This is a genomic window from Mesorhizobium sp. ISC11 (genome assembly GCF_037162595.1).
Lineage (GTDB): Bacteria > Pseudomonadota > Alphaproteobacteria > Rhizobiales > Rhizobiaceae > Mesorhizobium > Mesorhizobium ciceri.
Genome location: NZ_JAVSPW010000001.1, coordinates 4,574,596 through 4,800,484 on the forward strand (window position 1 = coordinate 4,574,596; position 225,889 = coordinate 4,800,484).

The following is a 225,889-nucleotide window of genomic DNA, read 5'->3' on the forward strand; positions in this document are numbered from 1 at the left end:
CAGACCAACTGGCGCCCCCTGGCCGGCAGGCCGGCGCCGGCAAGCTGGGTTTCCTCGCCGCGCATGACGTCGGGCGCGTCAGTCAGCCGCTGGGCCAGACCCGGAACGATGCGGATGTCACGGCTCTGTCCGGGCACGCTGGCGGCGCCCGCAAGGATGGCGGTAAGCGGCGCCGGCACGGTGACATAGGGCGCTTCGAGCCAGCCCTGGCGGGACCCGGCCATGCCGCAGATGATGACGGGCAGCGCCGCTGGTGCTCCCATCGCCGCCAGATGCCCTTCGAGGATGGTCGAAAAGCCCTTTTGCTGCGCGGTGATCAGGCCGTCATCGCCGCGGCGTTCGGCAAGCATCTTGCCTTGCCCGTCGATCAGCCAGACCCGCATGCGGGTCGTGCCCCAGTCGACGGCGGCGACCGCCGGTGCGTTGCCGGCTTGGCTCACAGGAAACCTCCATCGACGATCAGCATCTGCGCCGTCAGCATGCGCGAAGCGTCCGAGGCCAGGAACAGCACCGTGCCGACGATGTCGTCGGGCTGCATCACCTGTTTTATGCACTGCTTGGCGACATGGGCGGCAAGCCCCTGTTCGGTCACCCAGAGCTCCTTCTGCCGCTCGGTGATCACCCAGCCGGGCGCGATGGCGTTGACGCGGATGCCGTCCACACCGAGCTTGCCGGCCAGCCCCTTGGTCAGACCGAGGATACCGGCCTTGGCGGCCGTGTAGGACGGCATGTCGGGGTGGTTGATCAGATAGGACGTCGAGGTGAAGTTGATGATCGAGCCGCCGCCGGCCCGCTTCATGCCCGGCGCCACCGCTTGCGCGGTGAAGAAATGCGGCCTCAGATTAATGGATTGGTTGTTGTCCCAGAACTCGACCGTCACGTCTTCGACGGCGTGGCGTTCGTCCCAGGCCGCATTGTTGACCAGCACGGTGACATCGCCATGCGCCTCGGCAGCCTTCGCGGCGGACGCCCGCAGGGCCTCGACATCGCGCAAATCGGTCTTGAGATAGAGCGGCCGGCGGCCGAATTCTTTCTCGATGCGGTCGGCAAGAGCTGTGCTTGGGCCGTCGGCGATGTCGATGAAGGCGACATTGGCGCCCTGGCGCACAAAACCCTCGGTCAGTGCCGCGCCAATTCCGGAGCCGCCGCCGGTGATCAGCACCGAGGCTCCTTCGAGGTCGGCAAAATGCGCCGATGGCATCATCGTTGTTGTCTCCCAGCGCATGACCCCGAAAATCGGATCGATTTTCGGAAAGGGATCATGCGCAAATGTTAAATGCTACAGCGTCCTTTGCGCGTCTTGAAAGACGCGCGGCGCCGTAGCGTGATCGGCGCGCATCCTAGCCACGCAAGGCGCTCGGGCAAGGGCGAACCGCCGAATTTCAGGGCTTATGTCAGACAAAACGACAATGCGCCGCACCGGATGCGCACGGCAGCACCGTCGGGGTTGGGGATTGCGGAGGACCGCCGGTCAGATCGCCTTGGCGCGCAGGGCGCCGCGGAAGGAATCGCGGAGATAGCCGAGCGTGGCGTCGGCATCGACCGGCTTGCCGAACAGATAGCCCTGTCCGCCGGCGCAGCCAAACTGGACCAGGCGATCGGCCTGCGCTTCCTGCTCGATTCCTTCGGCGACGACGTCCATGCCGAGCCCTTCGCACATTGCGAGGATAGCGCGGATGATGTGTTCCGACGGCCTGTCGTCGAGAATGGAGGAGACGAAGGCGCGATCGATCTTGAGCTTGTCGAAATGGAATTCGCGCAAGCGGCCGAGCGAGGACTGGCCGGTGCCGAAATCGTCGAGCGAGACGCGGATGCCGACGCGGCGCAGATCCTCGACGATCTGAGCGGCCGAGGCCGGGTCGTTCATCAGGCCGGTCTCGGTGATCTCGATCTCCAGCCGGCGCGGATCGAAGCCGGTGCGGTCGAGGATCGCCAGTATGTGCAGGCCGGTGTTCTGGTCGACGAGCTGCGAGGGTGACAGGTTGAACGACAGGAACAGGTCCTTCGGCCAGCTTCTGGCGGCCTCCGTCGCCTTGCGCAGCACCAGCTGCGACAACGGGCCGATGATGCCACGCTCCTCGGCGATGGGAATGAAGACGGTCGGCGGCACGGAACCCAGGTCGCGGTCGGTCCAGCGCGCCAGCGTCTCGAAGCCGATGGTGCGGCGCGTGGCGAGATCGACGATGGGTTGGAAATGCGGCTCCACCTCGCCGGCCGAGACAGCCCGGCGCAGCGCCTGTTCGATGCGGGTGACGCGCTTGGCCGCTTCTTCCATCTCACGGGTGTAGACGACGACGCGGCCACGGCCGGAACGCTTGGCGTGGTAGAGTGCCGTCTCTGCCTTGTTGATGAGGATTTCCGTGGTCTCGTCGCCCGAATAGAACAACGAGCAGCCGACCGAGGCCGAAAGCCTGGCGGTGCGTTCGCCGACATCGTAGGGCGCCGACAGGATCTCGATCAGCATGCGCGACTTTTCGGCCGCAGCGTCCTCGCTGAATACCATCGGATAGAGAAAAGCGAATTCGTCGGCGCCGATGCGGCAGACCGTGGAATAGCCGTCCATAGAGGCGCGCAGCCGCATCGCGACCTGGATCAGGATGTCGTCGCCAGCCTTGTGGCCGAACAGATCGTTGATCGGCTTGAAGCCGTCGAGGTCGAGAATCCCGACGGTAAAGGGCGCGGGATCGTCGGCTCGGTCGGCGATCAGCCGATCGACCTTGTCGAAGAAGCGGCGATGGTTGCCAAGCCCGGTCAACGGATCGGTGAATGCCAGATCCGTGCTCTCCCTGTTTGCCTGACCGGTGCCAAACGAAGTTTGCATCGGTGTCCCTGTTTTGTGACTTCGGAATTTATTTTCAGACTGGCAGCAAACCCTTTAGGAAACGTATCGCGAAATCGATTTTCCATGGGCAACCGCGACCTGTTTCGAAGGATCGATGTGAGGTGTGCATTCGGGCTCAAGGAACAACGAGGACGCGCAGCCTGGCTCCTGTCACGGAATGACCGGCAGGGCCGAGCTTGCGACTTGCTGATGCCAATCTTCAAAAGGTCGCGATTGGCAGACGGGCAGTGAGCCTGTACAGGCAGGACAGTCGTCCATCCGAGCCGCCGGAGACCCGCCATGAAGCTGAAAATCGCCGTCCAGATGGACCACATCTCCACCGTGTCGATCGCCGGCGACACCTCGTTCGCGCTGTCGCTGGAAGCGCAGCGGCGTGGCCATGAGCTGTTCCACTACACGCCGGATCGGCTGTCGTTGCGCGACGGCAAGGTGTTTGCTCGCATTGAGGAGATGCAGGTGCGCGACGAGAAAGGCAGCCACTATTCGCTGGGCGAGAAGGTGCGCACCGATCTGTCGGAGATGGACGTCGTCCTGCTGCGCCAGGATCCGCCCTTCGACATGAACTACATCACCACCACGCACATCCTGGAGCGCATCCACCCGAAGACGCTCGTGGTCAACGACCCGGCCTGGGTGCGCAACAGCCCGGAAAAGATCTTCGTCACCGAATTTGCCGACCTGATGCCGGACACGCTGATCACCAAGGATCCACTCGAAGTTGCCGCCTTCCGCAAGGAGTTCGGCGACATCATCGTCAAGCCGCTCTACGGCAATGGCGGCGCCGGCATCTTCCATCTGCTGGAGGGCGACCGCAACCTGGCCTCGCTGCTGGAAATGTTCGGCCAGATGTTTCGCGAACCCTATATCGTGCAGCGCTATCTCAAGGACGTGCGCAAGGGCGACAAGCGCATCATCCTGATCGACGGCGAGCCGGTCGGCGCCATCAACCGCGTGCCCGCCGAACATGATTCCCGCTCCAACATGCATGTCGGCGGCCGCGCCGAAAAGACCGAGCTGACGGCGCGCGAACGCGAGATCTGCGCACGCATCGGGCCTTCGCTGAAGGAGCGTGGCTTCATCCTGGTCGGCATCGACGTGATCGGCGACTACATGACCGAGATCAATGTCACCTCGCCGACCGGCGTGCGCGAGGTCAAACGCTTCGGCGGCGCCGACATCGCCAGCCTGTTCTGGGACGCGGTCGAGGGCAAGCGCGGGTAAGCCGTTTTCATTTTGTCTTAACCATGTTCCGTTTTTGCAACCGCGCTCAATTCGGCTGCAACCCACGCGCTCACATGTTCCCGTAATGTTCTTGATTTGACCGAGGATTTGTGATTGTCTGCCCGTGGGGCCATTTCTTGGCCATCGCGTGGGTTGTGGCCTGGGGGCAAAGAAATGGTGGCGCGGGTTCGCACGGTCGCCTTTCCAGGGCATCGAGGCCGTGCCGGTCGACGTGCAGGTGATGATCGCGCCCGGCAAGGTCAACATGCACATCGTCGGCCTGGGCGACAAGGCGGTGGCCGAAAGCCGCGAGCGGGTGCAGGCCGCACTGCATGCATCCGGCCTGTCGATGCCGTCGAAGAAAGTCACGGTCAATCTGGCGCCGGCCGACCTGCCGAAGGAAGGCAGTCACTACGACCTGCCGATCGCGCTTGGCCTGATGGCTGCCCTTGGCGCCATTCCGGGCGACATGCTGGCCGGCTATGTCGTGCTTGGAGAATTGTCCCTCGACGGCACGATTGCCGCGGTCGCCGGCGCCTTGCCGGCGGCGATCGCCGCCAATGCCGAGGGCAAGGGCCTGATCTGCCCGTTCGCCTGCGGACCTGAGGCGGCCTGGGCTGGAAAGGATTTCGACATTCTGGCACCGCGCAGCCTGATTGCCATCGCCAATCATTTTCGCGGCACGCAGGTGCTGTCGCGCCCCGAGGCCGGCATCCACGCCGCCGCGCCGGATTTGCCCGACCTCGCCGACATCAAGGGCCAGGAGACCGCCAAGCGGGCGCTGGAAGTGGCGGCCGCCGGCGGGCATAATCTTCTCATGATCGGCCCGCCGGGCTCGGGCAAATCGATGCTGGCGCAGCGGCTGCCGTCGATCCTGCCGCCGCTGGCGCCGAAGGAATTGCTCGAAGTCTCGATGATCGCGTCGGTGGCGGGAGAGCTCGGCGAAGGCAAATTGACCGACCGGCGGCCGTTCCGCGCGCCGCACCACTCTGCCTCGATGGCGGCAATGGTTGGCGGCGGCATCCGCGCGCGGCCGGGCGAGGTGTCGCTGGCCCATCACGGCGTGCTGTTCCTCGACGAGTTTCCCGAGTTCACGCCGCAGACGCTCGATGCGCTGCGCCAGCCGTTGGAGACCGGCGACTGCATGATCGCGCGGGCCAACCATCGCGTCACCTATCCAGCGCGTATCCAGCTGGTGGCGGCGATGAACCCGTGCCGCTGCGGCATGGCCGGCGAGCCTGGTTATCGCTGCCTGCGCGGCGAGCGCTGCCGCACCGACTATCAGGCGCGCATTTCGGGCCCGCTGCTCGACCGCATCGATCTCAGGATCGAAGTGCCGGCGGTCTCGGCCAGCGACCTGATCCGGCCCGACCGGGCGGAGAAAAGTGCCGATGTGGCGATGCGCGTGGCACGCGCCCGCACCATCCAGCGCGAGCGCTTCGAGCGGCTCGGCGCCACCCGCGCCACCACCAACGCGCATTGCGCGCCCTCGGTCATCGAGGAGATCGCCATGCCGGACGCCGCCGGCCTGTCGCTGCTCAAGGACGCCAGCGAAAAGCTCGCCTTTTCGGCGCGAGCCTATCACCGGGTGCTGAAGGTGGCGCGGACACTCGCCGATCTCGACGCCAGCGAAACCGTCGGCCGCATCCATCTGGCCGAAGCGATTTCCTACCGCATGAGCTCGGAGCGGGTGGCGCAGGCGGCGTAGGTCACTCGCCGCCCGACAAGCCGACCTTGCCACGCCACCTTCCGCAATCACGCCATAACCGTCATCCGACGAATCGGCCATCTCCGCACTGCGGCGGACCTGATTGTCCGCTTGGTCGACGTCCTCACCACCCAACGGCCCCCACCGACCGGGCGCCGGCCGTTTCTCCGTCTTCGGGGGCGTGGACGTCATCGCATCGGACCAAAGTCTTGGTCTCCGCATTGGGAATTCCTTATTTAGATAATGTGAATATGATTGCGGTCGGGGAGCCCGCTATGTTCGTTGACTACTACGAAGTTTTGGAAGTCAGCCCGAACGCCAACTCGGAAACGCTGGAGCGCATATTTCGCTATTTTGCGATGCGCTATCATCCCGACAATCGCGAAACCGGCGATGAAGCCCGCTTCAGTGAAATCGTGGAAGCCCACAACACGCTCAAGGATCCGGTCAAACGCGCTCAATACGACATCGCGTATAGGGACCATGCCGGCCTTCGCCGTGAATTGACCGAGGAAGCCAGCAACAGCAAAGGCATCGAGCGGGATGTCGTGATCCAGGCCAGGCTGCTGTCGCTGCTTTACGCGAAGCGCCGGCACGACGTCAGCAATCCCGGGATCGGGGATGTGGAGCTCGAACGCCTGTCAGACTGTCCGCGAGAGCATCTCGAGTTTCACCTCTGGTATCTGAAAGCGAAGGGCTGGATAGCAAGAGTGGAAAACGGGACGATCGCGATTACGGTGGAAGGCGTCGATCGGGTCAACTCCGAACACCGTCGCGATCCCACCATCCGGCTCCTGGACCATACAGCTTCCTGACGCCTCACCTCCGGAGGAAGTCAGGTCGAAGACCTGCCGCCCCATTCACGGCAGGGACTGGCCTCTTCAGCCCTGCTGCGCCTTCAGTTCCAGCCGCCGCGCGTGCAACACCGGCTCGGTGTAGCCGTTGGGCTGGACGCGGCCCTTGAAGACCAGGTCGCAGGCGGCGAGGAAGGCTATCGATTTGTCAAAGTCGGCCGCCATCGGCTCGTAGAGCGGGTCGCCCTCGTTCTGGCGGTCGACGATGTCAGCCATGCGCTTCATCGTCGCCATCACCTGGTCCTCGCTGCACACGCCGTGGTGCAGCCAGTTGGCGATGTGCTGTGAGGAAATACGCAGCGTGGCGCGGTCTTCCATCAGGCCGATATCGTTGATGTCAGGCACTTTCGAGCAACCGACGCCCTGGTCGATCCAGCGCACGACATAGCCAAGAATGCCCTGCGCGTTGTTGTCGAGTTCCTTCTGGATATCATCCGGCGACCAGTTCGGTCGCACGGCAACGGGCACCGACAGGATGTCGTCGAGCTTGGCCTTCGGCCGGTTCTTCAGCGCCGCCTGCACGGCGTGAACATCGACCTTGTGATAGTGCGTGGCATGCAGCGTCGCCGCCGTCGGCGACGGCACCCAGGCAGTGTTGGCGCCGGCCTTGGGGTGGGCGATCTTCTCGACCAGCATCGCAGCCATCAGATCCGGCATCGCCCACATGCCCTTGCCGATCTGGGCGTGGCCGGCCAAGCCGCATTCCAGCCCGATGTCGACATTCCACGCCTCGTAGGCGGAAATCCAGGCGGCCTGCTTCATGTCGCCCTTGCGGATCATCGGGCCGGCTTCCATCGAGGTGTGGATCTCGTCGCCGGTGCGGTCGAGGAAGCCGGTGTTGATGAACACGACGCGCTCTTTTGCGGCGCGGATTGCTTCCTTGAGGTTGACGGTGGTGCGCCGCTCCTCGTCCATGATGCCCATCTTGATGGTATTTTTCGCCATGCCGAGCAGCGCTTCGACGCGGTCGAAGATCTCGACGGCGAAGGCGACTTCGTCGGGCCCATGCATCTTGGGTTTCACGACATACATCGAGCCGGCACGGGAATTGGCGCGGCGGCCGTTCGGCCCGACATCGTGCAGCGCGATCAGCGCCGTCATCGCCGCATCCATGATGCCTTCCGGAACCTCATTGCCGTCGCGGTCGAGGATCGCCGGGCTGGTCATCAGGTGGCCGACATTCCTGACCAGCATCAGCGAGCGGCCGGGCACGGTCAGCGTGCCACCGGCGGGCGCGGTGTAGGCGCGGTCGGGATTGAGCTTGCGGACAAAACTCTTGCCGCCCTTGGTGATCTCTTCCGCCAGGTCACCCTTCATCAGGCCGAGCCAGTTGCGGTAGACGACGACCTTGTCTGGCGCATCCACCGCCGCGACCGAATCCTCGCAGTCCTGGATGGTGGTCAGCGCCGATTCCAGGATGACATCGGCGATGCCCGCCGGATCGGTGCGGCCGATCTGGTTGTTGCGGTCGACCACGATCTCGATGTGCAGGCCGTTGCGCACAAGCAGCACGGCATCGGGATTGGCGGCATCGCCGCGATAGCCGACGAATTGCCTGGGGTCGGCCAGCGTCGTCGAGCCGGCGCCGGCGCTCAGCCGCAAGGCACCCTGCGCCAGCGACAGGCCATTGACGCCGGCCCATTTGCCGGACGTGAGCGGGGCAGCCTCGTCGAGAAAGGTCTTCGTCCAGGCGACGACCTTGGCGCCGCGTGCCGGATTGAAGGCTTTGCCCTTTTCGGCGCCATCCGTTTCGGGGATGGCATCGGTGCCGTAGAGCGCATCGTAGAGCGAACCCCAGCGCGCATTGGCAGCGTTGAGCGCATAGCGCGCATTCATCACCGGCACGACCAGCTGCGGTCCGGCAACATCAGCAATTTCCGGGTCGACATTGTCGGTCGACACGCTGAAGGCCGGGCCTTCGGGAACGAGGTAGCCGATCTCTTTCAGGAAGCCCTTGTAGGCCTCCATATCGACCGGCGCGCCGTGATCGCGATACCAGCCGTCTATCTGTTCCTGGATGGCGTCGCGCTTTGCCAGCAGCGCCCGGTTCTTCGGCGCCAGATCATGGACGACGGCCGAAAAACCGTTCCAGAAGGCGTCCGCTTCGATCCCCGTGCCCGGCAGCGCTTCCCTGGCCACGAACTCATGCAGCTCGCGGGCAATCCGCAATCCGGCGATCTCGATGCGGTCGGTCATCAGGCTACTCCAGATGAAAGGCTTTGCGGGCCTTTGGCATGTCAGGTTTGCCGGGTCAATTCAGCTTAGGGTGAAGGTGGCGTATTTCGCCGCGTCGCTCAAACCGCAATCCTTGGCCTACCCGAGGCCACGGCCACGACATGCGCCTCGATGAACATGCGCTGGGCCTCGACGGTCGAGACCCGGAATTCGGTGGCGACGTCGATCTCGGCGCTGTCGGTGCCGGCATCCCTGGCGCGCTCCGCGACGATGGCGCGGACATCGGCCTCGGCCGCCGCGATCGCCGCTGCCTCGTCGAGGAAATCGCGTACGGTCTCGCCCGAGGCGAGACGAAACAGCCCTTCTATGGGCTGGCTGACCCGCGCCTCGGCCGAAACCCTGACCTGGCCGACGACGGCGCCGAGCGCGTTGGCGACATCGGTATCCCTGGGCACCACGCAGTCATTGCCGATCAGCTCGGCCAAGCCGGCATAGTGCAGCGGCGCCGAGGCGCCGAGGCCGATGACCGGGCGGTCGAGCGCAACGCTCAGGCGGGCGATGCCGGGATGCGCGTCGACCGCGCGCTGCACCAGGGCGTGCGCCACCGTCGCGGCGCCGTCGAGCCCATCCTCGGCAAAGGCGGTCTCGAGGATATATTCGGCCGACCAGCGCGTCAGCGTCACCAGCACCCGTTCCGAGATCGCTTCCGGCGAAGCGGCAATGTTCTGGCCACGGCCGTCACGCTTGCGGGCGAACAGTTCGGCGCCGAGGCGCGCCGCGATAGGGTCCCAGTTCGCCTGCTTGCCCAGCACGTGGGCGGCGTCCGACGGGGTGAAGCCGGCGACATGCACCAGCCCGCGCGACACCAGCCGGTTCAGCGTCGCGTTCTGCGCGTTCGAGGTCAAAAGCCTGTCGACGGCGAGCGGCACGGCACCGACGGCCTCGTAGAGCCTGGCTTCGGCGCCGGTCAGGCCGGCGGCGAGCCGGTCCGGCACGCCGGTGCGCACCGCGAAACGGCCGTCCATGCGGCCGGGATTGGGTGCCCGCAACTGGCGCTCCAGCTCTGAGATCACCGCTACGCCATGCGCCATGCCGGCCAGCGCCAACGGCACCAGGCGGCGCGGTCCGAGCAGGATCCTGGGGTTGAGCGCGCCATCCTCCAGCGCCACTTCGGAATCGCCGCCGAGGCCGAAGGTGCGCATGGCGACGGCCTCGACCATGGTGCGGAAGCCGCCGACGGTGGCGCCTTCCGGATCTAGCCTGGGACGGCCGCCGTCGAGCACGGCGACGTCGGTGGTGGTGCCGCCGATGTCGGACACCACAGCATTGTCGAGCCCGGTCATGTGGCGGGCGCCGACCAGGCTGGCGGCCGGGCCGGACAGGATGGTCTCGATCGGTCGCTGGCGGGCAAAAGCGGCTGAAACCAGCGCGCCATCGCCGCGCACCACCATCAGCGGTGCTGCGATGTTGCGCGCCTCGAGGAAGCCTTCGGTCGCTGCCACCAGCCGGTCGATCATCGAGATCAGCCTGGCGTTGAGCAAAGTGGTCAGCGCCCGGCGCGGGCCGCCGAGCTTGGCCGACAGCTCGTGGCTCGATGTGACCGGCAGGCCGGACTTGTCGCGGATCAACTCGCGGGCGGCGATCTCATGCGCCGGATTGCGGGTGGCGAAGTAGGCGCAGACGGCAAAGCCGGACACCGAGGCGCCGAGTTCCGGCAGCGCCGCTTCCAGTCCGGACAGATCGAGCTTGGCGGCATTGCCATGCACGTCGTGGCCGCCCGGACAAAAAACCACCGGATCGGTGCCGAGCGCGGCCTTCAGCCCGTCGCGGGCGAGGTCGCCCTCGGAAAAGCCGATCATCACCAGCGCGACGCGGCCGCCCTGGCCCTCGACGAGCGCGTTGGTGGCAAGCGTCGTCGACATCGACACCAGCTTGATATCAGCCGGATCGGTTCCGGCTTTCTGCAGCACCGCGTCGACGGCGCCGGAAATGCCGACGGCAAGATCATGCCTGGTGGTCAGCGCCTTGGCCTTGGCCAGCACCTTGCCCTTGTTCGGCCCTTCTTGCGGGCCTTCCGTTTCAGACCACAACACGGCATCGGTATAGGTGCCGCCGGTGTCGATCCCGAGGAACAACGGTTTTGGCTTGGTCTTAGGTGTCATTTTTGGCGGCGGTCCGGCTGGGGAGTCTGTCTGCCCCTGCCTTTAGCCGATGCGGGCCGGTCGATAAAGCTGCGAGCGCTGGGCCAAGGCGGAGATTGGCAGCGTTGGCCGAAGCGCCAACCTACCCGACAAACCCCACTTTCTTGTGCGTGCCATCGCAGAACGGCTTGTTGGCGGAATGGCCGCAGCGGCAGAGGAAGGCGCGTTGTGTACGGTCGACCGTATGGCCGGTTCCGGTGACGATCTCGAGATTGCCCTCAAGCTTGAGCGGGCCATTGGTGGTCGGCGTCACTTTCAGCGGACCATTTCTCGCTTCGAGCGCCGGCGTGTCCTTCAGCTGCGGCTCGCCGGTGGCGGCAAAACCGGATTTGTTGTGGCTGCCGTCGCAGAACGGCTTGTTTTCCGAAGCGCCGCAGCGGCAGAGCGTGGCACGATAAGAAGTCTCGCCGTCGAGAACGATCTCGGCGTGTACCGCCAGCGGGCCGTTTTCCCGCAGCCGCACCGTGTTGACCACCGGTGCTTGCTCCTGCGGCCCGCCATCCTTCCTGACATAGGTGATGGCGCCCGACGGGCAGCTTTCGGCGATGGCCACGATCTTCTCGACGCTGGCCGCCTCGGGATGGATCCATTGGCCCGGCGCGTTGGGCATGAAGACGTGCGGATCGCCGAGCACGCAGTTGCGCGAATGGATGCAGCGCTTGCCGGAAAACCCGACGTCGATCTTGTCGCTTTCGACCATGCCGGCCATAGCTGAGCTCCTTTTGCCTGAAGCACGTCGCGTCTGAACAGTTCGAGGCGGCGCGCGCTGCGTATTTGCACAGGCTATGGCTCCAGCCCGAAGACCGTCAAGCTGGCAAACCGGTCAGGGGACCAGTTCGATCTCCTCGGTCTCCCCGCCGCTGCAGGTGTAGCAGCAATCCTCGCATTTTTCCTTGTTGCCGGGGCCGACGCCCCAATAGGTGCCCTCGTCACCATCGACCCAGGCGCCGTAACAGATCGATTCCCCGGCGTTGCAGGATATCGGCAGCTGCTTGGTCTCGCCGTCGTCGAGGTAGAAGTCCTTGTCATCGCCCGGCCAGACATAGTCGCGGTCCTGGCTGTAGAGTTCGACGCGCATGGCGTTGGGGTGGCCGTTCTTGATGGCAAAGGTGACATCGTCGGCACGCGCCGCCGGCACGAGCAGCATGAGGAGAGACAGCGCGGCCAGCACGCGGCGCGCATAGACATGAAACATGAGTGACCCCCTGAATAAGCGGCCCACCCGGCCGCGTGGCGACCATCGCACGCAGCGCTGAATCGCGGAAGTGGACCGGACGAGCCGATCCCTGACTTAATTTGGGTCCAACGAAAACTTCCGCGCTCTACGGCACCAGATCGATCGTCTCTGTCGAGTGTTCGACGCAGATGAAGCAGCAGGTGTCGCAAGGCTGGTCATTGTCCGGCCCGACGCCGGCCGAGAGGCTGTCATTGCCGTCGGCCCAGGCGCCATAGCAGATATGTTCGCCCTGATTGCAGGAGAACGGCACAGATTTCTGCGACCCTGGGGCGATCAGGAACACCTTGTCGTTGCCCGGCCAGACCGTCTCGCGGTCGCGGCTGAACAGCTCGACCGCGACTGCTTCCTTGCGCAGGTTCTTGACGAAGAAGGCCATGTCGGCGGCCTGCGCCGAGGCGGTGAAGACCAGCGCCGCCAGTGCAACCATACGAAACAGCGTCACGGCCTGGATCTCCCGAATCACCGCGGCAGAATCGCATGCCTGCCCGCTACTAGGAAGGTGCGGAACCCTGCGTCGCGATCTCATGCCCCAGCCGCACCGTTTCACGCACCAGCAGGTCGAGATCCTCGCGCCGTGTGCGATGATTGGTGATCGCCACGCGCAACCAGTGCTCGCCATGCACCGTGGTGTCCGAAAGGGCCGCAATGCCCTGTTCCTGCAGCCGCAGCATGATCTCCGTGTTGAGCGCCTTCAGAGCCTCGCCTGTCAGACCGGGCTGATAGCGGAAGCAGACGATGTTGACGGTCGGCGATGCCGCCAGCTGCAGCCGCGGCGCGGCCTCGATCAAGCCGGCAAGATAGACGGCCTGGGCAATGTTCTGGTCGATCAGGCGGCCGAATTTCTCGACACCGTGCTCCTTCAGCGCCATCCACACCTTCAGCGCGCGAAAACCGCGCGACGTCTGCAGGCCGTAGTCGTGCAGCCATTCGCCGGAAGCGAGGCCGCGCGGCGTCGATTCCAGATATTCCGGCGTCACCGCGAAGGTCCCGCGATGCGCGGCGGCATCCCTGACCAGGGCGCAGCCGACTTCGAACGGCGCGTGCAGCCATTTGTGGGGATCGAGCGCGACCGAATCCGCCCGTTCGATGCCGGCGACGCGATGGGCATTCTCAGGCGCAACGGCGATCAGCGCGCCGATGCAGCCGTCGACATGGAACCAGAGGCCTTCCTCATGTGACAGCTTCGCAAGCGCCTGCAAATCGTCGATCGCCCCGGTGTTGACGGTGCCCGCCGTACCGATGACGCAGGCCGGCTTGAACCCTGCCGCGCGGTCCTCTGTGATCGCGGCACGCAAGGCGGCGATATCGATGCGCAGCCCGGCATCGGTCGGGATGCGGCGCAGTGCCCGGTTGCCGAGGCCAAGTGCCTCCATTGCCTTGCGGTGGCAGGAGTGGATCTGCTCCGAGCCGTAGAAGCGCAGCGGCTTTTCGATGGCGGCGACACCATGCTCGCGCACGTCGAGGCCGGCCTTGACGTTGCGCGCCACGGTCAGCCCGATGATGTTGGCCATCGAGCCGCCGCTGACCAGCGTGCCGCCGGCAGAAGCGGGAAAGCCCAGCATCTCTTTGCACCAGTTCACCACCTGGCTGTCCATCAGCCCGGCGGCGTGGTTGCCGCCGCCGAGGTTCGAGCCCTGGATTGCCGCCAGGAAATCGCCGAGCGCACCGGTGAAATTGCTCGACCCCATATACCAGGACCAGAAGCGCGGATGGATGTTGCCCATTGGATAGGACATCACCGTGCGGGACACCTCAGAATAGACCGCATCCAGCGGCGCCGGCGAGCGCGGCAGCGGCGCCGAGAAGGCCCCTCTCACATCGGCCGGCATCTCCCGCCAGACCGGGCGGTCGCGCACATCGCGGAGGTAATCGACCGCATCGTCGATGACCCGGTGCGACAGGGCCTGCACATCGGCCCAGTCCAGGGGGTCGAGCGTTTCCTCGGCCAACAGGCCTAGGTTATCTTGCACGGCGTCCATACCAGATCTCCCGTCAAGCCGCCGGGAACTGGCAGCCGGGCGTCGAGCGCGACAGGGCGGTCTCGTCGGCATCCATCTCGGCCTCGATGCCGTCGAACAGCGGCGTCGACATGTAGCGTTCGCCGGTGTCGGGCAGCATGCACAGGATCACCGCACCGGCCGGCGCCTTCTCAGCGACCTGCCGCGCCACGGCGAAGGTCGCGCCGCCGGAAATGCCGGTGAAGATGCCCTCTTTGCGCGCCAATTCCCTCGCCCATTTGATGCCCTCGGGCCCGGCGATCGGCATCACCTCGTCATAGAGGCTGGTGTCGATCGCCTCCTGCAGCACGTTGGGGATGAAATCTGGCGTCCAGCCCTGGATCGGGTGCGGCTCGAAGGCTGGATGGCTGGCGGCGGGAGCACCATCGACGCCGCGCTGCTGGACCTTGCCGCTGCCGATGAGCTGCGCGTTGGCCGGCTCGGACAGCACGATGCGGGTTTCCGGCCGCTCGCGGCGCAGCACGCGCGCCACGCCCACCACCGTGCCGCCGGTGCCATAGCCGGTGACGAAGCAATCAAGCCGCGAGCCGGCGAAATCATTGACGATCTCGCGCGCCGTCGTTGCCTCGTGGATGGCGGCGTTGGCGGCCGTCTCGAACTGGCGGGCAAGGAACCAGCCATTGGCCTCGGCCAGTTCCACCGCCTTCTTGTACATGCCGAAACCTTTTTCGGCGCGCGGCGTCAGCACCACCTTGGCGCCCAGCATGCGCATCAGCTTGCGGCGCTCGACCGAAAAACTGTCGGCCATCGTGACGACCAGCGGATAGCCCTTTTGCGCGCAGACCATGGCGAGGCCAATGCCGGTGTTGCCGCTGGTCGCCTCGACCACCGTCTGGCCCGGCTTCAGCGCCCCGCTGCGCTCGCCCTCCTCGATGATGTTGAGCGCCAGCCGGTCCTTCACCGAGGCGCCGGGATTGAAATACTCGGCCTTGACGTAGATCGTCGCGTGGGACGGTCCGAGATTGTTGATGCGAACCACCGGCGTGTCGCCGACGGTGTCGAGAATGCTGTCGAACAGGCGGCCGCGCCCGGCCGTGGTTCTGATCTTCTGCTGCTGCAACATCTTGGTCTCCTTGATTGTCATCGCGTTTTGTCTTCACGGGCCGGTTACAAACCGGCGGGCTGGGCGGCGAGGTTTGGTGACCTTGCCGCGCTAGGACTGACATGCCGCACAGCGGCAATGCCCGTATCCGGCGCTGATATCCGCTGCCGGATGCGCCGTGTCGTGTTTGGTGATACAGGAGAGGCCGACAGGCCAGCGTGGGAGCAGGCGTGGAAACGCACGTGGAATCCACTCGATCGAGGCCGGACGGCGACATGCCGGTCCTTTCCGTGCGCCTGCTCGGACCGCTGATGATCTCCCGCGACGGCGCTCCGGTTGCCCTGCCCGCGTCACGCAAGCTGCGCGCGCTGCTCGCCTATCTGGCGCTGGCGCCGCATCCGGTCAGCCGCAGTCGCCTGTGCGAGTTGTTGTGGGATGTGCCGAACGACCCAAGGGGCGAACTGCGCTGGTGCCTGAGCAAGCTGCGCGGCGCGCTTGACATGCCGGCCCGGCGCCGGGTCTCCACCCAAGGCGATACGGTCGCACTCGATCTCGACGATTGCCTGGTCGATGTGCTGGAGGTCAGCCGCGCCGCCGCGCAAGGGATCGGCACGCTTGACGTCGAGCGCTTGCGCGTGCTGGCCGGACTGTTTGCCGGCGATTTCCTCGACGGGCTGGAGCTCGAGCGCAGCCCGCATTTCAACAGCTGGCTGATCGCGCAGCGCCGCCGCTTCAGCGCTTGCCATGCCGCCGTGCTGGAACGCCTTGTCGCGAGCCTGCCGGCTTATAGTGACGAGGCGATCGCCCATCTCGACACATGGGTGGAACTGGCGCCGTTCGACACGTGCGGACATCTGGCGTTGCTGTCCAATCTGGCCGGGCGCGGCGAGGTCGGCGCGGCCGAAGAGCATCTGGCCGCGGCGGAACGATTGTTTCGGTCGGAGGAGCTCGATTTCGCACCGCTTCGCGCGGCCTGGCGGGCGATCCGTGACCGACAGTCGGGCACCTCGCTTCGAACGGCCTGCCTGTCCACGCTATCGCCACTGGTGGCCACCATGCCCACCGCACCCGGCCCGGTCGAGCCCAGCCACGCTTCGCTGGCGGTGATGCCGTTTGTCGAGGAGAGCGGCGGCACGCGCGGCGGATTGGCCGACGGTTTCACCCACGACATCATCACCCGCCTGGCCAAGCTCAGGGATTTCTTCGTCATCGCGCGCGGATCGGTGTTTGCGCTGGCAGAGCAGAACATCGCGCCCGAGGATGCCGGCCGCCGGCTGAATGTCGACTATGTCGCCACCGGCACGGTGCGCAGCCCGTCCGGCCGCCTCATCGTCAGCGTCGAGCTGATCGAGGTGCGCAGCGCCAGGATCGTCTGGGCCGAGACCTTCGAGCGCAGGCCCGATGACATCTTTTCCGTGCTCGACGACATCGGCAACAGCATCGTCTCCTCGATCTCGGCCGAGATCGAAACGGTCGAGCGCAACCGCGCCATGCTGAAGGCGCCCAGCTCGCTCAACGCCTGGGAGGCGTACCATCGCGGCCTCTGGCACATGTACCGCTTCACCCAGGCCGAAAACGAGCAGGCGCGGCATTTCTTTGCCCAGGCCTTGCAGCTCGACCCGACCTTCGCCCGTGCCTATGCCGGCCTGTCCTTCACCCACTGGCAGAACGCCTTCCAGCGCTGGGGCGATCGCGACCGCGAAAGCGCGCTGGCCTTCGAGAGCGCCGGCCACAGCCTGCTGGTCGACGACCACAATCCGGCCGCGCATTGGGCGATGGGCCGGGCGCTGTGGCTGCGCGGCGAGCAGGACGGCTCGCTGCTCGAACTCGAGCGGGCGGTCGATCTCAGCCCCAACTTCGCGCTCGGCCACTACGCTTTATCCTTCGTGCATTCGCAGTCGGGCGACCCGCGAGCGGCGATAGGCTCTTCCGATCATTCGCGCCATCTCAGCCCGTTCGACCCGCTGCTGTTCGGCATGCTGGGCGCACGCGCCATGGCGCATGTCCGGCTCGGCCAGTTCGAGGAGGCGGCCGAATGGGCGCTGAAGGCGGCGGCGCGGCCCAACGCCCACGCCATCATACTGGCGATCGCCGCGCACTGCCTGGCGCTGGCCGGACGGCTCGACGAGGCGCGCGGCTTCGCCGCCGCCATCCGCAAGACAAGGCCGGACTATTGCGCCGACGATTTCATCGGCACCTTCCGCTTCGAACCGGATGCCGTAGCGCTGTTCCGGCAGGGCGCCAGCCGCATCGGGCTCAACTGAAGCCTGGATCGCCATCTTGGGGATCGCGTGGGAATTTCGCCTCAAATCCGCCGGGTTAACGAAGTCGGAAGGAGTTGTTTAACCGTTAGCTTCTATGTCACGGCCCGGGGGGCCGACAAAGTGAGTATGATGAGCAACAGCCCCGACAAGCGCAATGAATGGCGCGCCATATTTTACGTGCAGGCTCGCGTTGCCATCCTGTTTGTCCCGGTGGTTGCCAGCCTGCTGATCATAGCGGCGCTTGCCGGAAACGAACGCAAGTCGGTTCCCAGCATGATCGACCCGACCGTCACCGGCTCCGTGCGGTAGGCGCTATCGGTCGGCGTTAGCCCTCTCGGGGAGAGCGCCTTCTGAAGAAAAAGAAGGTCGAAAGAAAGGCCCTCCCGATCAACGAGGGAAGGCGCCATGCGCTTTTCCTGGGAAACCACTTCACGCTTTCCCGGACTTGCTCCAGGAGAGCGTGCTTTCCGGCAGCATTCGCTTGAGCACGTCGTCCTTGCGGATGAAATGATGCCATAGCGCCGCGGCCGCGTGCACTCCGGCGAGGATGAGGATCGAATTGGCGCACAGGCTGTGCAGTTCCCTGATGAACCGGGCCGTGTCGCGGTCGGGCGATACCGGGGCCGGGATGGTGAAGAGGCCGAAGAAGCTCAAGGCGTCGCCCCTGTACCAAGTCAGCAGGATGCCGAGAGCCGGAATGGTCACCAGCAGCGCATAGAGCAGCAGATGCGCGATCTTGGCCGCCCATCGTTCAAGCTCCGACATTTCCGTCTGCAGCCCTGGCGTTCCCAGTATCAGGCGCAGGCCGACGCGGATGACGACCAGCGCAACCAACAGCAGCCCGAACGAAATATGGAACCACCAGACGAGCGCGCGGCCGGGATCGCCGCGCGGAAAAAGTTCTTCCACATAGGTCAAGCCATAAAGGCCGATGACCAGCAGAAACACCGCCCAGTGAATGGCTTTTTGTGCGCTTGTATAGGTGGGGTGCATGCGAGCCTTCCAGTTTTGAATATTTCTAAACTAGCCGCGATCATGTCAAAGCTTTGTCGGGCTCGGATGATCGTGAGCTGGCAGGACACTGGAACGGGTAAGCTGTCAGTTTGCGGACAGTCGGGCATCGAGCGCGTAATGCTGGACAAAGAAAAGCCCGGGCGAACCGGGCTCTTCTTCGGCGTCTCCAGGGCGCTCAAACAAAGCGCGGGATCGGACCGTTCTGCGGGGTCACATCGTCGCCGAGGTCGACAAACACCTCGTCGACATAGCACCATGCCCAGCCTTCGGGTGGATCGTAGCCCTCGATGATCGGATGCTTGGTGGCGTGGAAATGCTTGGTGGCGTGGCGGTTGGGCGAGTCGTCGCAGCAGCCGACATGGCCGCAGGTACGGCACAGCCGCAGATGCACCCATTGCGACCCGCTCTTCAGGCATTCCTCGCAGCCGAGCGCGCTCGGCGTGACCTTCCTGATGTCGCGCGTATGTCTGCATTCATCCATCATGGTCTCCCGGCCATTTGAAATGTGTCGGCGTTGCCGCGCGCGAGGTAGGCATGCAGAGCCGCGACCACCTGGGCGCCTTCGCCGACAGCCGCCGCGACCCGTTTGACCGAGCCCGCACGGACATCGCCGATGGCGAATACGCCGCTGCGGCTCGTCTCCATCTGCGCCGATCCTATGTCCGATCCGGTGCGCACGAAACCCCTGGCGTCCAGCGCGACATCGCAGTTGGCCAGCCAATCGGTGTTTGGATCGGCGCCGATGAAGAGGAAGAGATGGCGGATCGGGCGCGTTGTTCCCGCGCCGCTGGCGCGGTTGCGCCAGCGCACCGTGGCAAGATTGCCGTCTTCGCCGTCCAGTGCCTCGATTTCGGTCCCGGTCAGCACCTCGATGTTCGGCTGCGCCCGGATGCGCTCGACCAGATAACGCGACATGCTGGCCTCGAGGCTGCCGCCGCGCGCCAGCAGCGCCACCTTCCGCGCATGACTGGCCAAGTAGACAGCCGCTTGCCCGGCCGAATTGCCGGCGCCGACCAGCGCCACTTCCTGGCCCGCGCAAAGCCGGCCTTCGATGGGCGACGCCCAATAGTGCACGGACGTCCCCTCGAACCGCGCCAGATTGGCGATGTCGAGACGGCGATAACGCGCGCCGCTGGCGATCACCACACTGCGCGTGCGCACGGTCTCGCCGTCACCGACATCGAGCAGATAGCGGGCGCCTGACGTGTCGGTGGCCGCGCTCAAAAGTTTCGCCTCGTCCGGGATGACCATTTCAACGCCGAATTTCTGCGCCTGGTTGTAGGCGCGCGCCATCAGCGCCATGCCGGTGATGCCGGTCGGGAAACCGAGATAGTTCTCGATGCGCGAGGAGGCGCCGGCCTGTCCGCCGAAGGCACGGCAATCGAGCACGATCGTCGACAGCCCTTCGGATGCCGCATAGACCGCCGCCGCCAGCCCTGCCGGGCCGGCGCCGACGATGGCCACGTCATACACCGTATCGGCATCGATCGGGCGCAACAGGCCGACGCAGCGGGCGAGGTCCTTTTCGCCGGGGTTCATCAGCAGCCTGCCGTTTGGACAGAGCACAATCGGCAGGTGGTGCGGATCGACCTCGAAGCGTTCTACCAGGGTTTTGGCGCAGGGATCGCTGTCGGAATCGAGCACGCGGTGCGGCTGGCCGCTGCGCGCCAGAAAACCCTGCAGCCGCAACACGTCGGCATTGTCCTGGGGTCCGATGATGATCGGCCCGCTGGTGGCGCTCTCCAAGAGCCCGACGCGGCGCAGGATCAGCGCCCGCATGATGCGCTCGCCGAGATTGGCCTCCTGCACCATCAGGTCGCGCAGCCGTTGCGAGGCGATGACGAACGCCTCCACCGGCTCGGCGGCCTGCGCATTCACCAGCGAGGGACGGGCCGAAAGCTGCGCCAGCTCACCGACAAAGCTGCCCGGGCCGTGCGTGACGATCGTCTCGCGCCGGCCGAGCCCGCCGTCCTGGGTGATGTCCACGCTACCCGACAGCACGACGATCAGGCCGGGCGCCACATCGCCGGCTTCGATGATGTGCTCGCCGGCTGCATAGGCGCTGGCCTCGCCGAACCGGCGCATGCGGTCGATGTCCACCTCGGCCAGCGTGGGGAACGCCTGGTCGCGGCGGGCACCGAAGATCGGGTTGGTGGATTGAGCCATGGTTTTGAGCGTAGCGAAGCGGCCGCGGAGTTTGAAGCGGTTTGTGAGGGGACTGGCCGGAAGGGGAGGTTGGCTGAAAAGAAAAAGCCCGGACGAACCGGGCTTTTTTCTCTAAGTTTCTGAACCGTCAAGTGGTTCGAAACGGGAATTTGGTGCCCAGAAGAGGACTCGAACCTCCACTCCTTGCGGAACACGGACCTGAACCGTGCGCGTCTACCAATTCCGCCATCTGGGCTGGTGCGGGCTCATGTAAGCGGGCAAGCGATGTGTGTCAACGCGCTTTTTTCGCAGGTACTCCGTTCGCCGGCTCAGTCGTCCAGCACTTCCTTGGAAGCGACGGTGGAATCGGCGTTGAGCTGGTAGATGACCGGCACGCCGGTGCCGAGTTCCAGCTTGACGATCTCCTCACCCGACTTGCCGTCGAGCGCCATGATCAGCGCGCGCAGGGAGTTGCCGTGCGCGGCGACCAGCACGGTGCCGCCGCGCAGTACATGCGGCTGCAGATCGTGCAGGTAATAGGGCCAGACGCGGGCGCCGGTGTCCTTCAGGCTTTCGCCGGCAGGCGGCGGCACGTCGTAGGAGCGGCGCCAGACATGCACCTGCTCCTCGCCCCATTTCTTGCGGGCGTCGTCCTTGTTGAGGCCGGAGAGGTCGCCATAGTCGCGCTCGTTGAGCGCCTGGTCGCGGATGGTCTTCAGGTCGCCCTGGCCAACCGCGTCGAGGATGTGCTGGCATGTCTTTTGCGCCCGGATCAGCGCGGAGGTGAAGGCGATGTCGAATTTCAGGCCGCGCGCCTTGAGCTTTTGCCCGGCGGCCTTGGCCTCGGCGTGGCCCTGTTCGGTCAGGTCGACGTCGCGCCAGCCGGTGAACAGGTTCTTCAAATTCCATTCGCTCTGGCCGTGGCGCACGAGCACGAGGGTTCGCGACATGTTTGCTCCTTCAGGTTTATGGATCAGGCCGGCTCAGCTGAGGCCGAGCACGTCCCGCATCGAATACAGTCCCGGCTTCTTGCCGCGCGCCCAAAGCGCCGCCTTGACGGCGCCCCGAGCGAAGATGGCGCGGTCCTCGGCGTGGTGCGACAGGGTGATGCGCTCGCCGGTGCCGGCCAGCATCACGCTGTGGTCGCCGACGACAGAGCCGCCGCGCAACGTGGCAAAGCCGATCGAGCCCGTCTTGCGCACCCCGGTGTGGCCGTCGCGGACGCGCACGTCGTTGCCTGAGAGCTCGATACCACGCCCGGCGGCGGCGGCTTCACCCAGCAGCAGCGCCGTGCCCGAAGGCGCGTCGACTTTGTGCTTGTGGTGCATTTCGAGGATCTCGATGTCGAAATCGTCGGCGTCGAGCGCGCGCGCCGCCTGCTCGACCAGCACCGCCAGCAGATTGATGCCGAGGCTCATATTGCCCGACTTGACGATCGTCGCATGGCGCGCCGCCGCAGCGATCCTGGCATTGTCATCGGCCGAACAGCCGGTCGTGCCGATGACATGGACGATGCGCGCCTGCGCCGCGTAGCCGGCGAATTCGACCGTCGAAGCAGGCGTGGTGAAATCGAGCACACCGTCGGCCTTGGCGAACACCGGCAGCGGATCGTCGCTGATCGGCACGTTGATGATGCCGATGCCGGCCAGCTCGCCGGCATCCTTGCCCAGATGCGGCGAATCCGCCCGCTCGACCGCGCCGATGACCCGCGCGCCTGATATAGAGTGGATGGCGCGGATCAGCGTCTGGCCCATGCGGCCGGCGGCGCCCACCACCACCAGGCCCATATCATTTGCCGGTCCGTCGGTTGCGGGCGTGGCGCTCATGTCGTGCTCCCGGCGATGCTCTGCGTGTCGATGCCTTGTGACAGGCGTTGCGCCGAAGTCCGGATCGGCGCGCTGTCGTCGACAAGCCCCAGACCCTTGACGCCCTGGATGCGGTGGAAGCGGGCATAGACGCTGTGCGGATCGGCCATCAGCGAGGCGTGCGTGCCTTCCTCGACCAGCCGGCCCTGTTCCATGACGATGATGTGGTCGGCATTGACCACCGTCGACAGCCGGTGCGCGATGACGATGGTGGTGCGGCCTTCCATGACCTTTGTCAGCGCCTGCTGGACGCGAGCCTCGGCCTCGTTGTCGAGCGCCGATGTCGCTTCGTCGAGCAAAAGGATCGGTGCCTGCCGCACGATGGCCCGCGCGATCGAGACGCGCTGGCGCTGGCCGCCGGACAGCGTCACGCCGTTCTCGCCGACCGGCGTGTCGTAGCCCTGCGGCTGCTGGCGGATGAAGTCGTCGGCCGCGGCTTGGCCCGCGGCCTGTTCGATCTCGGCATCGGTGGCGCTCAGCCGGCCGTAGCGGATGTTATCGCGGATGGTGCCTTCGAACAGATAGGGCTGCTGCGAGACATAGGCGATGGAACCGCGCAGCGACTGTTTGGTGACCTTCGAGATGTCCTGGCCGTCGATCTCGATCGACCCCGCCTCGACATCGTAGAAGCGCTGCAGCAGCGCCACCAATGTCGTCTTGCCGGCGCCCGAAGCGCCGACGATTGCCGTCACCTTGCCGGCCGCGGCGACGAAACTCAGATCCTGCAGCACCGGGGCCTCCTCGACATAGCGGAAGGAGACGTTGTTGAAACGCACTTCGCCGGAGGTGAATTTCGCCTCGGCGGCGCCTTGCGCGTCGCTCTGCTGCGGCTCGATGTCGAGAAGCTCGTAGATCATGCGCGCATTCACAAGCGCGCGTTCCATGCCGACCTGCATGCGCGCCAGACGGCGGGCCGGATCATAGGCGAGCGTCAGCGCGGTGATGAAGGAAAACACCGCGCCCGGCGGCTGGCCGAGAACGGTGGCCCGGTAGCCGGAATAGGCGATGACGCTGGCGAAGGCGATGCCGGCCAGCAGTTCGGAAACCGGCGTCAGCCGCTCGGAGACGCGAGCGATCTTGTTCGACCGCTGCTCGGCATCCTCGGCGAGCTGGCTGATCCGGCGCGACAGCTCGTCCTCCATGGTGAAGGCCTTGACGATGGCGATGCCTTGCGTGGCTTCCTGCATGGCGCCGATCAGCCGAGAGTTGATCTGCACCGATTCGCGCGTGATGCGGCGCACCCGGCGCATCAGATAGGTGACGGTCCAGATCAGCGGCGGCCCGATCAGCAGCGAACTCAAGGAGAGTATCGGATCCTGGTAGATCATCACGCCGACCAGGCCGACCAGCGAGACGGCATCACGCGCGGTCGAGGTCACCGTCATCGACAACAGGTCGCGAATGCCGTTGACGTTCTCGTTGACCTGCGCGGCCAGCCGCCCGGACCTTGTGTCGTTGAAGAAGGAGACGCCAAGCTTCATCAGATGGTTGAAGATGCGCTGCTGATAGCGCGCCACCAGATTGTTGCCGATCCTGGCCATCGTCACCGCCTGGCCGTAGCCGGCAAGGCCGCGCAGGATGAAGGCACCGAGCAGTGCGGCGCAGATCCATGGGATCAGGTCGCCGCGTCGTTCGTAGAAGATCTGGTTGACGACCGGGCTCATGATCCAGGCGGCAAGCGCCGTCGTCGCCGACACGGTCAGCAGGCAGAGGATGGTGAAAACATACGCGCCCCGATAGTCGCGGCCATTTTCCTGGAGGATACGGCGGATGACCGCCACGATCTCTCCCGCACGGGGTTTCGACAAATTGGGGGGCTGAAATGTCAAATTGGAGCGCTTCGTAGATTTCCGCTTCCCGCGGCCGGGCAATTTGGCACCCCTCTTAACGCCAAGCAGCCAGCTTGCCTATGCCTCGGGGTGACTAACTTCGTCGCGCCAGCGCCGGCCCTCGGTCTGGACACCGAACAGCGAGGGGTTCCTGGCATAGGCGGCAAGGCCCAGAAGTGCGGCCAGCGGATGGGTAATGACATAGACCGGCATGGTGCGCATCATCGCGCTGTGCGGCGCCTTGTCCTCGAAAGCGGCGCGGAAATTGCCGGCTTTCAGCGCCGGCACGATCTTCTGCGCGATGCCACCGGTGAGAAACACGCCGCCGCGGCTCATGAACACCAGAGCAAGGTCGCCTGCCGTGCGCCCAAGGCAGGTGACGAAGGTCTCCAGCGCTTCCTCGGCAACCGGATCGGTTTTCGCAAGTGCCGCGGCAGTGATCTCGGCCGGCGTGGTGAAGGGCGACGGCTTGCCGTCCGCCTTGGCAACCGCCCGATAGACATTGACCAGACCGCGTCCGCACAGGATCTGCTCGCCCGAAATGCGGCCCTCCAGCTTCTCGATATGCGGAAAAACCTCGAAATCGCGGGCCGAGCGCGGACCGATGTCCATATGGCCCCCCTCGCCGGGCACCGGTATCCAGTGGTGCAGCGCATGGACCAGCCCGGCGACGCCGAGCCCGGTTCCGGGGCCGAGCACGACGCGGCCGGCATTGGGCTCCGGCGTGCCGCCGCCGATCTTTTCCATGTGCTCCTCGCCGAGCGCGACGACGGCCAGCGCCTGCGCCTCGAAATCGTTGAGCACGACGATGTCGCTCAGGCCGAGGCTGGCGAACATTTTTCTCGGCTTGACGATCCAGGGGCAGTTGGTCAGTTCGATCTCGTCGCCGTCGACCGGACCGGCCACCGCCAGCACCGCCGAATTGGGACGCACCGACGAGCGATCGAGCACGGCCGCCTGGATCGCCTCGTCGATGGTGTTGTAGTTCGCCGTCTGGACGATGGTCGGCTCGCCTGCCTCGGAATTGGCGTCGAGCACGATCGAAAAGCGCGCATTGGTGCCGCCGATGTCGCCGATAAGGATCGGAAACCGCAACAAAGTATCGTCGTCGCCTGTGCCTGGCATGCTCTCGTCCGTCTCCGGCGCCACCGACGGCATCTAGCCGTTCTTCCGTTGACTAGCGCATGGGTTTGAAAAGGGAAACGGTTTTCGACCCCGGCGGCGCGCTGAGGCCGGCTGTGCGGCCAAACCGACACGGTTTCGCAAAAATAAGGCCCCGAATCGATTGGGCCGTGACCGTCAGTTTCCTGGCGGCCGCGGTCGCGGCAGCGGCACGCCGATTTCGGGGGTCGCCGTGAAGGCGTTCACCGTACTTGGCAAGCCGGCGGCGGCCGGCGTGGCGGACAATGACGGCGCTTCGGGTTCGGGTGCGGCAGCCGCGACCGGCACGCCGCCGCCATGATAGGTCGCCGCCTCGGCCGAGGCCGGCCCCGGCGCGTCGAGCACGGCGCGGCATTCGCTCGGCAGGTTCGCCATCGTCATCAGGTCGCGTGCCTTGGGGGCATCCGGGTTCTTGTTGGGCCGCCACGGCTCCTGCGTGAACCACCAGGCCAATGGCTTGCCGCAACCGTCATCGTCCGGCGTCGCTTCCTGCGCCTTGCAGCCGGGGGATCCCGGCTGACAGCCGATGCGCATGTGAAAATGATAGTCGTGGCCCCAAAACGGCCGGATCTTGCGCAGCCAGCCGCGGTCGCCCCTGACGGTGTCGCAGAGTTTCTTCTTGATGCCCGGATTGACCAGGATGCGCTCGACCTGGCTGTAGCTCGCCGCCCGCTTCAGAAGCCTTGTGTGCGCCGGCGTCCACAGCGCGTCCTTCACCAGATGGGTCTTCTCATCGACCATCAAGGTGGCGCTCATCGATTCGCGCTGCGCCATCGACAGCGGGCGGCTGGGCATCGGCGTCAGCCAGATGTCGGCGTCGAGCCCGATCTGGTGCGAGGCATGCCCGGTCAGCATCGGGCCGCCGCGCGGCTGCGAAATGTCGCCGATCAGCAGGCCCGGCCAACCGTCGGCTGCCGCATCGCGCGACAATTTCTCGATCACCGCGATCATAGCCGGATGGCCCCAGCGACGGTTGCGGGACGGCCGCATCACCTCCCAGGTCGGACCGTCCATGGGAATGGCGACGCCGCCGGCAAAACAGCCCTTGGAATAGAAGCCGATCGATTGCGCCGCGCTCGCGGCTGGCAGTTTCTTGGCGCCGAACAGGTCTTTTGCCCGTTCCTCGGCCGCGGCCGGCCGTACGGCTAGACCGGCAAGGACGAACAGGCCGAGAGCGGCCGCCAGCCTGAATTTTTTGCCGAGAGATGGCTGTATCGGTGTTTTCATGAAACCGGATCCCCACCAGGCCGAATCATAGCATGCAACGCGGAACGCTTCGATCGACAGAGCGGTTCACCGAAACGGTGAACCGCTCTGTCTCTGTTTTGACGCAATCCCGGACGGAAAACCGTGTCACACTTTTCCTGGAATTGCTTTTAGCGCTTCATCGGGCTGCGCGCCTCGCCGTCGCGCCAGTCGTCGCTCGCCCACATATGGTCGAAGGCGGCGCGGTAGTCCGGAAAGCGCAGGGAATAGCCCGCCGCCTTGATCGCCGCGTTGCCGACGCGCTTGTTCTCGCCATAGAAGGACCGCGCCATGGGCGAAAGTTGGGCGGCGTCGAAAGGAATCTCGGGCGGCGGTTCGATGCCCATCAATGATGCGGCATAGGCGACGACGTCCTGCGGCGGCGCCGGCAGATCGTCGGTGACGTTGAAGATGCCGCCTTCATTGCCTTGGATGAGCTGCCACAGGGAGCCTGCAATGTCGTCGCAATGGATGCGGTTGAACACTTGGTCGGGCTTGACCAGCCGCCTTGCGCTGCCGTTTTCCAGATTGACCAGGGCATTGCGGCCCGGCCCGTAAATGCCGGAGAGTCGCAGGATCGCCACCGGCCGGCGAATCTCGCGGCCCAGCTCCAGCCAGTCCTGCTCTGCCGCCACCCGCATCATCGAACGCTTCGACACCGGCCGGCATTCAGCCGTTTCATCGACCCAGGCGCCGTCATAATTGCCGTAAACCCCGACTGTAGAGAGATAGCCGATCCATTCCAGCAAAGGCATTTGAGCGATTGCCTCTCGCGCCGCACCCAGCACGGGATCGCCGGCCTCCTCCGGGGCGACCGAAATCAGCAGATGCGTTGTTTTCCGCAATGCATCGCCAATCTCATCCGTCAGCGCACCGTCGAACAACAGCGGGGCGATGCCGGCCTGCCGTAGCGTCTCGAATTTTTCCGGCGAGCGTGTCGTGCCGAAGATCGTCGCGGCGCCTTTGTTGGCCCGAGCAAAAGCCCTGCCCGAATAGCCGGCGCCGAAGATGAATATCTGCTTTTCGCTCATGCATTCGCCCTGGTTGGCCGCGCCAGACGCCATTCGTCGCGCACGGCTTCGTCGCTCTCGGTTTTCAGGCCGATGGCTGCCCTTTCTGAATATTCGGCGTTGGGCACCAGCCGCGCCAGCGCCCATATTGCCGCGCCCCGCACCAGCGGGGACGGATCGCCGAGCAGCGCAAGCACCGCGCCGGACAGCGACGCTTCGCCGGAATTGCCGGCGGCGATCAGCACGTTGCGGATGAACCGATCGCGGCCGATGCGTTTTATCGGCGAACCGGAGAAGAAAGCGCGGAAGGCCGCGTCATCGAGACCCAAAAGGTCGGCGAGCGGTGGTTCGCGCAGATCATCGCGCGCGGCGAGTTTTGCTTCCGAAGCCGCCCGGGCGAATTTGTTCCACGGGCAGGCGGCTAAACAGTCATCGCAGCCATAGATGCGGTTGCCGATCTTTTCGCGGAATTCGTGCGGAATCGGCCCCTTGTTCTCGATGGTGAGATAGGAAATGCAGCGCCGCGCATCGAGCCGGTAGGGCGCCGGAAAAGCATCGGTCGGGCATGCGTCGAGGCAGGCGCGGCAGGAGCCGCAATGGTCGATTTCGGCGCGGTCGGGCACCAGTTCAGCGGTGGTGAAGATGGTGCCGAGGAACAGCCAGGAGCCGTGCTCGCGGCTGACCAGATTGGTGTGTTTGCCTTGCCAGCCAAGCCCGGCGGCTTCGGCCAGCGGCTTTTCCATGACAGGTGCGGTGTCGACGAACACCTTCACGTCACCGCCGGCGCGGGCAACGAGCTTGCCGGCGATCTCCTTCAGCCGGCCTTTCATCACATCGTGATAGTCGCGGTTTTGCGCATAGACCGAGATCGCGCCGCGGTCGCGCTTGGCCAGCACTTCGCGAAGATCATGGTCGGGGCCGTAGTTCATCGCCAGCACGACGATCGAGCGTACCTGCGGCCAGAGGGCCGTTGGTTCACTGCGGCGTTGCAGCGTCTCGGCGATCCAGTCCATTGAGCCGTGAAAGCCATCGGCGACGAATTCGGCCAGGCGCGCCGGCGCCAGCGGGATCGCATCGGGGGAGGTGACGGCGACGGCATCGAAGCCGGCGCGCTGCGCCTCAGCGTCGATCAGCGCGCGCAGTTTTGCGGCGTCAGAAGTCGAGGTCCGCATAATGCGACACCGGTGACAGGCCGCGCACCCGGTCGGTCAAAAGCGGCCGGAAGGAAGGCCGCGACTTGACCCGCGTGTACCATTCGCGAGCAGCGCTGTGCTCGCGCCAGTCTATCTCGCCGAGATAATCGAGCACCGACAGCGTCGCCGCGGCCGCGAGATCGGCATAGGTGACCCTCGAGCCGGCCAGCCAATGGCGGGTGCCGGCCAGCCAGTTGGTGTATTTCATGTGCTGGCGGATGTTGGCGCGCGCCGCACGGATCGCGCCCGAGTCGGGCGAGCCGCCGCCCGCCGTTTCCGGCATGACCGGCTTCAGCACGCGCTCACGCACCAGATGACGGGTGACTTCGCTTTCAGCCTTGTTGAGATACCAGTCGATGAGCCGGCGGATTTCGGCGCGCTGCATCGGGTCCTCGGCGAACAGCCGCTTGTCGCGCTTCAGCACGCCGCGCGTTTCATCGAGATATTCCGATATGACCGTCGCGCCGACGATCGGCACGTCGCCTTCGGCCAGCAGGATCGGCAGCGTGCCGGCCGGGTTCAGCGCCAGGAACTCCTTGCGCCGGGTCCACGGCTTTTCCTCGATCAGGGCCAGCTCCTCGCCATACTCGCCGAAAGCGAGGCGGACGAAGCGACAGGTGGCGAACATGGGATGGTGGAAAAGCGTCAGCATGGTTCCGCGATGATAAAGCGCACTGGCGAATCGCAGGGCGCACCGGTAAGTCTTGGCCGCCCGGTTAGCGGGCCGTCAGGGTGTTGCGACCTATAGGGGGACTTCAACGCCATGACAAGCAAGCCCTTCTGTCAGCCGTCACGCCAATGCCGAGGTAGCCATGGAAAGCCAGACCATCGTCGAAGCCCTGCTGCTCGGCCTGCTGGAGGGGCTGACCGAGTTCATCCCGGTGTCCTCGACCGGCCATATCCTGCTCGCTGGCCATTTCCTCGGCTTCCACTCGACCGGCAAGGCCTTCGAGATCCTGATCCAGCTCGGCGCCATCCTGGCGATCCTCAGCGTTTATTTCCGCCGCCTCTGGAAAATGCTGCTCGAACTGCCGCACGACCGACTGACCAGGCATTTCGTCATCGGCATCCTCATCGCCTTCCTGCCGGCGGCATTCATCGGCGCGCTGGCGCATGATTTCATCAAGACGGTGCTGTTCGAATCGCCAAGGCTGATCTGCATCATGCTGATCATCGGCGGCGTCGTGCTGCTGGTGGTCGACCGCATGAACCTCAAGCCTGTTTATCGCGACGTCGAGCGCTTCCCGACCCGGCTTTACCTGCAGATCGGGCTTTTCCAGTGCCTGTCGCTCATTCCCGGCACATCGCGTTCGGGCTCGACCATCGTCGGCGCCCTGCTTTTGGGCGTCGACAAGCGCGCGGCCGCTGAATTTTCCTTCTTCCTTGCAATCCCGACCATGGTCGGCGCCTTCGCCTTCGACCTGTTCAAGAACCGCAACGTGCTGAGCAGCGCCGACCTGCCGATCATCGCCGTCGGCTTCGTCGCCGCCTTTGTCACGGCGCTCATCGTCGTGCGCTTCCTGCTCGATTACGTCTCGCGCAAAGGTTACTCGCTATTCGGCTGGTGGCGGCTGGTGGTGGGCGGTGTCGGGTTGGTGGCGTTGATGATCTGGGGGTGAGGAGTGTTCCGCGTAGCGGCCCTCACGCTTCGTCCCACGGGCTCCGCCCGTGGATGACGAATGAAGGAGGGCTGCCCCCTCTAACTCTTCCCATAAAACGCGTTCTCGACATGCACCGGCCAGCGCCAGGGCAGCACGGCGACCATGTCGAAGCGCATCGACAGCCTGCCGTAGTCCGCTTGGCGCGACAGCCAGATGTCGGCCGCGCCTTCTATTCGACGTTCCGATTCGTGGCCGATCGCCTCCATGGCTTCCATCAGCGACCGGCGCGCCTTGACCTCGACGAACAGCACCAGATCGCCGCGCCGCGCGATCAGGTCGATCTCGCCGAAGCGCGTGCGGTGGCGGCGGGCGAGAATGCGATAGCCTTTCAGCATCAGCGCTACCGACGCCAGCCATTCGCCGCGATGGCCGCGCCGATAGGCTTTCTGGCGGCTGGCGCTCGGGCGTTCAGCCACCGCCGCTTTCTCCCGAAGCATCCTTGAGCTCCAGCAATCGCCGATAGAGCGCCTGTTTCTGGCCGCCGGTCATCTTCGCGGCTTCCGCCGCCGCCTTGGAGGCCGGCATTTCGGCGGCAAGCGACAGAAGCAGACGGTCGATGTCGGCGGGTTCGTCGACCCTGGCCTCGGCCGGAGCGACGCAGACGACGATCTCGCCCTTCGGCGTATCGGCCGCGGCATAGTGGTCGGCCAGCGCCTGCAGCGTGCCGGTTCGCATCTCCTCGAAGGTCTTGGTCAATTCCCTGCCGATCGCGGCCTTGCGCTCGCCGCCCAGCGCTTCGACCATGGCACCGAGGGATTCGGCCAGCCGGCGCGGCGATTCGAAGAAAATCAATGTCGCCGGCACGGCTTTCAGTGCCTCCAGCCGCGTCAGCCGCTGCCCGGTCTTCACCGGTAAAAATCCGGCGAACATGAAGGCATCGGAGGGCAGGCCGGATGCGGTCAACGCCGCGAGCGGCGCCGATGGGCCGGGGATAGGCACGACGCGAATGCCGTGGTCGAGCGCCTCGCCGACCAGCCGGTAGCCGGGATCGGACACCAGCGGCGTGCCGGCATCAGAGATCAGCGCCACGCTCTGTCCGGCCTGCAGCGCCGCGATCAGCTTCGGCCCGGCCTCGCCGGCATTATGCTCATGATAGGCTGTGGTGCGGCGGCGGATGCCATAACGGTCGAGCAGCACGCGCGACACCCGTGTGTCTTCGCAAGCGACGATGTCGGCGGCGGCCAGCGTCTCCAGCGCGCGCAGCGTGATGTCGGCGAGATTGCCGATCGGCGTCGCCACCAGATAGAGCGCCGGCTCCAGCGGCCGGGCCGCGATCTCGGTCTGCCCGACCACATAGCTGCGCTTGCCCGTCTCTGCGGTCACTGACGACTTCTCCATTCAGCCCTGTTTGGCACGGCTGACGCGGGCTTGCAAAAGCTGATGCCGATGTAGGGAATTCGCCTTTCCTTTGCCACAGTGGGGAACCAAACCGGCGTTGGCAGATTAGCCCCCTGATTCCGGAGGAGGACAGGATGGATAGCCTCAAGATACAAGACGCTTTCGAACCCTACTATGCCGGCCGCAACCGCGTTGCCACCCCCAGGGACAAGCGCCCGTCTGCCAAGACCGAGCACAGCCTGACCGAAGAGCGCGTCGCCAGCACCTTGCCGACGAACGTCAGCCTTTCCGACAACAAACCCGACAGCACGACGGAGCACTGACCGGACGATGCCCAATCGCTTCGATATCTTCATCACCCGTCTTGAAACGAAGAACGCACGCCATGGCGCGCAACTACCCTCGATAGGCGACCAGCACAGCACCCGCCGCGATAAGGGTGACGCCAAGCCAGTTCGCTCCGGACAACCGCTCGCCGAGAAAGGCCGCGCCAAACACCGCCACAAGCACGACGCTTAGCTTGTCGATCGGCGCCACCTGCGCCGCATTGCCGATCTTCAGGGCGCGAAAATAGCAGAGCCATGAAGCGCCGGTCGCCAGACCGGACAGGGCGAGGAAAGCCCAGGTCTTTCCCGAGATCGTAGCCGGCGACTGGAACTGGCCGCTGGCGAGCAGGATGGCACCGAGCACGATCAGGATGATGATCGTGCGGATGAAGGTGGCGAAATCGGAATTGATGTTCTCGATGCCGACCTTGGCGAAGATCGCCGTCAGGGCAGCGAATGCAGCCGAGAGCAGCGCCCAGAATTGCCAGGAGGATACGGTCAGGTTCATGCGGGTGGCCTTCGCGGATTGCGTCTTAACCGAGATACCGTGAAACGCGTGCCTTCAGAAGGCCAGTCAACTCCAGATCCATGAATTCATAATTGTCAGGTATGTCGAGGCAGATCACACGCGCCTTCTTCAGGCTGGCCCTGAATTTCTTCTGCAGCTTGGTGCGGTGCGCCTTTTCCATGACGAAGATAATGTCGGCCCAAGCGACCAGCTCATGCGTCAGCGGCGTGTCGGCATCGTGGTTGGTTCCGGCCGAGGCCACCTCGATATCGCGGCGCGTTGAAAACACCTGTTCGGCGGTCGGGCTGCGCAAGCGGTTCTGGCTGCAGACGAAAAGGACGTTCTTCAAGGGTTAGCGCGCCAGATCGGCGACCACCGCGTCGAGCACGATCATGCCGGCGGCCGTGGCGCGCAGGCGCGCATTGCCGATCGGCGCCACCAGCCCTTCGCCCTGCAGCATCGACAACCGCGCGCTCGACAGGCCGCGCCCGGAGAACGCCTCGTAGCGGGCGAGGTCGATGCCTTCGGCCAGCCGCAGGCCCATCAGCAGGAATTCGTCGGCCTCTTCCGAGCGCGTCAGGATCTCGCCGCCGGTGACGCCATGGCCCTTGGCCTCGACCAGATTGGCCCAGGTTTCCGGCATCCGCTCGGCGATTGTCACCGTGCGCCGGCCGTTCTCGACGAAGCGGCCATGCGCGCCCGGCCCGACGCCGACATATTCGCCATAGCGCCAGTAGGTCAGGTTGTGCCGGCTCTCGGCGCCCGGCCTGGCGTGGTTGGAAATCTCGTAGGCCGGCAGGCCGTGTGCCGTGGTGATCTCCTGCGTCAGCGCATAGAGGTCGGCGGCATGGTCGTTGTCGGGAATGATGAATTTCTTCGCCGCATGCAGCGCGTGAAAGGGCGTGCCTTCCTCGATGGTCAGCTGGTAGAGCGACAGATGGTCGGCGGCATGGCCGATCGCCTGTTCCAGCTCCGATGCCCAAGCCTCCGGCGTCTGGCCGGGGCGGGCGTAGATCAGGTCGAAGGACAGCCTTGGGAATATTTCCCGCGCGAGGCCGATGGCGTGCAGGGCCTCTTCGACATTGTGCAGCCGGCCGAGGAAGCGCAAATCCTTGTCGTTCAGCGCCTGCACGCCGAGCGACACGCGATTGACGCCGGCTGCCCGGTAGCCGCGAAAGCGCTCGGCCTCGACCGAGGACGGATTGGCCTCCAGCGTCACCTCGATGCCGGCAGGCACAGTCCAGTTCTTCGCCACGGCGTCCAGAACCCTGGCCACGGTTTCCGGCTTCATCAGCGAGGGCGTGCCGCCGCCTAGAAAAACGCTGGTCACCTCGCGCGGCCCGGTGCGCTCGCGCATCGTCGCCAGTTCGGCCTCGAAGGCGGCGGCAAAGCGCTCCTGGTCGACCGGCTGGTGGCGGACATGGCTGTTGAAGTCGCAATAGGGGCATTTGGCCGCGCAGAACGGCCAGTGGACATAGACGCCGAAGCCGGGCGTCCGGTCGAGCAGCATGCTCATGCCGAGCCCAATCGAGCTTGGGCGAATTTCTGGAAGGCGCGGGCGCGGTGCGACAGCGCCGTGGCCTGGCCGGGCTTCCAGCCATGCTTTTCCTCGGCGCTCATTTCGCCGAAGGTTTTTTCGAAGCCATCGGGCAGGAACACAGGATCGTAGCCGAAGCCGAGCTCGCCGCGCGGTGGCCAGACCAGCGTGCCTTCGGCCTCGCCGCGATAATATTCGGCCTCGCCGTCGGGAAACGCCAGGCAGATGACGGCGACAAAGCGTCCCTTGCGCTGCTCCGGCAAGGCGGCGCCGACCTCCTGCAGCGCCACTTCGGTGCGTTGCATGGCCATGCCGAAGTCACGCGAACCGTCCGGGGTTTCGGCCCAGTTGGCGGTGTAGACGCCGGGCGCGCCGTCAAGCGCGTCGACGCACAGGCCGGAATCGTCCGACAGCGCCGGCAGGCCGGTCGCCTTGGCGGCGGCGAGCGCCTTGATGTAGGCGTTCTCCTCGAAGGTGGTGCCGGTCTCGTCCGGCTCCGGCAGGCCATACTCCCTGGCCGACTTCGCTTCGAAGCCGAACGGTCCCATCAGGTCGGCGAATTCGCGCAGCTTGCCCTCATTATGGCTGGCGACGACGATCTTCTTGCCATCGAGAGAATGCATCAAAGGCCCCAGATTCTTGGCTCGGCAAATTCGATCGAATTGCCCGAGGGGTCGCGTATATAGATCGAACGGCCGCCCTGCGGCCACTCGAATTCGCTCTCGATGGCGATCTTCTTTGCCTCCAGATGGGTTTTCCAGCCGGCGATTTCATCGGCGGTCGCCGTAAAGCAGAGATGACCTTGGCCGACCGCGCCGTGCGGTGGCACCGGCAGCCTCGCGTCAGGCGCCGGCGGGATTTTGGTTGCCTCGGCGTTGAAGACGAGCAGCACGCCGGGGCCGCAGCGGAAGAACAGGTGGCGGCCGTCGACCTTGCCGAGGAGATTGAGGCCGAGGATGTCGGTGTAGAAGGTTTCGGCGGCGGGCAGGTCTGTGACGTAGAGGGCCGATTCCAGGATGGCGGAGGGTGTCACGAGGCGCCCCCCTCTGGCCTGCCGGCCATCTCCCCCTCAGGTGGGGAGATTGGCAGCTTCTGCATTGTCGCGCACCCTACAACGCCGGAGATTGGCGAAGCCCTAGACGACATCCGATCTCCCCGCTTGAGGGGGAGATGGCCGGCAGGCCAGAGGGGGGCGCTCAGGCTCGACATCTAAAAACTAAGCCACCGCCATCTGCTGCAAACTCACCAGGCGCTGGATGCCTTTCTTGGCCAGGCCCATCAAGTCCGCGAACTGCTCCTCGGAGAAAGGCTCGCCCTCGGCGGTGCCCTGGATCTCGACGATGCCACCCTTGCCGGTCATGACGAAATTGGCGTCGGTGCCGGCTGCGGAATCCTCGATATAGTCGAGGTCAATGACCGGCTGGCCGTCATGGATGCCGCAGGAGATCGCCGCGACATGGTCCTTCAGCACCTTGGCGACGCTGGCCATCTGGCGGGCTTCCATCCAGCGCAGGCAGTCATACAGCGCCACCCAGCCGCCGGTGATCGAGGCGGTGCGGGTGCCGCCATCGGCCTGGATGACGTCGCAGTCGACGGTGATCTGCTGTTCGCCCAGCGCCTGCAAATCGACCACGGCGCGCAAGGAGCGGCCGATCAGCCGCTGGATTTCCAGCGTGCGGCCGCCCTGCTTGCCGGCCGAAGCCTCACGGCGCATGCGCTCGCCGGTCGAGCGCGGCAGCATGCCGTATTCCGCCGTCACCCAGCCCTTGCCGGAGTTGCGCATCCAACCCGGCACTTTTTCCTCGAGGCTGGCCGTGCACAGGACATGCGTGTCGCCGAACTTCACCAGGCATGAGCCTTCGGCATGCTTGGAGACGCCACGCTCGAAGGAGATGGCACGCATTTCGTCGAATTGGCGTTTGGAAGGGCGCATTCAGGGCTGCTTTCTTGTCATTTTTCGGAATCTTGGCCGGCTTGTAACCGCATGGGACGCGTGGCGCAAAGGAAAATGGCCTGACGATCGGACACAGACACCGGGTTGCGCGGGTGCAGTGTAAGTCTATATCCTTGGGCCGGAGGTTTTTGGCCGTATGACCAAGGCAGTCGATCCCGCTTCGCAGTCGCCCGCGCTTCAGTCGCCAGTATTCCAGGCGCTCGACATGCGTTCCCGCGACATCTTTCGGCGCATCGTCGATTCCTATCTCAGGGACGGTGAACCGGTGGGATCGCGCAGCCTGTCGCGTATCCTGCCGTCCTCGCTGTCGCCGGCGACTATCCGCAACGTGATGAGCGACCTCGAGCATCTCGGCCTGATCTACGCGCCGCACATTTCGGCCGGCCGGCTGCCGACGCAGGCCGGCCTGCGTTTCTTCGTCGATGCCTTCATGGAGCTTGGCGACCTTTCCGACGAGGAGCGCCGCGCCATCGAGGCACAGGTGCGGGCGTCCGGCTCCGGTGCGACGCTGGAGCACATGCTGACCGAGGCCAGCCAGATGCTGTCGGGCATGTCGCGCGGCGCCGGCCTGGTGCTGGCCGCCAAGAACGAGGTGGCGCTGAAGCACATCGAATTCATCCAGCTTGAGCCGACGAAGGCGCTGGCGGTGCTGGTGTCGCAGAATGGCGACGTCGAAAACCGCGTCGTCGACCTGCCCGCCGGGATCACCGTCTCGCAACTACACGAGGCCTCGAATTTCCTCAACGCCCATATACGCGGCCGCACGCTGGCCGAGGCGCGGATCGAGATCGCTCGCATCAAGGAAGAAACCAGGGCCGCGCTCGACACGCTGTCGCAGGACCTGGTGGAGAAGGGGCTGGCGGTGTGGGCCGGCGCCGACAGTGGCCTGCCGGCACGGCTCATCGTGCGCGGGCGTGCCAATCTGCTTGAAAACGTCACCGCCCAGGCCGACATCGAGCTGCTGCGCCATCTGTTCGAGGACATGGAGACGCAGGACGGGCTTATCCAGCTGCTTGACCTCGCCGAGCAGGGCTCGGGTGTGCGCATCTTCATCGGCTCGGAAAACAAGCTGTTTTCGCTGTCGGGCTCGTCGCTGGTCGTCGCCCCCTATCGCGACAAGGATGCCCGCGTCGTCGGCGCGCTCGGCGTCATCGGCCCGACCCGGCTGAATTACGCGCGCATCGTCCCAATGGTCGACTATACGGCGCAGCTGATTTCACGCATGCTGCGCTGAGCTGATCCAACCGAGGAGACGACGATGGCGCTCGAAGAATTCAAGGCCCGGATCAGCCTGCTGCTGGAGGAGATGGTCAACCAGCCGGAAGACCAGCACGAGATCCAGGAGCAGCTGCGCGAAAAGCTACGGGAAATGCGCGCCATGGGCCTGCCGCTGCCGGCTGACCTCGTCGAGTTGGAAAAACGCCTCGACGACGATTTCTACGCCGCCGGGACCTGAACCGGAAAACCGCAAGCTTCCTTCACCTCATCGTGTGCCGTGGAACGATCGACGAAACCGGTCGTTCCTGTTTTCACGCCCGAACACTGGAGGACCGAATGATGCGTTTTGCCGGCCCCGCACTTTCCGCCGCACTGTTTCTCTCGACCGCTTCATTCGCCCAGCAGGCGGACGAACCGGTGCTGAAAGGCGCGGCTGCCTTCGGCGACTGGCGAGCGGACAAGCCGGGCACCCGCCGCCTGATCAGACCGGATGATCTGCCCAAGCCCAATGCCACCCGGTCGACCTCGAACAGCGCCGGCATCGCGGACATGCCGGCAGACGCGAAGCTGCAACTGCCGCCGGGTTTCTCGGCCGAGCTGGTTGCATCGGGCATCGACAATCCACGCGTCGTACGCGTCGCACCGAATGGCGACCTGTTCGTCGCCGACAGCAAAGCCAACCAGGTCCGCATCTATCGCCTCGCCGAAGGCAGTGCGAAGCCGGCGCAGGACGGCATCTTTGCCGGCAATCTCAACCGGCCCTATGGCATTGCCTTCTATCCGCCGGGCGCTGAACCGCAATGGGTCTATGTCGCCAACAGCGACAGCATCGTGCGCTTTGCCTACCGCAATGGCGACCTGAAGGCCTCCGGCGACCCGGAAACCATCGTCGGCAACATCCCCGCCAGTCATCACTGGACCCGCGATATCGCCTTCTCGCCGGACGGCAAGACGCTTTACCTCTCGGTCGGCTCGGGATCGAATGTCGCCGAGGACATGGGCCGGGAGCCGAAAGGCGGACTCGATGCCTGGGCGAAATCGCAGCCGCTGGGTGCAGCCTGGGGTTCTGAAGACGGCCGCGCCGACGTGCTGGCCTTCGATCCCGATGGCAAGAACGGCCGCATCTTTGCCGCCGGCTTGCGCAACTGCTCGGGTATGACTGTGCAGCCGGCGACCGGCGCGCTGTGGTGCGTCGTCAACGAACGCGATGCGCTTGGCGACAATGTGCCGCCCGAATACGCGACCGTGGTCAAGGAGGGTGCCTTCTATGGCTGGCCCTGGTACTATATCGGCAACAATGAGGATCCGCGCCACAAGGGTGAGCGCCCCGATCTTGCCGGCAAAACGACCGTTCCCGATGTGCTGATGCAGGCGCATTCGGCGCCGCTCACCATCGCCTTCTACGAGGGGAAGAGCTTTCCAGCTGAATACAAGGGCGATGCGTTCGTCGCTCTGCACGGGTCATGGAACCGCGGCAACAGGACCGGCTACAAGGTGGTGCGGTTGCTGTTCAAGGACGGCAAGCCGACCGGCGCGTATGAGGATTTCATCACCGGCTTCGTCGTTTCCAACGGTGAGGTCTGGGGCCGGCCGGTCGGCGTGGCGATTGCGAGCGACGGTGCGTTGATCGTCAGCGAGGACGGCAACGGCACCATCTGGCGTGTCACCCATGGCGACGGTCCGTCCTGATCTGCTCAGGTAACGCAGGCCCCCTCACCCGGATTGCCAACCGAATTGCGAAGAGCAATTCGGGACAATCCGACCTCTCCCCGAGGGGAGAGGAGTCAGCAGACGCTGGCGCCCGTCTCTTCTCCCTCGGGGAGAAGGTGGCCGCGAAGCGGCCGGATGAGGGGGTTTCGTAAGGCGAGCCCTCGATATCTGGTGCAATAGAATCCGGCCCCAGGGAATTCAATCTTGGCCTGTCCCATGCAATAAAACGCTCTGATCCGAGACCAGTGCCATGACCCTTACCGGATTCCTCGCCTATAGTGCGGCCCTCGGCATCGCCGCCGCGATTCCTGGTCCCGGCATCACCGCGCTGGTCGCCCGTGCGCTCGGCTCAGGCTTCCGATCGTCGCTGGCGATGTCGTTTGGCCTGATGGTTGGCGACATCACCTATCTGACCGCCGTGGTGCTTGGCCTCGCCTTCGTCGCACAATCCTTCGGCATGGTTTTCCTGGCCATCAAATGGCTCGGCGTCGCCTATCTCGCCTTTCTCGGCTGGCGCTTCTGGAACAGCGGCATCACGCCCGAGACCGTCGAGGCCGGAAAAGGCAAGGGCGGCTTGCTGTCGAGCTTTGCCGCCGGCCTGACCGTTACCCTCGGCAATCCGAAGACGATGATCTTCTATCTCGCGATCACGCCGACCATCGTCGACCTGAAAACCATCACGCTGGCGGATTACGGCATCCTCGTCGCGCTGACCGTTGTCGTCCTGTTGGTGGTGCTGGTGCCGTATCTGGCGCTGGCGGCCAAGGCGCGCTGGTTTCTGAAATCGCCCCGCGCGCTCAAGGCGCTGAACCGCACGGCGGCCGGCTTCATGGTCGGTGCTGCTGCAGCGATTGCCGCTCGGCAATAGAAAGCTTTCGGCCAAAGCATTTCGCAAACAGGCCTTTGCGAGAAATGCTTTTCCGGGACCGCACGGTTTTAGACACAGGTCCCACTCGGATATTTTCAGCCGACAGTCTATCTTGCGCGACCGAAGGCCCTATCTTGCCGGCTGCAATTCCACTGCCTGAAATCCTTACTCGCCTGAAATTCTGGGAGCGAAACCAATGAACAAGCCCGTCACAGCCCGTGTGCCCGGTCGCGGCCGCGTCTACAATTCCATCACCGATACGATCGGCGACACGCCCCTGGTGCGGCTCGACAAGTTCGCCAGGGAAAAGGGCATCGTCGCCAATCTCATCGCCAAGCTCGAATTCTTCAATCCGATCGCCTCGGTCAAGGACCGCATTGGCGTGGCGATGATCGAGGCGCTTGAGGCATCAGGCAAGATTTCTCCCGGCAAGACAACGCTGATCGAACCGACGTCGGGCAACACCGGCATCGCGCTTGCCTTCGCCGCCGCGGCCAAGGGCTACAAGCTGATCCTGACGATGCCCGAAACAATGTCGGTCGAGCGCCGGAAAATGCTGGCGCTGCTCGGCGCCGAGTTGGTGCTGACCGAGGGTCCGAAAGGTATGAAGGGCGCCATCGCCAAGGCCGACGAACTGGCAGCGACGATCCCCAATGCGATCATCCCGCAGCAGTTCGAGAACCCGGCCAATCCGGAAATCCACCGCACGACGACGGCCGAGGAAATCTGGAACGATACGCATGGCGAGGTCGATATCTTCGTCGCCGGCATCGGCACCGGCGGCACAATCACCGGCGTCGGCCAGGTGCTGAAGAAGCGCAAGCCCTCCGTGCATGTCGTCGCCGTCGAGCCCGACTCCTCGCCGGTTCTGTCGGGCGGCCAGCCCGGCCCGCACAAGATCCAGGGCATCGGCGCCGGTTTTGCGCCCAAAATCCTCGACACGACGATCTATGACGAGATCGTCAAGGTGTCGAACGAGGATTCGGTGGCCAATGCCCGCCTCGTCGCCCGCCTCGAAGGCGTGCCGGTCGGCATCTCTTCGGGCGCCGCCCTGCAGGCGGCCATCGTCGTCGGCTCGCGGCCGGAGAACAAGGGCAAAAATCTTGTGGTGGTCATCCCGTCCTTCGCCGAGCGCTATCTGTCGACAATCCTGTTCGAGGGGCTGGGATCGTAGTCCGACGCTCCTTCGCGTCCAAGCTGGCCCGCTGAAAAAACGCGCGTGGCCGCCATCGGCGGCTTGAGCGCGGCACCGCTTCCGGTTCATATCGCCCCGGCCTGCTTTGCGCGGCCGGGGAGAATTTCATGTACAAGCTTTATACCCGTCCTGGCAGCGGCGGCTTCGTCGTCGAGGCAGCGCTGGCGTTGGCGAATGCACAGTTCGAGCAGATCGACGTGCCGAAGACCGACCGGCCCGACCCCGCCTTCCTCGACATCAGTCCGTTGAACCAGGTGCCGGTGCTGACCTTGCCGGACGGAAGCTCGATGACGGAATCGGCGGCGATCTGCATCCTGCTTGCCGAGCGTCATCCCGATGCCAATTTGGCGCCGGCAGCAGACGCGCCTGCCCGCGCCGATTTCCTGCGCTGGATGGCCTTCATGTCGTCGGTGCTCTATCCGGCGGTGCTGCGTTTCTACTACGCATACCGCTACACTGCCGATCCCGAAGGCACCAAGGCGGTCAAGCAGGCAGCCGTGGCCGAGATGGACCGTGGCTTTGCCGTTCTGGATGCCGCGCTTGAAGGCCGTGACTGGCTGGTCGGCGACCGGATGTCGCTGGCCGACATCTATCTGGTCATGCTGGTGGCCTGGCATCCCGACATCGACAGCGCGCGGACGGCATGGCCGAACATTGAACGCCTGTGGGCGCGGCTGCGCGACCATCCGCTGATGAAGACGCTCAACACCTCGCACGAGATGTGGCCGGGCTGAAGCTCAATTTCTGAGCACTGCCCGCTTTTCCTGCAGGAAGCGGCGCACCGCCGGGTCGCGCTCGAGGCCGATCGCCCGGTCATAGGCTTCGCAGGCTTGCGGTACCTGACCAAGCCTGGCCAGGAGACCGGCGCGTGCGGCCCAATAGGGCTGATAGTCATCAAGCCGTTTGTCGTCGCCCAGCACGTAGAGGGCCGCCAATCCCGCCACTGCGCCCTCGGCCTCGGCGATCGCCACCGCGCGGTTTATCGCCACCACCGGCGATCCTGCGATCGAAAGCAACGCCTCGTAGAGCTCGCGGATCGCCGCCCAGTCGGTGCGGCCGGTCAGCCGTCGTGCCGCATGCGCGGACTGCACGGCCGCCTCAAGCTGGTAGCGGCCGATGATGCCCTTGGCCGCGGCGTTGGAAAGCAGCGCCTCCGCCTCATCGATCAGGGCGCGGTCCCATAGAAGGCAATCCTGTTCCGCCAGCGGCACGAAGTCGCCGGCGGCGCTGCGCCGTGCGGCGCGGCGCGACTCAGCAAACAGCATCAGCGACAGGAGGCCCAGCGCCTCCGGCTCCTCCGGCAACAGCGAAGCCACCAGCCGGCCGAGCCAAATGCCTTCGGTCGCCAGATTGCGCCTTCGCGTCTCGGTGCCCGCCGGGTCGGACCAGCCTTCGGCGAAGGCGGCGTAGATCGCTTCCAGCACCGCATCCAGCCGTTCGCCGAGTTCGCCCTGCTCCGGCACGCGGAACGGAATACCGGTTTCACGGATTCGGGACTTGGCTCGCACCAAGCGCTGGCCCATCGTTGCCGGCGAGACCAGGAAGGCGGAAGCGATCGTCGCGGCGTCGAACCCCAGCACCGTCTGCAGGATGAGCGGCGAACGCACGCTCGATTCGATCGCCGGATGGGCGCAGGCGAACATCAGCCGCAGCCGCTCGTCGGGCAGGTCTTCGTCGGTCATGCGCGCCTCCGCTTCCTCGGCAATCAGCTTGAGATGCTCGCGGCCGGCCTCGCTGGTCAGCCGGCGCCGCACCGCATCGACGCGGCGCCGCCTTGCCACCGCCAGCAGCCAGGCTTCCGGTTTCTTGGGTACGCCGGTTCTTGGCCAGCGTTCGAGGGCGGCGGCAAAGGCATCGGCCAGCGCGTCCTCGGCTGCGGCCACGTCGCGCGTGCGGGCCGCGAGCCAGGCGACAAGCTTGCCGTAGCTTTGCCGGGCGGCGGTTTCCGCTGCCGCCCGCGCGATCTCCAGGCCACTTTCCATCACATGGTCTGTTCCCAGATCGGCCGCAGCTCGACCGTGCCGGCGCTGGCCGCGGGGCAGCGCGCCGCCCAGGCGATAGCGGCATCGGCATCCTCGGCCTCGATCATGTAGAAGCCCGCAAGCTGCTCCTTGGTGTCGGCATAGGGGCCATCGAGCACGTTGGTCTTGCCATTGACCATCCGCACCGAAGTGGCGGCCTGGGTCGGCTTCAGCCGGTCGCCGGCCAGCCAGGCGCCGGATTTCTTCAACGCATCGGTATACGCGCCATAGGCAGCGCTGATCTCGTAGGTCTTATCGGTCGGCGCGGCCGCCATCGCGGCTTCATTGACGTAGATCAAAAGCATGTATCGCATGGTCTTCTCCCGTTGTTTCGAAGGCTGCTTCGTTTGCGAGCCGGACGTATGTCGCGCGGCCCTGGCCGATTTCGACAGGCATTGGAAAAATCTTTCGGCTCCGAAGACATTTCACGCAAGCGGCCATCTGTGCATCCCGCACTCAACCATTCGTCTAACGCATGGGATTGCGGGTTGGCATTTCCATCTCGCTGTCTAAACTCGCTTCTGTTCGCGTCAGGGAGGTGATGCGGCTGCTATTTCAGGGAGGAAATCAGATGTTCCATTTCAGGACGAAACTTGTTGCGGCCGGCGCCGTGGCGCTGTCGCTTGGCCTAGGCGCTGTTTCCGCCAAGGCGCAGGAATTCATCAACGTGCTCACCGGCGGCACATCTGGCGTCTATTATCCGCTCGGCGTGGCACTGTCGGAAATCTACGGCAAGGGCATCGAAGGCGCCCGCACCCAGGTGCAGGCAACAAAGGCTTCGGTCGAAAACCTCAATCTGTTGCAGCAGGGCAAGGGCGAGATCGCGTTTGCGCTGGGCGATTCCGTCAAGCTGGCCGCCGAAGGCAATGCCGAGGCCGGTTTCCCCGGCAAGCTCGATAAGTTGCGCGGCATCGCAGCCATCTATCCCAACTACATCCAGATCGTCGCCAGCCGGGAGTCCGGCATCAAGACGCTGGCCGACCTCAAGGGCAAGAGCCTGTCGGTCGGCGCGCCGGCCTCCGGCACCGAGCTCAACGCCCGCGCCATCTTCGCCGCCGCCGGGTTGAAGTATGAGGATCTCGGCCGGGTCGAGTATCTGCCCTTCGCCGAATCGGTCGAGCTGATCAAGAACCGGCAGCTCGACGCCACGCTGCAATCGGCCGGGCTCGGCGTCGCCTCGATCCGCGACCTCGCCACCTCCGTGCCGATCAATGTCGTGGCGGTGCCGGCCGAGAACGTCGCCAAGATCGGCGCGCCCTATCTGTCGGTGGTCATTCCCAAGGGCACGTATGAAGGCCAAAACGAGGATGTCGCCACCGCCGCCGTCGGCAATTTCCTCATCACCCGCGCCGATGTCTCCGACGAGACCGCCTACCAGATGACCAAGCTGATGTTCGACCATCTCGACCAACTGGCTGCGGCACATGCCGCCGCCAAGGCGATCGACCCGGCCAAGGCGCTCGACGGCATGCCGGTGCCGCTGCACCCCGGTGCCGAGCGGTACTACAAGGAGAAGGGCTTGTTGAAGTAGGGCGGGTCCGTCGGATGACCGAAGCAACGTCTGGAACGTCAACCGACGGCAAATCCGCCACCTTCCATCTGCCTGCCGTCGAAGAACAGGTCGAAGGGCTGCCGCCGGGCTTCGGCGACGGCCTTGCGGGCAAGGCCGCCTTTCTCATCGCCGTCGCCTTTTCCGTGTTCCAGATCTATGTCGCCGCCTATGGCAGCATTCCGAGCCAAGTGGTGCGGGCCATGCATGTCGGCTTCCTGCTGCTGCTCGGCTTTGGCCTGATCGCCAATCTGCGCGCCAAGAGCATGCCGGCGAAAGCCGCGTTCTGGACGCTCGGGGCGCTCGGCTTCGGCACCGGCCTCTACAATTGGGTGTTCTACACCGATCTGATCCGCCGCTCCGGCTTCCTGACCACGCCGGACCTCATCGTCGGCGCGGTGCTGGTGGTGCTGGTCTTCGAGGCAGCGCGGCGGCTGATGGGCCTGCCGCTGGCGGTCATCGCTTTCATCTTTCTCGCCTACTGCTTTTTCGGCAACCATTTGCCGCCGCCGCTCATCCATCGCGGCTATGATTTTGCCCAGCTCGTCGACACCTTCGCCTACGGCACCGAAGGCATCTACGGCACACCGATCTATGTCTCGGCTGCCTACATCTTCATCTTCGTCGTCTTTGCCGCCTTTCTCGAACGCGCCGGCATGATCGCGCTGTTCAACGATTTCGCGCTTGGCCTGGTCGGCTCGTGGCGCGGCGGCCCGGCGCAGGTCTGCGTGCTGTCCTCGGCGCTGATGGGCACCATTTCCGGCTCGGGTGTCGCCAATGTGGTGGCCAGCGGCCAGTTCACCATCCCGCTGATGAAGCGCTTCGGCTTCCGCTCGGCTTTTGCCGGCGCCGTCGAGGCGACCTCCTCGATGGGCGGCCAGATCATGCCGCCGGTGATGGGCGCGGTCGCCTTCATCATGGCCGAGACGCTGAACGTGCCTTATGCCGAAGTGGTCAAGGCGGCGATCATCCCGGCGCTGCTCTATTTCGGCGCCTGCTTCTGGCAGGTGCATCTGGAAGCCGGCAAGGCGGGCCTGCACGGCATGGCCAAGGCCGAGCTGCCCAATCCGTGGGACGCGGTGCGGCAACACTGGCCGCTGGTGCTGCCGCTGGCAGCGCTCATCTACCTGCTGTTTGCCGGCTATACGCCGATCTTCGCCGGCACGATGGGCCTGGCGCTGACCATCGTGCTCATCCTCGGCACGCCGTTGGCGGCAGCGATCGGGCCGCTGGCCTTCCGCATCGTCTTCTGGATCGCGCTCGGGCTTGCCGCCGCTTCGTTCATGAAGTTCGGCGTCAACCTCCTCGGCCTGGTGATCGCCGCACTGGTCGTCGCCTGCTTCACGTTCAAGGGCGGCCGCGAGACGTTGCAAATCTGTGTCGACTCGCTCGCCGAAGGCGCCAAGAACGCGCTGCCGGTCGGCATTGCCTGCGCCATTGTCGGCATCGTCATCGGCACGCTGACGCTGACCGGCATCGCTTCGACCTTCATCGGCTGGATCATCTCGATCGGCGAGGACAATTTGTTCCTGTCGTTGGTGCTGACCATGGTCACCTGCCTGGTGCTGGGCATGGGCATTCCGACCATTCCCAACTACATCATCACCTCGTCGCTGGCCGGGCCGGCGCTGCTCGAGCTTGGCGTGCCGCTGCTGGTCAGCCACATGTTCGTGTTCTATTTCGGCATCATGGCCGATTTGACGCCCCCGGTGGCGCTGGCGGCGTTCGCCGCCGCACCGATGGCCAGGGAAAGCGGCCTGAAAATCGGCATCCAGGCGACCAAGCTGGCCATTGCCGGCTTCGTCGTGCCGTTCATGGCGGTCTACACGCCGGCGCTGATGCTGCAGGACGCAGGTCCGATCGCCGCCCAGTTCGGCTATCCCGTCGAGGTCGGCTACATCGTCGCCAAGGCGTGCATGGGCATCGTGCTGTGGGGTGCTGCCGCCGTCGGTTTTCTGGTCACCCGCATGGCGTGGTGGGAGCGGCTCGTCGCCTTCGCGGCCGGCGTGCTGCTGGTCGCCGCGGTGCCGCTCACCGACGAGGCCGGCTGGGTGCTGGCGCTGGCCTGGATCGGCTGGCACTGTTTTCGCGCGCGGCAGGCTTCAGTCAGAACATGAGCCTGTGCATCCTGGCCGCGGGCAAGACGGTAACGCTCTCCGTCGCCGCCTTCACGCTGTCCTGGACGCATTCGGTGGAACGGACGCGCTGGCAAGAAGACTGGAAGGTCACGTCCTCCGGCCTGCAGGTGGTCGAAGCCCGGATCGAGGGCTCGGGCGCCGGCATGGAGCCGCCGGAAGGCGCGGTGCTGAAGGAGGGTTGGTGGAGCTATGCGCCTGATGTCGGCCCGCAGCGGCGCGTCGTGCTCGCCGCTTCAGGTGCAACCAGCGACGGCTGGACACTGTGCACGGTTCAGGGCTGCCGGGAATTGGGGAGGACGGCAGGCGGACCGATCGTGCTCGAGCCGTGCCGGCCGGATGGCACGAGCCAGCCGCGGTAGCGCATAGCCACACCCTCAGCCAAGGAACCGCTTGCGCAGCTCCGGAGAAGGAATGTCGCAAGCATCCTTCCTGCCGAACAGGGCGTAGCGGTTCCTGGCGATGCGATCATAGAGCCAACCACGCAGCGGGCGCGGCAACAGCAACAGTGCCTTGGCCGCCCGCCAAGGCCAGCCGAGTTCCGCCATGACGGCGACAAAACTGTCCAGCCGCGTGAAGGCGACGCCGTCGATCAGGACGAGATTGGTTTCGTAAGAGTCGGTGCGCAGTCCATGCTTCCGGAACAGCGCTTCACCGAAGGGCGACTGCGCGGTGGCGAAGCGGAAACGGCCTTGGCGGTCGAGCCTGACCACCATGCGCACGAAACCGGAGCAGAGCACGCAGACGCCATCGAAAACGATCAATGGATGGCGTGAGTCGAGAACTGTTTCGAAGGGACGAGTTGACTGGGGTCGAACTGGTTGAGGATGGTCCGTCACGCTGGCCTCGGCTGCTCGTGTCCTATGACACTAAGCCGGCCAGCGATGGTATCAAAGCCGTGGCGATGTCGCACGGCGCCTGTCGGCGAGAGCGGGACGCTCGGCGCGATAGGTGGTGGCGCGGGTAGAGGCGGCCGGCCTGCAGATCCGGCTGTTGTGGCGATTTTCGAAAGCCATGATCAGTGCGCGCCCAGCGAGTTGCCGCGACGGGCGCAGGCCGGGCCGGGGCCGCGCATGTAATAGCGTTCGGGCCGGTAGGTCGGCGCGACGAATTCGCGGATGGCGGCGGCATAGCCGATGAGGTGCGCGAGGAAGTTCATTACCTTGTCCCTGTCCCGATTTTCGGATGTCCCTTCCGAATTGCGGTCATCATAGCGTCGAGGCGTGAATAGTCGGTGAACGTGATGTTAATATCTGGTCGAAAATGCCTTGCTTCGTGGCTGGAATGCGGCTGATTCGGGGTCTTTCCGTGCAGTTGGTTGGCATTCCGGCCAATGTGACTTCTGCATCACATATGTTTCGTTTGAATGTCGCCTGCGCGCGGTTCTGTTTCAACTTTTGCCGAGCCCGCGAAATTTCCGTGCTGGCGGCCAGAACCACTCAGGCGGCCCCTTGGCATCCAGATCGGCGCGGGAGCGCGGAACTGGAGCGCGATCTGTCCGTTCTCACCTTCATCTGGTTCTGAAGGGAAGATATCATGGCGCCGCGTCCGGCCTGGAGAGGCTATCTGAAGCTTTCGCTGGTCACCTGTGCCGTCGAACTGACCAATGTCGTCACCCATACGGAGCGGGTCTCGTTTCGCATTCTCAACCGCAAGACCGGCAACACGGTGAAGCGCCTCTATGTCGATGCCGAAACCGGCAAGCCGTTGGAGGAGGATGACGAGATCAAGGGTTATGAACTCGACGATGGCAATTTCATCCATATCGAGGAAGACGAGATCGAGGCGGTGCAGATCGAATCCTCGCACACGATGGCGCTCGACGGCTTCGTCGACAAAGCTTCGATCCAGCAGATCTATCTCGACACGCCCTACTATGTGGCGCCGGCCGACAAGGTGTCGGAAGAGGCGTTCGCCGTCATCCGCGATGCGATGGCGGGCAAGAAGATGGCCGGGCTGGCGCGTATCGTGCTCTACCGACGCGAACGGCCGGTGGTGATCGAACCGCTCGGCAAGGGCATGGTGCTGACGACGCTGCGCTACGATAACACGGTACGCCAACCGGACACCGTCTTCGGCGACATCGAGCCCGTGAAGACCGATCAGGAGATGACCGATCTGGCCGAGTTGATCATCGACAAGAAGAAGACGAAGTTCGATCCCTCGAAATTCGACGACAAATACGAGGACGCGCTGCTGGAGCTGATCCGCGCCAAGAAGGCCGGCCACAAGGCGCCGAAGGCCAAGGCGGCGCCCAAACCTTCCAATGTCGTCAATCTGTTCGACGCGCTGAAGAAGAGCCTGTCGGACTCCGGGTCATCGAAAACATCTTCGTCGGCGAAGGCCAGGCCAGCGGCCAAACGCGCCAAGTCGAAAGCCAGCGCGCCCAAACGCAAATCGGCGTGAGGAACCCAACGGATGGCCAGCCTCGAACAATATCACTCCAAGCGCGATTTCAAGAAAACCGCCGAACCGGCCGGCAAGGTCGCCCGGACCAAGAAGGGCGAGGCCGGCGGCATCTTCGTCATCCACAAGCATGCCGCGACGCGGCTGCATTACGACTTGCGGCTCGAGCATGACGGCGTGCTGTGGAGTTGGGCGGTGACGCGCGGCCCGAGCCTCGACCCGCATGAGAAGCGACTGGCTGTCCATGTCGAGGATCACCCGATCGACTATGCGCCGTTCGAAGGCACCATTCCCAAGGGCGAATATGGCGGCGGTTCGGTTATCGTTTGGGACGAGGGCACCTGGATTCCCGAGATCGACCCAGCCAAGGCGATGAAAAAGGGCCATATCAGCTTCGAGCTCAGGGGACACAAGCTGCATGGGGCATGGCATCTGGTGCGGCTGAAGCCGCGTGCGGGTGAAAAGCGCGACAACTGGCTGCTGATCAAGTCGGACGATGCCGCAGCGCGTCCCGGCGAGGACATCCTCAAGGAAGCGCCTGAATCGGTGAAATCGGGCCTGACCATCGAGGAGGTCGGCGAGGGCAAGACCGCGAAGGGCGAGAAGCCGAAAGTCTGGCATTCCAACAAGCCGGCCGCCGTCAAGACAAAAGCCGGCAAACGCCTCGACTTTATCGAGCCGCAGCTGGCCACGCTCGAGCGCGATGCGCCGCCGGGCAAGGACTGGCTGCATGAGGTGAAGTTCGACGGCTATCGCATGCAGGCGCAGATCGCCGGCACCGATGTGCGGCTGCTGACCCGCACCGGCCTCGACTGGACGAAGAAATTCGGCGGCGAGATCGTCGCGGAGTTGGCCGGGCTGAAGTGCAGCGACGCCATCCTCGATGGCGAGGTGGTGGTGTTGGCCGACAGTGGTGTTTCGTCCTTCGCGCTGCTGCAGCAAGACCTGTCGGCGAAGCGGACCAATCGTTTCATCTATTACGTGTTCGACCTGATGCGCCTCGATGGAAGGGATTTGCGGCGCGAGCCGCTGGTCGAGCGCAAGCAGGCCTTGCAGGAACTGCTCGGCGAACAGTCCGACAATGCGGCGGTCCGCTTCAGCGACCATTTCGCCGAACCCGGCAAGATCATGCTGGAGCATGCCTGCCGCATGGGCCTGGAAGGCGTCGTCTCCAAGCGTGCCGATGCACCCTATCGCAGCGGCCGCGGCCCGACCTGGGTGAAGTCGAAATGCACGGCGCGGCAGGAATTCGTCATTGGCGGCTACCTGCCGTCGGACAAGACCGGGCGCGGACTGCGCTCGATCCTGGTCGGCTTCCACGAGGGCGGCAAGCTGCATTATGCCGGCCGCGTCGGCACTGGTTTTTCGGGCAAGGGCGCCAATGAGCTGAAGGCAAAACTCGATGCGTTGACGGCAAAATCATCGCCCTTCTCCACCGCCGTGCCGAAGGGCAAGGGCCTGGTCTGGGTCAAGCCTGAACTTGTCGGCGAAGTGGAGTTTCGCAGCTGGACCTCGGACCGTATAATACGCCACGCCTCGTTCCAGGGGTTGCGCGAGGACAAGCCGGCGGAGGAAGTCGTGCAGGAAAAGCCCAAAGCGGCGACAGGCAAGCCATCGACAGGCAAGAGCACGGCCAAGCCGGCATCAGGCGGCAAAGCCGCCGGGTCGATGACGACCACGGTCAAACTCTCGCATCCCGACAAGCTGCTGTGGCCGGACGAAAACATATCCAAGCAGGGCCTGCTCGACCATTACGCACAGGTTTGGCCGCGCATGGAACAGTTCGTGGTCAACCGGCCGCTCAGCCTGGTGCGGGCGCCGGACGGTGTCGGCGGCCAGCGTTTCTTCCAGAAACATGCCTCGGCTGGCATGAGCGATAAGATCGCGCGCATGAAGGACCCGACCGACGGCGAGGAGATCCTGTTCATCCGGGATTTCGATGGTGTTGCCGCACTGGTCCAGTATGGCGTGGTCGAGATCCACATCTGGGGGTGCACGATCGATGAGATCGAAAAGCCCGACCAGATCATCTTCGATCTCGATCCCGATGAAGGTGTCGATGTGAAGGCGGTCCGCGAGGCGGCACTCGATATCCGGGGCAAGCTCGACGAGCTGTCGCTGCCGAATTTCGTCAAGACCTCGGGCGGCAAGGGCTATCACGTGCTGGTGCCGCTGAAACCGGCGGCGGATTGGGATGCGGTGAAGGGCTTCGCCCATGACTTTGCCCGCGCGTTGGAGCAGGGTGCCCCCGATCGCTACACGGCGACGCTGTCGAAAAAAGCGCGCACGGGAAAGATCTTCGTCGACTATCTGCGCAACGGCAGGGGCTCGACGACGGTCGCGCCCTATTCCTCGCGCGCCAAGAAGGGCGCCACCGTGTCGATGCCGGTGACCTGGCCAGAGATCGAGGCCGGCTTGCCGCCGAACGCTTTCCCGATCGGCGACAAGACGACGCTGAAGCAGCTGGCGAAAGCCGATCCGTGGAGGGAATTTTTCAAGCAGGGGAAGGCGTTGAAGCGGGGGTAGTTCGCGCAATTTGCCAGCGCAGCGGTCCTTCACGCCCCCTCTGGCCTGCCGGCGTGACGAAATCAGCGTCGGCTCCTCAGCTCAGAAACACCTTCTCGAAAGCCTGCTTGCCCGGCAGCGAGAAAATCACCGCGCGGCTGTCCTTCTCGCGGCGCGCCCATTTCTCGGCAAGGATCTTGCCGAGGATGGCGGCGCCCAGCGTGCCGGCGAGGTGCGAACGGCGCACGCTCCAGTCTAGGCAGGCGCGGCATACCGGCCGGCGCGGCTTGGTGTAGACGTCGATGCCGATCGCGGCGAAATGCGAAGCCGCCGATGGCCCGAGCCTGATCTCTTGTTCGTCGCGGACCAGTACGTTCTTGGCGACGAGCCGGTCGAGCATCGCCACTGCCTGCTCGCCGGCGAGGTGATCGTAGCAGACGCGCGCCACGCGCATCGCTGCATCGCGCGGACCCGGCCGCACACGCTTTGGACCGACGGCTTCCGCGACGCCTGTGATGGCTTCGATCATGCCCGCCACCTGCGGTCCGGCGAGGCCGTAATAGCGATGCCGGCCCTGGCTCGCCACCGTGAGCAGCCCACCTTCCATCAGTTTGCCCAGGTGCGAGCTGGCGGTCGGCAGCGAGACGCCGGCCTCGAGCGCCAGCTCGCTTGCTGTCAGCGCCGTGCCGCCCATCAGGGCATTTAGCATGTTTGCCCGTGCCGGGTCGCCGACCAGGCTGGCGATGCGGGCGATGTCGGGTCCTTCGCGCATAGTTCGTTCCTCATCGAAGCGTTCTTGTCAGATAATCACTATTCTCCGGTGAGATCAAGGAGACGACGATGGCCGCACGAACCGCTTTCCCCTCAGCCCCGCTCCACAGCCGTCGGTTCTTCCCGTTCGTCAGCTGGTTGCGTTCGCGGCTGCTGGCCCGCTGGTATGACCGCCATCTGCAGCGTCTCGACCTTGCCGAGATCGACGACCATCAGCTGCGCGACCTTGGCCTGACGCGGCAAGACGTGCGCCGGAATGCGCGAAGTCCTTCTGGCAGCCCTAGCAGACCAGTCGGCACGACGTTTCGATGCCGTTCAAACTATTGACGCAGCCCCGAGGAGACCACAATGACCATCACCTGCTTCATCCGCTACGAGATCGACCCGTTCGGCAAGGCGGCCTTCGAGGAGTATGCGCGCAACTGGGGCCAGGCCATTCCGCGCTGCGGCGCCGATCTGATCGGCTATTACGCGCCGCATGAGGGCTCGGCGACGACCGCCTATGCGGCCTATAACATCGAAAGCCTGGCCGCCTACGAAGCCTATCGCGCCCGGCTTGCCGCCGATCCCGCCGGCAAGGCAAACTACGAGTTCGCGAAACGCGAGAGATTCATCCTGAAGGAGGATCGCATGTTCCTGAAACTGGCCTCAGGCCCGCACGCGAAACTGGTGCTGCCGTGATTGCCGTCATCTTCGAGGTCGAGCCGGCGGAGGGTCGGCGCGATGCCTATCTGAGCATCGCCGCGGACCTGCGTCCGCTGCTCGACGGCATTGACGGCTTTCTTTCCATCGAGCGTTTTCAGAGCCTGGCCGATCCGAACCGCATCCTGTCGCTGTCGTTCTGGCGAGATGAGGAAGCCGTGAAGGACTGGCGCAACACCGAGGAACACCGGCAGGCGCAGAAGGCCGGTCGCGGCGGCATCTTTGCCGGCTACCGATTGCGCATCGCCCATGTCGTGAGGGACTATGGGCTGACGGAAAGGGACGAGGCGCCGGCCGACAGTCGGGCGGTGAATGGGTGAGTGAGGCTACTCACGCATTCCCGATCAGCACGCCGGCCGCGAACACCAGGGCGCCGCCCAGCACCACCTGGAAGGCGGCGCGCAGGAAGGGCGTCTGCATGTAGCGGTTCTGGACAAAAGCGATCGCCCACAATTCGAAGAACACCACCACCGCGGCAACCCCGGTCGCCGTCCAGAAATGCGGAATGAGATAGGGGAGTGCATGCCCGAGACCGCCCAGCGTCGTCATGATGCCGACGGTCAGACCGCGCTTGAGCGGCGAGCCGCGGCCCGACAGCTTGCCGTCGTCTGAAGCGACTTCGGTGAAGCCCATCGAAATGCCGGCGCCGATCGAGGCGGCAAGCCCGACCAGCAGCGTCTGCCAGGTGTCATGCGTGGCAAAGGCGGCAGCAAAGATCGGCGCCAGTGTGGACACCGATCCGTCCATCAGCCCGGCCAGCCCTGGTTGCACATAGGTGAGGATGAACTGGCGCTGCTCGGCGGCGGTCTCTTCGTCCTTCACTTCGCCCGGCACATGTTTCTGCTCCAGCCGCTGCGCCAGTGTCTCATGGCCCAGTTCGGCCACCGCCAGATCGTCGAGCAGTTTTCGCGTCGAGGCATCCGCCGTGCGCTTGGCAGCCTCGACATAGAAAAGGTAGGCTTGCCGCTCCATCGCCTCGGCCTGGCTGCGCACGTGCTCGATGCCGAGCGGCCGGACCAGCCAGTCGGGCTTGCGCTCGTAATAGCCCTTCACATGTTCGCGCCGGATCAGCGGAATGCGCTCGCCGAAACGCTTGCGGAAAAGCTCGATCAGCGAATCGCGATGGCCATCCTCTTCCTCGGCCATCTCCTCGAACACTTTTGCCGATTGGGGGAAGTTTTCCGTCAGGCCGTCGGCATAAGCCCGATAGATGCGACCGTCATCCTCCTCGGACGAAATGGCCAGCGCCAGGATCTCCTGTTCGGAAAGCGATTCGAAGGGGCGGCGGCCGAAGCCGAAAACACGGGAAAGCATGAGGAATTCACCCTAGTTTAGAATAATTCTAAACTAGGGCTCAAGGTGCCTCCGGTCAATTGCGCGCTTGGGGTCGCGGTCAAGAATTGTTGAAGCTCGCATGCCGGGCCGACCCCTTCATTATCAGTGAATGTTCACCTATATAATTCAACCCAGCCAGAACAAGGAACCCGCAGATGACGGCAAAACAGCCTCCGCATCCCTATGACCCAAAGCCCGTTCTCGATCTCATCGCCAGCATCGAGGCCGATCTGCAGCGCCTGAAAGGCCTGGTCGAGCAGCAGGTCGAGAAATTCGACCCCGCCAATCCGCACAACAAGGCGCCGGACGGCAAACTGACCGAGGAAGGCGTCGAGTGCTGCTACCGCATGTTCGACGAGGGCAAGTCGCGCTATTCGGTCGCCAAGCAGATGAAGATATCCTTTGCCGCCGCCAGCCACCGCTTCAACAACTGGCGCAAGCTGGGCGGGAGCAAGAGGCAGAGGACGCTGTTGGGGTGAACTCGTGGGACGGCGGCGGGACGGCGCCCCCCTCTGTCCTACCGGACATCTCCCCCACGAGGGGGAGATTGTCAGCTTCATTAGGTGTGCCCCTTCTTCAACGTTGGAAATTGGCGAAAGCGGATACTCAGCCGATCTCCCCACCCGTGGGGAGATGTCCGGCAGGCCAGAGGGGGGCGTGCAGCCGAGGCGTTGGCGACCGCCTCGCTAAACCTTGTAACGGTCACATTTTTCCCATGGTGCGCCGCCTCCCTTTGCGGGCATCATGGAAAGACCCCTGTCCACTGGACCTCACATGACCGCCACCACCCCTCCCGGCATCGCCGACATCCACGCCGCCGCCGCGCGTCTCGCCGGCCTGATCGTCGAAACCCCGTTGATCGAATCGCAGGAGCTGAACAAGCGCTTCGGCGGCCGCATCCTGTTCAAGCCGGAGACGCTGCAGCGTACCGGCTCGTTCAAGTTCCGTGGTGCCTACAACAAGCTGTCGTCGCTGAGCGACGAAGAACGCAGCCAGGGCGTCGTCGCCTTCTCGTCGGGCAATCATGCGCAGGGTGTCGCCGCTTCGGCCGCGATGTTCGGCGTCAAGGCGGTCATCGCCATGCCTTCAGACGCGCCGGCGATGAAGATCGCTAACGTCCGCAAGATGGGGGCGGAGGTGGTGCCGTTCGACCGCTTTCGCGACGACCGCATGAGCGTGGTTCGCCCTTACGTGGAAAGAGGCATGGTGCTGGTGCCACCCTTCGACGACCCGGCCATCATTGCGGGCCAAGGCACGATCGGCCTCGAATTGATGCGCCAGGCAAAAGCGCTTGGCGTCGACCTCGACGCGGTCGTCATTCCCTGCGGCGGCGGCGGCCTGACCAGCGGCATTTCGGTTGCCGTCAAGGACGCCTCGCCCAACACTGCGGTCTGGGCGGTGGAGCCCGAGCATTTCGACGACACCCGCCGGTCGCTGGCCGCCGGCGCCAGGGTGTCGAACGAACCCGGCCATGCCTCGATCTGCGACGCGATCCTGACCGCGGAGCCCGGCCTGATCACCTTCGAGATCAACCGCAGGAACCTGGCAGGCGGCATCGCCGTCTCCGACAAGGCGACGGCACAGGCGATGCGCGACGCCATGGCCTATCTCAAGCTGGTGGTCGAGCCCGGCGGCTGCGTGGCGTTGGCGGCGCTGTCGTCGGGCGAGATCGAACTGTCCGGCAAATGCGTTGCCGTGGTGCTGTCCGGCGGCAATGTCGATTTCGGCACTTATGCCGGGATCATGGCGGCGGCTTGAGACGAGATGTCCAAGGGGTCCGACATGGATCTGAGGCAGGTTTCGCCTTGGATCACTCCTCGCCCGCCTCCAAATCGTCGGCGGGCTGAACATGGTCATCTACCGCCCGCTCACGCGTTCTGAGCTGCCCGACGATACAGCATCCCTTGCCCGCACTCTCATCGGCAAGATCGTGGTGCGCGAACTGCCCGAAGGCATCGCCAGCGGCCGCATCGTCGAGACCGAGGCCTATGTGACCGGTGACGCCGCCGGGCACGGCTATCGGGGGATGACCCCGCGCAACCGTTCGCTGTTTCTCGACGCTGGGCACGCCTATGTCTATCTCGCCTACGGCATCTCCTACATGCTCAACGTCTCGAGCGAGATGGCAGGGGTCGGAACCGGCGTGCTCATCAGGGCGCTCGAACCGCTCGAAGGCATTGCGCTCATGCGGCTCAATCGCGGCATCGAGCGCTTGCGCGACCTTGCGCGAGGACCGGGAAGGCTGGCCCAGGCGTTGCGGATCGATCGTTCGCTCGACGGGCTCGATCTCTGCCGCAAAGGCCCGCTATGGCTGGCAACCGACGAGCATCAAGGCGGCGACATCGCCCAAGGCATCCGGATCGGCATTACAAAGGATGCCGATCGCCCGCTGCGGTTTTACGTCAAGGGGAGCGCCTTCGTCAGCGGCCCGAAATCGCTCAACGGTTAGTGGCAGTTATAAACCATGGAGATTGGCGAAAGCATTTCTCCCTTCGTCATCCACGGGCGGAGCAAGGAGCGAAGGCTGGTAGCAAGACTGGAGGTCGTGCGGCGTCTAATCCAGTGTCCGCCTGAATCGCACCAATGCTACGCCGGCAAACAAAGCCACGAACACCACCAGCCAGCCAATCTCCGTTGCCACGGCCGGCAGTTCGGCCCCCTTCAGCATCACCGCGCGGGTGATGCGCAGGAAATGCGTCAGCGGGAAGATCTCGCCGAAGATTTGTGCCCAGTCCGGCATGCCGCGATACGGGAACATGAAGCCGGACAGCATGATCGACGGCAGGAAGAAGAAGAAGGTGAGTTGGAGCGCCTGCATCTGCGTGCGGGCGATGGTCGAAATCGTGTAGCCGAGCAGCACCAGCGCCAGCACGAAGATCAGCACGGCCGTCAGGAGCAGCGACATCGATCCGGTGAAGGGGATGGCGAACAGAAGTTTCGCCGCCGCCAGCACCACCACCACCTGCACGCCGCCGACCGCCAGATAGGGCAGCACCTTGCCCATCATGATCTCGAGCGGGCTGGACGGCATCGCCAGCAGGTTCTCCATCGTTCCGCGCTCGGTCTCGCGTGTCAGCGCGATCGAGGTCATCATCACCATGGTCATCTGCAGGATGACGCCCAGCAGGCCGGGCACGATGTTGTATTGCGAGATGCCTTCGGGATTGTAGCGCCGGTGTACGACGACATCGAGCTGACCCTTGGCGGCCTCGGCGGCGGCTTCCTGCGTGCCTTGCGCCCTCAGCAGCGCCTGGCTGGCGACTGTGCCGAGCGTCGAGATGGCGCCGCTGGCCACCGCCGGGTCGGTGGCGTCGGCCTCGATGAGTATCTGCGGGCTGTTGCCGCTCTCCACCCTCCTGGCGAAATCGGCCGGGATGGTGACGACGAAGGCAACGTCGCCGCGCGATATCAGGAACTCGGCCTCGGCGGCACTTTGCGCGACATGGTCGAAACGATAGTAACCGGTGGTCTGCAGCGCCGCGACAATGGCGCGCGTATAGGGATCGTTGCTCGTCGCCACGAGTGCTGCCGGCAGGCTTTTCGGGTCGTTGTTGATGGCGTAGCCGAAAAGCACCAATTGTATCAGCGGCACGCCGAGCATCATGGCGAAGGTGATGCGGTCGCGCCGCATCTGGATGAATTCCTTGATCAGCAAGGCGCCAAGCCGGGCGAAGGAAAAGACGCTGTTCATGCCATGTTGTCCTTCGAGCCGGACATGAACTGGATGAAGACGTCCTCGAGGCTGGTTTCGCCGGGCGAAACTTTCACGCCCTTGTGCTCTCTCTCGACATCGGCAAGCGCGGCTTCGAGCTTCTTCCGGTCGGAGCCGACGACATGCAGCGTCGCGCCGAACGGCGCCACCTGATCGACGCCGGGGCGGCCCTGAAGCGCTTCGGCGACCTGATCGAGGCGCGGACCCTGCAGGACGAAGGTGGTCAGCCCGGCATTTTTCACCACTTCGGCGACAGTGCCGGTGGCCAGCATCTTGCCATAGGAGATGTAGCTGATGCGGTGGCAGCGCTCGGCTTCGTCCATATAGTGGGTGGAGACCAGCACGGTCAGCCCGCCGCTGGCGAGGCGATGGATCTCGTCCCAGAACTCGCGCCTCGCCTTCGGGTCGACACCGGCCGTAGGCTCGTCGAGCAGCAGCAATTTCGGCTTGTGCATGATGCAGGCGGCCAGCGCCAGCCGCTGCTTCCAGCCGCCCGACAAGGTGCCGGCCAGCTGGTTGCGGCGCGACGTCAGGCCGAGGTCCTCCAACGTGCTCGCGACATGCTCCTCGACCGGCTTCAGCCGGTAAAGCCGCGCGACGAATTCGAGATTCTCGCCGATCGTCAGATCCTCGTAAAACGAGAATTTCTGCGTCATGTAGCCGACTTCGCGCTTGATGCGCAGGCTGTCGGTGCGGATGTTGAAGCCGAGTACCATGCCTTCGCCCTCGTCCGGGGTCAGCAGGCCGCACATGATGCGGATGGTGGTCGTCTTGCCCGATCCGTTGGGGCCGAGAAAGCCGACGATCTCGCCCTCGGCAACCGACATCGTCACATGGTCGACGACGGTCTTGTCGCCAAAGCGCTTGACCAGGCCGTGGACGTCGATGGCGTTCATCTTGCGCTGTCCGCCAGATCGACATCGACGATCTGGCCGGGCTGCAGCGGGCCGGCATCGCCCTCCGGCCGCGCCTCGACCAGGTAGACCAGCTTCTGCCGGTTCTCGAGCGAATAGATCACCGGCGGGGTGAACTCGGGATCTGGCGAGACGTAGCTGACGCGCGCCTTCACATCCGGGCCGCAGCCGTCGCAATGGACGCCGAGCAAGGTGCCGACCTTGACCGAGGAGAAGGCGCTCTCCGGGATATAGACGCTGAGCTTGACCGCGCCGTCGGGCAGGATCGAAATCACAGGCGCGGTCGGACCTGATGTATCGCCCGGATTGCGGATGACGTCGTTGACGCGGCCGGGCGAAGGGGCGGCCAGGACGCGCTTCGACAGCCGCCACTGCGCCTGCTCCAACGCGGCCTGCGCCTGCTTGACCTGATTGTCGGCGGCCTTGATCGTCTCGGGGCGCGCCGGCAGGCCGCCGACGGCGAGATTGGATTTGGCCTGGCCGACCTGCGCATTGGCCGTTTCGAGCGTGGCCGACGCGGTGTCGAAATCCGCTTGCGTGCCGGCGCCGCGCTTGAACAGATCGGCGGCGCGGTCGTATTTGCGCTTGGCGTCGGCGGCCTGGGCGCTGGCCATATCGACCTCGGCCTTCAGCACGGCGATCTCTTCCGGCCGCTTGCCGATCTGCAGGTCGGCCAATTGCGCCTGCGCCTGGGCAAGGCCGGCCTGCGCCTGCGCGACAGCGATTTTTGCGTCGGCACTTTCCAGCGTCACCACGGTCGTGCCAGGCACCACACGGTCGCCGCGCTTGACCGTGACGGTCTCGACCTGCGCCACCTCGATCGGCGCCAGCAGCACGTAGTCGCCTTCGACATAGCCGACGGCCAGCGGTGCTGCCGGGGCACAGGCCGAGAAGAGCTGCGCGGCGAGCGGCAGCGAACACAGAAAGCTCATGGTCTTTGCCCCTTTGTCTTTGCCCCTTTTCTGGCGGCGAATATGGCCTTGAGATTGCCCGATGTGACCGCCACCACCTTGGCGGCCTCCGCGGCGCCGATATCGGGCCAGCCCATGCGGCGCATCACCGCCTCACGGCCGATGCGGAAATAGATGACCTGGCCGATCAGCGTGAACACGGTGAGCCTTGTGGCCTCGCTTTCGGCGGGCTCGCCAGTTGCCTGTTCCCACAGCTGGCACAGCCGGCGATGGCTTGGCTCGAAGACACCGTCATAGATACGATCGAGGGCTGCCGTTGGATGGGAAAGTTCGCGCAGGATGAACTGCACGATCTCACCGGCCTGCGGACTGGCCACGACAAAGCCGACCATTCGCTCCAGCGCCGCGAAGAGCTGCGCCTGCGCTGCCTCCGGACCGACCGGCGCGGGCGCCTGTGCATTGCCGAGCGCCGGTCCGGCGACCGTCTGGATGGTCTCGACGATAAAGTCGGCGGCGGCCGTGCGAAGACCCTCCTTGCCGCCGAAATGATAAGCGATCGAGCCGATATTGGCTTGCGCCTCGGCGGCGATCTCGCGCGTCGAGGTGCCGTCGAAGCCCTGCCGTCCGAACAGCTTCAGTGCCGCCTGGACAAGCGCCGCGCGCGTCATCTCGGCGGGCTCGCGACGAAGAACTTTGGGCTCAGGTAGTTTGATCATGAGCGCACTTTAATCAATCGATTGATTAAAGTCAACTTCTGTTCGTCATTGTCTTGCCATCGACGGCGGCAAACGCTTTAGTGCGCGGCCATGGGCAAGGAAGTCGAACGAAAATTCCTGGTCACCAGCACCGCATGGCGGGAGTTGGCCGAGGCCAATATCCGCATTCTCCAGTTCTATCTCGCTGCCGGCCCCGGGCGCACAGTGCGCATCCGCATCAGCGACGGCACTTCCGCCAAGCTGACGCTCAAATTCGGCAGCAAAGCGCGCGAGCGCGACGAATTCGAATACCCGATCCCGCTGTCGGAGGCGGTGGAGATGCTGGACTTCGCCATCGGACGTGTCATCGAGAAGACACGTCACCATGTTAGGCACCGTGGCTATCTCTACGAAGTCGATGTCTTTGGCGGACCGCTTGCGGGACTTGTGGTCGCCGAACTTGAGACGCCGGAGGACGTGCCGGACGAAATGCTGCCCGACTGGCTCGGCCGTGAAGTCACCGGCGAGCAGAAATTCTACAACGCGTCGCTCGCCCTTGGTGGGATTCCGGAGATCGCCGCATGAGCTTTCGCATCGATCCGCGCCTGCCGCTGACCGGCGAGGTCAGGAGAATCCTTGCCGAGGAGATCGGCAAGGCGCTGCATCATCTTGACGCCGCACGGAGCCGGCCGGAACAGGCGCTGCACAAATGCCGCAAGCGGCTGAAGAGCGCTCGCGCGTTGATGCGGCTTGTTCGTTCCGGTGACGAAACATTCTGTGAGACAGAAAACCAGTGCTACCGCAACGTGGCGGCCCTGCTTGCCGGCCCGCGCGAGGCGACAGCGCTGATCGAGACCATCGACCGCCTGGCGGCAAGCTTTCCCAAGGAGAGCGCCGACGATGGGCTGGGCGCGGTTCGCGACAGGCTGATCGCGCGCCAGCATGAATTGCACGAAGGTACAGGGCTCGAAGCGGCGATCGGCGCGGCGACCGCCGCCTGCGAGGAGGGCCTGCACCGCATCGGCACTCTGGCCTTGCCCGACCAGCCGGAACAGGCGGCCGACGTGCTTGCCGAAGGCGCCCGCGTCACGCTGCGCCGCGCCAGGAAGGCGCTCGACAAGGCCGGATCGCGGGGAGCGGCCGATGATTTCCACGATCTGCGCAAGGCGGCCAAGACCCACGGCATGCATCTGTCGCTGCTCGGCAGGCTGTGGCCGACACCGATCAAGGCAAGGCGCAAGGCGGTCGACGAACTGGGCGAGCGGCTGGGCGACCTGCACGATGTGCTGGTGATGCGCGCCCTGCTCGAGGCCGACGACCAGCTGCTCGGGCCGCCCGAGGACACGAAACTTCTGGCCAAGCTTTTGAAGCGGTCGGAAAAGCAGCTGAAGAAGAGCTGCATTGCCGAGGCGGCCGAGCTGTTCGGCGACAGTCCCAAACGCTCGACACGCAAACTGGCCCGCAAGGCGCGCGACGATCTGGCTGCGCCGCCGGAAGAGGCCGCGGCATCGTAGGATGACTTGGCGCTCTTCCTCTCGGTCCGGACGGGGGGAAGAAAGGCGTGCGCTAGCCCTCATTACCCGCCCATGCTAATCGCCATGGAGTATGACCGAGCCCGGCGACACGCTTCTGGATCGACTTGGCCGCTGGCTTGCCGGCCGGCTGCAGGAAGAATCGTCCGGCTACGAGCCCTACACCCCATCCGATGCCGAAACGCTGCGTCGCACGCTTGAGCCCGGCGACATCCTGCTGATCGAGGGCAACCAGAAGATCTCGGCGGCGATCAAGTACCTGACCCAGTCGACCTGGTCGCATGCGGCCTTCTATATCGGCGATGCCTTGCCCGCGCCGGCGGACGGCTCGGAGCGGCCGCGCCTGATCGAGGTCACGATCGGCGAAGGCTGCGTCGCCGTTCCATTGTCGCGCTACCGCACCTACAACACCCGCATCTGCCGGGCGAGTGGGCTGGCGCCGGAGGATCGCGACAAGGTCGTCGCCTTCATGATCGGCAAGCTCGGCCTGAAATACGACCTCAAGAACATTTTCGACATGCTGCGTTTTTTCTTCCCGACACCGCCGGTGCCGGTGCGCTGGCGCCGCCGCATGCTGGCCTTCGGTTCCGGCGATCCGACACGGGCGATCTGCTCGACGCTGATTGCCGAGGCCTATGGCCAGATCCGCTATCCGATCCTGCCCGAGATCACCCGTGCGCCCGGCCGCGCCTCGGCGCAGTCGAACTATTCGCGCAAGGAAATCCTGCACATCCGCCACCATTCGCTCTACACGCCGCGCGATTTCGACCTGTCGCCCTATTTCCGCATCGTCAAGCCGACGCTGGAATATGGTTTCGACTACCGGGCGGTGACCTGGGACGACAAGCTTGCCGATCCCGGGGCCAAGGCCGCCGAATAAACGCGATCAAATGAGTCCAGCCGCTGCACAGGACCGCTGGCCGGCAGCCGGGCGTCAGTGCTTGCAAGCCGCGGCCCGCACGTCCGAGGGTGTGGCGTCATAACGGCGACGGAACGCCCGGTTGAAATAGGAAAGGTCGTTGAAGCCGGCCTCGTAGGCGATCGCGGTGATGCTGCGTCCGGCATGGCGCGGATCGCCGAGCATGCGATGGGCGCGCGCCAGCCGTTGGGTCATCATGAAATCAATCAAGGATGTGCCATCGCTCTCGAACAGCTTGCGGACGTAGCGGGCCGACAGTCCGTGGCGGGCGGCGACGTCTTGCGCCGACAGGTCGACATGGCCACCATGCGCGACGATATCGGCCTTGATGGCGCGCAAGCGGGCAACGCTGACGCCGCGGCCGCGTGCGATCTGGGCCGCATCCCTGGTCGCGCCCATGGCGAGTGCGGCAAGGTCGAAAACATGTGCCGCCGCAAGGTGGCAGGCCTCCGCAGTCAACTCGTCTCCGACCTCCTGGATCGAGCTGATATAGTCGAGCAACAGCCGCATCGCCCCGCTTTGGGTCGGCAAGGGCCGCATAAGAACCGCGGCCGGATCGCCGATCAGAGGCGAAAGCTGCTTGCGCGAAAAACTCAGATTGACGAAGCGAAACCCGCCGGCGCCGATCAGGTTGAGGCCAACCTCTTCACCGCTCATCATCAGCGCCTGGCCGTTGCCGACCGCCTCCTCGCGGCCGCGATGCTTCATCACACTGCCCCCGTCGAGGGCCGCCAGAAGAACGAAGTCGTCATTGTCGATCAGCGACGACGTACGATGCACCCGGAATTCCGATGAGCTGCCGGTGGCGATGCCGAGGCCTGGCAACGCGCGCACCCGCATGTCGATCTGCGCCGGCGCCAGCGGATCGAGGTCCACCCTCAGAACCGTGCGGCCGTAAACCTCACGCGTGATCTCGACGCGATCCCGCTCCGGAAACATCTCCGTCGCCAGCCTGAATGAGGCTGACGTCCCCATCGTCGCAGTCATCGACACCCCCCATGCCCAAGAGCGCGGTCATATGCGCCGGAGCCTGCAAAACGTCAATCCCGGGCCGTTTTGGCCGCTTTCAGTGCCGTTCTGTCCAAGCTGCCCCCCTTTTATGCCCCTAGTTTGCGGCGCGATTCCGGAACCGGAACCGCATTGGCGGCAATCCAAAGGGGGGCACGATGTTTCATTTGCAACTGTTCAAGACGCTGTCGGCACTGGCTGCGGCAGGGTTCAATCCGCGCATCTATCTGCTGTCGATCGCCTTGGGCAACGCAGTGACCGATCATCGCGAGGCCAAGCTGCCGCCGCGCGCTGCCCGATGATGAGCAGCACCATGAAAAAGAGCATTTTCCTGGCCCTGACCATTGCCCTTGCGGGCTGCCAAACGGGCCAGGTCGACGACAGGCCGGCATCGATCGCGAGCGCGGCCGGCAGCAAGAAGGCCCGGAACGAACCGACGACGGAAACGGCATGCGCCGATGCGGCCAAGAAGGCGGCGAAGGCGCAGACCAATGCGGCTCTGCTCGGCGGTGTGCTGTCGATGGCGGGGGGTCTTGGCGGTCTGGCTGGCAATGGTGGGGTCATTGCCGGCCAGGCCGCCTCGATCGGCGGCTCGGTTCTGCAGTCCCAGGCAACGAGCAGTGCCCGGGCCGGCATTGCGGAGGATTGTTATGGCTGAGCGGCGTTTCGCAGCCATGCGCCGGCTGGCCGGCGCGCTCGCACTTGCCGGCATGATCTTCGACAGCCCGCCTGCCTTGGCGCTGACAGCGCGGGATGCGTCGGCGGTCGTCGGCCTGATCGAGGCCCTGCAGCCCGAATTCGGTCAGTTCGCCTATGACGAGGAGATCGCCGCCGACTGGTACGAGCGCGATGCCGCGGACAAGGGCTTGATCGGCAGCGCCGGTTTCACCGCCGACAGCTGGAAGGTCGCGCTTGGAGAGACCATGCGCGGGTTCCTGGCGACGATGCCGGTCGCAGAACTCGATGCCATTTTCGCCAAGCTCAGAAATGCCATATCCGGCATGAGGGAGCTGACCGAGGCACAGAAGACGGAGACCATCGCCGCGATCGACGAAGAGGTCGAAGGCTTGATGGCCTTGCGGGCCGAGGGTGACCCCTTCGCCGATGTCGTCAGGCCGCTGACGCCAAAAATCCGCAGCCTCATCCTCGGCCCGGCGATGGGGCAATAGGATGTTGGACAACAAGAAACGGCTGGCGGGAAAAGCAACTCCGGGCGGGAGCCTCGAGGCCGAACATCGCGATATTTTTCCAGCCACGGCACGTGTCAGGCGAGGCAGTCCGATCGCGATGCTGATCTGCCTGCTGGCCTCCGGCTGCAGCCAGACGGCCGCCAGCCCGCCGATCACGCCAGACCAGCATGCGCAATTGGCGGAGTTGGCGGCCGGCCCGGACTCGCCGGCAGGTCTCGGCGAGGCCCTGGCTGCAGTCGAGGCGACCAGGAAAATGCAGGACTGCCGGGCGCGTATGAACGAGACGGTCGGGCAGATGAAGACGATCGGCGCCGTCAATGGCGCGGTCGGCGTCGCCGGTCGCATGGCGGGTCCGGGGGGCAAGACAGCGGCAAAAATGGTGGCGGTCGGCACTGCCAGGGTCGTGCGCGGCAAGCTCAGCCGCCAGATGCAATCGTGCTGAGACGATTGACGCGGTGCCTGGTCAGGCCGGCAGCGGCCGCCGTCCTTTCGCGGCGGCGGGCGTATCAGGCCTCGCCCCGGCATCTCGCGCGTGCGGCCCGATCGGCATGATTGCCGGAAATGGCGTCGCGCCAAAGGCAAACGTCCATTTGTAGCCGATCAGGCCATCCTCCGGCGTCGTGTGCTGGTCGTGATGGGCGAGCAGCTTGGCGCGGTCGGCGAGATCCTCCGCCTCGCGCCGCACCATTTCAGCCGTCTCCGGCCGCATCCGCCTGGAGAAGCTGACGAAGGTCGCTTCCTTGTCGATATGGGTGATGGCCCAGCCGATGAAATTCTTGTTGGTCATCTCGAACAGCGGCCTGAGCGGCCCTTCGAAGTTCCACTGGATCGGCGTCTCGACCAGCAGTCTCGCCGAAAGACCCCGTCCGAGGGCGATCAGGCCGAGTTCCTCGAGATCGCGCAGATAGAGGAACATCGAAGCCTCGCTCAGGCCTTGCGAGCGCATGATGCCTTCGGGCGTGAACTTTTCTGACAGCATGACGAAGATGAACAGCAGCGCCGGCCGGCCGGCGAGCTTGCGCTCGATCTCCGGCGCGATGTGGTTGACCGGCCCAGGCCCCCGGTTCATCGAGCCGAGCACGTTTTCCAGTTCGACACCGGCGGCAGCGCAAATCTCCATCAGCCGGTCGAGCTTGCAATTGCGCTCATGGAAGATACGCTTCACCGTCGGTTCGGAAACGCCCATGCGTTCGGCAAGCGCGCGATAGGTGACGCCCTTCGCCTTCAACGTCCGCTTCAGCGCCTGGAAGATCAGACCGTTCATTGGATGCACCTCTTGTCGCTAGTTTCGTATCGATATTCGATACTAGCGGCGTCAGGCCTTTCCGAAAAGTATCGAAAGCCATAGCTCTGCCTCGTCATCTCAGGAGAGCAGTCATGAACACCCTCATCACCTCAACCTTTATCGCCGTCATCGGCATTGCCGCGGTGCCCGCCGCGGAGGCCGGCGAACTCTGGCGCGCCACCGGGCTCGAACAGCCGGAATCGGCCCTGTTCGACGCCGCTGACAATCGCATCATCGTTTCCAACATATCAGGCAATCCCGGCGAGGCCGACGGCAACGGTTATCTCTCCGTGCTGTCTCTGGACGGCAAGACGGTCACCCAGCACTGGACCGACGGCATGGACGCACCCAAGGGTATGGCGATCTCGGGCGGCAAGCTCTATGTCGCCGACATCACGAAAGTCCGCGTCGTCGACCTCGCCAGCGGCAAGCTGGTCGCCAGCATCTCGGTGCCGAACGCGGTCTTCCTCAACGACATGACATCGGACCAATCCGGCAAGGTCTATGTCACCGACATGCTGGCCGACGCCATCTACCGCATCGATGGCGACCGGCCGGAGCTGTTCGTCAAGGACGGGGCATTGGCTTCGCCCAACGGCATCTTTGCCGATGGCGGCCGATTGATCGTCGCCTCCTGGGGCAAGGGCATCAAGCCCGACTTCAGCACGACGGAGCTTGGCGGCCTGCTGTCGGTCGACATCGCCAGCAAGGTGGTTTCGCCCTTGCCGGCCGCCCAGAAATTCGCCGATCTCGACGGCGTCGTAGCCATCGGCGGCACCATCTACGCCACCGCCTACATGACCGGCACGCTCTACCGCTATCATGCGGGCGCGCCGGAGGTGGTGGCGCAGTTCAAGCCGGGCAGCGCCGACATCGGCACCGATGGCAAGTCGATCCTTTATGTGCCGTTGATGAACGAAGGCGAGGTTGTGGCGCTGAAGCTCGACTGAGAGCCATGGTCGGTGCCTCGGGGCAGAGCTGCGAGACGTTCGCCAACGGCCGATGGACTGTCGTTAGTCGGCGAGGATCGTATTGTGGCCAATTAACGACGTCCCCGGATCGGCCCACCTTGTGCCAAGCGCCAATAGCCGACATTGCCGAGCAGATATTTTGATCTCGCCTTTGGGCCGGGAGCGGAACGTCCGGTTCGGGACGTGCTTGTGGCGAAGCTTCCGTCGCCACCGGTTCACCGCCGCCGGCGACCATACAGCGCGGAAGTCGCGTATCCCGATCGCTAGAGCACCCCGATACTACGGAGCAAGGCTTGTAGTTCGGCCTCGACACCTGCCGCCCGCAGGACGGCATCCCGATTAATCCGGCGCGCCAGGTTGGCGCGCGTCATGGGCTTTTTGTATTCCGGCCATTCCTTTTCGAGCGCCTTAACCGCCCCCGGCGTATCGGGCGGGCGGTTGGCCGCCTTGCCCTCCAGATGGCGCAGCAGCATTGCCTCAAAGCAGGGCCGTTGCCAGAGAATCGTGATTCCGTTGTCGGCCGCGAGCTTGCGCGTTCGCTCGGCGCGCTGCGGATCGCGCTCGGCCTGGTCAAAATCCAAAAGCGCGAAGCGTTCCGCGGGCGCACGGCGTTTTCTCTGGAGCAGCTTCAGGCGCAGCACCGCCATCTCGATACGCGACAGCGGATCGCCGGTCCCCGGCCCCAATTCGTCAACGTGCAGGTGCACCGGCAAATTGGCATCGCGGATCAGATCTTGCAGAAAGCCGGCATAACCGACTTCTGACGCTCCCTCGCAGCCAATATAAACCGGACGGCGAAGCTCGATATATGGCGGGCGACGACGGCTCATCCGAGGTGTGGAACCCCGCCGTATGCACCGCTCAGATATTTGCGGTAATGGTTCTCGTCGCGGCGCACCTTCACGTCCATGAGGCTGTAAAGGTGGCTGCGGCCCTGCCGGTCCTTCTCGCAGATCACGATTTCCTCCTTGTTGAGGTCATCGAGCAGCGAGGCCGAATGGCAGGAGAGCCATAGCTGCGCGTCGAACTTGTTACGTCCCGAGGCCGCATAGAACCAGCGCACCAGCTCGGGCAGCATGTTCGGGTGAATGGCCGCGTCCATTTCGTCGATCGCGGCGATCCCGCCGGTATCGAGTGCGCTCATGATGAAAGGGAACATCTTGATAAAGGCCCGCGTGCCGTGGCTTTCCATCAGCCAAGGCATTTCGACCGCAAGACCCGCGTGCTTAAACAGCAGCAGCGGCCCGTTGTCCGTATGCTGAAAGCGCATCCCTTCCACACCCACATCTATGCGGCTTAGCTCATCCTTCAGCCGCGAGACGACGTTGGGCTGGTTCTTTAGATAGTCGATCACGTCGCGATCGACGAAGGAGTGCACAGGCTCAATTTGGAAGAAGGCCTTGCGCGCCGTATCCACAAGAAGCTGCGCGGTCGGGTGCTGGAATTTCGCGAATGATGACAGCACCGTGTGATTGCCGGCGAGCGTCTTCACGAGGTGCTGGAAGCCCGAGAGGCTGAAGGTTTTAGAGTCCTTCACCTTGCCCTCGGCATCGCGCTCATAGACGCGCTGCCATTTCCCTTGGCCGTTCGGCCTCTGGCGCAGCGACTCGGACGCGATCCGCACCGCGAGCCCTTCTTTGAGTTCGATTTCCAGTTCGTAGCGGTAAGTGCCTTGCTCGACCTTTTCGCCGCTCGTGGCGCGCTGAAAGACTTCCGGCGTCAGGTTTATGATGCCGCCCAGCTCGATCGCGAACCGGATCGGCCGACTGCCGGATTCCACGTCGTTGAACCGCTCGATGCCAGCGAAGCCTGGCACCGTGCGCGCTACGCTGTCGCGGATCATCGTCACGACGAATTCGAGCGCGCGCAGCACCGTCGTTTTACCCGAGGCGTTCGCGCCATAGAGGGCGACGACCTTCGGCGCGCGCACGTCCGCACCCTCGAAGATGGGGGCATAACGGCCTTCAGGATCGGGCACTTTTCCATCCACCGACAGGTCGAGCACCTGCGGATCGCGGATGGAGAAGAAGTTTTCGACCTCTAGCTTGTAGAGCATGGGATACCTCACTTGGCGATATAATAGAATCTATAACGATATTTCGTCAATAATTCGATTACAGGATCGCTTCATGCTCACCGAGGATTGAGCATTGGCGGCGCAACGTGGATGGATGCCAGCTTTCGGAATCGGAGGTTGGTTCTCGAAATGACCAAAAAGAGGCGCAGTGCGGTTGTTCACGTCGCGCCGTGCGTGAGTCAGCTCAACGTCAAGAAGTTGGCATTCAAAAGGTGGACACCTTGTCCTGACAATGGCCACCGGCCGGCAAATCCCGGCCCCTACCCCGCCTCGATCTTCCCTTTCAGCTGCGCCCGCGCATCCTTGATCGAGGCGGCGTAGGTCACCAGCGGGCGCTTGACGCCGTGGGTGATCAGCATGCGTCGTATCTGCGGCGCGGCGCCTGATATGATGAAGCGGACACCGGCGCGTTTCGCCTTGTGGGCGGCGCCTTCGATGACGTTGGCCGCCGTCGAATCGAAGAACGGTACGGCCGAGCAGTCGAGGATGAAGTTCCTGCGCTGGTCGGCTATGCGGTCGAGCACGGTGCCGACGGTCGATGCGGCGCCGAAGAAGAAGGCGCCCGAAATGCGATAGACGACGGTGTCGGCGTCGGTCGCCTCGCTGGCATCGTAGGCCTTGGTGCTGTCGGCGACATCCTCCTGCACCAGCGGCTGATCGGCCTCGACCGCAATCGACTTGGCCATGCGGTCGATGAACAGGATCGACCCCAGCACGAAGCCGACGACGATGCCTTCGGTGAGATCGCGGAAGATGACGAGCAGAAAGGTCGCCATCAGCACCAGCGCATCGCCGCGCGAGGCACGCAGCAAGGTGGCGAAGGCCTGTTTCTCGAACATATTCCAGCACACGACCGCCAGCACGCCGGCCAGGGCGGCGAGCGGGATATAGCTGGCGAGCGGCGCCGCCACCAGCATCAAGGCGAGCAGGATGGCGGCGTGGACGATGCCCGAAACCGGTCCGTGGGCGCCGGCCCGCACATTGGTCGCCGTGCGGGCGATGGTGCCGGTGGCGCAAATGCCGCCGAACAGGGCGGATGCGATGTTGGCGAAGCCTTGCGCCACCAGTTCGCAGTTGGAACGATGCCGGCGGCCCGTCATCCCGTCGGCGACCACCGCCGAAAGCAGCGATTCGATGGCGCCCAGCAAGGCGAAGGCAATGGCATCCGGCAGCACGTCAATCATCCTGTCCAGGCTGATCGGCGGCAAAGCGGGCATTTGCAGGCTGCGCGGTATACCGCCAAAGCGGGTGCCGATCGTCTCCGCCGGCAGTGCGAGAAGCGCCACGACCAGCGATGCCAGCCCGATGGCGATGAGCATTGCGGGCCATGTCGGTCGCCAGCGCTTCAGGCCAGCGATGGTGGCGATGGTCAACACCGCCACGAAGGTCGCCGCCGGGTTGATGGTGCCGGCCGCCTCGCCGACCGCGATCAGCTTCGGGACCAGCGGTCCCGGCTCCTTGCCGGCAAGCTTCAGCCCGAACAGTTCGACGATCTGTCCGGAAAAGATGATGACGGCGATGCCGGCGGTGAACCCGACCGTCACCGGATAGGGAATGAACTTGATGTAGGTGCCGAGACGGAGATAGCCTATGGCGAGCAGGAAGACCCCTGCCATCATCGTTGCCAGCAGCAGCCCGTCGATACCGACCCGGGCAACCGTCGCGGCCACCAGCACGATGAAGGCGCCGGCCGGGCCGCCGATCTGGAAGCGGCTGCCGCCGAGCGCCGAAATGATGAAGCCGCCGACAATCGAGGTGTAGAGGCCGCGCTCGGGCGTGACTCCCGAGGCGATCGCGATGGCCATCGACAAGGGCAGCGCGACAATGGCCACCGTCAGCCCGGCAATGGCGTCCGCCTTGGCGTCGGCGAAGGTGTAGCCCTCGCGCCAGACCGTCACGAGCTTTGGCGTGAACAATTCGGGAAATGTCGGCTTTGCCGACTGGTGGGCCGACCTTTGGGCCGATCTGGGGGCCGGTTCATGCACTGCCCGCTGCGTCTGATCCATGGACTGCCTTTCGCACCCTGAAAGGCGGCGGGATCGTCGGCAGGGCTGTCGGCGGTCGCCGTCGCGACTTTATGCCGGCTCAGCCTTGGGATCCGGCGGCACGGCAGGCTTGAGGCGCACGCCCCGGCCGCCGCGCTCGCTGGCCTGATTCTCGCCGATCAGCTCCACCCCGGCCTCGTCGAGGGCCTGGATGACCTTCATCAGCGTGTCGACCACGCCCCTGACCACGCCATCGCTCGCCTCCATGCGCTGGATAGTCGGAAGCGAAACGCCGGCGCGCTCGGCGAGCGTCTTCTGATCGATGCCGGCCAGCGCCCTTGCGGCGCGCATCTGCGCGGCAGTGATCATCGGCCGGAATCCCCGTCTGAGTCTGCAGGAGTAAGGTATAATATCATCATTCTGATGTTTCAAGCATTAGGATGAATGTTTGAGACGTAAGTAGCGGCGCCTGACTGACCATTTTTTAGATACTTTCCCGGGATTGCGCGCTAAGGTCTTCCATCTGGGCAGGGGGTAACGCGGTTGAATATCTTCAAGACTTTCATGACATCGGCAGCCTTGCTGTCGGCGGTTTTCCTGTTGGCCGGCTGCGGGCACGGGCTGATCAACCGGCTGATCTAGTCTCCAGTCTCGCCGTCCGAGTGCTGCCCACGCCATCGCTGCCACGTCCGGGCAGCGAGCCAGCACAGCATCGCCCAGACGAAGCCGGCGCACCAGCCGGCCAGCACATCCGACGGCCAGTGGACGCCGAGGTAGACGCGGCTGATGCCGACCAGCAGCGTCGTCAGCACCGCCAGCGACAGCACATAGATCTTCGTCGTTCGACCGGGCAGGAAGCGTGCCGCCAGCGCGCCGAGCGTCAGATAGGTCACCGCCGACAGCATGGCGTGGCCGCTGGGAAAAGACAGCGTCGTTTCGTTGACGAGATGCGAGACGAGTTCGGGGCGCGGCCGGTCGATTCCGGCTTTCAGCAGGCTCGACAGCACCTGACCGCCGGCCACCGCCACGAAGATGAAAAGGGCGGTCGCCGGCCTGCGGATAAGCAGGAGATAGACGATTACCGCCGTCACGATCAGCACCAGCACGCTGCCGCTGCCAAGGCTTGTGATGTCGCGCATCGCCCCTTGCAGCCACAGCGGGCCGATCGGGCTGTCAGGCCGCCCCGCCTGGCGGAAGGCGAGCAGGATTTCGGTGTCGAAGGCGTGCGGGGTGGTGGCGCGCGCCATCTCCATCAGCTCCTCGAATCCCCAAAGGCCGGCCGCGATGACCAGGCCGGCCAGCAGCACCGGGAATTCGACCCGGTTGAGCAAAGCGTTCGCGGCATTCTTCATCGGCCATCCGCCCGTTACAGCCGGCCTTGCAGATAGGGTCCGAGCGTGATCAGCGCCACTGCGGCGATCGCCAGCATGATGCCGGTCGCCTGCAGCGCGTTGACGCGCTCGCCGAAGAAGACCAGTGCCACGACGTTCACCGATACCAGCTGGATGACGGCAGACAGGCTGAACGACACCGACATGCCGAATTCGCGGATCAGCCGCAGCATGATCAGATTGCCCAGCGAATAGAGCGCCAGCGTCAGCGCGATCTTGCCGAGGCTCGGCGCCAGGCCCCATTGCTTGGCGGCTGTCGCCGCCAGCAGGAAAATGACCGTTGAAAAGCCGAGCTGCAGCAGTCCCGAAAAACTCAACGTTCCGTCCCCTCTCGAAGCGGCTCCCGCCGCATGTATCGCGGACGTTGTTTCCGAAGCGCGCCGGGACGTCAAGCGCTCGACCAAACGAAGCTCTTGGCAATGGCAAGACGGAGGCTCAATGTACCGACATCGTCCAGCCAGTCGATTGAAGGGCGGTCAGGGGTTCATGATTCGTATTCTGCAGAACTTGACGCGACGCTGGAGCGAACTCTCTCTTGCCTTGCAATTCGTCGTTGCCGGCGGTTTTGGCCTGCTGGCCGTCATGCTGGTGGTGGGCGCCTGGGTGACGGCGCAGATCAGAGAGGGCGTCATCCGCAATTCGGCCGCCACGACGGCGCTCTATGTCGACAGCGTGATTGCGCCGCTGCTTCCCGACTTGCGCAAGGAGCAGGAGCTCAGCGATTCCGTCAAGCAGGCGCTGGACGAGACGCTTGGCCAGGGCGCGCTCGGCAAGCGCCTCGAATCGTTCATGCTCTGGCGCCGCGACGGGACGGTCCTCTATGCCAAGGAGACGGCCCTGATCGGCCGCCGCTTCGCTCCGAGCGACAATCTGCGTTCCGCTTTCCAAGGCAATGTCGTCGCTGAATTCAATACTTTCGATGAGGATGAGAGCGAGGAGAAGGCGACCGGCTTGCCATTGCTGGAGATCTACAATCCCGTGCGCGAGCCCTGGTCGGGCGAGGTGGTGGCGGTTACCGAGTTCTATGAGATCGCCGACGATTTCCAGGCCACCCTGGCTTCCGCTCTGTGGTCGAGCTGGCTGATCGTGGCCGGCGCGACCCTGGCGGCATTCCTGCTCCTGTCGGGCATCGTCCTGCGCGGCAGCCGCACCATCGACGACCAGCGTGGGGCGCTGCGCCGCCAGGTGTCGGAACTGCAGGGCCTGGTGGCGCAAAACAGTGCCTTGCGACTGCGCGTGCAACAGGCCTCGCGCCGCGCCACCGCGCTCAACGAACGATATCTGCGCCGCATCGGCGCCGACCTGCATGACGGCCCGGCCCAACTCGTGGCCCTGGCGGCGCTGCGCATGGACAGCCCGATATTTTCCAGCGATGGCCATTCAGGCGCAAGCCGCTCGACCGAGGTCACGATGATTCGCAAGACGCTGGAGGATGCGATGCGCGAAATACGCGGCATCTGCACCGGCCTTGTCCTGCCGCAGATCGAGACGGCTGCCGCAACCGACATTCTGCGGCTGGCCGTCAAGGAACACGAACAGAGGACGGGAACGTCGGTGACGCTGACGCTGGCCGGACAGTTGCCTGAACCCGGCGCCTCCGAGAAGATCAGCATCTATCGTTTCGTCCAGGAAGGGCTGAACAATGCCTATCACCACGGGCTAGGCAAGGATCAGGCGGTGAGTGCCGGGATGAAAGGTGGCAGGCTTTTTGTCGAAGTGTCGGACCGCGGGCCGGGTTTCGATCCGACGGCACGGGTCGAGGGCCTCGGGCTCGCCGGCCTCAGGGAACGGGTCGAAAGCATTGGCGGACAGTTCGAAACCTTGACCGGGCCGCAAGGTACGCGTTTGGTGATCCGTCTGTCGGTCGAGGAGCAAGCATGACTGGGACCATTCGCATTGCCATTGTCGACGATCATCCCCTCTTTCGCGAAGGTGTGACGCGCAGCCTGTCGGAGATCGGAGGCTTCGAGATGGTTGGCGAGGGCGCCACGGCGCAGGATGCCGAACGCCTCGCCGCGACGATGCGGCCCGACATCTTGCTGCTCGACATCTCGATGCCGGGCGGCGGGCTGAGCGCGGTCGCAAGCATCCTCGCCAACCATCCCGCCCAGAAGATCGTCATGCTGACCGTCTCGGAGGCCAATGCCGATGTGACCAAGGCGCTGAACGCAGGGGTGAATGGCTATGTCCTCAAAGGCGTCGGATCGCGCGGGCTCGCCGACATCCTGCGCAATGTCGCAGCCGGCGAAAGCTATCTCTCGCCGACACTATCGGCCCGGCTGCTTTCGGATCTCCAGTCCCAGCAGCCGACCGACGGCTTGGCGGAACGGCTGCGGCAGCTCACCGATCGGCAAACGGAAATCCTGCGGCTGGTGGCGGAGGGGCTGAGCAACAAGGAAGTCGCCTTGCGGCTTGAGCTGCAGGAGAAAACCGTCAAGCATCACATGACCGGAGTGCTGTCGAAGCTCAATGTGCGAAATCGCACCGAAGCGGCCTTGATGATGCGTGAGTGGCGCGACCGCGACAGGCCTTCCTAAAGCATTTCACCGTTTCACGGAAACGGCGAGCTGCTCTAACTCTGTGACGCAATTCCCAAGGGAAAAGCGCTACGGGAAAACCGCTTCACACTTTTTCTAGAATTGCTCTGGGCAGGTCCGAAGAAATGCGCAGCGGTTTCCCGTCCCGGATTGCGCAAAAGCGCGTCGCGCCTCGGGACCGCAGCCATTGCGGTGCCGAAAACCGGGACGACGCCGGCCGGAAACGAGGTCACCTCCGCCGGGGGGCGGCGGAGGTGACGTGCAAAGCTGACCGTTGCCTGTTGGCCAGCTTCACAAGGCCTTGAGACGATTGGCATCGGCCGGCGTGGCCTGGCGGTCGATGATCGTGCGACCGAGAGCGTCCTTCATGCTGAAACGACCGTTCTCGAGCTTTTCCGTTATGCCGTCGGGATGCCTGACTGTGATCTTGTTGCCGGTCACGTCGACCTTGTCACCGGTCTTTGCATTGACATGGCTCCCGCTCTTACCCTGACTGGATCCTGATTTGCCGTTGTTGCCACTGTTGCCGTTATTGCCGCTGTTGCCGTTATTCCCATTGCCGTTGCCGCTGTTCCCGCTATTGCTTCCGCCGGAATTGCCGCCGTTGCCGCCCCCACTGTTGCCTCCGCCACCACCGCCACCACCACCGCCGCCACTGTTACCGCCACCCTTGGCGTATGCGCTGACGGTGTGGATGCCGGAAACGGAGCCGTCCAGGACAATTTGATAGGGCGCAATCGTCAACACCAGCGCCGCTGCCGATTTGAGCGCCAGCCGGCAACAACGGGTCGTGACCGATCTGTGCATTCTGATCTCCGACGACTGAGCCCGGCGCGCCCCACCCCAACGTTTGCAGTGCAACCAACATTGCCGAAAGACGCGGCGCCCGGAAGCGACCTCCGACCGTTGCGGTTGTCAACCAGGACCATTGCAAGCGCAAGGTTGGACTAAAGTCCCAAGTATATGCTACATTAGCTTCGCATGAACGGCGCCGTGACCGCCATCGCTAAACGGGAGGCTGGCTTTCCCGATGCCTGACGACGGCAGACGCCGAACATCAAGTCACCTCCGCCGGGGGCGGCGGAGGTGACTTGTCGAGCGTGCAGTTGCCCGTTGATCTGTTTTTTGCAAACGACTGATGTCGTCCGCCGTCGCAGGATGCGCGGCCAAGATGCCGCCTAAGGTCTCCTTTCATCTCGAACCGGCGATTCTGGAGCAGTTCCGGTCTGCGGGAATGCTTAGCCAGCGCTGCGCGCAATGCCTGTCGCGTCTGAAAGGTCTCCCGATGTCACGAAAATGTGATCCGGCGATTATAAGGGGGTCAAACAGGTACCCACGCTCCAGCCAATCCAACAGCCAGAGGCAAGCCATGACTGACCTTCGCTCCCCCGACACCCGATTCCGCACCAGCCTGCTCGAGGAAAACGACGGCCCGGCCATCAACGCTTCCGACAACCGCACCATGGGCGAGATCATCGCCGCGCGGTTCTCGCGCCGCGGCTTCCTCAAGGGTTCGCTGGCTGTCTCGGCCATCGCCGCCACCGTCAGCCCGCTGGCGCTGATCAGCGCCGACGAGGCCCGGGCCGCTGAAGGCTCGGCCTTCACGTTCGACGAACTCGAGGCCGGCATCGACGACAAGCACCACGTCGCGCCGGGTTACGATGCCGATGTACTGCTGCGCTGGGGCGATCCGCTGTTTGCCGATTCGCCCGACTTCGACCCGACGAAGCAGTCGGCCGAGGCCCAGGCGAAACAGTTCGGCTACAACAACGATTATGTCGGCTACATCCCCATCGACGGCTCGGCCGAACATGGCCTGCTGGTGGTCAACCACGAATACACCAATCCGCATCTGATGTTCCCGGGCATCGTGAAGATCGTCGAGAAGGACGGCAAGAAGTCGGCCGAAGTCGCACCCCTCTCGAAGGAGCAGGTCGATGTCGAGATGGCAGCTCACGGCGGCACCATCGTCGAGATCCGCAAGGCATCAGGCAAATGGCAGGTGGTGCGCGACGGCAAGCTCAATCGCCGCATCACCTCCAACACCGAAATGGCGCTGTCCGGTCCGGTTGCCGGCCATGACCGCGTCAAGACCAATGCCGATCCGTCCGGCACCAAGGTGTTCGGCACGTTCAACAATTGCGCCGGCGGCGTCACGCCCTGGGGCACCTATGTGATGGCCGAGGAGAACATCCATGGCTATTTCTCCGGCGAGTTGCCGGAAGGCCACAAGGAAGCCGCGAACTACAAGCGTCTCGGCATTCCCGAAGGCGCCTATGAATGGGCGGCGCATTACGAGCGTTTCGACCTCGCCAAGGAGCCCAATGAGGCCAACCGCTTCGGCTGGATCGTCGAGGTCGATGTCAACGACCCGACCTCGACGCCGAGGAAGCGCACCGCCATGGGCCGCTTCAAGCATGAGGGCGCCGAATCGATTGTCGCCAGGGACGGCCGCGTCGTCTTCTATCTCGGTGACGACGAGCGCTTCGACTATGTCTACAAGTTCGTGACCAAGGCCGCGTTCGATCCGAACGATCATGCCGCCAACAGGGACCTGCTCGATGATGGTACGCTGCATGTCGCCAGGTTCGCCGAAGATGGCACGGTCGAATGGCTGCCGATCGTCTTCGGCCAGGGACCGCTGACGGCTGAAAACGGTTTCACTGGCCAGGCCGACGTGCTGATCGAGACGCGCCGCGCCGCCGACCTGCTCGGTGCCACCAAGATGGACCGCCCCGAAGACATCCAGCCCAATGCCGTCAACGGCAAGGTCTATGTCATGCTGACCAACAATTCGAAGCGCAAGGCCGACCAGGTAGACGCCGCCAACCCCCGCGCCGAAAACGCCTTTGGCCACATCATCGAGATCGCCGAGGACGGCGGTGATTTCACCGCCGCCAAGGGCAAGTGGGAAGTGCTGCTGAAATGCGGTGATCCGGCGGTTGCCGATGTCGGCGCCACCTTCTCGACGGCAACGACGGCCAATGGCTGGTTCGGCATGCCCGACAATTGCGCGGTCGATTCGGCCGGGCGTCTCTGGGTCGCGACCGACGGCCAAGGCCCGAAAGCCACCGGCCGCACGGATGGTCTGTGGGCGGTGGACACGGAGGGGGCGGCGCGGGCAACCTCGAAACTGTTCTTCCGCGTGCCGATCGGCGCCGAAATGTGCGGTCCGCTGTTTGCGCCCGACGACCAGACCGCCTTCGTCGCCGTCCAGCATCCGGGCGATGGCGGCGAGGACTGGGAAGCGTTCGGCCGCCCGTCCTACTATGAGGATCTGTCGACGCGCTGGCCCGACTTCAAGCCCGACATGCCGGTGCGGCCGTCGGTGGTCGCCATTACCAGACAGGGCGGCGGCAAGATCGCGGTCTGATCGCCCTCCAGCATGGGGCGCAGCAGCGGAGCAGATTTGCACCGCTGCCGCCCCTTGAAGTCGCGGCATGGGGTGAAGTTGGTCAAGCCTCGGGAAAGATTGGCAATTTAAGCATGGCGCCCTAGGTCTTTATCAGGAGATCGCCATGTCGAAGTCCGTCTATGACCGTGGCTTGCTCAAGCCAGCCGATATCGCCAAGCTGCAGCGCGTGTTCGACGAGGCCTGCCGGCGGCGCGAGGCACATCCCGATTCCGCCGACGCGCGGGAAATCGCGCTTAACCTGCTCGCCCTGCACAATGCCGGCATGGTGGAAGAGGACATGCTGATGGAGGCCGTCGGTTTCCGGCGGCTGGAACCCAAATCAGCGTGATGCGCCGGGTTGGTGCGAGGCCGACCCCGCAATCCGTTTGGCGATCGCCTTGGCCAGGATGCCGGCATTGGCGAAGCAGCCGCGAATGCTCGGCCGCATGCCGGTGAACCACAGACCGGGCAATTTCGGATCGGCTTGCCCGCCGTTGAAGAGCGGAACGCCCTTGGCGTCGAGCACGCCGAGCTTGCCGACCATCGGCTCCAGCCCGGTGCGGTAGCCTGTCGCGGCAATGACGATGTCAGGATAGATCAGGCTGCCATCGGCCAGGATCACGCCGTCACGGGTGAATTCCCTTATGCCGGGTACGACGGTGATCTTGCCGGCCTTTATGGCGCTGACGGCGCCGTCGTCGGCGGCGATCGCGGTGTAATCCGAGGTCAGGCGGCTGGCGCCGCCCGCAGGCGCGGGCGGCAGGCCGAATTTGGTCAGGTCGCCGAAAGCCAGGCGCTGCGTCGCCGACATCACCGCGTCGGCGACCCGCAACGGCAAGCGAGCCATGAACGGCGAAAGCCGGTGCACGGCGATCTTGCCGATGCGCTTGGGCAGCAGGGCGGGACCGCTGCGGGCCGACAGCCAGATGGCGGCCGTGTCTATGCCGGCCAGATGATTGAGCGCATCGAAACCCGAATTGCCAGCGCCGACGACCAGCACTTTCTGGCCCGCATAGGCCTGTGCGTCACCGAAATCCGCCGAATGGATGATGCGCCCGACGAAATCCTTCATGCCTTTCCATTCGGGAATGAACGGCTGCCTGTCGCGGCCGGTGGCGACGACGACATTGCGGGCCAGCCGCAGGCCAGCGCCGGTCCGTACCGCCCAGTGATCGCCCTTGAAGGCAATCTCTTCGACAGCGACGCCAAACTGCACCGGCAGCCGGTTTTCCTCCCTGAAATCATTCATGTGGCGGATGACGACCGTCCGGTGCGGAAAGGCGGGGGTGCCGGGGGGATAGGGGAGACCAGGCAGCGAAGAAAGATCGCGGTGGGTGTTGAGATGCAATTGCTTGTGCCGCCGGTGCCATGGCTCAGCCAACCGGCTTTCCTTTTCCAGGATCGCCGTCGGCACGCCGGCGTTCATCAAGGCGTGCGCGACGGCCAGCCCGGCAGCACCGGCGCCGACGACGATTGCCGGCTCGACCTTGGCCGGCAGATCCACAACCGATCTGATTGTCGTATCAGTCATTCACTCGAATCCCGTTCGACGCTAGGCTGGCAGGACGCTGTAACCGTTTGATCCCGCGCAGGATCCCTGCAGCAAACCGCGGCCGAAATTTCGAGCGATGCGAATTAGCTCCGTACGCCGGGCCGCGGTTGCGCTCTATATGGCATATGCGCGATATCAACGGTAATCAGGTCGCGGCAATGTGATTGATTCGAGGCTCGGGGTGGCTGGCGGGTCTCGGTTATCCCCACGCGCATGCCCGAAATCGACTCCGATTTTCGAGTCATGCGCAGAATCAAAGTGTTACAGCACCTTGGCGCGTCCTGGACGGCCGGCGCTGTAGGCGGCACGCGGAATCTCGACCATGCCCTCCTTGCGGTTCTATTTCGACAAGATCCTTGAGGCCGCCGCGCCCGAGGTCGAGCGGCAGGCGCTGACCCATGTCGAACGCCTGGCACTGGTGCGCCGCTATGGCGACTTCTCGCTCGCCTATTCCACCGCCGTGCAAGGCAAGCTCTCCTATTTCGGCGACGCCGACGGCTACATCGCCTTCGGTACCAAGATGAAGCACCATTTCGCGCTCGGCGACCCGGTGGCGGCTCCGGCGCGTCGGGCCGATTACATCAAGCGCTTCGTCGAGACCGCCGGCAGCCCGTGGTTCGTGCAGGTCGGCGAGGAAACCGCACGCGTGCTGGCCGGCCTTGGCTACAAGGTCAATCGCCTCGGCGTCGACACCCGCCTCACCCTGCCCGAGCATGATTTTTCCGGGAAGCGCAACGAGACCGTGCGCTACTCCGAGCGCTGGCTGCTGAAGAAAGGCTTTTCGTTCGACGAGGACAAGCGCACGATTTTTCTGGATGAAATTGCCCGGCTTTCGGAAAACTGGCGCGGCGACCGCATCGTCAAGCGCTGGGAGATGGGCTTTCTCAACCGCAACTTTGCCGACCATCTCGGCACCGACATGCGCCGTTTCGTCCTGCACGGTCCCGACGGCGGACTGGTCGCTCTGCTCGACTTCGACCCGCTGTGCCGCAACGGAAAGGTCATCGGCTACACGACGGCCTTCAAGCGCAAGCATATCGACGCTTCGCCGCATGCCGAGGTCGGCCTGACCAAATTCGCCGTCGATCGTTTTCGCGAAGAGGGCATCTCGGTGGTCACGCTCGGCCTGTCGCCGATGCTCGATATCGGGCCAAGCGGCTTTGCCGAAAGCGATTTCTGGCGCAATGCCTTCCAGCGCGCCTACGATTCGCCCTGGGTCAATCGCCGCAGGTTCAACCTGCAGGGCCAGGCGGCCTTCAAGCGCCGCTTCCACGGTGTCGAGGAGCCGGTCTACATCGCCTTCCGCAAGGGGACGTATGTCGAGATGCTGGGGTTGCTGCGGCTGGTCAAGGCGATCTAGATCTATCGATATTCAGGTGAGGCCGGCCTGCAAATGGCGGCTTCCTGCGCTTCCGGTGCTCACGTACGAAAAGTACGCTCCGCTCCGGTTCTCGGAATCCGCCATTTTCGACTCGGCCTGACCTGAATCTCAACAGACCTGGCGGCGTTCTGCCGTCAATTCCTCAACCGATACCCTGTCCTGAAGATCCAGGCGACGATCGTTATACAGATCAGCAGGAAGACGACCGTCATGCCGAGGCTGACGCCGACCGAGACGTCGGACTTGCCGTAGAAGCTCCAGCGGAAACCGCTGATCAGATAGACGACCGGGTTGAACAGCGTGATCGTGCGCCAGACCTCGGGCAGCATGTTGATCGAATAGAAGCTGCCACCGAGGAAGGTCAGCGGCGTGATGATCAGCAGCGGAACCAGTTGCAGCTGCTCGAAACTCTTCGCCCAGATGCCGATGATGAAGCCGAACAGGCTGAAGGTCACCGCCGTCAGCACCAGGAAGGCGAGCATCCAGAACGGATGCAGGATGGTGAGCGGCACGAACAGCGAGGCGGTGGCCAGGATGATCAGGCCGAGGATGATCGACTTGGTCGCGGCACCGCCGACATAGGCGATGACGATCTCCAGATAGGAGACCGGCGCCGACAGAAGCTCGTAGATCGAGCCGACGAATTTCGGGAAATAGATGGCAAAGGAGGCGTTGGAGATCGACTGCGTCAACAGCGACAGCATGATCAGACCCGGCACGATGAAGGCGCCATAGCTGATGCCGTCGATCTCGGTGATGCGCGAGCCGATGGCCGAGCCGAAGACGACGAAATACAGCGACGTCGAGATGACCGGCGAGACGATGCTCTGCAGCACGGTGCGGAAAGCACGTGCCATTTCCATCCGGTAGATCGCCCATACTGCGCGAAGGTTCATGGCTCCCTCCTCACCAGATTGACGAAGATCTCCTCGAGCGAAGAGTTTTGCGTGTCGATATCGCGGAACTGGATGCCGCCGGCCTCGAGATCGCGCATCAACGAGGCGACGCCGGGCCGCTCGGCCTGGTTGTCATAGGTGTAGGTCAGCTGCCCGCCATCGGGCGACAATTCCAGCGCATAGCGCGAGAGCGCCTCGGGAATGGCCGTCAGCGGATTGCGCAGTTCCAGTACCAGCCGCTTGCGGCCGAGCTTGCGCATCAGTTCGGCCTTGTTCTCGACCAGGATGATCTCGCCGCGGTTGATGACGCCGACGCGGTCGGCCATCGCTTCGGCTTCCTCGATATAGTGCGTGGTGAGGATGATGGTGACGCCGTCCTCGCGCAGCCGGCGCACCATCGCCCACATGTCCTGGCGCAGCTCGACATCGACGCCGGCGGTCGGCTCGTCGAGGAACAGGATGCGCGGCTCATGCGACAGCGCCTTGGCGATCATCAGCCGGCGCTTCATGCCGCCCGACAGGGTGATCGCCTTGGCGTCCTTCTTTTCCCACAGTGAGAGATCGCGCAGCACCTTCTCGACAAAGCCGTGGTTGGCCGGCTTGCCGAACAGGCCACGGCTGTAATTGACCGTCGCCCAGACGCTCTCGAAGGCATCGATGGTCAGTTCCTGCGGCACAAGCCCGATCAGACCGCGCGCGGCGCGATAATCCTTGTTGATGTCGTGGCCGTCGACGGTGACGGTGCCCGACGAGCGGTTGACGATGCCGCAGACGATCGAGATCAGCGTCGTCTTGCCGGCGCCATTGGGCCCAAGCAGCGCGAAGATTTCGCCGCGCTGAATGTCGAGATTGACTTCCTTGAGCGCGGTAAAACCGGTGGCGTAGGTCTTGGAGACCCCGGAAATGGACAGGATGGAAGGCATGGATGAAAACGGCTGCTTGAAAGAGGTCCCCTGATATAGGCCGAATGTCGGTGCTTGCAACCGCAAGTCAATGCCCTGCTGACAGTTCTCGACAATCGTTGCCGGCCGGCCATTGCAGGTGCGGCGCACAGGCCCGGAGTTGCGCGGCATGCAACCGGGAAAATTGTCCTGTGGCGTTCAGCCTCGCGGCAGGACGCCGCTTTGACCTGAACTCGCTTCGGGCCTATTCTTCGCGAGTATTTGCAGCAGCCGGAGCCCATCATGGACCCGCTCATACTTTCGCGTATCCAGTTCGGCGCGAATATTTCATTCCACATTCTATTTCCGACGATCACCATTGCGCTGGGTTGGGTGCTGCTGTTCTTCAAGCTGCGCTACAACGCGACCAACGATTCCGCCTGGATGCGCGCCTATTTCACCTGGGTGAAGGTGTTCGCGCTGTCCTTTGCCATGGGCGTGGTTTCGGGCGTCACCATGAGCTTCCAGTTCGGCACCAACTGGCCGGGCTACATGGAAAAGGTCGGCAACATCGCCGGGCCGCTGCTGGCCTACGAGATCCTCACCGCCTTCTTCCTCGAAGCGGCCTTCCTCGGCATCATGCTGTTCGGCTTCCGCCGCGTTTCCAACCGCATCCACACGCTGGCGACGGTGCTTGTCGCCGGCGGCACCACCGTCTCGGCGTTCTGGATCATCGCGCTCAATTCCTGGATGCAGACGCCGGCCGGCTTCGAGATGCGCGACGGCGTGGCGCACGCGGTCGACTGGTGGGCAATCATCTTCAACCCGTCGATGCCCTACAGGCTGACCCACATGCTGCTGGCGTCCGGGCTGACGGTGTCGTTCCTGATCGCTGGCCTGTCGGCGCTGCGCTATCTCACCGGCGACCGTTCGGAATCGATGTGGAAGGCGCTGCGCACCGGCGTCTTCACGGCCGCGATCCTGATCCCGATCCAGATCTTCGCCGGCGACCAGCATGGGCTGAACACGCTGGAGCACCAGCCGCAGAAGATCGCCGCCATGGAAGCCAACTGGAACACCGGCCCCAACGTGCCGCTGGTGCTTTTTGCGCTTCCCGACGAGGCCGCGAAGGAAAACAAATTCGAGATCGCCATTCCCGACGGCGCCAGCCTGGTGCTGCGGCACTCGACCAGCGGTGTCGTGCCGGGACTGAACGATTATCCCGGCAACCATCCGCCGGTCTTTCCGGTGTTCTGGGGTTTCCGCGTGATGGTCGGCACAGGCATATTGATGCTGCTCGTCTCGTGGTCGGCCGCCTTCTTCCTCAAGCGCCGGCACAGCCTGCCGAAGCCGCTCGCCATGCTGATGGTACCGATGGCGCTGTCGGGCTGGCTGGCAACGCTGGCCGGCTGGTACACCACCGAAATCGGCCGCCAGCCCTGGCTGGTGACGGGCGTGCTGAAAACGGCAGACGCGGTCGGCCCGGTGGCGGGCAGCCATGTCGCGCTGACGCTGGCGATCTACCTCGTTCTCTATGTGCTTTTGCTGATCGCCTATCTCGGCGTGCTGGTGCACCTGGCGCTGAAGGCGGCGAAGGACGGCGATTCATCGCCGCTGCCGGGCGTCATGAACGCCGCCATGTCACAGCCGGCGGCTGGCGAGTAGGAGAAGAAGATGAGCTTCGACTGGCCAACCGCGCTTCCCCTCATCTTCGCCGGCCTGATGGGCCTCGCCATCCTGATCTACGTCATTCTCGACGGTTTCGATCTCGGCATCGGCATCCTGTTCGCCGCCGCCGAAGACGCCGAACAGGATACGATGATCGCCGCGATCGGCCCGTTCTGGGACGCCAACGAAACCTGGCTCGTGCTGGCCGTCGGCTTGCTGCTGGTCGCCTTCCCGCTGGCGCATGGCGTCATCCTGACGGCGCTCTACATTCCGGTCTTCGTGCTTTTGCTCGGGCTGATCCTGCGCGGCGTTGCCTTCGATTTCCGCGCCAAGGTGCCAGCTGGCCGGAAGCATCGCTGGAACCGTATTTTCTTCCTGGGTTCGCTCATCGCCTCGCTGGCGCAGGGCTACATGCTGGGTGTCTATGTGCTCGGCCTCGATGTCGGCCTCGGCGGCATGGCGTTCGGCGTGCTGGTGGCGTTCTGCCTTGCCGCCGCCTACGCGGCGATGGGCGCCGCCTGGGTGATCTACAAGACTGAAGGCGAATTGCAGAAGAAGGCGGTGCGCTGGCTGCGCACGACGCTGGTGCTGACCGCGCTCGGCATGGCGGCAGTGTCGCTGGCGACGCCCTTCGCCAGCCCGCGCATCTTCGACAAATGGTTCGTCTGGCCGGAGATGCTCTATCTGTCGCCGCTGCCGATCCTGTCGGCGCTGCTGTTTCTGTGGCTGTGGCGGCAGACCTTCCATCTGCCGAAGCCCGACGACCGCCATTCACTGACGCCGTTCCTGACGCTGGCGGCCATCTTCGCGCTTGGCTTTGCCGGCCTCGCCTGGTCGTTCTACCCGTTCGTGGTGCCGGATCGCCTGACCATCTGGCAGGCAGCCTCGGCACCGGAAAGCCTGGCCATCATCCTGGCCGGCACCGTGGTGGTGCTGCCGATCATCATCTTCTATTCCTTCTATGCCTACCGGGTGTTCGGCGGCAAGGCGACCGACCTGACCTACGATTGATCCGCTCCATCTCTTTGACGCAAAGCGCCATGGGCTTTCTCAGGAAGGGCTGCTTTCAGATCAGCCCGGAATCGCGCGCGGCAGCTGTGGCCTCGCCACGCGAGATGGCATCCAGCTTACCCAGAACCGCGGAGACATGGTGATCGACGGTTTTTGGTGAAATGGTCAGATGCTCTGCGATCCGCTTGTTGGAGAAGCCGCGCTCGATCAGTTGCAGCACTTCCATCTGGCGTTGGGTCAGGCCGGCGCTGTTGGCGCGCGTGGTCTGGCGCGGCCCCCGGGCGATGCGAATGACGCCGTTGCGCCGCATGATTTCGCGCACATGGCTCGCAACCGGCTTGGCTCCAAGGGTCTCGAATATCTCGAGTGCCGCACGCTGCGCCGGCTCATCGCCCTGGGCGAGCGCGAGCGCACGTTCATAAGGTGCGTTGAGATCCGCCCAGACCGCGGCCGCCCCTTGCCAGTCGCCAGCCAGGAGCATTCGGTACGGCGCGGCCATGCCGGCCGTATCCCCCGCGTCGCTACCGGCGGAGAGGATCTGGCGCCAGCTGGCCAGTTCGGCAAACATGGCCCGCGTCGGCGACAGGGTCTCGGCAAGGTCGATCAGCCGCAGCGCCTCGGCGATTTCCGCCTCGCCGAGCCATGCCTGCTCGGCGACGATGGCGGCGTACGGCAACAGCCGCTGCAATTCGGCTCCCCTTTCCAGGAACCGATTCATTTCCGCCAGCAGCGGCTCGGCCGAAGGATCTCCGCGCCGAAGACGCAGTTTCACCAGGGCCACCAAAGCGGGATAGCGGACCAGCGCCGTCGCCTGGTCATTGCTTATGACATCCAGAGCCTCGGCGGCAGCTTCGTTCCAGTATCCCTGACGCAACAACAACTGTGCCCGAACCCCACGCATATAGTCACGCCAAGTCGCCAGATCGTTCTCGACGCAATAGTCGATGCCGCGATCGAGGAAGGATTGAGCCTGGCTGTAGCCCAATTGGTTGATCTCGCCACAGGCGCAATTGGTGAAGGCACGCGCGGCGTGCTCCTGAAAATTCTGCTCCAGCGCGATTTCGAGGCTGCGGGCGAGATGCAGCCGGCTGCGGGCCAGATCCAGCCACTGCTCGGCGGCGCCGACATTGTTGAGCGCGTGACAAACGACATCCTGCCGGCCCAGCTGCTCGGCAAGCTCGATCGCCCTGCCGCCCAGCGACAGGGTCTCGTCGAGCCTTTCGGACAGCATCGCCAGCTGCGAAAGGTTCGAATAGGCCATCGCAAGTTCGGCACTGGCGGGAACTGCCTCCAGCAACGCGACCGCCTGGGCGCCGAACAGGTCGGCTGCCGGGCGGTCGCCCAACAGATAGGCGAAGCGCGATAGCCACCTGAGGCTGTCGCCTTCCTTCAGCGTGTTGCCAAGCGCCTTTTGCAACGCGCGGGCTTGTTCCTGCGCCTTGATGGCCTCGTCAATGCGGGCGATCAAGTGACACTCGAAGGCATACTGCTCGTAAAGTCCGGCGCGTTCTTCCACGGGCAAGGTGTCGGCCTGCCGCAAGGCGACCTCATAGTAGCCGGCGGCGTCGCGATGGGCGCCGACACGCGAAGCCTCGCGCGCGGCGATCGGCGCGAATTCGCGCACCGCCTCGAAATTGTGCGCTTCCACGGCGTGATGGACCAGGCGTGCGGTGGCGACGCCGCCATTTTCAAGCAGCGCCGACAGCGCGCGCTGGTTGAACAGTCTCCTGTAACTTGTCGTCAGCATCATCTCGATGGCGCGGCGTGCGATTTCATGGCGGAAGGCATAGCCATCGCCCAGATCGTCGAGCAGCCCATTCGACACACATTCCGCCAGCTGTCCGGCGCTGGCAACGCCGCACAGGCCCTGCAGAGCCCAAGCATCGGCCCGCCTGGGAAACACCGACACCGCGTCGAGCATCGAGCGGGCACCGGCGGACAGCCGTTCGGCCCGCGCCACAACGGCGTCCCGCACGCTGGCCGGCGGCGTCATCTCATTGTCGGCGCACAGGAGCTCGGTGACGAAGAAGGCATTGCCGGCGGTGACCCGGTAGATGGCGTCGCCATCGCGGCCGGCAGCGCTGGCGAGCGACAGGACGGCCGCCTCGCTCAACAGCGGCACGTCGATACGGGCAACGTTGCCCGACGGAATTTCACCCAGCGCCCGGCGCACACGCGCCTGTCCTTCGCTGCGGTCGGTGCGCGCCGTCAACAGGACCAGGATGTGGGTGTTGGCGATGCGCCGGCCAAGAAAGCGGACGAAATCGAGCGTCGCGTCGTCCGCCCAATGCAGATCCTCGATTACCAGAAGCGTCGGCTGGGTCCTTGTCTCGAACACGTCGAGGGCACCGGAGAACAGTGGCAGCCGCTGACCCTGCCTGGCGTCGATCGCCTGGGGCATCGCCCATTGCGCCTCGCGGGCGAGGTCATAGAGCGGTCCGAGCGGGTCGGGGATCGACAGGTCCTCGCAGGCGCTGCGCAAGATGCGCGTAGCCTTGGCCGCGCCGGCGACGAAGGCCTCGACCAGTGCGGTCTTGCCGGCGCCGGCCTCGCCCGACAACGCCACCACGCTGCCGCGACCACGCGCGGCTTCGGCGAGAAGTCCGTCCAGCTGCTCCAGCTGTGTCTGCCGTTCCAGAAGCATGATCATCCGCTTTTCGTGATCCGGGTCGCTGCCGCACCCCGCTTTCGTCAGGCAGGATAGCGCGGCCCGGTATCGGCTTTGTGGCTCCAGCAGTGAACGCCGTTAACATGGGGAATCGTCCCACGAAACATAGGGAAAGGTTCCGATGCGCGCCCCTGGCGAGTGTGATCAATGTCCTCCGCGCTCAAAACCGGGCGTGAAACAGCAAAGGAACCTGATATGCCTCGCTATGTGGTTGAACGTACATTTCCCAACGGCCTCAGCGTGCCGGTGAACGATGCCGGCGCCGATGCGCTGGGCGGCGTCATCATGCGCAACGCGGAGAAAGGCGTGACTTGGGTGCAGTCCTTCGTCTCGCCCGACAAGAAGCAGAGCTTCTGCATCTATGACGCGCCTTCGCCGGAAGCGATCCGCAGCACGGCCCAGAAAAACGCGCTGCCTGTCGACAAGATCACGGAGGTGCGGGTTCTTGACCCTTACTTTTACCGTTGACCCGATCGATGAGCATCAAACTGCCCTTCGCGGCGACGGCAGCGTGCCTGACGAATCGTTCAGCGGGCCGTCGGCGGCGTCGAGACCCGTCGGACGAGACCCGTTACCGGGCCGGGCTTTCTGGCGGCTGGCCTCGCTGCTGTTCGCGCCATTGCGCAAGAGTCGGCGTCGATTGCCTCCGCAGGACGATTATCTGAGACGCGACATCGGCCTGCCGGAGCTCGAGGGTCTGCCGCACTACTGGGACTTCACCCGGTACCAATGATGCGTGCAGCCGAGATCCGACGTCGCAGCGGGAGCGGCTGCTCCCGCGCGCCATCAACAAGGAGGAGAGAACATGAACATCCATCTGTGGACCAAACACCTCATCAACCTGTCGATCCTGTCGATCGCGGCCACGGCGGCCAATGCTCACAACGCTGGCGCGCTGGACGAGAAGGTGCGGGCAGCCAACAGCCGCTTCGAGAACGTGGCGATGGCGACGGCCGAGGGCTATGCGCCGATCCCTTGCGCCAGCGGCATCACCGGCGGCGCCATGGGCATCCACTATGTCAATGCCGGTTATCTGAAGGACGATGCGGTCGAACTCGCCAAGCCCGAGGCGGTGATGTACGAGCCGATGGCAAACGGCAAGCTGAGGCTGGTGGCCGTCGAGTACATCACCTCGAAAGGTCCGGCTTCGCTGGAAGGGCAGCTGTTCAATTTCGACAGCGCGCCCAACCGCTACGGTCTAGGCCCGTTCTATGAACTGCATGTCTGGGCCTGGAAGAAGAACCCGGCCGGTACCTTCGCCGACATGAACCCGACTGTGTCGTGTGACGCGATGAAGGCCATGTAGCCGGCAGGGGCGGGGCGGCTGAGTGCGCAAATCTCCCCCCGCGAGGGGGAGATTTGCGCGTTCTCAGTTGCTTGCCGCCAGCACCAGCACCGGCTTCTCGCTATAGAGCGCCGGGAACAGCGCCTTCAGGTTCGCCACCTTGGGCAGGTCGTTGTAGACGATGTAGGGATAGGTCGGGTTCAGCGTCAGGAAATCCTGATGATAGTTCTCGGCCGGATAGAAGGTCTTGCCGGTTTCCAGCGTGGTGACGATCGGCTCCGGGAACACCTTGGCCTGGTCGAGCTGGGCGATGTAGCTTTGCGCGATCTTCTTTTGTGCATCGTTTTCGGCGAAGATCGTCGAGCGGTACTGCGTGCCGGAGTCCGGACCCTGGAAATTCAGCTGGGTCGGGTTGTGGGCGACCGAGAAATAGACCTGCAGCAGCTGGCCGTAGGTCACCTTCGACGGATCGTAGGTGATCTCGACGGATTCGGCATGCCCGGTACGGCCTGAGCCGACCGTCTCGTAGACGGCGGTGTCCTTGTCGCCGCCGGTGTAGCCGGAGACGGCCCTGGTGACGCCCTTGACGTGCTGGAACACGCCCTGCACGCCCCAGAAACAACCGCCGGCGAAGACTGCCTTTTCAGTGCCGGTGGCCGCCTTCTCGTCGAGTGCCGGCGGCGGGATCTTCACCGCGTCCTCGGCCGAAACCGCCGGCGTCAGGCAGAACGCGGCGCCCGCTGCGGCCAGCGCAAGGGCGGCGAGCGCGCTGCGGAAGACGTTCGACGATTGTCTGATGACTGGTTTTTGAATGTCGGTCATGGCTTGAGCTCCTGTGACGTCCATCATGTGGAGTCTATTGGATAAGATACGATCATGCGACGGGCGAGTTGCGGCCGAAGCCTCACTTTCACGTGCATCCGGCTTCGGACCCGCGGGACCGAAGCCGGAAACAGCACCGCCTTTACTTGGCCGGAGCCATCGCATCCGTTGCCGGCTTCATGGCGTCAGCCGCCGGCTTCATGGAATTGGTGGCCATCGGGTCGGCAGGCTTCATCGCACCCGTTGCAGGTTTCATGGCGTCTGCGGCCGGCTTCATCGCATCCGCGGCCGGTTTCATGGCATTTGCAGCCGGCTTCATCGCATTGGTCGCGTCGTCGGCACGGGCGATGCCGCCGGCAAACAGCGCCGTCGAGCACAGAGCGAGAGCGAGCGCCGGCAGCGTCAGGCGGGAAGTGGTCATGATGGTCTCCTTGGGGTTGGTCGGTCGTTGAAGGCGCGTCCTCTTGACGGCCGTGCTATGCGGCGCCGCTCCATGCGGCGTTGCGCAATTTCTTGTCGAAGCGCGATCTAGTCGGTCGCAGCAGCCAGGATCGGTCCGCCACCGGGCGACTGCACGAGCACGACGGTGCTCAGGCCGCCGGATGCGGCGGGCAGCGGATACGTCGCGGCCGCGCCGGTCCAGCTGCCGAGTTTTTTCAGCGCATGCACGACATTGGCGTGCGGCAAGGTGCGGCCGGTGTTTTCGCCGCGCGCCACAGGCACCTCGACGACGCCCTTGGCATAGCGCACCAGCCAGACATCGGCGCGGCCGCCAGGTGCGGCGCCGGCGCCGATGCTGATCCTGCCGCCATCGAGCGACAATGCCGGGCCGCTTGCCCGGCCGCTCGCCGCAATCAGCTTTTCGATTTCGCCGGGTGCGGCACCGACGACATCGGCATGGCCGTTGACCACCACTTGCGGCGTGAACGGCCCGTCATGGCCGAGCGCCGGCTCGTAGCTGACCTGGCGCTGGGTGAATTCCTGTTTTCCGAAGATATCCTTCCAGCCGAGATAGTCCCAATAGGTGACGTTGAACGACAGCGCCAGTACGCCCGGCTGGTCCTTGACCTTGATCAGATTGGCGTTGGCCGGCGGGCAGGACGAGCAGCCCTGGCTGGTGAACAGCTCGACCACGCTGAGCGGCTGGGCGGCGGCCGCACCGAGCGACGCTGCCAGCGCAATCGCCGAGAGGCTGGACATTTTGATGAACGTGCTGGACCCTGACATCGGCTTGCTCCGTGGGCGGCGGCGCCTGGAAGCACCGCAGATATCCCCACTTCGCCGCTGTCGGCGCCTTCGTTACAGCGCTCACCGGTTTGTGATCGGGCCGCAGGCGTTCTTCCCTTCTCCCCCTGTGGGAGAAGGTGTCGCCGCAGGCGACGGATGAGGGGTGTTCCAGGGAAAGCCAACGTCTCACTCCGCTAGAACACCCCTCATCCGTCTCGGCGCTACGCGCCGATCCACCTTCTCCCACAGGGGGAGAAGGGAAGAACGCGCCCCTACCGCCAAGGCTGTAGGCTGGTATCCCGTACATAGGCGATGATGGTATCGCAAACGGCGTTCATGTCTTTCAGAACGTCATCGTTCCAAAAGCGCAGAATGCGAAAGCCTTTCTCTTCCAGGTGAGTTTTGCGGACGCTGTCAGACTCCAACTCCGCATGCTGGCTGCCATCGATCTCGACGACCAAGCGTGCTTCGAAGCAGACGAAATCAGCAATGTACTTTCCAATGGGAACCTGGCGCCGAAATTTTATCCGGTCGAGCCTGCGGTCGCGCAGTTCATGCCACAGCCGGTCTTCCGCTTCCGTCATTACACACCGGAGCGAACGGGCGAAGCTTCGTTTGGCTGGCGGGACAGGTTGATGCGGCATGGCTTAGATTAGCCGGCTATTGCGCTCCGTCCAGCACCCCTCATCCGTCTCGGCGCTACGCGCCGATCCACCTTCTCCCGCAAGGGGAGAAGGCAAGAGGAGCAGCATCTACTGCGTCAGCCGCGTGTTGTTGGGCCGCTTGTTGAAGTCGCATTTGCCGGTCACGTTGTAGAAGAAGTCGGCGTTGCTGACGGGCGCCGGGACCTTGTTGCCGCCGTCTTCCCAGGCCTGGTAGGCTGTCGCGCCGCAAGGCACGAGGCCGAAGATATCAACGATCTGGCCGGTCGCCATCTCGTTGTAGTCGATAGCGCCCGTCTGGTCCGATTTGAGGCCGCTGTAGAGCCTGTTGGACGTGGTCGGATCGTTCGACATGAGCTTGCTTGGGTTGCCCGATGGCACATCCATCTGCAGATAGAGGCCGGCCATCTGGCTGACATTGATCTGCGCGCCGGCGCCATCGGCGGGATACATCGTATCGACGCAGTAATATTTCGTCTGGAACCCGTCGGTCAGGATCACCGCGCCAGCGGGCGTGCTGGAATCGACGAGCTTGCAGACCTGCTTCTGGGCCACCGTGGTGACCGTCTTGCCGGCTGAATCGGTGGTGAGAACGCTGACGGTCGTGGTGCCGTAGCCTTTCGGATCGCCAGTCTTGCCATAGGCATAGTCGATCGTCATCAGCGGCTTGCCCGCTGCGGCGCCGAACATCGTGCCGTAGAGCGTCATTTTCTTGTTCCAGTAGCCCGACACGCCGGTGACCTTGAAGGTGGCCTCCACCAAAGCCGGCGCCTTGTTCACCGCCGACGTAACGCCGACTGCCACCGAAGGAATCCTGGCGATCTGCATGAACACGGTCGGCATGGCGAAACTTGCCGAGGCCTGCGCGGTGGCGGTGCCGTTGGCGCTGACGTCGAAGCTGTTCAGGGTCGCTGCGCCCCGTCCGCCGTTTTCTCTGTAGGTATCCTGGAGCACCACCTGGCGCTGCGGCTTCGTCGAGGCCGTATCCATCGTGGTGATCGACAGGATCGCGGCGTCGAGTGCCGCCTGCTCGGTCGACCTGGTCTGGACAGCGGAGGTGTAGTCGACGGAAAAGCCGATCGCGGTGATCAACGGTATCATGGCAAGAATGAGTATCGGTGCGAACGAGCCGCTCCGCGACTCGATAAAACTGCCTGCAAGCCCCCGCATGCCTTCGTCCTTACATCAGATATTTCCCTCCGCTAACATCCCGTTCGCAAATTATGCTCTAACGGGCTTGGTTAAAATTTATAGATTTTTCGCGAAAAGCGCGAAAAAAGCGACAGGTGCCCGTGCTGCCTGCTCCGGCAAAGGCGCACAGCTTGCTCGGGCAAGCCACCCCTGCTAAACGCGCGCCATGAGCACGCCCCTCGACCACATCCGCAATTTCTCCATCGTCGCCCATATCGACCATGGCAAATCCACGCTTGCCGACAGGCTGATCCAGCTGACCGGCGGGCTGGAGCTGCGCGACATGAAGGAGCAGGTGCTGGACTCGATGGACATCGAGCGCGAGCGCGGCATCACCATCAAGGCGCAGACGGTGCGGCTGAAATACCGCGCCAACAATGGCGAGGACTATATCCTCAATTTGATCGACACGCCCGGACATGTCGACTTCGCCTATGAAGTGTCACGGTCGCTGGCCGCCTGCGAGGGTTCGCTGCTGGTCGTCGACGCCTCCCAGGGCGTCGAGGCGCAGACGCTGGCCAATGTCTACCAGGCGATCGACAACAACCACGAGATCGTCGTGGTGCTGAACAAGGTCGACCTGCCGGCCGCCGAGCCCGAGCGCATCCGCGAGCAGGTCGAGGAGGTGATCGGCATCGACGCCTCCAACGCCGTGCTGATCTCGGCCAAGACCGGCCTTGGCATTCCGGACGTCCTGGAGGCCATCGTCCACCAATTGCCGCCGCCGCGCGAAGGCGACGCCACGGCGCCCCTGAAGGCGATGCTGGTCGACAGCTGGTACGACGCCTATCTCGGCGTCATCGTGCTGGTGCGCGTCATCGACGGCGTGCTGAAGAAGGGCCAGACCATCCGCATGATGGGCACCGGCGCCAAATATCTGGTCGAGCGCACCGGCGTGTTCACGCCGGCGCGCATCAATGTCGAGGAGCTCGGCCCCGGCGAGTTCGGCTTCTTCACCGGCTCGATCAAGGAAGTGGCCGACACCCGCGTCGGCGACACCATCACCGAGGACAAGCGCGCCACCGCCAAGGCGCTGCCCGGCTTCAAGCCGGCGCAGCCTGTGGTGTTCTGCGGCCTGTTCCCGGTCGACGCCGCCGATTTCGAGGATCTGCGCGCCGCAGTCGGCAAATTGCGCCTCAACGACGCCAGCTTCTCTTTTGAAATGGAAACCAGCGCGGCGCTCGGCTTCGGCTATCGCTGCGGCTTCCTTGGCCTCTTACATCTGGAAATCATCCAGGAGCGGCTGGAGCGCGAGTTCAACCTCGACCTGATCGCTACGGCGCCCAGCGTCGTCTACCGGCTGGCTCTGACCGACGGCTCGATGAAGGAACTGCACAACCCGGCCGACATGCCGGACGTGGTCAAGATCTCGGCGATCGAGGAGCCGTGGATCCGCGCCACCATATTGACCCCCGACGACTATCTCGGCGGCATATTGAAACTCTGCCAGGACCGGCGCGGCATCCAGGCCGACCTGTCCTATGTCGGCAAGCGCGCCATGCTGATCTACGATCTGCCGCTCAACGAGGTCGTCTTCGATTTCTACGACCGGCTGAAGTCGATCTCCAAGGGCTACGCCTCGTTCGACTATCACCTGACCGACTACCGGGAGGGCGACCTGGTGAAGATGTCGATCCTGGTCAATGAGGAGCCGGTCGACGCGCTCTCCATGCTGGTGCACCGCACGGCGGCGGAAAAGCGCGGAAGGCAGATGTGCGAGAAGCTGAAGGAGCTGATCCCGCACCACCTGTTCAAGATCCCGATCCAGGCCGCCATCGGCGGCAAGGTCATCGCCCGCGAAACCATCTCGGCGCTGCGCAAGGACGTCACCGCCAAATGCTACGGCGGCGACGTCTCGCGCAAACGCAAGCTGCTGGACAAGCAGAAAGAAGGCAAGAAGCGGATGCGGCAGTTCGGCAAGGTGGATATCCCGCAGGAGGCGTTTATCCAGGCGCTGAAGATGGGGGATTGATTACTATTGCAATTGAGCGACTACTCGATCTCTTACATCCTTTCCTCTGCCTCCCCCAAAGAGTGAAGCCTCTGAGTTGAGCCAAAGTCGCACGAATTGGCAAAATTTATAACCCTCCTTGCGCCCAACTAGACTAAAAAAACTCTCACTTTGTTTAACTTCCGACGTCTTGTCTACAAATCCGTATATTTCTCTCGTCTCAACAAGAAACATTGCTGCAAACAGAGCCGCACTTATAGCATCGTCATTCATTTCTTCTAGGCGAATGCCTTTTGTGTGGGTTTCCACCCCCAGCCCTCGAACATTGTTGTAATTTACTATTAGCTCGTACTTTCCTGCATTTGCAAACGAACTTTCTGCTACAGCATATGCTAACTTTGCGTACGGCAACGTTTCGAGTGGCCATCCATCAGCATGAGATGCGACCTCCGAAAGCATCCGAACACCGTCAAACAATGCTCCCTCGTTGCGGTTCTTTGTCCATTTACTCGTCCACAGGCGCAGATTGAATGATCGTGCGAGATCCCAGTCGGGATCGGCTGTGCAATCAAAGATCCATCGCAGAACGAACGGCGATCTTATCTGCCAAGAACGAAACGCATCGGAGATTTTCGCCATGGACGGCAAAAGCTCTTGGGGCAGCGCCTTGGTTGAGTAACCTGAAATACGAGCTAATCCATCAAGTACCGGCGAGAATCCGGCTAGCTGTTCCACATTTTTGGTTTTAATGAATTCATCGGCAAACGCGGAAAAAATAACATTCCTTAGAGGGTTTTCCGTACCAACGATGTGCAAGAGAGACATGTCGTCTCCCAACTTCATCGCGAGACTCGTCAGATGCCGCACATAATTTATGAGCGCTTCTCCATTTGGAGTTAGATATTCCAGAGTGTCAGAACAAAACCGCAATACATTCACATTCTTCTTGGCTTCTGTGAGATGCCGAGCGATGCGATCCGACACAGCACGTTTATCGCGCGCTCGCATCTGAAGGGATAGATGCGCAGGCAGCGTGCGTTGGCCCTCGCGGATATAAGGCAAAAGATCATCGAGCAGCGCTTCTGTTACCTCAAATCGCGCGTCCAACGATTGGGCATAGAAGAATTCCAAAAAAGTGCGGTGCGTAAATTCGAACACCTCATCCCCGACCTCATGAAGTATCCAAGCTCTACCTGTCAGGTGATCGACCAATTTAACAGCTGCTTCGGAGGCCTTTCCCTGGGCGTTGTCCGTGTAGTCACTCAAGAAGAACCTCTTGGAGACTTTCAGTAAATCCGACCTATTTATGTTTCCTCCATAAGCGGGGTCCTCGTACAACAATGCTGAGATGTGCATCAGCAAAAGCTATCCCAGCGCTCAAACAACAGGTCAGCGCATGTTGCATATAGATCTGCGCGATTATCGGGAATTTCCTTTCGTCTTGCGTGTATTATTGTTATAAGTGTTAGCAATAGCGGATTTGAAATTAACTCGTCTGCCTTTTTCTTCGCATCTGACATGAAGGTCGCCCGTTCACGATCAACGCGTTCTTTTGCTTTTCCGAGAACAGAGATAGAAACTTTGGTAAAAATTTCACCTATCTGTTTGTCATCAAGTTTTCTAACAATAAAATGGTCAAATCCTTTCAAAGGGGCCGTCTCGTAGCCCACAATGCGTGAAGTGACCAAAAATGAAGAAAGTGGATATCGGTCACAAAACGCGTTCACCAGCTTTGCTATCTCGAGGCGACTTGACCCGCTCAACACTTCGTCAAGCCCGTCGAAGACCACGAAGCACCTTCCTACGGAGAGAAGGTAGTTGATTATCTTCAATAACTCGTCCTGCTCCACATCGGGCACATATTCGTGAGCTATTGTATAGATATATTCTATTATGCTAATACTAGATTGGCGGCTACGCGCTGCAGCATAAGATCTAAGCTGGAGAAAGAATGGTAGAACAATCCCACCTTTCTGTGCCGCTCGTGAAATTTCTAAGCACACCTTCTTAGAATGTGTACTCTTCCCTCCTCCTGGGTTTCCGAGGAGAACGCGTCGCTGCGCTACTTTCGTAAGGCCCGACCATCCGGAGATTTCGTCCGATGGTTCACTCCAGATCGCATGTCCAGCAAGATTCTCGAATCTAAAGCTGCCCTGGATGCGTTCGCGGCCTACCGCGTATCTTTGCAATGATAAGTCAACGAACACGTCGTCCAATGAGACTCTATGAATATCTCCAAATGCACCATGTACATCTATCTCGTCCACTAGACGCTCCACGTTGGATGCGATGGTGTGGAAGACATAGCTGTCGGTCTCGCTACAGGTAGCAATTCCGAGTAGGGAAACTGAAAAGTTCTCCGGGTGAGTTAAATCATTTCCGAAATTTAGATTCGTTAATGCCGACTCGGTTCGACGGAACCTGTCTTCTCGCCGCTTTTGCTGGACAGTGTTCTCTGAATCTAATATGACTTTCTTTTCGATGAGAGAAGCAACAACTGCCTCAAGAGCTGCTCCAAGGGCAGCGACAAAATCATCTGCGTCGTTCTGTTGACCTCCAGACGTAATATAGATGGTGCCAATAATGTCCCAGATCTTACCTCCCGCCTTCTGAAGACGGATACCATCGAGAGCGTGCGAGAGAATTACAGGTGAGGCAATAACAGTTTTGATGGCTGGCTCGGAGATACCGTTCAAAAGTCCTGACTGAGCAAAACCAACGTGAACGGCGTCACCAATGACGTCATTTAGAGATTTCTTTTCAAAGGATTTTCGCAATATGGCCGAGCGAATTTGGAAGTTCCGCGCGATATCGGCCGCCAAGTACGAGTAGATGCGCGCCGCCAGCGCTTTGGTCGTGTTTGCAACAACACCAACTGAAATAGCTTCCAATATCCCGGTCATCGTCCCCCCAACCAAAAAACGACAATACATTTGTCGCCGCATAACACCTGTAGAATGGTCGATTCCAATCGTCAAATTTGACGTGGCGTTCTCCCTCGGAAGTACATCGCTTGACGTCGAAGCCAGATACGATCGTGATATTCAGCTTGGCAAAGTAATGCTTTCTTCCACATCAATCCGCCAGAAAATGGCACGCGGCGCGGGACCGCTCTTTGAATGCCCGGCACGGGAGCGTCTTTCTTGCAGCTTGGAGAGACACCACATGCGCACCACATCGGACACCGTCGCCGCGATCGCCCTCGCCATCGGCGGTGCCTTCGGCCTTGCCGGCACCTTCGTCGCCAGCGCGCCGCTGCGCGAAACACTCTGGACGATCGACGGCGCGGCACTGGTGTTCGCCACCGCGCTGCTGACCATGAAATACCAGCGGCTCGGCAATGACTGCGTAGCTGCCGGGTTCCTAACCTTCCTCGCCGGCGAGACCCTGCTGCTGGCCGGCAATGCGGCGGGGCTGGAGGCCAGCGTGCCCTCCTATGTCGGCGGCATCTCGCTGTGGGCGGCGGCACTGGTCATGGTCAGCGCGCCGAAGACTTTCGCCCTGTGGATGCGGCTCACCGCGCTCGTGGCCGCCGTGCTGTTTGTCGTCTCGGCTTGCATGATCCTCTGGGGCGCGCCCTTGCTGCCGACCTCGGCGCCGCTGCCCGCCGCCGGCTATCCGTTCCTGGTGCTGACCTTTGTTGGCTGGATCTGGGCGCTGCTGAGGGCGGAGCGGTGAGCTTTTGTCCGCTTCCGTACCAAACGTCCGGCCTGGTTGATCGGGCATCAGCGGGGCGGTAAAAACTCCGGGCGGCGGACCCTTATCAGGTCGCCAATGGCCGGCGCGGGCTCAGGCAACTGCCTCACCGGCATTCGCGCCGGCCATTTTCCACCCGCAGATGATCGCAGCGATCCACCGGCCAGCGCCGCACTTGAAGGGGCGCTGACGCTTCTGACCTTCTCCCCTTGTGGGAGAAGGTGGATCGGCGCGCAGCGCCGAGACGGATGAGGGGTGCGTGACGGAGTGAGGCGGTGAAGGTTCTGCTCTGGTTCAGGGCGTTTACTGTTGGCGTATCGCCAAGCTGGAACACCCCTCATCCGTCTTGCCGCTGCGCGGCAATCCACCTTCTCCCACAAGGGGAGAAGGTTAGAAATGCCGGCGCATCACCGTCGCCCGGCCCTTCGCAGGCTCAGAGCGTTCGAGGCTCGTAAAGCCAAGCAATTGGCTTTACGTCCGCTAGCGCGGACCGCCTCTCAACTCTCAATCCACACCTTCTCGAAATGCTGCTCCAGCGCCTGGTGCTGTTCGCAACCCTCCACGCCCTTGCGATAGGTCCGGTAGACCGAGCGCCAGTAGGGTTGGATGATGATGCCTGAATCGCGCAGATTCTGCTCGATCTTGCCCATGATCTCCTTGCGCGCCTTGGCGTCGGGTGTCGCCAGTGCCTTGTCGAGCAGCGTGTCGAACTCGGGATTGGCATAGGCGCTTTCGTTCCAGGCGGCGCCGGATTTATACGCCAGCGCCAGCACCTGGACGCCGAGCGGGCGGCCGAGCCATTCGGTGCAGGAGAAGGGGTATTTGCTCCAGTCGTTCCAGAAGGTGGCGGCCGGCAGCACGGTGCGCTTGATCTTCAGGCCGGCCTCGCGCATCTGCGCGCCGATGGCGTCGCCGGTGCTCTTTTGCCATTCGACATCGACGGAGATGAGCTCGAACTCGTGGTCTGATTTGCCGGCCTCGGCCAACAGCTTCTTCGACTGCTCGACGTCACGCTTCGCCGGGCCGATATCGGCATATTCGGGGTGCATGGGGCCGACATGATGGTTGTCGGCGGGCTTGCCGCGGCCGCCGAGGCCGAGCGCCAGCACGGCGGCATTGTCGACGGCGAGCTGGGCGGCGCGGCGCACCTTGACGTCGTCATAGGGAGCGTTGGCGACATTGAAGCGGGCGACGATGGTCGAACCGGTGGCGATCTCGGAATTCATCAGCCCCATCGTCTCGGTCTGCGAGACGGCATCGGAAGCGGTCTCGTGGTCGGTGTCGATCTCGCCGGATTCGAAGGCCGAGAGCATGGCGTTGGGGTCGGAGCCGTAGTCGACCCATTTGATGCCGTCGAGATGGAATTCGCCCTTCCACCAGGGCTTTTCCTTGCGCTTCACCTCCGCACCCGTCTCGGCATCCCAGCTTACCAGCTCGCAGGGGCCGGTGGTGATGGCAAGCGCCTTCAGGGGATCGCCGTCGCCCTCATAGGAGCGGTGCATGATCAGTGCGGGATAGTCGGCCATGCCGGCGATCAGCGAGATGTCGGGCTTCGGCAGGTTCAGCTTGATGGTGAAGTCGTCGACCTTTTCGATGCCGCCATCGACGACCTTCTTGGTGTCGGCATTGACCAGCGCGCCCATGCGCGCAGCGACCGAATTGCCGGGCACCGAGGCATCGCACCAGCGGGTGAGGTTGTGAATGACATCGTCGGCGTTGAAGGCATCGCCGTTCGACCACGAGATGCCCTTGCGCACATGCAGGGTCAGCGTCCTGGCGTCGTCGCTCGCCTCCCAGCTTTCGAGCAGCCAGGGCTCGAAGGAGAAGTCGGTGTTCCAGCGCACCAGATATTCGTTGCAGTGGCGCGCGACATTCGACATCTCGACGCCGTCGAAGGTGCGCGGGTCCTTGAAACCCTTGACGTTCATGGCGACGCGCAGGACGCCGCCCTTCTTGGGTTCCCCCGCGCGGGCAGGGATGGTGCCAAGTCCGCCCAGCGCCAGCGCCCCGGCGGCGCTGACGCCGAGGCCGGCCATCAGCGCCAGATATTCGCGGCGGTTGATGCCGCCGGTCCTGAAATCGTCGGCCACGGGTTTGGCCTGCGGGTGGAGTTTGCGGTCGGTCAGCATGAATTTCATCGTCGTTCCCCTGTTGTTGATGCATGCCGCCCAAAGGTGCCCAGCGGTTTTGGGACAATGGCATGCACAGAAAAATCGCCCCGGCCGATCGACAGGCGCGGGGGCGGACGCGACCGCCGGGGCGCCGTTGCCTGAGGGGGAATGATAGAGCGGGGTGACGCTGCGGAGTGTTCGCTTTTCCGCAGTGATTGTGCGGGGTTCCGCGGGGAGGCTTGGGTTCCTCGCCCCACGAAAGTGGGAGAGGTGGCTCGGCGAAGCCGAGACGGAGAGGGGACCGCTCTACGAAGCCCCCTCACCCAGCCTCCGCTTCGCTCGGCTGACCTCTCCCCGAGGGGAGAGGAGACTTGCAGCGCCGGCGCTTCCCTCTTCTCCCCAGCGGGGAGAAGGTGGCCGCGAAGCGGCCGGATGAGGGGGCCTTCGCTATGTTCAATACGGCCACTCACCCCTGCCCAGCGCTGCAACCGCGCCGACGATCCGCGCAAACGCTTCCGCCGCCGCCGGCACCGTGGTGCGGGCGCGCAGGAAGCTGTGCACCAGCCTCGGCTCTTCGTGCCACCACGCCTTGCCGCCGGCGGCCACAATGCGGTCGCGGTAGGTCTCGCCATCCGAGGACAGCGGGTCGCATTCGGCGGTGACGATCACCGTCGGCGGCAGGCCGGTGAAATCCTTGTCGCGCAGCGGCGCAAAAGTCGGATCGTCCAGCGATTGGCGCCTGGCCGAGCGGACGTCGCGGTAGAAGGCGACGTCGGCCACCGACAGCAGCGGCGCGTCGGCGTGTTCGATGTAGGAGCCGGCGCCCTCGTCGCCGCCGAGCTCGGGGTAGATCAGCACCTGGCCAATGGCAGCGCTGGCGTGCCGGCGCGTCGCCTGCGCCACCGCCGCGGCCAGATTGCCGCCGGCGCTTTCGCCGCACAGCACCAGCGGCAGGCCTGATCTCGCCGCTGCCCATTCGAAGGCGGCCACCGCATCGTCGAAGGCGGCGGGATGAAGATGCTCCGGCGCCAGCCGGTAATCGACCGACAGCACGTCGAAACCTGTGCCGGCGCAGAGCTCGGCGCAGATGTCGTCATGGCTTTCCAACCCGCCGAGGATGAAGCCGCCGCCGTGGTAGTAGATCACCATCGCCTTGGCGGCGTTGCCCTCGAGCCGGTAGCGCCGGACCGGGATGTCGCGGCTGGCGGCGGCGATCAGGCCGTCGCTGGCCTTGACGCCAGCCGGGCGGCCCTGGTGGAAAGCCCGGCTCATCCTGTTATAGACGGCGCGCTGCTTGTCGATCGGCAGGCCGATGATTTCGGGCGGATACCAGGCGTTGACGGCGTCGATATAGGCCCAAAGGGCCGGGTCGAGCCGTGTTTCGTAGGGGCCGCGCGTCGTCATAGGTCGGCGTAGAGCGCGGCCGCGTTGTCGAAGGAGAAGCGCAGCGGCACCGAGCCCTCGACCTGCCAGACGGTGACGGTTTCGCCGGCCAGCAGCCGGCAGGCGCCGTCGGTGTCGGTGACGGCGCCGCCATAGAGCCGGTTGGCGAGGTTGAGGATCCCGGTCTGGTGCATGGCCGCGCTGCCGCTGCCGCAGGCATCCTTGACCAGCAGCACGCGAAAGCCTTTTGCCACCGCATCCTTGACCGACGCGTCGATGCAGGCCTCGGTCCAGACGCCTGATATGACCAACCATTCGATGCCGGCCGACTTGATGTCGCCCGCCGCCGGCCCGGTGCGGAAGGCGCTGGCCTCGGCCTTGATCAGCAGCGCCTCGCCCTTGGCCGGCGCCACCTCACGGCAGATTTCGGTCAGCGGATCGCTCTTGTCGGAAAAGGCCGACTTGCCGTCCTCGCCGAGCGGATGAAACGGGCGGTCCTGGCTGTCGAGATCGACGATGTAGGCCCAGTGGTAGAGCGGCACATGGTTCTGCCGCGCCGCCGCCTGCAGGCGCTGGACGTTGGCGAGGATGCTGCTGAAGCCTTCAACCAGATAACGCGGGTCCTGCCGGTGCTCTTCCTGCAGGTCGATGAAGATCGCGGCCACGGTGCCGCGCTTGATGGAGATGGGGGTTTTCATGCGTCGCCTGCGTGATGCATGGGCGAGGCAGTCAAAGACCCTTCCGTATGCCGGCGGGACAGAGGGGGGCGCCAGGCAACGAGGCGCTCATTGGTTGCCCGTATCAAACCTGTGTCTCCAGAAACTCGTCCTCATAAGGAAAGCGCGACAGCAACTCCGTGCCCGTCTCGGTGATCAGGATCTCGTCCTCCAGCTTGACGCCCTCGCGGCCGCCCTTTTCGCCGATATAGCTTTCGACGCTCACCACCATGCCTGGCACGATATGGCCGTCGCGGCCATAGGTCTCGTAATCCATGGCGTGCGCGATGAACGGTGTCTCGCCATGCATGCCGACGCCGTGCATGACCGAGGTGTAGCGCTGGTCGACGAAACGGTCGGGGATCTTCCACGCCTGCTCGGCGATCTCGCGGAAGGCCATGCCGGGCTTGACGATCGAAATGTTGTGCTGAACCTGGTCATGCGCCATGCGGTAGAGCGACTTCTGGTAAGGGGTCGGCTTGCCTGGCCCGCAGCGGAAGGTGCGCGAGAAATCCGAATAATAGCCGTAGCAGCCGATGGTGTCGGTATCGAGCGCCAAGAGTTCGCCGGGGCGGATCTTGCGGCCGCTGGCCTCGTTGAACCAGGGGTTGGTGCGCTGGCCTGATGTCAGCAGCCGCGTCTCGATGAACTCGCCGCCCTGGCGGATGACCTCGCCATACATGATGGCGAACAGGTCGTTTTCGGAAACGCCAGGCTTGATCGCCTCACGCACCGCATAGACGGCAGCCTCGGCGCCGGCCATCGACACCTGCAGGCATTTCACTTCCTCCGGCGTCTTCACCGCGCGCACCGCCAAAATCTCGCCCTGGCAATCCCTGACCTCACAGCCGCGCTTTTCCAGCGCCAGCGCCTGCAGATGGCTGCAGCGGTCGAGGCCGAGCTTCATCGAGCCGCCGCCATGCTTTTTCAAAAGCTCGGCGATCTCGTCGGCGAACGGACCTGCGGTCTCGTCGTCGCGGCCCGAGACCGACGACCAGACCAACTTGGAAGGCCGCGCCTCGTCGATCGTGTCGAGCACCATGGAGACATGATAGCTCTGCGGATATTCGAACAGCACGATCGGCCCGTCGGTCGGGATAAAGAAATAGCGGGTCGAGTTGCGCAGGAAATAGCCGAACATGTTGCGCGAGCCGGTGGCGTAGCGCTGGTTGTACGGATCGAACAGCACCACGCCGCCATAGCCGGCCTCGCGCATCCAACCGCGCAGCTTGGCCAGCCGGCTTTTGCGCAAGGCGTCGGCATCGATGAAGGACGGTTCGGTGTCCGACAGCCACATGCCGCCGGCCGGATCGGCCGCCGCGGGGTGGCGCATGCGGTCCTTGAAGTCCACGTCCTCGGTGCTGTCGGGGTCGAAAACGACGATGCTCATGGGCTCGGCCTTGGCTGGGTTGCGAGGTCGCAGCATGGCGCAGGCGAGGCGGATGGATTGTGCGGAAAACCGCATGTGTTGTGCGGGATGCCGCTGGCCTAACAAGAGATGCGCTAACCTCTCACAGCGTCAGCGAGCGCCAAACCTAATGCCGTCTCGCCAGTTTCGGCGGGTGCCCATGCTCCTCGCGAAACGCCCGGGCAAAACTCGACATCGAGGCAAACCCACACGCCAGCGCCACGTCGCGCACGGCGAGCGTCGAGTGCGCCAGCAGGTCAGCGGCGCGTTTGAGCCTCAGGCGCCGGTAATAGCCATTGGGCGAGATGGCGAGTTCGGAGCGGAAGGAGCGCTCGAGCTTGTCTGAGGACACGCCGAGCTTCGCGGTCAGCTCGGCCATGCCGAGCCGTTCCTCGACCGCGTCTTCCATGATGGCGATGGCCGACAGCACCAGCTCGTTCTGGACGCCGGTGCGCAGGCGCAGCGGCATCATCTTGCGGTCGATGCTGGAGCGCAGCTGGCTGTGCACGAACCATTCGGCGACGCCGGCGGCAAGCTCGGCGCCGTAGTCGCGGGTGATGATCTCCAGCATCATGTCGAGGCTGCCGACACCGCCGGCCGAGGTGAAGCGCTTGCGGTCGATGACATAGAGGTCGCGCCTGAGCTCGATGTTGGGGAAGGCTTCGGTGAAGGCGGCCTGGCTGGTCCAGTGCAAGGTGCAGGCATGGCCGTCGAGCAGGCCGGCGCGCGCCAGGAAGAACGCGGCATCCGCCACCGCACCGATATGGGCGCCATTGCGCAGGCTCTTGCGGATCCAGTGTGCAGCGTCCTCGGCGACGAGGTGATCGGCATCGCCGCCCGAGCAGACGACGATGCGGTCGACCTTCGGCGCATCCTCGGCGTAAAAGCCCGGCTGGATGACGACGCCGTTCGACGCCTCGACCGCACCTTTCGTGCCGCCGACGATGATCCAGCGATAGCATTGCCGTTTCGCCAGGACATTGGCGGCGCGCAGCGGCTCGATGACCGAGCTGAACGCCATCATCGGAAAACCTGGGAACACCAGCACGGCGAAAGTGAGGGGTTCAGTGGGCTTGGGTGGTTCGCGCGTGGCCATGGGGCGCTACATTTCGGGCAGATGGGGTTCGGGGTCAATTGGCCGGTCCATCATCATGAGACGTCGGCGCCGCCCCTTGCCCTTCCTCTCCCCCGTCGATCGGGGGAGAGGTGTCGAGCGAAGCTCGACGGAGTGGGGGTCGACCCTCGCCGCGCGCCTGAGGTCTCTTGCTCGTCAGATTGTGCCTGTCTTGCGGCGACTGCGCGTCTGCGAACGCCTTCCCCACTCCGTCTCGGCTTCGCCGAGCCACCTCTCTCCCCTCCGGAGGGAAAGGAAAGGAGCCAAGGCAGGGCGATGAGGGGCAACGCTGAAGTTGCAAGTTGATTGAGCTTCTAGCCCGCCAGCGCCTGCTCCAGATCCGCAATCAGATCATCGCCATCCTCGATCCCCGCCGACAACCTTACCAGCGAATCCGATATGCCGATCTCGGCCCGTTTCTCCGCCGGTATGGAGCCATGCGTCATCAGCGCCGGGTGCTCGATCAGGCTCTCCACACCGCCGAGGCTTTCGGCGAGCGTGAACAATTGCGTGCGTTCGAGGAACTTTTTGGTGCCGGCTAGGTCGCGGTCGAGCACGGCTGTGATCATGCCGCCGAAGGCATGCATCTGCTGGACGGCGACGGCGTGCTGCGGGTGGCTGGCGAGGCCGGGATAGATGACGCGGCGGACGTCGCGGCGCGCTTCCAGCCATTGCGCGATCTTGAGCCCGTTGGCGGAATGGCGCTCCATGCGCAGCGCCAGCGTTTTCAGCCCGCGCAGTGCCAGAAAACTGTCGAACGGGCCCGAAATGGCGCCGATGGCGTTCTGCAGGAATTTCAGCTGGGCGGCCAGATCCTTGTTGTCGCCGACGACGGCGACGCCGCCGACCATATCGGAATGGCCGTTGAGATATTTGGTCGTCGAATGCACGACGATGTCGATGCCAAGCTCCAGCGGCCGCTGGATATAGGGGCTGCAGAAGGTGTTGTCGGCGACCGTGAGAATCCCCTTGCGCCTGGCAAGTGCGGCGACGCCTTCGAGGTCGACGATGCGCAGCAGCGGGTTGGTGGGGGTTTCGACCCACAGCATTTTCGTCTCGGGCCGGATCGCGGCCTCCACGGCGGCAAGGTCGGTGAAGTCGACGAACGAGACCTGCAGATTGGCCGAGCGTTTGCGCACCCGCTCCATCAGCCGGAAGGAACCGCCATAGATGTCGTCGGTGGCAACGATATGCGCACCGGAATCGAGCAGCTCCAGCACGGTGGCGATCGCCGCCAGCCCGGACGCGAAGGCGAACGCAGCCGAGCCGCTTTCGAGATCGGCCACGGCGCGCTCGAACGCAAAGCGCGTCGGGTTCTGGCTGCGGGCATATTCAAAGCCCTTGTGCACGCCGGGCGATTGCTGGCCATAGGTCGAGGTGGCGTAGATCGGCACCATCACCGCGCCGGTCAGCGGGTCGTGGCTCTGGCCGCCATGGATGGTGCGCGTCGAGAAAGCCAGACGGTTTTTCCCGGCTGGCGGAGTATTGCTGGTCATCGTGCGCGCCTCAGATGGTTGATCAGATCGATGCGGGTAATCAGGCCGACGAATTCGTCGCCGTCGAAGATGATGGCGACCTCGTTGCGGTCGAACACCGGCAGCAGCGCGTCCAGCGTCTGGCTGGCCTGCAGCGTGTGCAGGTTGGAGGTCATGGCCGTGCGCACTGGGCCGTTGAAGCGCTCCCAGCGGCCGTCATAAGGGCCGTCGACCTTGGCCAGTATGTCGCTTTCGTCAACGATGCCGACGAGCTTGCCATTGTCGAGCACCGGCAGCTGCGAGACATCGGAGCGGCGCATGCGGCCATAGGCATTGAGCAGGCTTTCGTCCGGGCCGACATAGACGGTGTCGCCGGTGCGGTGCGAGCGCATCACCAGGTCACGCAGATCGCCATGCTGCTCGTGCTCGGCCAGCCCCTGCTCGGCCAGCCAGAAATCGTCGAACACCTTCGACAGGTACTTGTTGCCGCTGTCGCAGACTAAGGTGACGACGCGTTTGGGCACCGTCTGCTCGCGGCAATAGCGCAGCGCCGCCGACAGCAGCGTGCCCGACGATGAGCCGGCAAGGATACCTTCCTTGGACAAGAGGTCGCGCACCGCCAGCATGCTCTGCTTGTCGGGGATCGAATAGGCCTTCTTGACCAGCGACAGATCGGCATTGGGCGGCACGAAATCCTCGCCGATGCCTTCCACGGTCCAGCTGCCGGCCTCTTCCATCTTGCCGGTCTTGATCAGCGGCGCCAGCACCGAGCCGACCGGATCGGCCAGCACCATTTCGGTCTTCGGCGACACTTTTGCGAAGTAGCGGCCAAGCCCGGTCAGCGTGCCGCCCGAGCCGACGCCGACCACCACGGCATCCACGTTACCGTCGAGCTGCGAAAAGATCTCCGGGCCGGTGGTGGTTTCATGCGCCAGCGGATTGGCCGGGTTGGCGAACTGGTTGGCATAGAAGGCGCCGGGCGTTTCCGCCGCGATCTTCTCGGCCATGTCCTGGTAATATTCGGCATGGCCCTTGCCGACATCGGAGCGCGTCATGCGCACTTCGGCGCCGAGCGCGCGCAGGTGCTGGATCTTTTCGCGCGACATCTTGTCGGGCACCACCAGCACGATGCGATAGCCCTTGGGGATGCCGACCTGGGCAAGGCCGAGGCCGGTGTTGCCGGCGGTCGCTTCGACGATGGTGCCGCCGCGCTTGAGCTTGCCCTGCTTTTCAGCTGCGGCGATCATCGACAGCGCGATGCGGTCCTTGATCGAGCCACCGGGGTTCTGGCTTTCGAGCTTGATGAACAGCCGGCATTTGCCGGTGTCGAACTTGGTCAGCTCGACCACCGGCGTCTGGCCGATCAGGTCGAGCACCGACTTGTAGGGCGGACGCAGGCGGGACAATTCGGCTTCCGAGGGGGCACTGTCCAGTGCGGCGATCTCATGCTCGCTCATATCGATGCTCCATGACCAAGCGACCGCCTCTGGGCAGGGCGGCAGCGTAGCCTCTTTTCCAGCCCTTTGCAGTCGGAAAGAAGATAGATCGTGCCAATCAACCGGCCAGATGCGGAATGAAATTCCGGTTTGTGCCTCAAGGGCTTGGAGGGTGTGTTGAGATTCAGGTCAGGCCGAGCCGAAAATGGCAGATTCCGAGAACCGGAGCAGAGCGTACTTTTGGGTACGTGAGCACCGGAAGCCACAGGAAGCCGCATTTGCAGGCCGGCATCACCTGAATATCGACACAGCCTACCCCAGCAGCTGCTTGCTCAGCCTCGCACACTGCACGCGGATATCGGGGATGGCGTCGATCTCGAAGAAGGTGCCGCGCGTCAGCGGGCCGACGGCGAGGATCTTGGCCGAAACGGTTCCGTCGCCGGCGATGATCTCGCATTTGGTCGATACGTCGAGGCCGATGCGCAGCGGATCCGGCCTTGCCAGGCCGCGGTCGACCAGCGAGCGCACGACGCTGTTCGACGAGGTCGAGATGTCCCTGACGATGCCAGAGCAATCGTAGATGCGGGCGACCTCGAAGGTCTCGAGACGCTGCGTGTGACGCGACTGGACCTGGACGGTGAATTCGCCGTTGCGCGCAATGTCGACGACGCGGCCGGCGACCAGGCGGATGCGGCCGGATTGCACGGCCTCGGTGACACGGGCGTAGACCTCGGGCGCCATGCGATGGCGGTGGATGTCCCACCAGGCCTTGGTGTGCTCGACGAAGCGGCGCTTGGCGGAAGCCGGCCAGTTCTGCCAGATCTTCTGGTTGAACGGCCGCAGCCCGTCGACGACGTCACGCCAGTCGATGCCGGCCTTCTGGTTTTCCTTGATCAGGTCGCGGAACCAGCCGACGAAATAGGAGAGCTGCGTGCCGAGCGGAATGTCGGCGACGTCGAGCTTGATCGGATTGCCCTTGCGATGCGGCGAGGGCAGCAGGCCGCGCCTGGACACAGCTATGATGTCGCCGCGATGGCCGCGTTGCTCCAGCGCCAGGAAAGCATCGACCATGCTGAGGCCGGTGCCCAGCACCATGACGCCGGCGCCGGGCGGAAGTGCTGTGTCGGCTTCCGATCCCATCCTGATGGCATGGCCTTGCGCCGGCTCCTCGTCATGGCCGGTGGCCAGCACGGCGAGATGCGCAACGACGCTGGTGCCGTTGGCCAGCGCCACTTCGACGCCGGAGGCGGTGGGCGTGATCGAGAGGCTTTCCTCGCGGATTAGCCGAAGCCGACCGCTCTGCTTTTCCCGCGCTTCCAGATCGACCAGCAACTCGCCGAGATAGCGGGCATAGATGCTGCGTGGCGCATAGAAGGGCGCCTCCTCAGCCGTTGCCAGGCCGCGTTCCTGAAGCCAGCGCCAGAAATTGCCGGGATCGTCGGCATAGGCGCTCATGCCGGCGGCGCTGACATTCAGTACATGCGCCGACAGCAGCGTCGAATAGGCGATGCCCTGACCGAAATGCGGGCGCCTTTCGATCAGCGTGACGCGCAGGTCGGGATTGGGCGACTTCAGGAGATGCGCGGCCAGCACGACGCCGCTGGCGCCGCCACCGACAATGATGATGGAGTTGGCGCGCCCGGTCATAGGCATGCCTTCGCTCTGCGCAGCGCCAGTGTCAGGCCTGGACCTTCACCGCGACCGGCAGATCGCCGATGCCGACCGACAGGTCGTCGAGAGAGATATCGCGCATTTCGGCGAGGCTGCGCTGATCGAGCACCTCGGCGATCGCCTGCCGGACCTCGAGCATCAGATGTCGGACTTGGCATGTCGCCTCGTTGCAATCTTCACAGCGCTGGTACTGGGTGCGGCTGGCGCAGGGGATCGGCGCCAGCGGACCGTCGAGGACGCGCACGACATGGCCGACCTTGATCTCGTCGGCGGGCCGCGCCAGGCGATAGCCGCCATCCTTGCCCTTGCGGCTCTGGACGAAGCCGGCATTGCGCAACTCGCCCAGGATGGCGTCAAGAAATTTCTTCGGGATGTTGTTGCCGTTGGCGACGTCGTTGACGAAGGCGAGCTGCCCGGCCGGCAATCGCGCGAGGTGGACAAGCGCCTTGAGGCCGTACTTACCTTTTTTGGTGAGCATGAGATCAAATTTTCTCTGGCATGCGACGGCATGGAACCATCGGTTGCAAAACGCCTGGCGTGCGTTGCCGCCGCGTCCAAGCCCGCATGACACATAAATTCTAGTGACATGATGTACAAGCCGAGAACTGCTGATTTTGCTTCGTTTTCAAGCCGCGCCGGCCATTTTGACCAGCCTTTGTGCCCACAGGGACACAAAAGCGCACGAGTTTGGGGGCGCGATCATCGCGATATGGTGACTGCTCATCGTCGCCTCCAGTCTCAATGTCGATAAGATTACTATACTTACCCCCGAACACGCGGAATGGGTTGTTAAATCGGCGGTTGTTTGAGGCATGAATTTGCCTGGAAGAGGCCGGAAGCGGGAATTCTAATTCGCGGTGGGCGTAAGCGGAGCCATCGCCGCAGTTCAGGAGGTTAAAGGTCGGTGGGACAGAGGGGGCGCTGGCCCGCCGGCGTCGAAAGGTCTGCCCTGTGGCGACACTCTGCCCACCGCAACCACCCTATCCGCCTCACCACCTCACCATCGACAGCTTTTTTCTAACAAGCCCGCCTTCGTTGGAAGGATTTAACTCTACAAGAACCATAGAATTAGCTGACTATTATGAAGCATTCCGGTTTTTCTCTTTTCAGGAGCCCTTCATGTCCACCATTTCGCGACGCATTGTTCTCCTCTCATCAGCCGCACTTGCCGGCGCGGCCTTCCTCGGCCCGGCCCTGGCCGACGACCTCAAGATCACCATCGGCTACCAGACGGTGGTCGAACCCTCGAAAGTGCCGCAGGCCGACGGCGCCTATGAAAAGGCGACGAAGGCCACCATTGATTGGCGCAAATTCGATTCCGGCGCCGATGTCATCGCCGCGGTCGCTTCCGGTTCGGTCGATATCGGCTATGTCGGCTCGAGTCCGCTGGCGGCGGCGGCGAGCCGCGAATTGCCGATCCAGACCATCTTCATCGTCGGCCTGATCGGCGAATCCGAGGCGCTGGTGGCACGCAACGGCGCCGGCATCGAGAAAATCGCCGACCTCGCCGGCAAGAAGGTCGCCGTGCCGTTCGTCTCGACGACGCATTACAGCCTGCTCGCGGCACTGAAGCATGAGGGCGTCGATCCGAAGTCGGTCGAGATCCTCAATCTCAGGCCTCCGGAAATCGCCGCCGCCTTTTCGCGCGGCGACATCGACGCCGCTTATGTCTGGGATCCGGCGCTCGGTCAGATCAAGACGACGGGCAAGGTGGTGGTGGATTCCTCGCAGGTCGCCGCCTGGGGCGCGCCGACCTTCGACGCCTGGATCGTGCGCACCGACTTCGCCGAAAAGAACCCGGAAGCGGTGCGCGACTTCGTCAAGGTGACGGGCGCGGCATATGCCGAGTTCCTCGCCAAGCCCGAAGCCTGGTCGGTATCGTCGCCGCAGGCGGCCGCGATCGCCAAACTCACCGGCGCCAAGCTGGAAGAAGTGCCGCAACTGCTCAAGGGCTATGTCTTCCCGACGCTCGAAGAGCAGGCCTCCGACAAATTCCTCGGCGGCGGCACGGTCAAGGCGATCGAAGCGACATCCACCTTCCTCAAGGAGCAAGGCAAGATCGACGCCGTGCTTCCCGACTATTCGAAATACGTATCGTCGAAATACGTCACCGAGGCGCTCGCCTCGAACTAGTACTCGCTTAACGCAATTCCGGACGGAAAACCGCTTCACACTTTTCCTGGAATTGCTCTGAACGCGCGCGGATCTTTTTCCCTAACGCCGCGTGCTGACTGCCCCGGAACCGCTGACGAGGGCCGGGGCAGTCGGATTTCAACGAACCGCGAGGCATCCATGCCGCATCTCGTGCTCGACCCGCATCTCGTACTGGACAAGGTCTCGATCCACTATGACGGCCAGGCAGCGCCTGCCGTCGAGCGGGTGTCGATCGATGTCGCCAAGGGCGATTTCGTCGTGCTGGTGGGCCGTTCCGGCTGCGGCAAGACCTCGCTGCTCAACGTCGCCGCCGGCCTTGTCGCGCCGGCGCGCGGTACGGCTTCAATCAACGGCAAGCCGATCACAGCACCTGGCTCGGACCGGGCGGTGGTGTTCCAGAACGATGCTTTGTTCCCATGGCTGACGGCGCGCGAAAACGTTGCCTTCGCGCTCAGGCTGCGCGGTGTCGCTCCGGCCGAGCGGGCGCGGCGCGCCGATGAGCTGCTGGCGCTGGTGAAGCTCGCCGACGCCGGCGACAAGTGCATCTGGGAGCTTTCCGGCGGTATGCGCCAGCGTGTCGGCCTGGCTCGGGCGCTCGCCGCCGAACCCGAATTCCTGCTGCTCGACGAACCGCTCGGCGCGCTCGATGCGCTGACGCGCGAGCGCATGCAGACGACGCTGCTCGATCTGTGGACGGCAAGCGATGTCGGCGTGCTGATGGTGACGCATGGCATCGAGGAGGCGCTGGTGCTGGCCACCCGCATCGTCGTGCTGGCGCCTGGCCCGGGCCGCGTGGTGCAAACTTTCGAACCCGGCTTCTCCAGGCGCTACGCATCGGGCGAGGCCATCCGCACCATCAAGGCCGACCCGGCCTTCGCCGCGGCGCGCGGCGAACTAACCGACGCGATCTTCGAAGGAGAGGCGGCATGACCGTTACCTCCTACACCGAGCGGCCGGGACACAAGGTCGACGAGACCGACGGCCTGTCGGTGCCGTGGTCGCGGTCCAGCCCGAAACGCAAAGGCGTTTCCGCGCGCGCGGTCAGCGTGGTGACCATCCTGGTGGTGCTGGCGCTGTGGGCGCTGTCGGCCCGCCTGCAACTGGTGTCGCCAGTGTTCCTGCCCTCGCCGGTTGCGGTGTGGAACAAGTTCATCACCGTCGCCCGCGACGGCTTCGTCGATGCGACGCTGCTGCAGCATGCGATCGCCAGCCTGGGCCGGGTTTTCGCCGCGCTGGTCGCCGCCATCCTCGTCGGCGTGCCGGTTGGGCTCGCCATCGGCATCAGCACGATCGGGCGCGGCATCTTCGATCCGCTGCTTGAGTTCCTGCGGCCGATCCCGCCGCTCGCCTACCTGCCGCTGGTCGTCATCTGGTTCGGCATCGGCGAACCGTCGAAGATCCTGGTGATCACTATTTCCATGCTGGCGCCGGTGGCATTGTCGACCGCGTCCGGCGTTCGCGGCGTTTCGCAGGAACGCATCAATGCGGCGCGCTCACTGGGTGCTACTCAGCGCCAAGTGGTCCGCCATGTCATCCTGCCCAGCGCGCTGCCGGCGATCCTGACCGGCCTGCGCATCGCGCTCGGCGCCGGCTGGTCGACGCTGGTCGCCGCCGAACTGGTGGCGGCGACGCGCGGGCTTGGTTTCATGATCCAGTCGGCCGCCCAGTTCCTCGTCACCGACGTGGTGGTGATGGGCATATTGGTGATCGCGGCCATTGCCTTCGTGCTGGAATTCACCCTCCGCAGGATCGAGCGCGTGCTCGTCCCGTGGGCGGGACGCGAATGATTGGGAACCAGAAGAGCAGGAAAGAATGCCGATGACCCATTCCACCGCCGTGCTGTTCGCCCAAGCCGGCAATTGGCTTCTCGCCTGGACCGGGGAAAGCCAGCCGCTTGAACAGCAACCGAAATCGCCAACGCCGGTCCGCTGGGACGCCGAGCGCGACCGCCTGCCGCCACGCGACGAGAGTTTTTACTGGGCCTGGCAGTACTGGTCGCAGTGAGGGGATTGGCGATTGGCACTAGCCCCCGCGTCTTCGTCATCCTAGGGCGGAGCAAGGAGCGAAGCGACGCAGCGCAGACCCCAGGATGGCGAATTCCAGGTAGCCAAAGAAGATAATTCCCATTCTCCCCTCTAACTCGCAAAATCATTCCTCTACTAAATTTATAGAATTACCTAGCCTCATCCATCTTCCAACCGGCGAGGCCATTTCCGGCGCCGATCCGCAGCGAAGGAGAGGGATCAATGTTCAATCTAACGAGACGTGTTTTCGGCATCGGCCTGCTGGCGGCGACGGTTGCCGTGTCGTCCGGCGCCACGGCGCAGGAGCTGAAGCAGTTCAGCATCGGCTATCAGAAGACCGGCCTGCCGGTGATCGCCAGGCAGCAGCAGGTGATCGAGAAGGCACTTGAAGACAAGGGCGTGACGGTCAAGTGGGTCGAGTTCACCGCCGGTCCGCCGCTGGTCGAGGCGCTCAATGTCGGCGCCATCGATGTCGGCTGGACCGGCGACGCGCCGCCGATCTTCGGCCAGTCGGCCGGTGCCAACATCGTCTATGCCGCAGCGCTGCCGTCGAATGGCGAGGGCGAGGCGATCTTCGTCAAGCCGGCGTCGCCGATCCAGTCGGTCGCCGATCTCAAGGGCAAGCGCGTCGGTGTCGGCAAGGGCACCAGCGCGTACAATCTGCTCGTCGCCGCGCTGGAGAAGGCCGGCATCCCGTTCGACCAGATCACGCCGGTCTATCTCAGCCCGGCGGATGCGGCCGCAGCCTTTGCCAGCGACCAGATCGATGCCTGGACCGTCTGGGATCCGTTCTTCGCCATCGCCGAAACTCGCTACCAGCCGCGTGTGCTGGCCCGCTCCAGCGAGGTGCTGAAGGTCAACACCTATTTCCTCGCCAACAAGGACTTCGCCAAGGCGCATCCCGAAACCGTCACCACAACGATATCAGCCTTGGGCGAGGCGGCGAAATGGGCCGACCAGAACCGCGACAAGGTGGCCGCGGCGCTGCATGAGGTGACCGGCGTGCCGCTCGACGCGCAGATCATCGCCGCCAACCGCACCAAATTCGGCGTCTTCCCGATCACCGACGAGATCATCGCCGGCCAGCAGGCGACCGCAGACCGCTTCTTCAAGCTCGGGCTGATCCCGAACGCGGTCCGCATCTCCGACGCGGTGTGGACGGCACCCGGCAACTGACTTGTCCCCTGACGGCGCCGGGTGAGAACGCCCGGCGCCATTTGCGTTCGCACCCATATCTCCAGGAGATCCGCCCGTGACTGTGCCAGACATGACCGCGCCTGCCAGCACCGCACCGCTCGATTTCTTCTGGTTCATCCCGACGCATGGCGACGGCTCCTATCTCGGTTCCGAGGAGCAGCAGCGGCCGCCCGAATTCGGCTACTTCAAGGAGATCGCGCAGGCGGTCGACCGGCTCGGCTTTCCCGGCGTGCTGTTGCCGACCGGCCAGAATTGCGAGGATTCCTGGATCACCGCGACGGGCCTTGCGACACTCACCGAAAAACTGAAGTTCCTGGTCGCGCTGCGGCCGGGCGTGACGCTGCCGACTTTCGCCGCACGCCAGACCGCCGCCCTCGATCGCTTGAGCAATGGCCGCCTGCTGCTCAATGTCGTGGTCGGCGGCAACCCGACCGAGCTCGCCGGCGACGGCGTCTTCCTGCCGCATGACGAGCGCTATGCCCAGGCGCATGAATTCCTGACCATCTGGCGCGGCCTGGTGTCCGGCGAGCGGGTCAATTTCAACGGCAAATATTACCGCGTCGAAAATGGCCGCCTCGACCTTCTGCCGCACCAGGAACGGCCGCCGCTCTATTTCGGCGGATCGTCGGATGCGGGCCAGGACCTCGCCGCGGACCTCGTCGACATGTATCTGACCTGGGGCGAACCGCCGGCACAGGTGGCCGAGAAGCTGGCCGCGGCGCGCGCAAAGGCGGCGCGGCGCGGCAGAAAACTGCGCTTCGGCATCCGGCTGCATTTCATCGTGCGCGAGACCGAGGACGAAGCCTGGCGCGCCGCCGACCGGCTGATCAGCCATGTCACCGACGCCCAGATCGAAAACGCGCAGGCGCGCTTCCTCAACCAGATGGATTCGGTCGGCCAGCGCCGCATGGCGGAGCTGCATGGCGGCCGCCGTGACAGGCTGGTGGTGTCGCCCAATCTGTGGGCCGGCGTCGGGCTGGTGCGCGGCGGCGCCGGCACGGCGCTGGTCGGCACGCCGGAACAGATCGCCGGGCGCATCCGCGAATACCAGGCGATCGGCATCGATACCATCATCGGCTCGGGCTATCCGCATCTCGAGGAGGCCTACCGCGTCGCCGAGCTTCTGTTTCCGAAACTCGGGCTCGGCACCAGGCGGCAGCGGGCGCATGAGAACATCGCCAACGAATTCTCGGTCGGCTTCCATGGCGCCAACCGCCTGCAGGCTTCGTCATGAGCTTTTCCACGCGCCTGCATAGCAACGCCACCGGCTGGCTGCTACCGGCGCTGATCATTGCCGGCTGGGAGATTGCCAGCCGCGCCGGCGTCATGCCGGCCAACGTGCTGCCGGCGCCCAGCGCGGTCGCCGAGGCCTTCTGGCGGCTGACGCTGTCGGGCGAACTGATCCGCAACATCGGCGTCTCGACCGCGCGCGCCCTTGCCGGCTTTGCCGTCGGTGGCTCGATCGGTTTTGCGCTCGGCCTTGCCAACGGGCTATCGACGCTCAGCCGCGGCCTGACCGACACGACGCTGCAGATGATCCGCAACATTCCGCATCTGGCGCTGATCCCGCTGGTCATCCTGTGGTTCGGCATCGACGAGGAAGCCAAGCTGTTCCTGGTGGCGCTCGGCGTGTTCTTTCCGATCTACGTCAACACGCTGCTCGGCATCCAGAGCGTCGACCCACAGCTGGTCGAGATGGGCCGCGTCTACGGCATGGACCGTCGCACGCTATTCTTCCGCGTCATCCTGCCCGGCGCGCTGCCGGCGATCTTCGTCGGCCTGCGCTATGCCCTGGGCATCATGTGGCTGACGCTGATCGTCGCCGAAACCATCTCGGCCAGTTCGGGCCTCGGCTACATGGCCATGCAGGCGCGCGAATTCCTGCTGATCGATGTCGTCGTGCTGTCGATCCTGATCTATGCGCTGCTCGGCAAGCTCGCCGACAGCCTCGCCCGCCTGCTCGAGCGGCTGTCGCTCGGCTGGCATCCGGCCTTCCAGAACGGATGAGAGATTGCCCATGACCGCCGCCAGCCTGACCGCAGCCCGTTCCTTCGTCGCCACGCCGGTGCGGCCGATCGGCTCCGTCGAAGGACAGCGGGCCTTTGCCTTCAGGCATGCCGGCAAGCGCTTCGGCGACAAGACCGTGCTCGACGGCATCGACCTGGACGTGCCGGCCGGGCAGTTCCTTGCCGTCATCGGCAAGAGCGGCTGCGGCAAGAGCACGCTGTTGCGGCTTCTGGCCGGGCTCGACCGGCCGACATCGGGATCGCTGTCCTTCGGTGTCGAAGAGGAAGGACACAGCCGCACGCGCTTCATGTTCCAGGAGCCACGGCTCCTGCCCTGGGCCAGCGTGGTGAAAAACGTCGAGGTCGGGCTGACCGGCATCGCCACCGGTAGCGAAGCGAGGCACCGCGCGCTCGACATCCTCGGCGAGGTCGGGCTTGCCGACCGGGCCGACGAATGGCCTTCGGTGCTGTCCGGAGGTCAGAAGCAGCGCGTGGCGCTGGCCCGCGCGCTGGTCGGCCACCCGCAGATCCTGGCTCTCGACGAGCCGCTCGGCGCACTCGACGCCCTGACCCGCATCGAGATGCAGCAGCTTCTGGAACGCATCTGGATCGCGCAGAAGTTCACGGCCGTGCTGGTCACGCATGATGTCGCCGAAGCGGTCGCGCTCGCCGACCGGGTCGTGGTGATCAGCGAAGGCCGGATCGCGCTCGATCTGGATGTGCCCGTGGAACGGCCGCGCCGTCGCGGTTCGGTGGAGTTGGCCCGGCTGGAGGGCAAGATTCTGGATCGGCTGTTCGGGTAGGGCTGTCGGGGGCAGGGCCCTCGAGGACCGCCTTCCCCCACTCCGTCGCTGCTTCGCAGCGCCACCTTGTATCTACACGAGAGAGATTTCGTGGGATTAGAGCGATTGAGCCAAGGTCCGGGTGGCCGCCCGGACCTTGGCTTGGCGAAGTCGCCCGTACCACCTGAGGTTACAGCCGCGGGAGAGCTTGGGATCTTCGCCTTCATCACGCACGACCGAACAGTCGCTTGGTTCCAACCGTACGCACAAGGCAGGTTACCGTGAACAGGATTATTTGTGGAGTTGATGTTTCGAAAGATTGGCTGGACGCGCATATCTGGCCTGGCGGAGCGGCAGCGCGCTTCGCCAACGACGCGGCGGGGATCGCAGCTCTTTGGCTGTTCTGCCGCAGCCATGACGCAGCCCTTGCGGTGATGGAGGCATCGGGCGGCTATGAACGGCTGGGATTCATGCTCTTGTGGACGCACGGCATGCCGTGCGGCGTGGTCAATGCCAAGAGCGTGCGCCGTTTCGCCGAGGCGATGGGCTATCTTGAGAAGACCGACAGGATCGACGCCGCTGTCATCGCCCACTACGGCGCAGTCAAGAACACTGTGCCGACGCCACCGCCAAGCGCCGCCCAGCAGCGGCTTGCCGCGTTGGTTGGCCGGCTTTGCCAGATTGTTGGCGATGCGACCATCAACAAGCAGCGTAGAAGTGCCGCACGCGACGCCGAGGTATGCGCCAGCATCGAGGCGATGCTGGCCTTCCTCAAGCGCGAGCAACGGCGCCTGGAAGGCGAGATTGCCTCGATGATCGATGACGATCCGCTGTGGGCCAGGCTGGAGCAGGTCTCCAACAAGGCCATCGCCAAGCTGGCAGGCCTCGCTCCCTTCGCCAACGATAGCGGCAAGCGCACCGGCAACAGGCATGTGCGCGGCGGACGCGCCGGGCCGCGTGGCATCCTCTTCATCGTCGCAGCCATCGTGGCCAAATTCGATCCCAATCTCAAAGCTTTCGCTCAACGGTTGCAACAGGCGGGAAAGCCAAAAATGCTCATCCGCATCGCACTCGCCAGAAAACTCCTCGTCATCCTCAATGCAAAAGCACGCGATGCGCGCAACGAGTTCGCGAGTGCAACTTGACACCCCAGATAGTCGCTCTCCCCCCTCCGGAGGGAGAGGAAAGGAGCCAAGGTCGGCGAGCTCGCGCTTTTCCTCTCCCCCGTCGATCGGGGGAGAGGTGGCCCGAAAGGCCGGAGTGGGGGTCGACCTTTCATCAAGCTCACCCGCTTGACCGGTTCGCCCACCCCAACCCGATCAGCCCGACCAGCATGGTGACGACGCCGATATAGAGCCATTGCGACTGGCCGGTCATGAAGCTGCCGCCGACAACGCCGATGCCTTGCAGCGACCACAGCGCGCCGACGGCAAGCACAATCAACGCCAGCAGATTTTTGGTCAGCCTCATTGCCGGATCTCCCTTTTGAAGTCGATTGGTTGCAGCATCGGGACCGCGATAAAAGAGCCAAAGGAAGTGGCCCGGCCGCGCCGAGCTCTACTTGGATATTAATGTTCGATCTTGTCAAACGGATGCCCGATAGCAACACAAAGATCATCGTTGATTGATCATCGCGTGCCGGAAAATCCCTGACAGACTGTTACCCAGCGACTCCAAACGTGTGCCATTGCCACGGAACCGCCAGATCACTGCCGCATTTCCCGCCTTATTTGGCACCTAACGGCTGGGGTCTGTCAAAAACGGAGCCATCCCCCAAATATGAAGAACCCAAAACAGACCGCGATTGTCGCGGTAACGATCGCTGCTGGCCTGATGGTCGGCGCTTCTTCGGCGACCGCCGCCGCCCAGTGCGGCCGCGCCTCGTGGTACGCCCTGCACTCCAGAACCGCCTCGGGCGAGCGCATGAACCCGTCGGCGATGACCGCCGCGCATCGCACCTTGCCTTTCGGCACCAAGCTCAGGGTTACCAACAAGAACAACGGCCGCAGCGTCGTCGTGCGCATCAACGATCGCGGTCCGTTCATCAAGGGACGCGTGCTCGACCTGTCGAAGGGCGCGGCCGGCCAGCTCGGCTTCATCGGCTCCGGCCACACTTCCGTGTGCATGGCGCGCGTCTAGAGCTTCCTGTGTCCGGCAAGGGCCGGACACATTACCTACACATTTCGCAGCCGCACACTGAGCCGGCTGGCACCGTTCGGCCCCGATTTCCATGGCCTTGAACCAAAGAAGCATTGGTCACGCAGCGTGACGTATTGCATCGCAGCAATTAGTTGTTAACTTCCCCGCGAGACATTTAGGCTCGGCGCTGCTCGTCGTCCCTTCGGTCGCAGGCAGCAGCGGGGTTTCTCGATGTTCTACCAGCTCTATGAGATGAACCACGCCGCCCTGCAGCCGGCGCGCCTCTATGCCGACGCGGTGCGGATGTTCTACTCCAATCCGCTCAATCCGTTTTCCCACACGCAATGGGGCCGTTCGATCGCGGCGACGGCCGAACTGTTCGAGCGCACCACGCGCCGCTACGGCAAGCCGGCCTTCGGCCTGAGCAAGACCGTGGTCGACTGGAAGAGCGTCGAGGTCGCCGAGAAGACCGTCTGGTCGAAGCCGTTCTGCAATCTCGTGCGCTTCGAGCGCGCTGTCCCCGCCGGGCGCAAGCCCGATCCGAAGCTTCTGATCGTGGCGCCGATGTCGGGCCATTATGCGACGCTGCTGCGCGGCACGGTGGAAGCGATGCTGCCCTATGCCGACGTGCACATCACCGATTGGGTCGATGCCCGCATGGTGCCGCTTGCCGACGGCCAATTCGATCTCGACGACTACATCGACTATGTCATCGACATGCTGCACACGCTCGGGCCGGACACGCATGTGATGGCGGTGTGCCAGCCTTCCGTGCCGGTGTTGGCCGCCGTGGCGCTGATGGAATCCAAGGGCGACCCGTTCGTGCCCTCGACGATGACCTTGATGGGCGGGCCTATCGACACGCGCAGCAACCCGACCGCGGTCAATCTGCTGGCGCAGGAAAAAGGCATCGACTGGTTCCGCGACAATGTCGTGATGCATGCGCCGTGGCCGGTGCCAGGCTTCGGCCGCGAGGTCTATCCAGGCTTCCTGCAGCTGTCCGGCTTCATGAGCATGAACCTCGATCGCCACATCATCGCCCACAAGGACTTCTTCATGCATCTGGTGAAGCATGATGGCGACAATGCCGAGAAGCACCGCGATTTCTACGACGAGTATCTGGCGGTCATGGACCTGACGGCCGAATTCTACCTGCAGACCGTCGACACCGTCTTCGTGCGGCAGGCCTTGCCAAAGGGCGAGATGACGCATCGCGGCACCAGGATCGATCCATCGGCGATCCGTAACGTCGCGCTGTTCACGGTCGAAGGCGAGAACGACGACATATCAGGCCTTGGCCAGACCAAGGCGGCGCATGATCTTTGCCCCAATATCCCGGCTGAGCGGCACGCCCATTACATGCAGCCGGCGGTCGGCCATTACGGCGTGTTCAACGGTTCGCGCTTCCGCTCCGAAATCGTGCCGCGCATCGTCGACTTCATCACCAGCTACGGCCGCCAGGAGCGTGTCGCGGCGAAGCCGAAGCTGGTCCGCGCCGCCAAGAGATAATGCACGTCGTCCAAAATTGCGGGTTTTGGGACGATGACATGCATAAAACCAAGCTTAACGGCGATAAACCGTGCGATTGACCGGTAAAAGCCGGCCGGCTGGCTGATTCTGTTGCACAAGTGCCGCTGTCCAGCCCCTCGGGTAACCATGCCGACAATCCGACCGTCGTCGTAATTGACACGGACTGTAAATCCCCCTTAACCTTTCGTTAATAACAAAGGGTGAGCGGGGACAATGATTTCCTCATCGATGGCGCGACGGCTGCGCGTGTATGTGGCGGCCGGGCTGGCAATGACGGCGGGCTGGGTGGCACCGGCCTTGGCGGGTGGAGCGATGGCGACCGGGGGGCTCACCTCGCAGCCGATCGGCCACTATGATTTCTGCAAGCTGCATCCGGGCGAGTGCTCGATCCGCCCGGCCAATCTGGCGCCGGCTCCGATGACCGACGCGCTGATGCGCAAGCTTCTCAATGTCACCGCCAGGGTCAACGCCGCCGTCAAGCCGATGAGCGACATGGACATCTACGGCAAGGACGAGGTCTGGGCTTATCCCGACAAGGGCGTCGGCGATTGCGAGGACTATGTGCTGGAAAAGCGGCGCCAGCTTTCGCGCATGAGCATCTCGCTTGCCGATCTTCTGATCACCGTCGTGCGCAAGCCCGACGGCGAGGGCCACGCCGTGCTGACGGTGCGCACCGACGACGGCGACTATGTGCTCGACAATCTGACCGACAAGGTCAAGCCATGGGACGCGACCGGCTACCGCTTCCTCAAGCGGCAGGCGATCGACAACACCGGCCGCTGGGTCTCGATCCGCGGTGGCCAGCAAGTTCTGGTCGGCGCGGTTCAGTAGGCACCAGCAACGGCGGCTTCCCTAGGGGCGGCATCCAACGCTTCGTCATCACAGGGCTGAGCAGGAGCGAAGCTCCGTCGCGAAGACCCCGGGATCCGTGCCGTGATGCCGATGAAGAGCGCTGCGGCGCAGGAACAGGCGCCTGCAATCGTCATACCGTCATCACCAGATCTTTTGCACCGTCGCGACGCTCGCAACTCGCGGCATGGATCCTCGGGTCTGCGCGCCCGCTTCGCCCGTGGATGACGAAATCGATGGGCCCTCCGCCAGAATTCGCATCTCTCCGTGAACCATTTCGCTCCGGCCAGCGACACACAGCCGTGAACCGAAACCAACCATGGAGACTTCAGATGACTGCTTTTCTGCGAAACACCCTTCTTGCCGCTATCGCGGTGTCGAGCATGGCCGGATCCGCCATGGCCGATCAGACCACCAGCTGTGCCAAAACCAACCTCAACGACCTCTGGGCCGGCCGCTGTTGCGGTGATGCCGGGGCGTCGGACTGCCTGGGCGGCGGAAACAATGGCCACGACCACGGCGATCATGGCCGGGGTGGAAATGGCGGCACCGCCGGCAAGAAATGATCTCACCACTGTGCCCGCCGGCGGGCCGCCGGCGGGCAGTGTCCTCGTGAGGCAGGCGAACTTGTACCGGCGCGGACCGTCAGGCTACGGCCGCTGGTTTAACGCCGCGCGGATCGATGCGGTGATGCGGCGAAGCTCGGTTTCGTCGAGTTTCTCGATGTTTTCCGCCAGCAGATTGGCGAGCTCGGTGGCGGCGGGGGAAAGACCCGACGTGTCGAGTTTTACACGCGGGTGCGAGGCCTCGGCCAGCCGCGCCAGTTCCTCGGCATCGTCCCAGATGATGTTGAAATAGCCGATGATCTTCTGGATCAGCGTCCAGGTCGGGGCGCCTCGCCTGCCATGTTCGAGCGCCGACAGATAGGCGGCGCTGACGCCGATCGCCGCCGCCATGTCCTTCTGGCGGACACCGCGTTCGCTTCTCAGCGTCCGCAGCTTCTCGCCGAACGGGGTCATGCGCCCGTCCTCATGAACGGACCCGCCGCAGGCGGATATAGAGCGCACCCGAACCGCCATGATTGCGGGCGGCATGATCGTGGCTGGAGACGAGCGGCCGGAAGGCAGGCGTCGACAGCCAAGCCGGCACGGCGCGCCGCAACACGCCATCGCCGCCGGAAGACGAGCCCTTGCCAGTGATGACCAGGACATAGCGGACGCCGCCGGCATGCGCCCGGTGCAGGAACGAGAACAGCAGCGAGTAGGCTTCGTCCTGCGTCATGCCGTGCAGATCGACGCGGCCCTCGATCGGCAGCCGGCCCTTCGACAATTTGTCCAGCGTCGGTTCGTCGAGGCGGTGCGTGACATGCTGCGCCTTCGGCTTCGCGGTCCCTGCGACATTGGCGACGGGCTGGGCGGGCTGCGACTGGCTTGGCTTGGCCTCGGCAGGAATTTCGGGGATGTCGACGGCAAATTTCCCCTTCAGCGGCTTGGCCGTGCGCGCCACCAGGTTCCACAGAACCCGGTCGTCCTCGCTGAGCTTGTCCGGGCGCCGGGTCATCGGACCGCACCCGCAATGAGCGCGCGCGGCACCAGCGCATAAAAATCCGCGGCATTGCGGACCACGCCGGCGATCTCGCCGGCAGCATCGCCCGAACCGGCGAACAGGTCGCCCCGCGCCGGCCCGGTGATGGCGGAGCCAGTGTCCTGCGCGATCATCAGGCGCCGGAATGGTTTTGCGTCGAAGGCGGCGAGCGTCGGCGCGTCGATGTAAAAGGGCGTGCCGAATGTGTGCAGCAGGCGGTCGACGGCGATCGAGCGGCCCGGCGTCAGCGGCACCTTGGCGGCGGCGATCGGACCAAGGGCAACGTCCTCGACATCGGCCGGGCGGAAGAAAATGTAGGAGCGGTTCTGCCACAGGATCTCGTCGACGCGGTCCGGATGCGCCTTGAACCATGCGCGGATCGATTGCATCGTCACTTCCGCCAGCGGGATCTCGCCAATCTCGCTCAAGATCCTGCCGGGTCCGGTGAAGCGCTGGCCGGATTTGGCGGCATAGGTGACGCGGGCAAGCCGGCCGTCGGTCATGGCGAGGCGTGCGGCACCTTGCACGTGAATGAAGAAGGCATCGACCTTGTCGGCCAACCAGGCGATTTCCAGGCCCTTGCCATCAAGCGCGCCGCGCTCGATCTCGCCACGGTCATGATATTCGACCGGCCCGTTCGGCGTCTGGCGCGCGAAAGCGAGATAGGGGTCCAGGCCCGGCGGCCGGTTTGCGTCATCGATATCGACGAGATCGGCCGGGCGCGACAGCAGCGGCACCGAAAACCGGTCCGTGCGCACCGGTGACGCCTCGACTTGCGGTTCATAGAAACCGGTGACGAGCCCATTTTCGGCAGGGATAAGCGCCGGCACAAAATGGCGCTCGAAGAAGGCGCGGGCCTCCCCGCGGGTCAAAACCGGCGACCGATTCGCCGGCGAAACGGTCCGGGCCTCGGCGTAGGCATCCGCAAAGGCGTCGAAGTCGACGCCGAGCGCGCCGCTGCGATAGGGTTTGGTCAGGACATGGAAGGCCGAGCGCCGAAAGGCGGCGAAGGCCGCCGAATGGTCGTCATCGTTCCAGCCGGGCAGATCGCCGAAGGCTTTCTCGACAAAAAGAGGCGATAGCGACACCGGAGCCTCGCCGCGTATTCCCTAGTCTTCTTCCTCGGTGGCGACGAGCTTCCAGTTCGGATCGCGCGAGCGCGTGTCGCGGGCGAAGGTCCAGACATCCTTGACCTCGGCCACGGTTTCCGGGTCGCCGTCGATGACGGCACCGGCCTTGTCGCGGGTCGCCGAAATCAGCTCGCTGATGATGCGCAGCGTGACATGCGCCTCGCCGCCCTTCATCTCGGCCGAGACGATGTCGGCCTTGTCGATGCCGACGAAGGAGGACTGGATCTTTTCCGCCTTGGCCTCGCGCTCGCCGATGGCGGCGACAAAACCGTCATAGACCTCGCGCGACAAAAGGTTCTTCAGCGTTTTGCGATCGCCGTCGGCATAGGCCATGACGATCATCTCGTAAGCCATCTTGGCGCCGTCGACGAAACCCTTCGGCTCGAAGGACGGATCATTGTCCTTGATCGTGCGCAGGCCCTTGTTGAGGTCGGTATCGGGCTTGGCGAAAGCGTCGATCGCGGCATAGGCGTCAGGAGCCGGCTCGCCTGGCGGACGCTTGCGCGGCAGCGAGACGACGTTTTCGGATTTCTGGGCGGCATCCTTGTCGCCGGTGCGAGCCGCCGAATAGGGATCGAAGGGCGGCCGTTCGCTGCCGGTGCGGCGGCCCAGCACATTGCGCAGCTGGAAAAAGATGACCACCGCCGCAATCAGGAAGAAAATCGTGCCGAAGTCGAAGAATCCCATATCTTCCGCCAATCAATCCCTGCCCTGTGGCCGGACCGTCAGGCCTAACGGCCGCGGTCGCATAGCGTTCAACATTCAAAGCATATAGAACGCAAGGCGCAATCATTCAAATCAAAGGCAGGCATACCTATCTAACAGCCTCGGTGCCAGCGGCGATTGCCAGTTGGCGGCCAAAACAATCAAAACGGTCATAACGATCGAAAAAGGTTGGCAAGACTTGCGCATTTCGTTGCTTCCCTTCTTTCTCTTTGCACTGCCGCTGCTGGAAATTGCCGGTTTCGTCATCGTCGGCCGCGAGGTCGGCGCGCTGGCGACGGTAGGCCTCGTGCTGGCCTCGAGCATCGCCGGCGTGCTTTTGCTCCGATACCAGGGTTTTGGTGTCATGGCCCGCATCCGCAACGAGATGGCCGCCGGCCAGAACCCCAGCCGCCACCTTGCGCACGGCGCCATGATCGTGGTTGCGGCAATCCTCCTGATCATCCCCGGCTTCATCACCGACATTATCGGCCTGCTGCTGTTTCTGCCGCCGTTGCGCGACTTTGCCTGGAGCCGGTTCAAGGGCCGCATTGTCGTCGCCACCGATTTCTCGTCCGGCGGTTTTCGTGGCCGCCAGCGCGACAGGGTCATCGACCTCGAAGACGGCGACTATTCGCGCGAGGACGATCTGAAGCGCGGCCCGGATCACAACTCGCCGTGGCGCCGCCTGAAGGACGATTAACGCGCCGTCCCATCTCCATGCCGCAGCCGGGAAGCAAGGCGGCAAACCTTGTCTTGTCATCCCCGCCATGGTAGCGAACGCCCGATTTCAATTCGGTCAGCGACGCTGCCCAGGCAAGAGGACAAGGCTTATGGCCAGCAAAGATGACGCGCCGGTCGGCGCAGCCAACGGAAACGGCAATGCGGCGCAGCCGTCGCTCAACGTTCTGGCGCAATATGTGAAGGACCTGTCCTTCGAAAGCCCCGGCGCGCCGAATTCGCTGCGCGGCCGCGACAAGGCGCCGGGCATCGCCATCAATGTCAACGTCAACGCCAACCCGCTCTCCGACAAGCAGTTCGACGTCAATCTGACGCTCAACGCCAAGGCGTCCTTCGACCAGGAAGTGCTGTTCAATGTCGAGCTGGTCTATGGCGGCGTGTTCGCCATCGCAGGCTTTCCGCAGGAACACATGCTGCCGATCCTGTTCATCGAATGCCCGCGTCTTTTGTTCCCGTTCGCCCGCCAGATCATCGCCGAGGCAACCCGCAATGGCGGCTTCCCGCCGCTGATGCTCGACCCGATCGACTTCGCGCAGATGTTCCAGCAGAAGCTGGCGGAGGACCAGGCGTCGTCGAAGGTCCAGGTGAGCTGAGGGCTGCCTGCCACGGATTGTGAAAAGCCCGGCCTTGCGCCGGGTTTTTTGTTTTGGGCGGGACGATTGAGGCGCCGGCAGGGCAGAGGGGGGCGGCAAGGATCGCCAACGGGACGATTTTAGTTCCCGTGAACCTTCAGCCACAGCGCCTTTTCACCCAATGTCCCGACCATGCCGGCGTGCGCGGCACGTTCGGCTTCTGTCACGCGCGGCGGCAGTGGCGCCGGGCGCGGGGCGACGACGATTTCGATCTGGCGGACATTCTCGCCCTGGGCCGGCGCGGTGGCGCTGTCGAGGATGAGGGCCGCCTGCTTGCCGCCGATCAGCTCGATATAGACCTCGGCCAGCAATTCGGAATCGAGCAGGGCGCCGTGCTTGGTGCGCTTGGTGTTGTCGATGCCGTAGCGCCGGCAGAGTGCATCGAGCGAATTAGGACCCATCGGGTGCTTGCGGCGCGCCAGCGCCAGCGTGTCGACGACGACGCCGTTGTCGATGACAGGGTGACCCAGCCGGCCGAATTCGACGTTGAGGAAGCCGACATCGAAAGTGGCGTTGTGGGCGACCAGCTTGGCGCCGTCGGTAAAGTCCAGCCACTCCTGCACGATCTCGGCAAAGGTCGGCTTGCCAGCGAGGTCCGCCGCGCTGATGCCGTGCACCGCCTGTGCCTCGACATGGATCGCGCGGCCTTGCGGGTTGATGTAGTGGTGGAAGGTCCTGCCGGTCGGAAAACGGTTGACCAGTTCGACGCCGCCCAGCTCGATCACGCGGTCGTCGCGCGAATCGAGGCCGGTGGTTTCCGTGTCGAAGATGATCTCACGCATCGAATCAGTCGCTCCAAAGGAGCAGAATCGTGAGAGCGGAACAAAATGGCAATGAGAAACTATGATGGCCAGGGCAATCGCACAGGTTTGCGCCGCCCCTCATCGCCCTGCACCTTTCCTCTCCCCCGTCGATCGGGGGAGAGGTGTCGAGCGAAGCTCGACGGAGTGGGGGTCGACCTTTGCCGCTTGCCTAGGTTTTCTTGCTTGCCAGATTGTGCCTGGGTTGCGGCTACTGCGCGTTTGGCGAATGCCGTCCCCAACTCCGGAGGGGGAGGAAGGAGCAAAGCCGGCAGGCAGATAAGCGGCTCTCACATCGACAGCTGGCGGTCGAGCGGTGGGCTCAACCACCTGGCTTGCCAACCCCTATCAGCTGGCTGATGATTGCAGCGACCTCCGCCCGCGCGGCGTCCATCCCCTGTCCGGTGTCGACGATGAAATCGGCCTGACGGCGCTTTTCCGCGTCCGGCACCTGCTTGGCCAGGATCGACGCCAGCTTCTCTTCCGTCATGCCGGGCCGTGCCAGCACGCGTTCGCGCTGGATCTCGGCTGGCGCGGTGACGACGACGACCTTGTCGACGCGGTTGCGGCCGCCGGTTTCGAACAGCAGCGGGATATCGAGGACGGCGATCGGCGCGCCTGATCCACGATGCCTGGCCAGAAAGGCATCGGCATCGGCGCGCACCAGCGGGTGGATGATGGTCTCCAGCCGCTTCAGCGCCGCGGCATCGCCGAGCACGCGCGCGCCAAGTTTGGCACGATCGACCATGCCAGCGGATGTGGTGCCGGGAAAGGCGGCCTCGACCAGGGGGGCTGCCTTGCCCGCGTAGAGGCGATGCACCGTCTCGTCGGAATCGTGGACCGGCACGCCGGCCTCGGCAAACATTTTTGCCGTGGTCGACTTGCCCATGCCGATCGAGCCGGTGAGGCCGAGCACGATCATGGCTTCGGCACCAGATCGGCGACGATCAGGGCCCGGAGTTCGGCCGTCACCCGCGGCCTGATGCCGAACCAGCGCTCGAAGCCAGGCACGGCCTGATACAGCAGCATGCCAAGACCGTCGACCGTCTTCAGATTTCGCGCGCGGGCGGCCGCGAGCAGCGGCGTCTCCAGCGGCACATAGACGATGTCGGTGACGATGGCATGGTCGGGCAGCCGGGCGGGATCCGCCGACAGGCCTTCATTGCCGTGCATGCCGAGCGCGGTGGTGTTGACCAGCAGGCCGGCATCGCCGAGCAGTTCGTTGGTCGCCGCCATGCCATGCGCCGAGACACCGGTGCCGAAACGATCGCGCAATTCCTGCGCTCGGGCCAGAGTGCGGTTGACGATGCGGATGTCGGCAACGCCGCGCTCCTTCAGCGCATAGATGACGGCGCGCGACGCGCCGCCGGCGCCGAGCACCACCGCCGGACCCTTGCTTGCCCAGCCCGGTGCATGATCGTCGAGGTTGGCGGCAAAGCCGTGACCGTCAGTGTTGCCGCCCCACAGGACGCCGTCCTCGAACCACAGCGTGTTGACGGCGCCGATTTCTTGCGCCGCCTGGTCGCGGCGTTTCGCCAATGCGAAGGCCGCTTCCTTGTGCGGGATGGTGATGTTGCCGCCGCGGTAATTGTTTGCCTGCAATGTTTCCACGAACACGGCAAAGTCTTGCGGCGCGACATCGATGGCCTGGTAGCTTCCGTCGATGCCATGTTTGGCCAGCCAGTGGCCATGGATCTTCGGCGAGCGCGAATGCTTGACCGGATGGCCCGACACGAAGGCTTTTTTCGACGCCTCAGCCATCGATCGCCCCCAGGTCTCGCAGTTCGGCCAGCAGCGGCAACAGCGGCAGACCGACAATGGTGAAATGATCGCCCTCGATTTTCTCGAACAATTGAATGCCGTCGCCTTCGATCTGATAGGCGCCGACGCTTCCCAGCGCCTTGGCGCCGACGCGGGCGAGATGGCGGCCGATAAAGGCGGGGTCGAGCTTGCGCATGGTCATCGAAGCGATGCCGACATGCCGCCACAAAACCTTGCCGTCGCGAACCAGCACGGCGGCGCTGTTCAACTGATGGGTCTTGCCCGACAGCGCCAGCAAATGACGGCGGGCACCCTCCATGTCAGCCGGCTTGTGGAACACCTCGTCGCCGAGCGACAGCGTCTGGTCGCAGCCCAGCACCAGGGCGCCCGGCCTGCGCTCGCTGACTTCGGTCGCCTTAGCCTCGGCCAGCACCAGGGCGACGTCCTCGGGCGAGACGCCGCTATCCTGCAAAGGCGACTCGAGCGCGCGCTCGTCGACATCGGCCGGCACCGCCTCGACATCGACGCCGGCATTGACCAGCATCGTCTTGCGGAACGGACTGCCGGAAGCAAGGATGAGTTTTTCGATCATGCTGATTCACCCATGTTGGCGCTCCGTCACGCACCCCTCATCCGACCGAGCTTCGCTCGGCCACCTTCTCCCACAAGGGGAGAAGGGAAGTCCCGCGCGTACGCCGCTGCAAATCGCCAACTGGCGGTATCTTGCGGAGACGACGGTGCCACGTTCTTCCTTCTCCCCTTGTGGGAGAAGGTGGCCTCGCGAAGCGAGGTCGGATGAGGGGTGCTGGTGCTCACTTATCTTACCTGCCCTATCTATTCTTCCCCCGCAGGGCAACGATGGCCGCCGCCGTTTCCTCGATCGAGCGACGGCTGACGTCGATCATCGGCCAGCCATGGCGCGTGCAGATCTTGCGGGCGTAGGCGAGTTCTTCGCTGATCGCCGCGCGATCGACATAGTCTGATGCCTCATACGAGCTGCTGTTGCCGAGGATGCGGTTTTGCCGGACGTGCGAGATGCGCTCGGCGGTGGCGATCAGCCCGACGATGAGCGGCTTGCTGGCGGCAACCAGGCTTTCCGGCACCGGCACGCCGAGCACGATCGGGATGTTGGCGGTCTTGATGCCGCGGTTGGCGAGATAAATGCTGGTCGGCGTCTTCGACGTGCGAGAAATGCCGATCAGCACGACATCGGCATCGTCCATGTTGAGCGGCAGCTGGCCGTCATCATGGTCCATGGTGAAATTGAGCGCATCGATGCGGCGGAAATATTCGGCGTCGAGAACATGCTGGGCGCCGACCCGGCGGCCGGCGGGGGTGCCGAGATAGGACTGGAACACGGTCAGCACCGGCTCCAGCACCGACACACAGGGCAGGCCCATGGCCGCGCAGCGCTCGTCGATGCCGCGCGCCAGCTTCTGGTCCACGACCGTATAGAGGATGATGCCCGGCTCTTCCTCTATGTCCTCGAACACCTTCGCCACCTGCTTTTCGGTGCGGATAAGCGGATAGATATGCTCGATGGCGCGCGCATCCTTGTACTGCGCCGAAGCCGCCCGGCCGGCGGCGAGCAGCGTTTCGCCGGTCGCGTCGGAAATCAGGTGCAGGTGGAAGAAGCTCTGGGGTTTGTTCACAGGGGGTCACCTGGGGCTGTGGGCTTCTGTGGATAAAGCGGGATGAAAAGAGGGGTCGGTCGGAGGCGACTGTATCAGATGGCAGTTTGTCCACAATTCGATGCGCTGTCAGCTTCGTCGGGCGACTGGGGACAAGTTTGGGGACGGCTTTTTTCGCCTACAGTCCGTCCACAGGACCTGCCTTTCACCGCTCTGCCTAACGCTTTGACTCGATTGATCGATTCCGACCTATCCCCAGAACCCTACATCTGGGAAAAAGAAGCACGCGACAATATGTTGGCTGGTGTTTTCCGGGGCAAAGCGGGACAGGTGGCAATCACCAGAACCAACAGACTCTTAGAATCAGAAGAATCTTAGATATAAGAATCTTTGATTATAGAAGAGGCCGGGAGAAGCGAGCGCTCGATGCCCCAGAACCGGATCATGCTGGATGTCCTGAAGGGCAAGGCTCATTTTCCGCCTCCGCTCTGGATGATGCGTCAGGCAGGGCGTTATCTGCCGGAGTATCGGGAGACACGCAGGCGAGCAGGCTCGTTCCTCGATCTCTGCTATGATCCAGACCTTGCCGTCGAAGTGACCTTGCAGCCGATCGAGCGCTTCGGCTTCGATGCTTCGATCCTGTTTTCCGATATCCTTGTCGTTCCGCATGCGCTTGGCCGTGACGTCCGTTTCGAAGAGGGCAGAGGGCCGCTGCTGACGCCGATCACCGCGCCGGAGATTCTGGCTCTGGAGGGCAAGGTGTTTCACGTGAATCTCGAACCGGTCTACGAGACGGTTCGCCGATTGCGGGCCAAATTGCCCGACGAGACAACCCTGATCGGCTTCTGCGGCGCGCCGTGGACGGTGGCGACCTACATGATTGCCGGCCATGGCACGCCCGACCAGGCGCCGGCGCGGCTCTTTGCCTATCGCGAGCCGGTGGCCTTTCAACGATTGCTGAAGGTGCTTGCCGAACATTCGGCCGCCTATCTCATCCGCCAGATCGAGGCGGGCGCGGATGTGGTGCAGATTTTCGATTCCTGGTCCGGCGTGCTGGACGATGAAACTTTCGATTTGTTCTGCGTTCAGCCGATGGCCGAGATCGTTGGCCGGGTGCGGGCGGTTTATCCCGATGTCCCGATCATCGGTTTTCCCAAAGGCGCCGGTGCGCGCTACCGGACCTATCGACAGAAGACCGGCGTGACGGCGCTGGGCATCGACTGGACGGTGCCCCTGATCGCGGCGAAGGAATTGCAGCGCTCGGGTGCGGTTCAGGGCAATCTCGATCCCTTGCGGCTCGTGGCTGGCGGCAAGGCGCTGTCGGATGGCATCGAGGCGATCCTGGGAGCGCTGGGAGACGGGCCGCTGATCTTCAACCTCGGTCACGGCATCACGCCGGAGACGCCGATCGCCCATGTCGAGGCGATGGTGAAACAGGTGCGGAGCGCGACACGCTGATGGCTCAGATGAACAACACGAACAGCGGCGGCCAGGCGATGATGCGCATGATATCAGGTATCGCCGTGCTGATCGTTTTCACCGCGCTTTTGTATTTCGCGGCACCCGACAGTTTCTACCCCTGGGCCAAGGCGATCCATATCCTCGCCGTCATCTCGTGGATGGCGGGCATGCTCTATCTGCCGCGGCTGCTGGTCTACCACGCCGATGCCGAGAAGGGTTCGGTGCAGTCGGAAACCTTCAAGGTGATGGAGCGGCGCCTGCTGCGCGGCATCATCAACCCGGCGATGATCGTCACCTGGGTGTTCGGCCTGTGGCTCGCCTGGAAGGGTTTCGGTTTCCAGGGCGGCTGGCTGCACGCCAAGATCGGAGCGGTGCTTTTGCTGTCCGCCGTTCATGGCTATCTGGCCGGCGCGGTGCGCAAATTCGCCGAGGACCGTAATGAAAAACCGGCCAGGCACTGGCGGATGGTCAACGAGATCCCCACATTGCTGATGATCGCAATCGTCATCCTGGTGGTCGTCAAGCCGTTCTGATGCATGTTGCTCAAAAACGGCCAGGAGACTGCGACAGGCATTGATGCGTTTAGGCCTTCATAGGCCATGCAAAACGCAGCTTGCTCTTTCACCCGACCGACGATAAAAGACGGGTCTTCCTTCCCGTCATGCGCCGCCCCTCGTTGTTTTCGGCCGCGCCCGGCATTTGTCGCATCCCGCCGATATTTTCCCAAAGCCTACCCAGACTCCATCTATTCAAGGTCCGTCTATGCAAGAAATGAAACTCGCCGAGTTCAAGAACAAGAAACCGCCAGAGCTGATCGCTTATGCCGAATCGCTCGAGGTCGAAAACGCCAGCGTCATGCGCAAGCAGGAGCTGATGTTTGCGATCCTGAAGAAGCTGGCCGCCCAGGAGATCGAGATCATCGGTGATGGCGTGGTCGAGGTGCTGCAGGACGGTTTCGGCTTCCTGCGCTCCGCCAACGCCAATTACCTGCCAGGTCCCGACGACATCTATATTTCACCGTCGCAGATCCGGCGCTTTTCGCTGAAGACCGGCGATACGGTCGAAGGGCCGATCCGCAGCCCGAAAGAGGGCGAGCGCTATTTCGCGCTGCTCAAGGTCAACACCATCAATTTCGACGATCCCGAGAAGATCCGTCACAAGATCCACTTCGACAATCTGACGCCGCTCTATCCGACCAAGCGGCTGAAGATGGAGATCGAGAATGTCACCACCAAGGACATATCGGCCCGTGTGATCGACCTGGTGGCGCCGATCGGCAAGGGACAGCGCGCCTTGATCAACGCGCAGCCGCGTACCGGCAAGACGGTTCTGATGCAGAACATCGCCCACTCGATCACCGCCAACCACCCGGAATGCTATCTGATCGTGCTGCTGATCGACGAGCGGCCGGAAGAAGTGACCGACATGCAGCGCTCGGTGAAGGGAGAGGTGATCTCCTCGACCTTCGACGAGCCGGCGGTGCGCCACGTGCAGGTCGCCGAAATGGTCATCGAGAAGGCCAAGCGCCTGGTCGAACATGGCCGCGACGTCGTCATCCTGCTCGATTCGATCACCCGTCTCGGCCGCGCCTACAACACCGTCGTGCCGTCATCCGGCAAGGTGCTGACCGGTGGCGTCGACGCCAACGCGCTGCAGCGGCCGAAGCGCTTCTTCGGCGCCGCCCGCAACATCGAGGAAGGCGGTTCGCTGACCATTATCGCCACCGCGCTGATCGATACCGGCAGCCGCATGGACGAAGTCATCTTCGAAGAGTTCAAGGGCACCGGCAACTGCGAAATCCAGCTCGACCGCAAGGTCGCCGACAAGCGCATCTATCCGGCCATGGACATCCTGAAGTCCGGCACCCGCAAGGAAGACCTGCTGGTTTCCAAGCAGGACCTGCAGAAGATCTTCGTGCTGCGCCGCATCCTGGCGCCGATGGGAACCACCGACGCGATCGAGTTCCTGATCGACAAGCTGAAGCAGACCAAGACCAATGCGGATTTCTTCGATTCGATGAACACGTAAGGGGATGGGGTAGCGATCCTTCGCGCCTCCCTCTGCCCTGCCGGGCATCTCCCCCTCTAGGGGGGAGATTACACCCTTGGTCGCTTTCGGCAATTATCAACGCCGTAAGGTGAGCGGAACAGCGAAGCTGCCGATCTCCCCACTTGAGGGGGAGATGGCCGGTAGGCCAGAGGGGGCGTCTCTCGCCGGCGGTTAGCAAAACTATCGCCGTCGCAACAATCGCTCGAGCTCTTCAGCATCCGTCACCGCCGGCAAACAAACCTGCCCCGTGCACAACCATGCACCTGCCTTGTCGGTCGGCGGCAGGATTCCACCGGGCAGCAAGGGTCGATTCGCCGTACCGATCGGCACGACGATGTCGATGCGGCGCGGGTCCGGGTTTCGATTCGCAACCGGAACGAGCTTTGGATCTGTGAACTCATCCACCAACACCAGCTTGAGCGGCTCGATCGCCAGCGCGCAGGCATTGACGATGCCGGCCTGGCCATAGGCCTGGTGCGCCGCGCGGCCGGCGGCATGCTCGGCGACGTGCCAAGCTCTTTCCTGCAGCTCGAGATCGCCGGTGACGGAGGCGAGCCTGACCAGCGCCTCGATGATCTGGCCGGTGGCGGAGGGAATAGCTTCGTCGACATCGCCGCGGATGCGGATCGGCACGTCGGTGCTGTCGGAAGCAGTCAGGTAGTAACCTGTCTTCTCGGCGTCGGCGTGCCAATGCTCGAGCTGCCCGACAAACTGGCCAGCCTGGTCGACATAGCTCCAATCCCCGGTGGCCTCGAACAGCGAGATCGCGGCGTTGGTCATAGCGGCATAGTCGCTGGACAAAGCCGGGAACAGTTTTCTGGCGCCGAGCATCGAATGCGGCAGACGGCCGTCGCGGCTGGCAGCGCTGATATGGGCAAAGGCCTTTGCCGCCGCATCGATCCAGTCAGGCCGCGCCAGCGCCCGGCCGGCCTCGGCAAGCGCTGCGATCATCTGGCCGTTCCAGTCGATGAGGGTCTTTGCGTCAAGGCCGGGCCTGACCCGCTCTTCCCGGACAGCAAGGAGTTTCGCCTTGAGCGCGCTGATCTCTTCGCGGTGGATCACATATTGCAATTGCTGAGACAGCGTTTGGTGGACGACCGGCTTGCCTTCCCAGCCATGCGGGCTGGAGAGCGTGAAGTGCTTGAAAAACAATGCGGAATCGTCGCCAAGGGCGGCTTCGATCTCGTCGCGGCTCCAGGTGTAGAACAGACCTTCCTCGCCGTCGCTGTCGGCATCGAGACTGGCGGCAAAAGCGCCGCCGTCGACGCGCATTTCGCGCAGCAGCCAGCCGATCGTCTCTTCGATTCGCAGCCGGAACAATTCATTGCCGCTTGCGGCATAAGCCCAGTTGCAGAAGCGGAGGAGCTGGGCATTGTCGTAGAGCATCTTTTCGAAATGCGGCACCAGCCATTCGGCGTCGGTCGAGTAGCGGCTGAGCCCGCCGCCGATGTGGTCGTAGATGCCGCCGCTCAGCATCTGCTCGAGGCTGTTGAGGACGTCGTCGCGATGGGCGGCATTGCCGTCGCGAAGCCAGGACAGCCACAGCGTTTGCATGAACGGCGCGTTGGGAAATTTAGGCGCGCCGCGCAATCCGCCGAGATCACGGTCGATCATGCCGTCGATGCCCGTGGCCAATTCCGCCAGCGTGGCGCGGTCGAGCACGGTTCTGGCATGCGAACCGGCGAGCCGTGCCTCGACATGCGTCGTCAGGCCGTCGGCGCTCTGGTTGAGGCTCGCCCGCTTCTCCCGCCAGGCCTTGTCCACCGCCTTCATAACCTGGATGAAGCCGGGGCGGCCGTAGCGTGGCTCGCGCGGAAAATAGGTGCCGCCCCAGAACGGCTTGCCGTCCGGGGTCAGGAACATGGTCAGCGGCCAGCCGCCCTGCTCGCCCATCGAGGACAGCGCCGCCATATAGATCTGGTCGATGTCCGGGCGCTCCTCGCGGTCGACCTTGATATTGACGAACAGACGGTTCATGACGGCGGCGACGCCATCGTTTTCGAAGCTTTCATGCGCCATGACATGGCACCAATGGCAGGCGGCATAGCCGACCGAGAGCAGGATCGGCCTATCCAGCGCTTTCGCCTCTTCGAGCGAAGCCGGCGACCAGGCCCGCCAGTGGACGGGATTGCCGCTGTGCTGCTGCAGATAGGGGCTGGCTTCTTCGGCAAGCAGGTTTTGCGCGGGCAGCGTCACTGGGCAAACTCGGGTGCGATTGGCTGATAGGCGTGAAGCTAGGGCGGTTCGGTAGAGCGGGCAAATGATTTCAGGCGATTCCATCGTAGCGCTGTCGAGCGGCCGGCTGCCTGCCGGCGTCGCCGTCATCCGAATTTCCGGCCCGCAGACTCGATTCGTGGTCGAAACGATTGCTGGGACTATGGTTAAGGACCGCGCGGCGGTTCTGCGCCGATTCAGGGCGTCTGACGGGACATTGCTCGATACCGGCCTGGTTGTGTTCTTTCCCGGCCCGGCCAGTTTCACCGGCGAGGACGTCGCGGAATTCCACGTTCATGGCGGCCGTGCCGTTGTGGCAAAAATGCTGGAGACGATGACCGGTTTTGGCGGCGTCAGGCACGCGGAACCGGGCGAATTCACGCGTCGCGCCTTTCTGAACGGCAAGGTAGACCTGGTCGAGACCGAGGCGCTGGCGGATCTCGTCAATGCCGAGACGGAGGCGCAGCGGCGCTTCGCGGTCCAAAATGCCGGAGGCGCCCAAAGCGAACTCTATCTCGGCTGGCGCCGCAGGCTGATCCATGCCCGCGCGATGATCGAGGCCGAGATCGATTTCGCCGACGAGGAAGACGTCCCCGGTTCCGTTTCGGATACGGTCTGGTCCGATGTCAGAACGATGATCGACGAGATCGACCGGCACATCGCCGGATTTCGCGCCGCCGAGATCATTCGCGATGGATTCGAGGTCGTCATCCTCGGTGCCCCCAACGCCGGTAAGTCGAGTCTGTTCAACGCCCTGGCGCGGCGCGATGCCGCTATAGTAACGGATGAGCCAGGCACGACCCGCGACCTGCTTGAAGTGACACTTGATCTTCAGGGGCTGCGTGTCCGGCTTACGGATACGGCCGGGTTGCGCGATGCGCCGGGGAAGGTCGAAGCGATCGGCATCGACAGGGCGAGGGCCAAGGCGCATGGCGCCGATCTCTTGCTGTTGCTTAGGGATGTCGCCGATCCCAGGGAGATTGGACTGCTGCCGACCGAAGCGCCGATCTTACGTGTCGGCACCAAGCTCGATCTGCTGGAAAGCCGCGCGGCGAGCGACGCGACGGAGGATTACGACCGTGTCATTTCAGTGAAGAACGGGACGGGCGTGGAGGAACTGCTGGCGGAGATCGGCCAGCGGGCGGCGGAGGCGGCCGGCAGCGTCGGCGATGTCCTGCCGTCGCGCCTTCGCCACGTCGAATTGCTTGGCGAGACCAACCGCCATCTGCTCCGCGCCACCGATGGCCGTTCTGTCGGGCAGGAGCTGCGCGCCGAGGAGTTGCGGCTCGCAGCCGATCGCCTCGGCCGAATCGTCGGCGCCATCGACGTCGAGGATATGCTGGACGTGATCTTCTCGCAGTTCTGCATCGGGAAATGACTCACGTGAAACATTGGGTCGTTGCGGCGTGAGCTCCCTTTAGATCGTATGTTGCTTTGCCGCATGCCTTCGTGATTTTCGACGAACTCCGAAGGCGGGGAGGCTTCATCTGGGCCACCACCGCGCTGCGCCGCCTGCATGACTCACGTGAAACGTGTCAGGCGGCCCGATGACTCACGTGAAACACTGGGCTGACTAGCGGCGCGGCTGTTTCACGTGAAACTTGTCGCGGAGTTTTCTTGACAGCGTCGCTCCGCAGGGACATGTGTCCCTCATTCTTCTGAGTCCAGGACGTTTGGAAATGACCAATCGCTATGATGTGGTTGTAGTGGGCGGCGGCCACGCGGGTTGCGAGGCGGCCAGTGCTGCCGCGCGCGCCGGTGCCAGGACCGCGCTGGTGACGCTGCGTTTTGACACGATCGGGGTGATGTCGTGCAACCCGGCGATCGGCGGGCTCGGCAAGGGCCATCTGGTGCGCGAGATCGATGCCATGGACGGCTTGATGGGGCGCGTGGCGGATGCGGCAGGCATCCAGTTCCGCCTGCTCAACCGCCGCAAAGGCCCCGCGGTGCGCGGACCGCGCACGCAGGCCGACAGAAAGCTCTATCGCCTTGCCATGCAGGAAGCGATTCGGCAGCAGAACGATCTCGACGTGGTCGAAGGCGAGGTTCTGGACTTCGAAATCGCCGATGGGCAGATCAGGGCTGTTCTCCTGGCTGATGGGCGGCGCCTGGCCTGTGGCGCGGTCGTCCTGACGACCGGGACCTTTCTGCGCGGGCTTATCCATATCGGCGAGAAGAAGATCGTCGCCGGCCGCATGAACGAGCAGGCGAGCCTCGGCCTGTCGGCAACGATGGACCGCGCCGGCTTCAAGCTTGGACGGCTGAAGACCGGGACGCCGCCGCGGCTCGATGGCCGGACCATCGACTGGGCGTCGCTGGAAAGCCAGGCGGCGGATCCGGATCCGGTGCCGTTCTCGCTGATGACCGACCGTATCACCACGCCGCAGATCGATTGCGGCATTACGCGGACGACGACCGCGACGCATGAGTTGATACGCGCCAATCTCGGTCGCTCGGCCATGTATTCCGGATCGATCGAAGGCGTTGGGCCGCGCTATTGCCCTTCGATCGAGGACAAGATCGTCAAGTTCGGGGACAGGGACGGGCACCAGATTTTTCTGGAGCCGGAAGGCCTGGACGACGACACCGTCTATCCCAATGGCATTTCGACCTCGTTGCCCGAAGATGTGCAGCTCGATATCTTGAAAACCATTCCGGGGCTTGAGCGGGCCGTTATGCTGCAGCCCGGCTATGCCATCGAATATGATCATGTCGATCCGCGCGAGCTGCATCAGACGCTGGAGACGAAGCGCGTTAGTGGCCTGTTCCTCGCCGGGCAGATCAACGGCACGACCGGCTATGAAGAAGCGGCCGGGCAAGGCTTGCTTGCCGGCCTCAATGCGGCGCGGCGGGCGGCGGGCAGCGAGCAGATCGTGCTCAGCCGCACCGAGGCCTATATCGGCGTCATGGTCGATGATTTGACCAGCCGGGGCATTGCGGAGCCCTACCGGATGTTCACCTCGCGGGCCGAATTCAGGCTGTCGTTGCGTGCCGACAATGCCGATGAGCGGTTGACGCCGCTGGCGGCCAGGCTGGGCATCGCCTCGGCGCAGCGGATGCAGCGCTACGGGGATGTCATGCAAAGTCTGGATGAGGCTCGGGAGCTGGCGAAATCGCTCACCATGACACCCAATGAGGCGGCGCGACACGGGCTGGAGATCAACCGGGATGGCGTGCGCCGGTCCGGTTACGAATTACTATCCTATCCCGACGTCGACGTGGCCTGGCTGGGTCGTATCGATTCGCGATTCGCGGCAATCGACGGCAAGACGGCGGAGCGCCTCGAAACAGAGGCGAAATATTCAGTCTATCTCGATCGCCAGAAGACGGATGTGGCGCAGATCCGGCATGAAGAGGGCCGGCTGATCCCCGAGACGGTCGATTTCGCTGGCGTGCCGGGTCTGTCGAACGAGTTGAAGCAGAAGATGCAGGCGCGGCGGCCGCGCTCCATCGCCGATGCCCAGCGCATGGAAGGCATGACGCCGGCGGCGCTGGCGATCATTGTCGCGCATGTCCGTCATGCGGAGAGCGCCCAGCGCCTGCAAAAGGATGTTGCGTGAGTTCTATGACCCTAGCGAGCCTGCAGGACACGGCAGGCCCGGTTTCACGTGAAACATTCGATCGGCTGGTGCTGTTCGAGCAGATGTTCCAGAAGTGGAATCGCAGCATCAATCTGGTGGCGCAATCGACCTCGGGCGACGTCTGGCAGCGTCATATATTGGACAGCGCGCAGCTCGCGCGCATAGAGCCGGCCGCCACACGCTGGGTGGATATCGGCTCAGGCGGCGGATTTCCGGGCCTTGTCATGGCTTTCCTGCTGGCCGAGCGCGACGGCGCCAGCATCGATCTGGTTGAAAGCAATCGCAAAAAAGCATCCTTCCTGCAGACCGTCATTGGGCAGTTCAGCCTGCCGGCGCGGGTGGTTGCGCGCCGCATCGACGACAGTCATGCGCTTGTTTCGACGCCGCAGATCGTCACGGCGCGGGCGCTGGCTCCGCTTTCGACGTTGCTGGACCTGTCGGCGCCCTGGCTGATTTCAGGCGCGCGCGGCCTGTTCCACAAAGGCCGGGATTACCGCACCGAAGTGCAAGAAAGCGTTCACCGATGGTCCTTCGATCTGGTAGAACATCCCAGTGTGACCGACGCTGGCGGCGTCATCCTGGAATTGTCCAACCTGCGACCTGTCTGATCCGTCACTGACAGGCGATTTGGCGCCCAAAATGAATTTCTGGCATAAACCCATGATGAAGAATGGCCCCCGAATCATCACCGTAGCCAACCAGAAAGGCGGCGTCGGCAAGACAACCACCGCCATCAATCTGGCGACCGCGCTGGCCGCGATCGGCGAAAAGGTGCTGATCGTCGATCTCGATCCGCAGGGAAATGCCAGCACCGGCCTCGGCATCGACCGCAAGGATCGGACGGTCTCGTCCTATGACGTGCTGACCGGCGAGTTGGAGCTGGAGGCCGCGGCCATCCCGACGGCGGTGCCCGGCCTGTCGATCGTGCCGTCGACGCTCGACCTGCTCGGCATTGAAATGGAGATCGCCTCCGCGCCCGACCGGGTGCTCAAGTTGCGTAATGCGCTGCGCGCCGCGACCGAGCGCGGCGCACCCTTTGGCTATGTGCTGATCGATTGCCCGCCCTCGCTCAACCTTTTGACTTTGAATTCAATGGCTGCGGCTGATTCTGTTCTTGTGCCGCTGCAATGCGAGTTCTTCGCGCTCGAAGGTCTCAGCCAATTGCTGGAGACGGTCGAGCAGGTGCGCCGCTCGATCAATCCGGATCTCACCATCCAAGGCATCGTGCTGACCATGTATGACGGCCGCAACAATCTCGCCAACCAGGTGGTGCAGGATGTGCGGGCGCATATGGGCGACAAGGTCTACGAGACCGTCATCCCGCGCAATGTGCGGGTGTCCGAGGCGCCGTCCTACGGCAAGCCGGCGATCCTTTACGATCTGAAATGCTCGGGCAGCCAGGCCTATCTGCAACTGGCGTCGGAAGTGATCCGCCGCGAGCGCAAGTTACGCGCCGCTTGATTAGACTCCCTGCAAATTAAGAGCCGATTCGATACCGAAACGATCCGGAACCTGGAATAAAGATGAGCGAAGACCTTTCGAGAAAGAGACTGGGGCGTGGGCTGGCGGCGCTGATCGGCGAGATCGATCGCCCAGCTGCGCCTGAAAAACCAGGCATGAGCGCCGACGGCAAGGTGCCGATCGAGTTCCTGACCCCCAATCCGAAGAATCCGCGGCGGCATTTCGGCGACGCCGAGCTGACCGACCTTGCCCAGTCAATCCGCGAACACGGCGTCGTCCAGCCGGTGGTGGCGCGCCCTTCGCCGGCACAGGCCGGCCGTTACGAGATCATCGCCGGCGAGCGGCGCTGGCGGGCGGCACAGCGCGCCGGGCTGTCCGAGATCCCGGTCATCATCCGCGAGGTCAACGACCGCACCGCGCTCGAGCTGGCGATCATCGAAAACGTCCAGCGCACCGACCTCAATGCGGTCGAGGAAGCACTTGGCTACCAGCAGCTGATCGATGAGCACGGCTACACCCAGGCCGATCTCGGCCAGGTGATCGGCAAGAGCCGCAGCCATGTCGCCAACACGCTCAGGCTCCTGAAGCTGCCGGACGTGATCCGCGACATGCTGGTCGACGGCGCGCTGTCGGCGGGCCATGCCCGCACGCTGGTGACGGCGGAAGATCCGGCCGGCCTTGCCAAGCGTATCGTCGAAGAGGGCCTTTCGGTACGCCAGGCCGAAGCGCTGGCCCAGATACCGGCCGGCACCAGCAGCACCAAGGAAGCCAAGCCGGCGCCAAGTCCGGAGCAAAAGGACGCCGATACGCTGGCGCTGGAAAAGCTGTTGACCGATACGATCGGCATGATTGTGTCAGTGGATCACAAGGGCAAGGGCGGCACTTTGCGGGTTTCATACCGGTCGCTGGAGCAGCTTGATGAGCTGTGCAGAAGGCTGAAGCAGGAACGTTAGTTAGCCGGCGAAGTATATTGAGACCGGAGATTGCGCATGTGGAAAGGGCTGGCCGTTTGGCCGGCCTTTTCCTTTTGGGGCGCTGGTGATTGGCGAAATCGGTGACGCCGCGAATCTCCCTCCTTGAGGGGAGATGGCCGGCAGGCCAGAGGGGGTCGCCCCACATCAAGCGCCGGGCCCCTGCGGGAACGAAGAAGAGGTCAGCGCCCCACGCGCGGCGGCCCCCTCTGTCGCCTTCGGCGACATCTCCCCCCTCGAGGGGGAGATCAGGCTCGCTCCCCAGCCTCGCGCTCTCAACCGCGATCCCAAGCAGCGCCTGCCGCCAGCCCTGCCGCTCGCGGCTTGACAGTGCCAGGCAACGGCGTAACCTATATTAGATATGGCTTAAATTATGTGCCCTAGCGTGCCGGTCAGTCGAGGCGGGGGCTATTTGCCGTTCCTACAACAATCGTGAAATGGCACCGCCCCGCCAATGCGATATGCCGACGCGCCTGACGCAAGTGGGAGGTGCAAATGGCAGTCCGTTGGCAATTGTCCGGAAGTTACTTCGAAAATTGTAGCTGCGATGTCGTATGTCCTTGTCTGCTGTCCACCAACGCGCAGCTGACATCGAAGCCGACGAAAGGTGTTTGCGACGTCGGTTTGGTCTTTCATATCAACACGGGCAACTACGGCGACGTTCGATTGGATGGGCTCAGTGTCGCGATGGTCGCTCACACGCCGGGTCCTATGGCAAACGGCAATTGGACGGCCGCCGCCTATATCGACGAACGGGCCGATGACAGGCAAACAGAGGCGCTAGGTGCCATCTTCACCGGCGCTGCGGGCGGCCCTATGGCGGTGCTGGCCCCCATGATTGGCACGAATCTTGGCGCCAAGAAGGTGCCGATAAGCTACCGGATAGACGGCAAGAAGCGGTCGGCGGAGATTGCGGGCGTCATGCAGATGGCGGTCGAGCCGCTGCCGACAATGCGCGAGGACGGGCAGATGTGGGCGGCCACCGGCCATCCTGTCAATCCCGATTGGCTCGCCCTGGCGATGGGGGCGGAAGGCAGTACATTCAGCGATCATGGCATGAGCTGGGACAATTCCCGCCGAAACGGACATTACGCTCCGATCAATTGGTCTGGGCAGCAGTAGCCGTTGGCAGCGTAGCACGGAACGACCTCGTCCATGGCCCCGACGTTGCAGCGATACATCATTCTCGCGCTGCTGATCGCTATCGCTGCGGCGGCGTGGACCCTGCTTGTCTGGCAGCAGATGGGCATGGACGCGGACATGCGCATGGAAATGTACGCACTCACCATGGGTATGAAGGCGCCGCTGTTTCTTGCCATCTGGATGATCATGATGATTGCCATGATGTTTCCGACGGCCGCGCCCATGATCCTGACGTTTCACCAGGTCCAGGCCGGCAAACAGAGCCGGGGCGAGACCTTTGTCTCGAGCTGGGTGTTCGTGGCCGGGTATATGCTGGTTTGGGGCGTGATGGGCTTTATCGCCTTTGCCGGTGCGGCGGGTGCGGAGATGCTTGCCGGGCATGTGGGATTGTCCGCTGCGACGGCCGCGCGTATCGGCGGCGCGCTGCTGATGATTGGGGGCGCCTATCAACTCTCCCCACTGAAAGATCTGTGTCTGGCCAAATGCCGCACGCCGATCGGCTTCATCCTGACCTCATGGCGCGATGGTTATTGGGGTGCGGTTCGCATGGGCCTGGAGCATGGACTTTTTTGCCTGGGCTGCTGCTGGCTTTTGTTTCTCGCCCTCTTTCCTCTCGGGATCATGAACGTCGCCGCAATGGCCGTGGTCACCTTGCTGATCTTTGCGGAAAAGACCCTCCCGTCAGGAGGTGGGATCGCAAAGGTGTCGGGTATCGCTCTGCTTCTTTACGGCGCGGCGGTGCTGGTCTTTCCACAGGCGCTGCCAACCTTCCAGCAGGTGGGCGCTATGACAATGAATTGACCGATGGAGGCAGCGCTCGGCGCCGAGAAGAGGAGGATCGCTCTCCTACCTCCGCGCCAACCTGCTGCTCTCCACCGCAATGCCAAGCAGCGCCTGTCTTGCCAGCGCGACGGAAAGATCCGGCCGCCGCCTGGTCTGCAGCACCGCCGTCTGCAGCCGGGTCAGTGCGCGGCCGAGCGCTTCGGTGCTCCAGCGTTCCAGCGCTTTCTCCACCAGCTTGCGCCTGGAGAAAAACACCGGCGGGCGGGCGGCGGCAACGACCGAGGCGGCGTTGCGGTTGCCGGACTCCATCTGGCCGCGCATGATCTGGATCTGCTGCAACTGCCGCATTGCCGAGGACAGCACCAGGAAGGGCTGGCCGCCGGACTGGCAATGGCGGGTGAAGGCGGTGTCGAAGTCGCCGATCTTGCCTTCGAGAAGCGCGTCGACCGCGTCGTCGAAAGACGCGCCGGAGACATCACCTGACATCGCTTTGACCTCCTCCAGGCCGATCTCGGTCTGGCCATGGGCGTAGAGCACAAGCTTCTCGATCTCACCGCGCGAGGCCAGCCGGTCGCCGCCGAGATTGCGGCGCAGCGCCTGTCTCGCTTCCATGGTCATCGACATGCCGGCCCTGCCCAGTTCGCCGTCGATGACGGTGTCGATGTCGCGGGCTTCATCGGCATAGCAAGGCAGGGCCATGGCGTTGTCGGCCGCCTCGACGATGGCGCGCAGGCCGACACCTTTCTTGAGGTCGCCGGCCTCGATGAGAATGATCGCATCGCGCGCGGGCTCCGCCGTCAGCGCCTTGACGTCGTCGGCCAATGCTTTCTGGCCGCTGGCATTGCGCACCCACAGCAGGCGCCGGTCGGAAAACATCGGCACGGTGCGGGCCTCGTCGAGCAGCCGGCCCTCGTCTCGGTCGACCTCCGAACCTTCCAGCCTGACCACCGAGAAGGGATCGTCGAGCGGCAGGCCGGTCTTGCCGGCAAAGGCCTTTGCTCGCTCGGAGACGAGGCCGCGATCGGGGCCGTAAAGCAGGACGATGGAGATCCGCTGGTCCGGCTTCGCGAGCCAGCCATCGACCTCATATGCTTTCTTCTGTGCCATGGCGGGCTGGTTAGCATGATGTGGGGGCGGCATCCAGCTTGGGCGAACGGTCGACCCCCACTCCGTCGAGCTTCGCTCGACACCTCTCCCCCGATCGACGGGGGAGAGGAAAGGCGCGAGTTCGTCGACCAATCACCTTATCTGCCGGCAAACCTCGCCCAACCTTCCCTCTAATTGCGCGCCACCGCCCAACATCGACAAGAAATTTCGCGGACATATCTTCATCTTGGGTGTGGGAGGCTGGATCGGCCGGCGTGGCCGGGACCGACGTCCGCAGGCTACCCGACGAATTCGCACTGGCGGCGCAGATATGCAAATATCTGTTCCGGGCAACATTGGAGGACAAAGGTCATGGCCGATGCTGGGATGTTGCGTTTCCACGTTCCGGAGCCGGAAGTGCGGCCGGGTGGCACGCCTGACTTTTCCAATGTGCCGATCCCCAAGGCCGGCTCGGTGCCGCGTCCTGACATCGATGTCGATCCGCGCAGCATCCGCGATCATGCCTTCTCGATCATCCGCGTGCTGAACCGCACTGGCGAGGCCGTCGGCCCGTGGGCCGGCCTGCTGTCCAGCGACGAGCTTCTCACCGGCCTGCGCCACATGATGACGCTGCGGACCTTCGATGCGCGCATGCAGATGGCGCAGCGGCAGGGCAAGACCTCGTTCTACATGCAGCATCTGGGCGAAGAGGCTGTGGCTTGCGCCTTCCGCAAGGCACTGGCGCCGGGCGACATGAACTTTCCGACCTATCGCCAGGCCGGGCTGCTGATTGCCGATGGCTACCCGATGGTCACGATGATGAACCAGATCTATTCCAACGAAGCCGACCCGCTGAAGGGCCGGCAATTGCCGGTCATGTATTCGTCGAAGGAGCACGGCTTCTTCTCGATCTCCGGCAATCTGGCGACGCAGTACATCCAGGCGGTCGGCTGGGCGATGGCCTCGGCGATATCGAACGATTCGCGCATCGCAGCCGCGTGGATCGGCGACGGCTCGACGGCCGAGTCCGATTTCCATTCGGCGCTGGTGTTCGCCTCCACCTACAAGGCGCCGGTCGTGCTCAATGTCGTCAACAACCAGTGGGCAATCTCGACCTTTCAAGGCATCGCGCGCGGCGGTTCGGGCACGTTCGCGGCGAGGGGCCTCGGCTTCGGCATCCCGTCACTGCGCGTCGACGGCAACGACTATCTCGCCGTCCACGCCGTGGCCAAATGGGCGGCGGAGCGGGCGCGCAGCAATCTCGGGCCGACGCTGGTCGAATATGTCACCTACCGTGCCGGCGCACATTCGAGCTCGGACGACCCGTCCGCCTACCGGCCGAAGACAGAATCCGACGCTTGGCCGCTCGGCGACCCGATCGTGCGGCTGAAGAACCATCTCATCGCGCTCGGTGTCTGGTCGGACGAGCGTCACGCGCAGGCCGAGGCGGAAATCCTCGACACGGTTATCGCGGCGCAGAAGGAAGCCGAAGGCCACGGCACGCTGCATGCCGGCGGCAAGCCGTCGACGCGCGACATGTTCGAAGGGCTCTACGCCGAGATGCCGCCGCATCTCAGACGCCAGCGCCAACAGGCGGGAGTCTGAGCCATGCCGAGACGGACCATGATCGAAGCCATTCGCGATGCCATGGATGTGTCGATGGGGCGCGACGAGAAAGTCGTCGTGTTCGGCGAGGACGTCGGCTTCTTCGGTGGCGTCTTCCGCTGCACGCAGGGCTTGCAGGCCAAATACGGCAAGAGCCGCTGCTTCGATGCGCCGATCAACGAATCCGGCATTGTCGGCTCGGCCATCGGCATGGCCGCCTATGGGTTGAAGCCGTGCGTGGAAATTCAGTTTGCCGACTACATGTACCCGGCCTACGACCAGCTGACCCAGGAAGCAGCCAGGCTGCGCTACCGCTCCAACGGCGATTTCACCTGCCCGATCGTGGTGCGCATGCCGACCGGCGGCGGCATTTTTGGCGGCCAGACGCACAGCCAGAGCCCTGAGGCGCTGTTCACCCATGTGTCGGGGCTGAAGACGGTGGTGCCGTCCAACCCGCATGACGCCAAGGGGCTTTTGATCGCGGCGATCGAGGATCCGGATCCGGTGATTTTCCTCGAGCCGAAGCGGCTCTACAACGGTCCGTTCGATGGTCATCACGACCGGCCGGTGACGCCCTGGTCGAAGCATGAGCTGGGCGAGGTGGCCGACGGCCACTACACGGTGCCGCTCGGCAAGGCGGCGATCCGCAGGGCAGGCTCGGCCCTCACCGTGCTCGCCTACGGCACCATGGTCTATGTCGCGCAGGCGGCTGTCGAAGAAACCGGCATCGATGCCGAGATCATCGACCTCAGGACCCTGCTGCCGCTTGATCTCGATACGATCGTCGCCTCGGTGAAAAAGACCGGGCGCTGCGTCATCGTGCATGAGGCGACGCTGACCTCGGGCTTCGGCGCCGAGCTGTCGGCGCTGGTGCAGGAAAACTGTTTCTATCACCTCGAAGCGCCGGTTGCTCGCGTTGCCGGCTGGGACACGCCCTATCCGCATGCGCAGGAGTGGGATTATTTTCCCGGTCCCGCTCGCGTTGGCCGTGCCTTGCTTGAAACCATGGGAGCCTGAGATGGGCGAACACATCATCAAGCTGCCCGATGTCGGCGAAGGCGTCGCCGAGGCCGAGCTGGTCGAATGGCACGTCAAGGTCGGCGATATCGTCCGCGAGGACACTGTGCTTGCCGCCGTCATGACCGACAAGGCGACGGTTGAAATCCCCTCGCCGGTCGATGGCGAGATCCTGTGGCTGGGCGCCGAGATCGGCGACACGGTGGCCATCGGCTCGCCCATCGTGCGGCTGAAGGTGGCGGGCGAGGGCAACGCCAAGCCGCAAGGCGCCGAAGCGGAAGCGGTGTCCGCTGAGCCTCCGGCAAAACTTCCGACCCCGAAGCCCGAGGCTGCTGCGCCGGTCGTGAAGACGTCGGTAAAGAGCGACGAGCCCAAGGCGAAACCGGCAGCCTCACAGAAAAGCACGGCGCAGCCTTCCGTCTCCGGCACGCCGCGGCCTGGAGGCGAAAGACCGCTGGCGTCGCCGGCCGTTCGTCTGCGGGCAAAAGAAGCCGGCATCGATCTCAGGCAGGTTGCCGGATCCGGTCCGGCCGGTCGCATCGGCCATGAGGACATCGAAGCGTTCCTGGCGCGCGGGCCGCAGGTCGCAAAGGCATCCGGCCTCGCCCGCAACGATGCTGTGCAGGATATCAAGGTGGTCGGCTTGCGGCGCAAGATCGCCGAGAAGATGTCGCTGTCCAAATCGCGCATTCCGCACATCACCTATGTCGAGGAGATCGACGTCACCGCACTGGAGGAATTGCGCGCGGCGCTCAACAAGGAGAAGCGTCCTGGCGTGGAGCGGCCGAAACTGACGCTGCTGCCGTTCCTGATGCGGGCGATGGTCAAGGCGATCGCGGACCAGCCCAATCTCAACTCCCTGTTCGACGACGAGGCCGGCATCGTCCATCAGCATGGCGGCATCCATATCGGCATCGCCGCACAGACGCCGTCGGGGCTGGTGGTTCCGGTGGTCAAGCACGCCGAGGCGCGCGACATCTGGGATTGCGGCGCCGAGGTCATCAGGCTGGCCGAGGCGGCCAAGTCCGGCACGGCAACACGCGACGAGCTGTCCGGCTCGACCATCACCATCACCTCGCTCGGCGCCATGGGCGGCGTGGCGACGACGCCGGTCATCAACCATCCGGAAGTGGCGATCGTCGGCGTCAACAAGATGATGGTGCGGCCGGTGTGGGACGGCACCCAGTTCATGCCGCGCAAGATGATGAACCTGTCGTCGAGCTTCGACCATCGGGTGATCGATGGGTGGGATGCGGCGGTGTTCATCCAGCGGATCAAGACGCTGCTGGAAACGCCGGCGCTGATTTTCGTGGATTGAGGGGATGAGAACGGTCGCAAGGGCCCCCTCACCCGGATTGCCAAAACCGAATTGCGAAGGGCAATTCGGGGCAATCCGACCTCTCCCCGAGGGGAGAGGAGGTCGCCGGCGTCTGTGCTCGCCTCTTCTCCCCACCGGGGAGAAGGTGGCCGCGAAGCGGCCGGATGAGGGGGCCTTCGCCACCAGAAAGAGCGTGCCATCATGAAAGAAATCTCCTGCAAGCTGCTCGTCATCGGCGCCGGGCCCGGCGGCTATGTCTGCGCTATTCGGGCCGGACAGCTCGGCGTCGATACGGTGATCGTCGAGGCCGGCAAGCCGGGCGGCACCTGCCTCAATGTCGGCTGCATCCCGTCCAAGGCGCTGATCCATGCGGCGGAGGAGTTCGAGAAGGTGTCGCACATGGCGGGCGGCAAGAGCCCGCTCGGCATTTCGGTCACCGCGCCGACGCTCGATCTTGCCCGGACCGTCGCCTGGAAGGACGGCATCGTCAGCCGGCTCAACAGTGGCGTCGCCGGCCTGCTCAAGAAGGCAGGCGTGAAAACCGTGCATGGCTGGGCGAGCTTTCGCGACGGCAAGACGGTCGCGGTCGAGACCGAGACGGGCGTGCAGGTGATCCGGGCCGAAACGATCGTCATCGCCTCCGGTTCGGCGCCGGTGGAGCTGCCGTTCCTGCCGTTTGGCGGTCGGGCGATTTCGTCCACCGAGGCGCTGGCGCTCAGCGACGTGCCGAAAAATCTCGCGGTCGTCGGTGGCGGCTATATTGGGCTGGAACTCGGCATGGCATTTGCCAAGATGGGCGCTGAGGTGACCGTGATCGAGGCCTTGCCTCGCGTGCTGGCGCAGTATGATGCGGAGCTGACCCGGCCGGTGGTCAAGCGGCTCACCGCGCTCGGCGTCGAGGTGATGCTGGGCGCCAAGGCCAAGGGGCTTTCAACCAAGGGTGACGCGTTGCTGGTCGAGACCTCGGACGGCAAAAGCGCCAAGGTCGCCGCCGAAAAAATCCTGGTCACGGTCGGGCGCAAGCCGGTGACCGAAGGCTGGGGGCTCGAGCAGATCGACCTCGACATGGCCGGCAAATTCATCCGCATCGACGACCAGTGCCGCACCTCGATGCGCGGCATCTTCGCCATTGGCGACGTCACCGGCGAGCCGATGCTGGCGCACCGGGCGATGGCGCAGGGCGAGATGGTCGCCGAGATCGTTGCCGGCCACAAGCGCAGCTGGGACAAGCGTTCGATACCCGCCGTTTGCTTCACCGATCCCGAACTGGTGACCGCTGGTCTTTCGCCGGAAGAAGCCAAGGCGCTCGGCGGCGAGATCAAGATCGGCATGTTCCCGTTGGCGGCCAACGGCCGGGCGATGACGAAGCTGGGCGAGGACGGCTTTGTCCGCGTCTTGGCCCGCGCCGACAACCATCTGGTGCTCGGCATCCAGGCGGTCGGGCAGGGTGTGTCGGAACTGGCGGCGGCGTTCGGGCTGGCGCTGGAGATGGGCGCGCGGCTGGAGGACATCGCCGGCACCATCCATGCCCATCCGACGCAGGGCGAAGGGTTCCAGGAAGCAGCGCTGAAGGCGCTGGGACACGCGCTGCATATTTGAGGAAAGGGGCGAACCTGTTCGAGTCGGCTCTCTTCCTTCCCTCGCCAGCCCATCGATCAACTCGCCAGCCGCTCATCTAGGCGCGACCAAAGCGATTGGCGGGAAAGTGCCGCGTACCATGTTTTCCGAGAACCGGATTCCACCCTTCGGGATCATGCTCTAGTCTCCTCCCATGAGCACCGACCTGAAGAAATACGTGGCGATTCGCTACAACACCGCCACCGGCTTCATGCCGAGCCAATGGAATGGACACGGCAGAGCCAATCTCGACCCGGTGTGGCTGGTCGAGCGGCTGGCGCTGTTCGACACCTATTGCGCGCCGTCGCTCGAGGGCCAGTCGCAGAAGGACTTTACGGTCCTGATTGCGTTCGATTCCGAAACACATGAGAACTACATCCGGATCGTCTGCGGCTGCGCGGCCGGGATTGATGTCAGGCCGGTTCTCATCAAGGCCGGCGAGAACTACAATGTCGCCTTCAATGCGTTTGTCCAAAGCGACACGGATGCCGAATTTGTTTTGCTGACTCGGCTCGACAGCGATGACGCGCTGGCGCCGACCTTCATGGAGCGTGTCGATTTCTACGCGCGCCGGGAAATCGCCAAGGGCGAGGTGAACCAGCAACCGCTCTATATCGCCTTTCCGCACGGCCAGAATTTCGATGCGGCAACCAACCACTACACGCAGCACGAATATCCAACGTCGGCCTTCGGCACTCTGGTCGAGAAGCGATCACCGTCCATGAACGGGGTCTATTGCGACGAGCACACGAAGATGGCGACGCGTTTCAACACTGTCGGGGCGGCCTCGAAGGAGGCTCAATGGTGCATCGTCATTCATGACAACAATGCAGCCAATGTCTTGCGCGGCAAGCCGGTCGCGGAGCCGGCTTTCACCGTGGGCCGGCCCGGTGCCGAGACAAATGCGCGCGCGCCGGCTCGAAAAGAGACTACACAAAAGCAGATGCCGCAGACTTCGGCCAAGGCCTCGCGCAACGCCGGCAATTTTGTCCGGTTTCTGCTTGGGCGGCCGATGGTCTTGCGGAAATAGCTCGATGCTAATCTCCCCCTCAAGCGGGAGATTATGCGCTTCACCCCGCCAGCCGGCTCACCATTTCGTGCTGGGCATAGGCGCGGCCAAAACGGTTGGCTAGAAATGCGTCCAGCGCGATGTCTTCCTGCTTGATGAAGCCGGTCGCCGGCAGGCTGCCGTCGGCCAGCATGTCGAGCACGGCGCAGATGCCGGACGCCGTGGTGATCTGGATGGCGCTGCGCACCACCTGGCCGATACGCTGGGAATAGACCTTGTTGGCGTAGGTCTCCTGCAGCAGGCGGCCGTTCTTGCGGCCGGAGACGGTGACGAAGACGATGACGACGTCCTGCAATGTCGCCGGCAGGGCGCTTTCAAAAATGTCCTTCAGCACGTCGCGGCGATGGCGCAGGCCGAGGTCGTTGAGCAGCGCCTTCATGATCGCGGCGTGGCCGGGGTAGCGGATGGTGCGGTAGTTGAGCGTGCGCACCTTGCCCTTCAGCGTCTCGGCCAGCGTGCCGAGGCCGCCGGAGGTGTTGAATGCCTCGTAGGTGACGCCGTCGAGCGAGAACTCCTCGCGCTCTTCCAGCGGCGGCACCTCGACCAGCTCGCCCTCGACGATCGCCTCGCAGGGCTCGCAATATTCGTTGATGACGCCGTCGGTGCTCCAGGTGAGATTGTAGTTCAGCGCGTTGGACGGGTATTGCGGCAGGGCGCCGACGCGCATGCGCACGCTTTCCAGCGAATCGAACCGGCTGGCGAGATCGTTGGCGACGATCGAGATGAAGCCCGGCGCCAGGCCGCATTGCGGAATGAAGGCGCTTCTGCCCGAACGCGCCAATTCCTTGACGCGGCGGGTCGAGACGACGTCCTCGGTCAGGTCGAGATAGTGCACGCCGGCACTGGCCGCCGCCTCGGCGATGCGGGTGGTCAGATGGAAGGGAGCGGCGCTGAGCACCGCGAATTTGCCGGCGAGTGCGGCTTCAAGCGTGCCGGACGCTTCGATGTCGAGCTCCAGCGTCGCAACCGTGGCCGGGACTTCGGCCGCTGCGAGCTGTGCTGCCGAGCGGTCGACGAGCGTGACCTGATAATCTCCCGTGGCGGCGAGCATCTCGGCAATGGTCGAGCCGATCTTGCCGGCGCCGACAACGACAATTTTCTTCATGACAAATCCCTCACTGGTTGTGAGCACAGATTCGCAGCTTGCTCGTCGAAAGGAAGCGTGATTCTGTACGAAACGAACCCATTGATTGGTCAGTCCGCCGAGAAGAATCGTCGAAATGCTCAGCGATGCCGAACAGACCCTGCTTTCGCTGCTGCGCGAGAATGCGCGCGCCTCGACCGCCGAGCTGGCGCGGCGGCTTGGCGTCTCGCGGACAACCGTGCAGAGCCGGATCGAACGGCTGGAGCAGCGCGGCATCATATCAGGCTACGGCGTGCGGCTGGCGCCGGATTATGAGCAGGGGCTGGTGCGGGCGCATGTGCTGCTCACCGTGACGCCCAAGCTTGCCGACAAGGTGGTGCGCGGCCTGCGCGGTTTGGCGACGGTCAGGACGCTGCATTCGGTCAGCGGCAATTTCGACATGATCGTCATCGTCGATGCGCCATCGATCCGCGACCTCGACATGCTGCTCGACCAGATCGGCGCCATGGATGGAGTCGAGCGGACGCTGTCGTCGATCATCCTGTCGACGCGGATAGATAGGTGAGGGGACCTCTCAACCCAAGCTGGGCTTGAACAGCACCAGCCGTTTCGCCGGCTAATCCGTAGCCAGCGGAAAACGCACCACCACCGCAAGTCCCGGTCGGCAATCCTCGAGCGTGATCGATGCGCCGTGCAGATCGGCGATGGCCCGGACAAGGCTGAGCCCGAGGCCGCTGCCTGATGTCGAGCGGCTGTGGTCCAGCCGGTAGAGCCGCTGGAACACTTTCTCGCGCTCTGCCGCCGGAATGCCGGGACCGTTGTCGGCGACGCCCGCAACGACGCGTTCGTCCTGGCGCGCCACCGACAGCTTTATCGTCGTGCCCGATGGACAATGGCGCAACGCGTTCTCGACCAGATTGGCGAACATCTGCGTCAGCAGCTCGCGATCGCCATGGATCCGGTCCGTCGTTTCCTGTGGTTGCGCCAACGACAGCGACTTTCCGTCGTCCTCGGCAACATCGGCATAGATCTCGGCGATGGTTTGCAGCACCTCGCCCAGATCGACATCGGTGAACCGCGCCCGGCGGGCGCCGGCCTCGATCTGCGCGATGCGCAGCAGGGCATCGAAGGTCTCGTTGATCTGCAGGCTCTCGGCATGCGCCTCCGCCAGTTCAGCGGCGATTTTCCGGCCCGACAGGTTCTTTTCCGACGCGGTGTCGAGGATCATCTGCAACCGGTTGAGCGGCGTCTTCAGATCGTGGGCGATGTTGGCGCTGACCTGTTTCATGCCTTCGACCAGCGCCGACAGGCGGTCGAGCGCGGCATTGACCTGGCTGGAGACGATGTCGATGTCGTCACCCTTGCCGGTCAGCGGAATGCGGGTGTCCAGCCGTCCATGCGAGACATCCACCATGGTGGCGGCGATGCCGTCGAGACGGCGCTGGACGCGCGAGGCGAGCAGGGCGCCGCCGGCGACCGCCAGCCCGGTGATGATCAGGGTTCCCCAGCCAAAGCTCATCAGCACGATCCTCTCCAGCTCCTCCGTCTCGGAAAGGCTGAAGGCGACGGTCAGCGTGTTGCCGCCGACCGGGCCGGAATAGGCGCGGTACTCGGCGCCGGGCGGCACGCCGGGCATTTCGGTGTCGAACATCGAGAAGCCGTCGGGAAGCCCTGCCGCGGTGAAGTTGCCGGCCAGGCGATTGCCCGTTGCGTCGGTCAACGAAAACAGCTGCTCCTTCTTGAGGCTGCGCAGGGAGTGGCTGCCGACGGTCTCAACCAGCTCCTTGAGATCGTTCTCGGCATAGGTCGCGGCGACGACCGCGTAGGTTTCCTTGATGGTGTCGTCGAGCCGCTCGGCAAGATCGGCGCTCATCATCTGGTAGACGATGGCGCCAGACAGGACGAAGGCCAGCACGAACAGGAAGGCGAAGGTCAGGGCAAGCCGGAATGGCGTGCTGCGCAGCAGGCGGGACCAGGTTCCGGTCATGGCGCGTGCAGGCTGTAGCCGGTGTTGCGGACGGTGTGGATGAGCTGGGTTTCGAAGGGCTTGTCGACCTTGGCCCGCAGCCGGCTGATATGGGTCTCGACGACGCTGGTCCTGGGATCGAAATGAAAATCCCAGACACGCTCCAGAAGCATGGTGCGGGTGATGACGCGGCCTTCGCCGCGCATCAGCACTTCCAGCAGGCTGAACTCCCGCGGCTGCAGGTCGATCGGCTGGCCCCGCCTCGTGACGCGGCGCATGATCAGGTCCATTTCGAGGTCGGCGACCCGCAGGACGGTTTTCTGCTCCTGCGCCGCCGGCCTCCGGCCAAGCGCATTGATGCGGGCGAGGAGTTCGGAAAAGGCGAAGGGCTTGACCAGATAGTCGTCGCCGCCTGCCTCGAGCCCCTCGACGCGGTCGTCGATGCCGCCGACGGAGGTGAGGAAGATCGCCGGCGTGCGTACGCCGGCGGCGCGCACCGCCTTGACCATCGACAGGCCGTCGAGACCGGGGATCATCCGATCGGCGACGATCACGTCGTATTTGCCCCGGGTCGCCGCGAACAGCCCGTCATGGCCGTTGCGCAGGAGGTCGCAGACATGGCCGGCCTCGGTCAGTCCCCTGACGATATAGTCGGCCGTCCTGTGGTCGTCCTCGACGAGAAGCAGTCGCATGAAAGGTCCGGTCCGTTGCCGAGATGGAGAGGCTATCACCGGCACGGGCTTGTTCCTAGGATGTCACGAAGGCGCAGGCATGGTGGCGCTAGAACGTTCACGATTGGCCGAAGCGGTGGGGTTTTCGGCAATTGTCAATGCTAGCGCATCCGCCCTGCACCTAGTCCAGGTCCAGCAACAGTTCATCGGCTTCGTCGGTTGTCCCCTTCAGGGTCATGTGCAGGACGAGCGCAATGATACAGCCGAGGAAGAGCAGGCTGGTGAAGATGGTGCCGAAGCCCAGGCCGCCATACCTGGCCGACCGCGACAGCAGGTCGCCGAAGGAGGCGCCGAGCGGCCGCGTCAGGATATAGGCGAGCCAGAAGGCCAGGATGCCGTCGAGATTGAGCAGCCAGTAGGCCAGCACGATGAGCGCGATGGCGCCGCCGAACAGCAGGCCTGTGGTGAGGTAGCCCATGTCGAAGCTTTCGGCGACGAGATCGCCGCCGGCGGTGCCGAGCGCGAAGGTCAAGAGGATCGCCAGCCAGTAGAAGATTTCGCGCCTGGTGGTGAAGATGGTGTGGATCGACAGCGTCCGTTCGCTGGCGTACCAGACCGCGAATGTCGCGGCGAGCGCAACCGAGAAGGCGATGGTCGTGGTCTGCAGGCGCACGCCGAAAGTGTCGACGAGATTGTCCGTCACCAGGGTGCCGACGATGCTGATCAGCACCACCGCCAGCCAGTAGGCCCACGGCACGTAACGCTTCTGCGCAAACTGCAGGACGAGGGCAGCGATCAGGATGCCGGTCATGATCAGCGAGGTGACGGTCAGCCCAAGCCCGATCGTGTCGGCAAGATAGTCCGCCGCAGTCTCGCCGGTGGTGACCGCCATCAACTTGATCACCCAGAAGTCGAGAGTGACGTCGGGAACCCTGTTGTGGCTCGGTGGGGCGGGTTGTTGCCTGTTGGGCGCGAGCATGGCTGAAGTCCTGAGGTCGACGGTTGCGGTGGCGGTGGCGGTGGCGGTGGCGATCCGCGCAGCGTAAGCAAACGAGCTCACGCCGGCCTGTCCGGCGGCATACAAATTCGTAAGAATGGGCGTGGGCCGCGCAAAGGTCCTTTACGAACGCCCGGCGCTGCGCCGATAGAGGGCGTGCGCCTTTCATCCGCCATCAATGTCATGCCCATTGCTCACGGGCACCCGTCAGTGCCCCAGGAAACACCAAATGACCTACGCTACCCTCAAGCCGGTTTCCCAGGCCTTCGACCAGCGCAAGCGCCTGATCTTCGTGCGGGTTGCGGCGGCGCTGGCGGTGTTGCTGCTGTTTCTCACCAAGCCGGGGCTGAGCGAGGGCTCCGACGGGCACGAAACGATCGAATTCTTCGGCTTTTGCCTGGTGCTCGTCTGTGTCGTCGGGCGGCTGTGGAGCATTCTCTATGTCGGCGGCAAGAAGAACGAGGAACTGGTCTCGACGGGACCGTTCTCGACCACGCAGAACCCGCTCTATTTCTTCTCGACGGTCGGCGCGGTCGGCATTGGATTGCTCTACGGCTCGCTGATGGCGGCCGTGGCGCTGGGCCTTGCCAGCTTTTTCATCTTTCGCGTCACGGCGCGCAAGGAAGCCGAATTTCTGCTCGGCAAGTTCGGCCCAGCCTATCTTGCCTACACCAAGAGCACGCCCCGGTTCTGGCCAAACCCGCTGCTCTACCGCGACGATGACGAACTGCAGTTCTCGACGCGGGCTTTGAAGCGCACGTTTTTCGACGGGCTCTATTTCCTCGCCATCTTCCCGGCCATCGAACTGGTCGAGCATTTCCGGGCGACCGGCATGCTGTTTCCGGCCTTCGTCACGCTCTACTGATCAGCTGGCTCTAGCTGCCGAGCGGATGCGGCATGTAGCCGACGAAGCCTGATATCTTCCAGCTTCCGCCGACCTTGCTGCAGAAATACAGCGTCTGCCATTTCAGCCGGTCGACGCTGCCGTCCGCCTTGGCGACCGAGCCGTCGAATTTCTTGTGCAGCACGGCGCGGTCGCCGTCGACGTCGATGTCTCGCATGTTGGTGACGCGAAACAGCGCCTCGCGCAGCGGCTCGGCGAATTTGGTCGCCGCCGTCTCTTCGGCCTGGCGCAGCCATTCGTCGCGATAGACTTCGAGCCTTGGAAACTGCAGCCGCCAGGCGTCGGCGTTGTGCAGGAAATGCGCATGCATGCCGAAGAAGCTCTCGGCGACGAAATCGTCCTCGACCATGGCCCAGTCTTGGCCGATGAAAGCGTCGATGTCGCGCCGCACCAGCATTTCCCAGAGCGCGTGGCGATCGGCATCGCCTGATGGAAACGGGTTCTTGTCGTAGGTCATTGCTGCTGTCTCCGCTCTGGCAAATCCGTCTATGCGGTGCGGCTTCCAAGCCGCCCGTCAGCGCGTACGATGCAAGGGCTCTTGTAATAAAGCAACGCAGATTTCCAAGAATGTTGCTTTCCAACAAGGCCCCTATGAGGATCGGCCGGATCGGCGTAAATGTCGATCGAAGCGGGCGCCGCAATGGCACCCCGTCCTGTCATCAGAGGAGGCTCGTCCCTTGCCGAAACAGTGTTTTGGAACGTCGCATGTGCCGTTGTCGCCCGCCGTGCGGGCCGGCGATCTCGTCTATGTCTCGGGCCAGGTCCCCGTCGGCAGCGACGGCATCGTGGTCAAGGGCGGCATATCGGAACAGACCGAGCAGGTGCTCGCCAACGTCAAGGCCGCGCTGGCGCTGGCCGGCTGCACCATGGACGATGTGGTGAAGACCACCGTGTGGCTGGAAGACGCGCGCGATTTCGGCGCCTTCAACGCCGTCTATGCCAGGCACTTTCCGAAGAACCCGCCGGCCCGCACCACGGTCGAATCGCGGCTGATGATCGATATCAAGATCGAGGTCGAGGCGGTCGCCTATCGGCCTCTGTAAGCAAAGCAACGAGCGGAGGTTACTCCATGCAATTCGACCTCCTGCTGAAGGGCGGACGGCTGATCGATCCGGCCGCTGGCCTCGACGCGCTGCGCGATGTCGCCATCGCCAATGGCCGCGTTGCCGCGGTCGACGCCGATATCCCGGCGGACAGCGCCGCGCAGATCGTCGATGCCGCCGGCTGCATCGTCACGCCGGGCCTGGTCGACCTGCACAGCCACGTCTATTGGGGCGGCACGTCGCTTGGCGTCGATGCCGACCGGCTGGCCGCCAAGAGCGGCACCACCACTTTCATCGATGCCGGCAGTGCGGGCGCCGGCAATTTCCTCGGCTTCCGCCGCCATGTCATGGAGCGCTCGAAGGTTCGCATCCTGGCCTATGTCAACATTTCCTTTGCCGGCATTTTCGGCTTCTCGCAGACGGTGTCGGTCGGCGAGTGTAGCGATCTCAGGCTCTGCGAGCCGCGCGAGGTTGTGGCTGCGGTGCGCGAGCACCGCGATGTCGTGGTCGGCGTAAAGGTTCGCTCGGGCAAGCATGCCGGCGGCACCAGCGGCATCGCGCCGGTGGATCTGGCGCTGGAGGCCGCCGACCAGGCCGGCCTGCCGCTGATGGCGCATATCGACGAACCGCCGCCCGGCCGCTCGGAAGTGCTGCCGCGCCTGCGCAAGGGCGACATTCTCACCCATTGCTTCCGGCCTTTCCCGAATGCGCCGGTGTTCGCCTCCGGCGCGGTGCGGCCCGACATGCGGCTGGCGCGCGAGCGCGGCGTCATCTTCGACATCGGCCACGGCATGGGCTCGTTCGATTTCGCCGTCGCCCGCGCCATGCTCGAAGAAGGGCTGGCGCCCGACGTGATCTCGAGCGACGTGCATCTCTACTGCGTCGACGGTCCCGCCTTCGACATCCTCGTCTGCATGTCGAAGCTCCTGGCGCTCGGCATGCCGCTGGTCGAGGTCCTGCGCGCCGCCACGCAAGCGCCGGCGCAGGCGATCGCGCGGCCTGACCTGGGCACACTGGCCATCGGCACGGTCGGCGACGTCGCCGTGCTCCGTCAGCGCCCGGGCCGCTTCACCTTCGTCGACGCGGTCGGCGCGTCATTGGTCGCTGATCAGAGACTGGTGTGCGAAGGCATCGTTATCGGCGGCACCTGGTGGCCGAACGATGCGGTCAACGATGTCAGCGAGACTGAGCGGTTTGTGGCGCATGCCGCGCATACCCATGTCGAGGTTGCGGCGAGGCACTTTGGGCATCGGCACGACTAGCTGATCTCGCCAGCTTGTGCCTGTCTTGGGACTGTGCGCTTGGCGAATGGGGGTCGACTTTACCCGGCGTTGCTCACCGCCCCGTAAACCGGCGTCTCAATGCCTTCCATCCGCGCCTTGATCTGCAGCGCCACATATTTCGAATAGAAGCGCGACAGCGCCAGATTGCCGCCGTGGAACCAGAGCGCTTCCTGGGCGGTCGGCTTCCACATATTGCGCAGCTCGCCTTGCCAGGGGCCGGGGTCGCCCTTGACGCCGGAGCCAAGACCCCAGCACGGGCCGACCTTGTCGGCGACTTCGCGCGAGACGATCGCGGCGACATTCTCGTTCATCGACTGATAGCCGGTGCAGGCGATGATGGCGTCGGCGGCCAGTTCGGTTCCGTCCTCGAACAGGATGCCGCTCGGGGTCAGCGACTTGATGGCGACGCCGCTGCGGATGCCGATCTTGCCGTCGATGATCAGGTCGGAGGCGCCGACATCGATGTAGTAGCCGGAGCCGGTGCGGTAGGCCTTCATCAACAGGCCGGTCTCGTCGTCGCCGAAATCGATGGCGAAGCCGGCGGCGCGCAGGCGGTCGTAGAAGGCCGCGTCGCGCGCCTTGATCACCTCGTAAAGCGCCCGCTGGCCCTTGGGCACCAGCGCGAACGGCGTCGAGGCGACGATCATGTCGGCCTTCTCGGTGGTGATGCCGCGCGCCAGTGCGTCTTCCGAGAAGATCTCGAAGCCGACTTCCATCAGCGTGTCCGACTTGACCACTGTCGTCGGCGAACGCTGGATCATGGTGACCTCGGCGCCGCTCTCCCAGAGGTCGACGCAGACATCGTGGCCGGAGCTTGCAGCGCCAATGACGGCGACTTTCCTGCCGCGGAATTTGTCGCCGCTGGCATACTGGCTGGAGTGCAGCAACTCGCCCTTGAACCGGCCGGCACCCGGCAGATCGATCCGCCGTGGCGGGCCGTAGGCGCCGGTGGCGAAGACGATGTGCTTGGGCTTCAGCGTGATCTGCCGGCCAACGCGGTCGACGACCACGGTCCAGACTTTTTCGGCCTCGTCATAGCTGGCGCTGAGGCATTTGGTGGCGACCCAGTAGTTGAGCTCCATGACGCGCGTATACATTTCCAGCCAGTCGCCCATCTTGTCCTTGGGCGTGAACACCGGCCAGTTTTCGGGGAAGGGAATGTAGGGCAGATGGTCGTACCAGACCGGATCGTGCAGCACGAGCGTGCGGTAGCGGTTGCGCCAGGAGTCACCCGGCCTGGCATTCTTCTCGATGACGATGGCCGGCACGCCGAGCTGGCGCAGTCGCGCCCCCAGCATGATGCCGCCCTGGCCGCCGCCGATGACCAGGCAGTAGGGCTGTTCATCAGTGCCGAGTTCGCGCGTCTCGCGCGCCCGCGCCTCCGACCAGGTCTCGCGCTGGGGATCGGCCTTGTGGCGCACGCCGAGCGGCCGCGCCGCGCCCTTGCGCTCCTCGAAGCCCTTGAGGTCGGCCATCGCCGTGAACAATGTCCGGCAGCGGCCGTCGCGCAGCCGCATGATGCCCTCCCCCCTGGCCACCACGGTTTCGAAGCTGAACCAGGCCTCGATGGTGCCGTCGTCCGAGGTCGCCTCGCCGGTCAGCCGCCACGCGCTCGGCTTGGCCGTCGCCAGCGTCGTCGCCAGCATGTCGGCGATCGCCGCGCGGCCTTCCATGGTCGTGATGTTCCAGGTGAAGGTCAGGAGATCGCGCCAGTAGCAATCGTCGACGAACAGGTTGCTCGCATCGGCCACGTCGCCGGCTGCGAGTGCCTGCGCCAGGGATTCGAGCCATGCGGCTGCCTGTTTCGTCGGTGCTATTTCGAGCATCTCTTTCCCTCTTCCTGCGTGCGTCTAATCTGTGTTGGAATGGCAACTTTCGAACCCGGCGCTGCCCCTCATCCGCCTGCCGGCACCTTCTCCCCGTGAACGGGGAGAAGGGAGCTAGTCTCCGAGCGGCTCCATCTCTTTGCCGGTGCGGTGGATCTGGGCATTGTATTTGATGCGGCGCACCGTCTCGCGGGCCGAGCCGTCGAGCTTGTAGGCGGAGGCCACCGCCAGCAGGTCGATCGCTGCCAGAAAGGCGAAGCGCGATGCCGTCGGCTTCAGCGTGTCGGGATATTCCGGCACCGCCACCGTCAGCCTGACGTCGCAGGTGCGGGCGAGCTCGGTGTCGGGCGCGGTCACGGCGATCGCATTGGCGCGGTAATGCTTGGCGAGTTCGACGGCCTCGATCACCTCGCGGGTGCGTCCCGTCGCCGAAATGGCGATCACCAGATCGCCGGGCTTGAGCGTCGAGGCGGTCATGCGCATCAGATAGGGATCGCACTGGGCGCTGACTGTTATGCCGTAGCGGAACAGCCGGTATTGGGTTTCCTGCGCCAGCGCCGAGGAGCTGCCGCCGAGGCCGAAGACCGTGACCTGGCGCGCCTTGGCGATCAGCTCGGCGGCTTTCTGCAGCTGGGCCGGGTCGAGCTGCCGCTCGGCCTCCTGCAGCGCCCGGCGCGCCTCGCCGAACACGGCGTTCCAGAACGGCATGCCATTGTCATTGCTGACGGAAGGCGACTTGGCCAGGTAGAGCGCGCCGACGACGAGGCTCTGCGCCAGCTTCAGCTTGAAATCGCGCACGCCCTCGCAGCCGATGGCGCGGCAGAACCGGGTCACCGTCGGTTCGCTGACCCCGGCGCGCTGGGCAAGGGCGGCGTTGGAGGCGTCGACGGCATATTTGACGTCGTCGAGAACGACATCGGCGACACGCCGTTCGGCCGGGCGCAATTCGCTGTAGGAATCCTTGACCAGCGAGATGATGTCGGGGATGCGCCGGACAGGATCGCGCCCCTCGGTATCGGGGCCTGGAACAGGCTCGTCCTGGCTGCCAGCGTCGGTCATGGGGTCCTGGTCTCTCCCTGGGTTGCGAGGCTGTCGTCTTAGCATGTTTGCACGCCCTGGCTCCACGTGCCCAACCGGATCGCAACCGCAGCGTGTCGTTGGGGAAAGCTCACCTTCCTCCGTTCCTCTCCGGTCCGTGTCAGTTCCGAAGTATGTAGGAAAGCAACATGCATTTCAAGGCCGTAAAACCGACGGTAAAACAAGACGATAGGTATACTAATCGATTTTCGTGATACGGCTGCTATCGTCGGCGCTTGACAGGAAAGTAGGATAGTTACAGACTGATTTTCGCTGGGGATGAGCCAATGGATCATCGCGCAATCTTCCCGGGGGGCAGATGAACACGGGCGATGCAAAAAAGCCGAAGCTTGGCGTGCAGGCAGCGACCAAGATCTATCACACGGCCTCCGGCGACCTGCTGGCGCTGGACCGCTGCAGCCTCGATGTCAGCGTCAATGAAATCGTCTCGATCGTCGGCCCTTCCGGCTGCGGCAAGACCACGCTTTTGTGGTCGATGTCGGGCCTGCACAGCCTGACCAGTGGCGAGATCCGGCTCGACGGCAAGGCCATCACCGGTCCGCATCCCGATATTGGCATCGTCTTCCAGGAGGCGAACCTCCTGCCGTGGCGCAACCTCGACGCCAACATCCGCTTCCCCTTCGAGATCAAGGGCGAGAAGCCGGATCGGGCGTGGATCGCGCATCTGCTCAACCGGGTCGGGCTTGATGGCTTTGGCGGCAAGTTTCCGCGCGAGCTGTCGGGCGGCATGCAGCAGCGCGCGGCGATCGTGCGGGCGCTGGCGCTAAAGCCCTCGGTGCTTTTGATGGACGAGCCGTTCGGCGCGCTCGACAGTTTCACCCGCGAGGAGATGAACCGGCTGGTCGAGGAGATCTGGCTCGACACCAAGACAACCATCGTCTTCATCACCCACTCGATTGAGGAAGCGATTTTTCTCTCGGACCGGGTGGTGGTGCTGAGCGCCCGGCCTGGCCGCGTCGCCAAGGAATACCGCGTGCCGTTCCCACGGCCGCGTTCGCTGGAGATCATGGCGACGAAGGAGGTCTTCGACCTCACCAACCGGATCAAGATGGACATTGTCGGCGAACGCACGCGGCCAAAAGCGCCGGAGCGCCCGAGCGCCGAAATCGTGAGGATCAGGCCGTGAGCGGGGGCGATGCCATTCCGGAATTCTCAAAGTCCAAGTCGGGCGCCAAGGCGGGCGATGGCCACGAGGTCAGCCTGACCAACCTTTCCGCCTTCGCCAGCGGCCCCGGCATCAAGTCGGGCAAGGAGGTGGCGGCCATTCTTGCCGTGGCGGTGATCATCATCGGCGGCATCGAACTGGCGCTGCGGCTGTTCCACGTGCCGCTCTATATCATGCCGCCGCCGAGCTCGATCGCTTATGCGCTGTTCGACGAGTTTCCGCTGATCGCGCCGCATCTCGGCTACACGCTGGTCGAGCTGGTGTCCGGCTTCACCATCGGCGCCATCATCGGCCTGGTGCTGGCCGCCGTCATCACCCAATTCCCGTTCGCAGAGAAGATCGTCGCGCCTTACATCCTGCTTCTGGTCACCACGCCGATGCTGGCGCTGGTGCCGCTTCTGATCCTGCGCTTCGGCTTCGGCTACACGCCGCGCATCATCGCGGTGGCGCTGGCCGCCGGGCCGATGGTGATGATCAATGCGGCGACAGGCTTTCGCCGCGTCGACAGCGCCAAGATCGCGCTGGCGCGTTCCTATGGCGCCAGCACCCTGCAGATCTTCTGGAAGATCCGCGCGCCGATGGCGCTGCCGATGATCCTGGTCGGGCTGATGATCGGCGCCATCTTCGGCCTGCTGACCGCGGTCGGCGCGGAAATGGTCGGCGGCGGTTTCGGCCTCGGCAACCGGCTGACCACCTATTCGTCGATGATCCAGATGCCGCAGTTCTTCGCGGTGGTGCTGATCCTGTCGACGCTAGGCATCCTGATCTACGTGCTGTTTTTCCTGATCGGCAAGAAATGGGCGAGCTGGGAGGCTTGAACACAGGGATATGACGGCGCCCGGGAGGCGGGCGGCAAGAGACTGACATCAAACAAAAAAGGGGAATGCCATGACCAAAGAGAACTCGATCAACCCGGCGGGGATCAGCCGCCGCTACTTCCTGCAGGTCACCGGCGCCGGGCTGGTGACGGCGACGGCGCTTGGCGCCACCGGCCTGAAGGCCAGGGCCGAACCCTACGGAAAATTCACCTGGATCTCGCCGCGCGGCACGCTCGAAGTGCTCGACGACTATCCCTACTGGGCGGCCAAGAAGGCCGGCTATTTCGACGGGCTGGACACCGACATGCAGCCGGGACCATCGGACGGCACCGCGACGGTGAAGTTCGTCGATGTCGGCCAGGCCGATATGGGCTTCCCGTCGCCCGGCGTGTTCTCCTTCGCCATCCAGAACGGCATGAAGCTGAAGTCGGTGTTCCATATGGGCGCGCGCGACACGTTCAGCATCGCCTTCCGCAAGGGCGAGGGATCGAACGACCTGAAGAAGCTGGAAGGCAAGACCATCCTGCTCGGCTCCGCCGCCTGGCAGTCGATCACCGACCCGCTGCTGGCCGCGCAGGGCGTCGACATCAAGAAGGTGAAATATGTCGAAGCCGGCTGGCCGACCTGGGGCACGGCGCTGGCCGGCGGCCAGGGCGACGCCGCCCTGTCGTGGGAAGGGCTGCGCGCCGAATGGATCGCCAAGGGGCTCGACTTCGAATACTGGCTCGGCGTGCAGAATTCGAAGCTGCCGGCCAACACCTTCGTCGTGCGTGCCGCCGATCTCGAGGATCCCGACCGCAAGGCGTTTTTGGAAAAGTACCTGCGCGGCTGGGCGATGGGCCTCGAATTCGGCTACCAGAATCCACGCGCGGCGGTCGAAGCGGTGTTCGAGCAGTTCCCGACGCTGGCCAAGAATCTCGGGCCGGAGCTCGGCACCACCTCGATCCTGCAGCAGATCAACGTTTTCCGCGGCGACATGGACAAGCGCGGCGGCTGGGGCTCGCACGACATGGCGAGCTGGCAGGGCTTCTTCGACGAAATCCACAAGATCGGCCAGATCACCGCCCCGGTGAAGGCCGAGGATGTCTGCACCAACGATCTGATCGGCCCGGCCAATGATTTCGACAAGGCCAAGGTCAAGGCCGATGCCGACGGCGTCAAGCTGTCGGAAGGTTTTGCCGCGCTCGATGTCGAGAAGATCAAGGCGCATCTGTTCGATTCGGCGGTGAAATAGGGCTGCGCAACGGGTCATGTCGGCGCCGCCCTCCATTACCCTGCCTTGGCTCCTTTCCTCTCCCTCCGGAGGGGGGAGAGGTGGCGCCGCGAAGCGGCGACGGAGTGGGGGAAGGCGTTCGTCAAACGCGCAGTCGCCGCAAGACAGGCACAATCTGACGAGCAAGAGACCTCAGGCGGGCGCGAGGGTCGACCCCCACTCCGTCGAGCTTCGCTCGACACCTCTCCCCCGATCGACGGGGGAGAGGGCAGGCAATGAGCGGCGGCGCTGACCCGAGGTGGTTGTCCCGGATAGACATGCGAGCGGCAACCGATCGCCGCATATTATTCAATCAAGAATTTGGGAGGTAGCGGTGTCCGACAAGGTGAAAGTGCTGGTGGTGGGTCTCGGCAATATGGGTGCGTCGCATGCCAGCGCCTATCACCGGCTCGACGGTTTCGAGATCGTCGGCATCATGAGCCGGTCGATCAGGAGCAACACGAAAATTCCGGAAGAGTTAGCCGGCTACCCACTCTACGAGGATTTCGACCAGGCGCTGAAGGAAACAACACCGGACGCCGTCTCAATCAACAGCTGGCCGAACACCCACGCCGAATACGCGCTGAAGGCAATCGCCGCCAACTGCCATGTGTTCATGGAAAAGCCGCTCGCCACCAACAACGAGGATGCCGAGAAGGTGGTCGCGGCGGCGCGGGCCAAGAACCGCAAGCTGGTGCTCGGCTATATTCTGCGCGTGCATCCGTCGTGGATCAAGTTCATCGAGGTCGGCAAGACGCTCGGCAAGCCGCTGGTGATGCGGCTCAACCTCAACCAGCAGAGCAGCGGCAGCGCCTGGCACTGGCACAAGAACCTGATCGATTCGCTGATCCCGATCGTCGATTGCGGCGTCCACTATGTCGACGTCATGTGCCAGCTGACCGGCGCCAAGCCGGTGCGCGTGCACGGCATCGGCGCCAAGCTCTGGGCGGAAGCCGACAAGCAGAATTACGGCCATCTGCACGTCACCTTCGATGACGGTTCGGTCGGCTGGTACGAGGCGGGCTGGGGCCCGATGATGAGCGAGACGGCCTATTTCGTGAAGGACGTCGTCGGCCCCAAGGGCGCGGTGTCGATCGTCGCCGGCCAGCAGGCAAGCAGTGTTGCCGAGCTGGCAGAGGTTTCGAATTCCGCCGACATCGACCGCCACACCAAGACCGATGCGCTGAAGATCCATTATGCCGCTGTCGACGGCGACAAGAATTTCTCCAAACCCGACGAGATCGTCAGCATGGAGGACGAACCCGGCCACCAGGAACTGTGCGATCGCGAGCAGGCCTTCTTCCTGCGCGCCATCCGCGAGGATCTCGACCTCACCGAGCAGATGGATGCGGCGGTCAACAGTCTGCGCATCGTGCTGGCCGCCGAGCAGAGCATCGCACTGGGGCGCACCATCGACCTGGCCTGAAGTCGCACCAGCCCCCTCATCCGGCCGCTTCGCGGCCACCTTCTCCCCGTTGGGGAGAAGAGGGTGGCGCTGGCGCTGCAAGTCTCCTCTCCCCTCGGGGAGAGGTCAGCCGAGCGAAGCGGAGGCTGGGTGAGGGGGCCGATGCCCCAATACAGTTCTCCGCAGGAGCAGCATCAACACAAGCTATCCGCCGAAGGAGAGAGATATGGCCGCCGTCACCGACAGTCTGCTGAAAACCTATGCCGAGTCCGACGCGCTGGACCTTGCGGCGCTGGCGAAGCGCGGCGACGTTACCCCGGCGGAGCTGGTGGAAGCGGCGATCACGCTGGTCGATCGGCTCAACCCGACGCTCAATGCGGTCATCCATCGCCTCTACGACATGGCGCGCGCCCAGGCGCAGACGGTCGACACATCAGCGCCCTTCGCCGGCGTGCCATTCCTGCTCAAGGAGCTGGCCTCGTCCTGGACCGGGGCGCCGAACACCAACTCCTCATTCTACCTGAAAGATGTCGTCGCCGATTTCGACACCGAAGTGGTTCGCCGCATGAAGGCGGCCGGGCTGGTGCTGGTCGGCAAGTCGAACGCCCCAGAAAATGGCTGGTCGATCACCACCGAGCCAAAGCTCTACGGCGCGACGAAGAACCCGTGGAAGGAAGGCATCACGCCCGGCGGCTCCAGCGGCGGAGCGGCCGCGGCGATTGCTTCGCGCATGGTGCCGATCGCCGAAGCCAGCGATGGCGCCGGCTCGATCCGCATCCCGGCCTCCTGCTGCGGCATCGTCGGCCTGAAGCCGTCGCGCGGCCGCGTCAGCCTCGCGCCGTTCGGCGACTATTGGTATGGCGGCGCCTATTTTCTTTGCTGCTCGCGCACGGTGCGTGACACGGCGGCCTATCTCGACGCGGTCGCCGGCGCGCTGCCGGGCGACCCCTACACGCCGCCGGTTCCTGATGGCACCTGGCTCAGCCTGTCGGCGCGGGCGCCAACGAAGCTGCGTATCGGCTTTTCCGTCACGCCGCCCAACGGCACTGCGACCGATCCGGAGGTGAAGGCGGCGGTGCTGGAGACCGTGGCGGTACTCGAGCGGCTCGGCCACCATGTCGAGGAGCATGACATGCCGCTCGACGCCGATGCTGTGTGGAAGACCTACACCAACATGACCTGCGTGCAGACGGCGGCGACCTTCGACTACCTTGAAACGGTGATGGGGCGGCCGGTGACACCGGGTGATGTCGAGGCGGTGACCTTCGCGATCATCGAGCGCGGCCGTGCGACCAGCGGCACCAGGCACATCTCCGACGTCGAGCAGCTCAGGCAGGTCGGCCGCGACATCGTCGGCGACCTTGGCGCCTACGATCTCTTCATTACCCCGACGCTGACGCAGCTGCCGCGCCCGCTCGGCCATTACGACATGTCGGAAACCGATATCGACCGCTACAACGCCAAATGGGCGGACTCGGTGTTTGCCTTCCCCTTCAACATCTCCGGCCAGCCGGCGATCTCGCTGCCGCTCGGCTGGTCGAAAGACGGCGTGCCGATCGGCGTGCAGCTGGTCGGCCGCTACGGCGACGAGGCAACGGTGCTGGCCGCGTCGGCGCAGCTGGAGCAAGAGATGCCGTGGAGGGGGAGAAGGCCGGCGGTGAGTGGTTAGGTGCTTGGCAGCCCACCGCCGAGTTCCGTGGCGCCCCCCTCTGTCCTGCCGGACATCTCCCCCTCAAGGGGGGAGATTACGCGCTCAACAGCCTTCGCCAAATCATCTACACGGTAAGGTGGGCGAGACGGCGAAGCTGCCAATCTCCCCCCTTGAGGGGGGAGATGCCCGGTAGGGCAGAGGGGGGCGCCGTAGAGCGCTGCCCCTGCAGTGACCCGCCTCCCTATCCAATCCTCTCCAGCCGCCTCGGCAGTCGGTTCATCGGCTTGGGCCCGTCCGGCATGATCAGGAACTGGTCCTCGAGATTGAAGCTGGCGAGGCCGTCTATGTAGAGCGGGATCTCGAAGGCCAGCACCATGCCGGTTTCGATCACGACATCGCTGTCGGCGGCGATGAACGGCCATTGTTCGGAAAACACCGACTGGCCGACGCCATGGCCGAAATGGCCGCGGCGGTAGGTGCGCAGCCCTTGCCGCGCCAGGCTGTCGGTGGCGACGCGATGCACGTGGGCGAGCGTGGTTCCCGCAACAAGGGACGCCAGCCCGTCGTCAAAGGCCCGCTCGGCAATGGCGTGCAGTTCGGCCTGCTCGGCGGATGGCGGCCCGAAGGTGAAGTTGCGCGACATGTCGGAGGCGTAGCCGCCGACCGTGCAGACCATGTCGCACTTCAGCGGATCGCCAGGCATCGCTTTCGCATCGGCATCTTTGGCCCGAGCGCCCAGCGTCACATATTCGGCCGTTTGGACCGGATGGGACAGTCCGGCCGCGGCCGTGGCGACACCTTGCCGGTAGAGGGCAATGAGATCGGCGTGGCGCATGCCGGCCATCGCATCGACCTGCAGCCGCTCCAGCCCGGCTTCCGACAGGATGATGCCTTGCTGCAGCAGGTCGATCTCGCGCGGCGACTTGATGGTCCGCAACCTGTCGAGCACGGCCGAGCCGTCGACCATCGTGCAGGCCGGCAGCAGCGCCTGCATGACCAAGAAATCGGCGGCGGGAACAAAATCGAGGTCGACGCCGACCCTTGCGCGCCCGAGCCCGAACCCGGTCAGGATCTGCTTCAGCTCGTCGACGGCACGGGCGAGTTCGAATGTCGCGGGCCGAGAAAAACCAGGCGCCCGGCCGGCAAGGCCGGCCTCGATGCGTTGCGGCAACCCTTGCCCTGACGTCGAGGCGTCCAGCGTGGCGGCTTCGATCCAGATCGGGTGGCTGCGGATAACAGCGTCCGGCAGAACCCGCTGCAGTTGTCCCGCATTGAAGTCCGCCACCACGACGCCGATCGGCAGGTCTCGGCCAGCCGGGATGACGACAAAGCCGGCGCCGGCGCGCCGGAACAATCCCGCCGGGCCGATCGAGGCTCCGGTCGCATAGTGGAAGGCCTCGGGCGCGCACAGCACCAGCGCCTCGATGCCGGCGCGGTCCATCAGTTGCGCAGCGCGCTGGCGGTCGACAAAGCCTGTCATGGGTTTCTCCACTGTCCGAAGCGGCAACGGAGCATTCCGGGTGCGTACAATCAAGCCGCTGACAACAGCTACTTGATCGATTCCAGCTTGGCGACGGCGGCGGTGAAGCCAGCCAGCGACACCGGGATGGTGACCGGCTTGCGGGTGACCGATTCCATGCCGATGTTCAGATTGGTCCCCGACTTCATGGCCTTGATGAGATCCGCCGACAGCGGCGTGGCGGCATAGGCGCCGTTCTGGTCGCTGGTCTGGATGGCAATCGTCGTCTTCTGGCCCTGATCGATCTGGAAGGAGGCGCCGGACGGCAGGAACAGGCCGTGCGGCAGGGCAAGCAGCATGGCGAGGCTGCCATTGCCGTTGTCGCGGCGCACGGTCACGGTCAGCACGCGCTGCCCGGTCTTGGCCTCGGTCAGGTTCTGCGAAAGCTGGCACTGAAGCTCGGTGGTCGTCGAACCGCTGGAGCAGTTCACCGCCCACGGATTGGCATCGGCCGGTTTTGCATTGCTTTCAGCCGGCTTTGGCTGGGCCGGCTTGGCATCTTCGGCGAGGGCTGGGCCGGTGGCCAGAGCAAGCCACAGGGCGGCCAGTCCCGCGGCCATGCCGAGTAAATTAGATCTAGCTAAAGTAAATGTCATGTTGTTTTGCCGGATGCCCTGCATGTTTCCTCGCCGCGCCCGGTATTCTCCCGAGCATGGCTTGATACAACACCCGCGACTGTTCCGAAAGCCGAGCAGGAGGCAAGCAAGCCGGCGAAATTACTGTGGCTTTTTGGATACAACGAACAATATTGCAGGAGGCCCTCAGAAATCGAAGCGCCGGAGACTCGCTATACAATAGAATTCGAGTAAGATTTTACACGGGGTGCGTGCAGTCCCCGAAGGACTCGCCAGGGATGGGAACTACCGAGACGCCTCGGCAAGTTGGTGAGATGGCGGCGCGTGGGGAGGATTTCCGCGTGCACGCCGGCTATCGCCGTTCGCGAATCGCCAGGCATCTCTGGAAGACGACGGCACTGACGACGCTGGCGCTCGGCCTTTCAGGCATGGCCGCCTATGGCGATCCCAACGGGCTATGGCAGCCGCAGATCCGCGCCATCATCGGCGCCGACAACAATGGCGGCAACGGCGCGCTCGAAGGTTTCATCCCGCTCAAGCAGACGGCCGAATCCGTGCTGTTCCTGGATGTCCGGGCCAAGCACGATTTCAAGGATGGTTCCGGCCAGGATGTCGGCCTCGGCATTCGCCGCATCGTCAACCCGGACCTGATGATCGGCGGCTACGCCTATCTCAATCTCGAGAACTACAACTCCACCCAGTTCACCGCGGCCACGCTGGGCGCCGAGGCGATCACGCCTCATTTCGATGCGCATGTGAACGTCTATCTGCCGATCAAGGGTGATTCGACGGATCACTCGACCAGTTCGACCCTGTCGATGGTCAGCAACCAGCTGATCGAGCAGATCTCGGTCCTCGACCACCGCGATTACGCGGCATGGGGCATCGAGGGCGAGATCGGCGCGCAGGTGCCGGTCAACCTGCCCGACAAGCATTCGCTGCGGCTTGACATTGGCGGCTATCATTTCGAGGATCCGCATGGCGACGACGGCAGCGTCACCGGCGCCAAGGCCGGGTTCGAGTATACGATCGGCGATGTCTTCGGCAGCAACACGGAACTGGTCTTCGCCGGCGAGGTCCGCAACGACAATCGCGACGACACCCAGTTCGCCGGCAGTGTGCGGCTGAACATCCCGTTCAATCCCGGCAGCGGCTCGGACCACGCCGCCAATGGGGCCGATAGCGGGCCGGAGCCGGTCTATCCGGTCAGCGAAGGCCTGCGCAAGCGCGTCAACGAGCGCGTGCGTGGCGATATCGGCGTCCGCGTCCAGTCGCAGACGCTGACCGGCGGCACGACGACGCGTGTCGCCATCAACGCCGCCACCAATGCCGCCTTCGGCAAGTTCTACTACGCCGATGGCGGCCTCGCCGGCGCCGGCACGCTGGCCGACCCGACGACGCTGGACGACGCCGTGACCAAGTCGGGTGCGAACGGTTTTGTCGTGGCACTCGGCGGCAACGGCAATCTGACGACTGGCGGGGTGACGCTTGCCAATGGACAGACCGTCATCGGCGGCGGCGAAAGCGTCACCGCAAGGCTTTTCGGCGGCGGCACCAGCACCTTCAACCTGGGCGGCAGCGACGGCACGATCCAGGGCACCAACGTCGCCAACCCCGTCTTTACGCTCGGCAACGGCAACACGCTCAACGGCATCACCATCACCGGCGGCGGCGACGGCATCTTCGGCAACAACATCACCGGCGCGACGCTGACCAATGTGACGGTCACCGGTGCGGGCGGCAACGGCGCCGACTTCACGGGCAGTTCGACCGGCATCACCGGCTCCAACTTCACCGCCACCGGCAACGGCCTCGACGGCCTGCACATCGACGGCGACGGCACCTACAATTTCACCGGCACGACGCTGCTGCAGGGCAATCTCGACGACGGTCTCGATATCACCGGCAAGGGCACCTACACCTTCGCCACCGTCAATGCGCAGGACAATACCGACCGCGGCATCACCGTGCAGGGCACGTCGACCGGAGGCACGTTCACCACCACCGGCGGCACCGTGTCAGGCAATGGCGGCACCGCCGTCTTCATCGATCCGATCACCGCCCATGTGGTGCTGGACTCGATCAGCCAGAGCGGCGGCACGTCGGGTGTCGTGCTGGAGAATGTCGCGGGCAGCTTCACCGTCAACGGTGCGACGACGATCTCCAACACGACCGGACCGGCGATCGCCATTTCGGATTCGCCGGCGACGATCCGCTTCGGCGACATCAGCATCACCAACCCCGGCGCCGACGGCATCTCGTTTGCCGGCGTCAATGCGGCGGTGGTCGCCGGCAACATCGTCATCTCCGGACTGGGTGTCGGCACCGGCCTCGACTTCTCCGGATCCAAGACCAATTTCACCGCGCAGTCGCTCAGCATCACCGGCACCGGTGCTGCCGGCTCGATCGGCATCGATCTGACGTCGCCGAGCGTTGGCGGCGCGGTGATCATCATCACCGATGGCGGCGTCATCACCAATGTCGGTACCGGCGTGCGGCTGGGCATTGCCGGCACGCCGGGCGCCACGGCCAACGCCGAATTTACCTTCGGCGGCAATTCCAGCTCCATCTCCGGCATCACCGCCTCGCTCGATGCGCGCGGGCTCAATGAGGGCAGCGGCCACTACGCTTTCGGCACGACCGCGTTTACCGGCCCGCAACTTTACGATCTGCGCAATTACATCTTCGTTGCGGCCGGGGCTTCGGGCGGCGGCACGTCGATCACCGACCTCGCCTCGATCGAATATGCCGACAGCATTACCGCCAGCGACGCCATCATTGTCCTGGTCAACCGCGGGACAATCGACGACGCCACCGGCTTCTCGCTGAGCGACGGACAGGAACTGGCCTCGTTCGGCAACGACCGCGCGTTCTCGCTCGGCGGGGTGCCGTTGAATGTCACCGGCACCAACATCCATCATGACGAATCCATATCGGATTCAGCGGGTGCGGCGACGCTGACCAGTTCCGGCGGCGGTAATGTCGTGACGCTGGGCAACGGCAACACGCTGCTCGATTTCAACATTTCCGGGGGTTCCGGCTCGGCGATCTACGGCCTGGGCATCAACGGCCTGACCGTCCAGGGCGTGACGGCCAGCAATGTCGGGTCCGGCCTCTACCTCAATGGTGTGACCGGCACGGTCTCGGTCGACGACCTGACCGTCCAGACCGCATCTCAAACCGGCATCGTGCTTGTCGATTCGAGCGCGACCGTCGATTTCACCGGCAACACCAAGATTACCAGTGCCGCCAGCGTCGGGCTGTTCGCCAACAATTTCGACGGCATCGCCACCTTCGACGATCTCGACATCAGTGGCGGCGGCAGGGGCGTGGCCATCTGGTGCGGCTCGAGCGGCACGCTGACTTTCGCGGCCGCGAGTTCCATCACCAACACGGACGATGTAGCCTTCAACATCAACGGTGCGGTGCCCAACGTCACCTACAACGGCACGATCGACCAGGCCAATGCGGCCAACGCGGTCAGGATCATCGGCCAGACCGGCGGCACCGCCACCTTCGGCGGCAAGATCACCGCCAGCACGGGCTCGGCCAACGCGATCGACCTGTCCGCCAACACCGGCGGCACGGTGAAATTCAACGGCGGGCTGGACCTGACCACGACGACCGGTACTGGCTTCGATGCCACCGGGGGCGGCACGATCACAGTCGCGGCCGCGGGCACGGAGCAGATCACCACCGGCACCGGCCGGGCGATCAATCTCGACGGCATCACCATCGGCACCGGCGGCATGGCGTTCGACAGCATCACGACAGGCGTTGCGACGGCCACGGCGCTCAACTTCAATGCCGTCTCGGGCGGCCAGTTCCTGGGTGGCAATGTCACTGTCGGCGGCACCGCTGCCGGCATCAACGGCCTTGCAATCAACGCTTCGTCATCGACCTTCACCATCACCAATCTGGTGACGACCAATGTCGCGGGCACCGATGTCAGCCTGACCAACAATACGGGCTCGATCACGATCCTCGGCGGCACCATCACCAATTCGGGCGCTGGCGACGGTGTCGTCGTTTCCGGCGGTGGCGCGATAGTCGGCGTAGCGGCCAACGTCTCCAGCTCGGCAACCGCGCCAGGCGCGGCGGTCAAGGTCGACGGCACCACCGGCGGCTCGGTGACCTTCAGCGGCACCATCACCTCCACCGGCACCGGCAATCTTTTCGCGATCGGCTCGACGCTGCCCCCGGTCGGCGGCGCGATCAGCTTCACTGGCCCGACCTTGTCGGCGACGGGTGGCGGCGGGGCGCTTGTCAGCAGCCTCGGCGGCACCGCGACGTTGAACGTGACCGCGCCGCTGTCGATCACCAATGCCACGGGCACCGGCCTGTCCGTCACCAATGTCGCCAGCACGGCATCCGCGAGCTTTGGCGAGGTCACCGTGACGACGCCTGGCGGCACCGGCATCTTCATTGCCGACAATGGCACGGTCACCTTCGGCACAACCCAGGTTACGCTGGGAGCGGCAAGCACCGCCGGCATCGAGTTCCTCGACATCAACGAACATATCAGCTTCGGCACGACCACGATCGACGAGGTTGGCGCCAACCAGACCGGCATCGACTTCAGCGGTTCCTCGAGCGGTTCCTCGACAAGGGCCGATTTCGGCCTGACCACGATCACCGGCACCGGCAGCCTGACCTCGCGCGGCATCGACCTGTCGTCGACGACCGGCAACAAGACCATCACCTTCCTGCGCGGCTCCAGCATTTCCAATGTCGGCGTCGGCGTCGAATTGTCGTCGAGCGGCGCCACCGCGACCTCGGCCAACGCCAACTTCACCTTCGGCGACGGCACGTCCGCCGATGGGCTGCAGTCCTCCATCAGCGCCGCCGCCGGCGGCTACACCGTCAACACGATCGGGCTCGATCCGACGCTCGGCAATTATGATTTCGACGACGTCAACTTCACCGGCGCCGCCCATCTGGCCAGCGCGGTCGGTGGGACCATCATGATTTCCCAGGGCGGTGGCATCGTCCACGCCAACACGGACGGGCTCAGCGCCGACGTGACCACCTACACGGTCGCCGAGGCCGATGCCATGACCGGCACGCTGAACTTCGCCTTTGTCGGCACCGTCGATCTCAGCGGCACCCCGTTCACGCTCGATTCCGGCCAGTCGATCATCGGCTTCGGCAACGGCGCCTCCATCCTCACCTCCGGTACCGTCCAGCCGGTCAATGTCCAGGGCAATCTCGGCGCCACCGGCGGCAACGTCACCGGCGATGAGGGCGTGGTCAAGAGCACGGGCAGCGATACCCTGCATCTGCTCGGCAACAACCAGGTGCGCGACACCGCTTTCGACTTCAGCGGCGGCAGCGGCTCGGTCTTCCTCGTCGACGGGAGCGCGGCTGGCTTCGTCAATACCGGCGGCATCTTCATCGAAGGCGTCACGGTCAGCAATGTCGCCGTGGGCCAGACAGCGTTCAAGGTCGTCGGCCTCGACACCAATTTGTCGATCGCAGACAACAACGTCAACGTTGCCGGCACGCTGCTCGACGCCAATGGCGGCAGCGGCGACATCACGGTCACGCGTGGCAGCTTGCCCAACAGCGGTCCGGCGGGCACGCTGACCGGCGGCGGCATCAACCTGCAGAACCTGACCGGCACGGTGACCATTGGCGACGGCACGCTGACCAACACCGGCGCGAACACGGCTTTCAATGTCGGCTCGACGACTGCCGGGAGCGGCGGCAGCGCGATCATCTCCTATGCCGGCACCATCAACAGCAACGGCACCGGCGCGGCTGTTTCGATCCAGAGCATGACTGGCGGCTCGGTGACGCTGTCGGGCAACCTGACTGATACCAACGCGGCCGCTGGCGGCAATATCGTCATTGCCGGCAACGACTCGGCCGCGATCACCTTCTCGGGCACCAGCAAGGTGATCAGCTCGGGCGCGACGGACGCCGTCAGCCTGGGTCTCGTTGGCAATTTCCCCGCAGGCACACCGGCCCCCAACACCAATTCCGCGATCAATTTCACCAATGGCGGTCTCGACATAACGACGACGACCGGCACCGGCTTCATCGCCTTCGGAGATTTTACCACCGGCGCCGTTACGGTCACCGGCACGGGCAACGAGATCAATTCCGGCGCCGACGGTCTTATCTTGTTCGGCGCCAATGTCGGCGCCGGCGGCGTTGCCTTCGACAGCGTCTCGGCCGTGTCCACGAGTGCCGGCGCTGGTGTGCTGCTTGGAGGTATCAATCTCGGCGGCGACGTCAACATTGGCGGCCTGAGGGATACCGGCTACATCGGCGCTTCATTGATCGGCCTGAGCGGCGCCGGCGTGGTCAATTTCACCGGCAAGACCGATCTCGACGTCAGCTACAGAGGGTTCGATATTGGTGGGCCGCTGGTCGGCACCATAAACATCGCCAATGTCGCCGGATCCACCCTGAACATCGATGGCGCCGAGATCGGTATCGCATTGACGACCTCGAGCGGGACCGTCAACGTTGGCGGGAATGGCGGCAGCGCCAGCATCGGCGCGACGACAAGCACCACTGGTTCAGCGATCACGCTCGCCGGCGGCAATGATCTTGTCCACGCCACACTGAACTACACCGGCTCGATCAACGTCGGCGCGGGCAGCGTCTTGCAAGTCGGCGGCGGCGACTGGAGCGAGCTCAACATGAGCGGTTCGGTCGTTTCGACCTCGGCAGTAGCGCTGCCGGGGACAGCGGTCTTCACCTTCAGCGGCAATGCCGAGGGCGTGTACAATATTTCGAGCACGATCAATCATACCGGCAGCGCCGTCGGCGTCTTGTTCGACGGATCGTCCGAGGGAACGGCCACCTTCTCCGGCACCTCGAAGATATTCGACACCAGCAGCGGCACCAACGGCGCCATCGTCAAGCTCCCCAGCATCGGTCCGACCCAGGGCACGGGCACACTGGCCTTCACCAATGGCGGCCTCGTCATCACCACCTCGAGCGGCGCCGGCTTCACCGCCAGCACCTTCGCCGCCGGCACGGTCAGCGTCAGCGGCGCCGGCAACACCATCACCACCGGCACGGGCACCGCGCTCGATCTCGACAGCGCGACGGTCGGCGCAGGCGGCATCACCTTCGATTCGATTTCGAGCAACGGCGCCGCGACCGGGGTGTCGCTCAACAATGTCGGCGGCGGCGCCATCGACCTCGGCGCGGTCAACCTGCAGAACATCACCTCGCGCGGCGTCGACATTTCCGGCACGCTCGGTTCGGCGCTGAGCTTCGACAGCCTGAACATCGGGATCGCGGCCAGCGCCACCAACGCCGTCGGCCTCGACCTCAACGGTGCGGCGCTCGGCACGAGCACCATCACGGCGGACGATTTTGATGTCGATGGAGGCAACTCCACAGGGTCGATCGGCATCGACATGGCCGGCACGACCGGCACCGGCACGATCCAGCTCGGTGACCTCCTCAACAACAATCCTGGCCCGGCTGGCCAGACGTCGACCATCACCAAGGTCGCCCAGGGCGTCCAGTTCTCCAGCGCCACCAACGCCAGGCTGGTGTTCGGCGACGGCGGCAGCCCGGCCGAATCGAAGATCGAGACCTTCGGCAACGGCCAGGTCATCCACGCCACCGACACGCTGCCGACCAATGGCGACTACAATTTCAACGACGTCAATTTCAGCGGCGACACGTCGAACCTGTCTTCGTACAAGGTCTACTATGTCACCGCCGATGCCACCGCCCTTGGCGACGGCAGCCTGCTCAATCCAGGCACCTATGCCAACGCCCAGGCATCTACCGCCAATGTCATTGTGCTCATCGACAAGAACGTCGACGGCAGCCAGGCGACGATTGACCTCGGCGGTACGTCGTTCCAACTCGATGACGGGCAGGTACTGCTCGCCTTCAAGAGCGACGACGCGGCCGTCGATGTCTCGCAGCTTGGCGTCGATACCAGCGCCGGCGCTTCGGCTGCGTTCCATTTCACCACCGTGCAAAACTCGCCGATCATCGCGGCACCGGCGGGCATCGACACGCTACGGCCGATCCTGCAGAGCAACACAGCCGGCTCGGTGGTCGATCTGGCGACATCAGGCTCGGGCGTCGTCACCGGCGGCCTCCAGAACCTCATCATCCGCAACACAGGCACCGGCACTGGTGTCGCCGTCAACGCGACGTCCGCCTCCAGTTTCTTCCTCCGCAACAACGACATCGCGGCCGGCGGCAGGGCGCTCGATTTCTCCACATCAGCTGCGCCGGCCAACACGCTTCTGCTTTCGATCGACGGCAATACGCTGAAATCGACGGGATCGGCGCTGGCCGCGTCCTTTGCCGGCCAGAACATCAGCGCGACGGACAACTCGGTCGAGATCCAGTCCTTTGCCGACAACACTGTGCTCGGCGGCACTGGCGGCGGCATCGCCTTCAACAATGTCCGCTTCGACTCCAACGGCGCCGGCGGCACTGTCAGCGCCGGAACGATCGGTGTTGGCTCACCAGGCCCAGGGCGCGTCCAGGGCGACGGCCTCAGCTTCACCAACACCAGCGGCACCCTCGATCTCGGCGCGTTCAGCGTCTTCAACAATGGCGGCACCGGCGTCCTCGCCAACACCAAGACCACCAATTTCACGCTGAACAGCAGCAGCGGCGGCGTCTTCACGGGGAATGGCGCGGCGTTCGATCTCGATCCGCTGACCGTCAATATGGTGGTGACCAGCATCAGTTCAGGCGGCAGCAGCGGCGGCATCATTTTCGACGGCGTCGCCGGTACCTTCACCGTCACCGGCAACACGAGCGTTGCCGCGGCGACGACTGCCGGCATTATGACGATCAACGCCGGTAACACCGGCGTCTTCACCTTCAACACGGTGACCCTGAACAGCACCGTCACGGTGGGCGGCGGCATTCAGGTGGCGAGCGGTACGCTCAACATCACCGGCCTCGCCAACATTGACACGACCACCGGCGTCGGCGTCTCGCAAACCGGCGGCACGGTCAGCTTCACCGGCGGCGTGACCATCGACACCGCCAGCGGCACCGGCATTGTTGGAACCGGCGGCACGATGGGCATCACAGCTACCGCTGCCGCAGAAACGGTGAGGGCGACCACCGGCCAGGCGATCAATCTCTCTGGCGTCGCCGCCAGCATCGCGCTCGATTCGACCAATTCGGTCGGCGGCGCCAACAATGTCAGGCTGACCAACGTCAGCGGCATCGTCGGACTTGGAACTGGTTCGCTGACCGGCGCAACGGGCGCGTCGTTCAATGTCGTCGGCGGCACGGCGGCCGTCAGCTATTCGGGCACTGTCAGCAATTCGGGCGCATTCAGTCCGGCGCTGAATGTCCAGAGCCGGCTTGCCGGCGCCGGCCTCGTCGCCCTGAGTGGCAATCTGACGGCCAGCGGGCTGGGCATATCGCTGAACAACAATGCAGGCGGCACGGTGACGGTGTCCGGCGCCTCGAACAGCTTTACCGGCGGGGGCACCGGCATATCGATCACCGCCAACACCGGCGGCACCTACAACATCAGCGGCGCCAGCTACGCCATCGGCATGAGCGGCGGCGGGCTTGGCGTCGACATTGCCGGCAACAGCGCCCCGGTCACGGTCAATTTCAACGGCGGCGGTCTGACGATCGTGACCTCGGCAGGCGCCGGCTTCAATGCCACGGGCTTCGGCGCGGTCAGCGTCACCGGCGTGGGCAACTCCATCGCCACGGGCACCGGTGTGGCGATGAACCTGAGCGGCGTCACCGTCGCGGCCACCGGCATGAATTTTTCCTCGACCAGCAACGGCGCCGGCGGCAACAGCGCCGTCGTCCTCACCAACGTCATCGGGTCGGGGACGATCAATCTCGGCGCCGGCACGCTGGTCGGCGGCAGCGCGGCAACCATCGCTGTCAGCGGCGGCACCGCCAACCTCAACTATACCGGCAATGTCAGCCAGTCGAACAATGCGACCCTGGTCAGCGTCGCGGGCGGGCACAGCGGCACGCTCAACTTCGCCACCGGCGCGCTGTCGGCAACGAACGGTACCGGCCTGCAGTTCGACAATGCGGACGGCATCTACAGTTTCGTCGGCACGACGACGCTGAATGGCGGCAATGCCAGCGTCGACATCCTCAACGGCTCGGGCGGCACGTTCAATTTCGGTACCGGTACCTCCATCGTCAGCCCCAGCGGCACGGCGTTCAACGTCAATGGCGGCACCGCCACCGTCACCTATGCCGGCACGATCACGCAAGCCACCGCCGGCCAGCGCATGATCGTCGTCGCCGACACCGCCGGCGGTTCGGTGAATTTCACCACCGCCGTGGCGAACGGGCTCAACGACACCGGCGGCACCGGCATTGTGATCGACGGCGCGGCGGGCAGCGTCACCGTCAACAATGCCAGCCTGACGGGCACGGCCGGCATCGTCATTCTCGGCGATTCGACCAACAATGCGACCGGCACCTACACCTTCAACAATGTCGCCATCCAGACCGACGCAGGGGCTGCGAACAATGCCTTCGTCGTCGATGGCGACCAGGGCACGCCGGGCAATGACGACGTCAGCGCGGTCGTCAACCTGAACAATGTCGACATCACCAATCCTGGCGGCAATGTCGCCAACATCCGCGGCATGGCCGGCGGCTCGGTCAATTTCGACAGCGCCAGCTCGATCACCCGCAACGATGGCGGGCTGGGCATTGCCGTGCTCAGCAACGCTGGCGGCACGATCAACTTCGGCGGCGGAGTCAAGACGCTCTCGACCGGCGTCAACGCCGCCGTCATCCTGACCAGCAATCCCGGCGCAACCATCAATTTCACCAATGGCGGGCTGGCGATCAACACAACGAGCGGCGACGGCTTCAGCGCCACGGGCGGAGGGACGGTGACGGTGCAGGGCGCCGGCAACACGATCGCGTCCGGCACAGGCACGGCGCTCAATGTCGTCAACACGACGATCGGCGCCAGCGGGCTGAATTTCCAGAGTATCTCGTCCACAGGATTGAGCGGCAACGCAGGCATAGTCCTCGACAACACCGGCTCAGGCGGCGGACTGACCGTGACGGGTACGGGTAGTGCAGGTTCCGGCGGCACGATCTCGAATAAGACCGGCGGCGATATCCTCAACGGCAGCACCGCAGCCGGCAACACCACGTCCGGCACAGGCGGCACCGGTATCTTCCTGCGCAGCACGGCGAACGTATCGCTGGCCAACATGCAGCTCAACGACTTCTCCAACTTCGCTATCTACGGCAAGACGGTTACCGGCTTCACGATGACCGGCATGACCATCAGCGGCGTCAACGGCTCCAACGATGCCGGCGATATTGAAGAAAGCGCTGTCCGCTTTGACAATCTGCTCGGCAGCGCCTCGATAACTGGTTCCAACATCAGCGGCGGCGCGTACGGAAATCTCGCCGTCTGGAACACCAGCGGCACGCTGAACCGGCTGACCATGAGCGGCAACACGTTCGGCCTGATCAGTTCAACCCTCGGCAACGATAATGTCGGCTTCACCGTCTACAACAACGCAACCGCGAATGTGACGCTCGACAACAACACGTTCTCTGGCACGCGCTCCGACTTCTTCGAGGCGGTCGCCAACAACAATACGACCATGGATGTGGTCGCCACCAACAATATTTTCCACAATGGCCAGACGATCATACCGGGCGGCGGCACGGCAATTTCGGTGCGCAGCGGCTCTGCCGGCAACACGTCCGCCGCGACGACGACCTTCAACATCTCGAACAACGTCAACAGCGATGGCGGCGCCAATGCCTTCGACACGGTCGGCATCTTCGTCGCCAAGGGCCAGGACCTCGGCACTATGACCGGCAGAATCGTCGGCAACACGCTGGTTGCCAAAACGGGCTCGAATTCCGATGGCATCTTCGTCCGCTCCGCAGGCGCCAGCGGCTCGTTGACCACGCTTATCCAGAACAACACCATCGCCGGCTGGGGCAATACAGGTATCCACCTGCAGAACAACGATGGTGGCGCGACAATGAATGCTTCAGTGTTCGGCAACAGTGTGACTGCGCCAGGTAGCGCATTCCCGTTCTCCGCATTCTTTGCCGATAATGGCGGCACGGCCGGGGATACAAGCACGATGAACCTCGTGCTCGGCGGTGCGGGTGTGCAGCAAAACACCTTCGCCGGCGGGCCAAATGCAATTGTGGACGTCAGCTTAAGCAACTTCAACGCCAGTACACACTTCAATCTGTCTCGCAACGGCTCGGTGGCGGGCACCGCCGGAGGCGTCGTACAGGACGACAATGTGGGCGCACCTACCTACGATGACACGGGTGGAGTGGGTACAATCGTGCTGGTGAATACTCTGCCGGTAACGCCGCCCTGATCAACCAAATCATTTATTCGGCAAGCAACACTAAGGTTCTCAACCTTTGATCGGGCTCTATGCGGCAGCTCAGTTTGATCAGGTTGGTATTCACTCGGGGAACGTTCGAGCGATGACGATTTCTACCCAGTTGCTAAATGGATTTCTGCCGAATTTTAATAAAAGCGCATTCAAGATATTTCTCTATTTGCGATTCTCCTGTCGTTGCGTAATGTCACTGTGGTGCGTTAGTATGCGGAAACAACGAGGAGGTGGCGATGTCGGAACCATTTATTTCCGAAATCAGAATTATGTCTTTCATATTCGCGCCAAAGGGCTGGGCGCTCTGCAATGGACAGTTGCTGCCCATCAATCAGAACCAAGCGCTGTTTTCGCTGCTAGGCACCACCTTCGGCGGCGACGGCCGGGTGAATTTCGCGCTGCCCGACTATCGCGGGCGCGTGCCGATTCATGTCGGCGGCGGGCACACGCTGGGCGAGCGCGGCGGCGAACAGGTGCACACGCTTTCGATCGCGGAATTGCCGTTTCATAGTCATGTCGAGCAGGCCACCACCGCCAGTGCCGATGTGCCGGTGCCCACGGGCAATCTGCTGGCAACCGTCGCCAACACCTATACGCCGCCCGGGAACGTCACGGCGATGGATCCCGGTACGCTGGCCTCCGTCGGCAACAACCAGGCGCATTTGAACATGCAGCCATTTCTGACCCTGAGCTTCTGCATCGCTTTGCAGGGCATCTTCCCGTCGCCGAATTGAGGGAGCGCAGCCATGGGACAACCCTTCGTTGGCGAAATTCGCATGTTTGCCGGCAATTTTGCGATAGCCGGCTGGATGTTCTGCGAAGGGCAGCTGCTGCCCATCTCGGAGAACGAGACGCTTTTCCAACTGATCGGTACCACCTATGGCGGCGATGGCCAGAGCACATTCGCGCTGCCCGACCTGCGCGGCCGCCTTCCGATCCATCAAAGCGCCGATTTCATTCTTTCCCAAACTGGTGGCGCGGAAGAAGTCACGCTTACGCCCCAGCAGATGCCATCGCACACGCATCCGTTCCTTGCTTCGCTAAACAATGCCGGGGCAAGCACCCCGGCCGGCAACATGACCGGGCAGGTCGGCGCGTCACAAATCTATCGTGAGGCACCGGCGGCTGCGGCGATGTCCCCGCAGACGGCCGGGCAGACCGGCGGTAGCCAGCCGCATACGAACTTCCAGCCGTATCTCTGCGTCAATTTTATCATTTCGCTTTTCGGCATTTTTCCGTCGCCGACCTGAGAGGACATCATGGCTGACCCATTCGTCGCCGAAATCCGAATCTTTCCCTTCAATTTCGCGCCCAGCGGCTGGGCTTGGTGCGATGGCCAGCTCCTACCGCTGTCGCAGAACACCGCGCTGTTCTCGTTGCTCGGCACCACTTATGGCGGCGACGGCAAGTCCAACTTTGCCTTGCCCGATCTGCAAGGCCGCGCACCGATGCACCCAGGGCAAGGACCTGGGCTTTCGCTGCACGATCTCGGCGAGACGGGCGGTTCGCAGACAGTGTCGCTGCTGATATCGGAGATGCCGCAGCACGGGCACAATTTGATGGCCAACGTCAATCCCGCCAATCTGGCGGCGCCAAGTCCCGCACGATCTTTCGCGCGGACGGCTCCCGGGCAGTCCTACTCGGCGACGGCCACTTTGACGCCGCTCAGCGATCAGGCGGTGCGGCCGATCGGCGGCGACCAGCCGCACAACAATATGCAGCCCTATCTCACCTGCTATTTCTGCATCGCGCTGCAAGGCATTTTCCCACCAAGAGGCTGACCGAGCCAACAGGGCAGGACCGATATCATGGCCAAGAACGCAGAACCGAAGTCGAAGGCCCCCGCGGCGAAGACGCCGGCGCGGAAAGCGCCCTCCAGGGCCAGGGCTCGCCCGGCGCCGTCCAGCCCCCCACCCATTTACCAGCACAAGCCGGCCGGCGCGTCATTCTTCGAACTGTCTCGGCTGATGGTGGTGGGCATCGATTCCGCCAAGGGGCAGTTGATCCAGAAGGCGCAGCTTTCGCCGAACGGGCCATGGCCTTCGGCCTGGTCGTTCATCGCGCCCGGCGCCTGGGTGATCATGACGGCGGGGCTGACCAGGGACGGCCGCGTCGCGGTGGTCGCGCAGCCATCGGGAACCACCAACCTGTCCTTCATCACCGAGGACGCCAACCAGATCGGCCCGGTCGAGAAATGGACCGCGCCGATGAGCATCGGCACGCCGCCCGGCGCGACCAGCTACCAGAAGCTTTCGATGGCGCGCGATGCCGATGGCCGCATCGAAGTCTTCGTCACCGACAATCAGGGCCGCATCTGGTGGATCTACCAGAATCCGGACCAGATCGTGCAGGTGCAGAAAACCATCACGCCACCGGGCACGACGACGCCGATCGTCGTCACCGTCGAGGTGCCGGCGCCGCCGGCCAAACCGTGGAGCGACTGGATCCAGATCCCCGGCGGGCTTGTGACGGTTTCGGCGATACGCCAGGGTGACGGCCGCATCGCGCTGTTCGGCATCAATTCGAACCTGCATCTCTATCGCTGCCAGCAGGCGAAGGCGCGGGCCTTGAGGGCCGCCGACTGGACGGGTTGGGTGCAGATCGACACGACCCAGACAGGTGGCTTCATCGAGATGGCGCCGGTGATCGGCCCGCTCGGCGCCACCAATCTGTTCGCCCTGACCCAGAGCGGCCAGGTGCTGCATACGCGCCAGATGCCCGCCGGATCGGATACGTGGACGCAGTGGGCGACACCTGGCTACTCCAGGGCGTCCAACCTGGCGCTTGCCGCCGGCATCCAGGGCGACGGCGATATCGTGCTGGTCGCCGCCGACCAGCATTTCCTCCAATTCAACGCGCAATGGGATGCCTACACCCAGAACTGGTCGGGATGGCGCGATTTCGGCGCATCCCTTCGCTCGACGCGCCTGACGCTCAACTACAATGCCGATGGCCGGCTTGCTCTGTTCAGCCTGGCGCGCATGCCGGACGGCACCAACGGGCTGTGGACGATCAACCAGATGGGCATCGACAGTTCCGAATGGGAGTATAACTGGACGTCGCTGACCGACAACAATCTCAAGCAGATCGTCGTCGTGCGCGACCTGACGCCGCCGGTCTGACGGTTGATTTCCGGTCGCGTGGCAGAAACGAAACAGGCACGTCCGGTATGGTCGCGCTCCGACAAGGCCGGGCTCCGCTTTCGTGCGGCAATGGACGCGGACATGCCGTTCCTGTCGCGGCTCTACGCCTCGACGCGCATGGATGAACTCGCCGTGACGGCGTGGAGCGACGCGCAGAAGGCCGAATTCCTCAGCATGCAGTTCCAGGCGCAGCACGCGCATTACCAAAAACACTATCCCGAGGCCGACTGGCTGGTGGTGGAACGAGCGGGGAAAGACATCGGCCGGCTCTACATCGAGCGCTGGCCAAGCCAGCACCGTATCATCGACATTGCCTTCCTGCCGGAGCATCGCCACAAGGGCTACGGCACCGCACTGCTGCGCGATCTCATCGACCAGGCATGGTTAGCCGGCAAATCAGTATCGATCCACGTCGAGAAGCACAATCCGGCCAGGTGGCTCTATGTCAGGCTCGGTTTTGCGGTGGTCGAGGACAAGGGTGTATACGATTTGATGGCGTGTGCGGCGCCGAGCGGCGGGGCGGGGTGAGACGATGGCTGTCCCGCTGGCGTCAAGGTTTCGCGCCGCAGCGCAAGCGTCGCCTCAAAAAGCAAACGTCGCCTAGTTGAACACCGCTTCGTACAGCCGCCCGGCCGCATCGGCGGCGACCGGCACGATGAAGATCTCGTGGCTGCCGCTTTCCCCGGTGAAAAGGTAGGTCGCCTGCGGCAGCGCGATGTCGCGCGGGCCTCTGAACAGCAGCGAGAAACCGCCACCTGGGCGCGGGCTGGCGGCGATGGGTTTGACCGCGCTCAGTTCGAGCGGGATCTGCTTGCCCCCGGCTTCGATGGTGAAGGTTTGTCCCTGCTCGAAATCCGACACCGACGCCATCCCGTTTGCCTCAATCTGTGCGCTGGAGCGGTTCAGCGTTCGGATCCGATCCAGCTTTTTGTTTCTCCGCAATTGCCAGGGGAAAACCGCTGCACACTTTTCCCGGAATTGCTCCAGCGGCGGCACTGTCGCCGCTTCGCCGTAAGCTGTCCAGAGGCAGGCAGACTGCCGGGCCGGGCGCCCTAAGACAATTCGTCGCCGCAATCCCAAAATACAGCACCGCCTGTCCTTTTATGCGCGCAAGAGACGCTGTAGTACTTTGTTCCTGCGCGGGATTCCTTTCGATCCAAGATCAGCGCAAACAAAGCATAGATCCCGGCTTCGGGACCATTGGCAGCCTGACGGGCGTGCGGGAGACGGATGATGGCGGATGCAAAGACGGACGTGCCGGGCGATGCGCTGCCGCTGTTCTATTCGAGGCCCGAGGCGCTCAATCCGGCGCGGCACGGCTCGCTTGGCCTGACCGCGCGCAGTGACTTCGGCTTCGCCCGCTCGGCGCACGCCATTCCGGTGGTCGCGTCGGAAATGCCGGCGGCGATGCGCTCCTACCCGATCGTCTTCATCGGCCCGGCCAAGTCGCCGGTGATCATCACCGGCGTGCGCCAGAACGAGAACCTGTTCGTCGATGCCGACGGCAAATGGACCGGGCCCCACTACATCCCCGCCTATGTCCGCCGCTTCCCCTTCATCCTGGCCGAAGACCCGACATCGGCCGGCCGGCTGACGCTGTGCGTCGAACGGTCCAGCGACCGTGTCGTCGACCAGCTGCTGGCGCCGTTGCGCGACGACAAGATCCTGCCGTTCTTCACCGGCAACGAGCCGACCGAAGCGACCAGACAGGCGCTCGCCTTCTGCAACCAGTTCCAGATCGACTTCCGAGCCACCCGCGAGATGGTCGAAAAGATCGACGCGCACGGCCTTTTTGCGCCGCGCCAGAGCAAGGTGACGCTGGAGGGCGGCGAGGTGCTCAATCTCACCGACTTCCAGGTGATCGACGAGCCGGCCTTCAACCAATTGAGCGACGAGGCGTTTCTCGACCTGCGCAAATCAGGCGCGCTCGGCCTGCTCTATTGCCACCTCGCCTCGACCAACAGCTGGACCTCGCTGGTGCATCAGGCATCGCTGCGGAAGGCGGATGGGGCGAAGGGCTGACTGTGAAAAGCTTGCGCAACCGATCGTCTGGGCGGACAGGCGGCTAGGCAGCAACCCTTCTGTCGTGCCGCCCTTCCCTGATCTCCTCGGCGAGCTTGTCGCAGAACGCGTCGAGATCGCCGGGATTGCGACTGCTGACGAGCCCCTGGTCGGTGACGACTTCGGTGTCCTCCCACAGACCGCCGGCGTTGATCACATCGGTCTTGATCGATTTGTAAGACGTGACCCGGCGACCCCTTACGATGCCGGTCTCGGCGAGAAGCCAGGGCGCATGGCAGATCGCGCCGACGACCTTCTTGGCCGACCAGAACGATTCGATGAAGTCCAGGGCCTTTCGCTCGACGCGCAGCAGATCCGGATTGATAACCCCGCCGGGCAGGACGATCGCGTCATAGTCGTCCGACCGCGCCTCATCCAACGTCTTGTCGACGGGAATCTCCCGACCCCAGTCCTTGAGGTCCCAGCCTTTGATCTTGCCGCTTGCGAGCGACACGACATCGACCTCGGCGCCCGCCTCGCGTAATTTTTTGAGCGGAACTTCAAGCTCGGATTGTTCGAACCCGTTTGTCGCAAGGATAGCGACGCGCTTACCGGAAATATCCTGCATTGGTTTTTCTCCATCGCTAGGTGATGGAGGGCTAACGAGGCGAGGCGGGAAGCGTTCCTGGCTGTAATTTTATGTGACATGAGAGGCGGATGGACGAAGCGCAGTTCGGCCCAAGCTCCCAGTTCGACAATGTCCAAAAACGAAAAAGCCGCGGCGGACCGCGGCTTTTCGATGCTTGATTTCCTAAGAGGAAATTGGAGCGGGTGAAGCGATTCGAACGCTCGACCCCAACCTTGGCAAGGTTGTGCTCTACCCCTGAGCTACACCCGCTCGCACGGCGTCTTGGCCGCAAGCCGGGCCTATATGGCTGAAGAGCGCGGCGATTGCAACAGGGAAATCGCAGGCTTTTTTACGACCCGGCAAGCGAGGCCGGCAAGCCGCCGGCGGGCGCGCGAGTGGCGGGCGGCGGGGGCGCCGCCGCAAAGGGCGGGTGCCGCTCACCGTGATCTCGCATGACGGTCTTGTGTCGGCTGCCCCATTGGCCGTAAACGGCATGGGCTCACAAACGGGACGAAGACGAAACCGATGCCGAAGACCGAAGCCGAACTTTTTGCCTTTCTTGCCGAGCTGGGCATTGCTGCCTCGACCAAGCGCCATCCACCGCTCTATACCGTCGCCGATTCACGGGCGCTGCGCGGCGAGATCGCCGGCGGGCACACGAAAAACCTGTTCCTGAAGGACAAGAAGGACAATTTCTTTCTGGTGACCGTGGGCGAGGACGCGGTCGTCGACCTGAAGCAGATCCACCAGGTGATCGGCGCCGCCAGCCGGGTTTCTTTCGGCAAACCGGAGATGCTGATGGAGCTGCTCGGCGTCACGCCGGGCGCCGTCACGGTCTTTGGCATCATCAACGACACGGCAAACAGGGTCAAGCTCGTGCTCGACAAGGATTTGATGGAGCATGCGGTGATCAATGGGCATCCGCTGACCAATGAGGCGACGACATCGATCGCAGCGGGCGACCTGATCAGATTCGTCGAGGCAACCGGGCACGATGCTGCTATCTTGAAAGTCTCCGCGTGATCGCCACATGGATGGCTTAAAACCGATGGTCTGAAGCATAGGGCGCCTGGCTGCCGGCCGGCGGCGCCACGGAAGGGTAAAGAGATGAGCGACAACAATCCGTTCGGCGGCCCCTTTGGCGGCAATGGCGGCCAGTACACCACCTCGGTGCAGTATGGTGGAACCGCGCCGGCGCCGGCGAAAGTCGCGCTTGGCGATACGCCCGCCGCTCCCGCCGATGTGATCAAGGACACGACGACGGCTGCCTTTGCCGCCGATGTCATCCAGGAATCGCGCCGCCAGCCGGTGCTGGTCGATTTCTGGGCGCCCTGGTGCGGACCTTGCAAGCAACTGACGCCGCAGCTGGAGAAGGCGGTCAAGGCCGCCGGCGGCAGGGTCAAGCTGGTCAAGATGAACATCGACGACCATCCGTCGATCGCCGGCCAGCTCGGCATCCAGTCGATCCCGGCGGTCATCGCCTTCAAGGACGGCCAGCCGGTCGATGGCTTCATGGGTGCCATCCCGGAGAGCCAGATCAACGAATTCATCACCAAGGTCGGCGGCAAGGGCAATGGCGCGCCGCCGGTGGCCGAAGCTCTGGCAGCGGCGACCGAGGCGCGCGACGCCGGCGACATGCAGACCGCGGCCGACATTTATGACGCCATCCTGGCGCAGGCGCCGGAGACGATCGAGGCGATCGCCGGACTGGGAGAGCTGCTGTTCGAGGCCGGCGACACGGAAGGCGCCGAGGCGCTTTTGGCAACAGCCCCGGAGGCCAAGAAGGATGCGCCGCCACTGGCAGCCCTGCGCGCCAGGATGGCGGTTGCGGCGCAGGCGGCGGCTCTCGGCAATCCAGCCGAATTCGAGCGGCGCCTTGCGGAAAATCCCGGAGATCACCAGGCGCGTTTCGATCTGGCCATGATCCAGAACGCCAACGGCGACCGTACGGCCGCCGCCGACAATCTGCTGGCCATCATCAAGGCCGACCGGGCCTGGAACGAGGATGGCGCCAGGACGCAATTGCTGCAGCTGTTCGAGGCCTGGGGCATGACCGACGAGGCGACGCTGGCCGCGCGCCGCAAATTGTCGGCGCTGCTGTTTTCCTGAGCCGGCTGCCGGTTGTTTTGCCGCACGGGCTTGGCGTCGGCGATGATTGCGCCAGATTAGGGCCAAGAACTCACGCGCTTCTTGATGGCGCGATCGGAGGAACGAGGTGCAAGCGGGAAACGCGCATTACCGGCTCGCCAAGGATTTGCCGTCGACGATCCCTATCTTTCCGCTCGAGGGGGCGCTTTTGCTGCCGGGAGGCCGCATGCCGCTCAACATCTTCGAGCCGCGCTATCTGCAGATGGTGGACGAGGCGATCGCCGGCTCGCGGCTCATCGGCGTCATCCAGCCCAGTCTCGACGGCGCCTTGCGCGACGACGGTGAGCCGGAACTCTGCAATGTCGGTTGCGCCGGGCGCATCATCGCCTTTTCCGAGAGCGGCGACGGCCGTTACCTGATTTCGCTGCAGGGCGTGTGCCGGTTCCGCATCGCCCACGAATTGACGGTCAAGACGCCGTTTCGCCAGTGCAAGCCCTCGCCTTTCCTTGCCGATCTCGATGAGGACCAGGCGGGCAACGAGATCGACCGGCCATCGCTGCTCAAGGCATTTCGCGCCTATCTGCAGGCCAACGACCTCGAGGCCGACTGGGAAAGCGTCAGCCGGGCCGAAAATGCCATGCTGGTCAATGCGTTGTCGATGATGGCGCCCTACGGGCCAGCCGAGAAACAGGCGCTGCTCGAAGCGGCGGATTTGAAGACCCGGGCCGAGACGCTGATCGCCATCACCGAAATGGCGCTGGCGCGCGAGAATGAGGATTTTGGGTCGAGTTTGCAGTAAGAGGGCGCGATGGCGGACGGACGTGACGGGAAGAAGGTCGACCCCAAGCTGCTGGAGTTGCTGGCCTGCCCACTGACCAAGGGGCCGCTGGCCTGGGATCCGGAGCGCGGCGAACTGATTTCCAGGGTCGCCAAGATTGCCTATCCGGTGCGTGACGGCATCCCGATCATGCTGCCTTCCGAGGCGCGGACGCTTTCGGTGGAGGATGTGCTGGCCCCGCCACCTCCGCGTCTGGGTGGGCCGGGCTGAGGGGCACGTTTCTTGTACCCAATAGGCCGGCAGGACAGAGGGGGGCGCGAAGGATCGCCGACGTCCGCTTTCGTTCCGTTCTTGGCATGGCCTTGCCTACTGAAAATTCCGCCCCTTGGGCATGACCTGTTCCGCTTCTTCCGACAGCGTTGCGAGATCCTGCCGGATCGGCGCGCTTTGTTTGGCGGGGCTGGAGCGATCCGAACCGTCCTTGGCGAGGTCTCTCGGAGGAACCGCTGGTGCAGCCTCGCTGACCTTCTCCAGAAGCACGGTCAGCCAGGGCGTCAGATCCTCGATCTTCCCGGCAACGATGTGGACCACACCCGATTCCGACTGCAATTTCCCGGTGACCTTGACGAACCGGGCCCCCATGACGATAGGCCGATAGCGGTCGAAGGTTCTTTGCCAGAAGATGATGTTGGCCACCGCCTTGTCGTCCTCCAGCGTCAGGAAGATCGCATTGCCCTTGCCGGGGCGCTGCCGCACCAGCACGAGGCCGGCGACCGAGACGCGCCTGCCGTCGCGCACGGAAGGAAGATTCGCATTCGGGATGACGCCGGCGCGGTCGAGCCGCTCGCGCAGGAAGGCGACCGGATGCGCCTTCAGCGACAGGCCGAGCGCGCGGTAATCGTGGATGACATGCTCGCCGAGCGGCATTTTCGGCAGCCTCGTCTCCGGTTCCAGCTCGCGCAGGCGAAGCGCCGGCTGGTCGAACAGCGGCAGCCTTTCGGCGGCGCTCTTGCCGTCGAGCGCGCGCACCGCCCACAGGGCTTCGCGACGGTCAAGACCGAGCGAGCGAAAGGCATCGGCCTGCGCCAGTTTTTCGATCTCGCCGACATCGAGGCCGGAGCGCAGCCAGACATCCCTGACGGATACATAGCCTGAGCCGCGCCGCTCGACGAAAGCCTCCATGCGCTCCTTCGACAGGCCCTTGATCTGCCTGAAGCCGAGCCGGACGGCATGCTTCGTCTCGATGACGCCGCGCATTTCGGCATGGCGTGGCAGGATGCGGGCCGGATCGAATGGCGCCTTTTCCAACGTACAATCCCACACCGAAAAATTGACGTCGACGTCGCGGATGTCGACGCCATGGTCGCTTGCGTCGCGCACGAGTTGGGCCGGCTGGTAAAACCCCATCGGCTGCGAATTCAGGATCGCGGCGCAGAACACGTCGGGATAGAAGGTCTTGAACCAGCAGGAGGCATAGACAAGCAGGGCGAAGGAAGCGGCATGGCTTTCGGGAAAGCCATATTCGCCAAAACCCTCGATCTGCTTGAAGCAGCGTTCGGCGAAATCCTTCGTGTAGCCCTTGCCGACCATGCCATTGATCATACGGTCGCGGTAATTGCCGATGGTGCCGGTGCGCTTGAAGGTGGCCATGGCGCGGCGCAGTTCATCGGCCTCGCCCGGTTTGAAACCGCCGGCGACGATGGCGATATTCATCGCCTGTTCCTGGAACAGCGGTACGCCAAGCGTTTTCTTGAGGATCGCTTCCAGCTCCGGTTTTTGATACTCGGGTTTTTCCTTGCCTTGCCGGCGGCGCAGATAGGGATGGACCATATCGCCCTGGATCGGGCCCGGCCGAACGATCGCCACCTCGATGACGAGATCATAAAAGGTTTTCGGCTGGAGGCGCGGCAGCATCGACATCTGCGCCCGCGATTCGATCTGGAAGACGCCGAGCGTGTCGGCGCGGCAGATCATCTTGTAGACCTGCCTGTCCTCCGGCGGCAGGGTGGCCAACACATAGGGCTGCCCATACTCATCCCGCGCATTAGGATAGTGATCCGTGAGCAAGGTGAAGGCGCGTTGCAGGCAGGTCAGCATGCCGAGCGCCAGCACGTCGACTTTCAAGATCTTCACCGCGTCGAGATCGTCCTTGTCCCATTCGACCATCTTGCGCTCGTCCATCGCCGTCTTGACGATAGGCACAATCTCGTCGAGCCGGTCCCTGGTGATGACGAAGCCGCCGACATGCTGGGAGAGATGGCGGGGGAAGCCCATGATCTCATTGGCACGCTCCATCACGTGCCTCGACACCGGGTCGGTGCGGTCGAGGCCGCCGGCGCGGGTTTCCTTCTCGCCAAGCTCCGATGTCGACCAACCCCAGATCGAGCCGGAAAGCGATGCCCTGACATCCTCGGACAGGCCCATCGCCTTCGACACTTCGCGCAGCGCCGACCGGCCGCGATAGCTGATGACGGCGGCGGCAAGTGCCGTGCGCTTGCCGCTGTATTTCTCGTAGATGTACTGGATTACGGTTTCGCGCTTTTCGTGCTCGAAATCGACGTCGATATCCGGCGGCTCGTTTCTCTCCTCGGAAATGAAGCGCTCGAAGAGCGAATCGATTTTTTCCGGCCCCACTTCGGTGATGCCGATGCAGAAGCAGACGACCGAATTGGCGGCTGATCCACGTCCCTGGCAGAGAATATCCTTGCTGCGCGCGAACTTGACGATGTCGTAGACAGTCAGGAAATAGCGGGCATAGTTGAGGCGTTCGATCAAAGCGAGCTCTTCCTCGATGCGCTTGGTCACGGAATCCGGCACACCAGCCGGATAGCGGTTCGCCGCTCCCTCCCGAGCCAGTCGCGCCAGCTCAGCCTGTGGACCAAGACCCGATTCCGTCGGCTCGTCGGGGTAGTTGTACTGGAGGTCGCCAAGCGAAAAAGTCAGCTCTTGCGCAAACCGCAGCGTCTCGGCCAGCGCCTGCGGATGCCGGCGGAACAGGCGGCCCATCTCCATCGGCGGCTTCAGATGGCGCTCGGCATTGGCGGAGAGTTGCAGCCCGACCTCGGCAACGGGCGTGTTGAGGCGGATCGCGGTCAGCACGTCCTGCAACGGGCGTCGTTCGGCGGTGTGATAAAGAACGTCGTTGGTCGCCATCAGCGGAATGCCGGCGCTCTCGGCAAGTGCTGCCGCCTGCTCGATGCGGAAACGGTCATTGCCGGCGTAATCGGGCGAAACGCCAAGCCGCAGGTTCCTGCCGAAACGGCCCTTGAGCTCACCAAGCAAGGCAAGACTGTCTTGCGCCCCCGTCGACAGACCGGGCAGGACCGCCAGCGACATCAGGTCACCCCATTCGAGCAGGTCGCCGCGCTGGAGAAGGGTGGCGCCTTTTTCGTTCTCGTCGCGCAGATTGGCTTGCGTCAGCATGCGGCAGAGGTGCCCCCAGCCCTTGCGGTCCTGGGGATAGGCGAGGATGTCCGGCGTGCCGTCGTCAAAAACCAGCCGGCAGCCGGGGTGATAGGAGAGTTTTTCGACCTTGGCCTGCTGCCAGGCGCGCACCACGCCGGCCACCGTGTTGCGGTCGGCAAGTCCGATCGCCGAGAAGCCCAGGAGCTTGGCCGCGACCACCAGCTCCTCCGGCTTGGAGGCGCCGCGCAGGAAGGAGAAATTCGACTGGATGCCGAACTCGGCATAGGGAATGACCGTCAGCGCGTTCATGCGAAGACTCCATGCAGGAACCAGCGCGGCGGGACTTGCGAGGCGCCGCCGTAGAGGCCTTGCCGGTAGAGCCAGTAGCGGCGGCCGTCGGCATCCTCGATGCGGAAATAGTCGCGCGTCGATGCCGCCTCGTCGCTTGGCGCTTCCCGCCACCATTCGGCGGCGATGCGTTCCGGCCCTTCGGCGCGCTTGACCCGGTAGAGCGCGCGCCGCCAGCGGAAGTTCAGCGGCGGTCCTTCCGGCATTTCGGTGGCCGGCACATCGATGGGTTCGGGCGAGCGGAACAGCCGGATCGGTCGTTCCGGCGGAAATATGGTTTTTGGTGCCTGCAGCCTGTCCGGCTTCTTCGGCGGCGTGGTCCGGCACGGCGCGTCGGTGAAGGGGATGGTGGCGACGGCACGCTCCGGCAGATGGCTTTCGACCGCGACCGGCCGGAGAACCGCGCCATCGCCGAGCCGGGCGCGGATGCGGTCGGCGAACAGCGCGATATCGGCGCCGTCGTCGGTCACCTCGCCGGCAAGATCGGCCTGCTGCATGTCGAAGGTGGCTGATGCCAACACCGAGAGCCGCACCAGATCGAAACCATAGCCGGCATCGATATCCTGTTCGAGCGCGGCCAGCCTTTCATGGAACAGTTTCTGGATCAGCATGGGTTCGCGCATCGGCCGCGAGGTACCGAGCGCGATGCGGCTGACGGCGCCGTCGACGCGAAAGAGCAGCAGCGCCAGCGTCCGGGCGCCCTCGCCGCGGCGCTCGAGGTCGGTCTTCAAGGTCGCCGCCAGCATGCCCACCAGCCGTTCGATGTCCTCGGTCAGGGTGACGGGTTCGGCGAGGTGGCGTTCGACCGAAAGCGGCGCGACGGGCAGGCGCGGCGACACCGCCTCGTCGAGCCGGCCAAGCGCCTGGTCGAGGCGCAGGAGCAGCAGGGCGCCGAAGCGGCGGGCGAGCGGCGCGCGCGGTGCCGCCATGACGGCGCCCGCCGTGCGCAGGCCCACACTTTCCAGGCTGGTGCGGGTCGAAGGTTCTATGCGCAGCGCGGCCAGCGGCAGGGGCGCCAGCAGCGCCTCCTCCTCGCCTGACACAACGATGCGGTCGCCGCAAAAGCGTGCCGCCGCCCAGGCTGCACCCGGCGTCGCGGCAAGCCCGGCGCGGACATCGAAACCCTGATGGAAGAAGCGCGACAGGATGTCGTCCAGCATGGCGCGCTCGCCGCCGAACAGATGGGTGCAGCCGGTGACGTCGAGAAACAGGCCGTCTGCCCCGTCCAGCGCCACCAGCGGGGTGTAGCGGTCGCACCAGTCGGCGAGGCCTTCGAGCAGGCGGCGATCGGCTTCCGGATCGGCCTCGACGACGTCGATCGACGGATGCATGGCGCGCGCATCGGCGATGCCCATGTCGCGCTTCAGGTGCAGCGCCTCAGCCCGCTCGTCGAGGGCCGAGATGCGCTGTGCGTTGCGGTCGCGATGGCTGATCACGAGCGGCGGGTGAGAGGGGTGATCCGACGGCCGGGAACGCCAGGACCGCCCCAGACGCTGGCGCAGGATCCTTTCCGCCGCCAGATAGGGAAACCATAGGGACAGGATTCTTTGGCCGGTTTCTTTCCCCACCTGCTCCTTCGTCGCCCGCTCTTTCGTCGAATGCGCGTTCATCGGGGTTCCACTCCAGTGTGAATTGTCCAGGCAGGGCCGTGCGGCTCTTGCCGATGGTGAGGGTGAAGGCGGGGCGGCCGATCGAGCCGGCCAGCGGCCCGGCGATGGTGTCGCGCGGCACCGCCGGCGCCGAGGCGACGATGAGGCGGACGGGTGCCGCCGTCGGTTCGGGCCCAGCCGCCTGCCGCAGCAGGAACACCGGCCGGCCGGCCGCTTGCGCCCTTGCATGCAGCCGGCGTGTCGCGGTCAGGTCAAGCCGCTGCGGATTGCCGCGGATTTCCAGGATGACGGCGGCGAGCGCCGTCATCCGGGCCGCCTCCTCGGCGACCCACAGCGCATCGACGAGCCTTGGCGCCTCGGAAAACAGCAATTGCTCCGGCTCGATGCCGAACGAGGCGTGAAGCCCCCTGGCATAGGGAAAGCCGGCCTCGCGAAAAATCTCCGATGTGCCGATCCACAGCACCGGCAGCCCCGGCGTTTGCTTGAGGATCAGGCTGGTGAGCGACAAAGCGAAGCCGGCGACGGCCCCGGCATCGCGGGTTTCAAGCCCATGGATTTCGCTCAGGGCGGCCTTCGGCAGCCCGCCGCTCAGGGCGGCATCGAGGCGCCCGACGCCGATAGGCAGGAACGCATCCGGCAACGCCGCGGCAATGCCACGCCGGACGATTGTGAGATCAGTGTTGACGTCAGCATCAAAGGGTGCGGCTGCCGGCGCAGCCAAGCGCTCGGGCAGCGTTCCCTCGATTTTCGCGATCTGGCGGCGCAGGGCAAAAACAGTCTCCCGCGCCACGGCGGTCATCGCCATGACGGTCAGCTTCCACTCACAATTGTTCCTGTTATGTTCTTATAGATTCCAGAGCGCATCCCAAGAGTCAAGCAGAGTCATGGGGAATTTATTCCTCTCTGTAGGGATGGCGCAGGCGCATCGGCCCGTTCATTTGCCGATTCCGGTGCGAAAGCCTATATGCCGGGATCAAAGGACAAAGCATGGCCCGCATCTACAAGACCCGCACCTGGCACGACGAACTCTCGCCCTCGATGGACGAAATGGAGTTCCTGGCGCTGGAGGCGTACGCCCATCTGCCGGAGGATTTTCGCAAACTGACCGGCGAGATCGTCATCCAGATCGCCGAGTTCCCGACCGACGAAATCATGGACGATCTGTCGCTGGAAACGCCATTCGACCTGCTCGGCCTGTTCGAGGGACGCGGCATCGCCGAGCGCTGGAACCCGCAGACCGGCGAAGGCCCGAACCGCATCACGCTCTACCGCCGCGCCATCCTCGATTACTGGTCCGAGAACGAAGAGACGCTGGGCGACATCGTCACCCACGTGCTGATCCACGAGATCGGCCACCATTTCGGCCTGTCGGACGAAGATATGGAGAAGATCGAAGAGGCGGCGGAGTAGGGTGCGCTGATATTCGGGTGATGCCGGCCTGCAAATGATGGCTTCCTGCGCTTCCCCGCTCTACCGCGTCGCGGTAGAACTGTGCTCACGTACCCAAAAGTACGCTCCGCTCCGGTTCTCGGAAACCACCATTTTCGACTCGGCCTGACCTGAATCTCAACACACCCTGCGTCGGAGCTTTTCAAATCTACCAGTCACTCAGCTTGGTATCGGGCCCGTATTCCTGACCGTCGATATCCTTGACCACGGCCTGGCCGCAACGCATCGCTTTGGCCTTCTTGTCGTAGGCATAGGTCGGCGAGCCGAACAGATGCCAGCCCTTGTTCAGCGCCGCTGTCACCTTGTGGCAGAAGCTGGCATCGTCCGGAGCGGACAGAAAGCGGTAGAGTTTCATTGTTCAATTCCTGTCGTGAGTAGCTGTAGCCCGCTCGCATCCATCGAGCATTTATGACCCGATGGCGGCTGCCTTCGCCAGCAGTTTTTCGGCCTGCGCCAGGTGCAGCCGTTCGACCATCCTGCCGTTCAGCGCGATCACACCCTTGCCGGCATTCTCGGCGAGCGCGAAGGCTTCCTTCACCGAGCGTGCCTCGGCCACCGCTTCCGTGGACGGCACGAAGGCGCGGTTCGCGGCTTCGATCTGGGCCGGGTGGATGAGGCTCTTGCCGTCGAACCCCATGGCCGCGGCTTCCGCGCATTCATGGGCGAAGGCGTCGAGGTCGCGAAAATCGTTGGAGACGCCGTCGAGCATGTCGATGCCGCCGGCGCGTGCGGCCAGCACCATCTGCATCAGCCATGGCACGAGATAGCGCCTGTCAGGCGTCGCCAGAATGCCGGTCTCCTTGACCAGATCATTCGTTCCGGCAACGAAACAATTGAGCCGCGAGGCCGGATCGCGGCCAAGTTCGGCGATGGCGCCGATGTTGAGCAGCGCCTTGGGCGTCTCGATCATCGCCCATAGTTTCACGCTGTCGGGGGTAAAATTGTCGTCAAGCACGTCGCCGGCCTCGAGCAGGTCGCGCGGCGTGTCGACCTTGGGCAGAAGGATGCCGTCGGGTTCGCAGCTTGCGGCAGCCAGCAGGTCGTCGGCGCCCCATTCGCCTGATATCGCATTGATGCGCACGATCATCTCGCAGCGTCTCTCGGAATGGCCGGCGAAAATGCCGGCCAGTTTTTCGCGGGCGGCGATCTTGTCGGCCGGAGCGACGGCGTCTTCCAGGTCGATGATGATGGCATCGCAGGCAAGCTGCGCGATCTTGGCCAAGGCCTTGTCGCTGGAGGCCGGGATGTAGAGCACGGAGCGGCGCGGACGGTAGGTTTCCATGGCTGATCTATGCCGCTTGTGGGCGGGTGAGGCAAGTCGGGGCATGAAGCTGCCAATCTCCCCCACGAGGGGGGAGATCGGCAGCGTTTACCCCTGCACGAAAACTGCACGGGCCTGCGGAAAACCTCCTCCGATCCGCCCTGCCCTTTCCCCGCCTGCTTGCGAGACAAGCGGCATGCACAAGCGAGCAAAGCCCCGTTGGTCCCTGCCTCACCGACTGCGTAGCGAGGGCTGGTGGCTGGCCGATCCGCCGCGCGCGTGTCCCGTCGCAACCCTCATTCCCTTTGTCCGCAAAAGCCCGCCAACGGTTCGGCTGGAAGCCATCAGGAAAGCCAGGTCATGACAGCGTTGTTCTCCGCCGCGCCGAGCTATTGCAGCCGTTTCGGTGTCGCCATCCTGCTGGCAGCGCTCGCGGATTTTCTGTTCTATGGCCAGCCCGCCGGGATCACGGTTTTCCTGTTCGCCCTGCTGATTGCCGCGGCGGTCGTCGCTGTGCACCCGGCCGCCTTCAACGACGGCCGGGTCTGGCTCAAGCCCATCGCCTTGCTTGTCCCGCTGCTGCCGCTGGCTGAAAACGTCAGCACCCTGTCGGTCTCGATCGCGCTGGCGGCGCTGACCGTCTTCGCGCTTTCGTTGAGCGGCCGGCTGCGGCACAGCATCGCCCGCATTGCCGGGCAGATCGTGCTGTTCGGGCTGGCGGCGCCGTTCCGCTTCGTCATTGATTTCATCCGCTGGCGCAGGACGGCGCGGCGGTTCGGTGGGCGTCGCATCCGGCTGGCGGCGATCGCCGTCTGGGTGATGCCGCTGACGCTGGGCGCGGTCTTCCTGGCGCTGTTCGGTGCCGCCAATCCGGTCATCGACTATTGGCTGTCGCTGATCGATCTCGTGAGGCTGCTCGATCTTATCCAGCTGGCGCGGATTGCCTTCTGGCTGTTCGTGCTCGCCGCTGTCTGGGCTTTTCTGCGACCGCGCCTGCCGCGCCTGGTTCGCCGCATCCCGCGCGCGTTGCCGGCGGTCAGCGCTCAAGCCGGCAAAACCGCCACCACCATCGAAGACATCCTGTTCGGCAAGGCCGCCATCCTGCGCGCCCTGATCGTCTTCAACATCCTGTTTGCGCTGCAGACGGCGCTCGACGCCGCCTATCTGTGGGGCGGGGCAGCGCTTCCCGATGGGCTGAGCTACGCCTCCTACGCGCATCGTGGCGCCTATCCCTTGATCGTCACGGCACTGCTTGCCGCCGGCTTCGTGCTGGCAGCGCTGCGACCCGGCAGCGAAACCTCGGCCGATCCGCTGATCCGCCGGCTGGTGTATGCCTGGGTGGCGCAGAACATCATGCTGGTCATCTCGTCGATCCTGCGGCTCGACCTCTATGTCGGCATCTATGCATTGACCTACTGGCGCGTCGCCGCCTTTGTCTGGATGGGGCTGGTGGCAGCAGGCCTTGCCCTGATCATTGCCCGCATCGCGCTTAGAAAATCCAACGAATGGCTGCTGTCCGCCAATCTTCTGACGTTATCCCTGACGCTTTATGCCGGCTGTTTCATCAATTTCGCAGCAACGATCGCCAACTACAATGTCGACCATTCCCTCGAAATGACCGGCCAGGGCATTCCCCTAGACGCCTGGTATCTTCACTCGCTCGGTCCGGGTGCGTTTCCCGCGCTCGATCGCTTCCTCGAGCACCAGGGCAAGACGACAGCCGCCGGCACTGTCCGCGAACTGGCCGGCGTGCGCGGCAGCGACGAAATCTGGTATCGAACCATCCAGCAGAACTGGCGGGCCTGGAGCTTTCGCGACTGGCGGCTGCTTCGATATCTCGACACCAAGGAGCCGTTCGTGATTCCCTCCGCTATCGAACCTTCCATGCCGGGCCGCTGATCCATGCCGCATCACATCCTCGTCGCCGACGATGACCCGCACATCCGCGAGGTGATCTGCTTTGCCTTGGAGAAGGCCGGCATGAAAACGACAGGGGTGGCCGACGGTGCCGCCGCCTTGCAGGCAATCGGCCGCCGGGCACCGGACCTCGTCGTGCTCGATATCGGCATGCCGGAAATGGACGGGCTGGAGGTCTGCCGGCGGCTGCGGCATATATCCGATGTGCCGGTGCTGTTCCTCTCTGCGCGCGACGAGGAGATCGACCGCATTCTCGGGCTCGAAATGGGCGGCGACGACTATGTGACGAAACCATTCAGCCCGCGCGAGCTGGTTGCCCGCGTCAACGTCATCCTGCGGCGCGCCCGCCCGGCGGCGCCCGAACCGGCCGACGACAGGCAGTTTTCGCATGGCAAACTGGCTCTGGCGCCGGCCAGCCATACCGCCAGCTTCGACGGCAAGCCGTTATCGTTGACAGGAATAGAGTTCTCGATCCTGAAGGGGTTCCTGGCGCGGCCGGCGCATGTGCTCGACCGCGACGCGGTGACGGCCAGCGCCTATGCCGCAAACATCCACGTCGCCGGCCGCACCGTCGACAGCCACATCCGCAACATCCGCGCCAAACTGGCAGCTGTGGGTTGCCCAAATGTCATCGAGACGGTGCATGGCGTCGGCTTCCGGCTTGGCCGATGCGGCTGACGGCCTCCAGCAAATGGATCGGCCGCAAATGGCGGCCACGGCTTGCCACGGTCGTCGTCGCCATCCTGATCATGGTGATGGCCTTGCCACTGGTCGGCCTGTTCTTCTTCCGCCTCTACGAGAACCAGCTGATCCGCCAGACCGAGGCGGAGCTGATCGCGCAAGGCGCTGCCATCGCCGCCATCTATGCGCGGGATGTACGTGACGCCGGCATCCCACCGGAAAAGCTCGGTGCGCCGATGCCGGAGCCAAGTGGGGATTCAAGCCGCAGCGTCAATCCGGACCCGCTCTACAGGCCAATCGAACCGCAGCTCGATCTTGCCTCGGATTATGTCCTGCCGACCCGGCCGGCGGCGATGCCGGCGATCGTCGATCCCGCCTTCGCGGTGATCGGCGCGCGCCTGTCCGGCATCCTCGACGCCACCCAGAAAACCACGTTGGCCGGCTTCCGGCTGCTCGACCCCCGGGGCGTCGTCATTGCCGGGCGCGGCGAGGTCGGCCAGTCGCTCAGTGCGGTCGAAGAGGTGCGCACAGCACTTGCCGGCCACTATGCCAGCGCGCTCAGGCTGCGCATTCCCGACCAGCCGACGCCACCGCTCTATTCGGTCAGCCGCGGCACCAAGGTGCGTGTCTTCGTCGCTCTGCCGGTCGCTGTCGACGGCCAGGTCGCCGGCGTCGTCTATGTGTCGCGGACGCCCAACAACATCATCAAGCATCTCTATGGCGAACGTGGCAAGGTGACGTTGGCGGCGATCGCCATTCTCGGCGGCACGCTGCTCATCGGTCTCATCTTCCTGCGCACCGTCAGCCGGCCGATCTATGCGCTGATCGACCGCACCGAGCGCATCGCCGCCGGCGACCGCACGGCGATCCGGCCGCTCGACCACCACGGCACGCGAGAGATGGCGGAGCTGTCCGCCGCCTTCCTCGACATGGCCGAGAAGCTTCAGGCGCGCTCGGACTCGGTCCAGACTTTCGCCACACATGTCTCGCATGAGCTCAAATCGCCGCTGACGGCGATCCAGGGCGCGGCCGAATTGCTGCGCGATTCCGGTGGCGCGATGGACGATGCGGAGCGGCGGCGTTTCTCCAACAATATCGTCACCGATGCGGGGCGGCTCAATCTGCTGGTGCGGCGCCTGCTCGACCTGGCACGCGCCGAAAACCTGGCGCCGAGCGGCGAAAGCACATCGCTCGGTGCGGCGCTGGCGCTGCTGCCCGTCGACAACAGGCTCGCGGTTAGCGTCGGGGCGGGCGGCGACATCAGATTGCGCATATCGGCCGAGAACGCGGCTATCGTGCTGGCCAATCTCATCGACAATTCGGCCAGGCATGGCGCGACGCAGGTTTCTGTCTCCGCTACGAGCGCCGGCGGCAAGGCGAGGATCCTGGTCAGCGACGACGGTGCGGGCATTTCGCCGAGCAACCGGGTGCGCATTTTCGAGCCGTTCTTCACCACGCGGCGCGAACAGGGCGGCACCGGCATGGGGCTTGGCATCGTGCTGGCCCTCCTGAAAGCGCATGATGGTATGATCGCGCTGGTTGACAGCGAGCGCGGCACGCGCTTCGAGGTCATTCTGCCGGTGGCGTGAAGGACACTATCGGCCGGATCGGAGAGAACATGCGCTACGACATCGTCATCATCGGCGGAGCCATCGTCGGCTCCTCGGTCGCCTATTACCTGCTTGAGCAAGGGTTTTCCGGCACGATCGCGCTGATCGAGCGTGATCCGCAATTCGCGCATGCGGCAACGACGCTGTCCATGGCCTCGATCCGCCAGCAATTCTCGATCCCGGAAAACATCCGCCTGTCGCAGTTCACGCTGAAGCTGTTCCGGCGGTTGAAGGAAGAGTTCGGGGATGACGCCGATATCGGCTTTCGCGAGGGCGGCTACCTCATCCTTGCCGGCGAGGACGGCTTGCCGATCCTGAGGAGCAATCACCAGGCGCAGATCGCGGAGGGCGCCGACATTGTGCTGGAGGACGCGGATCAGCTGGTGCGCCGGTTCCCATGGCTGTCGACCGAGGGCATTTCAGCCGGCGCCTATGGCCGCAGCGGCGAAGGCTGGTTCGACGCGCATGCGATGCTGACGCTGTTCCGCAAGGCGCTGCGGCAGAAGAAAGTCGATTTCATCACCGCCGATGTCACCGGCATCGCGCGCGATGGCAACCGCGTCACGGGAGTGAGCCTGGGCAATGGCGAGACGCTGGAGGCTGGCATCGTCGTCAACGCCGCCGGCCCGAACGCCGGCAAGGTGGCTGCCATGGCCGGGCTTCATCTGCCGGTCGAGCCGCGCAAGCGCAATGTCTTCGTCTTCGAGGCACGCGAGAAATATGCCGACATGCCGCTGCTGGTCGATCCCTCCGGCATCTATGTCCGTCCGGAAGGCTCGGTCTACCTCACCGGCGGCGCCGAACCGGAGGAAGGCGACTGCGCACCCGATCCCGGCGACTTCGAGGTAAACTGGCCACTGTTCGAAGAGGTGATCTGGCCGGTGCTGGCGACCCGTATTCCCGCCTTCGAGGCGATCAAGCCGACCCGTGCCTGGGCCGGCCACTACGACTACAACACGCTCGACCAGAACGCGGTGATCGGTCCGCATCCCGACGTCGGCAATTTCCTGTTCGCCAACGGCTTTTCCGGCCACGGCCTGCAGCAGGCGCCAGCAGTGGGCAAAGCGCTGGCCGAACTGGTCGTGCACGGCGGTTATCGCACGGTGGATTGCTCGGCGTTCGGGTATGAGCGGGTGGCGGAGGGAAGGGCGTTCCGGGAATTGAATGTGATTTGAGCGGGCAAAGGGAAGGTTCTTTTTGACGCTGGCGCGAAGGATCGCTACGGTTGCGGAAGAGTATTTCGAGCGAGCCTTAACCCTTGCGGTCGAACCAGAAGGCGTCGGCCATGCGCTTCATGCCGATACGTTCGTAGAAGCCTACGGCATCGGGCATGGAGATCAGGCTGATGGCGACCGATGGTCCAAGCTGCCGGCGCGCCTCGTCCATCAGGCCCTTGCCGATGCCGAGCCCCTGTGCCGATCGGGAAACGGCGAGTTCGGAGATGTAGCAGACCCAGGAGAAGTCGGTGATCGCCCTGATGACGCCGATCAGCGGCTTGCCCTGAATATCAAGGCGCGCGGTCAGCACCAGATTGGCGCCCGACAGCATCGCCCGCAGCCGCGCTTCATCATCGATCGGCCGTGTCTCGCCGAGGCCGGATTCGACCAGCACGCGACGGAATTCGGCGATGTCGAGCGCGGATTCTCTTTCGTAGAGGACGTGTGCGTTTTCTGCCATGGCCGCCAGATTGCACCATCGGGCTGGCTTGTGCCACCGTGCACGAACAGTTGCCTTTTATTTGCCGCCGGCTTTGTGTAAACCGGGCCTCAGCAAATTCCCCCGCAACGAAAACACGGGCAAAAGCCATGGAAAAATTCACCAAGCTCACCGGTGTCGCCGCTCCGATGCCGATCGTCAATGTCGACACCGACATGATCATCCCCAAGGATTACCTCAAGACGATCAAGCGCACCGGGCTCGGCACCGGCCTGTTCGCCGAAATGCGCTACAAGGACGACGGTTCGGAAAACCCGGATTTCGTGCTCAACAAGCCGGCCTACCGCAAGGCGCAGATCCTGGTCGCCGGCGACAATTTCGGCTGCGGTTCCAGCCGCGAGCACGCACCATGGGCGCTGCTCGACTTCGGTATTCGCTGCGTCATCTCGACCTCGTTCGCCGACATTTTCTACAACAACTGCTTCAAGAACGGCATCCTGCCGATCACCGTCAGCCCCGAGGATCTTGAGAAGCTGATGGACGACGCCTCGCGCGGCTCCAATGCCACGGTGTCGGTCGACCTCGAAGCCAAGGAAATCCGTGGGCCGGATGGCGGCGTGGTCAAATTCGACCTCGACGACTTCAAGCGGCACTGCCTGCTCAACGGGCTCGACGATATCGGCCTGACCATGGAGAAAGCCGGCGCCATCGCTTCGTTCGAGAAGCGGAACGCCGAACAGCGCCCCTGGGCCTGAGCGGCGCGCTCCGGACGGATGGATCTGGCCTTTCGGGCCGGTTCGCGGCGACTGAGTGGAGGGACAGTCATGACACGTTCGCTTCTTGCCGGCCTTTGCGGGCTGGCCTTGTTGCTGGGGCAAATCGCCAGCGCGTCTGCGCAGACCCAGACGCCCGCCATACAGCCGGCCCCGGCGACGGAGCAGCCGTCCGCCGATCAGGGGACGAACGCCGCCGATGCTTCCGATGACGACAAGCAAGCTCCCGTCCCGTTCGAAGGCGGCACGCTGACCATCACCCAGAAGGAACAGTATGGCGAGAAGGTGCTTGCCTATGACGGCAAGCAGTTGGCCAGCAATTACGATGTCTTCTTCGACAAAATAATCGAGGTCGGCGACGTCAAGGTGGCGCTGTTCGATGTCGGCGACGGCGGCAATCAATGCGGGCCGGCGACGGTGATCGTCTGGAAACCGGAAGGCGGCACGATCCAGAGCACCACGGTCGAGCAGGACCAGTGCGGCGCGCCGCCCTCGGCGGTGTCCGACAACGCCATCTATTTCGTGCCTTACCTGTTGCCGGGAGATCAGAAGCCGGCTTTGCAATGGTCGCCGACCGACGGGCTGACGATTTCGGGCAATCTGACCTACATGCCGGAACCCGGCACGGACTGGAAAGACATCGATCCGGAAAAGTACCAGAACATCATCGACGCCTTCCACAATGAGGCCGTCTACAAGGAAGCGGAAAAGCTGCTCGGCAAGGACATGGCCGACATGGCGACCAGCCTGCTGGTCGGCGGCGGCACCGAAAAGACCGCTTCGGGCGCCTTCTACGCCAGCGGCTGCGTGCCGCATGATTGCGGCGGCAATGACGGCTTCATGGCGGTCGACCCGGCCCAGCACAGGCTCTATTTTGCGCGCCGCGGCGACAATGGCCAGCCGAACGCCTGGCCTGATGTGGCGACATGGCCGGCGGATGTGAAGGCGGCGTTGGACAAGGCGCTGGGGGCGGCAAATTAAAGCTTTAGCGTTGCGCAGCACCCCCTCGCTTTCGTCATCCCATGGTCTGCGCCGCGTCGCTACGCTCCTTGCTCCGCCATAGGATGACGACGGAAGGGATGCTTCAACCAATCTCGGAGGTTCGCGCTTCGCTTCCGGGATAACAGTTTGCCTGGCTTGGCCCACGACCCGCGCCGTTCCGCCTGCTAATGCTGGCCGACAACCCAAGCAAGGCCCCTCATATGCGCAAACTCATCTCCACCGGTTCGCCGTTCGAAAAGACCGCCGGCTATTCGCGCGCCGTGGTGCAGGGCGACTGGTGCTTCGTCTCCGGCACCGCCGGCTACGACTATACGACGATGACGATGCCGGAAACGGTGGAGGCGCAGACGCGCAATTGCCTGGCGACGATCGGCAAGGCGCTGAAGGACGGCGGCTTCGAGATGGCTGACGTGGTGCGGGCGCATTACTACATCACCGACCAGGCCTTCGTGGATGTAGTCTTCCCGATCCTCGGCGAGACGTTCGGTGACATCAGGCCGGCAGCGACGATGATCGTCTGCCAACTCAACAAACCGGAAATGAAGATCGAGATCGAGGTGACGGCGCTGCGGCGCACGGCCTGAAGGGCGACCGACGATGAAAGTCCAGCGCATTGTTGCCAATATCGAGACAGCGGATGTCGCGGCGGCAAAACGCTTCTACCACGATGTGCTCGGCCTCGACGTGCTGATGGATCTCGGCTGGATCGCAACCTACGGCTCCGATGAAACGATGCAGGTGCAGGTCAGCTTCATGGCGCAAGGCGGTTCCGGCACGCCGGTGCCGGATCTCTCGATCGAGGTCGACGATGTCGATGCAGCGCTCGATGCCATGAAGGCGGCGGGCTTTGCCATCGAATACGGACCGGCCGACGAACCGTGGGGCGTGCGGCGCTTCTACGTGCGCGATCCGTTCGGCCGGCTGGTCAACATTCTCTCGCATCAGTGATGACGTATGCCGGCGGGATAGCGCCCCCCTCTGGCCTGCCGGCCATCTCCCCCCTCAAGGGGGGAGATTGGATGTCGCCTCGGCGTTCGCCAATCTCCACGTCAGAAAGAAGAGGCGAAACGATAATGCTGCCAATCTCCCCCCTTGAGGGGGAGATGCCCGGCAGGGCAGAGGGGGGCGCTACGGATCACCAACGAATCGGGTCATCCGTGATCGCTGCGTTCCTGCTTGCATGCAAGTCGCTTGGCGTTTAGCAAGGCCGCGGTTCAAATCTTTCCAGGACGGTTTCTCCATGGCAACGAAGCATCTTTTCCTGCTCCCCGGTGACGGCATCGGTCCTGAGGCCATGGCCGAGGTCAAGAAACTGATCGCGGTCATGAACGACAGGCTCGGCAGCGGTTTTGCCACCGATGAGGGGCTGGTCGGCGGCTGTGCCTATGACGCGCATGGCGCGGCGATCTCCGATGCCGACATGGAAAAGGCGATGGCGGCCGACGCGGTGCTGTTCGGCGCCGTCGGCGGTCCGAAATGGGATGCGGTGCCCTATGAGGTGCGCCCGGAAGCCGGCCTGCTGCGCCTGCGCAAGGACATGGAGCTATTCGCCAATCTGCGCCCGGCCATCTGCTATCCGGCGCTGGCGGCGTCCTCCTCGCTCAAGCAGGAGGTGGTCGAAGGTCTCGACATATTGATCGTGCGCGAGCTGACCGGTGGCGTCTATTTCGGCGAGCCCAAGCAGATCATCGATCTCGGCAACGGACAGAAGCGCGGCATCGACACGCAGGTCTACGACACGTTCGAGATCGAGCGCATTTCGGGCGTCGCCTTCGAACTCGCGCGCACCCGCAAGAACCACGTCACCTCGATGGAAAAGCGCAATGTGATGAAGTCGGGCGTGTTGTGGAACGAGGTCGTCACCCAGACCCACAAGGCGCGCTATTCCGACGTCAAGCTCGACCACATGCTGGCCGACGCCGGCGGCATGCAGCTGGTGCGCTGGCCAAAGCAGTTCGACGTCATCGTCACCGACAATCTGTTCGGCGATATGCTGTCCGATATCGCCGCTATGCTGACCGGCTCGATCGGCATGCTGCCGTCGGCCTCGCTCGGCGCGCCTGACGTGAAGACCAAGAAGCGCAAGGCGCTCTACGAGCCGGTGCACGGTTCGGCGCCCGACATTGCCGGCAAGGGCATTGCCAACCCGATCGCCATGATCGCCTCCTTCGCCATGTGCCTGCGCTATTCCTTCGGCATGGTCGATGAAGCCGACCGCGTCGAAGGCGCGATCGCCGCCGTGCTCGACGCGGGCCTGCGGACGAAAGACATCATGTCCGATGGCATGACCGAGGTCGGTACGGTTGAGATGGGCGACGCGATCATCGCCAAATTCCTGGGCTGATACCGTGACGGTCGACGTCCGCTGGGCGACGATCGAGGACGCGACGACGCTCGCGGCCATGTTTTGCGAGATGGCGGAACATTATCGGCAACCGCCTCTCGATGCCGACCGGGCCCTGTCTGCGGCACGAAAATGGCTTGGCGAGGAAAGCCCGGCCTATCCGCATTTCGCGCTCGCCTTCATCGAGGGCGAGGTCAGCGGCCTGGCGTCGGTGGCGATCGCGCATCCCGGTATCGATCTCGAGCGGCTGCTGTTCCTCAAGGACCTGTTCGTGCGCGACAAAGCCCGCAACGGTGGTGTCGGCCGGGCGCTGATCGGCTTTCTCGCCGATCATTGCCTGCGCGAAGGCATCGGCCGCATCGACCTGACCAGCGAGGACTGGAACGAAGGCGCGCAGCGCTTCTACGACCGGCTTGGCGCAGAACGCCACGGCCAGAAGGTCTTTCTCAGGCTTTCGGGCGAGGCGCTGAAGGCGATCATCCCTAGACCCTGACGCCCGCCGGCACCGGTCCCCACTGGTTTTCGCGGGCCTGCGTCGGGATCAGCGCGAAGACCAGGATGATCAGGCTGCCGATGGTCGGGATCAGCACCACCAGATAAAGCCAGCCCGAGAGGCCGATGTCATGGATGCGGCGAACGGTCATGCCGAGGCTGGGCAGCAGTGTCGCCAGGACGAAGGTGCCGCAAAGGCCGACGGTTACCGCCGCCGATACGCTGCTGTCGAAATTGCCCATTTCGTTGTCGGCGAAAAGACCGATGCCGCCGATGACAAGCAGCGAGACCACCCAGAACAGGAAATACCCCCAATATTCCTTGCGACGGGCACGTCCGGCGAAATTGAAATAGTTCTGCGTCACGCCACGCCAGAAATAGCCCCAGAGATCGGTGGGCTCGGCCGGCCCGGAGGAACGGCCGAAATGCTGGGCCTGTGGCGCAGAAGCGGATGGTGCGTTACCGGCTTGAGTTGGCGCGGCGCTCGTACCAGCGTCGCCGGCCGGCGCAGCCGTCTCGGCGGCGATCAAAAAGACGTCGCGCGCCTGGCCGCCGCCCGCCTGGAATTCCACGCCCGCGCCCTTCCGCATAGTGGTTTCCCGGCGCAGGTTTTCGCGGGTGAAGGTGTAGCGGTTGCCGTCGGCTCCGGTGATGAAGCCGAAGCCCTGGACTTCGTCATAGTGAAGCACTTTGCCGCGCATTTGCCACCCCCACTTGCCACGTCCCTGCCAAGGTGTGGCACATGGCCGAACCGATGGGCAAGACCGCATCGGGATGCGGCCGGCGTCATGCGGGCGGATGAGGCTCGTTGCCCGGTCTTACGAAGGCCGCTTCTTCGCCTTCTTGTGCTTGGGTGCACCAGAGGTGTCGAATTTCGGCTTGCCCGGCTTCTTCGCCCATGGCTTTGCATCATGCGGGGCGGTCGGGCGCTGATCGGCTGCTGCCGGTGCACGTTTTTCGAATTTGCGCTTCGGCGCGTTGGGATCGAACGGCGCCTTGCCGCGATGCGGCTTCTTGTCGGGGCTTGGCGGCTGATAGCCGGCGCGCGACAGATCGGGCGTACCGTCGAGCCGCTTCACCAGGATGTTGCCTTGCAGCTTCCGGTCGGGACCGATCGCGGCCAGGAAGCGGTCTGCCCAATCCGCTGCGATCTGCACGTAGGTCTCTTCCGGCTGCATCTTGATGGCGCCGATCTCTCGCTTCGAGATGCTGCCGGTGCGGCATAGCATCGGGATGAGCCAGCGCGGTTCGGCATTCTGCCGGCGCCCGATCGACAGCGAGAACCAGACGCTGTCGCCGAAATCGTCGCGGCGGCTGGGCGCCTCGTCGCGGCGCGCGAAACCTTCGCCCGCCGGTCTTTCACGCGACGGCGTGAAGGGCGCGATCTCCATGAGGTCCTCGGGGGCCGAGCGGCTGGCGCGGCACTGGCGCACGAAGGCAGCGGCCACCTGTTCGGCGCCATGCCTGGCGAGCAGTGCGTCGATGAAGGAGCGCTCGTCCTCCTTCACCGGCTCATCGAAAGCCGGATCGGCAAGGATGCGCTCGTCGTCGCGCCGCATCACGTCGTCGGCCGAGGGCGGGCTCGCCCATGTCGCCTTGAGGCCGGCGTTCTGCAACAGCCGTTCGGTGCGCTTGCGGGCGCTGTTGGGCACGATCAGCGCGCTGACGCCCTTGCGCCCGGCGCGGCCGGTGCGGCCGCTGCGGTGCAGCAGCGTTTCCGGGTTGGTCGGCAAATCGGCGTGGATGACCAGCTCAAGATTGGGCAGGTCGATGCCGCGCGCCGCGACATCGGTGGCGATACAGACTTTTGCGCGGCCGTCCCGCATCGCTTGCAGCGCATGGCTGCGCTCATTCTGGCTGAGCTCGCCCGACAGGGCGACGACGGAGAAGTTGCGGTTGTTGAAGCGCGCGGTCAGATGATTGACGGCGGCACGCGTGTTGCAGAACACCAGCGCGTTCTTGGCTTCGTAATAGCGCAGCACATTGATGATGGCGTTCTCGCGGTCGGGCTGGGCGACGCTCAGCGCCCGATATTCGATGTCGAGATGCTGCTTCTCCTCGCCGGCGGCCGAAATGCGCACCGCATCGCGCTGATAGCCCTGGGCGAGCGTGGCGATCGAGCGCGGCACCGTGGCCGAGAACATCAGCGTCCGGCGTTCGGCCGGAGCGGCGTCGAGGATGAATTCGAGGTCTTCGCGAAAGCCGAGATCGAGCATCTCGTCGGCCTCGTCGAGCACCACCGCCTTCAGCGCCGACATGTCGAGCGAGCGCCGGGTGATGTGGTCGCGCAGCCGGCCGGGCGTGCCGACGACAATATGGGCGCCACGCTCCAGCACACGCCGCTCCGAGCGCATGTCCATGCCGCCGACGCAGGACGCCACGGTGGCGCCGGTCAGTTCGTAGAGCCATTCCAGTTCGCGCGTCACCTGCAAGGCGAGTTCGCGCGTCGGCGCCACCGCCAGCGCCAGTGGTGCAGCGGCGTGGCCGAAGCGCTCCGCGCCCTCAAGCAGGGTCGGCGCCAGAGCGAGGCCGAAGGCCACCGTCTTGCCGGAGCCGGTCTGCGCCGAAACCAGCGCATCGGCCTCGCCGAGCTCGGGCGCCACGACCGCCTTCTGGACGGGCGTCAGCTCGGAATAGCCGCGTTTCTCCAGCGCCCTGGCAAGCGCTGGAACAAGTGCTTCGAAGTTGGACATCTCACTCTTTCGGAATTTTAGGGTCCGCGCTCATCACGGAGCACATGCCGGGGCGGGCCTCGCGCCAGCCAAACAATCTTGGCCGTTCGTACTTCGCGCAGCCGCGATTGTACAGGGCGCGCGCAAAACCAGGCGCCGCTCGGCAATTGACTCTTGCCGCAAACCGCGTAAAAGCCGGCACCGAACGGGACAGTTTCGATGCGCGGCCTTTTGACGGCTCTTCCTGCATTCGATGCCCCCAGCCTCAATGCACATCATTGGGCCGGGCGCGTCGGCGCGTCTCCTCGTTTCAGCAAAACCGCATTCTTGGCCAAGAAAACTGGCAAAACCACCACCAAAACGGTGTGATTCCCTTGGCCTAACCACCCTCTCCCGGGTTCGGCCCGGGGGACGGAACCCGCAGCGGCCAGCGGGTTTCTCCAAAAACCAAGCGGAGAGGGACAGGAGATTTTTCGATGAGTTTCAAGGTAGCGATCGTCGGCGCCACGGGCAATGTGGGCCGGGAAATGCTCAACATATTGGAAGAGCGCGGCTTTCCGGTAAGCGAAGTCGTGGCGCTGGCGTCGCGGCGCAGCCAGGGCACGGAAGTGTCGTTCGGCGACCGCACGCTGAAGGTGAAGACGCTCGACCAGTATGATTTTTCCGACACCGACATCTGCATCATGTCGGCCGGCGGCAGCGTCTCCAAGGAATGGTCGCCGAAGATCGGCAAGCAGGGCTGCGTCGTCATCGATAATTCGTCGGCCTTCCGCTACGACCAGGACGTGCCGCTGATCGTGCCGGAAGTGAACCCGGACGCGATTTCGCTGTTCACGCGCAAGAACATCATCGCCAATCCGAACTGCTCGACGGCGCAGCTGGTGGTGGCGCTGAAGCCACTGCACGACTTCGCCACCATCAAGCGCGTCGTCGTCGCCACTTACCAATCGGTGTCGGGCGCCGGCAAGGAAGGCATGGACGAACTCTTTACCCAGACCCGCGCGGTCTTCGTCGCCGATGGCGTCGAGGTCAAGAAGTTCACCAAGCGCATCGCCTTCAATGTCATCCCGCACATCGACGTCTTCCTCGACGACGGCTCCACCAAGGAAGAGTGGAAGATGGTCGCCGAGACCAAGAAGATGCTCGACCCCAAGATCAAGCTGACGGCGACCTGCGTGCGCGTGCCGGTGTTCATCGGCCACTCGGAAGCGGTCAACATCGAGTTCGAAAAGCCGATCACCGCCGACGACGCGCGGGATATCCTGCGTGAAGCCCCAGGCTGCCAGGTGTTGGACAAGCGAGAGGACGGAGGCTACATCACGCCGCTGGAATCGGCCGGCGAGGACGCCACCTTCATCTCGCGCATCCGCGAGGATTCGACCATCGACAACGGCCTGTCGATGTGGATCGTCTCCGACAATCTGCGCAAGGGCGCCGCACTCAACGCGGTGCAGATCGCCGAGCTTTTGGTCGAGCGCGGCCTGATCCAGCCGAAGAAGAAGGCGGCCTGACGGCTGATTTAGTTTTCGCTCACGGGCCGCACCGCCGCTAGCGCGGCTGGCCCGCGGTCGCGGGCTCCGCCCTCGGCCGGGATGCTGAAGGTTTGCGGAGCATTGATGAAGGCCAATCTCCCCCACGAGGGGGAGATCGGCAGCTTCGCCGATGCGCTACACTCGGTTGTCCTCGGCCAGCCCGATCAGCAGCTTCAGTGCCTCCTCCGCCCTATCGGCGGGAACGAACAGATGGTCGTGATAAAAGGCCGAAACCGGGTTCACGCCCATGCCGGCGGCGGCCAGGCGCGTGGTGATGGCGGCGAGGAAGCCGACGGCTTCCAGCGACGAATGGATGTTCAGCGTCAGCATCCGGCAGCGGAACGAAGCGGTCAGTGCCGCGGCGTTGGCCTCCTCCTCGGTCACGATCAGCGTCACACCCTCGCGCTCGCGAAACACCATCACCGGCTCAACGCCTTCCGGCTGAGGGACGCCGGGTGCCAGCGTGACGAAGACATAGGCGCCGGCGAGCAGCTCCGGTGTCATCGACGCCAGCAGTGTCTTGAGATCGGTTTCGCCGGCCATCTGTCTTCCCTCGCCTGCAAAAAACGGGCCGCAGCCCACGTGCTCTTCAATATCCGCGACCGGCGCGTGCCGATAGTCCAGGCGCTGCAAGGACGACATGGCGATGTCGCTGGCGGCTGGGCTTGCAGAGCTGTCGCATCGCACAATAGAGAAGCTGAGGGCCAGTGCCGGTCCGTGAAAGGCCTTCGATGATCGTTCGCCCGCGCCCCACATTCCTGCAGCTGTTCTTCATCATGCGCGGTTCGGTCGTGCCACGCATTCTGCCGCAAATATTGGGCTTCGCGCTTTATTCCGCGATCGTCCTGGCCGCGGCGCGCCGGTTCCAGCTTGATTTCAGCGTCTTCAACATCACGCCTTTCGGCCTGGTCGGCGTGACATTGTCGATATATCTCTCGTTCCGCAACAACGCCGCCTACGACCGTTGGTGGGAGGCGCGCAAGCTGTGGGGCGCGCTGGTCTTCGAAATGCGCAACCTGGCACGCGCCACCACCAGCCTCATCCCGGACCAGACTGAACAGCGCGCCCTGCTGATGGAAGCGCTCGCCTTCTGTCATTTCCTGCGCGGGCAGCTGCGCAAGATCGACAGCATGAAGGATGCCCGTGCCTTCATCGACGCGGAGGCGGACAAGGCAGCAGCCTTTTCCAATCCGGCGGATGAGATGGTCAGGCGGATGGGCCGGCGTGCCAATGCGCAGCGCCTGGCGGGCGACGTCGACACGATCGGCTTTCGTATCCTCGATGAGAGGCTCGCGTCGGTCGCGGCCATCCAGGCCGGCTGCGAGCGGATCGCCGGTACGCCCTTGCCGTTCGCCTACACGCTGCTGGTGCATCGCACGGCCTATATCGTCTGCCTGCTGCTGCCGATCGGCCTGATCTCGAGCACCGGTTGGGCGACGCCGCTGTTCACCGCGCTGATCGCCTATACTTTCTTCGGCCTCGACGCGCTGTCGGAAGAGCTCGAGGATCCGTTCGGCACCGAAGCCAACGACCTCGCTCTCGACAGCCTCTGCCGTGTCTGCGAAATCTCGGTGTTCGAGGCGCTTGGCGAAACGCCGCCGAAGATGATCCCGGCGGAAAAGTTCTATTTTTCGTAGGCAAAGGCGCGCGGGCTTAGCGGGATTAAAAGAATCCGCCCCGCTGTCGGATCGCCGCTCCATGCCACGTCCTTGGTTCGACCCCAGCAAGAAGGGAATAGAACCATCAGGAGGGACCATCATGAGCATTTCCGAAACCGCGCCCGTCTCGCCGGGCGCTTTGTGGACCGGCCGCGCGCTCAGCGGCGTCATCGTGCTGTTCATGATCTTCGACGGCGCCATCAAGCTGCCGCCGCTCGATATCGTCGTCCAGACGATGGTACCGCTTGGCTGGCCGGCCGATCCGAATGTCGCGCGCATGCTTGGCGTCATCGGCCTGATCTCGACCGCTCTCTATGCGCTGCCGCGCACCTCGGTGCTCGGCGCCATCCTGCTTACTGCCTATATGGGCGGCGCCATCGCCACCAATGTCCGCGTCGACAACCCGCTGTTCTCGCACATTCTGTTCGGCGTCTATCTCGGCATTATCCTGTGGGGTGGCCTGTATCTGCGCGATCCCAGGCTCCGCGCGCTGATCCCGTTCAGCCGTTAGATCCGGATCGAAGCACCACTTTCGGCTCGAAGCCTGAACCCTTTGCCGGGCAATATCTCAGGGATCGAATCGTCGAGTTGCGAGTTAGAGATTCGCCCGGCGGCGGAGGCGGCTCCTATCGGAGAGGAACGACGATGAAGAAAACGATGCTTTTGATGGCGCTGCTGGTGCCGCTCGCCGCTTGTTCGCAAACGGAAAAAGGCGCGGCCGTAGGCGGCCTCGGTGGCGCTGCCGTCGGTGCGGCGGTCGCCGGCGATCCGGTTGAAGGCGCCGTCGTCGGTGGTGCCGTCGGCGCTGTTGCCGGCGCGCTGATCGGCCGGGCGAGCGAGCGTGGCGAATGCCGCTACCGCGATAGCCGTGGCCGCGTCTATATTGACCGCTGCCCGCGCGGCTATTGACCGGGCGGCTTTTACAGACAGGGTCGAATGAAAAAACGGCGGGCACATGGCCCGCCGTTTTCCTGGATGCGATAGAGCAAATACTTATTCGGCGGTTGCGGCTTCCGCCTCGGCCGGTGCAGCCGCGGCGGCGGCAACGGCAGCAGCGGCATCTTCCTGCGCCTTCTTCAGAAGAGCAGCGCGTTCCTGCGCCTTCTTGCCCGGCTCGGCCTTCTTCGGGTTGGAACGGGCGTCGCGCTTGACAAGGCCGGCCTCGTCGAGGAAGCGCAGCACGCGGTCGGTCGGCTGGGCGCCATGCGCCAGCCAATGCTTGACGCGGTCGGCGTCGACCTTGACGCGTTCGCCATCCTTGGGCAGCAGCGGGTTCCACGAGCCGATGGACTCGATGAACCGGCCGTCACGCGGCGAACGGGCGTCGGCAATGACGACGTGGTAGTAAGGACGCTTCTTTGAGCCCGCACGGGCCAGTCGGATCTTCAAGGGCATTTCTTTTCTCCTAAAAACTAAGTTCGTTGATTGGGTTTCAGTTGGTTTTCGTCACGCCGTTGGAAGCGGCGATCTGTTCGTGGTGGCGGATCACTTCGCGGACGACGAAGTTGAGGAACTTTTCCGCGAAATCCGGGTCGAGATGGGCATCCTTCGCCAGCTGGCGAAGCCGGGCGATCTGCTGCTGCTCGCGTGCCGGGTCGGCCGGCGGCAAGCCATGAGTCGCCTTCAGCACGCCAACCGCCTTGGTGCAGCGGAAGCGCTCGGCAAGCATGTGGATGAGGGCTGCGTCGATGTTGTCGATCGACGCCCGGTAATCTGCCAGGAGGGCGCGGGCGTCGGCCATGTCCTTTTCTTCGTTCATGGCGTCCTCACTTCTTCTTGCCAAGGCCGGGCAGCCCGCCACCGCCGAGGCCGGGAAGCCCGGGAAGTTTCATGCCGCCGGGCAAACCTGGCATGCCGCTGGGCAGGCCACCGCCGCCGGGAAGGCCTTTCATGCCGCCGCCTAGGCCGGCTGCCTGCGCCTGCTTCTGCAAGGCTTCGAGCTGCTTGGGGTCCATCTTCGACAGGTCCGGCATGCCGCCGCCCATCATGCCACCCATACCGCCGGGCATCATGCCGCCGAGGCCCATCTTGGAGGCGAGGCCGCCCATCATGCCGCGCATCAGGCCGCCGCCTTTGCCCTTGCCGCCCATCGCCTTCATCATGTCGGCCATGCCGCGATGCATTTTGAGCAGCTTGTTGATTTCGGCCGCGTCGGTGCCGGAACCGGCAGCGATGCGCTTCTTGCGCGAATGCTTGAGCAAATCGGGATTGGCGCGCTCTGCCTTGGTCATCGACGAGATGATGGCGAGCTGGCGGCCGAACATCTTGTCGTCGAGACCGGCGGCGGCCATCTGGTCCTTCATCTTGCCCATGCCGGGCATCATGCCCATGATGCCGCCCATGCCGCCCATCTTCGACATCTGCTGAAGCTGGCCGGCGAGATCGTTCAGGTCGAACTTGCCCGACTGCATCTTCTTGGCCATCGCCGCCGCCTGTTCGGCGTCGATGTTCTCGGCGGCCTTTTCGACGAGCGAGACAATGTCGCCCATGCCGAGGATGCGGTCAGCGATGCGCTTGGGGTGGAATTCCTCCAGCCCGTCCATCTTTTCGCCGGTGCCGATCAGCTTGATCGGCTTGCCGGTGACGGCGCGCATTGAAAGGGCAGCACCGCCACGGCCGTCGCCGTCCATGCGGGTCAGCACGAGACCGGTGATGCCGACGCGCTCGTCGAAGCTCTTGGCCAGGTTGACGGCGTCCTGGCCGGTCAGCGAATCGGCGACCAGCAGGATTTCGTGCGGGCTCGATACCTTCTTGATGTCGGCCATCTCGACCATCAGCGGCTCGTCGATATGGGTGCGGCCGGCGGTGTCGAGGATGACGACGTCGTGGCCGCCGAGCTTGGCCGCCTGCACGGCGCGGCGCGCGATGTCGACCGGCGACTGGCCGTCGATGATCGGCAGCGTGGCGACCTTGACCTGTTCGCCGAGCTGGCGAAGCTGCTCCTGCGCGGCGGGGCGCCGCGTGTCGAGCGAGGCCATCAGGACCTTCTTGTTCTGACGCTCGGAAAGACGCTTGGCGATCTTGGCCGAAGTGGTCGTCTTGCCGGAACCCTGCAGGCCGACCATCATGATGACGACCGGCGCCGGGGCATTGAGATCGATGGCGACGCCTTCGGCGCCGAGCATGTCGACCAGTTCGTCATGAACGATCTTGACGACCATCTGGCCGGGCTTGATCGACTTGACCACGGCAGCGCCGACGGCCTTCTCGCGCACCTTGTCGGTGAAGGAGCGCACCACTTCCAGCGCCACGTCGGCTTCGAGCAGCGCACGGCGCACCTCGCGCAGCGCCGCCGAGACATCAGCCTCCGACAGCGCGCCGCGGCCGGTCAGGCCGTTCAGGATCGAACCAAGACGTTCCTGTAGCGATTCAAACATTCGTTTTCCTTTTCCCTGGCACCCGGATGGTGCCCGAGAGGTAATGCGTTCGCGCCCAGTGTCCAACCAAAAGTCCAAGCAAAAGCCAAAACCAAAAAGCACCCGGGGGCGCTCAGCGCTGCCGGGTGTTGGCCTCCAGGATCGATTTACAGCACTTCACCTCAAAGAGGTTTCGGCGTCCTGGTCGGCTTGCTCGGAGGGATACTCGTCGCGGAAGTCGGGGCGTGTAGACAGGAAATCTGCGCAAGAGTCAAGACAAGGGCCGGGTAGCGTCGTTCCCGGACCCGCATTCAGGCCGTGCTCGCGCGGTCCGGAAGCTCGGCGGCGACCTTGAGCGGCGAGCGCGGATGCAAAAGCAGCCCGATGGTCAGCAGGCTGCAGGCGATGCCGATGAAGGCGATGAGAACCGCATCCGACGTTGCCCAGCCCGGTCCCTCGAGCGGCCTGGCGTTGAACAGGGCGAAGGAATTGTAGCTTTCCTGATGCGAGATCAGCAGGAAGCCGGTCAGGTTGTTGCCGAGATGAGCACCCAGCGCGGCGCCGAGATTGCCTGTTGCGTAAACGACAAGCGTCAGCAGCAACGCGAAAGCGGCGATCGACGCCAGCACACAGGCGTTGATGGCTGGCGACGAACTCGCACTCCAATGCAGCGAGGTGAACAGCAGGGCCGGCAGCAGCGCCCAGATGAACGGGCTCTTGAACCGGCTGGCCAGCCCGCGCAGCAGGTAGCCGCGAAACAGCAACTCTTCCGACGAGGTCTGCAACAGAGTGAGCGCGGCGATCGGGATCGCAAACAGCAGCCAGGACGACAGGCTGATCGGGCCGCGCGCGATCTGCGGCTGCAAGAGATAGAGCAGGATTTCGGAGATCAACGAGGTGATCAGCACCGCGATCAGCCCCTTGAGGAAGCCGGACCATGAAACACGCCGGCTGTTGCCGAGCAGCGCCGACAGCTTCTCGCCATGCACCCAGCGCATCGCGACCCACAGGCCGATCCAGATGCCGGCGAACGAGACGAGCGCGGTGAGAATGCCGATGGGCGAAGCGAGGAAACCCTGCATGCCGGATGATGGGGCCGCCTGCCGGGCGAAGAAGGCATAGGTGCCGCCGACCAGCACGGCCACGGTGGTTGCTGCCCAAAAAAGGACGACGATCCCCGTTCCGAGCAACAGGCGCGGCAAGGTCGTCCTGGCGTTCGGCGAATGCCTGTAGCGCTCGAAGGCGGCCGGATCGATGGTCACGCGGGCTCCTTTGCCAAAGTCATCGCCTATTGACTAATCGATGGCCCGGAAAATCGGAATCGTTTTCCGCAAAGCGCAACCCTCAAAGCAGCGTCGGCGCAGAAGAGGCGACGCTGCGGTGCCGCCTGCCGGCGGCCGCTGCTGTGGCAGCGGCCGCTTATGCCAATTGTCGTCAGCGCACGACGTACATGATGCGCCGGGTCTGCGGATCGATCAGCGCCCGCTGGCCGTTCACATAGACATAGCGGTAATTGTAGTCCGGAATCTCGCGCAGCTCGACGGTGTCGGGCAGGGTCGCGCCGGTGACCACTTCGCCTTCCAGATAGATGGGATCGAGGCGATGCGTGTCTACATAGGTGCGGACTTCAGCCGGGGGCGGCGGGAAGTCATCCACGACCGGATCGCTGGCGATGATCGCGCCGGTATAATCGGTCGAGTAGTTGCCGATGTCCTCCGGCGGCGAGACGACAGCAACGCTGGCGCGCCGTTGCGTCAGCACCACCCGGCTGCCGCCTATATCGGCCGTCACATAGTCGGAATAGACCCAGCCCTGGCCGCCGGCCTCGGCTATGGTGCACCATTTGCTGTTTTCGATGCAGCCATTGAGCGTTGCCGACTGACCGGCGGCGAGCACGCCGATGACAGGGTATTGCGGGCCGGGTCCGGCGCGCACGTTAAGGTCGGTGACGGCTGAGACGGCGGTGTCGGCAAACGCGGCGCCCGACATCACGGTCAGCATTCCGGCGACCGCCGGAAACAACAGGGATTTCATGGTTTCTCTCCGTTTTCATGGTCCCTCGCCAGCGAAAACGGGGCAGCAGCTCATGCGTTCCCGCTAAAGCGCCTGTGCCAACTCACGATTTGTTCCCTGTTCTCCAGGCAAATCGGTCAGAAGTTCGTGAACGAAGTCCAATTTCCGCGCCGTGACGTCCGAAATGACAAAGGGATAGAGGTCCGGCAGGCCCATGCAGCGGTTGATCGAATTGGAGGCTTCCGACAGCACCAGCCAGCGGGCAAGGATCTTTTCGAAAGGCTCGGGCGCGGTCGGCGGCTCCGAGGGTGCCGCCTGCAATTCGCCGCCGGTGTCGCCGCGCGGCAAGTCGTTGGCCTCCACCGTCTCCAGCCGGCCGAGCGGAAAGTTCAGTGCGTGCACCATTTCCAGCGTGTCGGTGATGTGCAGGTGGTGAGCCCAGGTCTCGGCCCAGTCCTCCCATGGATGCGAGGTCGCATAGGCCGAGATGTGGCCTTGCTGCCAGTCGGGCGGCGCACCATTGGCATAATAGGCCTTCAGCGCCTGTTCGTAATCGGCGCGGTCATCGCCGAACAGTGCGCGGAAAGCTTCGAGCCGGTGCGGATCGTCGCGGATCAGGCGGTCCCAATAATAGTGCCCAAGCTCATGACGGAAATGACCGAGCAAGGTGCGGTAGTTCTCGCCCATCTCGACGCGGCGCTTTTCGCGCTCGGCCGAATCCGCCTCGGCGACGTTGAGCGTGATCAGGCCATTGTCGTGGCCGGTCAGGATCCGCTCGCCGCCGGGGCCGCCGCCGATCGGATCGGCGAGGAAGTCGAAGGCCAGCCCGATCTCGTCGGCGGGGTTCTGCTTGGGCGCCACCGGCAGCCCGAAGGCCAGCAGCGAATAGATGGCGCGCTTCTTCGCCGCTTCGACACGGATCCAGCGGCGGCGGTTGCCGTCGACGGAGAGATCCGGGATCAACTGGTTGAGCGCACAGGCGCGGCAAAAGGCGTGTCCGGGCTCGGCCATCCAGTTGCAGGCGCATTCATCGGCGTTGGTGCACTGGAAGATGCCGTCGGCGCTGGCCAGCGCGAAACAGGCGTGCTCGGGATCGTAGAGCACGGGGTTCCCGCAGTTCAGGCACTGGGCGTTCTCGAAATAGATGCGATGGCCGCAATGCGGGCAGTCGAAGAGTTTCATGTCGGTCTCAATTCACCGGAGGTGACATAGATGTTCACGGCGGCCCGTGCCCAACGCGAACAGCCGCGCGGCGTTCCACATTTTCCTGAAGCTATTTGGCCGCAAGTTGGGCGACAACCTGTCTTGCCACCGCTTCGCCCGACAGCCGTGCGCCGCCGCAGGTCTGCATCAGCGG

General features: G+C 64.0%; 216 protein-coding genes, 2 tRNA genes and 1 pseudogene (2 of these 219 running past the window's edge). 110 read left to right on the top strand and 109 right to left on the bottom strand.

The window, feature by feature from the left end; all coding sequences use genetic code 11:
- From RPF88_RS22210 to RPF88_RS22220, 3 genes are all read right to left on the bottom strand, one after another.
- Positions 1-440: the start of a 2-dehydro-3-deoxygalactonokinase gene (locus tag RPF88_RS22210; protein WP_337123222.1), read on the bottom strand. It extends 514 nt beyond the left edge of the window; 440 of the gene's 954 nt are visible here — the first part of the coding sequence; it begins with the start codon at positions 438-440; the stop codon falls past the left edge of the window.
- Positions 437-1,204, bottom strand: coding sequence for an SDR family NAD(P)-dependent oxidoreductase (locus RPF88_RS22215; protein WP_337123223.1), 768 nt, complete (start codon positions 1,202-1,204; stop codon positions 437-439). Before RPF88_RS22215 ends, RPF88_RS22210 begins: the two co-directional genes overlap by 4 nt.
- A gap of 267 nt (positions 1,205-1,471) precedes the next feature.
- Positions 1,472-2,821: a putative bifunctional diguanylate cyclase/phosphodiesterase gene (locus RPF88_RS22220; RefSeq protein ID WP_013528600.1), complete on the bottom strand. Its 1,350-nt coding sequence runs from the start codon at positions 2,819-2,821 to the stop codon at positions 1,472-1,474.
- A gap of 300 nt (positions 2,822-3,121) precedes the next feature.
- Between RPF88_RS22220 and gshB the strand changes: the two genes are divergently transcribed.
- The 3 genes and pseudogenes from gshB (at position 3,122) to RPF88_RS22235 (ending at position 6,586) form a co-directional block, all read left to right on the top strand.
- Positions 3,122-4,063: a glutathione synthase gene (gene gshB / locus RPF88_RS22225; RefSeq protein WP_027161179.1), complete on the top strand. Its 942-nt coding sequence runs from the start codon at positions 3,122-3,124 to the stop codon at positions 4,061-4,063.
- 174 nt (positions 4,064-4,237) lie between these two features.
- A pseudogene (locus RPF88_RS22230) lies at positions 4,238-5,771 on the top strand (YifB family Mg chelatase-like AAA ATPase).
- A gap of 275 nt (positions 5,772-6,046) precedes the next feature.
- The gene (locus tag RPF88_RS22235; protein ID WP_013528603.1) at positions 6,047-6,586 is read left to right on the top strand and encodes a J domain-containing protein; all 540 of its coding nucleotides are present in this window, start codon (positions 6,047-6,049) and stop codon (positions 6,584-6,586) included.
- Positions 6,587-6,652: 66 nt separating this feature from the next.
- Here RPF88_RS22235 and RPF88_RS22240 read toward each other — a convergent pair whose 3' ends face one another.
- The 7 genes from RPF88_RS22240 to cysK (RPF88_RS22270) all read right to left on the bottom strand — a co-directional run bounded on the left by RPF88_RS22240 (position 6,653) and on the right by cysK (RPF88_RS22270) (position 15,319).
- A complete protein-coding gene (locus RPF88_RS22240) occupies positions 6,653-8,821 on the bottom strand; it encodes a malate synthase G (protein WP_337123224.1) in 2,169 nt (722 codons plus the stop codon).
- Positions 8,822-8,919: 98 nt separating this feature from the next.
- Positions 8,920-10,962 carry a hydantoinase/oxoprolinase family protein gene (locus RPF88_RS22245; protein WP_337123225.1) on the bottom strand — a complete coding sequence of 681 codons (2,043 nt, stop codon included), beginning with the start codon at positions 10,960-10,962 and terminating at the stop codon, positions 8,920-8,922.
- A gap of 121 nt (positions 10,963-11,083) precedes the next feature.
- Positions 11,084-11,710 carry a CDGSH iron-sulfur domain-containing protein gene (locus RPF88_RS22250; protein WP_337123226.1) on the bottom strand — a complete coding sequence of 209 codons (627 nt, stop codon included), beginning with the start codon at positions 11,708-11,710 and terminating at the stop codon, positions 11,084-11,086.
- A gap of 114 nt (positions 11,711-11,824) precedes the next feature.
- Positions 11,825-12,196 carry a hypothetical protein gene (locus tag RPF88_RS22255; protein WP_013528607.1) on the bottom strand — a complete coding sequence of 124 codons (372 nt, stop codon included), beginning with the start codon at positions 12,194-12,196 and terminating at the stop codon, positions 11,825-11,827.
- Positions 12,197-12,323: 127 nt separating this feature from the next.
- Positions 12,324-12,680 (bottom strand): hypothetical protein, encoded by a 357-nt coding sequence (locus tag RPF88_RS22260; protein ID WP_024502169.1) that lies wholly within the window; start codon positions 12,678-12,680, stop codon positions 12,324-12,326.
- Between the two features lie 49 nt (positions 12,681-12,729).
- On the bottom strand, positions 12,730-14,217 hold the full coding sequence (locus RPF88_RS22265; protein ID WP_337123227.1) for a pyridoxal phosphate-dependent decarboxylase family protein: 1,488 nt from the start codon (positions 14,215-14,217) through the stop codon (positions 12,730-12,732).
- Positions 14,218-14,230: 13 nt separating this feature from the next.
- Positions 14,231-15,319, bottom strand: coding sequence for a cysteine synthase A (cysK, locus tag RPF88_RS22270; RefSeq protein WP_064993010.1), 1,089 nt, complete (start codon positions 15,317-15,319; stop codon positions 14,231-14,233).
- Between the two features lie 254 nt (positions 15,320-15,573).
- Here cysK (RPF88_RS22270) and RPF88_RS22275 point away from each other — a divergent pair, with 254 nt between their 5' ends.
- A complete protein-coding gene (locus RPF88_RS22275; protein ID WP_013528611.1) occupies positions 15,574-17,562 on the top strand; it encodes an adenylate cyclase in 1,989 nt (662 codons plus the stop codon).
- Positions 17,563-17,691: 129 nt separating this feature from the next.
- The gene (locus RPF88_RS22280; RefSeq protein WP_023814179.1) at positions 17,692-17,871 is read left to right on the top strand and encodes a hypothetical protein; all 180 of its coding nucleotides are present in this window, start codon (positions 17,692-17,694) and stop codon (positions 17,869-17,871) included.
- Positions 17,872-17,991: 120 nt separating this feature from the next.
- Here RPF88_RS22280 and RPF88_RS22285 read toward each other — a convergent pair whose 3' ends face one another.
- The 12 genes from RPF88_RS22285 to RPF88_RS22340 all read right to left on the bottom strand — a co-directional run bounded on the left by RPF88_RS22285 (position 17,992) and on the right by RPF88_RS22340 (position 29,676).
- Positions 17,992-18,555, bottom strand: coding sequence for a cytochrome b (locus tag RPF88_RS22285; protein ID WP_127368094.1), 564 nt, complete (start codon positions 18,553-18,555; stop codon positions 17,992-17,994).
- Positions 18,556-18,751: 196 nt separating this feature from the next.
- Positions 18,752-19,060, bottom strand: a complete 309-nt coding sequence (locus RPF88_RS22290) for a UBP-type zinc finger domain-containing protein (RefSeq protein WP_027161196.1) — start codon at positions 19,058-19,060, stop codon at positions 18,752-18,754.
- Positions 19,057-20,742 (bottom strand): FAD-dependent oxidoreductase, encoded by a 1,686-nt coding sequence (locus RPF88_RS22295; RefSeq protein ID WP_337123228.1) that lies wholly within the window; start codon positions 20,740-20,742, stop codon positions 19,057-19,059. The genes RPF88_RS22290 and RPF88_RS22295 overlap by 4 nt, the downstream gene beginning before the upstream one ends.
- 150 nt (positions 20,743-20,892) lie before the next feature.
- Positions 20,893-20,977: transfer RNA gene (locus RPF88_RS22300), tRNA-Leu, on the bottom strand.
- Positions 20,978-21,050: 73 nt separating this feature from the next.
- Complete coding sequence (locus RPF88_RS22305) at positions 21,051-21,671, bottom strand: 2,3-bisphosphoglycerate-dependent phosphoglycerate mutase (RefSeq protein ID WP_013528615.1); 621 nt, start codon at positions 21,669-21,671, stop codon at positions 21,051-21,053.
- Between the two features lie 33 nt (positions 21,672-21,704).
- The gene (gene dapB, locus RPF88_RS22310) at positions 21,705-22,547 is read right to left on the bottom strand and encodes a 4-hydroxy-tetrahydrodipicolinate reductase (protein ID WP_337123229.1); all 843 of its coding nucleotides are present in this window, start codon (positions 22,545-22,547) and stop codon (positions 21,705-21,707) included.
- On the bottom strand, positions 22,544-24,415 hold the full coding sequence (locus RPF88_RS22315; protein ID WP_024502175.1) for an ABC transporter ATP-binding protein: 1,872 nt from the start codon (positions 24,413-24,415) through the stop codon (positions 22,544-22,546). The genes dapB and RPF88_RS22315 overlap by 4 nt, the downstream gene beginning before the upstream one ends.
- Positions 24,416-24,493: 78 nt before the next feature.
- Positions 24,494-25,540, bottom strand: coding sequence for a glucokinase (locus RPF88_RS22320; protein ID WP_063173837.1), 1,047 nt, complete (start codon positions 25,538-25,540; stop codon positions 24,494-24,496).
- Positions 25,541-25,714: 174 nt separating this feature from the next.
- Complete coding sequence (mepA, locus tag RPF88_RS22325; protein WP_337123230.1) at positions 25,715-26,803, bottom strand: penicillin-insensitive murein endopeptidase; 1,089 nt, start codon at positions 26,801-26,803, stop codon at positions 25,715-25,717.
- Between the two features lie 149 nt (positions 26,804-26,952).
- Entirely contained in the window at positions 26,953-27,852 is a 900-nt protein-coding gene (locus RPF88_RS22330) for an SDR family oxidoreductase (protein ID WP_337123231.1), read from the bottom strand.
- Entirely contained in the window at positions 27,849-29,003 is a 1,155-nt protein-coding gene (gene queG, locus RPF88_RS22335) for a tRNA epoxyqueuosine(34) reductase QueG (protein ID WP_127368087.1), read from the bottom strand. Before queG ends, RPF88_RS22330 begins: the two co-directional genes overlap by 4 nt.
- Positions 28,984-29,676 carry a glutathione S-transferase family protein gene (locus tag RPF88_RS22340; RefSeq protein WP_013528622.1) on the bottom strand — a complete coding sequence of 231 codons (693 nt, stop codon included), beginning with the start codon at positions 29,674-29,676 and terminating at the stop codon, positions 28,984-28,986. The genes queG and RPF88_RS22340 overlap by 20 nt, the downstream gene beginning before the upstream one ends.
- A 160-nt stretch (positions 29,677-29,836) precedes the next feature.
- On the opposite strand from RPF88_RS22340, the gene RPF88_RS22345 reads away from it, so the two are divergent.
- A complete protein-coding gene (locus RPF88_RS22345; protein WP_013528623.1) occupies positions 29,837-30,643 on the top strand; it encodes an undecaprenyl-diphosphate phosphatase in 807 nt (268 codons plus the stop codon).
- Between the two features lie 80 nt (positions 30,644-30,723).
- On the opposite strand, the gene RPF88_RS22350 is transcribed toward RPF88_RS22345, so the two are convergent.
- Positions 30,724-31,101 carry a YraN family protein gene (locus RPF88_RS22350; RefSeq protein WP_024502180.1) on the bottom strand — a complete coding sequence of 126 codons (378 nt, stop codon included), beginning with the start codon at positions 31,099-31,101 and terminating at the stop codon, positions 30,724-30,726.
- Entirely contained in the window at positions 31,094-32,023 is a 930-nt protein-coding gene (gene rsmI, locus RPF88_RS22355) for a 16S rRNA (cytidine(1402)-2'-O)-methyltransferase (protein ID WP_063173477.1), read from the bottom strand. Before rsmI ends, RPF88_RS22350 begins: the two co-directional genes overlap by 8 nt.
- 134 nt (positions 32,024-32,157) lie before the next feature.
- On the opposite strand from rsmI, the gene RPF88_RS22360 reads away from it, so the two are divergent.
- Positions 32,158-32,346, top strand: coding sequence for a hypothetical protein (locus RPF88_RS22360; protein WP_013528626.1), 189 nt, complete (start codon positions 32,158-32,160; stop codon positions 32,344-32,346).
- A 73-nt stretch (positions 32,347-32,419) separates the two neighbouring features.
- Here RPF88_RS22360 and RPF88_RS22365 read toward each other — a convergent pair whose 3' ends face one another.
- From RPF88_RS22365 to rph, 6 genes are all read right to left on the bottom strand, one after another.
- Complete coding sequence (locus RPF88_RS22365; RefSeq protein WP_063173476.1) at positions 32,420-32,857, bottom strand: EamA family transporter; 438 nt, start codon at positions 32,855-32,857, stop codon at positions 32,420-32,422.
- A 25-nt stretch (positions 32,858-32,882) separates the two neighbouring features.
- The gene (locus RPF88_RS22370) at positions 32,883-33,206 is read right to left on the bottom strand and encodes a low molecular weight protein tyrosine phosphatase family protein (protein ID WP_337123232.1); all 324 of its coding nucleotides are present in this window, start codon (positions 33,204-33,206) and stop codon (positions 32,883-32,885) included.
- Between the two features lie 3 nt (positions 33,207-33,209).
- Positions 33,210-34,373, bottom strand: a complete 1,164-nt coding sequence (hemW, locus tag RPF88_RS22375) for a radical SAM family heme chaperone HemW (RefSeq protein WP_013528629.1) — start codon at positions 34,371-34,373, stop codon at positions 33,210-33,212.
- Positions 34,370-35,017 carry an RdgB/HAM1 family non-canonical purine NTP pyrophosphatase gene (gene rdgB, locus RPF88_RS22380; protein ID WP_024502184.1) on the bottom strand — a complete coding sequence of 216 codons (648 nt, stop codon included), beginning with the start codon at positions 35,015-35,017 and terminating at the stop codon, positions 34,370-34,372. The genes hemW and rdgB overlap by 4 nt, the downstream gene beginning before the upstream one ends.
- Complete coding sequence (locus tag RPF88_RS22385; protein WP_127369521.1) at positions 35,017-35,427, bottom strand: VOC family protein; 411 nt, start codon at positions 35,425-35,427, stop codon at positions 35,017-35,019. Before RPF88_RS22385 ends, rdgB begins: the two co-directional genes overlap by 1 nt.
- 183 nt (positions 35,428-35,610) lie before the next feature.
- A complete protein-coding gene (gene rph / locus RPF88_RS22390) occupies positions 35,611-36,327 on the bottom strand; it encodes a ribonuclease PH (RefSeq protein WP_013528632.1) in 717 nt (238 codons plus the stop codon).
- 157 nt (positions 36,328-36,484) lie between these two features.
- Here rph and hrcA point away from each other — a divergent pair, with 157 nt between their 5' ends.
- The 6 genes from hrcA (at position 36,485) to RPF88_RS22420 (ending at position 42,073) form a co-directional block, all read left to right on the top strand.
- Complete coding sequence (hrcA, locus tag RPF88_RS22395) at positions 36,485-37,582, top strand: heat-inducible transcriptional repressor HrcA (protein ID WP_013528633.1); 1,098 nt, start codon at positions 36,485-36,487, stop codon at positions 37,580-37,582.
- A gap of 24 nt (positions 37,583-37,606) precedes the next feature.
- A complete protein-coding gene (locus RPF88_RS22400) occupies positions 37,607-37,804 on the top strand; it encodes a hypothetical protein (protein WP_013528634.1) in 198 nt (65 codons plus the stop codon).
- A gap of 98 nt (positions 37,805-37,902) precedes the next feature.
- On the top strand, positions 37,903-39,255 hold the full coding sequence (locus RPF88_RS22405) for a PQQ-dependent sugar dehydrogenase (RefSeq protein ID WP_337123233.1): 1,353 nt from the start codon (positions 37,903-37,905) through the stop codon (positions 39,253-39,255).
- 271 nt (positions 39,256-39,526) lie between these two features.
- Positions 39,527-40,144, top strand: a complete 618-nt coding sequence (locus RPF88_RS22410; protein ID WP_013528636.1) for a LysE family translocator — start codon at positions 39,527-39,529, stop codon at positions 40,142-40,144.
- Between the two features lie 196 nt (positions 40,145-40,340).
- The gene (cysK, locus tag RPF88_RS22415; protein ID WP_027161213.1) at positions 40,341-41,318 is read left to right on the top strand and encodes a cysteine synthase A; all 978 of its coding nucleotides are present in this window, start codon (positions 40,341-40,343) and stop codon (positions 41,316-41,318) included.
- Between the two features lie 128 nt (positions 41,319-41,446).
- On the top strand, positions 41,447-42,073 hold the full coding sequence (locus RPF88_RS22420) for a glutathione S-transferase family protein (RefSeq protein ID WP_024502187.1): 627 nt from the start codon (positions 41,447-41,449) through the stop codon (positions 42,071-42,073).
- A gap of 3 nt (positions 42,074-42,076) precedes the next feature.
- Here the strand turns inward: RPF88_RS22420 and RPF88_RS22425 are convergent, their stop codons facing one another.
- On the bottom strand, positions 42,077-43,321 hold the full coding sequence (locus RPF88_RS22425) for an RNA polymerase sigma factor (protein ID WP_337123906.1): 1,245 nt from the start codon (positions 43,319-43,321) through the stop codon (positions 42,077-42,079).
- On the bottom strand, positions 43,321-43,674 hold the full coding sequence (locus tag RPF88_RS22430) for a YciI family protein (RefSeq protein WP_013528640.1): 354 nt from the start codon (positions 43,672-43,674) through the stop codon (positions 43,321-43,323). The genes RPF88_RS22425 and RPF88_RS22430 overlap by 1 nt, the downstream gene beginning before the upstream one ends.
- Before the next feature lie 257 nt (positions 43,675-43,931).
- Here RPF88_RS22430 and RPF88_RS22435 point away from each other — a divergent pair, with 257 nt between their 5' ends.
- Genes RPF88_RS22435 through RPF88_RS22445 form a run of 3 tightly spaced genes read left to right on the top strand, consistent with a single transcriptional unit; the run spans position 43,932 to position 47,406 of the window.
- A complete protein-coding gene (locus RPF88_RS22435) occupies positions 43,932-44,891 on the top strand; it encodes a TAXI family TRAP transporter solute-binding subunit (protein ID WP_337123234.1) in 960 nt (319 codons plus the stop codon).
- A gap of 14 nt (positions 44,892-44,905) precedes the next feature.
- Positions 44,906-47,026 carry a TRAP transporter permease gene (locus RPF88_RS22440; RefSeq protein ID WP_337123235.1) on the top strand — a complete coding sequence of 707 codons (2,121 nt, stop codon included), beginning with the start codon at positions 44,906-44,908 and terminating at the stop codon, positions 47,024-47,026.
- Positions 47,023-47,406: a DUF1850 domain-containing protein gene (locus RPF88_RS22445; RefSeq protein ID WP_063169651.1), complete on the top strand. Its 384-nt coding sequence runs from the start codon at positions 47,023-47,025 to the stop codon at positions 47,404-47,406. The genes RPF88_RS22440 and RPF88_RS22445 overlap by 4 nt, the downstream gene beginning before the upstream one ends.
- Before the next feature lie 15 nt (positions 47,407-47,421).
- On the opposite strand, the gene RPF88_RS22450 is transcribed toward RPF88_RS22445, so the two are convergent.
- Positions 47,422-47,883, bottom strand: coding sequence for a thiol-disulfide oxidoreductase DCC family protein (locus RPF88_RS22450; protein ID WP_013528644.1), 462 nt, complete (start codon positions 47,881-47,883; stop codon positions 47,422-47,424).
- A 179-nt stretch (positions 47,884-48,062) separates the two neighbouring features.
- Positions 48,063-48,203, bottom strand: coding sequence for a hypothetical protein (locus tag RPF88_RS22455; protein WP_013528645.1), 141 nt, complete (start codon positions 48,201-48,203; stop codon positions 48,063-48,065).
- A gap of 377 nt (positions 48,204-48,580) precedes the next feature.
- Between RPF88_RS22455 and ku the strand changes: the two genes are divergently transcribed.
- On the top strand, positions 48,581-49,450 hold the full coding sequence (gene ku, locus RPF88_RS22460; RefSeq protein ID WP_063169649.1) for a non-homologous end joining protein Ku: 870 nt from the start codon (positions 48,581-48,583) through the stop codon (positions 49,448-49,450).
- 12 nt (positions 49,451-49,462) lie between these two features.
- Positions 49,463-51,976 carry a DNA ligase D gene (gene ligD / locus RPF88_RS22465; RefSeq protein WP_337123236.1) on the top strand — a complete coding sequence of 838 codons (2,514 nt, stop codon included), beginning with the start codon at positions 49,463-49,465 and terminating at the stop codon, positions 51,974-51,976.
- A 76-nt stretch (positions 51,977-52,052) separates the two neighbouring features.
- Here ligD and RPF88_RS22470 read toward each other — a convergent pair whose 3' ends face one another.
- Positions 52,053-52,727 (bottom strand): ArsR/SmtB family transcription factor, encoded by a 675-nt coding sequence (locus tag RPF88_RS22470; protein ID WP_337123237.1) that lies wholly within the window; start codon positions 52,725-52,727, stop codon positions 52,053-52,055.
- 68 nt (positions 52,728-52,795) lie between these two features.
- Between RPF88_RS22470 and RPF88_RS22475 the strand changes: the two genes are divergently transcribed.
- From RPF88_RS22475 to RPF88_RS22485, 3 genes are read left to right on the top strand one after another with little or no spacing between them, the layout of a single operon-like run.
- On the top strand, positions 52,796-53,053 hold the full coding sequence (locus RPF88_RS22475) for a DUF1127 domain-containing protein (RefSeq protein ID WP_337123238.1): 258 nt from the start codon (positions 52,796-52,798) through the stop codon (positions 53,051-53,053).
- 21 nt (positions 53,054-53,074) lie between these two features.
- Positions 53,075-53,407: an NIPSNAP family protein gene (locus tag RPF88_RS22480; protein WP_013528650.1), complete on the top strand. Its 333-nt coding sequence runs from the start codon at positions 53,075-53,077 to the stop codon at positions 53,405-53,407.
- Complete coding sequence (locus RPF88_RS22485; RefSeq protein WP_013528651.1) at positions 53,404-53,748, top strand: antibiotic biosynthesis monooxygenase family protein; 345 nt, start codon at positions 53,404-53,406, stop codon at positions 53,746-53,748. The genes RPF88_RS22480 and RPF88_RS22485 overlap by 4 nt, the downstream gene beginning before the upstream one ends.
- 10 nt (positions 53,749-53,758) lie before the next feature.
- On the opposite strand, the gene mbfA is transcribed toward RPF88_RS22485, so the two are convergent.
- Positions 53,759-54,742 (bottom strand): iron exporter MbfA, encoded by a 984-nt coding sequence (gene mbfA, locus RPF88_RS22490; protein WP_013528652.1) that lies wholly within the window; start codon positions 54,740-54,742, stop codon positions 53,759-53,761.
- A 176-nt stretch (positions 54,743-54,918) separates the two neighbouring features.
- On the opposite strand from mbfA, the gene RPF88_RS22495 reads away from it, so the two are divergent.
- The 3 genes from RPF88_RS22495 to RPF88_RS22505 all read left to right on the top strand — a co-directional run bounded on the left by RPF88_RS22495 (position 54,919) and on the right by RPF88_RS22505 (position 57,212).
- A complete protein-coding gene (locus RPF88_RS22495) occupies positions 54,919-55,242 on the top strand; it encodes a hypothetical protein (RefSeq protein ID WP_337123239.1) in 324 nt (107 codons plus the stop codon).
- 295 nt (positions 55,243-55,537) lie between these two features.
- Positions 55,538-56,521, top strand: coding sequence for a threonine/serine dehydratase (locus RPF88_RS22500; protein ID WP_027161221.1), 984 nt, complete (start codon positions 55,538-55,540; stop codon positions 56,519-56,521).
- A gap of 91 nt (positions 56,522-56,612) precedes the next feature.
- Positions 56,613-57,212: a DNA-3-methyladenine glycosylase gene (locus RPF88_RS22505; protein ID WP_337123240.1), complete on the top strand. Its 600-nt coding sequence runs from the start codon at positions 56,613-56,615 to the stop codon at positions 57,210-57,212.
- Between the two features lie 105 nt (positions 57,213-57,317).
- On the opposite strand, the gene RPF88_RS22510 is transcribed toward RPF88_RS22505, so the two are convergent.
- The 4 genes from RPF88_RS22510 to RPF88_RS22525 are packed head-to-tail and all read right to left on the bottom strand — an operon-like array spanning position 57,318 to position 61,016.
- A complete protein-coding gene (locus RPF88_RS22510; RefSeq protein ID WP_013528655.1) occupies positions 57,318-58,454 on the bottom strand; it encodes an ABC transporter permease in 1,137 nt (378 codons plus the stop codon).
- Positions 58,451-59,371, bottom strand: a complete 921-nt coding sequence (locus tag RPF88_RS22515; RefSeq protein ID WP_337123241.1) for an ABC transporter ATP-binding protein — start codon at positions 59,369-59,371, stop codon at positions 58,451-58,453. Before RPF88_RS22515 ends, RPF88_RS22510 begins: the two co-directional genes overlap by 4 nt.
- A complete protein-coding gene (locus RPF88_RS22520; protein WP_027161228.1) occupies positions 59,368-60,321 on the bottom strand; it encodes an HlyD family secretion protein in 954 nt (317 codons plus the stop codon). The genes RPF88_RS22515 and RPF88_RS22520 overlap by 4 nt, the downstream gene beginning before the upstream one ends.
- Positions 60,318-61,016: a CerR family C-terminal domain-containing protein gene (locus RPF88_RS22525; RefSeq protein WP_013528658.1), complete on the bottom strand. Its 699-nt coding sequence runs from the start codon at positions 61,014-61,016 to the stop codon at positions 60,318-60,320. Before RPF88_RS22525 ends, RPF88_RS22520 begins: the two co-directional genes overlap by 4 nt.
- Positions 61,017-61,106: 90 nt before the next feature.
- Between RPF88_RS22525 and RPF88_RS22530 the strand changes: the two genes are divergently transcribed.
- From RPF88_RS22530 to RPF88_RS22540, 3 genes are all read left to right on the top strand, one after another.
- The gene (locus RPF88_RS22530; protein WP_013528659.1) at positions 61,107-61,580 is read left to right on the top strand and encodes a CYTH domain-containing protein; all 474 of its coding nucleotides are present in this window, start codon (positions 61,107-61,109) and stop codon (positions 61,578-61,580) included.
- Positions 61,577-62,509 carry a CHAD domain-containing protein gene (locus RPF88_RS22535; protein ID WP_337123242.1) on the top strand — a complete coding sequence of 311 codons (933 nt, stop codon included), beginning with the start codon at positions 61,577-61,579 and terminating at the stop codon, positions 62,507-62,509. Before RPF88_RS22530 ends, RPF88_RS22535 begins: the two co-directional genes overlap by 4 nt.
- Positions 62,510-62,600: 91 nt before the next feature.
- A complete protein-coding gene (locus RPF88_RS22540) occupies positions 62,601-63,407 on the top strand; it encodes a hypothetical protein (protein ID WP_013528661.1) in 807 nt (268 codons plus the stop codon).
- Positions 63,408-63,461: 54 nt separating this feature from the next.
- On the opposite strand, the gene RPF88_RS22545 is transcribed toward RPF88_RS22540, so the two are convergent.
- On the bottom strand, positions 63,462-64,433 hold the full coding sequence (locus RPF88_RS22545) for a helix-turn-helix transcriptional regulator (protein ID WP_013528662.1): 972 nt from the start codon (positions 64,431-64,433) through the stop codon (positions 63,462-63,464).
- Between the two features lie 179 nt (positions 64,434-64,612).
- On the opposite strand from RPF88_RS22545, the gene RPF88_RS22550 reads away from it, so the two are divergent.
- From RPF88_RS22550 to RPF88_RS22565, 4 genes are read left to right on the top strand one after another with little or no spacing between them, the layout of a single operon-like run.
- Positions 64,613-64,756, top strand: coding sequence for a hypothetical protein (locus RPF88_RS22550; protein WP_082826609.1), 144 nt, complete (start codon positions 64,613-64,615; stop codon positions 64,754-64,756).
- An 11-nt stretch (positions 64,757-64,767) separates the two neighbouring features.
- Positions 64,768-65,112 (top strand): hypothetical protein, encoded by a 345-nt coding sequence (locus tag RPF88_RS22555; RefSeq protein WP_013528664.1) that lies wholly within the window; start codon positions 64,768-64,770, stop codon positions 65,110-65,112.
- Positions 65,105-65,623 (top strand): hypothetical protein, encoded by a 519-nt coding sequence (locus RPF88_RS22560; RefSeq protein WP_337123243.1) that lies wholly within the window; start codon positions 65,105-65,107, stop codon positions 65,621-65,623. The genes RPF88_RS22555 and RPF88_RS22560 overlap by 8 nt, the downstream gene beginning before the upstream one ends.
- 1 nt (position 65,624) lies before the next feature.
- Complete coding sequence (locus tag RPF88_RS22565; protein ID WP_337123244.1) at positions 65,625-66,086, top strand: hypothetical protein; 462 nt, start codon at positions 65,625-65,627, stop codon at positions 66,084-66,086.
- A 21-nt stretch (positions 66,087-66,107) separates the two neighbouring features.
- On the opposite strand, the gene RPF88_RS22570 is transcribed toward RPF88_RS22565, so the two are convergent.
- Positions 66,108-66,908, bottom strand: coding sequence for a helix-turn-helix domain-containing protein (locus RPF88_RS22570; RefSeq protein ID WP_127366869.1), 801 nt, complete (start codon positions 66,906-66,908; stop codon positions 66,108-66,110).
- A gap of 113 nt (positions 66,909-67,021) precedes the next feature.
- Here RPF88_RS22570 and RPF88_RS22575 point away from each other — a divergent pair, with 113 nt between their 5' ends.
- Positions 67,022-67,879, top strand: a complete 858-nt coding sequence (locus RPF88_RS22575; RefSeq protein ID WP_337123245.1) for an SMP-30/gluconolactonase/LRE family protein — start codon at positions 67,022-67,024, stop codon at positions 67,877-67,879.
- Between the two features lie 284 nt (positions 67,880-68,163).
- Here RPF88_RS22575 and RPF88_RS22580 read toward each other — a convergent pair whose 3' ends face one another.
- The 6 genes from RPF88_RS22580 to RPF88_RS22605 all read right to left on the bottom strand — a co-directional run bounded on the left by RPF88_RS22580 (position 68,164) and on the right by RPF88_RS22605 (position 73,670).
- On the bottom strand, positions 68,164-68,730 hold the full coding sequence (locus tag RPF88_RS22580) for a hypothetical protein (RefSeq protein ID WP_063169637.1): 567 nt from the start codon (positions 68,728-68,730) through the stop codon (positions 68,164-68,166).
- Positions 68,727-69,956, bottom strand: coding sequence for an AAA family ATPase (locus tag RPF88_RS22585; protein WP_127385256.1), 1,230 nt, complete (start codon positions 69,954-69,956; stop codon positions 68,727-68,729). Before RPF88_RS22585 ends, RPF88_RS22580 begins: the two co-directional genes overlap by 4 nt.
- Before the next feature lie 281 nt (positions 69,957-70,237).
- Positions 70,238-71,983: a SulP family inorganic anion transporter gene (locus RPF88_RS22590; RefSeq protein WP_337123246.1), complete on the bottom strand. Its 1,746-nt coding sequence runs from the start codon at positions 71,981-71,983 to the stop codon at positions 70,238-70,240.
- A 69-nt stretch (positions 71,984-72,052) separates the two neighbouring features.
- Positions 72,053-72,331, bottom strand: a complete 279-nt coding sequence (locus RPF88_RS22595; RefSeq protein ID WP_013528670.1) for a helix-turn-helix domain-containing protein — start codon at positions 72,329-72,331, stop codon at positions 72,053-72,055.
- A 269-nt stretch (positions 72,332-72,600) separates the two neighbouring features.
- On the bottom strand, positions 72,601-73,314 hold the full coding sequence (locus RPF88_RS22600) for a phosphatase PAP2 family protein (RefSeq protein WP_224619074.1): 714 nt from the start codon (positions 73,312-73,314) through the stop codon (positions 72,601-72,603).
- Between the two features lie 14 nt (positions 73,315-73,328).
- Positions 73,329-73,670 carry a hypothetical protein gene (locus RPF88_RS22605; protein WP_013528672.1) on the bottom strand — a complete coding sequence of 114 codons (342 nt, stop codon included), beginning with the start codon at positions 73,668-73,670 and terminating at the stop codon, positions 73,329-73,331.
- 169 nt (positions 73,671-73,839) lie between these two features.
- Between RPF88_RS22605 and RPF88_RS22610 the strand changes: the two genes are divergently transcribed.
- Both RPF88_RS22610 and RPF88_RS22615 read left to right on the top strand, forming a co-directional pair.
- Positions 73,840-75,234 carry a sensor histidine kinase gene (locus RPF88_RS22610; protein ID WP_024502211.1) on the top strand — a complete coding sequence of 465 codons (1,395 nt, stop codon included), beginning with the start codon at positions 73,840-73,842 and terminating at the stop codon, positions 75,232-75,234.
- Complete coding sequence (locus RPF88_RS22615; RefSeq protein ID WP_013528674.1) at positions 75,231-75,890, top strand: response regulator; 660 nt, start codon at positions 75,231-75,233, stop codon at positions 75,888-75,890. Before RPF88_RS22610 ends, RPF88_RS22615 begins: the two co-directional genes overlap by 4 nt.
- A gap of 291 nt (positions 75,891-76,181) precedes the next feature.
- Here the strand turns inward: RPF88_RS22615 and RPF88_RS22620 are convergent, their stop codons facing one another.
- Positions 76,182-76,697: a hypothetical protein gene (locus RPF88_RS22620; RefSeq protein WP_337123247.1), complete on the bottom strand. Its 516-nt coding sequence runs from the start codon at positions 76,695-76,697 to the stop codon at positions 76,182-76,184.
- Positions 76,698-77,259: 562 nt separating this feature from the next.
- Here RPF88_RS22620 and RPF88_RS22625 point away from each other — a divergent pair.
- Both RPF88_RS22625 and RPF88_RS22630 read left to right on the top strand, forming a co-directional pair.
- Entirely contained in the window at positions 77,260-79,263 is a 2,004-nt protein-coding gene (locus RPF88_RS22625; protein ID WP_224674807.1) for a PhoX family protein, read from the top strand.
- A gap of 145 nt (positions 79,264-79,408) precedes the next feature.
- The gene (locus RPF88_RS22630) at positions 79,409-79,633 is read left to right on the top strand and encodes a hypothetical protein (RefSeq protein ID WP_013528677.1); all 225 of its coding nucleotides are present in this window, start codon (positions 79,409-79,411) and stop codon (positions 79,631-79,633) included.
- Here RPF88_RS22630 and RPF88_RS22635 read toward each other — a convergent pair.
- Entirely contained in the window at positions 79,625-80,815 is a 1,191-nt protein-coding gene (locus RPF88_RS22635; protein WP_024502215.1) for a flavin-containing monooxygenase, read from the bottom strand. The two genes, RPF88_RS22630 and RPF88_RS22635, sit on opposite strands and share 9 nt — an antisense overlap.
- A gap of 343 nt (positions 80,816-81,158) precedes the next feature.
- On the opposite strand from RPF88_RS22635, the gene RPF88_RS22640 reads away from it, so the two are divergent.
- Positions 81,159-82,196 carry a phosphatidylglycerol lysyltransferase domain-containing protein gene (locus RPF88_RS22640; protein WP_275953361.1) on the top strand — a complete coding sequence of 346 codons (1,038 nt, stop codon included), beginning with the start codon at positions 81,159-81,161 and terminating at the stop codon, positions 82,194-82,196.
- A 155-nt stretch (positions 82,197-82,351) separates the two neighbouring features.
- On the opposite strand, the gene RPF88_RS22645 is transcribed toward RPF88_RS22640, so the two are convergent.
- Both RPF88_RS22645 and RPF88_RS22650 read right to left on the bottom strand, forming a co-directional pair.
- Positions 82,352-83,113 (bottom strand): ABC transporter permease, encoded by a 762-nt coding sequence (locus tag RPF88_RS22645; protein WP_013528680.1) that lies wholly within the window; start codon positions 83,111-83,113, stop codon positions 82,352-82,354.
- On the bottom strand, positions 83,110-84,036 hold the full coding sequence (locus RPF88_RS22650) for an ABC transporter ATP-binding protein (protein WP_063173835.1): 927 nt from the start codon (positions 84,034-84,036) through the stop codon (positions 83,110-83,112). Before RPF88_RS22650 ends, RPF88_RS22645 begins: the two co-directional genes overlap by 4 nt.
- Before the next feature lie 261 nt (positions 84,037-84,297).
- Here RPF88_RS22650 and RPF88_RS22655 point away from each other — a divergent pair, with 261 nt between their 5' ends.
- Together RPF88_RS22655 and RPF88_RS22660 are read left to right on the top strand one after the other, a co-directional pair.
- Positions 84,298-85,659, top strand: coding sequence for a cytochrome ubiquinol oxidase subunit I (locus RPF88_RS22655; protein ID WP_275953362.1), 1,362 nt, complete (start codon positions 84,298-84,300; stop codon positions 85,657-85,659).
- 9 nt (positions 85,660-85,668) lie between these two features.
- Complete coding sequence (locus RPF88_RS22660; protein ID WP_013528683.1) at positions 85,669-86,673, top strand: cytochrome d ubiquinol oxidase subunit II; 1,005 nt, start codon at positions 85,669-85,671, stop codon at positions 86,671-86,673.
- 55 nt (positions 86,674-86,728) lie between these two features.
- Here the strand turns inward: RPF88_RS22660 and RPF88_RS22665 are convergent, their stop codons facing one another.
- The gene (locus tag RPF88_RS22665; protein WP_442921285.1) at positions 86,729-89,323 is read right to left on the bottom strand and encodes a helix-turn-helix transcriptional regulator; all 2,595 of its coding nucleotides are present in this window, start codon (positions 89,321-89,323) and stop codon (positions 86,729-86,731) included.
- Positions 89,324-89,488: 165 nt separating this feature from the next.
- On the opposite strand from RPF88_RS22665, the gene RPF88_RS22670 reads away from it, so the two are divergent.
- The 3 genes from RPF88_RS22670 to RPF88_RS22680 all read left to right on the top strand — a co-directional run bounded on the left by RPF88_RS22670 (position 89,489) and on the right by RPF88_RS22680 (position 90,647).
- Positions 89,489-89,809 (top strand): DUF4242 domain-containing protein, encoded by a 321-nt coding sequence (locus tag RPF88_RS22670; RefSeq protein WP_337123248.1) that lies wholly within the window; start codon positions 89,489-89,491, stop codon positions 89,807-89,809.
- Complete coding sequence (locus RPF88_RS22675) at positions 89,787-90,074, top strand: hypothetical protein (protein WP_082827512.1); 288 nt, start codon at positions 89,787-89,789, stop codon at positions 90,072-90,074. Before RPF88_RS22670 ends, RPF88_RS22675 begins: the two co-directional genes overlap by 23 nt.
- A 72-nt stretch (positions 90,075-90,146) precedes the next feature.
- Complete coding sequence (locus RPF88_RS22680) at positions 90,147-90,647, top strand: hypothetical protein (protein WP_063173443.1); 501 nt, start codon at positions 90,147-90,149, stop codon at positions 90,645-90,647.
- Positions 90,648-90,710: 63 nt separating this feature from the next.
- Here RPF88_RS22680 and msrA read toward each other — a convergent pair whose 3' ends face one another.
- The 5 genes from msrA to RPF88_RS22705 all read right to left on the bottom strand — a co-directional run bounded on the left by msrA (position 90,711) and on the right by RPF88_RS22705 (position 94,507).
- Entirely contained in the window at positions 90,711-91,448 is a 738-nt protein-coding gene (msrA, locus tag RPF88_RS22685) for a peptide-methionine (S)-S-oxide reductase MsrA (RefSeq protein ID WP_337123249.1), read from the bottom strand.
- Positions 91,449-91,590: 142 nt separating this feature from the next.
- On the bottom strand, positions 91,591-91,869 hold the full coding sequence (locus RPF88_RS22690; RefSeq protein ID WP_224619062.1) for a hypothetical protein: 279 nt from the start codon (positions 91,867-91,869) through the stop codon (positions 91,591-91,593).
- Between the two features lie 107 nt (positions 91,870-91,976).
- Positions 91,977-92,675: a DUF1223 domain-containing protein gene (locus RPF88_RS22695; RefSeq protein ID WP_224619061.1), complete on the bottom strand. Its 699-nt coding sequence runs from the start codon at positions 92,673-92,675 to the stop codon at positions 91,977-91,979.
- 272 nt (positions 92,676-92,947) lie between these two features.
- Positions 92,948-93,319, bottom strand: coding sequence for an endonuclease domain-containing protein (locus tag RPF88_RS22700; RefSeq protein WP_063173440.1), 372 nt, complete (start codon positions 93,317-93,319; stop codon positions 92,948-92,950).
- A 108-nt stretch (positions 93,320-93,427) separates the two neighbouring features.
- Positions 93,428-94,507, bottom strand: coding sequence for a TadE/TadG family type IV pilus assembly protein (locus tag RPF88_RS22705; RefSeq protein WP_224619059.1), 1,080 nt, complete (start codon positions 94,505-94,507; stop codon positions 93,428-93,430).
- 187 nt (positions 94,508-94,694) lie between these two features.
- Between RPF88_RS22705 and lepA the strand changes: the two genes are divergently transcribed.
- Positions 94,695-96,500: a translation elongation factor 4 gene (gene lepA / locus RPF88_RS22710; RefSeq protein ID WP_224619056.1), complete on the top strand. Its 1,806-nt coding sequence runs from the start codon at positions 94,695-94,697 to the stop codon at positions 96,498-96,500.
- A 3-nt stretch (positions 96,501-96,503) separates the two neighbouring features.
- Here lepA and RPF88_RS22715 read toward each other — a convergent pair whose 3' ends face one another.
- Positions 96,504-97,745, bottom strand: a complete 1,242-nt coding sequence (locus RPF88_RS22715) for a hypothetical protein (RefSeq protein WP_337123250.1) — start codon at positions 97,743-97,745, stop codon at positions 96,504-96,506.
- A gap of 89 nt (positions 97,746-97,834) precedes the next feature.
- A complete protein-coding gene (locus tag RPF88_RS22720) occupies positions 97,835-99,382 on the bottom strand; it encodes an NACHT domain-containing protein (RefSeq protein ID WP_337123251.1) in 1,548 nt (515 codons plus the stop codon).
- A 262-nt stretch (positions 99,383-99,644) separates the two neighbouring features.
- On the opposite strand from RPF88_RS22720, the gene RPF88_RS22725 reads away from it, so the two are divergent.
- Positions 99,645-100,157, top strand: a complete 513-nt coding sequence (locus tag RPF88_RS22725) for a hypothetical protein (protein ID WP_224619046.1) — start codon at positions 99,645-99,647, stop codon at positions 100,155-100,157.
- A 515-nt stretch (positions 100,158-100,672) separates the two neighbouring features.
- Here the strand turns inward: RPF88_RS22725 and RPF88_RS22730 are convergent.
- From RPF88_RS22730 to RPF88_RS22770, 9 genes are all read right to left on the bottom strand, one after another.
- Entirely contained in the window at positions 100,673-102,313 is a 1,641-nt protein-coding gene (locus RPF88_RS22730) for an ABC transporter substrate-binding protein (RefSeq protein WP_337123252.1), read from the bottom strand.
- A gap of 426 nt (positions 102,314-102,739) precedes the next feature.
- Positions 102,740-103,690, bottom strand: coding sequence for an alpha/beta hydrolase (locus RPF88_RS22735; RefSeq protein WP_337123253.1), 951 nt, complete (start codon positions 103,688-103,690; stop codon positions 102,740-102,742).
- Positions 103,687-104,367, bottom strand: coding sequence for an isochorismatase family protein (locus RPF88_RS22740; protein ID WP_337123254.1), 681 nt, complete (start codon positions 104,365-104,367; stop codon positions 103,687-103,689). The genes RPF88_RS22735 and RPF88_RS22740 overlap by 4 nt, the downstream gene beginning before the upstream one ends.
- A gap of 103 nt (positions 104,368-104,470) precedes the next feature.
- A complete protein-coding gene (locus RPF88_RS22745; RefSeq protein WP_337123255.1) occupies positions 104,471-105,775 on the bottom strand; it encodes a M24 family metallopeptidase in 1,305 nt (434 codons plus the stop codon).
- Between the two features lie 145 nt (positions 105,776-105,920).
- Complete coding sequence (locus tag RPF88_RS22750; protein WP_024504110.1) at positions 105,921-106,889, bottom strand: GlxA family transcriptional regulator; 969 nt, start codon at positions 106,887-106,889, stop codon at positions 105,921-105,923.
- A 332-nt stretch (positions 106,890-107,221) separates the two neighbouring features.
- Positions 107,222-108,403, bottom strand: a complete 1,182-nt coding sequence (locus RPF88_RS22755; RefSeq protein WP_024502230.1) for a trans-sulfuration enzyme family protein — start codon at positions 108,401-108,403, stop codon at positions 107,222-107,224.
- Positions 108,400-109,839, bottom strand: a complete 1,440-nt coding sequence (locus tag RPF88_RS22760) for a pyridoxal-phosphate dependent enzyme (protein ID WP_224675814.1) — start codon at positions 109,837-109,839, stop codon at positions 108,400-108,402. Before RPF88_RS22760 ends, RPF88_RS22755 begins: the two co-directional genes overlap by 4 nt.
- A 291-nt stretch (positions 109,840-110,130) precedes the next feature.
- A complete protein-coding gene (locus RPF88_RS22765) occupies positions 110,131-111,465 on the bottom strand; it encodes an FAD/NAD(P)-binding protein (protein WP_013528704.1) in 1,335 nt (444 codons plus the stop codon).
- A gap of 31 nt (positions 111,466-111,496) precedes the next feature.
- Positions 111,497-111,967 carry an RrF2 family transcriptional regulator gene (locus tag RPF88_RS22770; protein ID WP_337123256.1) on the bottom strand — a complete coding sequence of 157 codons (471 nt, stop codon included), beginning with the start codon at positions 111,965-111,967 and terminating at the stop codon, positions 111,497-111,499.
- A gap of 641 nt (positions 111,968-112,608) precedes the next feature.
- Here RPF88_RS22770 and tauA point away from each other — a divergent pair.
- From tauA to RPF88_RS22815, 9 genes are all read left to right on the top strand, one after another.
- Positions 112,609-113,622, top strand: a complete 1,014-nt coding sequence (tauA, locus tag RPF88_RS22775) for a taurine ABC transporter substrate-binding protein (RefSeq protein WP_064992681.1) — start codon at positions 112,609-112,611, stop codon at positions 113,620-113,622.
- A 159-nt stretch (positions 113,623-113,781) separates the two neighbouring features.
- Positions 113,782-114,573 carry a taurine ABC transporter ATP-binding protein gene (locus tag RPF88_RS22780; protein WP_013528707.1) on the top strand — a complete coding sequence of 264 codons (792 nt, stop codon included), beginning with the start codon at positions 113,782-113,784 and terminating at the stop codon, positions 114,571-114,573.
- Positions 114,570-115,430, top strand: a complete 861-nt coding sequence (locus RPF88_RS22785; RefSeq protein WP_024502226.1) for an ABC transporter permease subunit — start codon at positions 114,570-114,572, stop codon at positions 115,428-115,430. The genes RPF88_RS22780 and RPF88_RS22785 overlap by 4 nt, the downstream gene beginning before the upstream one ends.
- Before the next feature lie 31 nt (positions 115,431-115,461).
- Positions 115,462-115,647 (top strand): hypothetical protein, encoded by a 186-nt coding sequence (locus RPF88_RS22790; RefSeq protein WP_337123257.1) that lies wholly within the window; start codon positions 115,462-115,464, stop codon positions 115,645-115,647.
- 242 nt (positions 115,648-115,889) lie between these two features.
- The gene (locus tag RPF88_RS22795) at positions 115,890-116,843 is read left to right on the top strand and encodes a sulfonate ABC transporter substrate-binding protein (protein ID WP_337123258.1); all 954 of its coding nucleotides are present in this window, start codon (positions 115,890-115,892) and stop codon (positions 116,841-116,843) included.
- Positions 116,844-116,934: 91 nt separating this feature from the next.
- On the top strand, positions 116,935-118,098 hold the full coding sequence (gene ssuD / locus RPF88_RS22800) for an FMNH2-dependent alkanesulfonate monooxygenase (protein ID WP_024502224.1): 1,164 nt from the start codon (positions 116,935-116,937) through the stop codon (positions 118,096-118,098).
- Positions 118,095-118,871 (top strand): ABC transporter permease subunit, encoded by a 777-nt coding sequence (locus RPF88_RS22805; protein ID WP_337123259.1) that lies wholly within the window; start codon positions 118,095-118,097, stop codon positions 118,869-118,871. The genes ssuD and RPF88_RS22805 overlap by 4 nt, the downstream gene beginning before the upstream one ends.
- Positions 118,872-118,881: 10 nt before the next feature.
- A complete protein-coding gene (locus RPF88_RS22810) occupies positions 118,882-119,673 on the top strand; it encodes an ATP-binding cassette domain-containing protein (RefSeq protein WP_337123260.1) in 792 nt (263 codons plus the stop codon).
- Positions 119,674-119,933: 260 nt separating this feature from the next.
- A complete protein-coding gene (locus tag RPF88_RS22815) occupies positions 119,934-120,797 on the top strand; it encodes an IS110 family transposase (RefSeq protein WP_337123261.1) in 864 nt (287 codons plus the stop codon).
- A 139-nt stretch (positions 120,798-120,936) separates the two neighbouring features.
- Here RPF88_RS22815 and RPF88_RS22820 read toward each other — a convergent pair whose 3' ends face one another.
- Positions 120,937-121,122 (bottom strand): hypothetical protein, encoded by a 186-nt coding sequence (locus tag RPF88_RS22820; protein WP_063173425.1) that lies wholly within the window; start codon positions 121,120-121,122, stop codon positions 120,937-120,939.
- A gap of 309 nt (positions 121,123-121,431) precedes the next feature.
- Between RPF88_RS22820 and RPF88_RS22825 the strand changes: the two genes are divergently transcribed.
- The 4 genes from RPF88_RS22825 (at position 121,432) to RPF88_RS22840 (ending at position 124,736) form a co-directional block, all read left to right on the top strand.
- Positions 121,432-121,791: a septal ring lytic transglycosylase RlpA family protein gene (locus tag RPF88_RS22825; protein WP_013528714.1), complete on the top strand. Its 360-nt coding sequence runs from the start codon at positions 121,432-121,434 to the stop codon at positions 121,789-121,791.
- Between the two features lie 231 nt (positions 121,792-122,022).
- Entirely contained in the window at positions 122,023-123,300 is a 1,278-nt protein-coding gene (locus tag RPF88_RS22830; protein ID WP_063169608.1) for a polyhydroxyalkanoate depolymerase, read from the top strand.
- Between the two features lie 234 nt (positions 123,301-123,534).
- Entirely contained in the window at positions 123,535-124,152 is a 618-nt protein-coding gene (locus RPF88_RS22835; protein WP_063173424.1) for a transglutaminase-like cysteine peptidase, read from the top strand.
- Positions 124,153-124,502: 350 nt separating this feature from the next.
- Complete coding sequence (locus RPF88_RS22840) at positions 124,503-124,736, top strand: hypothetical protein (RefSeq protein ID WP_013528718.1); 234 nt, start codon at positions 124,503-124,505, stop codon at positions 124,734-124,736.
- A gap of 84 nt (positions 124,737-124,820) precedes the next feature.
- Here the strand turns inward: RPF88_RS22840 and RPF88_RS22845 are convergent, their stop codons facing one another.
- The 4 genes from RPF88_RS22845 to RPF88_RS22860 are packed head-to-tail and all read right to left on the bottom strand — an operon-like array spanning position 124,821 to position 127,571.
- Positions 124,821-125,189, bottom strand: a complete 369-nt coding sequence (locus RPF88_RS22845; RefSeq protein WP_013528719.1) for a helix-turn-helix domain-containing protein — start codon at positions 125,187-125,189, stop codon at positions 124,821-124,823.
- 10 nt (positions 125,190-125,199) lie between these two features.
- Entirely contained in the window at positions 125,200-125,730 is a 531-nt protein-coding gene (locus tag RPF88_RS22850) for a Smr/MutS family protein (RefSeq protein WP_024502221.1), read from the bottom strand.
- Positions 125,727-126,842 (bottom strand): murein transglycosylase A, encoded by a 1,116-nt coding sequence (gene mltA, locus RPF88_RS22855; RefSeq protein ID WP_024502220.1) that lies wholly within the window; start codon positions 126,840-126,842, stop codon positions 125,727-125,729. The genes RPF88_RS22850 and mltA overlap by 4 nt, the downstream gene beginning before the upstream one ends.
- Before the next feature lie 21 nt (positions 126,843-126,863).
- Positions 126,864-127,571 (bottom strand): Tim44/TimA family putative adaptor protein, encoded by a 708-nt coding sequence (locus RPF88_RS22860; protein ID WP_013528722.1) that lies wholly within the window; start codon positions 127,569-127,571, stop codon positions 126,864-126,866.
- Positions 127,572-127,788: 217 nt separating this feature from the next.
- Here RPF88_RS22860 and RPF88_RS22865 point away from each other — a divergent pair, with 217 nt between their 5' ends.
- Together RPF88_RS22865 and secB are read left to right on the top strand one after the other, a co-directional pair.
- The gene (locus tag RPF88_RS22865) at positions 127,789-128,289 is read left to right on the top strand and encodes an FxsA family protein (RefSeq protein ID WP_337123262.1); all 501 of its coding nucleotides are present in this window, start codon (positions 127,789-127,791) and stop codon (positions 128,287-128,289) included.
- A gap of 130 nt (positions 128,290-128,419) precedes the next feature.
- Entirely contained in the window at positions 128,420-128,920 is a 501-nt protein-coding gene (secB, locus tag RPF88_RS22870) for a protein-export chaperone SecB (protein ID WP_013528724.1), read from the top strand.
- A 119-nt stretch (positions 128,921-129,039) separates the two neighbouring features.
- Here secB and dnaQ read toward each other — a convergent pair whose 3' ends face one another.
- The 5 genes from dnaQ to RPF88_RS22895 all read right to left on the bottom strand — a co-directional run bounded on the left by dnaQ (position 129,040) and on the right by RPF88_RS22895 (position 133,172).
- Entirely contained in the window at positions 129,040-129,741 is a 702-nt protein-coding gene (gene dnaQ / locus RPF88_RS22875) for a DNA polymerase III subunit epsilon (RefSeq protein ID WP_063169604.1), read from the bottom strand.
- Between the two features lie 340 nt (positions 129,742-130,081).
- Complete coding sequence (coaE, locus tag RPF88_RS22880; protein WP_127366395.1) at positions 130,082-130,681, bottom strand: dephospho-CoA kinase; 600 nt, start codon at positions 130,679-130,681, stop codon at positions 130,082-130,084.
- Positions 130,678-131,520: a shikimate dehydrogenase gene (locus RPF88_RS22885; RefSeq protein ID WP_337123263.1), complete on the bottom strand. Its 843-nt coding sequence runs from the start codon at positions 131,518-131,520 to the stop codon at positions 130,678-130,680. Before RPF88_RS22885 ends, coaE begins: the two co-directional genes overlap by 4 nt.
- Entirely contained in the window at positions 131,513-132,112 is a 600-nt protein-coding gene (locus RPF88_RS22890; protein ID WP_127366393.1) for a Maf-like protein, read from the bottom strand. The genes RPF88_RS22885 and RPF88_RS22890 overlap by 8 nt, the downstream gene beginning before the upstream one ends.
- A gap of 238 nt (positions 132,113-132,350) precedes the next feature.
- Complete coding sequence (locus tag RPF88_RS22895; RefSeq protein ID WP_013528729.1) at positions 132,351-133,172, bottom strand: pyruvate, water dikinase regulatory protein; 822 nt, start codon at positions 133,170-133,172, stop codon at positions 132,351-132,353.
- A 405-nt stretch (positions 133,173-133,577) separates the two neighbouring features.
- Here RPF88_RS22895 and hemE point away from each other — a divergent pair, with 405 nt between their 5' ends.
- From hemE to rho, 3 genes are all read left to right on the top strand, one after another.
- Positions 133,578-134,609, top strand: a complete 1,032-nt coding sequence (gene hemE, locus RPF88_RS22900) for a uroporphyrinogen decarboxylase (RefSeq protein WP_127370857.1) — start codon at positions 133,578-133,580, stop codon at positions 134,607-134,609.
- Positions 134,609-135,145, top strand: coding sequence for a protoporphyrinogen oxidase HemJ (gene hemJ, locus RPF88_RS22905; protein WP_127366660.1), 537 nt, complete (start codon positions 134,609-134,611; stop codon positions 135,143-135,145). Before hemE ends, hemJ begins: the two co-directional genes overlap by 1 nt.
- A gap of 229 nt (positions 135,146-135,374) precedes the next feature.
- Positions 135,375-136,640: a transcription termination factor Rho gene (gene rho, locus RPF88_RS22910; RefSeq protein WP_013528732.1), complete on the top strand. Its 1,266-nt coding sequence runs from the start codon at positions 135,375-135,377 to the stop codon at positions 136,638-136,640.
- 201 nt (positions 136,641-136,841) lie between these two features.
- Here the strand turns inward: rho and RPF88_RS22915 are convergent, their stop codons facing one another.
- A complete protein-coding gene (locus RPF88_RS22915; protein WP_337123264.1) occupies positions 136,842-138,857 on the bottom strand; it encodes a thioredoxin domain-containing protein in 2,016 nt (671 codons plus the stop codon).
- Between the two features lie 64 nt (positions 138,858-138,921).
- Between RPF88_RS22915 and mnmE the strand changes: the two genes are divergently transcribed.
- From mnmE to RPF88_RS22950, 7 genes are all read left to right on the top strand, one after another.
- Positions 138,922-140,253 (top strand): tRNA uridine-5-carboxymethylaminomethyl(34) synthesis GTPase MnmE, encoded by a 1,332-nt coding sequence (gene mnmE, locus RPF88_RS22920; protein WP_337123265.1) that lies wholly within the window; start codon positions 138,922-138,924, stop codon positions 140,251-140,253.
- 301 nt (positions 140,254-140,554) lie between these two features.
- Positions 140,555-142,435 carry a tRNA uridine-5-carboxymethylaminomethyl(34) synthesis enzyme MnmG gene (gene mnmG, locus RPF88_RS22925; RefSeq protein ID WP_337123266.1) on the top strand — a complete coding sequence of 627 codons (1,881 nt, stop codon included), beginning with the start codon at positions 140,555-140,557 and terminating at the stop codon, positions 142,433-142,435.
- Positions 142,432-143,064, top strand: coding sequence for a 16S rRNA (guanine(527)-N(7))-methyltransferase RsmG (rsmG, locus tag RPF88_RS22930; protein ID WP_337123267.1), 633 nt, complete (start codon positions 142,432-142,434; stop codon positions 143,062-143,064). The genes mnmG and rsmG overlap by 4 nt, the downstream gene beginning before the upstream one ends.
- A gap of 52 nt (positions 143,065-143,116) precedes the next feature.
- A complete protein-coding gene (locus RPF88_RS22935) occupies positions 143,117-143,917 on the top strand; it encodes a ParA family protein (protein ID WP_013528736.1) in 801 nt (266 codons plus the stop codon).
- 62 nt (positions 143,918-143,979) lie between these two features.
- Positions 143,980-144,870 carry a ParB/RepB/Spo0J family partition protein gene (locus tag RPF88_RS22940; RefSeq protein ID WP_013528737.1) on the top strand — a complete coding sequence of 297 codons (891 nt, stop codon included), beginning with the start codon at positions 143,980-143,982 and terminating at the stop codon, positions 144,868-144,870.
- Between the two features lie 513 nt (positions 144,871-145,383).
- Complete coding sequence (locus RPF88_RS22945; protein WP_024504084.1) at positions 145,384-146,010, top strand: DUF1326 domain-containing protein; 627 nt, start codon at positions 145,384-145,386, stop codon at positions 146,008-146,010.
- Positions 146,011-146,043: 33 nt separating this feature from the next.
- Positions 146,044-146,832, top strand: coding sequence for a DUF2182 domain-containing protein (locus RPF88_RS22950; protein ID WP_337123268.1), 789 nt, complete (start codon positions 146,044-146,046; stop codon positions 146,830-146,832).
- Positions 146,833-146,877: 45 nt separating this feature from the next.
- Here the strand turns inward: RPF88_RS22950 and holA are convergent, their stop codons facing one another.
- Positions 146,878-147,921, bottom strand: a complete 1,044-nt coding sequence (holA, locus tag RPF88_RS22955; RefSeq protein ID WP_337123269.1) for a DNA polymerase III subunit delta — start codon at positions 147,919-147,921, stop codon at positions 146,878-146,880.
- Positions 147,922-148,272: 351 nt separating this feature from the next.
- Between holA and RPF88_RS22960 the strand changes: the two genes are divergently transcribed.
- The 5 genes from RPF88_RS22960 (at position 148,273) to RPF88_RS22980 (ending at position 154,487) form a co-directional block, all read left to right on the top strand.
- The gene (locus RPF88_RS22960; RefSeq protein ID WP_063173413.1) at positions 148,273-149,505 is read left to right on the top strand and encodes a 3-methyl-2-oxobutanoate dehydrogenase (2-methylpropanoyl-transferring) subunit alpha; all 1,233 of its coding nucleotides are present in this window, start codon (positions 148,273-148,275) and stop codon (positions 149,503-149,505) included.
- A 3-nt stretch (positions 149,506-149,508) separates the two neighbouring features.
- Complete coding sequence (locus RPF88_RS22965; RefSeq protein WP_013528742.1) at positions 149,509-150,522, top strand: alpha-ketoacid dehydrogenase subunit beta; 1,014 nt, start codon at positions 149,509-149,511, stop codon at positions 150,520-150,522.
- 1 nt (position 150,523) lies between these two features.
- On the top strand, positions 150,524-151,840 hold the full coding sequence (locus tag RPF88_RS22970) for a dihydrolipoamide acetyltransferase family protein (RefSeq protein WP_337123270.1): 1,317 nt from the start codon (positions 150,524-150,526) through the stop codon (positions 151,838-151,840).
- Between the two features lie 201 nt (positions 151,841-152,041).
- Positions 152,042-153,439 (top strand): dihydrolipoyl dehydrogenase, encoded by a 1,398-nt coding sequence (gene lpdA, locus RPF88_RS22975; RefSeq protein ID WP_337123271.1) that lies wholly within the window; start codon positions 152,042-152,044, stop codon positions 153,437-153,439.
- A gap of 172 nt (positions 153,440-153,611) precedes the next feature.
- Positions 153,612-154,487, top strand: coding sequence for a glycosyltransferase (locus RPF88_RS22980; RefSeq protein ID WP_024504079.1), 876 nt, complete (start codon positions 153,612-153,614; stop codon positions 154,485-154,487).
- A 40-nt stretch (positions 154,488-154,527) separates the two neighbouring features.
- On the opposite strand, the gene RPF88_RS22985 is transcribed toward RPF88_RS22980, so the two are convergent.
- Positions 154,528-155,631, bottom strand: a complete 1,104-nt coding sequence (locus RPF88_RS22985; RefSeq protein ID WP_024504078.1) for a saccharopine dehydrogenase family protein — start codon at positions 155,629-155,631, stop codon at positions 154,528-154,530.
- Between the two features lie 115 nt (positions 155,632-155,746).
- Here RPF88_RS22985 and RPF88_RS22990 point away from each other — a divergent pair, with 115 nt between their 5' ends.
- Positions 155,747-156,175, top strand: coding sequence for an Lrp/AsnC family transcriptional regulator (locus RPF88_RS22990; RefSeq protein ID WP_013528746.1), 429 nt, complete (start codon positions 155,747-155,749; stop codon positions 156,173-156,175).
- A 51-nt stretch (positions 156,176-156,226) separates the two neighbouring features.
- Here RPF88_RS22990 and RPF88_RS22995 read toward each other — a convergent pair whose 3' ends face one another.
- The 3 genes from RPF88_RS22995 to RPF88_RS23005 form a co-directional block, all read right to left on the bottom strand.
- Entirely contained in the window at positions 156,227-157,597 is a 1,371-nt protein-coding gene (locus RPF88_RS22995) for a HAMP domain-containing sensor histidine kinase (protein ID WP_024504077.1), read from the bottom strand.
- Positions 157,594-158,268, bottom strand: a complete 675-nt coding sequence (locus RPF88_RS23000) for a winged helix-turn-helix domain-containing protein (RefSeq protein ID WP_013528748.1) — start codon at positions 158,266-158,268, stop codon at positions 157,594-157,596. The genes RPF88_RS22995 and RPF88_RS23000 overlap by 4 nt, the downstream gene beginning before the upstream one ends.
- A gap of 160 nt (positions 158,269-158,428) precedes the next feature.
- Positions 158,429-159,226: a COG4705 family protein gene (locus RPF88_RS23005; RefSeq protein ID WP_337123908.1), complete on the bottom strand. Its 798-nt coding sequence runs from the start codon at positions 159,224-159,226 to the stop codon at positions 158,429-158,431.
- Positions 159,227-159,473: 247 nt separating this feature from the next.
- On the opposite strand from RPF88_RS23005, the gene RPF88_RS23010 reads away from it, so the two are divergent.
- Entirely contained in the window at positions 159,474-160,109 is a 636-nt protein-coding gene (locus tag RPF88_RS23010; RefSeq protein ID WP_024504074.1) for a methyltransferase family protein, read from the top strand.
- Positions 160,110-160,119: 10 nt separating this feature from the next.
- Here the strand turns inward: RPF88_RS23010 and RPF88_RS23015 are convergent, their stop codons facing one another.
- Positions 160,120-160,605: a hypothetical protein gene (locus RPF88_RS23015; protein WP_127368512.1), complete on the bottom strand. Its 486-nt coding sequence runs from the start codon at positions 160,603-160,605 to the stop codon at positions 160,120-160,122.
- A gap of 220 nt (positions 160,606-160,825) precedes the next feature.
- Here RPF88_RS23015 and RPF88_RS23020 point away from each other — a divergent pair, with 220 nt between their 5' ends.
- Both RPF88_RS23020 and RPF88_RS23025 read left to right on the top strand, forming a co-directional pair.
- Positions 160,826-161,191, top strand: a complete 366-nt coding sequence (locus tag RPF88_RS23020; RefSeq protein ID WP_063169591.1) for a RidA family protein — start codon at positions 160,826-160,828, stop codon at positions 161,189-161,191.
- Positions 161,192-161,217: 26 nt separating this feature from the next.
- Positions 161,218-162,453, top strand: a complete 1,236-nt coding sequence (locus tag RPF88_RS23025) for an amidohydrolase/deacetylase family metallohydrolase (RefSeq protein ID WP_224675885.1) — start codon at positions 161,218-161,220, stop codon at positions 162,451-162,453.
- A 59-nt stretch (positions 162,454-162,512) separates the two neighbouring features.
- Here the strand turns inward: RPF88_RS23025 and RPF88_RS23030 are convergent, their stop codons facing one another.
- Positions 162,513-164,300, bottom strand: a complete 1,788-nt coding sequence (locus RPF88_RS23030) for an NAD(P)/FAD-dependent oxidoreductase (protein ID WP_337123272.1) — start codon at positions 164,298-164,300, stop codon at positions 162,513-162,515.
- Positions 164,301-164,414: 114 nt separating this feature from the next.
- Positions 164,415-165,359, bottom strand: a complete 945-nt coding sequence (locus RPF88_RS23035) for a MurR/RpiR family transcriptional regulator (protein ID WP_024504069.1) — start codon at positions 165,357-165,359, stop codon at positions 164,415-164,417.
- 337 nt (positions 165,360-165,696) lie between these two features.
- On the opposite strand from RPF88_RS23035, the gene RPF88_RS23040 reads away from it, so the two are divergent.
- From RPF88_RS23040 to RPF88_RS23060, 5 genes are all read left to right on the top strand, one after another.
- Positions 165,697-166,524, top strand: coding sequence for an ABC transporter ATP-binding protein (locus RPF88_RS23040; RefSeq protein WP_024504068.1), 828 nt, complete (start codon positions 165,697-165,699; stop codon positions 166,522-166,524).
- Entirely contained in the window at positions 166,521-167,381 is an 861-nt protein-coding gene (locus RPF88_RS23045) for an ABC transporter permease (protein ID WP_013528757.1), read from the top strand. Before RPF88_RS23040 ends, RPF88_RS23045 begins: the two co-directional genes overlap by 4 nt.
- Positions 167,382-167,451: 70 nt before the next feature.
- Positions 167,452-168,615: an ABC transporter substrate-binding protein gene (locus tag RPF88_RS23050; RefSeq protein WP_013528758.1), complete on the top strand. Its 1,164-nt coding sequence runs from the start codon at positions 167,452-167,454 to the stop codon at positions 168,613-168,615.
- Positions 168,616-168,967: 352 nt separating this feature from the next.
- Positions 168,968-170,059, top strand: a complete 1,092-nt coding sequence (locus RPF88_RS23055) for a Gfo/Idh/MocA family protein (RefSeq protein WP_224618997.1) — start codon at positions 168,968-168,970, stop codon at positions 170,057-170,059.
- 205 nt (positions 170,060-170,264) lie between these two features.
- Positions 170,265-171,707: an amidase gene (locus tag RPF88_RS23060; protein WP_337123273.1), complete on the top strand. Its 1,443-nt coding sequence runs from the start codon at positions 170,265-170,267 to the stop codon at positions 171,705-171,707.
- 223 nt (positions 171,708-171,930) lie between these two features.
- On the opposite strand, the gene RPF88_RS23065 is transcribed toward RPF88_RS23060, so the two are convergent.
- A complete protein-coding gene (locus RPF88_RS23065; protein WP_337123274.1) occupies positions 171,931-173,169 on the bottom strand; it encodes a Xaa-Pro peptidase family protein in 1,239 nt (412 codons plus the stop codon).
- Positions 173,170-173,237: 68 nt separating this feature from the next.
- Positions 173,238-173,768, bottom strand: coding sequence for an invasion associated locus B family protein (locus RPF88_RS23070; RefSeq protein WP_245267610.1), 531 nt, complete (start codon positions 173,766-173,768; stop codon positions 173,238-173,240).
- Between the two features lie 293 nt (positions 173,769-174,061).
- On the opposite strand from RPF88_RS23070, the gene RPF88_RS23075 reads away from it, so the two are divergent.
- From RPF88_RS23075 to RPF88_RS23100, 6 genes are all read left to right on the top strand, one after another.
- Positions 174,062-186,094 carry a hypothetical protein gene (locus RPF88_RS23075; protein ID WP_337123275.1) on the top strand — a complete coding sequence of 4,011 codons (12,033 nt, stop codon included), beginning with the start codon at positions 174,062-174,064 and terminating at the stop codon, positions 186,092-186,094.
- Between the two features lie 257 nt (positions 186,095-186,351).
- Entirely contained in the window at positions 186,352-186,849 is a 498-nt protein-coding gene (locus RPF88_RS23080) for a phage tail protein (protein ID WP_064992654.1), read from the top strand.
- Between the two features lie 12 nt (positions 186,850-186,861).
- Complete coding sequence (locus RPF88_RS23085) at positions 186,862-187,365, top strand: phage tail protein (protein ID WP_224618988.1); 504 nt, start codon at positions 186,862-186,864, stop codon at positions 187,363-187,365.
- Between the two features lie 9 nt (positions 187,366-187,374).
- Positions 187,375-187,896 (top strand): phage tail protein, encoded by a 522-nt coding sequence (locus RPF88_RS23090; RefSeq protein ID WP_064992652.1) that lies wholly within the window; start codon positions 187,375-187,377, stop codon positions 187,894-187,896.
- Between the two features lie 27 nt (positions 187,897-187,923).
- Complete coding sequence (locus RPF88_RS23095; RefSeq protein ID WP_337123276.1) at positions 187,924-189,237, top strand: hypothetical protein; 1,314 nt, start codon at positions 187,924-187,926, stop codon at positions 189,235-189,237.
- Positions 189,238-189,255: 18 nt separating this feature from the next.
- Positions 189,256-189,786, top strand: coding sequence for a GNAT family N-acetyltransferase (locus RPF88_RS23100; RefSeq protein ID WP_337123277.1), 531 nt, complete (start codon positions 189,256-189,258; stop codon positions 189,784-189,786).
- 72 nt (positions 189,787-189,858) lie between these two features.
- Here the strand turns inward: RPF88_RS23100 and RPF88_RS23105 are convergent, their stop codons facing one another.
- On the bottom strand, positions 189,859-190,254 hold the full coding sequence (locus RPF88_RS23105) for a DUF6916 family protein (RefSeq protein WP_275953398.1): 396 nt from the start codon (positions 190,252-190,254) through the stop codon (positions 189,859-189,861).
- Between the two features lie 237 nt (positions 190,255-190,491).
- Between RPF88_RS23105 and RPF88_RS23110 the strand changes: the two genes are divergently transcribed.
- The gene (locus RPF88_RS23110; protein WP_337123278.1) at positions 190,492-191,280 is read left to right on the top strand and encodes a SapC family protein; all 789 of its coding nucleotides are present in this window, start codon (positions 190,492-190,494) and stop codon (positions 191,278-191,280) included.
- 43 nt (positions 191,281-191,323) lie between these two features.
- Here the strand turns inward: RPF88_RS23110 and RPF88_RS23115 are convergent, their stop codons facing one another.
- Positions 191,324-191,887 (bottom strand): type 1 glutamine amidotransferase domain-containing protein, encoded by a 564-nt coding sequence (locus tag RPF88_RS23115; protein ID WP_337123279.1) that lies wholly within the window; start codon positions 191,885-191,887, stop codon positions 191,324-191,326.
- A 195-nt stretch (positions 191,888-192,082) separates the two neighbouring features.
- A tRNA-Gly gene (locus tag RPF88_RS23120) sits at positions 192,083-192,157 on the bottom strand.
- 255 nt (positions 192,158-192,412) lie between these two features.
- Between RPF88_RS23120 and RPF88_RS23125 the strand changes: the two genes are divergently transcribed.
- The 4 genes from RPF88_RS23125 (at position 192,413) to RPF88_RS23140 (ending at position 195,023) form a co-directional block, all read left to right on the top strand.
- Positions 192,413-192,910 carry a prolyl-tRNA synthetase associated domain-containing protein gene (locus tag RPF88_RS23125; protein ID WP_337123280.1) on the top strand — a complete coding sequence of 166 codons (498 nt, stop codon included), beginning with the start codon at positions 192,413-192,415 and terminating at the stop codon, positions 192,908-192,910.
- An 84-nt stretch (positions 192,911-192,994) separates the two neighbouring features.
- Entirely contained in the window at positions 192,995-193,996 is a 1,002-nt protein-coding gene (gene trxA, locus RPF88_RS23130) for a thioredoxin (protein ID WP_027162862.1), read from the top strand.
- A 106-nt stretch (positions 193,997-194,102) separates the two neighbouring features.
- A complete protein-coding gene (locus RPF88_RS23135; RefSeq protein WP_013528774.1) occupies positions 194,103-194,774 on the top strand; it encodes an LON peptidase substrate-binding domain-containing protein in 672 nt (223 codons plus the stop codon).
- A gap of 9 nt (positions 194,775-194,783) precedes the next feature.
- The gene (locus RPF88_RS23140) at positions 194,784-195,023 is read left to right on the top strand and encodes a Trm112 family protein (protein ID WP_013528775.1); all 240 of its coding nucleotides are present in this window, start codon (positions 194,784-194,786) and stop codon (positions 195,021-195,023) included.
- Between the two features lie 96 nt (positions 195,024-195,119).
- Here the strand turns inward: RPF88_RS23140 and RPF88_RS23145 are convergent, their stop codons facing one another.
- From RPF88_RS23145 to RPF88_RS23155, 3 genes are read right to left on the bottom strand one after another with little or no spacing between them, the layout of a single operon-like run.
- Positions 195,120-198,467, bottom strand: coding sequence for an error-prone DNA polymerase (locus RPF88_RS23145; protein ID WP_337123281.1), 3,348 nt, complete (start codon positions 198,465-198,467; stop codon positions 195,120-195,122).
- Positions 198,464-199,942 carry a DUF6504 family protein gene (locus tag RPF88_RS23150; RefSeq protein ID WP_027162864.1) on the bottom strand — a complete coding sequence of 493 codons (1,479 nt, stop codon included), beginning with the start codon at positions 199,940-199,942 and terminating at the stop codon, positions 198,464-198,466. The genes RPF88_RS23145 and RPF88_RS23150 overlap by 4 nt, the downstream gene beginning before the upstream one ends.
- A complete protein-coding gene (locus RPF88_RS23155; protein WP_027162865.1) occupies positions 199,884-200,921 on the bottom strand; it encodes an ImuA family protein in 1,038 nt (345 codons plus the stop codon). Before RPF88_RS23155 ends, RPF88_RS23150 begins: the two co-directional genes overlap by 59 nt.
- A 182-nt stretch (positions 200,922-201,103) precedes the next feature.
- Between RPF88_RS23155 and RPF88_RS23160 the strand changes: the two genes are divergently transcribed.
- Positions 201,104-201,526, top strand: a complete 423-nt coding sequence (locus RPF88_RS23160; protein ID WP_013528779.1) for a metallopeptidase family protein — start codon at positions 201,104-201,106, stop codon at positions 201,524-201,526.
- A gap of 187 nt (positions 201,527-201,713) precedes the next feature.
- Here RPF88_RS23160 and RPF88_RS23165 read toward each other — a convergent pair whose 3' ends face one another.
- Positions 201,714-201,920: a DUF1737 domain-containing protein gene (locus tag RPF88_RS23165; protein ID WP_013528780.1), complete on the bottom strand. Its 207-nt coding sequence runs from the start codon at positions 201,918-201,920 to the stop codon at positions 201,714-201,716.
- Positions 201,921-201,971: 51 nt separating this feature from the next.
- Complete coding sequence (locus RPF88_RS23170; RefSeq protein WP_024504050.1) at positions 201,972-202,847, bottom strand: HpcH/HpaI aldolase/citrate lyase family protein; 876 nt, start codon at positions 202,845-202,847, stop codon at positions 201,972-201,974.
- A gap of 339 nt (positions 202,848-203,186) precedes the next feature.
- Here RPF88_RS23170 and RPF88_RS23175 point away from each other — a divergent pair, with 339 nt between their 5' ends.
- The 4 genes from RPF88_RS23175 to RPF88_RS23190 are packed head-to-tail and all read left to right on the top strand — an operon-like array spanning position 203,187 to position 208,209.
- The gene (locus RPF88_RS23175; protein WP_337123282.1) at positions 203,187-204,725 is read left to right on the top strand and encodes a DUF4153 domain-containing protein; all 1,539 of its coding nucleotides are present in this window, start codon (positions 203,187-203,189) and stop codon (positions 204,723-204,725) included.
- 3 nt (positions 204,726-204,728) lie between these two features.
- Positions 204,729-205,421: a response regulator transcription factor gene (locus RPF88_RS23180; protein ID WP_024504048.1), complete on the top strand. Its 693-nt coding sequence runs from the start codon at positions 204,729-204,731 to the stop codon at positions 205,419-205,421.
- On the top strand, positions 205,412-207,013 hold the full coding sequence (locus RPF88_RS23185; protein WP_027162867.1) for an ATP-binding protein: 1,602 nt from the start codon (positions 205,412-205,414) through the stop codon (positions 207,011-207,013). Before RPF88_RS23180 ends, RPF88_RS23185 begins: the two co-directional genes overlap by 10 nt.
- Before the next feature lie 29 nt (positions 207,014-207,042).
- The gene (locus tag RPF88_RS23190) at positions 207,043-208,209 is read left to right on the top strand and encodes an NAD(P)/FAD-dependent oxidoreductase (RefSeq protein WP_027162868.1); all 1,167 of its coding nucleotides are present in this window, start codon (positions 207,043-207,045) and stop codon (positions 208,207-208,209) included.
- A 76-nt stretch (positions 208,210-208,285) separates the two neighbouring features.
- Here RPF88_RS23190 and RPF88_RS23195 read toward each other — a convergent pair whose 3' ends face one another.
- Positions 208,286-208,711 (bottom strand): GNAT family N-acetyltransferase, encoded by a 426-nt coding sequence (locus RPF88_RS23195; RefSeq protein WP_027162869.1) that lies wholly within the window; start codon positions 208,709-208,711, stop codon positions 208,286-208,288.
- 128 nt (positions 208,712-208,839) lie between these two features.
- Between RPF88_RS23195 and leuD the strand changes: the two genes are divergently transcribed.
- From leuD to RPF88_RS23225, 6 genes are all read left to right on the top strand, one after another.
- Positions 208,840-209,445, top strand: a complete 606-nt coding sequence (leuD, locus tag RPF88_RS23200; protein WP_013528787.1) for a 3-isopropylmalate dehydratase small subunit — start codon at positions 208,840-208,842, stop codon at positions 209,443-209,445.
- Between the two features lie 69 nt (positions 209,446-209,514).
- Entirely contained in the window at positions 209,515-210,444 is a 930-nt protein-coding gene (locus tag RPF88_RS23205; protein WP_027162870.1) for a hypothetical protein, read from the top strand.
- Between the two features lie 221 nt (positions 210,445-210,665).
- Positions 210,666-211,049 carry a RidA family protein gene (locus RPF88_RS23210; protein WP_013528789.1) on the top strand — a complete coding sequence of 128 codons (384 nt, stop codon included), beginning with the start codon at positions 210,666-210,668 and terminating at the stop codon, positions 211,047-211,049.
- A gap of 13 nt (positions 211,050-211,062) precedes the next feature.
- Positions 211,063-211,413: a VOC family protein gene (locus RPF88_RS23215; RefSeq protein WP_013528790.1), complete on the top strand. Its 351-nt coding sequence runs from the start codon at positions 211,063-211,065 to the stop codon at positions 211,411-211,413.
- A 292-nt stretch (positions 211,414-211,705) separates the two neighbouring features.
- The gene (leuB, locus tag RPF88_RS23220; RefSeq protein WP_013528791.1) at positions 211,706-212,809 is read left to right on the top strand and encodes a 3-isopropylmalate dehydrogenase; all 1,104 of its coding nucleotides are present in this window, start codon (positions 211,706-211,708) and stop codon (positions 212,807-212,809) included.
- 4 nt (positions 212,810-212,813) lie between these two features.
- On the top strand, positions 212,814-213,302 hold the full coding sequence (locus RPF88_RS23225; protein ID WP_337123283.1) for a GNAT family N-acetyltransferase: 489 nt from the start codon (positions 212,814-212,816) through the stop codon (positions 213,300-213,302).
- Here RPF88_RS23225 and RPF88_RS23230 read toward each other — a convergent pair.
- Both RPF88_RS23230 and RPF88_RS23235 read right to left on the bottom strand, forming a co-directional pair.
- A complete protein-coding gene (locus RPF88_RS23230; RefSeq protein ID WP_063169563.1) occupies positions 213,292-214,002 on the bottom strand; it encodes a DUF805 domain-containing protein in 711 nt (236 codons plus the stop codon). The two genes, RPF88_RS23225 and RPF88_RS23230, sit on opposite strands and share 11 nt — an antisense overlap.
- A gap of 117 nt (positions 214,003-214,119) precedes the next feature.
- Positions 214,120-215,994, bottom strand: a complete 1,875-nt coding sequence (locus tag RPF88_RS23235) for a DEAD/DEAH box helicase (RefSeq protein WP_063169562.1) — start codon at positions 215,992-215,994, stop codon at positions 214,120-214,122.
- Positions 215,995-216,192: 198 nt separating this feature from the next.
- On the opposite strand from RPF88_RS23235, the gene RPF88_RS23240 reads away from it, so the two are divergent.
- Both RPF88_RS23240 and RPF88_RS23245 read left to right on the top strand, forming a co-directional pair.
- On the top strand, positions 216,193-216,342 hold the full coding sequence (locus RPF88_RS23240) for a hypothetical protein (RefSeq protein WP_164753489.1): 150 nt from the start codon (positions 216,193-216,195) through the stop codon (positions 216,340-216,342).
- Positions 216,343-216,449: 107 nt separating this feature from the next.
- Complete coding sequence (locus RPF88_RS23245) at positions 216,450-217,484, top strand: aspartate-semialdehyde dehydrogenase (protein WP_013528795.1); 1,035 nt, start codon at positions 216,450-216,452, stop codon at positions 217,482-217,484.
- A 156-nt stretch (positions 217,485-217,640) separates the two neighbouring features.
- Here the strand turns inward: RPF88_RS23245 and RPF88_RS23250 are convergent, their stop codons facing one another.
- The gene (locus RPF88_RS23250) at positions 217,641-218,048 is read right to left on the bottom strand and encodes an ACT domain-containing protein (RefSeq protein WP_013528796.1); all 408 of its coding nucleotides are present in this window, start codon (positions 218,046-218,048) and stop codon (positions 217,641-217,643) included.
- A 188-nt stretch (positions 218,049-218,236) separates the two neighbouring features.
- Here RPF88_RS23250 and RPF88_RS23255 point away from each other — a divergent pair, with 188 nt between their 5' ends.
- The 3 genes from RPF88_RS23255 (at position 218,237) to RPF88_RS23265 (ending at position 220,072) form a co-directional block, all read left to right on the top strand.
- Positions 218,237-219,142: a bestrophin family protein gene (locus RPF88_RS23255; RefSeq protein ID WP_337123284.1), complete on the top strand. Its 906-nt coding sequence runs from the start codon at positions 218,237-218,239 to the stop codon at positions 219,140-219,142.
- Positions 219,143-219,263: 121 nt separating this feature from the next.
- A complete protein-coding gene (locus tag RPF88_RS23260; RefSeq protein WP_013528798.1) occupies positions 219,264-219,674 on the top strand; it encodes a DoxX family protein in 411 nt (136 codons plus the stop codon).
- A gap of 134 nt (positions 219,675-219,808) precedes the next feature.
- Positions 219,809-220,072 carry a YMGG-like glycine zipper-containing protein gene (locus RPF88_RS23265; protein ID WP_013528799.1) on the top strand — a complete coding sequence of 88 codons (264 nt, stop codon included), beginning with the start codon at positions 219,809-219,811 and terminating at the stop codon, positions 220,070-220,072.
- Positions 220,073-220,156: 84 nt separating this feature from the next.
- Here RPF88_RS23265 and rpsP read toward each other — a convergent pair whose 3' ends face one another.
- From rpsP to RPF88_RS23300, 7 genes are all read right to left on the bottom strand, one after another.
- Positions 220,157-220,558 carry a 30S ribosomal protein S16 gene (gene rpsP, locus RPF88_RS23270; protein ID WP_013528800.1) on the bottom strand — a complete coding sequence of 134 codons (402 nt, stop codon included), beginning with the start codon at positions 220,556-220,558 and terminating at the stop codon, positions 220,157-220,159.
- 37 nt (positions 220,559-220,595) lie between these two features.
- Positions 220,596-220,922: a chorismate mutase gene (locus RPF88_RS23275; protein ID WP_013528801.1), complete on the bottom strand. Its 327-nt coding sequence runs from the start codon at positions 220,920-220,922 to the stop codon at positions 220,596-220,598.
- Between the two features lie 7 nt (positions 220,923-220,929).
- Positions 220,930-222,540, bottom strand: a complete 1,611-nt coding sequence (ffh, locus tag RPF88_RS23280; protein WP_024504031.1) for a signal recognition particle protein — start codon at positions 222,538-222,540, stop codon at positions 220,930-220,932.
- 290 nt (positions 222,541-222,830) lie between these two features.
- Positions 222,831-223,781: a CPBP family intramembrane glutamic endopeptidase gene (locus RPF88_RS23285; protein ID WP_013528803.1), complete on the bottom strand. Its 951-nt coding sequence runs from the start codon at positions 223,779-223,781 to the stop codon at positions 222,831-222,833.
- Between the two features lie 172 nt (positions 223,782-223,953).
- On the bottom strand, positions 223,954-224,553 hold the full coding sequence (locus tag RPF88_RS23290; protein ID WP_027162879.1) for a DUF1236 domain-containing protein: 600 nt from the start codon (positions 224,551-224,553) through the stop codon (positions 223,954-223,956).
- Between the two features lie 63 nt (positions 224,554-224,616).
- The gene (locus RPF88_RS23295) at positions 224,617-225,714 is read right to left on the bottom strand and encodes a zinc-binding metallopeptidase family protein (protein ID WP_024504028.1); all 1,098 of its coding nucleotides are present in this window, start codon (positions 225,712-225,714) and stop codon (positions 224,617-224,619) included.
- A 91-nt stretch (positions 225,715-225,805) separates the two neighbouring features.
- Positions 225,806-225,889, bottom strand: partial view of a flavin monoamine oxidase family protein gene (locus RPF88_RS23300; protein ID WP_013528806.1) — the 3' portion only. The gene runs 1,164 nt beyond the window's last position; the window shows 84 of its 1,248 coding nt (coding positions 1,165-1,248); the start codon falls outside the window, past its right edge; its stop codon occupies positions 225,806-225,808.

Excerpts from the sequence above, each read along its gene's own strand:
- RPF88_RS23155 (WP_027162865.1), bottom strand. The coding sequence starts at position 200,921 with ATGGCGATGACCGCCGTGGCGCGGGAGACTGTTTTTGCCCTGCGCCGC.
- RPF88_RS23235 (WP_063169562.1), bottom strand. The coding sequence starts at position 215,994 with ATGTCCAACTTCGAAGCACTTGTTCCAGCGCTTGCCAGGGCGCTGGAG.
- RPF88_RS22290 (WP_027161196.1), bottom strand. The coding sequence starts at position 19,060 with ATGATGGATGAATGCAGACATACGCGCGACATCAGGAAGGTCACGCCG.
- queG (WP_127368087.1), bottom strand. The coding sequence starts at position 29,003 with ATGCGGACCTCGACTTCTGACGCCGCAAAACTGCGCGCGCTGATCGAC.
- ffh (WP_024504031.1), bottom strand. The coding sequence starts at position 222,540 with ATGTTTGAATCGCTACAGGAACGTCTTGGTTCGATCCTGAACGGCCTG.
- RPF88_RS22440 (WP_337123235.1), top strand. The coding sequence starts at position 44,906 with ATGACCGAAGCAACGTCTGGAACGTCAACCGACGGCAAATCCGCCACC.
- RPF88_RS23180 (WP_024504048.1), top strand. The coding sequence starts at position 204,729 with ATGCCGCATCACATCCTCGTCGCCGACGATGACCCGCACATCCGCGAG.
- coaE (WP_127366395.1), bottom strand. The coding sequence starts at position 130,681 with ATGATCGTGCTCGGCCTCACCGGCTCGATCGGCATGGGCAAGTCGACC.
- RPF88_RS22560 (WP_337123243.1), top strand. The coding sequence starts at position 65,105 with ATGGCTGAGCGGCGTTTCGCAGCCATGCGCCGGCTGGCCGGCGCGCTC.
- RPF88_RS22760 (WP_224675814.1), bottom strand. The coding sequence starts at position 109,839 with ATGAGCGAGCATGAGATCGCCGCACTGGACAGTGCCCCCTCGGAAGCC.
- RPF88_RS22600 (WP_224619074.1), bottom strand. The coding sequence starts at position 73,314 with ATGAAGAATGCCGCGAACGCTTTGCTCAACCGGGTCGAATTCCCGGTG.
- msrA (WP_337123249.1), bottom strand. The coding sequence starts at position 91,448 with ATGACCGACATTCAAAAACCAGTCATCAGACAATCGTCGAACGTCTTC.
- RPF88_RS22790 (WP_337123257.1), top strand. The coding sequence starts at position 115,462 with ATGACCCATTCCACCGCCGTGCTGTTCGCCCAAGCCGGCAATTGGCTT.
- RPF88_RS22610 (WP_024502211.1), top strand. The coding sequence starts at position 73,840 with ATGATTCGTATTCTGCAGAACTTGACGCGACGCTGGAGCGAACTCTCT.
- RPF88_RS22500 (WP_027161221.1), top strand. The coding sequence starts at position 55,538 with ATGACCGCCACCACCCCTCCCGGCATCGCCGACATCCACGCCGCCGCC.
- RPF88_RS22835 (WP_063173424.1), top strand. The coding sequence starts at position 123,535 with ATGATTTCCTCATCGATGGCGCGACGGCTGCGCGTGTATGTGGCGGCC.
- RPF88_RS22730 (WP_337123252.1), bottom strand. The coding sequence starts at position 102,313 with ATGAAATTCATGCTGACCGACCGCAAACTCCACCCGCAGGCCAAACCC.
- RPF88_RS22635 (WP_024502215.1), bottom strand. The coding sequence starts at position 80,815 with ATGACTGATACGACAATCAGATCGGTTGTGGATCTGCCGGCCAAGGTC.
- RPF88_RS22670 (WP_337123248.1), top strand. The coding sequence starts at position 89,489 with ATGTCCTCCGCGCTCAAAACCGGGCGTGAAACAGCAAAGGAACCTGAT.
- RPF88_RS22630 (WP_013528677.1), top strand. The coding sequence starts at position 79,409 with ATGTCGAAGTCCGTCTATGACCGTGGCTTGCTCAAGCCAGCCGATATC.
- leuD (WP_013528787.1), top strand. The coding sequence starts at position 208,840 with ATGGAAAAATTCACCAAGCTCACCGGTGTCGCCGCTCCGATGCCGATC.
- RPF88_RS22830 (WP_063169608.1), top strand. The coding sequence starts at position 122,023 with ATGTTCTACCAGCTCTATGAGATGAACCACGCCGCCCTGCAGCCGGCG.
- RPF88_RS22640 (WP_275953361.1), top strand. The coding sequence starts at position 81,159 with ATGCCCTCCTTGCGGTTCTATTTCGACAAGATCCTTGAGGCCGCCGCG.
- RPF88_RS22570 (WP_127366869.1), bottom strand. The coding sequence starts at position 66,908 with ATGAACGGTCTGATCTTCCAGGCGCTGAAGCGGACGTTGAAGGCGAAG.
- RPF88_RS22725 (WP_224619046.1), top strand. The coding sequence starts at position 99,645 with ATGCGCACCACATCGGACACCGTCGCCGCGATCGCCCTCGCCATCGGC.
- RPF88_RS22240 (WP_337123224.1), bottom strand. The coding sequence starts at position 8,821 with ATGACCGACCGCATCGAGATCGCCGGATTGCGGATTGCCCGCGAGCTG.
- RPF88_RS22520 (WP_027161228.1), bottom strand. The coding sequence starts at position 60,321 with ATGAGCTTTCTGTGTTCGCTGCCGCTCGCCGCGCAGCTCTTCTCGGCC.
- tauA (WP_064992681.1), top strand. The coding sequence starts at position 112,609 with ATGTCCACCATTTCGCGACGCATTGTTCTCCTCTCATCAGCCGCACTT.
- RPF88_RS22890 (WP_127366393.1), bottom strand. The coding sequence starts at position 132,112 with ATGATCGAAAAACTCATCCTTGCTTCCGGCAGTCCGTTCCGCAAGACG.
- RPF88_RS23145 (WP_337123281.1), bottom strand. The coding sequence starts at position 198,467 with ATGAACGCGCTGACGGTCATTCCCTATGCCGAGTTCGGCATCCAGTCG.
- RPF88_RS23175 (WP_337123282.1), top strand. The coding sequence starts at position 203,187 with ATGACAGCGTTGTTCTCCGCCGCGCCGAGCTATTGCAGCCGTTTCGGT.
- RPF88_RS22250 (WP_337123226.1), bottom strand. The coding sequence starts at position 11,710 with ATGGCCGGCATGGTCGAAAGCGACAAGATCGACGTCGGGTTTTCCGGC.
- RPF88_RS22850 (WP_024502221.1), bottom strand. The coding sequence starts at position 125,730 with ATGACCCGGCGCCCGGACAAGCTCAGCGAGGACGACCGGGTTCTGTGG.
- RPF88_RS22285 (WP_127368094.1), bottom strand. The coding sequence starts at position 18,555 with ATGCACCCCACCTATACAAGCGCACAAAAAGCCATTCACTGGGCGGTG.
- RPF88_RS22655 (WP_275953362.1), top strand. The coding sequence starts at position 84,298 with ATGGACCCGCTCATACTTTCGCGTATCCAGTTCGGCGCGAATATTTCA.
- rsmI (WP_063173477.1), bottom strand. The coding sequence starts at position 32,023 with ATGGAGAAGTCGTCAGTGACCGCAGAGACGGGCAAGCGCAGCTATGTG.
- RPF88_RS23110 (WP_337123278.1), top strand. The coding sequence starts at position 190,492 with ATGGCGGATGCAAAGACGGACGTGCCGGGCGATGCGCTGCCGCTGTTC.
- RPF88_RS23000 (WP_013528748.1), bottom strand. The coding sequence starts at position 158,268 with ATGCGACTGCTTCTCGTCGAGGACGACCACAGGACGGCCGACTATATC.
- holA (WP_337123269.1), bottom strand. The coding sequence starts at position 147,921 with ATGGCACAGAAGAAAGCATATGAGGTCGATGGCTGGCTCGCGAAGCCG.
- RPF88_RS23240 (WP_164753489.1), top strand. The coding sequence starts at position 216,193 with ATGCGCGGCCTTTTGACGGCTCTTCCTGCATTCGATGCCCCCAGCCTC.
- RPF88_RS23010 (WP_024504074.1), top strand. The coding sequence starts at position 159,474 with ATGACCTACGCTACCCTCAAGCCGGTTTCCCAGGCCTTCGACCAGCGC.
- RPF88_RS23230 (WP_063169563.1), bottom strand. The coding sequence starts at position 214,002 with ATGCGCGGCAAAGTGCTTCACTATGACGAAGTCCAGGGCTTCGGCTTC.
- RPF88_RS23050 (WP_013528758.1), top strand. The coding sequence starts at position 167,452 with ATGACCAAAGAGAACTCGATCAACCCGGCGGGGATCAGCCGCCGCTAC.
- RPF88_RS23115 (WP_337123279.1), bottom strand. The coding sequence starts at position 191,887 with ATGCAGGATATTTCCGGTAAGCGCGTCGCTATCCTTGCGACAAACGGG.
- RPF88_RS22665 (WP_442921285.1), bottom strand. The coding sequence starts at position 89,323 with ATGATCATGCTTCTGGAACGGCAGACACAGCTGGAGCAGCTGGACGGA.
- RPF88_RS22740 (WP_337123254.1), bottom strand. The coding sequence starts at position 104,367 with ATGAAAACCCCCATCTCCATCAAGCGCGGCACCGTGGCCGCGATCTTC.
- rpsP (WP_013528800.1), bottom strand. The coding sequence starts at position 220,558 with ATGCCCTTGAAGATCCGACTGGCCCGTGCGGGCTCAAAGAAGCGTCCT.
- RPF88_RS22805 (WP_337123259.1), top strand. The coding sequence starts at position 118,095 with ATGAGCTTTTCCACGCGCCTGCATAGCAACGCCACCGGCTGGCTGCTA.
- hemJ (WP_127366660.1), top strand. The coding sequence starts at position 134,609 with ATGGCTCAGATGAACAACACGAACAGCGGCGGCCAGGCGATGATGCGC.
- RPF88_RS22405 (WP_337123233.1), top strand. The coding sequence starts at position 37,903 with ATGATGCGTTTTGCCGGCCCCGCACTTTCCGCCGCACTGTTTCTCTCG.
- RPF88_RS22475 (WP_337123238.1), top strand. The coding sequence starts at position 52,796 with ATGGCCGCACGAACCGCTTTCCCCTCAGCCCCGCTCCACAGCCGTCGG.
- RPF88_RS22550 (WP_082826609.1), top strand. The coding sequence starts at position 64,613 with ATGTTTCATTTGCAACTGTTCAAGACGCTGTCGGCACTGGCTGCGGCA.
- lepA (WP_224619056.1), top strand. The coding sequence starts at position 94,695 with ATGAGCACGCCCCTCGACCACATCCGCAATTTCTCCATCGTCGCCCAT.
- hemE (WP_127370857.1), top strand. The coding sequence starts at position 133,578 with ATGCCCCAGAACCGGATCATGCTGGATGTCCTGAAGGGCAAGGCTCAT.
- RPF88_RS22535 (WP_337123242.1), top strand. The coding sequence starts at position 61,577 with ATGAGCTTTCGCATCGATCCGCGCCTGCCGCTGACCGGCGAGGTCAGG.
- leuB (WP_013528791.1), top strand. The coding sequence starts at position 211,706 with ATGGCAACGAAGCATCTTTTCCTGCTCCCCGGTGACGGCATCGGTCCT.
- mepA (WP_337123230.1), bottom strand. The coding sequence starts at position 26,803 with ATGAAAACACCGATACAGCCATCTCTCGGCAAAAAATTCAGGCTGGCG.
- RPF88_RS22720 (WP_337123251.1), bottom strand. The coding sequence starts at position 99,382 with ATGACCGGGATATTGGAAGCTATTTCAGTTGGTGTTGTTGCAAACACG.
- RPF88_RS23035 (WP_024504069.1), bottom strand. The coding sequence starts at position 165,359 with ATGACCGACGCTGGCAGCCAGGACGAGCCTGTTCCAGGCCCCGATACC.
- mnmE (WP_337123265.1), top strand. The coding sequence starts at position 138,922 with ATGATTTCAGGCGATTCCATCGTAGCGCTGTCGAGCGGCCGGCTGCCT.
- RPF88_RS22360 (WP_013528626.1), top strand. The coding sequence starts at position 32,158 with ATGGATAGCCTCAAGATACAAGACGCTTTCGAACCCTACTATGCCGGC.
- RPF88_RS22990 (WP_013528746.1), top strand. The coding sequence starts at position 155,747 with ATGCTCAGCGATGCCGAACAGACCCTGCTTTCGCTGCTGCGCGAGAAT.
- RPF88_RS23080 (WP_064992654.1), top strand. The coding sequence starts at position 186,352 with ATGTCGGAACCATTTATTTCCGAAATCAGAATTATGTCTTTCATATTC.
- RPF88_RS22750 (WP_024504110.1), bottom strand. The coding sequence starts at position 106,889 with ATGGCCACGCGCGAACCACCCAAGCCCACTGAACCCCTCACTTTCGCC.
- RPF88_RS22345 (WP_013528623.1), top strand. The coding sequence starts at position 29,837 with ATGGAAAGCCAGACCATCGTCGAAGCCCTGCTGCTCGGCCTGCTGGAG.
- ssuD (WP_024502224.1), top strand. The coding sequence starts at position 116,935 with ATGACCGCGCCTGCCAGCACCGCACCGCTCGATTTCTTCTGGTTCATC.
- RPF88_RS22745 (WP_337123255.1), bottom strand. The coding sequence starts at position 105,775 with ATGAGCATCGTCGTTTTCGACCCCGACAGCACCGAGGACGTGGACTTC.
- RPF88_RS23065 (WP_337123274.1), bottom strand. The coding sequence starts at position 173,169 with ATGACAGGCTTTGTCGACCGCCAGCGCGCTGCGCAACTGATGGACCGC.
- RPF88_RS23125 (WP_337123280.1), top strand. The coding sequence starts at position 192,413 with ATGCCGAAGACCGAAGCCGAACTTTTTGCCTTTCTTGCCGAGCTGGGC.
- RPF88_RS22265 (WP_337123227.1), bottom strand. The coding sequence starts at position 14,217 with ATGGACGCCGTGCAAGATAACCTAGGCCTGTTGGCCGAGGAAACGCTC.
- gshB (WP_027161179.1), top strand. The coding sequence starts at position 3,122 with ATGAAGCTGAAAATCGCCGTCCAGATGGACCACATCTCCACCGTGTCG.
- trxA (WP_027162862.1), top strand. The coding sequence starts at position 192,995 with ATGAGCGACAACAATCCGTTCGGCGGCCCCTTTGGCGGCAATGGCGGC.
- RPF88_RS23075 (WP_337123275.1), top strand. The coding sequence starts at position 174,062 with ATGGGAACTACCGAGACGCCTCGGCAAGTTGGTGAGATGGCGGCGCGT.
- RPF88_RS22595 (WP_013528670.1), bottom strand. The coding sequence starts at position 72,331 with ATGATCACTGCCGCGCAGATGCGCGCCGCAAGGGCGCTGGCCGGCATC.
- RPF88_RS23255 (WP_337123284.1), top strand. The coding sequence starts at position 218,237 with ATGATCGTTCGCCCGCGCCCCACATTCCTGCAGCTGTTCTTCATCATG.
- RPF88_RS22255 (WP_013528607.1), bottom strand. The coding sequence starts at position 12,196 with ATGTTTCATGTCTATGCGCGCCGCGTGCTGGCCGCGCTGTCTCTCCTC.
- RPF88_RS23040 (WP_024504068.1), top strand. The coding sequence starts at position 165,697 with ATGAACACGGGCGATGCAAAAAAGCCGAAGCTTGGCGTGCAGGCAGCG.
- RPF88_RS22700 (WP_063173440.1), bottom strand. The coding sequence starts at position 93,319 with ATGCCGCATCAACCTGTCCCGCCAGCCAAACGAAGCTTCGCCCGTTCG.
- mbfA (WP_013528652.1), bottom strand. The coding sequence starts at position 54,742 with ATGCTTTCCCGTGTTTTCGGCTTCGGCCGCCGCCCCTTCGAATCGCTT.
- RPF88_RS22825 (WP_013528714.1), top strand. The coding sequence starts at position 121,432 with ATGAAGAACCCAAAACAGACCGCGATTGTCGCGGTAACGATCGCTGCT.
- RPF88_RS22845 (WP_013528719.1), bottom strand. The coding sequence starts at position 125,189 with ATGACCCCGTTCGGCGAGAAGCTGCGGACGCTGAGAAGCGAACGCGGT.
- RPF88_RS23275 (WP_013528801.1), bottom strand. The coding sequence starts at position 220,922 with ATGAACGAAGAAAAGGACATGGCCGACGCCCGCGCCCTCCTGGCAGAT.
- RPF88_RS23090 (WP_064992652.1), top strand. The coding sequence starts at position 187,375 with ATGGCTGACCCATTCGTCGCCGAAATCCGAATCTTTCCCTTCAATTTC.
- RPF88_RS22620 (WP_337123247.1), bottom strand. The coding sequence starts at position 76,697 with ATGCACAGATCGGTCACGACCCGTTGTTGCCGGCTGGCGCTCAAATCG.
- RPF88_RS22495 (WP_337123239.1), top strand. The coding sequence starts at position 54,919 with ATGACGGCAAAACAGCCTCCGCATCCCTATGACCCAAAGCCCGTTCTC.
- RPF88_RS22985 (WP_024504078.1), bottom strand. The coding sequence starts at position 155,631 with ATGAAGAAAATTGTCGTTGTCGGCGCCGGCAAGATCGGCTCGACCATT.
- RPF88_RS22945 (WP_024504084.1), top strand. The coding sequence starts at position 145,384 with ATGGCAGTCCGTTGGCAATTGTCCGGAAGTTACTTCGAAAATTGTAGC.
- RPF88_RS23095 (WP_337123276.1), top strand. The coding sequence starts at position 187,924 with ATGGCCAAGAACGCAGAACCGAAGTCGAAGGCCCCCGCGGCGAAGACG.
- RPF88_RS22820 (WP_063173425.1), bottom strand. The coding sequence starts at position 121,122 with ATGAGGCTGACCAAAAATCTGCTGGCGTTGATTGTGCTTGCCGTCGGC.
- RPF88_RS22565 (WP_337123244.1), top strand. The coding sequence starts at position 65,625 with ATGTTGGACAACAAGAAACGGCTGGCGGGAAAAGCAACTCCGGGCGGG.
- RPF88_RS22540 (WP_013528661.1), top strand. The coding sequence starts at position 62,601 with ATGACCGAGCCCGGCGACACGCTTCTGGATCGACTTGGCCGCTGGCTT.
- RPF88_RS22780 (WP_013528707.1), top strand. The coding sequence starts at position 113,782 with ATGCCGCATCTCGTGCTCGACCCGCATCTCGTACTGGACAAGGTCTCG.
- RPF88_RS22795 (WP_337123258.1), top strand. The coding sequence starts at position 115,890 with ATGTTCAATCTAACGAGACGTGTTTTCGGCATCGGCCTGCTGGCGGCG.
- RPF88_RS23160 (WP_013528779.1), top strand. The coding sequence starts at position 201,104 with ATGGCCCGCATCTACAAGACCCGCACCTGGCACGACGAACTCTCGCCC.
- RPF88_RS22480 (WP_013528650.1), top strand. The coding sequence starts at position 53,075 with ATGACCATCACCTGCTTCATCCGCTACGAGATCGACCCGTTCGGCAAG.
- RPF88_RS23205 (WP_027162870.1), top strand. The coding sequence starts at position 209,515 with ATGACACGTTCGCTTCTTGCCGGCCTTTGCGGGCTGGCCTTGTTGCTG.
- RPF88_RS22510 (WP_013528655.1), bottom strand. The coding sequence starts at position 58,454 with ATGAACAGCGTCTTTTCCTTCGCCCGGCTTGGCGCCTTGCTGATCAAG.
- RPF88_RS23060 (WP_337123273.1), top strand. The coding sequence starts at position 170,265 with ATGGCCGCCGTCACCGACAGTCTGCTGAAAACCTATGCCGAGTCCGAC.
- RPF88_RS22765 (WP_013528704.1), bottom strand. The coding sequence starts at position 111,465 with ATGACCGGGCGCGCCAACTCCATCATCATTGTCGGTGGCGGCGCCAGC.
- RPF88_RS22430 (WP_013528640.1), bottom strand. The coding sequence starts at position 43,674 with ATGCGATACATGCTTTTGATCTACGTCAATGAAGCCGCGATGGCGGCC.
- ligD (WP_337123236.1), top strand. The coding sequence starts at position 49,463 with ATGGCCAGCCTCGAACAATATCACTCCAAGCGCGATTTCAAGAAAACC.
- rdgB (WP_024502184.1), bottom strand. The coding sequence starts at position 35,017 with ATGCATTCTCTCGATGGCAAGAAGATCGTCGTCGCCAGCCATAATGAG.
- RPF88_RS22950 (WP_337123268.1), top strand. The coding sequence starts at position 146,044 with ATGGCCCCGACGTTGCAGCGATACATCATTCTCGCGCTGCTGATCGCT.
- RPF88_RS22215 (WP_337123223.1), bottom strand. The coding sequence starts at position 1,204 with ATGATGCCATCGGCGCATTTTGCCGACCTCGAAGGAGCCTCGGTGCTG.
- RPF88_RS22435 (WP_337123234.1), top strand. The coding sequence starts at position 43,932 with ATGTTCCATTTCAGGACGAAACTTGTTGCGGCCGGCGCCGTGGCGCTG.
- RPF88_RS22705 (WP_224619059.1), bottom strand. The coding sequence starts at position 94,507 with ATGCGGGGGCTTGCAGGCAGTTTTATCGAGTCGCGGAGCGGCTCGTTC.
- RPF88_RS22660 (WP_013528683.1), top strand. The coding sequence starts at position 85,669 with ATGAGCTTCGACTGGCCAACCGCGCTTCCCCTCATCTTCGCCGGCCTG.
- RPF88_RS23015 (WP_127368512.1), bottom strand. The coding sequence starts at position 160,605 with ATGACCTACGACAAGAACCCGTTTCCATCAGGCGATGCCGATCGCCAC.
- RPF88_RS23195 (WP_027162869.1), bottom strand. The coding sequence starts at position 208,711 with ATGGCAGAAAACGCACACGTCCTCTACGAAAGAGAATCCGCGCTCGAC.
- rho (WP_013528732.1), top strand. The coding sequence starts at position 135,375 with ATGCAAGAAATGAAACTCGCCGAGTTCAAGAACAAGAAACCGCCAGAG.
- RPF88_RS22650 (WP_063173835.1), bottom strand. The coding sequence starts at position 84,036 with ATGCCTTCCATCCTGTCCATTTCCGGGGTCTCCAAGACCTACGCCACC.
- RPF88_RS22545 (WP_013528662.1), bottom strand. The coding sequence starts at position 64,433 with ATGACTGCGACGATGGGGACGTCAGCCTCATTCAGGCTGGCGACGGAG.
- hemW (WP_013528629.1), bottom strand. The coding sequence starts at position 34,373 with ATGAGCATGCTGCTCGACCGGACGCCCGGCTTCGGCGTCTATGTCCAC.
- RPF88_RS23005 (WP_337123908.1), bottom strand. The coding sequence starts at position 159,226 with ATGCTCGCGCCCAACAGGCAACAACCCGCCCCACCGAGCCACAACAGG.
- RPF88_RS23030 (WP_337123272.1), bottom strand. The coding sequence starts at position 164,300 with ATGCTCGAAATAGCACCGACGAAACAGGCAGCCGCATGGCTCGAATCC.
- RPF88_RS23215 (WP_013528790.1), top strand. The coding sequence starts at position 211,063 with ATGAAAGTCCAGCGCATTGTTGCCAATATCGAGACAGCGGATGTCGCG.
- RPF88_RS22525 (WP_013528658.1), bottom strand. The coding sequence starts at position 61,016 with ATGATCAAACTACCTGAGCCCAAAGTTCTTCGTCGCGAGCCCGCCGAG.
- RPF88_RS22505 (WP_337123240.1), top strand. The coding sequence starts at position 56,613 with ATGGTCATCTACCGCCCGCTCACGCGTTCTGAGCTGCCCGACGATACA.
- RPF88_RS22840 (WP_013528718.1), top strand. The coding sequence starts at position 124,503 with ATGACTGCTTTTCTGCGAAACACCCTTCTTGCCGCTATCGCGGTGTCG.
- RPF88_RS22980 (WP_024504079.1), top strand. The coding sequence starts at position 153,612 with ATGAGCACCGACCTGAAGAAATACGTGGCGATTCGCTACAACACCGCC.
- RPF88_RS22860 (WP_013528722.1), bottom strand. The coding sequence starts at position 127,571 with ATGGGATTCTTCGACTTCGGCACGATTTTCTTCCTGATTGCGGCGGTG.
- RPF88_RS22965 (WP_013528742.1), top strand. The coding sequence starts at position 149,509 with ATGCCGAGACGGACCATGATCGAAGCCATTCGCGATGCCATGGATGTG.
- RPF88_RS22695 (WP_224619061.1), bottom strand. The coding sequence starts at position 92,675 with ATGTCAGGGTCCAGCACGTTCATCAAAATGTCCAGCCTCTCGGCGATT.
- RPF88_RS22340 (WP_013528622.1), bottom strand. The coding sequence starts at position 29,676 with ATGCTGACGCTTTTCCACCATCCCATGTTCGCCACCTGTCGCTTCGTC.
- RPF88_RS22365 (WP_063173476.1), bottom strand. The coding sequence starts at position 32,857 with ATGAACCTGACCGTATCCTCCTGGCAATTCTGGGCGCTGCTCTCGGCT.
- RPF88_RS23210 (WP_013528789.1), top strand. The coding sequence starts at position 210,666 with ATGCGCAAACTCATCTCCACCGGTTCGCCGTTCGAAAAGACCGCCGGC.
- RPF88_RS22770 (WP_337123256.1), bottom strand. The coding sequence starts at position 111,967 with ATGCTCACCAAAAAAGGTAAGTACGGCCTCAAGGCGCTTGTCCACCTC.
- cysK (WP_064993010.1), bottom strand. The coding sequence starts at position 15,319 with ATGTTGCAGCAGCAGAAGATCAGAACCACGGCCGGGCGCGGCCGCCTG.
- RPF88_RS22960 (WP_063173413.1), top strand. The coding sequence starts at position 148,273 with ATGGCCGATGCTGGGATGTTGCGTTTCCACGTTCCGGAGCCGGAAGTG.
- RPF88_RS22235 (WP_013528603.1), top strand. The coding sequence starts at position 6,047 with ATGTTCGTTGACTACTACGAAGTTTTGGAAGTCAGCCCGAACGCCAAC.
- rph (WP_013528632.1), bottom strand. The coding sequence starts at position 36,327 with ATGCGCCCTTCCAAACGCCAATTCGACGAAATGCGTGCCATCTCCTTC.
- RPF88_RS22245 (WP_337123225.1), bottom strand. The coding sequence starts at position 10,962 with ATGACACCTAAGACCAAGCCAAAACCGTTGTTCCTCGGGATCGACACC.
- lpdA (WP_337123271.1), top strand. The coding sequence starts at position 152,042 with ATGAAAGAAATCTCCTGCAAGCTGCTCGTCATCGGCGCCGGGCCCGGC.
- RPF88_RS22305 (WP_013528615.1), bottom strand. The coding sequence starts at position 21,671 with ATGTCGCGAACCCTCGTGCTCGTGCGCCACGGCCAGAGCGAATGGAAT.
- RPF88_RS23245 (WP_013528795.1), top strand. The coding sequence starts at position 216,450 with ATGAGTTTCAAGGTAGCGATCGTCGGCGCCACGGGCAATGTGGGCCGG.
- RPF88_RS22785 (WP_024502226.1), top strand. The coding sequence starts at position 114,570 with ATGACCGTTACCTCCTACACCGAGCGGCCGGGACACAAGGTCGACGAG.
- RPF88_RS22420 (WP_024502187.1), top strand. The coding sequence starts at position 41,447 with ATGTACAAGCTTTATACCCGTCCTGGCAGCGGCGGCTTCGTCGTCGAG.
- RPF88_RS23250 (WP_013528796.1), bottom strand. The coding sequence starts at position 218,048 with ATGGCCGGCGAAACCGATCTCAAGACACTGCTGGCGTCGATGACACCG.
- RPF88_RS22320 (WP_063173837.1), bottom strand. The coding sequence starts at position 25,540 with ATGCCAGGCACAGGCGACGACGATACTTTGTTGCGGTTTCCGATCCTT.
- RPF88_RS22755 (WP_024502230.1), bottom strand. The coding sequence starts at position 108,403 with ATGACCAGCAATACTCCGCCAGCCGGGAAAAACCGTCTGGCTTTCTCG.
- mnmG (WP_337123266.1), top strand. The coding sequence starts at position 140,555 with ATGACCAATCGCTATGATGTGGTTGTAGTGGGCGGCGGCCACGCGGGT.
- RPF88_RS22530 (WP_013528659.1), top strand. The coding sequence starts at position 61,107 with ATGGGCAAGGAAGTCGAACGAAAATTCCTGGTCACCAGCACCGCATGG.
- RPF88_RS22645 (WP_013528680.1), bottom strand. The coding sequence starts at position 83,113 with ATGAACCTTCGCGCAGTATGGGCGATCTACCGGATGGAAATGGCACGT.
- cysK (WP_027161213.1), top strand. The coding sequence starts at position 40,341 with ATGAACAAGCCCGTCACAGCCCGTGTGCCCGGTCGCGGCCGCGTCTAC.
- RPF88_RS23070 (WP_245267610.1), bottom strand. The coding sequence starts at position 173,768 with ATGGCCGCGGGACTGGCCGCCCTGTGGCTTGCTCTGGCCACCGGCCCA.
- RPF88_RS22555 (WP_013528664.1), top strand. The coding sequence starts at position 64,768 with ATGAAAAAGAGCATTTTCCTGGCCCTGACCATTGCCCTTGCGGGCTGC.
- dnaQ (WP_063169604.1), bottom strand. The coding sequence starts at position 129,741 with ATGCGTGAGATCATCTTCGACACGGAAACCACCGGCCTCGATTCGCGC.
- RPF88_RS22940 (WP_013528737.1), top strand. The coding sequence starts at position 143,980 with ATGAGCGAAGACCTTTCGAGAAAGAGACTGGGGCGTGGGCTGGCGGCG.
- RPF88_RS22400 (WP_013528634.1), top strand. The coding sequence starts at position 37,607 with ATGGCGCTCGAAGAATTCAAGGCCCGGATCAGCCTGCTGCTGGAGGAG.
- RPF88_RS22295 (WP_337123228.1), bottom strand. The coding sequence starts at position 20,742 with ATGGCTCAATCCACCAACCCGATCTTCGGTGCCCGCCGCGACCAGGCG.
- RPF88_RS22280 (WP_023814179.1), top strand. The coding sequence starts at position 17,692 with ATGAGCAACAGCCCCGACAAGCGCAATGAATGGCGCGCCATATTTTAC.
- RPF88_RS23170 (WP_024504050.1), bottom strand. The coding sequence starts at position 202,847 with ATGGAAACCTACCGTCCGCGCCGCTCCGTGCTCTACATCCCGGCCTCC.
- RPF88_RS22445 (WP_063169651.1), top strand. The coding sequence starts at position 47,023 with ATGAGCCTGTGCATCCTGGCCGCGGGCAAGACGGTAACGCTCTCCGTC.
- RPF88_RS22580 (WP_063169637.1), bottom strand. The coding sequence starts at position 68,730 with ATGAGCCGTCGTCGCCCGCCATATATCGAGCTTCGCCGTCCGGTTTAT.
- RPF88_RS23295 (WP_024504028.1), bottom strand. The coding sequence starts at position 225,714 with ATGAAACTCTTCGACTGCCCGCATTGCGGCCATCGCATCTATTTCGAG.
- RPF88_RS22680 (WP_063173443.1), top strand. The coding sequence starts at position 90,147 with ATGAACATCCATCTGTGGACCAAACACCTCATCAACCTGTCGATCCTG.
- RPF88_RS22275 (WP_013528611.1), top strand. The coding sequence starts at position 15,574 with ATGCCGGTCCTTTCCGTGCGCCTGCTCGGACCGCTGATGATCTCCCGC.
- RPF88_RS22455 (WP_013528645.1), bottom strand. The coding sequence starts at position 48,203 with ATGAACTTCCTCGCGCACCTCATCGGCTATGCCGCCGCCATCCGCGAA.
- dapB (WP_337123229.1), bottom strand. The coding sequence starts at position 22,547 with ATGAGCGCCACGCCCGCAACCGACGGACCGGCAAATGATATGGGCCTG.
- RPF88_RS22935 (WP_013528736.1), top strand. The coding sequence starts at position 143,117 with ATGATGAAGAATGGCCCCCGAATCATCACCGTAGCCAACCAGAAAGGC.
- RPF88_RS22575 (WP_337123245.1), top strand. The coding sequence starts at position 67,022 with ATGAACACCCTCATCACCTCAACCTTTATCGCCGTCATCGGCATTGCC.
- ku (WP_063169649.1), top strand. The coding sequence starts at position 48,581 with ATGGCGCCGCGTCCGGCCTGGAGAGGCTATCTGAAGCTTTCGCTGGTC.
- RPF88_RS22585 (WP_127385256.1), bottom strand. The coding sequence starts at position 69,956 with ATGCTCTACAAGCTAGAGGTCGAAAACTTCTTCTCCATCCGCGATCCG.
- RPF88_RS22410 (WP_013528636.1), top strand. The coding sequence starts at position 39,527 with ATGACCCTTACCGGATTCCTCGCCTATAGTGCGGCCCTCGGCATCGCC.
- RPF88_RS22590 (WP_337123246.1), bottom strand. The coding sequence starts at position 71,983 with ATGGATCAGACGCAGCGGGCAGTGCATGAACCGGCCCCCAGATCGGCC.
- RPF88_RS22425 (WP_337123906.1), bottom strand. The coding sequence starts at position 43,321 with ATGGAAAGTGGCCTGGAGATCGCGCGGGCGGCAGCGGAAACCGCCGCC.
- RPF88_RS23140 (WP_013528775.1), top strand. The coding sequence starts at position 194,784 with ATGGCGGACGGACGTGACGGGAAGAAGGTCGACCCCAAGCTGCTGGAG.
- hrcA (WP_013528633.1), top strand. The coding sequence starts at position 36,485 with ATGACCAAGGCAGTCGATCCCGCTTCGCAGTCGCCCGCGCTTCAGTCG.
- RPF88_RS22995 (WP_024504077.1), bottom strand. The coding sequence starts at position 157,597 with ATGACCGGAACCTGGTCCCGCCTGCTGCGCAGCACGCCATTCCGGCTT.
- RPF88_RS22330 (WP_337123231.1), bottom strand. The coding sequence starts at position 27,852 with ATGAGCGAAAAGCAGATATTCATCTTCGGCGCCGGCTATTCGGGCAGG.
- secB (WP_013528724.1), top strand. The coding sequence starts at position 128,420 with ATGGCCAGCAAAGATGACGCGCCGGTCGGCGCAGCCAACGGAAACGGC.
- RPF88_RS23085 (WP_224618988.1), top strand. The coding sequence starts at position 186,862 with ATGGGACAACCCTTCGTTGGCGAAATTCGCATGTTTGCCGGCAATTTT.
- RPF88_RS22690 (WP_224619062.1), bottom strand. The coding sequence starts at position 91,869 with ATGACCACTTCCCGCCTGACGCTGCCGGCGCTCGCTCTCGCTCTGTGC.
- RPF88_RS23260 (WP_013528798.1), top strand. The coding sequence starts at position 219,264 with ATGAGCATTTCCGAAACCGCGCCCGTCTCGCCGGGCGCTTTGTGGACC.
- RPF88_RS22970 (WP_337123270.1), top strand. The coding sequence starts at position 150,524 with ATGGGCGAACACATCATCAAGCTGCCCGATGTCGGCGAAGGCGTCGCC.
- RPF88_RS22735 (WP_337123253.1), bottom strand. The coding sequence starts at position 103,690 with ATGACGACGCGCGGCCCCTACGAAACACGGCTCGACCCGGCCCTTTGG.
- RPF88_RS22470 (WP_337123237.1), bottom strand. The coding sequence starts at position 52,727 with ATGCGCGAAGGACCCGACATCGCCCGCATCGCCAGCCTGGTCGGCGAC.
- RPF88_RS22625 (WP_224674807.1), top strand. The coding sequence starts at position 77,260 with ATGACTGACCTTCGCTCCCCCGACACCCGATTCCGCACCAGCCTGCTC.
- RPF88_RS23265 (WP_013528799.1), top strand. The coding sequence starts at position 219,809 with ATGAAGAAAACGATGCTTTTGATGGCGCTGCTGGTGCCGCTCGCCGCT.
- RPF88_RS23185 (WP_027162867.1), top strand. The coding sequence starts at position 205,412 with ATGCGGCTGACGGCCTCCAGCAAATGGATCGGCCGCAAATGGCGGCCA.
- RPF88_RS22515 (WP_337123241.1), bottom strand. The coding sequence starts at position 59,371 with ATGAACGCCATCGACGTCCACGGCCTGGTCAAGCGCTTTGGCGACAAG.
- RPF88_RS22615 (WP_013528674.1), top strand. The coding sequence starts at position 75,231 with ATGACTGGGACCATTCGCATTGCCATTGTCGACGATCATCCCCTCTTT.
- RPF88_RS23290 (WP_027162879.1), bottom strand. The coding sequence starts at position 224,553 with ATGAAATCCCTGTTGTTTCCGGCGGTCGCCGGAATGCTGACCGTGATG.
- RPF88_RS22885 (WP_337123263.1), bottom strand. The coding sequence starts at position 131,520 with ATGGCTGAGGCGTCGAAAAAAGCCTTCGTGTCGGGCCATCCGGTCAAG.
- RPF88_RS22220 (WP_013528600.1), bottom strand. The coding sequence starts at position 2,821 with ATGCAAACTTCGTTTGGCACCGGTCAGGCAAACAGGGAGAGCACGGAT.
- RPF88_RS23025 (WP_224675885.1), top strand. The coding sequence starts at position 161,218 with ATGCAATTCGACCTCCTGCTGAAGGGCGGACGGCTGATCGATCCGGCC.
- RPF88_RS22810 (WP_337123260.1), top strand. The coding sequence starts at position 118,882 with ATGACCGCCGCCAGCCTGACCGCAGCCCGTTCCTTCGTCGCCACGCCG.
- RPF88_RS23165 (WP_013528780.1), bottom strand. The coding sequence starts at position 201,920 with ATGAAACTCTACCGCTTTCTGTCCGCTCCGGACGATGCCAGCTTCTGC.
- RPF88_RS23190 (WP_027162868.1), top strand. The coding sequence starts at position 207,043 with ATGCGCTACGACATCGTCATCATCGGCGGAGCCATCGTCGGCTCCTCG.